Raw genomic sequence first — 230686 nt, forward strand, 5'->3', positions numbered from 1 at the left:
CTATTCAATACTATGCTAAATTGGATAATCGTGACCTCCTGGCAATGACTGGCGTTTCTACTTATGAACGCATTGGTAAGGCTTATGCCAGTCTAGGTAAGTTTGAAGCTGCTCGTGAATTTTTGGAAAAAGCTATTGAAATTGAATACGATGATACCATTGCTTTTGAGTTAGCTACTTTGCTCTATGATCAAGAAGAGTATCAAAAAGCTAATTTTTACTTTAAGCAGATAGAAACCATGTCTGCTGACTTCGAGGGTTATGAGTATTTTTACGCCTTGTCCTTACATGCAGAACATAAAACTGAAGAAGCATTACGTATGGTACAACAAGGGATTTCAAAAAATGCTTTTGATGTTCAATTACTTTTGTTAGCATCACAGTTATCCTACGAGTTGCATGACACTCAATCTGCTGAATCTTATCTGAAGCAAGCTTTACCACTCGCTGAGGACCAAGATGAGATTGTTCTACGTTTAAGTACTCTCTATTTAGAAGAAGAACGTTACGAGGATCTGGTAGCTTTAGCCGATTACGAAGTTGATTCTGTTTTGGCTCGCTGGAACATTGCCAAGGCCTACCAAGCACTTGATGATGAAGAAGAAGCTTTTCAAATCTATCAAGATTTGGCTACAGATTTATCTGAAAATCCTGAATTCCTCCATGATTATGCATATATCCTGCGTGAATTTGGTTACAGAGATCAGGCGCGTGCAACAGCAGAAAAATACCTCGCTTTAGTTCCAGATGATGTCAATATGCAAACATTTCTTGAGGATTATTAAGCTGCGAAAGGCTTTAATCCTTGGTTTAAAGAGAGGGAGAGATACATTGAGCTTGCTCACTCCCTCTTTTTTTATTTCTCTATTTATGTTATGATTTTATTAGAACCCATAAGGAGTAAGTATGGTTAAGAGAGATTTAATTCGAAATATTATCATAGCAGTTCTTGCCATTGTAGTGATTTTGTTGTTGAGAGCTTTTGTCTTTTCAACACACCGTGTGACTGAAGATCAGGCGAATGACTATATTCACGCTGGTGATTATGTTACTTTCAATAAAAACGTTGAACCTCAGAAAAAAGATTTTATTCTTTATACAGTTAATGGCAAGGAATATATTGGACGTGTTATTGCTGATGAGGGCAAGAGCGTGACAGCTATGGATGATTTCCTTTATGTCAATGATAAGTCAGTTGACGAAGCCTATATTAGCAAGGATAAATCAGCTTATTTGGCGACAGTTTCACCTGGAAACTTCTTCACTGATGATTTTTCCATTGCAACATTGACAGATAATAAACAAACTAAGATTGAAAAGGGTCAATATCTTGTACTGAACGATAACCGTCGTAATACAGATGATAGTCGTAAGTTTGGTCTTATTGAAAAGGACCAAATTAAAGGTGTTATCTCTTTCAGATTGTATCCTCTATCACGTTTTGGTTTCGTTGATGTCGATTAATATTTCAATACTACTAAAAAAGCTAGGAACTTTTGACAAGTTTCTAGCTTTTTTTTGCGAATAAATTGGTGAAGGTTTATTTTAAGACTTTATGATGCTGATAGTTTCATCGTCTTAAAATGAATCAGCAGAAATTGTAAGTAGAAAAGGAAATTAAGATGCAATTAGGATTTCATTTTGGATTTAAGAAAAGCAAAGCTTATGGACTGTGCGGTGTTATGCTAGCAATCTTATTTTTAGGCATGTCTGGTCACTCGGCTAAAGCAGATGAAATGTTATCACCAACTGACACATCTTCAACTTTGAAAGAAAGTACAGAGAATCACGAGGCGAGTTATTCTGAAGTAGGAGTACACGATAATTCAACGAGTCAAATGAATCTACAAAGTGAAAAGGTATTAGAGGAGGAGCAAACAAGTCTGGCAGATTCTTCAAAAATAGCTGTCTTAACCAATAGTTCTGTGACCACAAGCTCTTATCAAGAGGCAAGTGATCTTAGCGAAATTGATCAGAATCAAAGTCAATTTCTTAGTGCCATTAAGCAAGGAGCTATGGATGGAGCCAAGGAAGGAGTTCTTCCCTCTATTACGGCAGCACAAGCTATCCTAGAAAGTGGTTGGGGAAGCTCTGAACTTGCTAAGGCTCCCAACAATAATCTTTTTGGCATTAAGGATTCAGAGGACTGGAATGGAGAAATAGTAACTGTACCTACACAGGAATATGTTAATGGTGACTATATCACCGTCAATGCAGCTTTTCGAAAATATACCTCATGGAATGATAGCGTAGTAGACCATGCAAAATTTTTCACGAGTACCGAGTGGCGAAAAAACAATTACCGAAAAGTTGTGAATGAAACAGATTATCACATTGCGGCTCAGGAACTGAAGAATGCAGGATATGCGACAGATCCAAGTTATCCCGGAAAACTTATCCGTTTAATTGAAGCCTATAAACTTTATGAATGGGATGCAGTAAGTAATACGACCAATACTGTCTTAGAAAATGAAGGAGTAGAGAGTCAAAATCCTAAAGCCGACCTCGCTATCACTGGTCTCAACAATGCTACTGGTAGCTATGATCTTGTCATTTCAAACTTGGTTGCCCCACGAGGTTTTAAAGAATTCTTGGTTCCAACTTGGTCAGAAAAAAACGGTCAAGATGATATCATCTGGTACAAGGCAGCTAAGCAAGCTAATGGAGACTATAAGGTAACCGTTCGTTCAAGCAATCATAAGGGTGATAGTGGTCTGTATAATTCCCATGTCTATTTGGTTGACAATGATGGTAAATACATTGGCCTAGGTGGCAAACAAGTGACACTTGATATCACTAAGACTCAGGGAACTTTGACTATTGCTAACAATGATAAAAATCGTGGAACCTTTGATGTTCTTATCACCAATCTGACGAATCCAAGTGGTATTTCAGGTGTCCTTATCCCCGTCTGGTCTGAACAAAATGGTCAGGATGATCTTGTTTGGCATAATGCCACAAAACAGGATGATGGTTCCTATAAGGTGACTATTTCAGCTAGCCAGCACAAGTGGAATTCAGGCAAGTACATCGTTCATGGCTATATTGTTGATGCTTCAGGTAAGAATATCGGCTTTGGGGCAACTTCAGCTGATGTGGTAGCCCCTAAGAAAATCGGTTCGGCATCAAGAGGAAACTATGATGTTTTAAATAAGGTTGTCTATCTGGATGCTGGGCATGGTGGCTATGATCCAGGAGCTTCTTACTTTGGTATTTCTGAAAAGAGCTTGACCTTGGCTATCCAAAGCCGCGTGAAAGCTAAACTAGAAGCAGAAGGTTATCAAGTTGTGACCACACGCACAAGTGATACCTATGTCGACTTGACGGACCGTTCACGTGCAGCTAATGCTTCTGAATCTGATATCTTCGTAAGTATCCACATCAATGCTTCAGGAAGTTCTGCAGCACAGGGTATTGAGACTTATTATTACCAACCTTATGCAGAATATCCATCACGTATTAATGCGACCTATCATGCTAATCCGACTCGTTTGAGCATGAGTGATACCTTAGCCAATGCCATCCAGTCTAGCCTGATTAATGCGACTGGAGCACAGAATCAGGGCGTGAAGCGTCAAACCTTTGCGGTCTTGCGTGAGACGACAGCTCCGGCAGTCCTTCTTGAACTTGGTTTCTTGTCAAATCCTCAAGAAGCAGCTCGATTGAATACCTCTGCTTATCAGGAGACTTTAGCTAACGCAATTGTAGCAGGGATTAAGTCTTACTACGAAAAAGAATCTAAAGTTTAAGTTATATGTTAACCCATCATTATGATGGGTTTTTATGCTATAATTGAGGTGAATACTAAATACAACAAAAGGAGTGCTTATGGCTTACGATTTACTCTTAGAGCGTTTTTTACGTTACGTCAAAATCAATACACGTAGTGATGAAAATGCAACAAGAACGCCAACAACACAAAGCCAGGTGGATTTTGCCTTGAAGGTTTTAAAACCAGAATTAGAAGAACTGGGTTTAAGTAACATTCATTATTTGGAAAGTAATGGTTACCTAGTGGCAACCCTTCCGGCCAACGATGACAAGTTAACACGTAAGATTGGTTTCATCTCTCATATGGATACTGCTGATTTTAATGCAGAGGGAGTGTCACCACAAGTCATTGACTCTTATGATGGAGGTATCATTCCCCTTGGAAATTCAGGGTATAACCTAGACCCAGCTGATTTTCCAAATCTTAAGAATTATGTCGGTCAGACGCTTATTACGACAGATGGGACTACTCTTCTTGGGGCTGATGATAAGTCAGGTATTGCTGAGATTATGACAGCCTTGGCTTATTTGAAGGCACATCCTGAAATCAAACATTGTGAGATTCGTGTAGTTTTTGGTCCTGATGAAGAAATTGGGATTGGTGCAGATAAATTTGATGTCGATGATTTTGATGTCGATTTTGCCTACACAGTTGACGGTGGACCTTTGGGTGAATTACAGTATGAAACCTTCTCTGCAGCAGGAGCAGAACTTACCTTCCACGGACGCAATGTCCACCCTGGAACAGCAAAAGACCAAATGGTCAATGCCCTGCAGTTGGCAATTGATTTTCATAATCAGTTACCAGCAGAAGAACGCCCTGAGTTGACAGATGGCTATCAAGGTTTCAACCATCTTCAAACCATGACAGGTACTGTTGAAGAAGCAAAATCTTCTTATATCATCCGTGATTTTGAAACAGAGTCTTTTGAAAATCGTAAAGCAGTCTTCCAAAAGATTGCTGACGAAATGAATAAAGCTTATGGTCAGACACGAGTTGATTTGGTACTTAAAGATCAATACTATAACATGCGTCAGGTTATTGAAAAAGATATGACGCCTGTTGAGCTGGCTAAGGGCGTTATGGAAGAATTGAATATTACGCCAGTTATTGAACCTATTCGTGGTGGAACAGATGGTTCAAAGATTTCATTTATGGGTATTCCAACGCCAAACCTTTTTGCTGGGGGCGAAAATATGCATGGTCGATATGAGTTTGTTTCCTTACAGACAATGGAAAAAGCCGTAGATGTTATTCTTGGAATTGTCAGTAAACCTTAATTGAGCTTGCTAAATACTGATTTTATGGTAAAATTAGAAGTAATGGAGGTGCTGAGATGATTAAAATATTCGGCAAGTATCGTTACCATTGGCAACCCGAATTATCTTGGCTGATTATCTACTGGTCTTTAGCCATCACGCCAATCTTTATTGCGGCGGCCCTTCTATTCGAGTTGTACTCGGTGTCCTCACATATTTTGATGCTCTTCACTATTTTCGTTGCCTTGTTTGGTTTAGGTTTCCATCGATACTTTATTATTGAAGATCATGGGATTCTGCGTATTGTTTCTTTCAATATTTTTAAACCACGCAAAGTGAAAATTAGTGATATTGAAAAAGTTGAAGTTATTAAAACTGGCTTGTGCCTTATTTTTAAAAATGGTAAAAAACGTCGGTTTTATATGAGAAAGTGGCCTAAGAAATATTTCTTAGATGCATTAGCCCTTCACCCTGATTTCAAAGGTGAGGTAGAGTTATTGGATCATATGACAAACTTTGATTACTTTGCCTTTTATGAGGAATCAAAAAAAGCCCTGAAGCTTAAACTTCGCAAATAAGGGCTTTAGTGGGACAAGACTTGACGGAAGTCAAAGTCTCAGGGCTATTTTCAATAATTTGATTGAGTTGGTCGCTGTCTCTGAACCTAACAATACCTTCGTCATCATAATCAAAGACGGGAGAGTAGGTTTGGCACAAACCACAAGCGATACATTTTTCTGGAATTAATGATACTTTCATAGTATTATTTTAAAATAGATTTATTGTTTTTACAAGGAGAATATCATGAGTAAAAAACCATGGGAAGATAAGGTTTCTGACGAAGAGTTGAAAGAAGTAGTTGACGCTGATTTTCTAGATGATGAAGATGAGTTTGAGGATTATGAAGAAGAAGAGGATGTCACTCCTTCAGATGAAAAACGTGAAAAAGGTGGCGGCTTCATTAATTCATCATTCTTGACAGTCTTGCTTGGATTATTCTTTGTTATTGTTGTATGTATTTTGTTCTTTGTTTTCTATACTTCAAATGTCGGTGGAAACAAAACTGCGGAATCTAAGGAATCATCTGGATTCTACTCATCTTCAACTAGCAAAGTTGTTAAATCTTCATCTAGTGAGAAAGACTCAAACAAAGATGAGGAAAGTGAGAAATCTACTAAAGAAAAATCTTCAAAAGAGAAATCATCTTCAACTAAAGCATCAAGCTCTTCTAAACATGTAGAAAAAGAAGATGCAACTGAGTCAGCTGAGACAGCACCATCAAGTGCTACGGCAGCTGCAGATGGTTCATCAATTGTTGTTCAATCTGGTGAAGGTGCTGGTTCAATCGCTGCACGTGCAGGTATCTCTGTAGATGAGTTGGAACGTCTTAACCCTGATCACATGACAAGTGGTTACTGGTATGCTAACCCAGGTGATGTCGTTAACGTTCAATAATTTAAAAGCAAAGGAACATCATGAAAGATATTAGAATTGCTATTGATGGTCCTGCGTCAAGTGGAAAAAGTACAGTAGCCAAGATTATTGCAAAAAATCTTGGCTATACTTATCTTGACACAGGTGCTATGTACCGATCTGCAACTTATTTGGCCTTGCAGAATGGTTTGACTGAGGAAAATGTACCAGAAATTTTGGAGCAACTATCTCAACATCCGATTTCATTCGGAAAAGCAGCAGATGGTAGTCAGCAAGTTTATGTTGGTGATGTTGATATTACACACCCCATTCGTGATAACCAAGTCACAAATAATGTTTCTTGGGTAGCAGCTATTCCTGAAGTGCGTCAAGAACTCGTTGCCCAACAACAACGTATTGCTCAAGATGGTGCTATTATCATGGATGGTCGTGATATTGGGACCGTGGTTTTGCCTGATGCAGAACTCAAAATTTTCTTGATTGCTTCAGTTGATGAACGTGCGGAACGTCGTTATAAGGAAAATATCGAAAAAGGTATTCCCGCTGACCTTGAGACTTTGAAGAAAGAAATTGCTGAACGTGACTATAAAGATAGTCATCGTAAGGTTTCACCTCTTAAACCAGCGGAAGATGCCATCACTTTTGACACTACAGGTGTATCTATTGATGGTGTTGTGGAATTTATTCAAGAAAAAGCAAAAAAAATTATTGACAAAGGATGACTCACTTGTTATACTATTAACAATGAGAAAAGCAGAAGTGAGAACTTCTCGCCTTGCGACTTAGGTTGTCTGGCCCAACATGTCAAATCCCTATAGGGATATTATGTGTGCGGGCTTGTATATCAAGTCCGCTTTGTTTTTCTCTAAAAAAATAAAGAGGTGAAGATCATAGCTAAGAAAGATCTATTCATTAACGATGAAATTCGCGTTCGCGAAGTTCGTCTTGTTGGTCTTGATGGTGAACAATTGGGAATTAAACCATTGTCAGAAGCGCAAGCTATTGCAGATGATGCAAATGTTGACTTGGTTCTCATCCAACCACAAGCTACGCCACCTGTTGCGAAGATTATGGACTATGGTAAGTTCAAATTTGAGTATCAAAAGAAACAAAAAGAACAACGTAAGAAACAAAGCGTTGTTACTGTTAAGGAAGTTCGTTTGAGTCCAGTTATTGATAAAGGTGACTTTGAAACTAAACTTCGTAACGGCCGTAAGTTCCTTGAAAAAGGAAACAAGGTTAAAGTTTCTATCCGATTCAAAGGTCGTATGATTACTCACAAAGAAATCGGAGCTAAGGTCTTGGCGGAATTTGCTGAAAAAACGCAAGATATTGCGATTATTGAGCAAAGAGCGAAGATGGATGGACGTCAAATGTTCATGCAACTTGCACCAATTCCTGACAAAAAATAATTGTCAAACTAACACTATTTTAAGAGGAGAATTTTAAAATGCCAAAACAAAAAACACACCGCGCATCAGCTAAACGTTTCAAACGTACAGGTTCAGGTGGATTGAAACGCTTCCGTGCCTTCACATCTCACCGTTTCCACGGTAAAACTAAAAAACAACGTCGTCACCTTCGTAAAGCGTCAATGGTACATTCAGGTGACTTTAAACGTATCAAATCAATGCTTTCACAAATGCGTTAATTCGCTACAAGCATTACAAATTAACTAAACTAGAATTAATTCGGAGGAATATATAAATGGCTCGTGTTAAAGGTGGCGTTGTATCACGCAAACGTCGTAAACGTGTATTGAAACTTGCTAAAGGTTACTATGGTGCAAAACACATCTTGTTCCGTACTGCAAAAGAACAAGTAATGAACTCTTACTACTATGCATACCGTGACCGTCGTCAAAAGAAACGTGATTTCCGTAAACTTTGGATCACACGTATCAATGCAGCAGCTCGTTTGAACGGTTTGTCATACTCACAATTGATGCACGGTTTGAAATTGGCTGAAATCGAAGTTAACCGTAAAATGCTTGCTGATTTGGCAGTTAACGATGCAGCAGCTTTCACAGCTCTTGCAGATGCAGCTAAAGCAAAACTTGGTAAATAAAAATTGAGATGGGTTTTACCCATCTTTTTTTATGGAGGTAATTATGATTCGTTTAGCAAGAGCAGAAGATATTCCAAGATTACAGGAGTTATTAGGGCAGATTCTCCTAGTGCATCATTATGTACGTCCTGATGTATTTAAGTCAGAGGGCAGTAAATATACAGATGCAGACTTAGAAGCAGTGATTAATGATCCAACTAAACCTATTTTTGTATATGAGGATGAAGAAGGCCGTATCTTAGGCCATCTATTCTTAATGATTAAAGAAGTATCTGATAATAATGGTCCACTAAAGGCTGTTAAGACTCTTTTTATTGATGATTTATGCGTTGATAAGGAGGCTCGAGGTCAAAAATTAGGGGAGAAGCTTTATCAATTTGCCTTGGACTATGCTAAGGAGTTAGGTTGTTATAATCTGACACTTCACGTATGGAATGATAATGCGGGTGCTGTACGTTTTTACGAACGTTTAGGTATGAAGCCGAGATATACAGAAATGGAAACTATCCTAAAATAATACGTTTTCATGAGAGAAATTTAACTTACGAGGAATAAAAATTTTTGATATGCTGAAAGAGAACTTTTAGAAATGGAGAATTTTAATGCCTCGTAATTTTAAAGAAGCTTTGCTTTTTACGATTTTAATGTGTGGAATGATGGTCTGTGGGATGAGTCTCTGGAATCTTCTCATCCTTGATTGGACTGGAGTTGTTCCCTTTGCTTGGGGTCACTTTTTCCAAGGTTATCTTCCGGGATTTGTAGTTGCTTTCTTACTGGATATGCTTTTGGTGGGACCACTAGCCAAGACAATAGCATTTGCAATTTTACATAAAGTAAAAGCCCATGATAAACGATGGGCGAAGATTTTGGCGATTTCTGGAACCATGGCGCTATTCATGGTAACCTTTATGTCGCTCTATGGATTAGTGTACAACGGTCAGTCGGTGACGCTCTTATCCTATGGTCGTGCTTGGTTGACAAATGTGATCATGGCCTTACCACTTAATTTTCTAGTAGTTGGTCCCATCTCACGCTTTATCTTGGGAAAATTGCAAAATCCATTGCCTGGTGAAGAAGTCGTAGAGAATTTTGAAGACGATGATGAATTACCAACTATAATTTAAGTATAGAACTGGAGAGAAACTCCAGTTTTTTAATATTAAAAGCAGCCACAGATGTGACTGCTTAATGATGATTAGTTTTTCTTTTTCATTTCACCATGTGGGTAGTAAGTTCCCTCTGGCATATCGTTAATGAAAACATGAATAGCTTCTTTAGGGGCTTTTGCAACACGTGATACAACCTCAGTAACTTCACGAGCAAGTTCGATTTTTTGTTCTTCAGTACGACCTTCAAAGAGATCAATTTTTACAAATGGCATAATGCATCTCCTTAGTTTTGATAGTCCTATTATAGCATTAATTAAGAGAATATTCTAAAGTTTTTGGAAATTCTTGAAATGATAATATCGTAATGCTACAATGTGAGTGATTTCAATAGTAAAGCCTAAAATAAAAAGAGGCAGGTAGCTAAGAGAAAGCGTTCCTAGTCGAAAGCAATAATATTACTTTTGAAGCGATCATTCCTGATTTAGGGATTGTCTCACATGTTATTCAAATGGTATGGCGTCTTGTGATGATAGGTAAGTGATTGCATTTTTTATTGGCTTTGTTTATAAGGGATGAAAACTCTTACTAAAAATGGTAAAATAATGCTAACTAGAGACAGTAAGGAGTAAATTATGACAATTGATTTTCGTGCCGAAGTTGATAAGCGCAAAGATGCTTTGATGGAGGACCTTTTTGGTCTTTTGCGCATTAACTCAGAACGTGATGATAGTAAGGTTGATGATAAGCACCCATTTGGTCCTGGGCCAGTAAAAGCTTTGGAACATTTTCTTGCTTTAGCAGAACGTGATGGCTATAAAACTCGTAATATTGATAATTATGCAGGTGACTTTGAATTTGGTCAAGGTGATGAGGTTTTGGGTATCTTTGCACACTTGGATGTGGTACCAGCTGGTAGCGGTTGGGATACAGATCCTTATGAACCAGTAATCAAAGATGGAAAACTTTATGCCCGTGGGTCATCAGATGATAAAGGCCCAACAATGGCTTGTTACTATGCCTTGAAAATTATTAAAGAACTCGAGCTTCCAGTATCTAAGCGTGTGCGTTTCATTGTTGGTACTGATGAAGAATCTGGTTGGGGCGATATGGATTATTACTTCGCTCATAATGGATTGAAAGATCCTGATTTTGGTTTTTCACCTGATGCAGAATTCCCAATTATCAATGGTGAAAAGGGAAATATTACAGCTTATCTCCATTTTGAAGGTCAAAATGATGGGGACTTTAGTCTTGTGTCCTTTAATGGTGGTTTGCGTGAAAATATGGTTCCTGAATCAGCAAGTGCAGATTTTACTGGACCTATCACTTTGAAAGAACTTGAAGCCAAATTAGCCGACTTTGTTTCGGAACAAGAAGTAACTGGTCAAGTGACCGAAGAAGCAGGTGTTTTCCATGTGACTATTCATGGGAAATCAGCTCATGGTATGATGCCTCAAAATGGTATTAATGGAGCAACCTACTTGGCACTCTTCCTTAGTCAATTTGATTTCCAAGGCAATGCTAAAACGTATTTGGATATAATTGCTGAAACACTTCATAAGGATTTCTTCGCTGAAAAGACAGGTCTTGCTTATACAGATCCTAAGATGGGTGAATTGACCATGAATGCAGGTGTATTTAACTTCTCTAAGGAATCAGAAGAAAATACGATTGCTCTGAATTTCCGCTATCCTCAAGGGGTTGATTCGGACGCTATTAAGGCTGATCTTGAAAAACTCGAAGGTCCTAAGGCGGTTAGTCTCTCAGAACATGGTCATGTGCCACACTATGTACCAGTTGATGATCCTATGGTAGAGACTCTTCTTTCAGTCTATGAGAAACAAACAGGGCTTAAAGGTCATGAACAAATTATTGGTGGCGGAACATTTGGACGTCTCCTCAAACGTGGTGTTGCCTATGGAGCTATGTTCCCTGGTTATGTTAACACGATGCACCAAGCAAATGAGTTTACTGAGGTTGAAGACTTGTACCGTGCTGCTGCCATTTATGCAGAAGCTATCTATGAGTTAATCAAATAAAAAAGAGAGACAGTTTTGTCTCTTTTTTGAGGAGGAAAATATGGAAACACTTGAAGAATTAACACAAGCAATCATGTCCGATGAACAAAATAAAGCTTTTACGGAACAAGGTATAAAACCCTTGTTTACTATTCCAAAAACAGCACGAATTAATATTGTAGGACAAGCTCCTGGTATTCGTGCCCAAGAGTCTGGCCTTTACTGGAATGATCCTAGCGGTGACAATCTCAGGGATTGGATGGGTGTTTCACGCGAAGAATTTTATGAATCTGGCATGTTTGCTATTGTACCAATGGATTTTTATTTCCCAGGTCATGGGAAATCAGGTGATTTACCTCCTCGCAAAGGATTTGCAGACAAGTGGCATGAGAAAGTTCTTGCTTTAGCTCCTGATATTCAATTGACGATTTTAGTAGGTAACTATGCACAGCGTTACTATTTACATCAAAAATCATCGGCAAAATTAACGGATACAGTTAAGAATTACAAAGATTACCTTCCTGAGTTTTTCCCTCTCGTTCATCCCTCTCCACGAAATAATATTTGGCAAGCCAAAAATCCATGGTTTATGGAAGAAGTAGTTCCAGATTTGAAGGCCTTGGTCAAAAAAATCTTAAGTCAATGATTTCTGATATATGAGCGTGAATTGTCTTTAGGTATTGTTATCAAATCAATGAAGCAACATTTAGAACATGTCCAAATGATATAAAGATTTGAGCCCCTTGGGGCTCTTTTTGATACTTTAACAAAAAGAGTCGCAAAAATAATTAACAAAACTTTAATATAAAGCTTATATTATACAATTTAATTATAATTTTCAGAAGAAGTAACATATAAAATTAAGGTAGCTATCCTTTTAAACTAAAGAATCAATTAAATAATACTTACAAATTGAAAATGAGTGTAATTTTTTTAAAATATTAAGACAATTCCATTGACAGAAAGTTTAAAAGTGATAGACTTTAGGTGTTAAGAAAATTTAGAAGGAAATTTGTGATATGGGAAGAAAAGATTCACAACGTTTTTCAATCAGGAAGTATAGCTTTGGAGCTGCTTCTGTTCTTTTGGGTACAACAATTCTTGCGATGGGTGCAACTGGTGTACATGCAGATGAGGTTTCAACTTCAGCTGCTACTGATACACCACTTAGTGCTTCTGTGCTAACAGATACTGCTGCCGATCCGGCAACGACTGTTGATCATTCAGAGAAGCAAGTTGTTTCTGTCAAAGAAGAAGGAAATACCACTGTAACAACAAGTGTTGTTACAACTGATAGTCTTGAGGATGCTAAAACTTCTGCGGTAAAAGAAGGGGTAGAAGTCGAAGAAACTGCACCTCAAACACATACATCCCTAGAGGGTGCTATTGCTGACAATCAAGCTCAATCAAAAGAGATTAATACGGTTGTTTCTGATTATCAGAAAGCAAAAGAAAGCCACAAAAAAGAAGTAGCTGAGTATGATAAGGCTAAGGCTGAGTACGATGCTAAAGTGGCCGAAAAAGCAGCAGCTGATAAAGCAAACGCTGCTTCTAAAGCACAGTATGATACTGATCAAGCTGCTTATGAAAAAGGTTTAGCTAAATACCAAGCTGATAAAAAAGCCTATGATGCAGCATTGGAAGTGTATAATACTCAAAAATTAACTTATGATTCTAAAGTAGCAGAAAAAGCAGCTGCCGATGCAGCTAATGCTAAGTCAGAAGCTGATTACAAGGTACAGTTGGCTGTTTATGAAACTGCTAAGAAGAACTATGAAGCTGCTATGGCTCAGTACAGCAAAGACAAGGCAAAATATGATGCTGAGAAGGAAGCTTATGATGCTAAAGTAGCTGAAAAAGTTCGTACAGAAATCGAAAACAAGGCAGCTCAAGAGCAGTATGAGAAAGATTTAGCTACTTATAATGCCGCTTACGAAAAATATCAAACCGATTTAGCTGCCTACAAGACTGCCAAAGCCGCCTACGATGCTAAAGTAGCAGAAAAAGCAGCAGCTGATGCAGCCAATGCACAAGCTAAAGCTAAGTATGATGCGGAAATGGTCACTTACGAAGCAGCCTTGTCTGAATATAAGACAAATAAGGCTTTGTATGATGCCGCTCTAGCTGAATACAATACGAAAAAAGCAGCCTATGATGCTAAAGTAGCTGAGAAAACACAAGCAGAAATTACTGATAAGGCTGCTCAAGAGCAATATGAGAATGATCTTGCTGCTTACAATACGGCTTACGAAAAATATCAAACTGATTTAGCTACCTACAAGACTGCTAAAGCAGCCTACGATGCCAAAGTAGCTGAAAAAGCAGCAACTGATAAAGCAAATGCGGAAGCTAAAGCCAAGTATGATGCAGAAATGGCTGTTTATAATGCAGCTAAAGCACAATACGATAAAGATTTACAAGAATACCAAGCTAAGAAAGCACAATACGATAAAGATAAAGCAGCCTATGATCAACTTGTTGCCATTAAAGCAGAAGAAGATGCTGCAAAAGCTAAGTATGAAGTTGAGCTTGCAAAATACAATGTAGACCTAGAACAATACGGCAAAGACTTTGCTACCTACCAAACAAAACTTGCTGAATATCAAACAGCTTTGGCACAGTACAAAGATGCTAAAGCAGCCTATGATAAGTACATGAATGATAATGGTTTCCAAGATCTAAAAGATGTAGAAACTGTTCAAGATTTGACCTTCCAACGTGAAGGTGGAGCCATTCATACCATCAATGGCATCAGTGCTTATCTCACTCGTGATGCTCAAGCTCGTTTGAATACTAGCAATGTACATCAGTATGATTCCAATAAATTGGAAGCTTCAGATATTGTAGCAACTAGTCCTTGGGCCAATAATGAAACTGAATTTATTCAAATTAAGGAAGGCGATAAATTTGTTGTTACTTATGATAACTTGAATCAGTCAAGCATGCGTGAAAATACGGATATGCATCCAATCAAGCGCGTGATTTATCGCTATGAAATTTTGAGTCTTCCATCAAATGACGGTAAAGGAATTGCAGCCGTTAGCTCAGACCCAACTGTAACACTAACAGTCGGTGCTTCAACAGACCAAAATAAACCCGTTAAAGTTGCTGTAGATGTTGAATTCTATGATGGTAATGGCAATAAGTTTGATTTGACACAGCACAATGCGATTGTTGCTTTGAACTCTCTTAACCACTGGACAGGTGCTTCTTATGTAGATAGTGGGGATAAACCTCGTGCCCTTACAGTAGAAGCCAAAGATAAAGATGGTAACACTGTTCGTGGAACTTGGGATCCTTATGCAGATGGTTCATCAATGAGCATTGAAAACAATGCGGTTGTTGTTAAAAATGGAACAGCTGACTTTGGTACTGCTGATGTCACTATCTCTGCTGAAAACCCAATCAAGATTGTGGCACAAAAATCAACGTGGAATGGTAGTGAATTTACAGTTAGTGAAGAAACTGTTATCGACGCGACTTCAGTCAATGCTTCAGGTGCTGGGAACGGTCACTCTATTGGAACAGATGAGTTCACATTAGATGGTAAAGATGATGTTATCGGTTCTTATACGATTGATTCAACTTCAGGACGTATTATCTTTACTCCTAAGAAGAAATTTGAAAATGTAGAGCACCAAGAATCTGTAAATATTGGAAACAATAAATACATTCCAATTCCAAATTCAAGTGTTTCTTATGATTCTGCTACAAAAGAGGTGACATCATTTAAAGATAACCAATACATTGAACATGGATCTATCTTTAATGGTGAATCTTCAACGACTCTTGAAGGTTGGGATAATCCATCTTCTCCATACCTCTATTATGGTGGAGCAGGCTTGAAGATGGCTGATGGTCACTTGGTATTTACGGCTAATGGGGCTAATGCTGCTGGTCAACCAACAGTTTACTGGTTTGCGATTAACTCAAATGTTGGTATTCCAAAAAATCCAGGTGAAGCGCCAAAAGAGCCAACAGCTCCTGAAGAACCAAAGGCTCCAACACCACCAACGATTACATTGGAAGTTCTTCCAGCGGTACCAACAGAACCAACTCCGCCAACAGCCCCTACGGCACCAACAGAACCTAACTATACAGTTGTTACAGTTGATGCTGAGGAACCAAAAGCTCCAACAGAGCCTAAGGCTCCAACGCCACCAACTCCGACAGTTGTTGAAGTTCCTGCGGAACCAAGCAAACCAGAAGAACCTAAAGCGCCAACACCACCGACAGAACCTAACTACACTGTGGTTACAGTTGATGCAGAGGAACCTAAGGCACCAACAGAACCAAAAGCACCAACGCCACCAACTCCAGCTTTAGTTGAAGTGCCAGTAGAGCCACGTAAGATTACGGCACCAGTAGAACCTAAGGCTCCGACTCCACCTACACCTGTAGTTGTAGAGGTACCTGGTGAGCCAACAAAACCAACGCCACCAACAGAGCCAACAGCTCCAACACCACCAACTATGGTCACAGTTAATGTTCCTAATAAACCTGTTTCACCTAAAGAACTTGTAGCTCCTAAGGTAAAATGGCATAAAAATTATCTTGTTGAGCGCGTAACACGTCCAGTACCAACGACGCCACCAACTCCTCAAAAACCAAAAACTCCTGGAACACCTACAGGACCAAGCGTTACACCAACTTCTTCTGTGGTTGCTAAGCAAGAAACAGAAAGAACTAATAGCGCCGTATTGCCAGAAACAGGTGACTCTAACCAAAAATTAGCATCTGTAACAGGTCTAGGCTTGCTTTCAATGGCCCTTTCAGGTCTATGGTCAGCTCGCAAACGTAAACATTAATAAGATAAAATGAAAGATTAGGTTGTTTTGCCATGCAAGACAGTCTAGTCTTTTTTGTTACCTATTATTTGCTCTTTAACGAACTGAATAAGTTTGAATGTTAAAACTAATAGGACAAACGAGAGGACATGATTTAGGTGAAATAGCTATCCTAAAGCTGAATATCACTATGAAAAGTAAAATGAAAGCTTATAGTTGATTGTTTTTCATAATCTTTTCAATAAAAAAACATTAAAGCTAATCGGACTAGATATTATAAAATTAAACCGCCTATTTGTAACGTAAACCCTATTAATAATAGGGTTTTTTCTATCAAATGTTTTGATATTAAAAAGTATTTGAATTTAAGAATCTAATCGAATTTAAAGGAATGGGTGTTTTTATGAGATATCTCAAATTGACATGGTTCTTTCTTTTGTTAGAATATGAACATAACTAAATATAGAAGGACGTAATTTAAATGGGGAAAAAGGAATTACAACGTTATTCACTCAGAAAGTCTAGCCTTGGTGCGGCTTCTGTTCTTTTGGGGACTGCAGTTCTTGCAGTAGGGGCTTCAAATGCAAGCGCTGATGAGGTAGCAACAACTACAGATTCAGCAACACCAGCAGTTGAAGCAACAGATGCTGTTGAAGAAAACACTTCAGCCGTAGCAGATTCAACTGAAAAGAAAGTTGTTAACGTTACTGAAGAAGGCAACACAACTGTTACAACGAGTGAAGTAACAAATACAAGCTTAGAAGCTGCAAAAACAGCTGCAACTAACGAAGGGGTTGAGGTTAAGGAAGAACCTGCTCAAACCAAAGAAACTGTTGAAGCAGCTGCTGCAGATAATAAAGCACAAGCAGAGAAAATCAATACAGTCGTTTCTGATTATAAAGCGGCTAAAGAACAATACAAGTCAGATAAAGCTGACTATGATAAAGCAAAAGCAAACTATGATGCAAAATTAGCTGAGAAAGCACTTGCTGATAAAACAAATGCTGAAGCTCAGGCTAAATATGATACTGAAAAAACAGCTTATGATAAAGCTTCAGAGCAATACCAAATTGCTAAGCAAGCTTATGACTCAGCTCTTTCAGAGTACAAGACTAAGAAAGTTACTTATGATGCTAAGGTAGCAGAAAAAGAAGCCGCTGATAAAGAAAATGCGCTTTCTGCAGCTAAATACCAAGCAGAATTGGCAACATATAACCAAGCAAAAGCTGATTATGAAGCAGCTCTTGCTCAGTACAATAGCGATAAAGCCAAATACAATGCTGAAAAAGCTAACTATGATAATAAAGTAGCTGAAAAAGTTGTTACGGAAAAACGTAACGCCGAAGCTGAAGCTAAATATCAAACTGAGCTAGCAGCATACAATGAAGCAAAAGCTAAATATGATGTAGAAAAAGCAGCGTATGACAAGAATCTTGAACTTTATAATGCTAAGAAAACAGCTTATGAAGCAGATCTTGAAACAAAACAAGCTATTGAAAAATACAATGCAGATGCTAAAGCTAAATACGAAGCAGCCTTGGTTGTCTACAATGAGCAAAAAGCTAAATATGACCAAGAGTACCTTGAGTATCAAAACAAATTAGCTGTTTACCAAACAGCACTTAAACAATACCAAGATGCTAAAACAGCTTACGATAAATACATGAATGATCCTGTATATCGTAACCTTAAAGATGCTGAAGTTGTTCAAGAATTGACTTTCCAACGTGAAAACGATGCGACACACAAAGTTGAAGGTGTAAGCAACTACTTGACAAAAGAAGCACAAGAGCGTCTTAACACAAGTAATGTTTTCCAATATGACTCTAACAAGTTACAAGCATCTGACATTGTTTCAAATAGCCCTTGGACAAATACTGAAGACGAGTGGATTCAAGTTAAAGAAGGTGACAAATTTGTTGTTACTTATGATGGTTTGAACCAATCAAGCATGCTTGTTGAGAATGAAGCATCAGCAATCAAGCGTGTTGTTTACCGTTACGAAATTGTTAGCCTTCCATCAAACGACGGAAAAGGTATCGCGAAAATCAGTAAGGATCCAACAGTAACTATGACAGTTGGAGCATCGACTGATCAAGATAAACCGGTTAAAGTAGCTGTAGATGTTGAGTTTTACGATAAAGATGGTAAAATGTTCAACCTTAGTGAGCGTAATGCTATCGTAGCACTTAACTCACTTAACCACTGGAACGGTGCAGCTTATGTTGAAACATCTGAGCGCCCACGTCCACTTACAGTAGAAGCGAAAGACGTTAATGGTAATACTGTTCGCGGTACTTACAATCCTTACGCAGATGGTTCTACTTTGGCAATCCAAAACGGTGAAGTTGTTACAAAATCTGGTTATGCAGATTTTGGTGGAGCTACAGTCAACATTTCAGATGAGAACCCACTTAAGGTAGTGGTTCCTATCACTGACTGGAATGGTTCAGAATGGGTTGTCTCACGTGAAATTCCATCTGATGTAACAACTCTTAATGCTTCAGGTAGCGGTAATGGACACGCTCTTGGTAACCAAGATTATACGTTTGGTGATAAAGATGATGTTATTGGTTCATACAGCGTTTCTGCTGAAACTGGTTTGATTACATTCACACCTAAGAAAAAATACCAATCAACACGCCACCAAGAATATGTAAATATTGGTGATAACCAATTCATCGCTATTCCAAAATCATCAGTTACTTATGATGCTGCTACTAAAGAAGTAACATCAGTCAATGATAACCAATACATTGACCATGGTGCAGTCTTTAATGGTGAGACAACATCAGAATTGACAGGTTGGGATAACGCTGATTCACCTTACCTCTACTATGGAGGTGCAGGTATCAAGATGACTAATGGTCATTTGGTATTTACTGCTGAAGGTGCAAATGCTGATGGTGCACCAACAGTTTACTGGTTCGCAATCAACTCTAACCTTGGTTTGCCTAAGAATCCAGGTGAAAAACCTGAAGAACCTAAGGCACCAACACCACCAACAGCACCGGTTAAACCAGTCGTTAAAACAGTTGGTATCAATCCACAAGAACCAACACCACCAACACCTCCAAAAGAGCCAGTGGCACCAACGCCACCAACTCCAGAGGTAGTTGAAGTTCCTGGTAAACCACAAGAACCAACACCACCAACAGGTCCAACGGCACCAACGCCACCAACTCCAGAGGTAGTTGAAGTTCCAGAAAAACCGGTTGAACCAACACCACCAACAGGTCCAACGGCACCAACGCCACCAACACTAAAAGTAGTTGAAGTTCCTGCTAAACCAGTAGAACCTAAAACTCCTGAAAAACCAAGTGTTGTATGGCACAAGAACTATGTCGTTGAGAGAGAGTCTCACGTGGTACCACCAACTCCACCGACTACTCCACAAACACCACCAACACCTGTTACTCCTCCAACTCCAGTGACACCACCAACTACACCAACTCCAGATACTGAAGTTCCTGTAGTGCCTCAAGCTGAGTTGCCACAAACTGGTGAGCACACTAGCAATGCTGGATTTATTGGACTTCTTTCAATGATTTTTGTAGCCTTTGTAGGATTCTTCAAACGTCGTAAAGAAGATTAAGTGGTGCTATTAAATTAGTTCCCCATCAAAACTAGATTCTATTAGGATCTAGTTTTTATTTTGTTTATTTTTGGTCTGTTTTCCTCCCTCATATCATTTCTATTTACTGGTGAAACATGTTATAATTGTTTTGAACGACTTTTTATAGAAAGATGCAAGGAGACTAGCATGGAAGAACTTAAGAAAATCGCTGGTGTAACCGCTGCCAAATATGTTGAAGATGGAATGGTTGTTGGACTCGGTACAGGGTCAACAGCTTACTTCTTCGTAGAGGAAATTGGCCGTCGTATTAAGGAAGAAGGTCTTAGTGTTGTTGGTGTAACGACATCAAGTCAAACCACTAAACAAGCTGAGGGCTTAGGCATTCCTTTGAAGGCAGTGGATGACATTGACAGTATTGATGTTACTGTTGATGGAGCCGACGAAGTAGACCCTCAACTCAACGGGATTAAAGGTGGCGGTGGTGCCCTTCTGATGGAAAAAATCGTCGCTACACCTACAAAAGAATATATCTGGGTGGTTGATGAGTCTAAAATGGTTGATCAATTAGGTGCCTTCAAGCTACCAGTTGAAGTTGTTCAATATGGTGCTGATCGTCTATACCGTGTCTTTGAGTCTAAGGGCTATAAGCCATCATTCCGACTTACGGAACAAGGTGACCGCTTTGTTACAGATATGAAGAACTATATCATCGATCTTGATTTAGGTAAGATTGAAAATCCAGTAGCTCTTGGTGAAGAACTAAAAGCTATGACTGGTGTTGTCGATCATGGATTGTTCAATGGCATGGTTAACAAAGTCATCGTTGCAGGAAAAGACGGTGTTAAGGTCGTTGAAGTTAAGGCTTAGTCCGATTTTTATTCCCCTCACTTTTAATGAGGAAAACTAATTAATTTTTGTCAAACTATTAAATAATATAGAAAGGCAAGAGGTAATTTTGAAAAGATTTTATCTCTTTGTGGTGTTATTATGTCCAAATTTAACCGAATGCATTTAGTCGTGCTTGATTCAGTAGGAATTGGTGCTGCTCCAGATGCCAATGACTTTGTCAATGCAGGTGTGCCAGATGGTGCTTCAGATACCCTTGGTCATATCTCTAAATCAGTAGGATTGAATGTGCCAAATATGGCTAAGCTTGGTCTAGGAAATATTCCTCGTGAAACACCTTTGAAAACAGTACCGACAGAAAGCAACCCAACTGGTTATGCAACAAAATTGCAGGAAGTGTCTCTTGGTAAAGATACGATGACTGGTCACTGGGAAATCATGGGTCTCAATATTACTGAACCTTTTGATACTTTCTGGAACGGATTCCCAGAAGAAATTCTCACTAAAATTGAAGAATTCTCAGGCCGTAAAGTCATTCGTGAAGCTAATAAACCATACTCAGGTACAGCTGTTATTGAAGACTTTGGACCTCGTCAAATGGAAACTGGTGAATTGATTATTTACACTTCAGCTGACCCAGTTCTTCAAATTGCTGCACACGAAGACGTTATTCCTTTGGATGAGTTGTATCGTATTTGTGAATATGCGCGTTCAATTACCCTTGAGCGTCCAGCTCTTCTAGGGCGTATCATTGCGCGTCCTTACGTTGGTGAGCCTGGAAACTTCACTCGTACATCTAACCGTCGTGATTTGGCTGTTTCACCATTTGCACCAACTGTTTTGGATGAATTGAATGAAGTTGGTATCGATACTTATGCCGTTGGTAAAATCAATGATATTTTCAACGGAGCTGGTATCAACCATGATATGGGACACAACAAATCAAATAGCCATGGTATTGATAATTTGATTAAAGCTATGACTTCTGAAGACTTCAAACATGGTTTCTCATTCACAAACTTGGTAGACTTTGATGCCCTTTATGGACATCGTCGTGACCCACATGGATATCGTGATTGCTTGCACGAATTTGACCAACGTTTGCCTGAAATCATTGCTGCTATGCGTGAAGATGATCTCTTGATGATTACAGCAGACCACGGAAATGATCCAACTTATGCAGGTACAGACCATACTCGTGAATATATTCCTTTCTTGGCTTATAGCCCATCATTCAAAGGAAATGGACTTATTCCAGTAGGTCATTTCTCTGACATCTCAGCAACTGTCGCTGAAAACTTTGGTGTAGATAAAGCCATGATTGGTGAAAGCTTCTTGGATAAACTTGTCTAAAATGAAGCGCTATGCATTTTTGGTTCGTGGGATAAACGTTGGTGGTCGTCACAAGGTAGTCATGAAAGAATTTTGTCGTGAGTTAGAAGAACTCGGTATGTCAAATGTTTCTTCCTATATAAATAGTGGAAATCTTTTCTTTGATTCTACCTTGATGAAAGAGGAACTCCTCTTAGTTTTAGAGAAATTTCTAAATAAGGCTTATCCATTTATTAAGGTATTTTCTCTCTTTACTCTAGAAGATTACCAATGTGAAGTGGAATCTTTACCTGAGTGGTGGGAAGATGATTTCTATAGAAAAGACGTCCTCTTATTCACTGAAAGACTTGATAAGAACGAAATGAAGAAGGTCATTAACTCTTTAGAGTTGAAAGATGAAATACTTCATTTTGGTCAACTTGGTGTCTACTGGGGAAAGTATGATAAATCAACTTATAGTCAAACCGCTTATCATAAGAAGTTATTGAAAACACCTTTTTATCCTGATATAACCATTCGAAATGCAAGAACTTTTTCAAAAATTGGTCACTTTTTAAGCATGAAATAAAATTAAGGGAGAAATAACATGTCGCTACTTGAAAAAATTAGAGTTACTCAAGCATTTTTGGAAAGCAAAGGAATTGAAAAACCTGAGTTTGGTTTAATTTTGGGTTCTGGACTTGGTGAGCTGGCTGAAGAAGTTGAAGACGCAGTTGTTATTGACTATGCGGATATTCCAAACTGGGGACAATCAACGGTTGTCGGTCATGCTGGAAAACTTGTTTACGGAACTTTGTCTGGACGTAAAGTTTTGGCTCTTCAAGGGCGTTTCCATTTTTATGAAGGAAATCCGCTTGAAGTCGTTACTTTCCCTGTACGTGTTATGAAAGCTCTTGGATGTGAAGGAGTTGTTGTAACCAATGCAGCAGGTGGTATCGGCTTTGGCCCAGGTACTTTGATGGCCATCACTGACCACATTAACATGACTGGTCAAAACCCATTGATCGGTGAAAACTTGGATGATTTTGGTCCACGTTTCCCTGATATGTCTAAAGCTTACACACCTGAATACCGAGAAACCGCTCATAAAGTGGCTGATAGACTTGGTATCAAATTGGATGATGGTGTTTATATCGGTGTGACTGGTCCAAGTTATGAAACTCCAGCTGAAATCCGTGCTTATAAGACACTTGGTGCAGATGCTGTTGGGATGTCAACAGTTCCTGAGGTTATTATCGCAGCTCACTCTGGTTTGAAAGTTCTTGGTATTTCATGTATTACCAACTTTGCGGCTGGTTTCCAAGAAGAATTGAACCACGAAGAAGTGGTGGAAGTGACAGAGCGTGTTAAAGGGGACTTCAAAGGATTGCTAAAAGCGATTCTTGCTGAACTCTAAAAAGGAATAATTGATGTCAAACTTAATGAATAATCCATTATTTCGTATCATTCGTGGAGTTTTTATAATTGCATTCCTGACCATGGTTTGGTTGGTTATATTTTCTGCTATAGATACAAGTGGTAGTGAGATAGACTATGAACCATTTCAAGGAGCATCTATCGTATTTGCAGTTTTAAGCTATATCATAATAGTGTTTCTATTTCAATACCATAAAGTTGTTAACTTAAAAGAGTCAATTAAATCATCATACAGTGCAATTGAAATTAAAGAACAGTATGTGGAAAAATTGATTTTACAACTGCGAGAACTGACTGATAAGATTGTAGACCATGAGTTAAAAATGTCTGTTAGAAAAAATGTTTCAGAATTGTTAGAGGAAAAAAAGTCTGTCAACAATTTGACTAACGATGAAAACAAAGCTAATCATTCAGAATCTAAGCGGAAGTCTTACGGTGATTCTGGTAATTTTTCTAAACATGAATACTCTACTAAACTAGAGGAAACGAAGAATAAAATTATTGAGGAAATCGAAAGAGATACAAATATTACCGCTGATCAAAGTATAAAGGATTTGATTGCTGAGATTAAAGAGTCAGAAGTACTTGTTGCTAATCAAAAATTATACTACAATGAAATGGTGTCGCAATATAATAAAACAATTTACAGTTTGCCACTTGCTTTGTTAAGAACAACTTTAGGCCATTCAGAGATAAACTATTTATAACAAAGAACAAAATCATTTGGACTAGAATATAGTTAAAAGGTTAAAGAATGAAAGCTAGTTTTAGTTTTTCTAATTCAACACGAGATTGCCTTACTATGAAATAAAAACAAAGAAGGGATTGACCCTACTCTAAAGACAGTAGGAAAAGTTGGTTAAAGCAATTTTAGTTATATTCTAATATATGGGTAATCAAGAAAGAAAGAGTTTGACTTGGCTCCCCAAGTCGACTAGGTTAAGTTTAGCTGTTTTTGGAACCGGTATTGCTTCAGGTTTGGTAGGCATTCTTTGTCATTACCTTTTGGAGTTTATACAGATTCTTGTATTTGGTAATGATAAATCGGATTTATTGTCACAGTTTAACTCTGTAAGTCCCTTTCGACGATTTGCAGTATTGCTTGTAGTAGGTGTTTTGGCTAGTTTATTTTGGTATTTTCTTCAGAGACGAGTGTCCCTCCTTTCTATTAGTAAGGCTAAGCAACTCGTTGGTAAGAAGAGTCCAAATTTTCTTGGCCAAAGTCTACATGCTTTGATGCAGGTTGCAATTGTCGGAGCTGGTTCCTCAATTGGTAAAGAAGGAGCGCCTCGAGAATTAGGCGCTCTATTTGGTGGTAATCTATCCAAAGCCTTGCATTTGGATATTGTTGATAGACAATTGCTAATTGCTTGCGGGGCAGGCGCTGGCTTAGCTGCGGTATACCAAGTCCCCTTTGCCAGTACACTGTTTGTTCTGGAAACCTTAGGGGTTGCTTGGAAATCAAAAAATATTATTATCATTCTTGTGACAACCTACTTGTCAGCTTATTGTGCTCGACCAATCGTTGGTAAGGAGGCAATGTATCAAGTCGGTAAAGTTAGCTCAGACTCTGCTAGTCTGATTCAGGTTATTGTTCTTGTATTAGTGATAACTCCGCTGGCGATGATGTTTAGCTTCTTAGCCAAAAAGGCTAGCAAAAGTCGTATTACTGATAAACGCATTCTGTGGACCATGCCGCTATCTTATATAGTACTAGGTGGGATTGCAGCTTTCTATCCTTTAATCATGGGAAATGGTCAGGTTCTAGCACAATGGTTATTTTTAGGTGGGGTTTCAGCATACCTACCTCTTATCCTTGTCGTCAAAGGTCTTATGGTATGTTTACTTTTATGGGCAGGCTCTTATGGAGGAACCCTAACCCCTTCCTTTACTTTAGGTGCTGGATTGGGTTTCTTATTGACAAGTTGTCTTGAGATTTTAGGCTTATCACTCAATCCTACTCTAGGAATGTTACTCGGTGCAACCGTATTTTTAGGAATAACTTTAGATGCTCCTCTAACTGGGATAGCCTTAGTTCTAGGTTTTACTGGTCAAGGAGGGCTGGTAGCAGTACCACTAATCTTAGCGAGTCTACTATCGAGGATATTAAAAAATAGATGGAAGAAAAAACAATGAATATTCATTTTATCTTACACGAAACGTTTGAAGTCCCAGGAGCCTATTTAAAATGGGCACAAGACCGTGGGCATAATATCACATCAACCAAGGTATATGAGGAAGAGCTTCTTCCTGAAACCGTTGAAGGTATTGATTTTCTAATTGTTATGGGTGGCCCTCAGTCACCTGATGAGGATCGTCAGGCCTTCCCTTATTATGACCCAGAGGCTGAGATTGCATTTATGCAAAAAGCAATTGCTGCTGATATCTATATTGTTGGGGTTTGCCTAGGTGCTCAACTTTTATCTGTAGCCTATGGTGGTGAGTATGAACATAGTCCAGAACGTGAGATTGGGGTTTTCCCTGTAACATTAACTGAGGCAGGTTTAGCGGATGAGCATATCAAAGGTTTTGGCAAAACCCTAAATACTGGTCACTGGCATGGTGATATGCCTGGATTGACTGATAATGCAGTTGTTCTTGCTACTAGTCAAGGTTGTCCACGCCAAATTGTTCGCTTCAGTCCTAAACACTATGCCTTTCAGGCACACTTGGAGTTTGATCCTGAAGCCATTGATTTACTTATAGCTGCTGACGGTGAAGAGCATTTACGTAAGCAAAATAAAGACTTGCCTTTTGTTCAAACACCTGAACAATTGCGTGCCAACGATTATTCTGAAATGAACAAAAAGTTATACGATTTTCTTGATTCATTGACTCAAGCTTAATCCACTTTTAAAGTTGCTATTTATCCACTATGCAATAGTAGAAAAATATTTAAAAAATAAAAATTAAGAAAGGTAGAGCGTGTGTTCTGATTTGAACACGAGCGGAAAGCTCGGAAAATAGATAATCTTCATTTGTTTTCTGTCTGCTCCTTTACCATCAAAAAATAGAAAGGAAGGGTAGTTCGGGTTTGAAACTGAACCCGGGCTAGAGGCTGTGTAAAAAAGATAAATCCTCCTAGATGCGAAGCATCTTTGTCGGATTTCCTATTTTTACTTTGCCTCTTTAACGCCCTTGGTATCTTATATTATGTCTATTCATATTGCTGCTAAGCAAGGAGAGATTGCTGATAAAATTCTTCTTCCAGGGGATCCATTGCGTGCGAAATTCATTGCTGAGAATTTCCTTGAAGATGCTGTATGTTTCAATGAGGTTCGTAACATGTTTGGTTACACAGGAACATATAAAGGTGAACGTGTCTCAGTAATGGGAACAGGAATGGGGATGCCATCTATCTCTATTTATGCGCGTGAACTTATCGTTGACTATGGTGTTAAAAAATTGATTCGTGTGGGAACTGCTGGTTCATTGAACGAGGATGTTCACGTTCGTGAGTTAGTTCTAGCACAAGCAGCAGCGACAAACTCTAACATTATCCGTAATGATTGGCCTCAATACGATTTTCCACAAATTGCAAGTTTCGATCTCTTGGATAAGGCTTACCACATTGCCAAAGATCTCGGTATGACAACACATGTTGGTAATGTCTTGTCATCTGATGTTTTCTATTCAAATTATTTCGAAAAAAACATTGAGCTTGGTAAATGGGGAGTGAAGGCTGTTGAAATGGAAGCAGCAGCACTTTATTACCTTGCAGCTCAACACCAAGTAGATGCTCTTGCCATCATGACTATTTCTGATAGTTTGGTCAATCCAGATGAAGACACTACAGCTGAGGAACGTCAAAACACTTTCACTGACATGATGAAAGTTGGTCTTGAAACACTAATTGCAGACTAATCTGTAAAAGGACGCCATTAGGTCGTCCTTTTGTGTTGTAACTAAGATCTACTCGAAGAATCAATAGGTTAAAAATTTTCAAACTACTAGAAAAAAATAAAAATATTCGGAAGAAAAAGACTTGTAATAAATAGTTAAATATCCGACAATTTAAAAATTAAGCACCAAAAATGTGAAAAATAGTTTACAATATTATGAAAAATGATAGAAATTAAATGCTTGATATCATAATGAAAAACGGTTTCTTCTTTTTTAAAAAGAATGACAATTGAAATGAAGTTATAGTAATGTTATAATGATAATGGGAAATGTCTAATTTTAATTTTTAGGAGCAATTTATATGAGTTCGCGTACGAATCGTAAGCAAAAACGTACGAGTAATAGATCGTGGGGGATGGTCAACGTTGGGTTGACCATTCTGTATGCTATTTTAGCATTGGTCTTATTATTCACAATGTTCAATTATAATTTCCTATCATTTAGGTTTTTGAACATCATTATCACCATTGGTTTGTTGGTAGTTCTTGCTATTAGCATCTTCCTTCAGAAGACTAAGAAATCACCACTAGTGACAACGGTTGTATTGGTTATCTTCTCGCTAGTTTCTCTGGTTGGTATTTTTGGTTTTAAACAAATGATTGATATCACTAACCGTATGAATCAGACGGCTGCATTTTCTGAAGTAGAAATGAGCATAGTGGTTCCTAAGGATAGTGACATCAAAGATGTGAGTCAGCTTACTAGCGTACAAGCACCAACTAAGGTTGATAAGAACAATATCGACACCTTGATGTCTGCTCTAAAGAAAGACAAAAAGGTTGATCTTAAAGTTGATGATGTTGCTTCATATCAAGAAGCATATGACAATCTTAAGTCTGGCAAATCTAAAGCTATGGTCTTGAGTGGCTCTTATGCTAGCCTACTAGAGTCTGTCGATAGTAACTATGCTTCAAATCTAAAAACAATCTATACTTATAAAATTAAAAAGAAGAATAACAATTCTGCAAAACAAGTAGATTCAAAAGTCTTCAATATTTATATTAGTGGTATTGATACCTACGGTTCAATTTCAACAGTGTCACGTTCAGATGTCAATATCATTATGACCGTTAACATGAACACACATAAGATCCTCTTGACGACCACTCCACGTGATGCGTACGTTAAGATTCCTGATGGAGGGGCAGACCAGTATGATAAATTAACCCACGCAGGTATTTATGGCGTTGAAACATCTGAAAAAACTCTGGAAAATCTTTATGGCATTAAGATTGATTACTATGCACGTATTAACTTCACATCTTTCCTTAAGTTGATTGACCAACTTGGTGGTGTGACAGTTCATAATGATCAAGCCTTCACGAGTCTTCACGGGAAGTTTGATTTCCCAGTTGGAGATATCCAAATGAATTCTGAACAAGCCCTTGGCTTTGTTCGTGAGCGTTATAGTTTGGATGGAGGAGACAATGACCGTGGTAAGAACCAAGAGAAAGTGATTTCTGCGATTGTAAACAAGTTAGCTTCACTAAATTCTGTATCAAACTTTACTTCAATCGTTAACAATCTTCAAGACTCTGTTCAAACGAATATGTCTCTAGATACCATTAATGCTCTGGCCAATACACAACTTGATTCAGGTTCTAAATTTACGGTGACTTCTCAAGCAGTAACAGGTACAGGTTCAACCGGACAATTGACCTCTTATGCTATGCCAAATTCTAGTCTCTACATGATGAAACTGGATGATTCTAGTGTGGAAAGCGCCTCTCAAGCTATCAAAAATTTGATGGAGGAAAAATAAGTGATTGACGTTCACTCACATATTGTTTTTGATGTTGATGATGGTCCTAAAACTTTAGAAGAAAGTCTTGACCTCATTGGCGAAAGCTATGCGCAAGGAGTGCGTACTATTGTTTCAACATCCCATCGTCGCAAGGGAATGTTTGAAACCCCAGAGGATAAAATCTTTGCAAACTTTTCTAAGGTAAAAGAAGAAGCAGAAGCACTTTATCCAGACTTAACTATTTATTATGGTGGTGAACTTTATTACACCTCAGACATTGTGGAGAAACTTGAAAAGAATCTCATTCCACGCATGCACAATACTCAATTTGCTTTGATTGAGTTTAGTGCTCGCACCTCTTGGAAAGAAATTCATAGTGGGCTTAGTAATGTTTTACGAGCAGGGGTGACACCAATTGTTGCTCATATTGAGCGCTATGATGCCCTCGAAGAAAATGCTGATCGTGTTCGAGAAATCATCAATATGGGCTGCTATACTCAAGTCAATAGCTCACATGTCCTCAAACCAAAGCTCTTTGGCGATAAAGATAAAGTAAGAAAGAAACGTGTTCGTTATTTCTTGGAACAAAATTTGGTTCATATGGTTGCTAGTGACATGCATAATCTTGGTCCAAGACCACCATTTATGAAAGATGCCTACGCTATTATTGAAAAGACTTACGGAACGCGACGTGCTCGTAACCTTTTCATTGAAAATCCACAAACGTTACTTGAAAATCAATACATATAGGAGAAACTATGACTCAGGAAAACACGAAGCGTGTTGAAATCGATGTACTTGCACTATTGCAAAAACTTTGGACTAAAAAAGTATTTATTCTATTTACAGCCTTCTATGTCGCTGTCTTTGCCTTCTTGGGAACTTATTTCCTCATTCAACCTACATATACGTCTTCTACACGTATCTATGTGGTTAATCAAGCTAATGATGGCAAAAACCTTTCTGCTCAAGATTTGCAGGCCGGTACATTTTTGACAAAAGACTACAAAGAAATTATTACATCAAATGATGTCTTGTCAGAAGTTATCAAAGATGAAAAATTGAATATGAGTGAAGGTGAACTTGCTAAGATGATTTCAGTTAATATCCCTGCTGATACTCGTCTTATCTCAATTTCAGTCAATGCAAGAACAGGTCAAGATGCGCAAACACTTGCTAACAAGGTTCGTGAAGTTGCTTCAGAAAAAATCAAGAACGTGACAAAAGTTGAAGATGTTACCACACTTGAAGAAGCTAAATTGCCAGAGTCTCCATCTTCACCAAATATCAAGCGTAACGTTCTTCTTGGAGCTGTACTTGGAGGTTTCCTTGCAGTAGTTGGTGTATTGGTACGTGAGATCTTAGATGATCGTATTCGCCGACCAGAAGATGTGGAAGATGCTCTTGGAATGACACTTCTTGGAATTGTCCCTGACACAGATAAAATTTAAGGAGAAAAAATGCCTAAATTAAATTTAGTAAAATCTAAAGCAAACTTTGCCAAACAAACAGAAGAGTACTATAATGCCATTCGCACAAATATTCAATTTTCAGGTGCTCAGATGAAAGTGATTACTATTAGCTCAGTTGAAGCTGGTGAAGGAAAATCAACAACATCTGTTAATTTGGCAATTTCATTTGCTAGTGTAGGGCTTCGAACACTTCTCATTGATGCTGATACTCGTAACTCTGTTTTGTCAGGTACATTTAAATCTAATGAGCCTTATAAGGGTCTTTCAAATTTCCTTTCAGGAAATGCAGATCTGAATGAAACTATATGTCAAACTGATATATCTGGTTTGGATGTCATTGCATCTGGTCCTGTACCACCAAATCCAACAAGTCTTTTGCAAAATGACAATTTTAGACATTTGATGGAAGTTGCCCGTAGTCGTTATGATTATGTCATCATCGATACGCCACCAATTGGTTTGGTCATTGATGCGGTTATTATTGCCCATCAGGCTGATGCCAGTCTTTTGGTTACAGCGGCTGGGAGAATTAAAAGCCGTTTTGTAACTAAGGCTGTTGAACAATTAGAACAGAGTGGCTCACAGTTCTTAGGTGTCGTCCTTAATAAAGTTGACATGACAGTTGATAAATATGGATCATATGGTTCTTACGGTTCATATGGGGACTATGGAAAAAAAGTCGGTCATAAAGAGACTCATTCAAGAGCGCATCGTCGTAGAAAAGGATAGCATTAAAGGGGATAATGCGGCTCCTTACACCTTAACAGATTAAAAAAAGAGGTTTAGAGTGAAAGAAAAACAAGAAATTCGTCGCATTGAAATTGGTATTATACAGTTGGTTGTGGTTGTTTTTTCAGCAATGGTTGCTAGTAAAATACCTTATACAGAGATTACCCAAGGAAGCATTGTTCTTTTAGGTGTCGTACATGTAGTGTCTTACTATATCAGTAGTTATTATGAAAATCTTAAGTATAGAGGCTACTTGGATGAACTCATTGCAACTGTCAAATATTGTTTTGTATTTGCTCTAATTGCAACTTTCCTCTCATTCTTTGCAGATGGTAATTTTTCAATTTCTCGTCGCGGACTTCTTTATGTTACCTTGATTTCAGGTGCTCTCTTATACCTTACAAATACTGTTCTTAAGTATTTCCGCTCTTCTATCTATACACGTCGTAAAAGTAACAAGAATATTCTTTTGATTTCTGATCAGGCACGACTAGAAAATGTCTTGTCTCGTATGAAAGACAATATGGATGGTAGGATTACAGCAGTTTGTGTTTTGGATAACCCTTATTTCACTGATCCATTTATCAAAAGTGTTAAACCTGAAAATTTGATTGAATTTGCGACACATTCAGTGGTTGATCAAGTTTTGATTAATCTGCCAAGTGAGCAGTACAAGATTTGGGACTATGCGTCACCATTTGAGTTAATGGGAATTCCAGTATCCATTAATTTGAATGCCCTTGAATTTATGAGTCAGGGTGAAAAACGTATCCAACAATTGGGCCCTTTCAAAGTTGTTACCTTTTCAACGCATTTTTATAGCTATGGAGATATCTTGGCGAAACGTTTCCTCGATATCTGCGGAGCCCTAGTTGGTTTGGTGCTCTGTGGGATTGTTGGAATCTTCCTTTATCCACTTATTCGTAAAGATGGTGGACCAGCCATTTTTGCTCAAGACCGTGTGGGTGAGAATGGACGTATCTTCAAGTTTTATAAATTCCGTTCTATGAGAGTAGATGCTGAAGAAATCAAGAAGAATTTGATGACACAGAATCAAATGTCTGGTGGTATGTTTAAGATGGACAATGATCCACGTATTACCAAAATCGGACATTTCATTCGTAAAACGAGTCTTGATGAACTTCCACAATTTTGGAATGTTCTAAAAGGTGATATGAGCTTGGTAGGAACACGTCCGCCAACATTAGATGAGTACGAATCTTATACACCGGAACAAAAACGTCGCCTCAGCTTTAAACCAGGTATTACTGGTCTTTGGCAAGTAAGCGGTCGAAGTGCAATTACGGATTTTGATGAAGTTGTAAAACTAGACGTTGCTTATATGGACGGATGGACAATCTGGCGCGATATCAAAATCTTATTAAAAACAATTAAAGTAGTAGTAATGAAGGATGGAGCAAAGTGATGGCTTTCTCCATTTCTTTTAATGGTGATTAAATGACAAAATCAGTTTATATCGTTGGTTCTAAGGGAATTCCAGCAAAATATGGTGGATTTGAGACCTTTGTTGAGAAGTTAACAGAGTTCCAACAAGACAAAGATATCCAATATTATGTAGCTTGTATGCGTGAAAACTCTGCTAAATCAGGTATTACAGCAGACACTTTCGAACATAACGGTGCTAAATGCTACAATATCGACGTCCCAAATATCGGGCCTGCACGTGCCATCGCTTATGACATTGCAGCTCTTAATAAGGCCATTGAAATTGCAAAGGAAAATAATGATCAAGCACCGATCTTTTATGTCTTGGCCTGCCGAATTGGTCCATTCATCTCAGGTATTAAAAAGAAAATCAAGGCTATCGGTGGTACCCTTATGGTTAACCCGGACGGTCATGAATGGCTTCGTGCGAAATGGAGTCTTCCGGTTCGTAAATATTGGAAAATTTCTGAGCAACTCATGGTTAAACATGCAGATCTTTTGATTTGTGATAGTAAAAATATTGAATCTTATATTCAAAAGGATTATGCGAAGTATCGTCCTCAGACAACTTACATTGCCTATGGAACAGATACAACTAAATCTCGATTGACTAAGGTTGATGATAAGGTTCGCACATGGTATTTTGAAAAGGGTGTCATTGAAAATAATTATTACCTTGTTGTAGGACGTTTTGTGCCTGAAAACAACTATGAGGCTATGATTCGTGGATTTATGGCATCTAACTCTGACAAGGACTTTGTTCTCATTACCAATGTTGAAGAAAACAAGTTCTACGACAAGTTGCGTCAGGAAACTGGTTTTGACAAGGATCCTCGTGTGAAGTTTGTCGGGACAGTCTACGATCAAGAATTGCTCAAATACATCCGTGAGAATGCCTTCGCTTACTTCCATGGTCATGAGGTGGGTGGAACCAATCCGTCACTTCTTGAGGCTCTTGAGTCTACTAAGCTCAACCTCTTGTTGGATGTTGGCTTTAACCGTGAAGTGGGTGAAGATGGTGCTCTCTATTGGAAGAAAGACCAATTGGCAAGCGTCATTGATCAAGCTGAGCAATTGGATGGACAAGCTATCGAAGATCTCAATCAAAAATCAAGTAAACGTATTGCTGAAGCCTTTACTTGGGAAAAAATTGTTACAGACTACGAGAAAGTATTTAAAGGATAGAAATGCAGAAAATTTTATATCTTCACGCTGGTGCCGAAATGTATGGTGCTGACAAGGTTTTGTTGGAGCTTATTAAGGGGTTGGAAAAAGATGCCTTTGAAGCTCATGTCATCTTGCCTAACGATGGTGTCTTAGTGAGTGCATTGGAAAAGGTTGGGGCTAAGGTAAAAGTTATCGATTATCCAATCTTGCGCCGTAAATATTTTAATCCTAAGGGAATTCTTGAGTATTTTGGTTCTTATAATCGTTATTCAAAGCAAATTGCTAAATATGCTAAGGATAATGGCATTACTCTTATTCACAACAATACGACTGCGGTACTTGAGGGGATTTATCTCAAACGTAAGTTGAAATTACCTTTGATTTGGCATGTGCATGAAATTATCGTCAAACCAAAAGCAATTTCTGATTTCATCAACTTTTTGATGGGGCGTTATGCTGATACGATTGTGACAGTTTCAAATGCTGTAGCCAACCATGTCAAGCAGTCTCGCTTTGTAAAAAATGACCAAGTTCAAGTTATCTATAATGGTGTGGACAATGCCGTCTATCATGAAATGGATGCTAGTGCAGTCCGTGATCAGTTTGGTATCGCACAGGATGCTTTGGTTATCGGAATGGTTGGTCGAGTGAATGCATGGAAAGGTCAAGGCGACTTCTTAGAAGCTGTGACTCCAATCTTAAAGGCTAATCCAAAAGCAGTAGCCTTTCTGGCAGGGAGTGCTTTTGAGGGTGAAGAATGGCGAGTTGATGACTTGGAGAAGGCTATATCAGACTCACCAGTAGCAGGACAGATTAAACGTATCGATTATTATAGCAAGACGACAGAGCTCTATAATATGTTTGATATCTTTGTCTTGCCAAGTACTAATCCAGATCCTCTACCTACTGTAGTTCTCGAATCAATGGCTTGTGGTAAACCTGTGATCGGCTACCGTCATGGTGGTGTCTGTGAAATGGTTAAAGAAGGCGAAAATGGCCTTCTTGCCACACCAAATCAGCCTGCAGAATTGTCTAAAGCTATTCAAGAATTGGCTGATAATACTGAGAAGAGAGAGCAATTTGGTAAGGCTTCTGTCAAACGCCAAAAAGAACTCTTTTCATTACAAAGTTATATTCGTAATTTCTCAGAACTATATAAGAAATAAAAAGAAGTACTAAGAAGTACTAAGAAGTACTAAGAAGTACTAAGAAGTACTAAGAAGTACTAAGAAGTACTAAGAAGTACTAAGAAGTACTAAGAAGTACTAAGAAGTACTAAGAAGTACTAAGAAGTACTAAGAAGTACTAAGAAGTACTAAGAAGTACTAAGAAGTACTAAGAAGTACTAAGAAGTACTAATATGAATAGCGAAACACTAAAAAATAAATTAAAACCAATCGTTTATCCAATTATTAATTTTATTCCTAGACGAAGACTCAAGAATAAAAATTTCACGATTATTTGTGATAATTGTTGGGCTGGGAAAGTTTATCAGGAGTTGGGCTTGCCTTATCAAACACCATTTGTAGGGATGTTTGTCTTTTCGCCTGATTACATCAAGATGCTCAAGAATTTAAAATACTATTTAAGCGGAGACATCCCCTTGAAATTTGTTAATGAATCAAAATATATCAAAGACTTTGATAATGCTTATCCACTTGCACTTCTTGATGATATTGAACTTCATTTTTTGCATTATGCAGATGAAGAAGAAGCTACTCAAAAATGGGAACGTCGTTTGAAGAGAATGCATTGGGATAATTTGTATTTCAAGTTCAATGATAATGATGCCTGCACTTATGAGTTGATGAAAGAGTTTGAAGAGCTTCCATACAAGAGTAAGGTTATTTTCTCTTCAAAGAATTATAGTGACCTACCTTCATTGGTCCACTTTAAATCAGCTGAAAAGCGAGGACATGTTGGAATCGATTTAAAAACTTACCACCGTTATTTTAATGCCGTTACTTGGTTGAATAAGGGTGGAGAAGACTTAACATAAAAATTAGGTAAATAATCTATGAAACCACTTTTAACTGTCGTCATTCCAGTTTATAATGTCGAAAAATATTTAAAACGTTGTATTGAGAGTATCCTTATTCAAGAGTGGAAGAACTATGACATCTTACTTGTAGATGATGGAAGTACTGATAATTCTCCTCAAATTTGTGATGACTATGCTAAAGCGTATAACTTTATCTCAGTTATTCATAAGAAGAATGGTGGACTATCTGCAGCTCGTAACACTGGTATCTCTAATGCTGAGGGAGAATATGTCTATTTCCCTGATTCAGATGATTGGATTGAACCAGACACCTTTATAGCGTTAGCAGAAGTGGTGGAATCCCAGAAGTTTGATATTATCTCTTTTAATCGTGAGTTCGTGAAAGGTGAAGAAGATGCTATAGTTTCGGATTCATTAGTGACTCAAGTTTTTGAGGGTAAAGATGCTTTTGTGCAGATGCTTAAGCATAGTTATATTACTGGTTTCGCTAATGATAAAATCTATAGAAAGTCTTTATTTACTGATAATGACATTCAGTTTCCTATTGGTAAATACTATGAGGATCTTGGCACCAATTACAAACTCTTTCTATCAGCTAAAAAGGTCTATGCGACCAATCAAAAGTATTATCACTATCTAATCGATAACCCCGATTCTATTACTCAGTCATGGAATGAGAAGAAATTTAGTGATATGTTTGGATTCTACAAAGAAGTTTTCTATTCTGACTTTGTCCGTTCACAATTAAATAAAGAAGAATTACAAATGTCACAACTTTATTATGTAAACGGATTGGTTCATATACTAGCAAGTTTGTATAAATCTAAATTAGATAAAAATTATATAGACATTACTGATGAAGTGAAACAAGAATTGCTTAAAAATAGAGTTTCTCTTTCTCAAATGAAAGACCAACCAAATAAGTTGAAATATGTACTGTTTAGACTTAAAGTGTTAAAACTAGCCTTCAGTATACAAAACGTTTTTTGATGTTATTTTAAGAAATCATTCTGAGATTCTTAGACAAGGTTTTGGCAAATGAAGTTTGGACTATTTTATTTAATAAAGAAAAGTAACATAATATTTTGGGTCTTTCTTCTTTTTTGTTGTATCGGAATGATGTACTTTTAACTAAAAATTTTATATAGATAGAATTGGTAAACAATTATTTTATAGGTAATGTAACATGGAAGAAAAAATTGATTTTGTTGTACTTTGGGTTGATGGAAATGATCCAGAATTCATTAGAGAAAAAAACAAATATACGCCTAATAGTGAGCAGATTGATAATGATGGTGATAATCTGCATCGTTATCGTGATTACGGAACATTCAATTATTGGTTTAGGATGGTAGAGAAGCATGCACCGTGGGTAAATAATATTTATCTTATAACTAACGGTCAAAAACCGGAATGGTTAAATGTGAATCATCCTAAGTTGAAATGGGTTAAGCATAGTGACTTCATACCTGAGGAATATTTACCAACATTTAATTCTGCTTCAATTGAGTTAAATTTACATCGAATTGAAGGCTTGTCAGAAAATTTTGTTTTTTTTAATGATGACATGTATTTGATTCAAGACGTTAAGCCTAACGACTTTTTTGTCAACGGACAACCAAAGTTATTGGCTGTTTATGAAGCCTTGGTTCCGTGGTCATCTTTTTCAAAAGTTTATTTTAATAATGTAGAAGTATTATATAGGCATTTTCCAAATAAAAAAGCCTTGAAACAGTCGCCGTTAAAGTTTTTCAATTATAAATATGGTCATTTGATTTTAAAAAATCTCTTATTACTTCCTTGGGGGATAACAGGGTACTACAATCAGCATACACCAGTTCCAATAAAAAAGAGTACTTTAACCCATTTATGGGATGTAGAAGAGGACATTTTTGTTCAAACATCTAAACATAAATTTAGGGATTATAATACAGATATTAATCATTATCTATTGTGTTATTGGCAAATTGAGAGTAATGAGTTTCTACCATCTAGTAAGGCTTTTGGAAAATCAATCTCAATTACCGCTGTTAATGAGCTTCCTAAATTATTATCGAAAAATAAGACAAAATTACTTTGTGTTAATGATGATATGGCGATGACAGAAAATGACTTGGAGAAATTTTCTAAGATATTGTCTAATCGTTATCCTGACAAGTCTCAATTTGAATTGTGATTCAACGTATTAGTTACTGGAGTAAATAGATGAAAACTAAAATTTTACAAATGGGGGCAGACAATTTCGGAGCAGGAGGTAGGTCTGTAATAGCCTATAACTTGACTCGTCCTTTAACAGATGCCTTTCAAGTTGACTTTTTAGCTATTGGAAAATTGAAGAACCCTAGTTTTCATCGAATCATTGAAGAAAACGGAGGATATGTTCAACACGTCAAGGAAGCATCAAGTAAAATAAAAAGGCTAAGAAGTATCTACTCTATTTTAAAAAATGAAAAGTACGATATTGTTCATATTAACGTAGATGATGCAATCGAGGGGTTGTTTAATATAATTTTGTCAAAGATTTCAGGTGCTAAAATAGTGCTTCATGCTCACACTACTTCATCTAGTCGTGGTAAGGGATTTATTGGCAGATTAAAAATGTTATCGGCAAAAAAGATAGTTAATTTTTTTGTTGATTATAAGTTGGCCTGCTCACTAGAAGCAGCAAATTATTTGTATGGCGATACTGATTTGTCTGATGTGGCGATTATAAAAAACGGTATTGTAATCAATGACTTTTTATATAATGAAGAGTTAAGGCAAAAGGTACGAGAAAATCTAAATATTCCGATGGAGGCTATTGTTTTAGGTACTATCGGAAGGATGTCATATGAAAAAAATCCTGAGTTTATGGTTAGCCTAATACAAACTCTTTTTTCAAAGGCACCTAATTTTTATTTTATATGGATTGGTGATGGTGAAGAACGAGCTAGTATAGAAAAGAAGCTAGATGAAGAAATAAAATCAGGAAGGGTTTTATTACTTGGAAAACAGGAACAACCGGCACAATATTTACAAGCAATGGATGTTTTTTTGTTACCTTCTCTCTATGAAGGATTTGGAATCGTGAATATTGAAGCACAAGCATCTGGACTGCCTTGTGTGGTGAGTTCTGCAGTTCCAGAGTCAGCATCGGTTAATTCAAACTTTTATAGATTATCATTATCTGACGGTGTTGAAAAATGGCTAGATTTTATCACCTCTATGAGCTTTGAACGCCTTCCATATGGTTCTGCAGAAAAAATAAAAGAAGCTGGATTTGATATAGAGGATAGTGCTAGAAAGTTACGAACAATCTATCAGAAACTGGCGAAGTAAAACATAAGGAGATTCTATGTACTCATTAATTATTACTGATTACAAATCAATGAGTGATACAGTAGATTATATAAAAAAGTTTATTGATATATATGTAGGGAATGATGTTCATTATATTATCGTAGACAACAGTGCGGAAGAATTAGGAAAGCAATTCTTACAAGATTCTAAAGTTGAATTTACTTCCTCTACTTTTAATGGGAAAAAAGTTTATTCTTTTGAAGTATCACAAAGGACTATTTATATAATTGATTCCAATGAAAATGGTGGATACTCTAAAGGAAATAATTTAGGTGCCAAATTTGCAATTCAGAACTTTGATACACCCTATCTAATTTTTTCAAACAATGATTTAGAGTTTCCTAATGGCTTACGGTTGGAAGAATGTAAAACTATCATTGAAACGAGTGATAATCCAGTAGGTATAGTTGGTCCTAAAATTCTCACTCCTCAAGGAGATATTCAAAGCCCTCGTAAGCGGATGAATTTTGTAGAAGAAATGATACTTCAGGATTACAATAGACAGTGGTTTGATAGTAAGATACATAAATGGATAGATATTGACTATACTGCTCCTGAGGGTGAGACTGGATGGGTTAGTGGTAGCTTTATGTTTGTTTCTAGAAAAGCTTTTGAAGCAGTATCAGGATTTGATGAAAATATTTTTCTTTATTGTGAAGAAATGATTTTAAGTGAAAGAATGAGGAATAAGGGATATATTACTTATTTCTATCCTGAATGGACAATTTATCATTATCATAGAGGAGCGCATAATCCTGAGTCAGAGAAAATTGGCCGTGTATCAAAAAAATATTATTACAGAGAATATAGAGGGGCCTCTACACTTTCTTTAAAAATATCTGATATATCCTACTTTTTATGTAAAAAGATATATCGATTGAAAAAAATATTGGATGGTACGTATTTCAGGGAGAAAAAACATTGAAATTTAATAAATATCTTTTTCTATTTTTACTATTCTTTTTAATTGAATTTAGAGGGTTTTATCTAGTAAGTTGGCCAAGTTTGCTAGGAGGAGCTGCTAGTAACAAATTGGGTATTGCATTCTATGCCATAATATTATTTTTGGTATATTTTATCCACAATAAAGGAAAACTTAAAGTAGGTATTTTTGGAAATTATATCCTGGTTTTTTATCTAATTCTGATTTTAAGTTCACTTGTGTCCATGTATTTATTTGGCTATTCAATTACGCAAGTATTGTGGGATATCCTGCCTTTTTCAATCTTACTTCTCTATTTTCCTCTTTGTGAGGTATTTCAAAAAGATAGTAACTATGCACTTTTTGTTAAAATAGGTCAAATAACAATTTCAATAGTATCCATACTGTTTATTGTACAAGTATATAAATATCAAGGCTTACCAACAGTATTTTTGAAAATTAAAGATATCATACCTTTAAGCTATATTTATAATTTGACTGTGCCGTTACGTATTTATAGTGTTTTTGAGGGGCTTGTTCGGATTTTTGTCATATTAGTTGCATGGAAAATTATTGCAAAACAATTTAGAAAATCTTTTTGGGACATCATTAGTTTATTATTGATGTTAGGTGCAATTTTTTATGTCGATCAGTCTAGATATTATTTAGTAACAGTACTTGTAGCCATCTTATCAATGTATTTGATTTATAATAGGAATAATCTAACAGTATCATCATTGTTAGGTACTCTGATTTTTGGTACGGCAGGTCTTCTCATTATTTTTAATAGATTTGGTTCAATTTCTGATAGTATTTCAGATAATACTGGTTCCTCGTTTGCTCGGACAGGTGCAATTGAATACTATTTAGATAAGATTTTTACTTATCCATTTGGATTGGGTTTACATACTCCAGATAAGGGAACTTCTTTGTATTATTTGATTAAAGGACCTGACGGATATTTTAATTATGATGATATCGGATTATTTGGAACACTAGGTTCTTTGGGACTCCCTGGATTTATTTGGTATATCTTTTTAACTATAAAATTAGTTATGATATGGATAAAGAGAATCAGTTCTAACGCATTAATTTCAGGACTAATGATTAGTTTTGTGATGAGTCTTACTATCATGTCTTATCTTGATAGGCCACGGATTATTGCATTAGTGTTGACATTGGTTATTGTCAATAAAGAATCTTTAAAATTAAATAGAGATGGAGATTTAATAAATGACTAAAAAGATGGGAGTAAATGCTGCTTTAAATTTATTTAAAACAGCACTTTCAATTATATTCCCTTTAATCACCTATCCCTATATCAGTAGGATATTAGGAGTAGAGAACCTTGGGAAAATTAATTATACAGCTTCTATTGTAGGTTACTTTTCTTTAATTGCTGCCCTTGGAATTTCTACTTATGCTATTAGAGAAGGAGGTCGTATTAGATCTAATTCTGTGAAGCTAAGTCATTTAGGTAATCAAATTTTTACTATAAATATTTTATCGACGGTAGTATCCTATCTGTTGTTATTATTAGTTGTCTGGTTATTTATTCCAAATAGAGAATATCAAATTCTGATTTGTATTCAAAGTCTAACAATTGTTTTTACAACATTGGGAGTGGATTGGATAAACGTTCTTTTTGAGGATTTCCTTTATATTACGATTAGAAGTATTGTTATACAAATCTTATCGTTGATATTGATGTTTGTTCTTGTTAAAACAGCTAGCGATTTATATCTATATACATTTATCTCGGTAATTGGTTCAGGGATATCTTGTATTCTAAATTTAATCTATTGTAGAAAGTATTTGAAACTCTCTCTTGTTTGGAGACTTGATTTAGTAAAGCATTTTAAGCCAATTATGGTCTTATTTTCTGGTGGTCTAGTAATTAGTATCTACGCTAATTCTGATATGCTAATATTAGAGTGGTTCAAGGGCGCATATTACGTTGGATTATATGCTGTTGCGGCTAGAGTGTATACAATCTTAAAAAATTTATTGGCTTCCATCTATTCTGTTACAATACCCAGGTTGTCACATTTGTTTGGTGAACAGAAAATTGATGAATTTAAAAAAAGTTATACCCAAATACTTTCAGTTGTAACTCTAATCTTAATTCCAATGAGTGCAGGCCTTATTGTTTTATCTAGGGAGATTATCTTATTTTTAGGTGGAATTAAATTTATTGATGCTACTTTAACATTGCAATTATTAGCTATTAGCTTAATCGGAGCTATATTTGGTGGAATATTAACCTATGGTCTTAATATTCCTATTGGACGTGAGTCTGTAAACCTAACAGGAGCGCTATATGGAATTATTGTGAATATCGGAATAAGTCTTCTTTTAATTCCCGTATTTAAACAGAACGGTGCAGCAGCAGCAACAATCGCTTCAGAGTTTTTTATTGTTTTATATAACTTTCTGGTTGTAAGAGAAAGTGGAAAATACATTGATTTTGTAATATGGAGAAAGAACTTAATTCAAGCTTTGCTAGGTTTCTTCTCTATAATAATCATTGGTTTTGGGGTTAAGTTATTCGTAACTAATTCACTTCTTTTAATTTTCAGCATTACTTTAGTTGGCATAATCGTCTATTTATTAGAGCTCAAACTTTTAAAAAATCCATTGTTAGATCATATCTTAGATATGGTTAAACATAAATTTAGGAGGGGTTAGTTTGAAGATTGTAATTCCAAGAATTATTCATAACAAAGAACAACTGACCTGGGATTGGTCCGGGACAATAACTAATATAAAAAAATATTTAGGAAAATACGAGATTGTTGAGGAACAGAATATTTTCTATACTTTTAGAATGAATGTGCACAAAGTGCTTGTTCGTTTAGGTATTAGAAAATCTGATATGAACATGACGTATATAAAATATGCTGAAAATCAAGTTCATCTATCGTCAGAGGATGTTTGTCTCACGTTTGATGAATTTCCTTTATCTTTTCCTGATAATCCAGTTTATATCTATCAAGACTTGAATCTTCATTATTTGATAGAGAGTTCTCAAAACAATAGTCAATCGTTCAAATATAGTGGTTTTCAAAACGTCTCGGCTGATATTCTAGATAGCCGAATGAGAAAACAGGAAATATTTTATAATCAAGCTACTGGAATATTTACTATGAGTAAATGGTTCTCAGAATACTTGATAGATCAACAAGGGCTCCCAGTTGAGAAAGTTCATTATGTGGGGGCAGGAACAAATATGAATAATCTATCTCTTGACCACTCTCATAAGGAACGCAATAAATTTTTATTTATTGGCAAAGATTTTTTGCGTAAAGGTGGAGATCTTGTTTATAATGCTTTTGTTTATTTGCAAAATAATCTCATGCCGGAGGCAGAGTTGTACATTATAGGTCCTTCAGATGCTCCGATGGAATTTAACAATCCGAATGTTTATTTTTTAGGTAATCTACCAGCTGATAAGGTGCAATATTATTATAATCTTTGTGATGTATTTGTTTTACCTTCCCGATTTGAGGCATTTGGAATTGTGTTTGTTGAAGCTCTTTGCTATGGTTTACCATGTATTGCTCGTAATTTAATGGAAATGCCAAATCTAATTCAAAATAATGAAACTGGATTATTAATACCTGCTGAAGAGGAAAATCCACAGTTTTTAGCTGATAAAATGTATAATCTAATAAAGGATGAGAGTTTCTTTAGAAATGTTCAGACGAAACAAGATTATTATAAGGCAGAATATTCGTGGGACACAGTTGCAAAAAGAATGATTTCAGTGATGAAACAAGATTTAGATAAGATGTAGTCGTCTCGTATACATAGCTACTGTTTTGAATTAAATTTATTCTGTATTTTTATTTAAGAGATTCCGATGGAATCTTTTTTTATATCCAAGAATAGTATCAGTTTTTCTTAGTATGGTACTGGTAAGCGTTTTCTAAAAGGGTTATAATAAGAGTAAGTTAGTCAAGGAGGTTCTTTATGACCATTAAGGTGATTGCAACAGATATGGATGGTACATTTTTAGACGATAAAGGGAGCTATGACAAGGAGCGTTTTAGTCAGATTTTAGATGCCATGGCTGAGCGTGATATGCACTTTGTCGTTGCATCAGGTAATAGTATGAGTCGCCTTAAACCCATGTTTGCGGAGACTTTTGACCGCCTGCATTTTGTAGCTGAAAATGGCGGTCAGGTGGTTAGCTATGGCAAGCTTCTGTGTCAGGAGTTCATGGCATCAAATGATGTTGAAAACTTGCTAAGCTATTTTAATTATGATTTGTTGGATAGGTCAACTATATTTAATGGTGCTCAAGGCTCCTATATGTTAAAAGGGTCTAGGGTTAATTTTGCTGAGATGATAACAGAAGAAGAGCAAGCCGCCATGGAAGCATCCATTCAACGTTTGAATGGTCTGGAGGAGTTAGATGATGATTTCATCAAGATTACCATGTTGCTCAGTCCTGAAGAGGCTGATCGTGTGTCACAGGCTTTTAATCGTGATTTTGATGGCAATCTAGTTGCTGTTCCCAGTGGTTTTGGTGCTATTGACTTCATTCAAAAAGGCATGCACAAGGCTTGGGGACTCAAGCAGCTTCTTAACCACTGGGACTTGTCTGAGTCCAATGTCATGGCCTTCGGTGATGGAGACAATGATCTTGAGCTCTTGCAAATGGCTGGCCGCTCTTATGCTATGGAAAATGCCAGTCCAACTATTTTACAAGTGGCTGATCAGATTGCTCCCCACCACAAAGATCAAGGAGTATTGACTGTCTTAGAAGATTATTTAGGATTGGTTTAAAGATAGGGTGGTAGAGTAATGAAGTTATATTTAATGAGACATGGTGAGACATTATTTAATACACAAAAGCGTGTTCAGGGCTGGTGTGACTCACCCTTGACTGAAAATGGCATTTGGCAGGCAGAACAAGCCAAGCAGTACTTTGCAAAGAAAGGTATTTCTTTTGATGCTGTCTACTCCTCTACGCAAGAGAGAGCTACTGGTACGGCAAAGATTGTGGCGACTGACTATTCGGTAACTCAGCTAAAGGGAATTAAAGAAATGAACTTTGGATCTTTTGAAGCTCAACCAGAGCACCTCCTCCCCAAACATCGACCAGGTTCACGATCCTTTGAAGATCTCTTGGTCCCATACGGTGGTGAAGATATTCGCGAGGTCGGTCAGAGGGTCTTGAAGACTGTGTTAGAGAAAGCAGAAGCACACACTAAAGATGGCGCTGAGAATCTCCTATTTGTCAGTCATGGGGCGGCTCTATGGGGATTAATCATTTTCATGGACTTGGCCTTTCCTGAAGGAGTGGGCTTTGGAAATTGTAATGTTTGTGTTTATGATTATAACAAAGGTCAATTAAAGCTTCTTCAGGTGATTGATCCGATTTCTGGTTTAGAGGTAACATTATGAAAGAATTTTATTTAATGAGGCATGGACAAACACGATTTAATGTTCAGCATAGACTTCAGGGGGTCTGCGATGCCCCTTTGACGGAAGTCGGGATTGAACAGGCTAAAAAGGCTGGTCAGTATCTAGCCAAGCAGGAGCCGATTTTTGATCATGTCTTTACGTCAACCTCTGAGAGAGCCAGTGATACTCTAGAAATTGTGACTGGACGAACAGACTATGAAAGACTTAAAGGTCTTAAGGGACAGGATTTTGGAGCTTTTGAGGGCCAGCCAGAGTATCTTACTCCTAAAACCTTACCTGATGGACAAGGCTTTGGTGATTATTTTGTTCAATTTGGTGGCGAGAGTACGACCCAGGTCCGAGATCGTATGGAGTTGACGATTAGGGCCATCATGGAGAGTGTGGCCGATGGTTCTAAGTCTTTGCTTGTTAGTCATGGACCATCTATTTTGCAGTTCTGTAGACGTGTTTTAAATCCCGACCCAGATATTCGTGGTCTTAAAAATTGTTGCATCTTACATTTTACTTATGATCAAGGGCAATTTAAACTGGTTTCAGTATATAATCCTGTAGAAGAAGAGTATATCTATGGAGGCGAAGAATGACACGACTCTATTTAATGAGACATGGACAGACACTTTTTAACACACTCAATCGGATTCAAGGTTGGTGTGATTCTCCATTGACCGAAAAAGGTCGGGACCAAGCTCGTCAGGTCCGTGCTTATTTTGAAAAACATGGTATGACATTTGACCAGTATTATTGTACGACAACCGAAAGAGCTTCTGATACCATTGAATTGGCGACTGGGCGTACTGATTATAAACGTGTTAAGGGGCTTAAAGAAATGCATTTTGGTATCTTTGAGGGACAGCCAGAGTATCTTCATCCCAAGACATCTGTTGTGGGGCATTTTGGTGACCACTATGCCCAGTTTGGTGGAGAAAGTCAAGATCAGTTCGTTGCGCGTGTGGTTGCGAGTGCTAAGGAGATAGTAGATAAGCATCCTGACCAATCTATTTTAGCTGTTAGTCACGCTGGAGCCTTGATGACTTTTCTTCATGCCGTGGAGCCAGAGCGGGCCTTTGAGTCGTGTCCAGGCAATTGTGCCATCTTAGTTTTTGATTACGATGGATCGAGCTTTCACTTTGTCAAGCTGATTGATCCAATAGCTGATCAAGAGATGGTGGAATTTTAGCGGCTTTCTATAATCAAAGATAGTAAGAAACCCTTTCTTAGTGTATAATGGAAGGGTATTTTAAATTTTGGAGTGCCTATGAAATTTACAAAAAATCAGTTCATTTGGTTGGCTGTCCTCTTTTTCAGCTGTTTCTTGATTTATACTTACTGGGAAACCGTTGTTTCAATTTGTAACACTATTTACATTGCCAGTCAGCCCTTCTTGGTTGGAGCAGGGATTGCCTTTGTGGTCAATATCTTGATGTCTTTTTATGAGAAGCTACTGGTCAAGTTTATTCCATTTGGTTTTATCGCTAAGATCAAGCGTCCCGTTGCTCTACTCTCCGCATTGGCAACCATTGGTCTGGTCTTTACTTGGGTCGTCTTCACTGTTCTTCCCGATTTGATTGACAGTATCAATACCTTGATTAGTCAAGACCGTTCAGCTATTAATAACTTGATTAATTGGTTGCTTAAAAACAAGTCCTTGCAAAAAATTATTCAAGATCTTGGTGGTGTGACACAGGTTAGAGAGCTAATCAATAGCTACAGTGCTCAGTTGCTTCAACAAATCATGAATGGTTTGACAAGCTTCTTGACTTCGTTAACAAGTCTACCATCAACCTTGATTAATCTCTTTATCAGTATCGTCTTTTCTTGCTATGTTTTGGCTGGGAAAGAAAAACTTGGAAATCAGGTCAATCGTTTAGTAGACGTCTATTTAGGACATTATGGTAAGACTTTCCACTATGTGGTCGCTATTCTCAATAATCGCTTCCGCAATTTCTTCGTTTATCAGTCGATTGAGGCTTGTATCTTGGGAACCTTGTGTTATATTGGGATGCGTATCTTTGATTTTCCATACGCTGCGACTATCTCTATCCTGATTGGTTTTTCAGCTATGATTCCAGTTGTGGGGGCCTATATCGGTGTGACGATTGGTACCATCTTGATTATGACGCACTCTGTGACCTTGGCACTTTTGTTTATTGCCTACGTGGTTATTTTGCAGCAGTTTGAAGGAAATCTCATCTATCCTTATGTGGTTGGTGGCTCTACCGGACTTCCTGGTATTTGGGTTATCTTCGCTATCACCATAGGTTCTGCTTTGGGTGGTATCTTGGGCATGTTGGTTTCTGTGCCAGTAGCCGCGACCCTTTATCAGATTGTTAAAGATAATGTTGTTAGGCGAGAAGAGGCCAAAGCAGCAAATGCTATTGAAAATAATGATTAATTAAAACAGACTTGGGTCTGTTTTTTTCGTACTATAGTATCAGATGTCAATAAGATAGTATAAGTGTAATCGTTTTCTAAGTGTTATACTATTAGTATATTAAACAAGACGAGGAGATAAAAGATGACTTACACATTTCCAAAAGAATTTCTCTGGGGTGGTGCAACAGCTGCCAACCAATTTGAAGGTGCTTATAACTTAGATGGCAAAGGTTTGTCTGTACAGGATGTGACGCCAAAGGGCGGTGTTCCACTTGAACCTGGGGCTTTGAATCCTTTGATTACAGACCAACCAACACCAGATAATCTAAAGCTAGAAGGTATAGATTTCTATCACCGTTATAAAGAGGACATAGCGCTTTTTGCAGAGATGGGCTTCAAGGTCTTTCGTATGTCAATTGCATGGTCTCGTATTTTCCCAAATGGTGATGATGCTGAGCCAAATGAAGCTGGGCTTGCTTTCTACGATAAAGTCTTTGATGAATTGGCTAAGTATGGCATCGAACCGCTTGTAACCTTGTCTCACTATGAAACACCTCTAAACTTAGCACGTGAATACAATGGATGGACAAATCGTAAATTGATTGGTTTTTATGAAAACTATGTCCGTACAGTCTTCACACGTTATAAAGATAAGGTTAAATATTGGTTGACCTTTAATGAAGTGAACTCTGTTCTACATGCACCTTTCATGTCAGGTGGTATTGCAACTCCTATGGAAGAGCTCTCTAAACAGGATCTCTATCAGGCAGTCCACCATGAGTTAGTGGCATCAGCTTCAGCAACCAAGATTGGTCATGACATCAACCCTGATTTTAAGATTGGTTGTATGGTTCTTGCCATGCCTGCTTATGGTATGACAGCTAATCCTTTGGATCAGTTGGCTGTTCACGAGTTTGAAAATCAAAACTATCTCTTCTCAGATATCCATGCGCGTGGGAAATATCCAAACTATATTAAACGCTATTTCAAAGAAAATAGTATTGAAATACAATTTGCTCCTGGTGATGAAGAAATCTTGAAGAATACCGTTGATTTTATTTCATTCTCTTACTACATGTCTGTGGCAACCGCCCACAATCCAGAAGACTATACGATTGGTAAAGGAAATATTATGGGTGGTGTTGAAAATCCCTACCTTGAGAAATCTGAGTGGGCTTGGGCAATTGACCCAATCGGTCTTCGTCTAGTTTTGAATGACTTCTATGATCGTTATCAATTGCCATTGTTTATCGTCGAAAATGGTTTGGGTGCCAAGGATGTCCTTGTTGATGGTCCTGATGGTCCAACAGTTGAAGATGATTATCGTATTGATTACCTTCAAAAACACTTGATTCAAGTCGGTGAAGCTCTTCAAGATGGTGTAGAGCTTTGGGGCTATACGACTTGGGGACCAATTGATTTGGTCTCAGCTTCAACGGCTGAACTCAGTAAACGCTATGGCTTCATCTACGTTGATCGTAATGATGATGGTAGTGGTAGCTTGGCTCGTTATAAGAAAAAATCATTTGCTTGGTATAAGTCTGTTATCGAAAGTAATGGTGCAGCTCTTTACAAATAGAAACTTATTAAGAATCTCAGCAAAAGCTTGAGATTCTTATTTAGTATTTTAGTACAATGTTGATAAATAAGTATTTCGGCGAATATATTTGCATATGGAGTATTAAACTACTACAGAATGTGATTTATGTTCATTAACACATTTTCTGAAAAAGTGGTAGAATAAAAGTGTGAAAACGTTCTTATATTTTCTGAAGAAGTGGCTAGTCTATTTCTTTGCTTTTCCTACTTAGATGGAGGTAACGATAATGAATGATTTGAAAAAAGTTCTCTTGGCTGGAATCGGATTGACTGCTATGACAGTAGATAAAGCTGATAGTTTTGTCAAAGAGTTGGTTGAAAAGGGGCGTTTGACTGTTGAAGAAGGTAAGGAACTGGAACAAGAGCTCAAACGTCAAAGTAAGGAAGAAGCTCAAGAATTTTTGAATAAACTTGATGCTAAGAAATCTTCAGTTGAGTATGCGACTAAGGATGATGTGAAACGTCTTGAAGAAAAACTTGACGCTTTGCTCAGTCAAAATAAATAAAATGTAAGGAGACTAAAATGGCAAGTAAACGATTGAGACATGTGTTGAAGGTTTTCTCGTCAGTTGGTCTCCTTTCTTATCGTGAAAAACACCTTCCTCAAGACCAACAGACAACACCTGTCAAGCTACGCCAAGCCTTTGAGCAATTGGGACCTAGTTTTGTTAAAATTGGTCAAATCCTATCCACGCGCTCTGACCTCTTGCCAGAGGCCTATATCAGAGAATTATCAAAACTCCAGAGCTCAGTTCCTCCCTTGAATAAAGAGGAAGTCATGACTGCCATTAGGAGAGAATTACCCAGTGGGCTTTCTGACAGTTTCCTTGATTTCTCGGAAGAGCCCTTGGCTTCTGGTTCTGTAGCTCAGACCCATAGGGCTAGATTGTTGTCTGGTCAGGAAGTGATTGTAAAAATTCAGAGACCTGGTATTGATGAGGTCGTTAAGGAAGATATTCAGCTTCTCATTAAGCTTGCACGCCATATTCCAAAGCATTTTATACCTATGGTCGATGTTCAGGAGGTTTTGGAAAATCTGCGAGAAACTCTAATTAAGGAACTTGATTTCAGAAATGAAGCAGAGGCCATGAAGCGTTTTAAGGCAAATAACAGGGCTGTTGCTTGTCTAGGTGTCCCGGAGGTCTATGATTCCTTTACGACGCCACACCTCATAGTCGAAGAGTACATCGATGGGATTCCACTTAATGACTACAGCCAATTGCTAGGGGCTGGCTATGACCTGGAAGATGTGGGTAAGAAACTAATGCTGTCATTTATCAAGCAGGTTTTCAAAGACGGCTATTTTCATGGTGATCCTCATCCTGGAAATCTCTTGGTACGTGATGGCAAGATTTGTTTCATTGACTTTGGGATTATGGGTGAGTTGGAAGTGGGGATGCGTGCGTCCTTAAATGACATCCTATATAGTTTTACTGCTCAGGATGTTGACGGCATGACTAAGGCTATCTTGTCAGTCACCCAGTTTGATAATGGCCTAAACCGTGCGGTTCTAAGTCAGGATGTCGAGCAGATGCTGGGTCGTTATTCTGGTGTTGACTTGGGAAGTCTGTCCATGACAGATTTGCTAGAGGATTTACTGGCTATTTTCCAGAAGAACCATCTTAAAGCCTCGTCTCAAATTACAATTTTGGAGAAGGCTTCGCTTCAAATCGAAGGTATTTTCCGAGAGTTGGCCCCAAATATGGATTTAATGACTTTGGCCAAGGATTATTTCCTAGAAAATATGGGCCCTGATATGCTTAAACAGGCCCTAAATAAAGAGAGTATCTTGATTGAGCTCTTTTACCTGATTCGAAATGGGAAGAATATTCCACGTAGACTGCATCAGCTCTTAGAGCAAATTCTGAATGGACGAATTGTGGTGAACCATGATTTTATTAACTTTTCAGGACGGGTTAAAGTTTTTGAAAAAGTTATGAATAATCTGGTTTTGGCCTTGCTGACATTGGGATTTCTACTTTCCGGTGCACTTTTGTCCAATAAATCAGGTTTTGAAAGTCTTGCCTGGCTCTTTCTTGGACTTGGAGCTTTTCTAGCTTTAGTCACGCTAGTGCGTATAATTTTTAAGAAAAAAGGATAACATATGATTGAAACAACGAGGCCTGAGCTTGTGGCCTATCAAGAAGAGCGTTTAGCCAAATTTGTGAAAGAAAATCAAAAGTTAGAGAAAGGCCAAATTGTTTTTGCAGGGGACTCCATCACGGAGTTTTTTGCGTTGAAAAAATATTTGGGTCGAGACTTTCCCTTGGTTAACCGTGGGATTGCAGGGACAGACTCTGTTTGGCTTTTAGAGCACCTTAAAGAGCAAGTTTTAGATTTGGAACCTAGTAAATTGGCAATTATGATTGGTATTAACGATATCGGAAGGGGTTACCCTATTCGAGATATTGTTAATCGTATTTCCGATATTATCATGACAGTTCGTCAGGAATCCCTCTTTACTGAGGTCTATTTGCTGAGTGTTTTTCCGGTTAGTGAAAAATCACAATATGCTTCTAAAGTTAAGATTCGAAATAATGCGTCTGTCCGTGAGCTTAATCAACAATTAGCTGTTCTCCCTGGTGTGACCTATGTTGATCTTTATGATTACCTGACAGATGCCCAAGGACAGTTAAATGACACTTACACAACGGATGGTTTACACTTGAGTCCACAAGGTTATCAAGTCCTAGCAGAACCAATCAAAAAGGAGATTTTAGAATGAAGGTAGGCTTAGTCCTTGAAGGCGGAGGCATGCGTGGCTTATACACTGCTGGTGTTTTAGATGCCTTTTTAGAAGCTGGAATCAAAGTAGACGGCGTTGTATCAGTATCAGCTGGAGCGCTTTTTGGTGTTAATTACCTTTCTAACCAGCCCAAAAGAGCCCTTCGCTACAACAAACGATTCATGGGAGACCGTCGCTACATGAGTTTCTGGTCATGGCTGACAACAGGTAACTTCGTTAATAAGGAGTTCTCCTATTATAAGGTTCCTATGGAGTTAGACGTTTTTGATCAGGAGGCCTTTGCGGAGTCGGGTGTTCCCTTCTATGTGGTTACTACAGATATCGAGACCGGAAAACCAGACTATATCAAGATTGACCATGTCTTTGAGCAGATGGAAGCTCTTCGTGCAAGTTCCGCCCTACCTTTGGTTTCTGAAATTGTCGAGTACAAGGGTAAACGCTACATGGATGGTGGACTGTCTGATAGTCTTCCCATTGATTTTATGGAAAATTTGGGCTTTGACAAACTCATTGTCGTTCTGACGCGTCCTAAGGGCTACCGTAAAGAGCCATCTAAAACGAGTAAGCGGATCTACAAGCTCTTTTACCGCAAATATCCTGAATTTGTCCAAGTAGCATCAAATCGCCATATCCACTACAATAAGAGTATTGAAAAGATTGAGGCTTTGGAAAAAACTGGAAATCTTTATGCCATTCGTCCAGAGCATGCGCTTGAAGTTGGTCGATTGGAGAAGGATCCTGAAAAATTTGAGGCCATCTATCAAGAGGGATTGGAACAAATGCGAAATGAGATGTCTCATCTCAAAACATTTCTTGGAGACAACTAAAAACGTGCTCGGTTGAGCACGTTCTTTTAGTTATTCATTTGTCGAGCTTGACGGCGTTCTTTGACTTTTTGACGACGCCTTTTCTCATTGATAAAAATCAAGTAGATCACGTAAAGTGGTAATAAGAGGAAGCAGAACAAGGCGAAATGTTTCATAAAGTTTTGCTTATTGCTTGTTTGTTTCTCTTTTTGACCTCCTGAAAAGAGAAAGAAGCCAGTTTTAGTTGACTTGACAGTACTTGCTTTAATCTTAGGTGACACTGTTTTTAAGCCATTATCGACAAGGACATAATCATCTTTAACACTAATCTTAGGCTCTAGTCCTTTTTTGACTGTGGCATAGACATCTTTTTGGATATCGTAGTTTTTACCATCAATCTTTTGTTTGCCCTTGCTTAGGACTTTCTTGTAGGAATAGTCTTTAAACATTTTCTCAATAAGGGAGTTACCGAAGGCATGACGGATTTTTTCACTACTTTCATCTTCCCAGTTTCCAACGCCCAGGATAACTGAAATGACACGTTGATTTCCTCGTTTGCATGTGGAGATGTAGTTGTAGTCTCCACGAGGACTTGATCCTGTTTTTAAGCCATCAACACCTTTGAGGCCATAATCAGCACCAGGCAAGGAGTAGTTGTAATTTTCAAAGGTTTCCTCGTATGGTGTTCCTTTTTTGACAGTTACTGTCTGTTGGCTAGTGTATTTAAGGATTTCAGGGTGATGTTTGATAAGGTTATAAGCCATGATAGACAAATCACGAGCTGTCGTCTGGTTAGAGTGGTTATTATCATAACGTTTTGGCGTGTAGTACCCTTTGTAAGATGCCGCACCAGCTCCAGAGGCATTATACCATTTAGTATTTGTCATGCCGAGCTCTTTAGACTTTTCGTTCATGCGATCAATCCACTTGTCAGGGTCATTATCACTGAGATAGTTGGCAAGCATGACTGTTGCTGCATTTGAAGAGGGAACAGCTGTCATAGTGATAAGTTCCGAAACCGTGTATTTAACTCCAGAAACAATCTTGTTGTTTGAAATTTCATAGATATTAGCAATAGCCTCATCGGTTGGTTTGGCTGTAATCACGGTATCTTCTTTGATTTCTCCCTTTGATAAAGCATCAAAAACCAAGTAGAGAGACATGGCCTTACTCATGGAAGCGGGATCACGTACTTCATCAATGTTATCTTGCCAAAGGATATCACCAGTATTGGCATCAATCAAAAGTGATGATTTAGGTCGATAGGTCTCTGTGGCTTCCTTGTAGCCCGCTTTTTGTGCTATATCTACTAGTTGGTCAGCGGACGACAGACTGGGAGATAAAGCTAGACTAGCTACCAGGAAGAGTCCTAACAATTTCTTTTTCAAAATAATCTCCTTAGTAACAATGTTTATATGCTCTTTTAAAAGGCATCCATTAATCTATTTTTGTTATATGTTTGTAAAAAAAGTCATACTGGTCTATTATAGCATAGTTTTGGGTGATTTTATCAGTATTCTTTGGGGACTTCCTTTAATAGAGTATAAAAAAGACGTGTCATGGACACGCTTTCTTTTATTTATTGATTTGTCTTGCTTGATGACGTTCTTTGACTTTTTGACGACGTCCTTTTTCATTAAGGTAAATCAAGTAGATGAGACCAACTGGGATAAGGCATAGCAACCAGAAATAAACTGGGAGTTGGCCATTATTTGTTGCTTTAGTAGCCTTTTTATCTTTTGGGTTACTTCCAAAATCGAACCATCCCTTAACTTTAGTTGCCTTAACAGAAGTAGCCTTGATCTTAGGTGATACTGTCTTCAGACCATTATCAATGACAATGTGATCATCTTTAACAGAGATTTTAGGGTCTTTGCCTTTTTTGACTGTGGCGTAGACATCTTTTTCGACATTGTATTTTTTACCGTCGATTTCTTGTTCACCCTTGCTAAGAACTTTCTTGTAAGAGAAATCTTTATACATTTTCTCAACGAGTGCATTACCAAAGGTATGGCGGATTTCTTCACCTGTTTGGTCAGACCAATCACCAGAACCCATGATAACAGCAATCATACGTTGATCACCACGCTTGATGGTATCAATATAGTTGAAGGCACCTTCTGGGCTTGATCCCGTCTTCAAACCATCAACCCCTTCAATTCCGTATTTAGCTCCTGGAATAGAGTAGTTATAAGTCTCGAAGGTTTCTTCGTAAGGTGTTCCCTTTTTAACTGTGACAACAGGTTTGCTTGTGTACTTAAGAATTTCTGGGTATTTCTTGATGAAGTTATAGGTCATGATAGCCAAATCACGCGCAGTTGTTTGGTTGGTTTGGTTGTTATCATAACGTTGAGGACTGTAGTAACCTTTGAAGGCAACAGCAACGGCACCAGAAGCGTTAAACCATTTGGTATTGGTCATCCCAAGTTCTTTAGATTTTTCATTCATCATGTCTAGCCATTTATCAGGATCATTATTGGTCAAGTAGTTGGCCAGCATCACGGTTGTAACGTTAGAGGAAGGTACCGCCGTCATAGTGATGAGTTCTGAAACGGTGTAATCAACACCCGCAACAATCTTGTTGTTGGAAATTTCGTAAATATCGGCAATAGCTTGGTCGGTTGGAGTAGCTGTGATAACAGTATCTTCAGAAATCTCTCCTTTAGACATAGCTTCAAAGACCAAATAAAGTGTCATGGCCTTAGACATAGAAGCAGGGTCACGCACCTCGTCAGCATTATCTTCCCAGAGGACATCTCCGGTATTGCCATCAATTAAGAGGGTTGATTTGGGACGATAGGCCTCAGTGGCTTCAGTATAACCAGCAGCGCGTGTGATATCCATCAATTCGTCTGCACTAGACAAACTCGGTGCTAGGGCTAGACAAGCTGCTAAAAGGACGGCAACAATTTTCTTTTTCACAATGTGTCTCCTTTAATATCTATGGGGTTCTGTATCTGGCAGAACCTATTTCTATCTATTAATAACATTTGCCTGTCAAAACCCTAAATTCAGTAGTGACAAACACCTTAATTATAACATATAAAAGTTAGAGTTTTCCCAACATTCGGCATTTTAATGTAATTTTTAGAATTGATTGAATGTTACACAAATATAGTTGGAAGTAGAAAAAAACGAGCTTGCTCGCTCGTTACTTTTCATCTTTTATCCTTGTCACTTGGTGGTAAATCATGAACCAGGTTTCATTTCGACGCCAGATACTAGTGTGGAAATTTCCTCCCAACTCATAACTAATTAATTTCGTTTTTTGGCTGACAGATGTCATCTTGAAGCTGTCAAAGTTATTGAGAAGTGGTTGTTGATTGGCGATGACTTCTTCACGAGTGTGATGATGACCATTTTCATCTATTAAGTAGAAATCAGGTGCCAAGAGATTTTCATAGTCAGGAATTTTCGACAGAATAATCTTTTCATTGCGAGAGAGTTTGTGAAGGACATTACCATAAATTTCATCTTCAGGAATGGCAGCGGGCTCTACGTGGACATCAGTGTCGTAGACAGAAAAACGCTTGCTGAGGACCTCCTCGATTTGTTCGGTAATGGCATGACTCTCGTAAACAGAGAGGTCAGGATTCATTTCAACCACAATATCAAGATAGACGTTGCTACCATAAGAACGGCCACGTTGCTTCTTAACCTTAGTGACTTTTGGAATCTCAAGAATGGCTTTTTCATAGGCCTTGAGGTTTCTCTCGTCGAAACCGTCTGACAAACTAAAGGTTGCTTCCATGAAGATATCATAGGCTGTCTTTAGGATGAAGAAGGTAATGATAATAGCAGTAATATAGTCAATAATCGTAAGGTTGAAGGATGCTGCAACGATAGCGATTGAGGTACCAATAGAAGTTACAGCATCAGAGAGATTGTCCTTGGCAGCAGCAATCAAAGCACTAGATTTTAGCTTTTTAGCAAGTCTTTTATTGTAAAAGTAAACACCGCACATGACGAGAGCAGATAGGATACCGACAGTAGCACCAAGTGGATCAACCACTGTTTCCTCTCTTAGAAAAATCTTTCGGACAGTTTGAATCAGGACCTGGAAACCTACCACGAACATGATAAAGGAAGTGACTAGGCTTGATAAGTCTTCAATCTTCCAATGACCAAACCTATGATCTGCATCAGCTGGTTGACTAGCTAGGTGCAATCCAATGAGTAGGGCAACGTTCCCTAAAATATCTGACAAGTTATTGAAACCATCGGCAATCAAAGAGCTAGAGTTTAAAAAGTGTCCAGCTAGAAGTTTTGCAATGGTAAGAAGAAGGTAGGCAGCAATGCTGACAATAGGACCTCGTCTGGCTGCTCTTAAATTTTCATACGTAGTCATAGGATTACCTTTTCTCTTAAAATACAAGTTTAAATTATAGCATAAAACTATAACGAGTTAAAGGTTGTAAGCCCTTTAAACTTGTGGAGTCACTCATTTTTAAAACTTTATAGAAAATGCCTAGTAATCAGGGTGTTTTTTCAGTATTTTCCGAATATTCCCTACAAATTATGGTATAATTTAGGGTGTAAAACAGTCTAAAAAGAGGTTTTTATGGAACATTCGACATGGCACAAGCTTCTGAAAGAGGAACTGCCAGATCATTATTTTTCAAAGATAAATCAGTTTATGGACCAGGTTTATAGTCAGGGAACGGTTTATCCGCCACGTGAAAAGGTTTTTAATGCCTTGTTAGAGACCCCATTTGAAGAAGTGCGGGTGGTAATTCTTGGTCAGGACCCTTATCATGGGCCTCATCAAGCCCAAGGACTATCCTTCTCAGTACCTGATAGCCTCCCTGCTCCCCCGTCTTTGAAAAATATTCTCAAGGAGTTAGAGGAAGATTTGGGTCCGAGACCCTTTCATGATTTAACTTCATGGGCTGAGCAGGGGGTGCTCTTGCTTAATGCCTGTTTGACGGTTCCCGCTGGTCAAGCAAATGGGCATGCCGGTCAGGTTTGGGAACCATTTACAGATGCTGTGATTAAGGTTCTCAATCAAAAGGATACTCCTGTTGTCTTTATACTTTGGGGTGGCTATGCTCGTAAGAAGAAGTCTCTGGTGACCAATCCAAAGCATGCCATTATTGAGAGTGCCCATCCGAGTCCCTTGTCGGCCTATCGTGGTTTTTTTGGCAGCAAGCCTTTTTCAAAAGCCAATGCTTACCTTGTATCTCAAGGCCAATCCCCAATTGATTGGTTGAAGTAAAATAGAAAGTTGGAAGATTATGTTACTGATTAAAAATGGTCGTGTTGTAGACCCTAAGTCTGGTTTGGATACGCAAGCTGATGTTCTTGTTGATGGTAAAAAAGTCGTTAAGATTGCGGAAAACATCGAAGCTGGAGATGCTCAAGTCATCGATGCGACTGGTCTTGTGGTTGCTCCTGGTTTGGTTGATATCCATGTTCATTTCCGTGAGCCAGGTCAAACCCACAAAGAAGACATTCATACTGGTGCCTTGGCAGCGGCTGCAGGTGGTTTTACAACAGTTGTCATGATGGCTAACACTAATCCAACGATTTCAGACAAGGAAACCTTGGAGGAAGTCTTGACTTCAGCAGCTAAGGAAAATATCCATGTTAAGTCTGTTGCGACTATTACAAAGAACTTTGATGGTGAAAACATCACTGATTTTAAGGGCTTGCTTGAGGCCGGTGCAGTTGGATTCTCAGATGATGGTATTCCATTGACCAATGCTGGTATTGTCAAAAAGGCCATGGAGCTAGCTAAGGAGAATAATACCTTTATCAGCCTTCACGAGGAGGATCCAGATCTTAATGGCATTCTTGGTTTCAATGAAAATATTGCTAAAAAAGAATTCCATATTTGTGGGGCAACTGGTGTAGCTGAGTACAGTATGATTGCGCGTGATGTCATGATTGCTTATGATACACAAGCACATGTTCATATTCAACACTTGTCAAAAGCTGAATCTGTAAAAGTAGTTGAATTTGCCCAAAAACTTGGAGCGCAAGTTACTGCCGAAGTGGCACCTCAGCATTTCTCTAAAACTGAAGACCTCTTGCTCTCAAAAGGTGCTAATGCCAAGATGAACCCACCACTTCGTTTGGAATCTGACCGTCAGGCCGTTATCGAAGGGTTGAAATCTGGAGTCATCTCAGTTATTGCCACAGACCACGCGCCACACCATGCAGATGAAAAGAATGTCGATGATGTGACTAAAGCACCATCAGGAATGACTGGTCTTGAAACATCTCTATCTCTTGGATTGACCTACTTGGTTGAAGCGGGTCACTTAAGCTTGACGGAACTCTTGAAAGTAATGACTAGCAACCCATCTGATCTTTATGGCTTCGATGCCGGTTACTTGGCTGAAAATGGACCAGCTGACCTTGTAATCTTTGCGGACAAAGAAAAACGTCAGGTCACAGCAGACTTTAAGTCTAAAGCAGCCAATTCACCATTTGTAGGCGAAGAGCTTACGGGCAGTGTTAAATACACTATCTGTGACGGTGAGATTGTTTATCAAGCCTGAGTTTTCGCCCCTACTTATTTGAGAAACCGAATGAAATTGTTATGGTTTTGTCTATTGCCATTTCTTTTGGTTTTAGGGCTAACAGTAAGGAGAGATTATGAAAAAATTTTTGATTTGGCTTGGTTGTTTAATAGCTTTTATAGTCCCCGTAATTTCTGTTAAAGCTGATGACGTTAGTTATCGTATCCCCTCATACAAAGGGCATCTAAGTATTTCGGATAATAGTAGTGCTACATTTACGCAGGAAATTACTTATGATTTTGAGAGTGATTACCATGGGCAGTATGTCACATTAGGTAGTGCAAAGCCAGTTCCAGATGGTTTTTACATTAGTGGTAATCCAACGGTCACAGCGACAGTAAATGGCCAAACCAAACCCTATGTTAAGGTTGAAGCATCAGAATTATCAGATGGAACTAAGCTGAAAGTTTACAACCAGGGGCATAGTGGTGATAAAGTTGTTCTTAAGGTTACTTGGCAAATTAATCGTATTTTAAATCTTTATTCTGATGTTGCTGTTCTCAATTGGTTTCCGATTTCCGATTGGGATAAGTCGATTGGTCATGTTGATTTTACTGTTGATGGTTTAGATTCCAATAAGGGTGAGCTTTATGCTCATGCAGGATTCTTTCAAAAAAATCCTCAGGTTCAAAGGACGGATGAAGGCTATAATATTCAGTTTGATCATTTTCCTGCAAAGGGGAAACTCGAACTTCATGCTTATTGGCCTATGACACCAAGTCTAAAATCTAAAAATTCCGCTAGTATCATCAATAGTTCAGCTAAAGATAAATTCCTAAAACAGGAAAATGATATTGTGAGAAATAGAAAGATTTATCACATCATTTTCTATGGTTTTTTCCCAGGACTTCTCCTCGTCCTATTTGTTTTAGCTATCGTGTTTTATAGTTCAGTATTGAGAAGCACTAGGCCACCACGTTTTCCAAAGGATAGTAGACTTTATGACATTCCCCAAAATCTAGCTCCTCTAGTGCTTGCTCAGAACGTCTACAACCAACGATTTGACATTAGTGGTCTGAATAGTGTGACTTATCCAATATCCTTTAACCATATGGTCCAAGCAACGATTCTGGATCTTATAGATAGAGGAAATTTATCCTTTAATCAATCAACGGGAGAGCCAATCCTTGAATTTGTTAAAAGTGATGGTTTAGCCGATTTTGAAGTAGCTTTTATTGACATGCTTTTTGATGGTCAAAGTCAAGTCAAAGAGAAGGATATGTTCTCACGATACTATATCAACAAAGATGAAATTGAAAGTCAGTATAAAAAAGCTAAAAATAGGACAGAAAGAGATAAGCTTCGTTCAATTGGTAGAAATATTAGAAGTCTATTTTTGGAAGATGCTACAAGGGTTACCCAAGGTGTCGAAAATCAAGAAAAGAAGCTCGGATTACCAAGCCTATATAGGCAGCTGACTCCTTCAGAAACTCATTTATCTTCAGTAGCAAACATAATGTTTATATCTCTTTATGTACTCATTGCTATTGGTTTCTTCCTTCTCTCAATTGGTTTCTCCTCTAATTTATCCTTCTTATATTTACTCATTTTCTTCCCAGTTATTACCATACATTTTATTTATCGTCTTCAAATCAACGGGAGGGTAAAAGGGTGTCTTGTTCCAGAAAACTCGGATATTTATTATCAATGGCATAGTTTTAACAACATGATTAAGAGTATCGGGCAGTTTAATCAAGCAGAATTACAATCCATTGTTTTATGGAATCGTATTCTAGTCTATGCGACACTTTATGGACAGGCCAAGAAAGTTAGTGATGTACTGAAACGTTACAATATTCACCTTAGTAATCCATCTTTAGATGCCTTTACTTATTCACCTGTATCTTTTGCCATGCTTCACAATTCAACTGCATTACAAAGCTATGTTTCTGCTTCAGATACTGTAAGTAACTTTTCTATCAACTCAAGTAGTGGTAGTGGAGGCTTTAGTGGTGGAGGCTTCTCTGGTGGGGGTGGAGGCGGCGGAGGCGGTGCCTTCTAAGCTACACTAGTCGGACTTTACTATTAATAGAGACACTCAGTCTATATGATTTTGGGTGTCTTTTTGTTTGTCGAGGAATTACCTTCGTTCAAAAATGTTAGGAAGTTTGAGAGTGAAGAGATATAAAGTTACAAAAAAAGAGCCGGTGGCTCTTTTTCAATATCATCTTAATAACCAGGTTCAAAGATTTCAATTATTTGAGTCAGATAACCTGCATGTAAACCGATGCGATAGTCAACATTTGGCAAAGTCTTAACCAAATCATTCAGTTCTTTATCTTTGCTAACCTTGTCAGCCAAAACTGGCAATTCAACTACAAGGAGTTGTGAGTGATCTAGTTGGAGGTAACTACTGTTGACCTTGATATCAGGACGAAGTAGTTTAAATATCGCTTTATCCGAAGCTTGAAGTAGTTGATATAAATCTAAGTCAGGTAAAGGAATCTCACCAAACTGAGGACTGATATTAATGGAAATCTCGACATGTGACGCTCTCATTTCCAAAATACGATTTGAAAGAAAACTTGCTATGATTGGATTGCTAAGTCTATCCAAGTGTTCTTGGGTCTCTGGATTACCAATGCTATCATTGTCCGTTTTATAAATTTCAAGTAGACTAGTAGCTTTGGCGGTATCTTCGTTTTCCAAGGCAAGAGAAACATCCTTGAGATTTTTTTTGAATAGGTCGAAGGATTTTTGCTTTTGCGTGATAATCTGGATAAAGGATTTGCTATAGTTAGTCATAGTACCCAACAATTTATGACGTTCTTTGTTCAGTCTATCGATAGATTGTTGGTGGACAGCCTGGTTCCAATTGTAAAAATCCCATAGTAGTAGAGCAATATAGAGAACTAAGATAACAGAACTATTAGGACTGACCTTGAAAACTATTTCAAATAAATTTTTAGGGTCATTTGCTGTTGGAAGAATACTGTTAAGACCATGGATAACAGTAAAGAAGACATAATAGACAGCTAGGAAGGCAGTGCTTCGCAACCAGTTACGTCTAGCCCAAGCTTCGTCAAGACTACTCATCTGATTTAGGTCTATGGCGAAGATTTTAAGCGTTAGGTAAATAATTAATGGAGCTAAAATGTAGGTCAAGATATGTAAGTTAGTATCGAGAGTAACATCACCTTTGATATGTAAGATGTGAGGGAGGATGACAAGTGAAAGTAGTCGTGTGGCCATATCAAAAAGGATAGTTGGATAAAAGGCGTAAAGCAATCGATGATAGAAAGAACGCTCTTTTACAAGGGCCAAATCAGCAACAAGGAAGAAAAGAGGGTCTACAACGATTTTTACGAGATTAAAATAGGATGCTGCAGCTACATAGGACAAAAATAGAAGTAAGAGGTGTCCTCGTTGTGGCTTAACCTTAGACATAGTCTGGTAGAGGTACCAAATAGAAATGAAACTAACAGCCTGTAAGAGAGGATTGATAATATTAGTAATCATTGTAACCTCCTTTTGTCATGTCAATCTCGATTTGTAAGCGGTAAATACCAGCACGTGTATTAGAAACGATGTTAACGTTTGGATAAGTGGATAGGATCTTATTGACGCGTTTCAGTTCGGGATCAGAGAAATCAGAGGTAATAGCTGAATCTTCTTTAGTGCTTGAACTTTCAACGACAAAGTGTTGACTATCCTCGTCTTTAAAATAAGCATAGCTAAGATATTTCTGTTCGCTATCTTGTGCTTGGTCAATGACATGATCCAAGATAGTTGATAGGACATATACCCAATCTAAAGGATAAATAGGATAAACGGTAATGGGTTCTGGAACCTCCATACTAACCCAAACATCCAATTCTTTTGCCTTTAGGAATTTAGCTTCAAAGAGGACTCGTAAATCAGGAAGTTTAATATTTTCAAGTTTATCTCGATAAAAATGATCAATCTTTTTATCGAGCGGATTCGGAGTCAGCAAGTAGTCAATTAACTCCTGAGCCTCCTCGTTTTGTTGGAAACGGATGATATCGTAGAGATTTTCAGCTTCGTCCTTGATAAAGAGTTCTTGGCTAGTCTTTTTCTGGTACCAGGTATTGATGTTCTGGCTTGATTTTTGAAGAAGCTGAGAATGTTCTTCTTGAGCTTCTTGTGTTTGCGCACTGAGGTCCTTTCTATAGAGATTAACCTGTCCAGATAGAATCAGAGCTGTAATAATAAGAAAGGCAATGGTAAAGTGAATGTTTGTTGAAAGAAGTTCAGAAGCAAAGTAAATAATGGCTAGAGCACAAAGAGCAACAGAGGTTGATTTGTACCATGGTCTTGCTTTGTCAATTTGCATCATTCGAGTGTAGTCCACCTGTAGAAGGGCACTTTGAGCAAACCATAGCAAAAAGGCAAGCAAGAGTATAAATGGACCAGCAAAATAATAATCTAGGACAGAAGGGAAAAAGATTGGAATAATCAGGAAAATGACTAGTCTCACCATTAAGGCAAAGGTGAAAGGTATGAAGGAAGTCTCCAAAATGGTATGTCTCAGATTTTTGTAGGATTTGTTAGCTAGAAAGAGCACAAGTGCAATAAAACCAGATTTTGGAAAGGAAATACCAAAATAACTAGAGGCAAAAATGGCTAAACCTGCTAAAATAAGAATCCAGTATCTTAAAGTCCTTTTCGTAGTTACCTTGAAGATAACAATTTGTAAAATAAAAGCTATACATGCCGTAAGCCCGTGAACGATGACGTCACTCAATATCAAATATTCTCCTATTCGGATAAAATCTATACAATTATATCATAATGCGCTAAAAAAAGCATACGGATTGCCTATAAGTGATAAGGTTGTAAGGCTTTTCATTTTTCAAGCATATTTCTTGCTCATTAAGTTTTTTTAACCTATCCTAGATGTATAGAAAAATTTCGATAGAGGAGATCGATATGGTAAAACTTTCTAAAGAGACACATCTTGAGATGTTCACTAAAATGGAACGTATTCGTGAATTTGATTCACGTATTAATAAATTGGTTCGTCGTGGTTTTGTTCAAGGGATGACTCACTTTTCAGTTGGTGAGGAAGCAGCCAATGTTGGTGCTGTTCAACACTTGAGCTATGACGATATCTTCTTTTCAAATCACCGTGGTCACGGACAATCTATCGCCCAAGACATGGATTTGAATAAAATGATGGCCGAACTTGCTGGTAAGGCAACCGGTGTTTCTAAGGGCCGTGGTGGTTCTATGCACTTGGCAGACTTTGAAAAAGGTAACTATGGTACTAACGGTATCGTTGGTGGTGGTTACGCTCTTGCCGTAGGTGCAGCCCTCACTCAGCAATACAAAGAAACAGGAAACATTGTTGTGGCTTTCTCTGGAGATGGCGCAACTAACGAAGGTTCATTCCATGAGTCAGTTAATATGGCAGCCACTTGGAAATTACCTGTTATCTTCTTTATCATCAATAACCGTTATGGTATCTCAATGGATATCCATAAAGCTACAAATACACCTCACCTTTATACACGTGCGGAAGCTTATGGTATTCCTGGTTTCTACTGTGAAGATGGTAACGATGTTTTGGCAGTCTATGAAACAATGGGCAAGGCTGTTGAGCATGTCCGTGGTGGCAACGGTCCTGCTATCGTTGAGGTAGAATCTTACCGTTGGTTCGGTCACTCAACTGCCGATGCAGGTGTTTACCGTACTAAGGAAGAAGTTGACGAGTGGAAGAACAATAACGACCCAATTATTAAATACCGTGACTATCTTGTTGCTGAAAATATCGCAAGCGCTGAAGAGTTAGATGCTATCCAAAGCCAAGTTAAGGCAGAGGTTGATGCAGCTTATGAGTTCGCCCAAAATAGCCCAGATCCAGAACTTTCAGTTGCCTTTGAAGATGTATGGGTAGACTAAAGAGAAAGGTTGAGGAATACAAGTATGAGTGAAACAAAATTGATGGCCTTGCGTGAGGCAGTAAACCTTGCTATGAGCGAGGAAATGCGTAAAGACGAAAATATCTTCCTTATGGGTGAAGATGTTGGTATCTATGGTGGTGACTTCGGTACATCAGTTGGTATGTTGGCAGAGTTTGGTGAAAAACGTGTTAGAGATACACCAATTTCAGAGGCAGCTATCGCTGGTGCAGCTGTTGGGTCTGCCATTACAGGTCTTCGTCCAATCGTTGACTTGACTTTCATGGACTTCATCACGATTGCCCTTGACGCTATCGTTAATAATGGTGCAAAAAACAACTACATGTTTGGTGGTGGTTTGAAGACTCCTGTAACCTTCCGTGTAGCCTCTGGTTCAGGGATTGGTTCTGCTGCACAGCACTCACAATCTCTTGAGTCATGGTTGACTCACATTCCAGGAATTAAAGTGGTTGCTCCAGGTAATGCTAACGATGCTAAAGGTCTTTTGAAATCTGCTATTCAAGACAATAATATTGTTATTTTCATGGAACCAAAAGCACTTTACGGTAAAAAAGAGGAAGTAACACAAGATTCTGATTTCTACATTCCACTTGGAAAAGGTGAAATCAAGCGTGAAGGAACTGACCTTACTATTGTCACATATGGTCGTATGTTGGAACGTGTTCTTAAGGCTGCTGAAGAAGTAGCTGAACAAGGTATCAATGTTGAGGTTGTCGACCCACGTACGCTTATCCCACTTGATAAGGAATTGATTTTCGAGTCAGTTAAGAAGACTGGTAAACTTATGTTGGTCAATGATGCTTATAAGACTGGTGGATTCATCGGTGAAATTGCTGCTATGGTTACAGAAAGTGAAGCATTTGATTACCTTGACCACCCAATTGTACGTTTGGCAAGTGAAGATGTGCCTGTACCTTATGCGCGTGTCTTGGAACAAGCGGTTCTTCCAGATGTTGAAAAGATCAAGGCTGCTATTATCAAGATGGCCAATAAAGGAAACTAACTTTCTAGCGATGGTTAAGTGATATTTCTCGCTAGTAAAATGTGTTTCTTGTTTTAACTGTGGGAGTATCGGAAATTATAATTTAAAGTAGAAAGGAGAGGGCGTTAAAGCGTTTGAGTCGATTTGAACTCGAACGAAATGCTTCGGAATTTATATAGTTTTACTTGTGTGCAAGCACACTAACGTAAAACTCCTAAAATTCTGTCGCATTTTAGCGTTCTTAGTATCATAAAATATGGCTTTTGAGATTATTATGCCTAAGCTTGGTGTTGATATGCAGGAAGGCGAAATCATCGAGTGGAAGAAACAAGAGGGTGATGTGGTTAATGAGGGAGATATCCTTCTTGAAATCATGTCAGATAAAACGAACATGGAACTTGAAGCAGAAGATTCTGGTGTTCTTTTGAAGATTACGCGTCAGGCTGGTGAAACTGTACCAGTTACTGAAGTTATCGGTTATATTGGAGCAGAAGGTGAAGTTGTGGCTGACAAGGCAGCTAGCGCGCCAGCTGCTGAACCTACGCCAAAAGTTGAAGAAGTTGCCGCTGTAGCAGAGCCTGTAGTAGCAGCGCAAACGCAAGCACCTGTCGTTCACGAAGGTGGCAAAGTACGTGCAACACCTAAGGCTCGTAAGTTGGCGCGTGAGTTGGGTATTGACCTCGCTCAAGTTCCAGGAACTGGAGCAAAAGGTCGTGTTCATGCTGATGACGTTGAAAACTTTAAGGGTGCTCAACCTAAGGCGACTCCATTGGCACGTAAGATTGCAGCGGACCTTGGTATTGACTTAGCTAGCGTATCTGGAACAGGCTTTGGTGGTAAGATTACTAAGGAAGATATCCTTGCAATCAGTGCTCCAGCGCAAGTTAAAGAAGCGGCGGCTGCACCTGTAGTTGAAGCTAAACCTGAAAAAGTCTTGCCAGAAGGCGTGGAAGTTATCCCAATGTCTGCTATGCGTAAAGCGATTTCTAAGGGAATGACGCACTCATACTTGACTGCGCCAACCTTTACTCTTAACTATGACGTAGACATGACTAACCTTATGGCTCTTCGTAAGCAAGTCCTTGATCCAATCATGAATAAGACTGGTATGAAGGTAACCTTCACGGATTTGATTGGTTTAGCAGTTGTGCGTACCCTTATGAAAGAGGAACACCGTTACCTCAATGCATCCTTGATTGACGATGCACAAAATATCGAATTACACAAATTTGTTAATCTCGGTATTGCCGTTGGTCTCGATGATGGCTTGATTGTACCTGTCGTTCACGGTGCAGATAAGATGAGTTTGTCTGAGTTTGTTGTGGCTTCTAAGGATGTCATCAAGAAAGCTCAGGCTGGTAAATTGAAGGCTGCAGAAATGTCAGGTTCAACTTTCTCTATTACTAACTTGGGAATGTTTGGAACTAAGTCATTTAACCCAATCATCAACCAACCAAACTCAGCTATCCTTGGTGTTTCAGCAACTATTCAAACTCCAGTTGTTGTTGATGGAGAAGTTGTCGTACGACCAATCATGGGTTTATGCTTGACAATTGACCACCGTATCGTAGATGGTATGAATGGTGCCAAATTCATGGTTGATTTGAAACATTTGATTGAAAATCCTATGGAATTGTTGATTTAAGAAAAAAATATCTGAAAACTGAAGTTTTAATAGAAAGGAGAGGGCGAACCAGAGGGTATAACTGAACCCGAGCGGAAAGCTTGGAAAATAGACCGTCTGTCTACGTCAGCAGGCTGACATGTCAGACGCCTAATTTTCAGTCGCTTTCTGGTCGCTCTTGGTATCTTATAAATGGCTTTTGAGATTATTATGCCTAAGCTTGGTGTGGACATGCAGGAAGGCGAAATCATCGAGTGGAAAAAACAAGAGGGTGATGTGGTTAATGAGGGAGATATTCTTCTTGAAATCATGTCAGATAAAACGAACATGGAACTTGAAGCAGAGGATTCTGGTGTTCTTTTGAAAATTACTCGTCAGGCTGGTGAAACAGTGCCAGTTACTGAGGTTATTGGTTATATTGGAGCAGAAGGTGAAGTTGTGGCTGATAACGCAGCTAGCGTACCTGTTGCAGAAGCAACTGCTCAGTTGGAATCAGCTGGTCTTGAAGTTCCTAAAGCTCCTGCCCAAGCTGCTCCAGCAGTTGCTGCAGAAAAAGCACCGCTTGCTGACAATGAGTACGATATTATCGTTGTTGGTGGTGGTCCTGCTGGTTACTATTCTGCCATTCGTGGTGCACAACTTGGTGGTAAGGTTGCCATCGTTGAAAAATCTGAATTTGGTGGAACATGTTTGAATAAAGGATGTATCCCAACTAAGACCTATCTTAAAAATGCAGAAATCCTTGATGGACTTAAGATTGCTGCAGGTCGTGGTATTAACCTAGCGTCAACAAACTACACTATCGATATGGATAAGACAGTTGACTTTAAGAACTCTGTTGTTAAGACTCTTACTGGTGGTGTTCAAGGTCTTTTGAAGGCTAACAAGGTCACTATTTTTAACGGTCTTGGTCAAGTTAATCCAGATAAGACAGTTACTATTGGTTCAGAAACAATCAAGGGACGTAATATCATCCTTGCGACTGGATCAAAAGTATCTCGTATCAATATTCCTGGTATTGAGTCACAACTTGTGATGACATCAGATGATATCCTTGATTTGCGTGAATTGCCTAAATCACTTGCTGTTATGGGTGGTGGTGTCGTTGGTATCGAGCTTGGTCTTGTTTATGCCTCATACGGTGTAGAAGTGACTGTTGTTGAGATGGCTGACCGTATTATTCCTGCTATGGATAAAGAAGTGTCACTTGAACTTCAAAAAATCCTTGCTAAGAAGGGAATGAAGATTATGACATCTGTTGGGGTTTCTGAGATTGTAGAAGCTAACAACCAATTGACCCTTAAACTTAATAATGGTGAAGAAATTGTAGCGGATCGTGCCCTTCTTTCAATCGGTCGTGTCCCTCAATTGGATGGTCTTGAAAACCTTAACCTTGAACTTGACCGTGGTCGTATCAAAGTTAATGCTTATCAAGAAACATCAATCCCAGGAATCTACGCACCAGGTGATGTTAACGGAACTAAGATGCTTGCTCACGCTGCTTACCGTATGGGTGAAGTTGCAGCTGAAAATGCTATGCGTGGCAATGTTCGTAAGGCTCACCTTGACTACACACCAGCAGCTGTCTACACTCACCCAGAAGTCGCTATGTGTGGTCTTACTGAAGAAGATGCACGAGCTAAATACGGTGATGTTCTCGTTGGTAAATCAAGCTTCGCTGGTAACGGGCGTGCCATTGCTTCAAACGAAGCTCAAGGTTTTGTTAAAGTCGTTGCGGATGCGAAGTACCATGAAATCCTTGGTGTTCATATTATCGGTCCAGCCGCAGCTGAATTGATTAACGAAGCATCAACAATTATGGAAAATGAATTGACTGTAGATGAACTCTTGCAATCTATCCACGGTCACCCAACCTTCTCTGAAAACATGTATGAAGCCTTTGCTGACGTACTTGGAGAAGCTATCCATAACCCACCAAAACGTAAATAAAGTTGATAAAATTCTCGGACAGATGTTCGGGGATTTTTCTTTTGTCACACATTTTCATCTTTAGCTATATCTTGCAAATTTCTTTGGATTTTTAGTGTTAAATACGAATAGGTAGTTAAAGGGTTTTCAAATAAGATAAATTGCAATTTTGTAGCGTTTAGAATTTTATAATATTTCTGCCTTATTTAGAAAACCTTTAATAATGACCTTTCCATTAGAGTTTTTCTATGGTAAAATGGTTGACGTATTAAAAATGCAAAAGGAAAGTTAAATGCGAACAAAAGATTTTATCTACTATGCCAGTGCGGCTGTTCTTTTAGCCGTGACAACTCAGGTTGCTCAGGCAGATGAAGTGGCGACACAAACACCTTCTGTTACTGAAGGAAATCAGTATCAACCTGCGACAGCGGCTGAGATTTTTGGTGGAGAAGCAGCCTTACCTGCAACTCCTAGTTCAACTGTTTCAGCACCCGTAGCTACGAGTGAGGTGGCAAAACCTAGTGCTTCTGCGGTATCTACGTCACTTGCAGCACAAAGTTCAGAGGCTGTAACAACTGTGGCATCAACTTCAGTAGCTAACTCTACTGTTGCTGTGTCATCAAATTCAGTAACATCTTCAGTTGTTAGTTCAGAAAGTGCAACAGCTTCTTCAAGTGCGACAAATTCTGAAACGTCAAACAGTGCTGTAGCAACACCTGCTAAATTGACGAATTCTACGGATGTTCCTTCGCCAACGCTTAAGGTGCAACCAAAGACTTTTATCGATGTCAGCAGCCATAATGGTGAGATCAGTGTAGATGACTATCGTGCACTTGCACGCCAAGGTGTGGGTGGTGTCGTTGTAAAGTTGACTGAGGACACTTGGTACAACAACCCTAAAGCACCCTCACAAGTTCGCAATGCTCAAATTGCTGGTCTTCAAGTATCAACCTATCATTTTTCTCGATACACAACTGAGGAAGAAGCACGTGCAGAAGCTCGTTTCTACATCCAAGCTGCACAAAAACTAAACCTTCCAAAAAGTACTGTTATGGTTAATGATTTCGAAGACCCTAAGATGCTTCCAAATATCAACCGTAACACCCAAGCTTGGGTTAACGAAATGCGTAAGCATGGATACAACAACTTGATGTTCTATACAAGTGCCAGCTGGTTGGATGAGAACAATCTAGGCTACCGTGGACCTGTCTCAACCTCTCAATTTGGGATTGAGAATTTCTGGGTTGCCCAGTATCCATCAACAACTCTTACAGCAACAAGTGCTAAGAACATGCGCTATAATGCCAAAACTGGAGCATGGCAGTTTTCAGCTACGGCTAATCTCTTGCCAGGTAAACATGTCTTTGACCACAGCGTGGACTATACAGGACGTTTCACAGCTAATGCCAGTGCTGAGGTTGATGCCACCCAAGGCGATTTGAGTGGAACCATTTCTATTGTCAATAACAATCCAACTGTTGGTAGCTTTGATGTTGTCATCTCTAATGTTAAGGCACCAAACGGTGTTGAAACTGTCTCTGTTCCAATTTGGTCAGAAATTAATGGCCAAGATGACATTATCTGGTATACGGCTAACCGTCAAAATAATGGAACTTATACAGTAAACGTTAAGGCTTCAGCTCATAAAAACTCAACCGGTCTTTATAACATCCATCTTTATTATATTCAAAAAGATGGTCAAATGACGGGTGTTGGTGGAACAACTACGCAGGTCTTCATTGGTAAGACACCAGAGCAGTTGAAACCTAAAGCAAGTTTTGCTATTGAAAATAATAATGCTAAGGCAGGAACTTTTGACGCCGTTATCACTAATATCTCAGCACCACTAGGTGTTAAAGAAGTGTTAGTCCCATCATGGAGCCTTGAAAATGGTCAAGACGACCTTATTTGGCATAAGGCAACCAAGCAAAATGATGGTAGCTATCGTGTCACCATTAAGGCAAGTGAGCATAAGGGCAATAAAGGGAATTACCGTGCTGATGCCTACATCGTGGACAACGCTAACAATCGTCATTATATTGCCGAAAAAGTAGTGTCTGTTGATTATGCTCGACCAAGCGGTGTTCTTACGATTGAAAACAACAATACTGCAGCAGGTACTTTTGATGCCGTTGTTCGTAATATTGTTGCACCTACAGGTTTAAAAGAGGTTCTTGTTCCATCATGGAGTTTGGCTGGTGGTCAGGATGACCTTATCTGGCATAAGGCAACTCGTCAAGCCGACGGTTCTTACCGAGTGACTATCAAAGCAACGGATCATAAGAATTCAACAGGTAAATACCGTGCTGATGCCTACATTGTAGATGACTCTAACAAACGTTTCTATCTCACTGAAAAAGTGGTAGAAGTTACTCAAACTCGCCCTAGCGCAAGTCTCGTTATTGAAAATAATAATGCTGATTTAGGTACTTTTGATGCTGTTATTCGCAATATCGTAGCACCAAATGGGGTTAAGGAAGTCTTAGTTCCTTCATGGAGTCTAGTTAACGGACAAGATGATCTGGTTTGGCATAAGGCTAGTCGTCAATCTGATGGTAGCTACCGTGTTACTATTAAGGCTAGTGAGCATAAGAATTCTCTAGGAAATTACCGTGCTGACCTTTATATCGTAGATAATGCCAACCAACGTCATTATGTCACTGAAACAATTGTGGATGTGAAACATAATAAACCAGTCGGTACTATTTCAGTAGTTAATAACAATAAAGATACTGGTACTTTTGATGTCATTATCAGTGATGTTTATAGTCCTAAAGGTGTTCGTACTGTTCAAGTGCCTATTTGGTCTGAAAAAGATGGACAAGATGACATTCGTTGGTATGAAGCGACACGCCAAGCAAATGGCACTTATACGGTAAATGTTCAAGCTACTAACCATAAAAACTCAACAGGCTTGTACAATATTCATTTGTACTACATTTTAAATGATGGTTCACAAGTTGGTGTCGGTGGCACAACAACGACAGTTGAATTCCGTAATGCTAAGACTAAAACGCAAACCTATATCACTAATGTTAATTCAGAAGCTGGTAGTTACACAGTAGTGGTTGATCAGGCACCACAAGGACGTCAAATTAAGAATATCCGTGTAGCTGTATGGTCAGAAAGCAACCAAGGAAACCTTTCTTGGTACAATACGGCACCTACTGGAACACATACTGAAATCAATGTATCGACTGTTAATCATAAGAATCTCATTGGTAACTATACGACTCATGTTTATGTAGACTATGTAGACAATACTGTAGACGGATTCAACCTTGGTGAGACAGCTCTTGCTCCACGTAATCGTCGTGTTGAGCCTCAGACGACTTATTATTCTCAACGTGATCCTCGTTGGGCTTCTAAGTGGTATGGTGTCAGCAATATGGACCAGTCAGGTTGTGTTCCAACATCACTTGCCATGACTTTTACAGATATTTTGGGAACAGTAATTGCACCAACGACAGTTGCGGATTATTTGTACTACAATACAAATTCATTCAATAAAACATCAGTTGCTGGTACAGACGCGGATGGTATTGTATTAGCAAGTAAAAATTGGGGTCTCAAGAGCAACATGCTTTCAAGCATTGCTAACATTGCTTCAGCTTTGATGTCGGGCCAACACGTTCTGGCAGCAGTAGGAGCAAGCCAATTTATCAATTATCCTTACACGCATGAAATCGTGCTTCATGGCTATGATAATGGTAAAACTTATGTTCGTGATCCATTTAACGCCAATAACAATGGTTGGTATTCATTGGACTACATTCATGGTGTTCAGAGTCGAGATGCAATGGATACTAAGCTTGGTGCACCATTCTTCTCAATCTTTGCTTAATCTATTAATGAAAGGTCTTTAGAAGGAAACTTCTAAGGGCTTTTTTGGTGTTCATTTTTGATAGTCATATTTTTTATTTATCTATTTTCAGAATATTATATACATGTTTGAAATCTCATATTTATGGGCTTTTAGGTTCTTTATTTGGATGACATTGATGCTTTCAGCATAGAAATTACTTATTTTTTTATCATTTTTATAGTTTTTTTAGAGAATTATCACTTTTGCTCTATTCGTAAGATATTTTCTATGGTAAAATGGGTGACGTATTAAAAAGTGTCAAAGGAAAGTTAAATGCGAACAAAAGATTTTATCTACTATGCCAGTGCAGCTGTTCTCATGGTGGTGACTACTCAGGTAGCCAGTGCTGATGAGGTAGCTACGCAAATGCCTACGGTTACTGAAGGGAACCAGTATCAACCTGCGACTGTAGCAGATATTTTTGGTGGTGGAGCAGTCCTTGCACAAGAAACGCCATCAGCAAGGCCAAGTTCAACTGTGGCGGAAACACCTACAGCCACAAGTGAAGTAGCAAACTCAAGTGCTCCACAAGTCAGTCAAGCAAGCTCAACAACGATTGTAGCATCTGAATCAAGAGTCGTTGCCTCTGAATCTGTAGTTCAGGCGAACACAGTAGCGAGTTCAGAAAATGCGACGATACCGACTGCTTCTGAGGTTTCAAGCAATATCGTGGCTGAACCTGCTAAGTTAACTCATGCCTCAGGTTCATCTCATGATACTGATGTTCTAAAACCTAAGGCTAGCTTCTCAATTGAGAACAACAACAAGGTCACTGGTACCTTTGATGCTGTGGTTCGAGATATTGTGGCACCCTTGGGTGTTAAAGAGGTTCTTGTCCCATCTTGGAGTCTAGCCAATGGTCAAGATGACTTGATTTGGCATAAGGCAGCCAAGCAAATGGATGGCTCTTATCGTGTAACCATTAAGGCGGTTGATCACAAGGGGGAGGCTGGCAATTACCGTGCAGACGCCTATGTTGTTGATCGAACAAATAAGAGACATTATATTTCTGAGAAAGTAGTATCGGTAACTTACTCTCGTCCAAGTGCAAGCCTAACGATTGAAAATAATAATACAGCTACAGGCACTTTTGACGCTGTGGTAAAAAATATCATTGCTCCTACAGGTGTGAAAGAAATCTTAGTACCATCATGGAGTCTCGTTGGTGGTCAAGATGATTTGATTTGGCATAAGGCGACGAAACAAGCAGATGGTTCTTACCGTGCGACTATTAAGGCAAGTGACCACAAAAATTCAACCGGTAAATATCGTGCAGATGCTTATATCGTAGATAATTTTAACAAGCGTTTCTACTTGACTGAAAAAGTTGTGGAAGTTAGCCAATCTCGTCCAAGCGCAAGCCTAACGATTGAAAATAATAATGCAACTACAGGCACTTTTGATGCTGTGGTTCGAAATATTGTTGCACCAAATGGCTTAAAGGAAATCTTGGTCCCATCGTGGAGTCTTGTTAATGGTCAGGATGACTTGGTTTGGCATAAGGCAAGTAAACAAGCAGACGGTAGCTATCGTGTGACGATTAAGGCTTCAGACCATAAACATTCAACTGGTAAATACAGAGCAGATGTTTATCTCGTCGATAAGGATGGCAACCGTCAGTATTTGACTGAGACCGTGGTTGATGTTAATGAAACTAAGCCAAGTGGTAGTATTTCTATCTTAAATAACAATGGCGCTGGAAGTTTTGATGTGGTCATCAGCGATGTTTATAGCCCTAAGGGGGTTAGAACGGTTCAAGTCCCAGTCTGGTCTGAGGCTGATGGTCAAGACGATATTCGTTGGTATGAAGCGACACGTCAAACTGATGGCAATTACAAGGTTACTGTTCAAGTAGCTAACCACAAAAACGTAACTGGTCTTTACAATGTTCATCTTTACTATGTCCAAAACGACGGTTCACAAATCGGTGTGGGAGGCACGCAAACAAAAGTTACTTTGTCAGAACCCAAAGCCGACCTTGCCATCACTGGTCTCAACAATGCTACTGGTAGCTATGATCTTGTTATCTCAAACTTGATTGCTCCACGTGGCTTCAAAGAAGTCTTGGTTCCAACCTGGTCAGAAAAGAACGGTCAAGATGATATCATCTGGTACAAGGCAACTAAGCAAGCTAATGGAGACTATAAGGTGACCGTTCGTTCAAGCAACCATAAGGGTGATAGCGGTCTGTATAATTCCCATGTCTATTTGGTTGACAATGATGGTAAATACATTGGCCTAGGTGGCAAACAAGTGACACTTGATATTACTAAGACTCAAGGAACCTTAACTATTGCCAATAATGATAAAAATCGTGGAACCTTTGATGTTCTTATCACCAATCTGACGAATCCAAGTGGTATTTCAGGTGTGGTTATCCCAGTCTGGTCTGAACAAAATGGCCAGGATGATCTTGTTTGGCATAATGCCACAAAACAGGATGATGGTTCTTATAAAGTGACTATTTCAGTCAGCCAACACAAGTGGAACTCAGGCAAGTACATAGTTCATGGCTATATGGTTGATGCTTCAGGTAAGAATATCGGCTTTGGGGCAACTTCAGCTGATGTGGTAGCCCCTAAGAAAATCGGTTCGGCATCAAGAGGAAACTACGATGTTTTAAATAAGGTTGTCTATCTCGATGCTGGGCATGGTGGCTATGATCCAGGAGCTTCTTACTTTGGTATCTCTGAAAAGAGCTTGACCTTGGCTATCCAAAGCCGCGTGAAAGCTAAACTAGAAGCAGAAGGGTATCAAGTTGTAACCACTCGCACAAGTGATACCTATGTTGACTTAACGGATCGTTCACGTGCAGCCAATGCCTCGGAATCTGATATCTTCGTAAGTATTCACATCAATGCTTCAGGAAGTTCTGCAGCACAGGGAATCGAGACTTATTATTACCAACCTTATGCAGAATACCCATCACGTATTAATGCGACCTATCATGCTAATCCGACTCGTTTGAGCATGAGTGATACCTTGGCCAATGCCATCCAGTCTAGCTTGATTAATGCGACTGGTGCTCAGAATCAGGGCGTAAAACGTCAAACATTTGCGGTCTTGCGTGAGACAACAGCTCCGGCAGTCCTACTTGAACTTGGTTTCTTGTCAAATCCACAAGAAGCAGCCCGTTTGAATACCTCTGCTTATCAGGAGACTTTGGCTAACGCAATTGTAGCAGGGATTAAGCGTTACTATTCTATTTATAATTAATAGATTGAGAGAATCTTATGGTTCTCTCTTTTTTAATTTTCAAAGAGAGAAAACGCTTGCATAAATGGAAGCTAAATGGTATATTAAAAAACATGAAAACGTTAACAAAAGGGTTAACAAAAGGAGTTTTTATGAAAAGAAATACTCAAGCTAATGATGAAAAAGTTCTTCGTTATAGCCTTCGCAAGTACAAGTTAGGTTTGGCTTCTGTAACCATTGGAGCTATTTTTTTGAGCTTTGCTGCAGTTCAAGGAGTAAAAGCAGATGAAGCAGTATCAACGCCCGACTCTAGCACACAGGTAGAACCAGCTGATCCTAGTCTTACTACCAGTGGACTAGTAACTGAAACGCCAACAGCTCCTGTAGCAGCTGAGAATGCCACGGTGTCCAAGGAAAATGAGCCAGTTTCTCTTCCAGAAGAAAATACTGGCCGTACTGAGATTCCCAAGCTAACTGAAACTAGGGAAAACACACCAAAAACAGTAAGTACAAATAATAGTCAAGCTCTTACGAATGCGTCTGAGGATCCTATTGCTGACGGGTCTATTCGCTTGCATTTTCAAGAGTTGCCAAGTCCAGACAAGGCATCGCTTGGACTTTGGACTTGGGATGATGTTGAGACACCATCATCTCAGAAGGGGGCCTGGCCGACAGGGGCAACCTCATTTGCTGAAGCCAAACAGGATGATTATGGTGTCTATTTAGATGTGAAGTTGTCTTCAGCACCTAAAAAACTTAGCTTCTTGATTAATAATGCCGCTGGAACAAACCTTTCAGGTGATAAAGCAGTCGAAATTCTTAGCCCTCAAATGAATGAGGCTTGGATTGACAAAGATTTTCAAGTTTACAGTTATCAACCTATCCCTCAAGATCACGTTCGTATCAATTATTTCCGTACGGATGGCGACTATAGTAATAAGTCTGTATGGTATTGGGGTGATGTTAAGGACGCTCCAAGTAATTGGCCTGATGGTGTCAATTTCCAACCAAATGGTAAGTATGGTGCCTATTTAGACATTCCGCTAACCGAGGCTGCTAAATCTATCGGTTTTTTACTCTTAGATGAGAGCAAAACAGGAGATGATGTGAAAATTCAACCAAATGATTATAAATTTAGTGACTTGAAAAAAACTCGTCAGCTTTTCGTACGAGATACTGATACGACAGTCTACACCAACCCTTATTTTGTTAAGGATGTGCGTTTGACTGGAGCTCAGCAGCTTAGTCCAAGCCAAATCGAACTTAGCTTCACCAATTTAGAAGATGTTTCATCTGAGGATATTCTCAAAGACCTAAAGGTGACAGACAAGGACGGAAATAGCGTAACTCTTAAACAGCTTGAGTTGGATGCTAAACTCAAAAAAGCTACATTAACAGGTGATTTTGCTGCGGAAAATCTACCTTACAAGGTCACTTTGGGCAATGATAGTTTTAAAACGTCTGAGAGTTGGCAATTGAAGGATGCGCTCTACAGTTACGATGGTGAATTGGGTGCCCGTCTTCAAGAGAATGGTACTAAGGCACATGTGACACTTTGGTCACCAAGTGCAGATCAAGTAGATATCATTGTCTATGATAAGAATAATCAAGACATGGTTCTTGCTGAACATGCCCTAAGCAAAGGACCTCGAGGGACTTGGCAAGCTGACTTGCTTGCGACTGATTTTGGCCTTGAAAACTTAACAGGTTATTTCTATCAATATCGCATTAAACGTGGTGATCAGTCTGTAATCGTTTTGGATCCTTATGCTAAGTCTTTGGCTGCTTGGAATAGTGACGATGCCAGCAAGGGACCTGAACACAAGATTGCCAAGGCTGCCTTTGTAGATCCTGCTAATTATGGACCAAAAGATCTTGACTACGCTAAGATTCCAAACTTTAAATCTCGAGAAGATGCCATCATTTATGAGGCTCATGTACGAGATTTCACCTCTGATAAGGCTATCTCAGCTGAATTGAAACACCAGTTTGGGACTTTCGCAGCCTTTGCAGAGCGTTTGGATTATCTTAAAGATCTCGGTGTTACCCATATTCAGCTTTTACCAGTATTAAGCTACTATTTTGTCAATGAAATGCAAAATGGGAAGCGTTTGGATGCCTATGCATCTAGTGATAGTAACTACAACTGGGGCTATGATCCACAAAACTATTTCTCTTTGACGGGTATGTATTCTGAAAACCCAAGTGACCCAGCTAAACGTATCGAAGAATTCAAGAATTTAGTTGCTGCTATTCATGCCCACGGTATGGGCGTTATCTTGGATGTAGTCTATAATCATACAGCCAAGACAGCTATTTTTGAAGACCTTGAGCCAAATTATTATCACTTTATGGATGCTGATGGTACTCCTCGTTCGAGTTTTGGAGGGGGTCGTCTAGGCACGACTCACTATATGAGTCGTCGTGTCTTGGTTGATTCGATTGCTTATCTTACTAAGGAATACAAGGTGGATGGTTTCCGTTTTGATATGATGGGTGACCATGATGCTGAAAGTATCGAGCAAGCTTATCATACTGCACGTACCCTTAATCCAAACCTTATTATGCTTGGTGAGGGCTGGGTGACTTATACTGGCGATGAAAATAGCCCTGTTCAGCCTGCCGATCAGTCTTGGATGAAAGACACAGATACCGTAGCTGTATTTTCAGACGATATTCGAAACACCCTCAAATCAGGTTATCCAAACGAGGGGACACCTGCCTTTATCACAGGTGGCAAACGTGATATTAATAAGGTCTTTGACAATATCAAGGCACAACCAACTAACTTCGAGGCTGATTCTCCAGGTGATGTGATTCAATATATCGCTGCTCACGATAATTTGACCCTTTTTGATATTATTGCCCAATCAATCAAGAAGGATCCAAGCAAGCCTGAGAATAATGCTGAAATTCATCGTCGCTTGCGTCTAGGAAACCTCATGGTCTTGACTGCTCAGGGAACACCATTTATTCACTCTGGTCAGGAATACGGCCGCACCAAACAGTTCCGTGATCCTGCCTACCGTTATCCTGTGTCTGAGGACAAGGTGCCGAATAAGTCACATCTCTTAGTTGATGAAAAGGGCAATCCATTTGACTATCCTTACTTCATCCATGATTCTTATGATTCAAGTGATGCGGTTAACCATTTTGACTGGACTAAGGCGACTAATAGTCAGGCGTTCCCAGAAAATACGAAAACGCGTGCCTTTACCAAAGGGTTAATTGCCTTACGTAAGTCTACGGATGCCTTCAATTTCAAATCAAAAGCAGATGTGGATGCTCGTGTGACACTATTGACAGTTCCTGGTCAGGATAATGTTGCTCAAGAAGATTTGGTATTAGGATACCAAACTGTTGCTTCCAATGGGGATCGTTACCTTGTCTATGTCAATGCGGATAGCAAGGCTCGTCAGTTTGATTTGAGCAAGCTTACAAATGGTCTATCCTATATGGTTTTAGCAGATGGCAATCAAGTTAATCTATCTGGAATTAGTGAGCTATCAGGTGTTGCGATCAACAATCACATCTTGACCTTGGACCCACTAACAGCGACGATTATTCGTTTAACCAATGCTCAGACACCAACTGAGGAAGTAGCTAAGCCTTCTGAGAAGACTGTGTCATTTGGTGGCAAAGATACTGAGGTAACTAAAACAAGAGTCAAGACCTCAAGTCCAGAGGACCTTGTCGGAGATGTAGGGCTTGTTGCTCATGGCAATAATCAGGCTAAGACTGAAGCTAGTCGTCAAACTGATAAGCAACTGCCATCAACTGGTGAAAAGACAAATCGTGGACTCTTTGTAACAGGTCTCTTAAGCATTCTAAGCCTAGGATTCCTTCGAAAACGTCGTACAAAATAATAAGTAACAACAGGTTATTTCCTGTTGTTTTTCTTTTATTTAGAATCATTCTTATCTGCTCTTTAGAATAGTTCTTAAATAGCCTAAAACCGTTGACAGTGCTGGTTTCTTCTGTTAGTTTAGAATATGTTCTCTTACATATGAGAGACCATTATTGACTTATCATCGTTCGTTTTTCATATCGAAATAACAAACGATTCACATATATAACGACAAATGTCGAACACTATCTTGAAAATAGGAGACATTCATGAAAAAACTTAACAAACTTGGTGTTGTTCTTTTGGCATCAGGGCTTTTATTGACGGCTTGTGCCAAATCTGATAATTCAAGTCATTCTAGCTCATCTAGCTCAAAACTCACAGCTAGTGAGCAAAAACAATTGAAGCAGGCTACAAGTGATTACAAGACTTTCGTTGAAGGCGAAATCGATCAGCTTTTGAAAGATACTGAAGGATTCAGTGAAACCCTCAAGTCAGGAAATCTTGAAGAAGCCAAGAAACAATACCCATTGGTTCGTATGGCTTACGAACGTTCAGAACCAATTGCCGAAAGCTTCGGTGAGTCTGATGTGAAAATCGACTACCGTTTGGTTGATTACATGGACGAAAATAAATCAGAAGATGGCTGGTCAGGTTTCCACCGTATTGAACGCATCATGTGGCAAGACAACACGACCGATGGTACAGCTGCCTATGCAGATCAATTGGTCAACGATATCAAGGAGCTCAAGGCTAAAATTGCAACTGTTAAAGTCACTCCAGATATCATGCTGACTGGAGCTGTAGACCTTCTTAACGAAGTGGCTACTCAAAAGATTACAGGTGAAGAAGAAGTCTTTTCACACACTGATCTTTACGACTTCCGTGCTAATATTGAAGGGGCAGAGAAAATCTTCGAACTCTTTAAGCCGTTGATCCAAAAGAAAGATGCTAAGCTTGTTAAGACTTTGGAAGCAGAATTCAAGAATGTCAATGGTCTTTTAGACAAACACATGACTGATGAGAAAAACTATAAGTCTTATACAGATTTGAGTGAGGCAGATACTAAGGAATTGGCCGAAGCTGTAACTAAACTTGGTGAACCATTATCACAAATGGGTGTTATCCTAGATGGGAAATAAGAAAAATGACTGACGAAAAATTTTTAGATAAAAAAATGGACCGTCGTGAATTTCTTAAAAAAGCAGGTATTGGAGGGGCTGGGCTTGCGCTTGGTCTTTCTGGTGCATCTGCTTTTTTCGCTAATCAGGATAGTTCAACAAAAAAAGCCCTTGATGGGGATGAAGATATTAGCTTCTTTGGTAAGCACCAAGCTGGGATTACGACTCCCATGCAGAAGGCTTGCTACTTGGTGGTTCTAGATCTTCATACAACTGATAAAAAAGAAGTGATCCAACTCTTTAAAGACTGGACAGACTATAGTAGTAAATTGGTCGAAGGAGAGCTGGTCAAAAAAGATGGTTCCAATGCCCTCTTACCTCCAACAGATACAGGTGAAACAGTGGGACTCAACCCCTATCGCTTGAGCCTGACTTTTGGTGTTTCGGCTGATTTTCTTAAAAAACTTGGCTTGGAATCCAAGCGTCCTAAGCTCTTCCGTGATTTACCTCCATTTCCAAAGGAGCAGTTGCAGGACAAGTATACAGGCGGAGATATCGTCATACAAGCCTGTGCGGACGATGAACAGGTAGCCTTCCATGCTGTTCGAAATCTGATCCGCAAAGGTCGTAATAAAATCACCATGAAGTGGAGCAAATCTGGTTTTGCAGCCATCGGAGATCGTAAGGAGACGCCGCGAAATCTCTTTGGTTTTAAGGACGGTACTGCCAATGTTACGACGGAAAAGGAATTCGACAAGGTTGTCTGGACTGATAGTAAAGATTGGATGAAGGGTGGTTCTTATATGGCTCTTCGTCTAGTACAGATGCACTTGGAGACTTGGGATCGTACCAATTTGCAGGAGCAGGAAAACACCTTTGGCCGCTATAAGGAATCAGGTGCTCCCTTTGGTAAGAAAGATGAGTTTGACGAAGTAGATCTGTCAAAACTACCAGTCGATTCGCATGTCCGTTTGGCTAAAGAAGTAGATCTTCCTATCTTACGTCGTTCCTATTCTTATTCTGATGGCATTGATGAGAGAACTGGCCAGTTTGATGCAGGCTTGATTTTCATTGCCTACCAGAAGGACCCAGACCGTTTTGTCAAAATACAGACCAATCTTGGTGCTGTAGACAAGATGAATGAGTACATCACCCATATCGGAAGTGGGCTCTTTGCTTGCTTTGCTGGCGTGGAGAAAGGAGGCTACCTTGGTCAAGCACTCTTTGAATAAACTCCTCGTTTTGCTTGGACTTTTAGCTCTATTCTGGTCCTATCCAGTTGCTGCTGAATCCTATAGTGATCTCTATATCAAAATCACAGATGCAACAACAGCTGTTCAAAACAAGGATCAAGCAAAAGCTAAGGAATTAGTTGGTGAGATTAAAACTGATTTCGAAACTAAAGAAAATCACGATTCCAAGGCTGGTAAAAAAGTTAGCAAGGCTCTTGATATTAAAGGTGACGTGACAGAAGAAGACCTAACCTCTATCTCGTCAGCCCTTCTTAAATTTGAGAAAGAGCAAAATCCTGTTGACTTGGATGCCGAAAAGGAAAAACTTGAGACCCGTCTCAATCCTTATTTCAAGAATTTACAGGATGCCATTACGGCTAAAGACCTAGCTGAGACCCGCAAAACTTATGGCGAATTGAATAATGCTTGGACGCGAAATGAAGCTGTTGTCCGTGACCACAGTACTGCCTACTACGGCAAGATTGAGACGGCTATTTCACTTTTGCGAAGCAGTATTGAGACGGAGCCTACTGATTTCACCAGCATCCAGTCATCCTATGATGATCTCAAGGGTGGGATTGATGACTTTATCAAGGGCGTCCCTCTTGATAGCACAAGCTCAAGTTTAACCCTAAAAGATGGTATTAAGCTCTTGGAAAAAGCTCTCGGTCAATTCCAATCAGGTGATGAAAAAACGGCTGCGGCAACTATGAAGAAGTTCATCACTATCTGGCCAACCATTGAAGGTGACGTGAGCACGACTAACCCAAGCCTCTATACGCGCGTGGAGAGTGAAACACCGGTTATCATGGTTAAGGGGAAAGAAAAAGCTTATCAGGACAAACTGCAAGCCTTAATTACAGACCTATCAGCTATCGATACCAGTGCTTCTTATAATGCATTTGATGCCATGTTGATTCTCTTGCGTGAAGGGGTTGAAGCCCTCCTCATCGTCATGGCTCTTGTGACAACTCTTAAGGCAGCTAAGATGCGTAAGGGACTCAAATGGGTTTATGGCGGAGCCATTGCTGGTGTTCTTGCCAGCGCAGTTATAGCTGTTATCTTACAAGTTGTTTTTCCAGCCGTAACTTCGGGCTCTAACCGAGAAATTATTGAAGGTGGCGTTGGTATCTTTGCAGTTGCGATGATGATTCTGATTGGTATTTGGCTTCATAGCAAGTCTTCAGTCAAACAGTGGAATGACTTTATGGACCGTCAGATGAAGACAGTGACGGCTACTGGAAGTTTTGTATCTATGTTTGCCCTTAGTTTCTTGGCTGTCTTCCGTGAAGGTGCCGAGACCATTCTTTTCTATGTTGGTATTATCCCACGTATCACGACAGCTAATTTCTTGATTGGTATTGCTTTAGCCATTGCAGTTCTTGTTATTATTGCCGTTGCTATGACTAAAGCTAGTCACTATATTAAACCACATCGTATCTTCTTTATTTTGACCTGGTTGATTTATGCCTTGGCCTTCAAGATGCTCGGTGTCAGCATTCATGCCCTTCAGTTGACTAATATGATGTCCAATCATTTGATTAGTGGTTTCCCAACCATTGATTGGGCTGGTATCTATCCAAGCTGGGAAGTCCTAATTCCACAACTTATCTTTATTGCTATCATTGCCTTTGTAACGGTGAAACAGCATGGCAAGAAGTAAGGACGAGATGACCATTGTTGAGCATCTGGTGGAATTTCGGAGACGTTTTATTGCAGTAGTGATTTGTTTTTTCCTAGTTTTTTGTATCACCCTGTTGTTTGCTGGGGAGCTCTATGCTTATCTGACTAGAGGATTTGATAAGCCCTTATTGGTTCTTGGTCCTAACGATATTCTCTGGATTTACATTAACTTAGCCAGTCTCATGGCTGTTACGGTCACTTTGCCCTTTACCACCTACCAGATTTGGCAGTTTGTAAAACCTGGTTTGAGGGATAATGAAGCGCGTGCCATCTTTGCCTATATTCCAGCAACTTTTGTCTGTTTTGTATTGGGTTTGGCCTTTGGTTATTATTTTGTGAGTCCAGCTATCTTAGAAGTGCTTTTAAAGCTAGGTGAAGGACTCTTTGATACACAAATTACAGCACAAAACTACCTTAGTTTTTTACTGCATACGACAGTGCCTTTGGCTGTTCTCTTTGAACTTCCCGTAGTTGTTAGTTTCCTAACCTCTATAGGTATATTGACACCAGTATTTCTGACACGCTATAGACGCTATGCTTACTTCATTCTCTTGGTATTGGCAGTCGTTCTGACACCAGCCGACTTTATTAGTGACTTGGCCATGACTGCTCCCTTAATCTTACTCTATGAAGTTAGCGTAGCTCTTAGTAAGCTCATTTATAAACGTAAACAAAGAAAATATAAAGATAAATAGAAAGGAGATTTCATGGGAATTCTACGTGATATCGGAGCTCCAGGACTTATCATTATCGTCCTAGGAGCCCTCCTCATCTTTGGTCCTAAACGCTTGCCAGAACTTGGACAATCTATCGGTAAAATGTTAGCAGAATTTAAAGCAGCGGTAAATAAGACTGATGATAAAAAAGACGAAGAAGACAAGACTAAAGACTAAGATCTCTATCTAAAGGTTATCTTCAAGTTTCTTGACAATTCTAAGCTTTTATGACATAATACACTTGTATTGAATAGTAAGTCTATATCATAGGCAAGAAAAGACCCCAAGCTAACTTCCACATAAGCTCGGGGTCTTTTTTAGCACTATCTATCCTTGTTTAACCACTTGTCGATTAGACGAAGGATAACACCGACCACAATAGGTCCGATGATAGTTTTGAATAGTAAATCCATCATAGGCAAACTCACCTCCCTTCGTAGGCGGTGTCGAGGTGCCAAAGGATATTATATCATAGATTGAAAGAGATATGTTTAGTGAGTGATAGGAAGTATCAGTTAGAATGTGGTTTAATCATGCCAAACAAAAAATCAGCTCAAGAGGGCTGATTTTTTTATCTTACAAACTGATACGTTTTTCTGTTTCAGCGTCGAAGAAGTGACCTTTAGCAACGTTGAAAGTAAGGTTAACTTTTTCACCTGGATTATGGAAGTCACGCGCATCAACACGGGCAGCAAACTCAGTTTCTCCAAGTTTTAGGTAGAGCATTGTTTCTGCACCAAGAAGCTCTGAAACGACGACTTCAGCATCTACATTGGCATCTGGATAAACTTCTTGAACAATTGGACGGCTTGAAACATCTTCAGGACGGATACCAAAGATTACTTCATTGCCTTGATACCCTGTCTCTTTCAAGATTTTAGCTTGACCCTCAGAGATTGCAATATCCAAACCTTCAGAGTTAGTAATGCGGTTACCATCAACCTTAACATTAAAGAAGTTCATAGCAGGACTTCCGATGAATCCAGCAACAAATTTATTGGCTGGCTCATTATAAAGTTCTTGAGGGGTACCAATTTGTTCGATACGACCGATAGTACCAGAACCATCAGGGTTTTTAGTAGAACTCATGATAACGATACGGTCAGCAAGAGTCATAGCTTCTGTTTGGTCGTGGGTAACGTAGATAGTAGTTGCACCAATATTACGAGTAATTTTAGCAATTTCAGCACGCATGGTCACACGAAGCTTAGCATCCAAGTTTGAGAGAGGCTCATCCATGAGGAAGACTTTAGCATCACGAACGATGGCACGTCCCATAGCTACACGTTGACGTTGACCACCAGAAAGGTCTGCAGGCTTACGATCTAAGAACTCAGTCAAACCAAGGCTAGCAGCAGCTTCACGCACACGTTTGTCGATATCGTCTTTTTTATATTTACGAAGTTTAAGACCAAAGGCCATATTTTCATAAACAGTCATGTGAGGGTAAAGTCCGTAGTTTTGGAATACCATGGCAATGTCACGATCTTTTGGTGATTTGTCATTAACCACTTCACCATCGATATAGAGTTTACCTTCTGTGATTTCCTCGAGACCAGCAACCATACGGAGAGTTGTTGATTTACCACATCCTGAAGGACCTACGAAAACGATGAATTCCTTGTCTTTAATATCGATACTGAAATCTTCGACAGAGTAGTGAGTTGCATTTGGGTATTTTTTGTAAATTTTATCCAGTTTAAGAGTTGTCATATCATTTATCCTTTATTATTTAACTGATCCGCCGGTTACACCTTCAACATAGTATTTCTGCATGAAGATAAAGAGAAGGGTGATTGGGATGGCGATGATAATAGCACCTGCGGTAAATGGAAGGAACCATTCATTGATAGCGTCTTGGTTAAGCATTTGATAGAGTCCAAGGGCAACCGTATATTTATCTTTAACGTCACCGAGGATAACAGATGCAAAGATGAAGTCTACCCAAGGTCCCATGAAGGCCATGAGGGCAGTGTAGACGATGATTGGTTTAGAAAGTGGCAAGGTAATCTTAGTGAAGATTTGAAGACGAGTTGCCCCATCAATCATTGCTGATTCATCCAAAGAGTAAGGAATGGTATCAAAGAAACCTTTCGCAATGTAGAAACCAAGAGCTGCCCCAGCAGAATATACCAAGACCAAAGATGTCAGGGTTTGTGTCAAATTGAGGGCCTTCAAAATGTAGTAGACCGCAATCATTGACATGAATCCAGGGAACATGTTAAGTACAAGTGCCAATTTCAAGAAGCCATTTCTGTGTTTGAATTTAATACGGCTAAGTGAGTAGGCCATACCTACGGTAATCAAAGTTGAGAGGATACATGTACATGTGGCAACGATGAAAGTATTGATGAACCATTTTCCAAATGGATAAGCATCGCTGGTAAACAGTTTAATGTAGTTATTAAAAGTGTAAGTCTTAGGGAAGAAGTAAGGCACCGCATTAGCTCCTTCACCACGGAAACTTGTAAGGAAGATCCAAATAATAGGGATCAACCAGATGACAGCTAGAACTGTCAATAGAATATAAGTACCAGTTAGGTAAAGATTTTTCTTACGTTTCATTATTTAGCAGCCCCTTCCTTGAATGAAGATGATCTTGTGTAGGCCAAGAGACTGAATGTTGCAGAGATGGCGAAAATCAAGATACCGATAACAGATGCCAAGTTGTAGTCTTTAGCGCTAACAGTCAGTTTGTAGAGCCAAGTTACCAAGAGGTCAGTTGAACCCGCTTGATAGTATTCAGAGTTAGTAGGTCCACCACCAGTAAGGAAGTAGATAACGTTGAAGTTATTGATATTACCGATGAATTGTTGAATCAATGATGGCGCCATGATCAAGAGAATTTGTGGGAAAGTGATGCTCTTGAAGATTTGGAATTTGCTTGCTCCATCAATTTCAGCAGCTTCAATCTGCTCAGTTGGCAAGTTCATGATGATACCAGTTGCAACCAACATTGTGAATGGAATACCAATCCACATATTAACAAAGATAATAGAGAACTTAGCCCAGAGAGGGTCAGTCAAGAATGGAATTGGTCCATTAGTGAGATGCAAGGTTTGAAGCAAACCATTCAAAGGACCATGGTCATTAAGGAAATTACGCATCAAAAGAAGGGATACGAACTGAGGAACGGCGATAGTGATAACAAAGAGTGTACGCCATACTTTCTTGAATTTAAGCCCCTTAGTGTTGAGCAAGAGAGCAAGGACAATACCGAAGAAGAAAGTTGTTGCTGTTGCAGCAACTGCCCAAATCAAGGTCCATGTCAAAAGTGGGAAGAAAGTACCAGCCATACGACCTTGTAAAACTTCACCAAAACTTGAGAAACCAACCCAGTCAAAGAGTGATTTAGGTGCTGGGTGATTGTGGTCAAAGTTAGTAAAGGCCAAACAGATCATGTAGATCAAAGGCAAGATTGTGAAGAGCAAAACTCCAATCAATGGGACAGTCATAAGCCCCATGTGGAAACGACCATCAGCCAAGGTCTTGAAGTCTTCGACAAAGTTAGGAACTTTACGGCCAGACTGTTTGAGAGCCATGAGATGACGAGCACTCTTAAGATTACACCAGTAAATATAAGCGAAAACTGCACAGAAGATTAATGATGCAAGTCCAAAAATCAACAAGAGCATAGAGTTATCTCCAGCGACTTGAACAGTAAGCTTAACCCCATTAACTTCTTTAATGGCTTCACCCTGTTCTTGAGTCCCTAAGGTAATCATCCCTTTAAGTGCAGGGATGATTTGAATAACGAAAGCTACTAAGAAGGCAATCTCAGAAAGGAGGAAGAGCAAGCCCTTGGCGAACTGTTTGTTGACCAAGTTTGCAAATCCCATTACCAGAAAGGATAATTTGACATCCCATGTACCTTCTTTGAAGACCTGGCGCATAGGAGTTGTGTCGTAGATTGTTTGTGACATAGATATCTCCTCAGATAAATGTTTAATTAGTGATAGATAAAGAGGCTAGGAACCTGACCTGCCTCTTTACCTTCTCATAGTTAGGATTCTTATTTAGCTGCTGCCAAATCTTTATCAAATTGTTGTAATTTAGTAAGGAATTGGTCTTCCTTGATTTTACCGTTATATGCATCACTCATAAGAGCAGCACTTTCAGTCCAGAAGACTGACATTTGACTAAGTTTAGGCATAACAGTTGTGTACTGATCAGATGAACCCATAGTGATTACAGCTTGTGCAAGAGCATCCTTTTGAACAGCTTCAGAAGCTTGAACTTCTTTGTTAGCTGGGATGATGTGACGGTCTTCATTAGTGAATTGGTTATTTTGACTGTCTTTGCTTGTCAAAGCTTGTGCCAATTGGTAAGATGCAGCGATACGTTCTGCGTTACCTTTAGATGGTGTTTGGTTAACTGCGTAAAGTTTAACACCCATGAAGGCTTTTTGTTGAACGTCTTGACCACCGATATTAACTGTTGGGTAAACAGCAACACCAAGATTGTCTTTACCAACAGCTTTAGCAGCTACAGCGTAGTCCCATGGTCCTGATTGGAAAGCATCAACAGAACCATCTTCGAATTTAGCCATCATATTAGCTGAATCGACATTAACAAAGCCTTTATTGTCTTTTTGAGCTGCGATAAACTTAAGAACATTCACACCAGCTTCGTTACCCCAGTTAGTACCTTTCACATCTTCACCGTTAGGACCAAAGAGTGTGTCACCAACTGAAAGGAAGAGAGGAGCAGTTACATAAGCGTTAACTTCTTTCAAGTTGCTACCAAATTTAGCTTTAGAAGTAATTGTTTCATAAGATTTCACATCTTCTTCATTAAGTTTAGATTTGTTGTAGTATGTAACTTGAGTTTCGATACCGTATGGGAAGGCATAAGTTTTACCTTTGTATTGAGCACCTACAGCAGCTTGTTCAGTATCTTGCTCAGCAATTTCTTTTGAGTATTGCTCTGGGATTTCTTGGATAGCTCCAGCGTCTACCAATTTACCGAGTTGGTCATGTGGAAGTGAGAAGACATCTGCAGCAGTTGAAGCATCCTTAGTCAAGTTTTCTTGAGCATTTGGATCTTCCATTTCAACCATATCAACTTTGTAACCAGATTTCTTTTCAAACTGTGCTACAGTATCCGAGTAAGATTTCTTAGCACCAGTTGGTACCCAAAGTTTCAAAGTCTTGCTATCTGAGCTTGAGCTCTTGCTTGAGTTTGAACCACAAGCTACCAAGAGCGATCCAGCCACAAGTAATCCAGCACTACCAAGTAATACCTTTTGCCATTTTTTCATTTCTATTTCCTCCAGAAATTTTGTTTACGGTAACCATTATGCAATCGTTTTCATTTTCTGTAAGTGTTTTATAAAAAATTTTTAAACTTTTTGCAAACGATTGCAAAAGTCGCCTGTTTAGTTTATAATTGTTCTTATAATTTTCGACTATAAAAATATTTATGAGAATGAGAGGGATATAATGGCTACAATTAAAGATGTTGCTAAGAAGGCTGGTGTAAGCCCATCAACGGTAAGTAGGACATTGAAGGATAACCCTGCGATATCAGAAGAAACCAAAGTTAAAGTAAGAGCAGCAATGGAAGAATTAGGTTATGTACCCAACTCAGCAGCACAAATGTTGGCAACAGGCTTAACTCATAGCTTAGGGGTCGTTCTTCCTCCTTTAACTGACCGAGAAAATATCAGCCAGCCCTTCTATATGGAAATTCTAACAGCAATCAATGAAGAAGCTAGTTGTCATTCTCAGGTCGTTAGTATTGCTACGGGAGCAACGCTAGAGGAATTAGTTAAACAAGTTGAGCTCATGCATCGTCAAAAACGGGCAGATGGCTTTATAATCCTCTATTCAGAAAAGAAAGATCCTGTTAAAGATTACCTATTAAAAGCAAAAGTACCTTTTGTAGTGGTTGGAGCAGCAGTGGATAATGAAAATAAAGTAACCTATATTGATAATGATAATAAGGAATTAGGACGTGATGCTGTAAATTACCTACAGGCAAAAGGGCACCGAAAGATTGGTTTTGTCACAGATGACCTTTTTGGACAAGTAGGGCAGGAACGTTATCAAGGGTATATGGAAGCAGCAGATGAACAAAATTTGGATGTCCTACCTGAACTTGTCTTTTCAGCACGAACAATCGAGGATTTAAAGAAAGAATTGGAAAGATTTTCTCCGACAGCTTTGATTGTTAAGGATGACCTTATCGCCCTTCGTCTTATCCAATGGCTAAACAATCAAGGATTTAGAGTTCCTGAAGATTATGCTATTATTTCTTTCAATAATTCGACTTTTGCAGAAATCATGCATCCTTTCTTGACCACATTTGACATTAACATTCAGGCACTAGCTAGAGAAAGTGTTCAAAGTCTTTTGGGACTTCTAAAAGCAGCTAAGATTAAGTCACAGAAAGTCATTATTCCATTTGAACTTATAGAGAGAGAAAGCGTCTTAACATATCCATAATAGGTTAAGGAGTGTCCAAGTAGTTGGTTAGTAAAACGACCGACTACTTTTTTCTTTTGATAAGAATCCTATTTTTCCGAAATTCATTAGAAGTAATTATTAAAAAATTCTCTCTCGTAGTGTAAGCGCTTGTTTTACGAATGTTTTTTAAAAAAGATACAAAAAAATTTTATTTTTTTTGCTAAAAATTCTTGACTTATGCAAACGTTTGCATTATAATCATAAGTGTAAAAAATAATTTGAGGTAAACTTTATGAACAAACGAGCAAGCGGTGTATTGATGCACATCACATCACTTCCAGGTGACTACGGGATCGGATCTTTCGGTCAAGCAGCCTATGACTTTGTTGATTTCTTGAAAGAAACAAAACAAACATACTGGCAGATCTTGCCACTTACTACAACAAGTTATGGGGACTCACCTTATCAATCATTCTCTGCGGTAGCGGGGAACACACACTTCATCGATTTGGATTTCCTTATTCGTGACAAGTTTCTAACTAAAGCTGATGTTAAAGACGCTGACTTTGGATCAGATTCAGAGTTTATCGACTATGCTAAAGTTTATGAAGCACGTCGTCCAATCCTTGAAAAAGCAGTAAAAGCTATCTTGGCAGATAAAAAAGAAGCTAAAAAATTCGAAGCTTTTAAAACTAAAAATGCTAACTGGTTAGCTGATTATGCTGAATTCATGGCTATCAAAGAACACTTTGATAATAAAGCCCTTCAAGAATGGGATGATAAAAAGGCGGTTAAACGTGATAAAGCAACACTTGAAAAACTTCGTAAGGAACTTGCTGAAGTGATTACTTATCACGAAGTGGTTCAATACCTATTCTTTAGTCAATGGGCTGAACTTAAAGCTTATGCCAATGAGAATGGTATTCAAATTATCGGTGACATGCCAATTTACATCTCAGCTGATAGTGTTGAAGTTTGGACGCAACCACATCTCTTCAAACTAGATGCAGAGTGTAAACCACGTTACATTGCCGGAGTTCCACCAGATAACTTCTCAGCTACTGGTCAACTTTGGGGTAACCCAATCTACGCTTGGGATAAACACAAAGCTGAAAATTATGCTTGGTGGGTATTCCGTATTCAAGAATCATTTAAACTTTATGATTACTTGCGTATTGACCACTTCAAAGGGTTCTCTGACTTCTGGGAAATTCCTGGAGGAGATGAAACTGCTGAAAATGGTGAATGGGTTCCTGGACCTGGTTATGACCTCTTCAAAGTGGTTAAAGAAGAATTGGGTGATCTTAAAATCATTGCCGAAGACCTTGGTAACATTGATGATAAGACACGTAAACTTCTTGCAGACTGTGGTTACCCTGGAATGAAGATTGTTCAATTTGGATTCTACGATACTACTGGAAACAGCATTGACATTCCACACGTATACACACAACATTCAGTTGCTTACACTGGTACACATGATAACGAAGTAATCAATGGTTGGTACGACAACTTGACGCAAGAGCAACGTGATTATACTGATGCATACATCAACCGTCGTCAAGGTGAACCAATCACACGTGCTCTTCTTCGCACCCTCTTTGCTACTGTAAGCAACACAGCTATTGCGACTATGCAGGATATTCTTGATAAACCTGAAAATAGCCGTACAAACTTCCCTAACACAGTTGGTCAAAACTGGAAATGGCGTATGCTACCAGGTGAAATCACTGTCGACAAGAAAGAATTTTTGACAGACATTACAGAAAGATATAATCGAGGTAATAACTAATATGGCTACATTTACACAATATGTTGAAGCAAAAAACAAAAATCTTAAGGACCTTTCAAACGAAGAAATCTACTATCTTTTGTTGGAATTCGTAAAAGAAGCAGCTGCTCCAAAACCTAAAAACGATAGCAAACGTAAAGTTTACTATATCTCAGCTGAATTCTTGATCGGTAAACTTTTGTCTAACAACTTGATCAACTTGGGCATCTACAAGGATGTTAAAGCTGAATTGGATGCTGCTGGTAAATCAATCAGCGAAATTGAAGACGTTGAACCAGAACCATCTCTTGGTAACGGTGGTTTGGGGCGTTTGGCTTCATGTTTCATCGACTCTATGGCAACACTTGGCATCAACGGTGAAGGTGTTGGTCTTAACTACCACTGTGGTCTTTTCAAACAAGTCTTCAAAGACAACAAACAAGATGCAGAACCAAACTACTGGATTGAAGATCAATCATGGTTGGTACCAACTGATATCTCTTATGATGTTCCATTCAAAAACTTCACATTGAAATCACGTTTGGATCGTTTGGATATCTTGGGTTATAAGAAAGAAACTAAGAACTACCTTAACCTCTTTGACATCAATGGTGTGGACTACGATTTGATTGATAAAGGAATCACTTTTGATCAAGACGAAATCCAAAAGAACTTGACACTTTTCCTTTACCCTGATGACTCAACTCGTAAAGGTGAGCTCTTGCGTATCTACCAACAATACTTCATGGTATCAAACGCTGCTCAACTTTTGATCGACGAAGCTATCGAACGTGGATCTAACCTTCACGACCTTCCAGATTACGCTTACGTACAAATCAACGATACTCACCCATCAATGGTAATTCCAGAATTGATCCGTCTTTTGACAGAAAAACATGGATTTGAATTTGATGAAGCAGTAGCAATCGTAAGCAAAATGGTTGGTTACACAAACCACACTATCTTGGCTGAAGCCCTTGAAAAATGGCCTCTTGACTACCTTGAAGAAGTTGTTCCACACCTTGTTGTTATCATCAAGAAATTGGATGCTATCATTCGTGAAAAATTCGAAGATCCACGTGTTCAAATCATTGACAAAGACAACCGTGTTCACATGGCACACATGGATATCCACTTCTCTACAAGCGTTAACGGTGTAGCAGCACTTCACACAGAAATCCTTAAATCTTCTGAGTTGAAACCATTCTACGACCTTTACCCAGAACGCTTCAACAACAAAACAAACGGTATTACATTCCGTCGTTGGTTGGAATTCTCAAACCAAGAACTTGCTGATTACATCAAAGAATTGATTGGTGATGGTTACCTTACTGACGCAACACAATTGGAAAAATTGGCTGCCTTTGCAGATGATCCAGCAGTTCACAAACGTTTGGCTGAAATCAAATATGATAACAAGTTATCACTTAAACGTTATCTTAAAGCCAACAAAGGTATCGATCTTGATGAAAACTCAATCATTGATACTCAAATCAAACGTTTCCACGAATACAAACGTCAACAAATGAACGCTTTGTATGTCATCCACAAATACTTGGAAATCAAAAAAGGAAACCTTCCAAAACGTAAAATCACTATTATCTTTGGTGGTAAAGCAGCTCCTGCTTACGTTATTGCACAAGACATCATCCACTTGATCTTGTCACTTTCTGAGCTCATTAACAATGATCCGGAAGTAAGCAAATACCTCAACGTTCACTTGGTTGAAAACTATAACGTTACAGTCGCTGAACACCTTATTCCAGCAACTGATATCTCAGAACAAATCTCGTTGGCTTCTAAAGAAGCTTCAGGTACAGGTAACATGAAATTCATGCTTAACGGTGCCCTCACTCTTGGTACAATGGACGGTGCCAACGTTGAGATTGCTGAATTGGTAGGACCAGAAAACATCTTCACGTTCGGTAAAGACTCTGATACAATCATCGACCTTTACGAAAAAGAAGGTTATGTATCACGTGATTACTACAAAAAAGATGCTAACATCAAAGCAGCTGTTGACTTTATCGTAAGCGAAGATCTTGTTAAACTTGGTGATAAAGAACGCTTGGAACGTCTCCACAAAGAACTTATCTCTAAAGACTGGTTCATGACATTGATTGACTTGGCTGAATACATCGACAAGAAAGAAGAAGTATACGCAGCTTACGAAGATCAAGATGCATGGAACAAAAAAGTTGTTTACAACATCGCTGAAGCAGGATTCTTCTCATCTGACCGTACAATCGAACAGTATGACAAAGACATCTGGCACACAAAATAAAAATCTAGTTGCATAGAAGGAAACAAGATCAGAAATGGTCTTGTTTTTTTTGCATGAAAAAAACACAGCTAATTTAGATAGTTAGCTGTGTTTACATAAATTTAATTCTGTCAGTTATGATAATGATTCAATATATCATTAATATATGCTTCTTTATTTGATGCATCATAAGTTTTAGATGTTGAGTATTTTAGATAATGGATTTGATCTTTTGCAGTTCTGGATTCTTCTTGTAGGTATGAATCTGTTATGGTAATTTTAAAGTTCTCGCTCTTACCTGTTAAATCAAGGCTTAGTGGAAAATTTGTAAATTCATCTGAGTAAAAAGCCATTTTATAAAAGTTGTACCTGTCACCCCTAAAGCTATTTAAGTGAGGAAACGTTATATTGTACATTCCATCCCAGTAATTCCCATACTCTCTAATTTCGTAGTCATCGAAAAATTCCTGGATTCTTTCTTTGTTAGCAAAATCTTTATCAAAAGTAACAAAGGGAGTTTGCCAATCCCATAATGGAATTTTGCCTTCATTTCCATAGATAAAATAACTTTGCATTTTTCCTGATTTAGGATTTTTCAACTGAAAGTGGTATTTACTGACGCCTTCTTTGACAGCTCCAGTTTGATATAGGGTATCCCCAGGGACTATCAAAAAAAGAAAATCTCTTAGATATAATTCGAAGTCGGCATCTATTGTTTTATCATATAATCCAGGGAAACGCTGAATTATTTGTCTGTAATTCTCTGCATTAGAAAACCATTCTTTATCAAAGCCTGGACCGACTTCAAATACTTTATGATCGAAATAGTTTTGATATTCTTCATAATGGTTTTCAGTAGAGGTCACCTGTCCAAATGGTAAAGTCATATTGGTATTATCTGTAAAAGTAATATGTAAGAAAAGTCTTCGGGGATCAATTCCTTTATCAATATAATGACCGACCTTATAGGCATACAAATCATCTGGAAAATCGTCTTTTCCGAAGTGTAGAACCTCAATCTCAATATCTTTGACAACTTTTCTTTGAGGTATTATCTTCTTGACACTGTAATGATAAGCCTTGTAATAGTAATTCTCCTTATCATAGAGGTAAGGCTTATAAGCTCTTTGGTAGGCATTATAGAGAAAAATTCCAAGGGTTACAAAAAGAAGCAGAGCTAAGGCTATTTTGATCTTTTTATTTATTTTATTAGTTAGCCTTGAGAAAAAGAGACTCAATTTACTAGGATTTTGTATCATGTCAAAACTCCCCACATATTTTATACTATTATATCATGAAAATCCTTATAGCTAAGGCGTCTTCGTGTACTTTGTCCCCGTTTTCCTTTATAATATAAGTATCACATTACAAGAGGAGACCTCATGAAATATATCGTAAATACATCAAACGATCCTGCCTATAATATTGCTTTGGAAGCCTATGCTTTTCGTGAATTGGTGAATGAAGATGAATTGTTCATTCTTTGGATTAACCGTCCAGCTATCATTGTTGGTAAACACCAAAATACCATTCAAGAGATTAACAAAGAATATACAGATGCTCATGGTATCAAGGTTGTTCGCCGTTTGTCTGGTGGTGGCGCTGTTTATCACGATTTGAATAACCTTAACTATACCATCATCTCTAATAAGGCAGATGAAGGTGCTTTTGACTTTAAGACTTTCTCTCAACCTGTAATCGCTACACTTGCTGATTTGGGAGTTAAGGCTGAATTTACTGGCCGTAATGACCTTGAAATCGATGGTAAAAAGTTCTGTGGAAATGCTCAAGCTTACTATAAAGGTCGTATGATGCACCATGGTTGCTTGCTTTTTGACGTTGATATGTCGGTTCTTGGTCAAGCCCTTAAAGTCAGCAAAGACAAAATCGAATCAAAAGGCGTTAAATCTGTACGTGCTCGTGTGACCAACATCGTCGACGAATTGCCAGAAAAAATCACTGTAAATGAATTCTCAGATAAAATCTTGGAAAAAATGAAAGAATTCTACCCAGAAATGACAGAATACGTCCTTTCTGAGGATGAATTAGCTAAAATCCAAGAGTCTTATGAGAAACAATTCAATACCTGGGACTGGACATACGGTCAATCACCAGAATACACAGTAGAACGTAATGTTCGTTACCCAGCTGGTAAGATCTCAACCTATGCCAATGTTGAAAATTCTATCATTAAATCTGTTAAGATTTACGGAGATTTCTTTGGTATTGGAGATGTATCTGATATTGAAGAGTTGCTGGTCGGTGTACCTTACGAGTACGAAGATGTCTTGGCTAAACTTAAAACCATTGACACAACACATTATTTCTCACGTATGACAACCGAGGACGTTGCAAAAGCTATCGTAGCTTAATCATTATTTGAACAATCTGGAAACCACCAGGTTGTTTTTTCTTGGAAAAAATTCTATAAGTAAATAATACGTTATAAAGATTTTTTCAAAAGTTGGTTTAGGATTGATTTAGTGTGGTATTTTGTATATCAGGATTGTAAATCTATAAAGACGCTAAGTGAAAATAATCTTATAACATCTTTCCGAAAAACTGTAATTTTCTTGAAAGAAAGATAAGGGTGTGATATACTTCTATTAAATAACTTTGGAGAAAAAACAAATGAAACGTGAACTCTTACTCGAAAAAATTGAGGAATACAAATCTCTAATGCCCTGGTTTGTTCTAGAGTATTATCAATCTAAACTATCGGTACCGTATTCTTTTACAACCCTATACGAATACCTTAAGGAATATAAACGCTTTTTTGACTGGTTGATTGACTCAGGTATTTCAGATGCTGATGATATTGCCTCAATTGACATCAAAACCTTGGAAAATCTAACTAAAAAAGATATGGAGTCATTTGTCCTTTATTTACGTGAACGTCCATCTTTGAATACCTATTCCAAGAAACAGGGTGTCTCTCAAACGACTATTAATCGTACACTTTCAGCTCTATCTAGTCTCTATAAGTATTTAACCGAGGAGGTCGAGGGTCCTGACGGTGAGCCTTATTTCTATCGTAACGTCATGAAAAAAGTTTCTACTAAGAAAAAGAAAGAAACTCTAGCTGCTCGTGCTGAGAATATCAAACAGAAACTCTTTCTAGGCGATGAGACCATGGAATTCCTTGATTATGTAGAAAATGAATACGAAGTCAAGCTCTCAAATCGCGCTAAATCATCGTTTTATAAGAATAAAGAACGTGATTTAGCTATCATTGCCTTGCTGCTGGCTTCAGGTGTTCGACTCTCTGAAGCTGTTAATCTAGACCTTAAAGATATCAATCTTAAAATGATGGTCATTGATGTTACTCGAAAAGGTGGCAAACGAGACTCAGTTAATGTTGCAAGTTTTGCAAAGCCCTATCTTGAAACTTATCTCAGTATACGTGATAAACGCTATAAGGCTGAAAAGCAAGATGTTGCCCTCTTTTTAACGGAATATCGAGGGGTTCCAAACCGTATTGATGCTTCAAGTATCGAAAAGATGGTTGCCAAATATTCTCAGGATTTCAAAATTCGTGTGACTCCCCACAAGCTTCGACATACTCTGGCAACACGCCTTTATGATGCTACCAAGTCTCAAGTTTTAGTTAGTCACCAACTTGGTCATGCTTCCACTCAGGTCACCGATCTATATACGCATATTGTTAATGATGAGCAAAAAAATGCTCTAGACAATTTATAATTGGCTATCCCAACCATTCCTATTTGGAGTGGTTGTTTTTAGTTTACATAAATTTAATTATGCTAAGGACGTTTTGTTATCCCTTTAAATACATAACTATATTTATGTAAACTATCATACACAAAAAACAAACTCTCCTTCACGGAAAGCTTGTTTTTCTTATTAATAATCTTTAAGAGCAGATTCAACGGCTGCTTTTTCTTTTTCAATCAAGTTTACTCGTGCAGCAATTGTCTTAATTCCCATTAAGATATTACGTTCCAAGGCTTTATCACTTGTTTGTGGCTCGAAGAAAGCAATATATTGATCAAGACGCTCTTGCGTTTTAAAGATTGATGCTGGGATATTAACAAAGCTATCAAAGCTCATATCACCACCAAGGGCTGCCTTAATCCAATCCCAGTTATCTTTTGCCCAGTTCCAAACGGTTTCTTGAGCAAATGATTTGCTGAGGAAATTCATATACCAGAGGTATAAGTCTTGAGGTTTAACGACATGTTTGTCTTTAAGCTGACTTAGCACGTAGTCGAGGCCTTCTTGATTTTTAAGGTATGAAACTGCTTGAGTTAATTGACGACGGAAGTTACTATCATTTGTTGTGACGTATGCGTTGACATAGTCCTCAACAAGGGTAAGACTGTCTTCTTGTTTCATTTGGTTAATGAGGACAAGACCACGGACACTTGCGGGGATGCTTTCAATGTTTTCTTTATGAGCTTGGAAAACACTTGCAGCTGCAAGGACTGCTGGTTGATAGTCTGCTTGAATCAAGTAGCTAAGTGCCGTTTGACGAACCATTTCATCTTCATCTGACTCACCATCTTTGGCATCGAAACCAAGACGTTCAAAGTCGTTTTGGAATTGACGACGTACCAAAGCCTTGTAGTGCACTTCTGCTTCTGTATCCTCATCGATAAAGCGTTTCAAACCAGCGAGGATTTGAGACTTAGCTTGTGCAATCAAGAAGCTTTCTTCTTTTTCGACAAGATCAAGAAGAGCCACTAGGCTTGCGTAGGAGATACGGCCACTTTCAGCAAGAAGACGACGTTCTTGTAAGATTTGAAGTTTACTTACCGTATCAAGGTTAGCAAATTCCTCTAAGAGTTGGTCCAAGAGTTGTCCTTGGTAGTCTGTGATGTAATGTGACGTATTTGCTGTATTAAGGCGAAGAGCTCCTTTATTTTCAGCAGCAAGCTGGCTATAATTTGGAATCTCAATACGCTCTTCTGAGAGTGTGTCTGGGAGTCCTTTCCAATTTGTGTTCAATGGAATTTCCCAAAGACGCCCTTTATCTTCATGTTCACCAATGAAGAATTGTTTTTGACTAAGAATAAGAGTGTCATCAACAACTTCTGCACTAACAACAGGGTAACCTGGTTGCTCCAACCAAGTATCCATGAAACTAGAGACATCTTTACCAGAAGCATCAGAGAGTGCATTCCAGAGGTCACGTCCAATAGTGTTGTTGTACTGGTGTTTTTCGAAGTAAGCTTTAAGTCCTTTGGCAAAGGCTTCATCGCCTAACCAACGGCGAAGCATATGCATGAGACGGCTACCCTTAGCATAAACGATAGCACTATCAAAGAGGGTATTAATCTCATCTGGGTGATTAACTTCCATGTGGACTGACTGAACACCATCTGTAGCATCACGCTGGAGGGCATGAGGCACACCAGTTGTTTGGAAATCTTCAAAGATGTTCCAGCTAGGTTCAATGGCATCTACTGAAACATACTCCATCATATTGGCAAAGCTCTCGTTAAGCCAGAGATCATCCCACCATTTCATCGTTACAAGGTTACCGAACCATTGGTGAGCCAATTCGTGGGCAACCACGAGAGCTACTTGTTGACGACTTGCAGCTGAGCTATTTTCGTCTACTAGTAGGTAAACTTCACGATAGGTAACAAGTCCCCAGTTTTCCATGGCACCTGCTGAGAAGTCAGGAAGAGCCAGATGGTATGACAATGGGATAGGATATTTGACTTGGAAGTAGTCTTCGTAGAAATCAATGACACGAACGGCAATATCAAGGGCAAAGTCAACGCTGTTTTCAGCTTGTGCAACTGTAGCGAAGACACCAACTTCAGTTCCGTTTTGCGTTTTCGCTGTCTTACCTTGAAGAGCTCCAAAACCAAAGGCAAGGAGGTATGTTGACATACGAGGGGTTGTCTCAAATGTCCAAACCCCAGTTTCTTCACGCAAATGGCTATTGATTTCAGGCATGTTTGACAAAGCGATATCGCCTTCTTCAGCATCAAATTTCAATGAGAAATCAAAAGTAGCTTTGGCTTCTGGTTCATCAACAGATGGGAAGGCTTCACGCGCAAAATGAGATTCAAACTGCGTTGAAATAATCTCTTTCTTCTCACCATTGTAGGTGTAATATGATGGGTAAATCCCTGTCATATTATCTGTAATACGACCAGAGAATTCAATGACAAGCGTCAAAACACCGGTCTCTGGAAGTTCAATATGGAAGGCTTCGTTAGCATCATCCATTTGGAAGTTCAATGATTCATTATCCAAGAGAACGGAACTAATGGTAAGGTCTTTTTGGTGAAGGGAGATATGGTTATCAAGGGCTTCACCTGTGATGGCAACATTCCCTGTAAAGGTCTTTTCAGAACGATTAATGTCCAAGAAAAGATTGTAGTTTTCAGGGATGAAACTTTCGATAAAACGAGCAACAGATGCTGTCATACGTATATACTCCTAATCTAACTTTTCGTATCGAAACAGACTGACATATGTTTCGATATCAGACTCTTTTGCAAAAGAAAAGGGTCTGAATTATTCAATACAGATCCATTATAACATAGATTGGAAGCTTTGCCTACAGTTCTATGATTTTCCCAGACTTGAGGTAGACAACCCACTCACAGAGATTGCGGGCATAGTCACCAATACGTTCCAAATACATAAGTACTTGGAAATATTCTTTGGCAGCGAAGGCAGCATCAGGATTCTTGCGAACACCTTCTACTGTCATGGCTTGAATATCACGGAAATAGTTATCAATGATTTCATCTGAAGCTGCGATTTCATAAGCGCGTTTTTCGTCACTGTTCAAGTAAACATCTAGAGCATCTTCGACCATGTGGCGAACTGCTTTCCCCATTTTCTTGATTTCAGCTTCAATTTCAGTTAGGCGTTCCTCACCTTTAATGCGGATAGTTGCTTGAGCAATAGCAACGGCATGGTCACCCATGCGTTCAACGTCACTAGATGCTTTGAGCGCTGTGATAACTGTTCGCAAATCACTTGATACAGGTTGCTGAAGAGCGATAATTTCAAGCGATTTTTTCTCAAGTTTGGTTTCGTAGTTATTGACGATTTCGTCATTTTCAATGACTTCCTTAGCCAAATCACGATCATGGCTGATAAAGGCACGTACAGCTTTCTTAAGCTGAGCTGCAACCTCTGTACCCATAGCGTAAAATTGGTTGTGGAGTTTTTCTAATTCTTCTTCGAAGGGTGTTCGTAACATCATAATTGTTTTAGTAATCTGTCCTTTCTTAACCGAATTTACCGGTAATATAATCTTCTGTTTCTTTATGTTGTGGATTTAGGAACATGTCTTTCGTTGATGAATACTCAATGAGTTCTCCATCGAGGAAAAAGGCTGTTCGTTGTGAGATACGGCTTGCCTGTTGCATAGAACGTGTGACGAGCAACAAGGTATATTGGTCCTTAAGGTTATATAGGGTTTCCTCAATCTTACCAGCGGAGATAGGGTCGAGGGCAGACGTTGGTTCGTCAAGAAGGATAACCTTTGGAGACGTGGCAAGAACCCGTGCAATACAGACACGTTGTTGTTGCCCTCCTGAAAGTCCAAGTGCTGAGTCATGGAGACGGTCTTTGACTTCTTCCCAGATTGAAGCACCTTTTAGTGACTCTTCTACTGCTTTGTCAAGGACAGCCTTATCTTTGATACCATTGATACGAAGCCCATAAACCACGTTTTCATAGATAGACATAGGAAAAGGATTGGGTTGTTGGAAGACCATTCCGATTTCTTTACGGAGCTCAACGATGTCTGTTCGAGGACTGTAGACATTGTGACCATTGTAGGAAACAGCACCAGTAAGTGTCCACTCGGGATTTAAATCTCCCATTCGGTTGATAGAACGGAGCAAGGTTGATTTTCCCGATCCTGAAGGTCCGATAAGGGCCGTGATTTCATTTGGATAGAAATCCATTGTCACGTTATTGAGGGCTTTTTTCTTATTGAAATACACCGATAAATCATTGATTGAAATGATAGGTTCAGTCATAAGTGCTCCTTTCTATCCAAAGCGTCCTGATACATAGTCATTAGTTGACTGTAGGGCAGCATCTTGGAAGATTTTCTTGGTCTCATCATATTCGATAAGATCACCAAGGTAGAAGAATGCTGTATAATCACTGGCACGCGCTGCCTGCTGCATATTGTGCGTCACGATGATAATAGAGTAATCTTCCTTAAGTTCGAACATGGTCTCTTCTAGTTGCATAGTAGCTACAGGATCCAAAGAAGCTGCAGGTTCATCCATGAGAAGAATCTGCGGTTTCACGGCAATAGCTCTAGCAATACAAAGACGTTGCTGCTGACCACCTGAGAGGGTAAAGGCAGATTTATGAAGATCATCTTTAACCTGATCCCAAAGACCTGCTTGCTTAAGCGATGTCTCAACAATCTCGTCCAAAGTTTGCTTATCTCTTACGCCTTTACGTTCGTGAGCAAAGGTAATGTTTCTGTAGATAGACTTGGCAAATGGATTTGGACGTTGGAAAACCATTCCAATATGTTTACGCATTTCATAAACATTGATATTACTTGCATTGACATCGACGCCTTGATAAAGGATTTGTCCAGTAACCTTAGCAATATCAATCGTATCATTCATACGGTTTAGGCTACGAAGAAAGGTTGACTTCCCGCATCCTGAAGGCCCAATAAGAGCCGTAATTTTATTTTTCTCGAATTGCATGTCGATGCCTTTGATGGCTTCTTTTTGACCATAATAGACATGCAAGTCCTTTGTTTCAAGAGCGAGCTCCTTCTCTGGGAAGGTGATAATATGACGCTCGTCCCAATTGTATTTTGTCATGATAACTCCTTTAAGCGGATGTTAATTTCTTATGGAGGTATGCTCCCAAACGACGTGCACCAAAGTTGAAAATCAAAATGAAAATCAAGAGTACTGCTGCTGAACCAGCTGATACTGCAGTGGCGTCAGGTGTCGTACCTTCTGAGTTGACCTTCCAGATGTGAACAGCAAGTGTTTCTGCTTGGCGGAAAATCGAGATTGGACTAGAGATACTAAGCGGATTCCAGTCGCTCCAGTTAAGTGCTGGTGCCGATTGACCTGCTGTATAGATAAGCGCTGCTGCTTCCCCGAAAATACGACCAGAAGCAAGAACGATACCAGTAACAATACCAGGTAAGGCCTCTGGAACAACAACGTGTAAGATCGTTTCCCATCGAGACAAGCCTAGAGCTAGCCCAGCTTCACGTTGGGTATGGTGGACTGTTCGCAAACTATCTTCAACCGTACGAGTCATTTGTGGTAGGTTAAAGACCGTTAAAGCCAAGGCACCAGATAGGATTGAAAATCCATACTGGAATTGGACAACAAAAATCAAATAACCAAAGAGTCCGACCACTACTGAAGGCAGTGAAGAAAGGATTTCAATACAGGTACGAACAAAGTTGGTAAGACGTCCTTTTTTTGCATATTCTGATAAGAAAATTCCAGCTCCCATAGAAAGAGGCACAGAAATAATCAGGGTAATAACCAAAAGGAAGAATGAATTGTAGAGTTGAACCCCAATTCCTCCACCAGCTTTGTAAGATGATGATCGACTAGTCAAGAATGACCAGCTGATATGTGGTATCCCGCGAACCAAGATATAGAGAATCAAGGCTGCCAGGATTGTTACAATAATGCCAGCAATCACATAGAGTGTGCTGATGGCAATTTTATCAATTTTTTTAGCGTTCATAATTTCTCTTTCTCTCACGGGTAATGAATTTCACCAACATATTGAAACCAAGACTCATTAATAAGAGAACCAAGGCGAGAGACCAAAGGACATTGTTTGAAACAGTACCCATGACTGTATTTCCGATTCCCATAGTCAAGACAGATGTCAATGTTGCTGCTGGTGTTGTTAAAGAAGTTGGAATCACTGCGGAATTTCCGACAACCATTTGGATGGCAAGAGCCTCACCAAAGGCACGGGCCATACCAAAGATAACGGCCGTGAAAATACCTGGTTTAGCCGCATTAAGTGTCACACGCCAAATCGTTTGCCAGCGTGTAGCTCCCATGGCCAGACTGGCTTCACGATAGTGACGAGGCACTGCACGAAGCGTATCTGTTGTCATAAAGGTTACGGTTGGTAGAATCATGACGAACAAGACAAAGGTACCTGAAAGAATACCAAAACCTGTTCCACCAAAAATTAAGCGAACAAATGGAACCACGACTTGGAGACCAATAAATCCATAAACAACAGATGGAATCCCAACCAAAAGTTCAATAGCTGGTTGTAGGAATTTAGCCCCTTTCGGAGAAATTTCAGTCATAAAGATGGCTGCTCCTATGGCAAATGGCGTTGCTACCAAGGCTGAGAGCAAGGTAACTACGAATGATCCCAAAATCATTGGAAGAGCTCCGAACTTGCCTTCAGATGGCGACCAATCGCCACTAAAGAGAAACTCGATCAAGCTAACTTTATTAACAAAGAAAGTCGCCAGCCCTTTTTGAGCAACGAAAAGTAAAATCATGGCTACGATAAAAACAATCAAAGCTAGGCAAAGGAAAGTGATTGTTTTACCAAACTTCTCGAGGCGTGAATTTTTAGAGGGTGATGTTAATTGTTTCACCAATTCTTCATTTTTCATGCTTACTCCTCACTCTTCTTTGAGACGTTACCATCAGCATCCTTGGTAACTTTCATGCTATGGATGGAAATGTAACCCATTTTTGCGACGACATTTTCTTGGACTTCGTCACTCATCATGTAATCTAAGAATTGTTTGGTATAGCTATCCGGTTTTCCCTTGGTATACATATGCTCGTAAGACCAAATCGGCCAATCGTTAGTTGCAACATTTTCAGCTTTTGGTTCAAATCCATTTAACTTCAATGTTTTAACAGAATCATCAAGGTAGGCAAATGATAGGTATGAAATAGCACCTGGTGTCTGAGCAACGATTGACTTAACCATACCATTAGAATCTTGCTCTTGGGTACGGATTGGCGATTTGCCGTCCATAATCACTGCATCGAAAGTTGCGCGTGATCCTGAGCTGGCTGCACGGTTAATAATAGTAATCTCTAGGTCTTTACCACCAAGCTGTTTCCAGTTTGTGATTTCCCCAGTGAAAATCTTGCGAAGTTGTTCCGTTGTCAAGTTATCTACAGAGACTTCTTTGTTTGTAATCACTGCAATTCCTGCAACGGCAACTTGATAGTCAACAAGCTTACTGGCATCGATTCCAGATTTTTCCTCGGCAAAAAGGTCACTGTTACCAATTTGAACGGCACCGGATTGTACCTGAGAAAGTCCAGTACCAGAACCGCCACCTTGGACGTTAACGATATTCTCAGGGTTCTTTTCAGCGAACCCATCTGCTGCCGCCTCCACTAAGGGTTGAAGGGCCGTAGAACCAACTGCTGTAATGGACTGGCCACGGTCAATCCAAGAGGCACAGCCAGTTAAGACTAGCATGGCCATTGCCAGTGACATAATCACTGCAAGGACTTTTGTTTTTTTCATTTTTGTCCTCCGACATTTTGTAACTTAAGTAAGAAAGTGTCTTATATATATGCTGTAAAAAGACATCTATCTAATTATACCAAGTATAAGATAATTAAGTCATATTAAAGTTTGATTACAGGCCCTTATACATGGAATCTCAATCCCTTAGGATAGTAGTTTTTAACCGTGTTTCCAACGATTTTGGCAAATCCAAATCCATTGCCATCCACTAAAAGCTGATACCAACCGTTTGGTTGCGCTTGATCTAGAGTGACCACATTACCAGAAACGTATTGGGCAAACTGGTCTTGAATTAGCTCTATACTTGAAACAACTTCATCTGAGGTTAACGCAATTCCAAGAGCAAAACTTGGTTCAAAACGTTTTTTCTTAAAGACACCAAGATGCAGTCCATTACGAGCGATTTTAACTTTAGATAGGTCTGGAAGTCCCTTAGGAAGCAGATAGAGATTGTCCCCAAAAACTTGGAGTAAACCATCTAGACGAGTCTTAAGGTGTTTTTTTGCAAAATCTTCCCAGAGTTGCTTCTGCTCCTTGTTTAGGTTAGATTTTCCCTCTTTGATACGTGCCTGCTCAGCCACGCGCTTATCCTGGAATTTTGCCACAAACTGGCCTTCACCTTTGAAATGGTGCGGATACATTCGAGCTGTTTCTGGAAAATCAATCCCACCTCTCATGCCATTCCATTTAGGGATTTCTACTAATTCAAGATCAGGGTAATTTTCTAAAATCCAAGCGACAACACCTTCATTTTCCTCAGGAGACCAGGTACAGGTTGAGTAGATTAATTGACCACCAGGAGCGAGCATCTTCAAACCGTCTGATAAGATGTCTTTCTGTAATTGTGCCAGTTCACTAGGGTAATCCTTGTGCCAATATTGGATTGCATCAGGGTCTTTTCGGAACATTCCTTCTCCAGAACAAGGTCCATCAAAGACAATCGTATCAAAGTAATTTTTGAAAACTTTGGCTAGTTTATCAGCTGACGTGTTAGTCACAACAACATTTCTCGCCCCAAAACGTTCAATGTTTTCAACCAGAATTTTACTACGCTTTGGATTGATTTCATTGCTGACGAGCAGTCCTGTATTGTCTAAGTAGCTTAGAAGATGAGTAGATTTTCCGCCTGGAGCAGCTGCCAAGTCTAAGACACGACTTCCCTTGGCCGGAGCTGCCACTTGGGCTACCATTTGAGCAGCTGGTTCCTGAGAATAAACCAAACCAGTTGCATGATCGGCGGATTTTCCAGAAATTTTACCGTAATGGCCCCAAGGTGTTTCAGGAATGGCATCAGGAAAGTTTTTCTGTTGCTTTTTCAGAGGGTTGGTACGATAGGCGGACACGGCTTCTTGATCAAATGATGCAAAGAATTCCTCCGCTTCATCTCCAAGGAGCTTATTATATTTTTCTATAAAGTCTGATGGAAATTGCATAGTTTCCTTTCTATCAAAAAACTGGACTAACCAAGAGAACTTACTGTTCTGATTTGTCCAGTATGGTTTTTGTTTTAAATTAATTTTCTGAGCCCATAATATCCTTGATTTCTTCAAGTCTGTCTTTGGGCACAAGCATTACAGCTTGACGACTAGAATAATCCAGTGGTTCTCCAGTAATGGTCTCAAGGTGATAACCCAATTTTTCTCCCATAATACTTGCTGCAGCATAGTCCCATGGGTAAATAACTGAAAAGTAAGCTAAAATTTGACCAGATAGGACTTTTGACATGCTTAAACCGGCACCACCATAGACACGAACACCCAAGGTCTTATCAATAAGGTCTTTTAAACCATGAAAATTTTTAGCATACATGGCTCCATTGCTAGCGACTAGGCAGCGGTCTAATGGGCGACTTTTATAGGCTGGAAGCAATTTGTCATTGCAATACACATCAAACTGGCCACCACCATAGAAAAGTTGATCAGCCATGACGTTATAAATGAGACCAAATTTTCCTTGCCCCTCTTCATAGTAGGCAATCATCACACAAAAATTATCTTGTTGGACAATAAAATTGACCGTTCCATCAATTGGATCCAAGACCCAGACGTTTCCATCCTTGATATTATGCACCAAGCCATTTTCTTCAGCGAAAATATTGTCTGAAGGAAAGGCAGATTTAATACGTGCCACGAGTAAATCTTGTGTTTGTTTATCAATATTAGTGACTAAATCATCAAAAGCTGTCTTTTCTTCGACCGTGATTGTTTTACTTAAACTTTCTTTAATGAAAGCACCAGCTTCTTTGATGATTTCTTTGGCGAAAATCAGTTTATTTTCCAAGTGATACAAATCCTTTATCTTTTGCTTTAGCAGCTTTGACAGCTTGATAGGTTGAAAAACCGCTAGCTTCTTCAAAGGCCTTGTCTAGTTGCTTTTCAGGCGCTTTGCCTGGGACAACGGTTTTAAATGCCTTATAGGCTTGCAAGAGTTGGTCACGGTCAACCTTGCTCTCGTATGCTTTTTCTACCTGACTCAAAAAATGAAGCACTGTGGTGATTTCCTCAGTGCTCCATGATGGATCGAGTGGGTAGGAATAATTTCCTTTAGTCATTGTTACCCTCAATTTCAGCTCGAATGGTCGCTTGACGCAATTCTTGCTTTCTATAATCACGAGGCAAAAAGGCACGAATTTCATCTTCGTTGAAACCGATTTGCATGCGTTTGTTGTCCATAATGATAGGTCGACGAAGAAGATTTGGATATTCAGAAATCAGTTGAATGAGTTCCTTGATGGTCAAATCATCCACATCGATATTTAGCTTCTGAAAGACTTTTGAACGGGTTGAAATGATATCTTCAGTACCATTTTCCGTGTAAGACAAAATCTTCATCAACTCATCGTGAGTTAATGGGCTCGTGATAATATTGTGTTCGTCAAAAGCAACTTCATGATTGGTCAACCAGGCTCGTGCTTTCCTACAGCTGGTGCAGCTAGGTGATAAAAATAAAGTTACCATGCAAACACCCCTTTCACTTTAACATTCCTAATCATTATACATTATTTGATTAGTTTTGGCTACGCTTTCTTAAAATTTTTCCGCGATTTTTTTATCGGCCTCCAGTTGAGCGCAAAGTTCCTCTATATTATTGAACTTAATCATATCACGGATATAATCTAGCCAAAAAACTTCGATTGTTTTTCCATAAATATCGCCTTCGAAATCAAAGATATTGGCTTCAAGGCGGAGTTCTGTTCCCCCAAAGGTAACGTTTTTACCTAGGCTAGTCATGGAACGATAGCGTTTACCATCAATCACCACATCAGCAACATAGACGCCATCTGCAGGGAGAAAGGTTCTGTCGATTGGTGCTAAATTAGCAGTTGGAAAACCAATGGTACGCCCACGGGCATCACCATGTACCACGATGCCACGTGTCGAGAATTCGTGGCCAAGAAGTTTATTGGCTTCTTTAACATTACCTTCTCGTATTAATTGACGTACACGTGTTGACGAAATCTTTTCACCATCGCTTTGTTGCTCTTCAATGACATGGACATTACCAGAAAAATTACGGGCTAAATAGTCCGCATCCGTTCGATGGTGTCCAAACTTGTAATCAAAGCCCACAACAACCTCTTGAGCTTTTAACCGATTAATATAGCGGGCAATGAAATCATCTGAACTCGTTCGGGCAAAATCACTATTGAAATCTGTTAAGTAAAGCTGATCTGTTCCATAGGCTTCAAAAAGATCACAGCGTCTCTTGGGTGCTGTGATATGAAGGAGGAGATCATCCGTATACCGTTGAAAAGTCAGTTGAGGACTTTCATTAAAGGTAAGAACAGCTACTTCAAGCTGTTTGTCGTCAGCAATCTGGCGCGCCTTATCAAAAAGGACCTTATGACCACGATGAAGCGCATCGAAATAGCCTAAGACAAGGACTGTATCCTTTTCCTGATGGATATCTTTATAATCGTTAATAGAAGTTATTTTCATTGACTTAATACTTTTCTAGGTTTATAAACTTGATTTCGCTTTTCCATGATGGCTAGAACTTTGTCTCCTAAAAAGGCCGCAACTAAGGGTTCTTGGCTATCAATAGCAATAAAGCGACCAAATGAGATTTCTTTAGCATCATCTTCAGTGACTTGTACTGCTGGCAAATCCTGAACACCGAATTCGATGGGAAGGAGGAAGGACGTATCCCCTGCTTCTACCATTTCTGAAATTTGAGAGAGAGTTAGTGCCTTATCTAAGGTTAGACCAGCTGAGGCTGTTCGACGAAGAGCAGACATATGACTCGCGTAGCCGAGCTTAGCACCCAAATCGACAGATAAGGTACGGACATAAGTTCCCTTGCTACAAGCAACACGGAAGGTGAATCTCGCAGTGTCGTTTTCTAGCTCGATGGGTGAGGTACGGACAAATTCGGTAATGGTCACTTGACGTTGTGGACGTTCTACTTCTTCTCCAGCGCGTGCGTACTCATAAAGTTTCTTTCCGTTGACCTTAACTGCTGAGTACATAGGAGGAATTTGTGTGATTTCTCCCTCAAAGCTAGCCATTGCTTTGTCAACGGTGGCTTCATCTAGCTCAGTTACTGGGGTAGTTTGGACGATTTCTCCACCAGCATCCTCGGTAGTTGTCGAAAAGCCAATGGTAATTTCTCCCTCGTAGACCTTCCCTGCTTCAGTCATGTATTCAATGACACGAGTCGCTTTTCCAACTGCTATAGGTAGGACACCAGTAACATCTGGATCAAGGGTACCACCATGTCCAATTTTTTTCTCTTGTAATATTTTGCGTAGTTTAAATACAGCATCATGACTGGTCATTCCAGCCTCTTTTTTTAGATTAATAATTCCTGAAATCATACTTTTAATTATATCAAAAGCAATCCTAAAGAGCTAGGTAGAAACATAAAGAGGCAGAGAGCAAAGTCTCTAACCTCTTACGGATTATAGTCATAAGCAATCGCAAGACTGCTAGCTTTTTAATCAATATCTCTTTTTAGATCGCTTTCTAGTTCAAAGAAGGGTTGAATATCTTGCACATACTCTAGGACACCTTGAAAGTCTCCCTGGTCATCCCTGACAGCTGCATAGGTAACATAGACGAATTTTCCTAAACGTTCAGATTTGAACCACATTGGAACTTGGTCACGCTCACCACTCCTTAGTAATTCAAAAATTTTCTTGACCTTATCAAGTACTTTTGGCGGATGACAAAGTTCAACGTTTCGTCCAATTTGGCTAGGTGTTCGTTTAAAAACCATTTCATTGGCAGGAACATTATCATTATAGTATTGGAAAATATCGTCTTTATTGACGAAAGTAATTTCCAAAGGGAGATGATTTAGAATAAGATTGGCCTGCTCCACAGAAAGATAACCATTGCCAAAAGGTTGCGTTGTTTCTCTATCTACGACAGTTTCAGTTTTTGGTTTTGGGGTGAAGCTGATGGTGAATTGCCCTTCTGGGGTTTCAATAATTCGGGTATTGCCCGTATGTGCGTCAGTGCTCAGACCTGACTGTTCTTGCGATGTTTCCGTATTGTCTTCCTCAAAACGCTCACGCTTAGGTTTCCAAACGGCTGTAGGTTTTATAATTGCATAGCCATAAGCATCGCTCTCCTCGGCAATTGAAAGCCAATCATCCTGCGTAAAGGTTTCTAGCAGAATCATAAGTAAGATGGCTTCTTCCTTGAAAATCATGGCTTCAAATTCTTCCGAAAAGGCTTCAAATGCTTTTGAAAATTCTTCTAAATCAGCATCCGGAAGTTCCTTTAGTTTAGCTTCTGCCACTCGATAAAGTTTTCGGATGTCATCGTCCACTCCCCACATCACTTTTGGTGGGGAGTCATGGCCGTAACGCTCCATTATTGGAAAGAAGAGCTTTTCTTTACGTGTATAATGATTATGGAATTGTCCCAGTAAAGCCATCTGATGCTTAAGACCATTGAGCAGGTCAGATTTAAAGTCTTCATTTTCGGGTTTACTGATGTTTTCTATGATACGTCGAATACGGAGAATAGCTGAGCGTAGGGCTAAATTTTCCTGTTTAAAGACATAGACAGGGTGTCCCTCTTGATCAGCATCTGCCACCTCCACATCTGCAATAGCACCTTTAAATAAGTTAGCGTGGACATTGCAGAGACTCATAACATCTTCAAAGGTAACCCCCTCATCTGATGACATCAGTTCATGCTCCATCATAGAGATTTCAAGGGCAGATACCCCTTTAAAGTGTTGGTTAAAACGTTCTTGAACACTCTCAGGACTTGCTCCATGGTGCAAATCTAGGAGAATTTCTTTCAGTATTTGAATACGATTGTTTTCCATATCAGTCACCAATTACGTCGTAACCGTTGAAAATCAAGGTTTGCTTGATTTTATCTAGTGGAATATTAGCTAACTTAGAGCCAGCTTTAAGACTGGTTACCTTACCGACAGTATTGAGCATAGCTGGGTTGGACAAGGGCTTGAAACCAAGATCAATCAGTAAATCCTTAACCTCTGGATGCTCTTTTATGATTGTTGCGACTGGTTGTGATAAATCTATGGTGTTGGTAGTCATAATGACCTCCTAATAACATATTTGCTACTACCATTATACACGAGAATAATAAAAAAAGACCAACAAATCCTAGTTTGCTGGCTTTTGGTTAATTTCCAAATAGAGCTTCTGTAACATTGTGTTGGATATTTTCCCACTCTTGCTCTGCACGAACCATCTTACGGTGGAAATCGGCACGCCCACGTAGGTAGGCCGCAATTTGGTAATCTTGCTTAACAATAGGTATTTCAGGAATTTTGATGTCCAAGAGGTCAGCCGTCGATAAATTGAGGACAGCCTTTCCCTTATCAGCATAGTCCAAATAGGCACGACCAATATCTGTCTCAAGAAAGAACTTGATGTAAAAACCACGAAGTTTTTCCTTAGGTCGTAATACTGTGATATTTGATGAGGCAACAACTTCACGATTGCCCTGATCTTCGAAAACAGCAACTTTTTGAACAGTTCCCTTAGATGCAATAAGCACATCTCCATCTTCTAAGAGAAAGCGTAAAAGTTTGCGGCGTTCCTCAGAAAATGTTTTTAGGTCATCGTAAGCAATGCCGTTGGGTGTCATATCCGATAGATTAATGACAGCGAATTCGCCAGGTTCTGCCTTAGCAGGGACAGCTTTTCCTTTAAATTGATCGACAACATCGCCTAAACGAACAAGTTTGTCTGTATTAGCTTCGTAATCGATAATCAGTTGAGGTCTTTCTTTTTCAGACATTGAATCTCCTTTTTATATTTTACTATCCGTATTGAGTATTACTATACAATAATAACAAGAAGCTAATACTTTTGCAAGCAAAAACTGTAAGAAAGGCAAAATAAAAAAGAGACCGGGGCCCTTTTTTATAAGCTTTTAACTGCTGCTACTGCTGCTTCATAATTTGGATCAGTATTGATATTGTCCAAATATTCGACATAAGTAATCTTGTTGTCAGCGTCTGCCACTAAAACGGCACGCGCTAACAAGTGCCATTCTTCAATAAGGACACCATAGTCTTTACCGAAACTATTATCATAGTAGTCAGAGAGCATGATAGCATTTTCAAGGCCCTCAGCACCACACCAACGAGCTTGCGCAAATGGTAGGTCCACTGAAATAGTAATAACGACAGTATCATCTAGTTCTGACAATTCCTTGTTAAAGATACGTGTTTGAGTTGAACAAATACCAGTATCGATTGATGGAACGATAGAGATAACTTTTTTCTTTCCATCGAATTCTGAAAGTGATTTTTTCGTCAAATCTGTTGCTGTCAAATTAAAGTCACGCAAGGTATCTCCAACTTGAAGTTGTTTGTCTTCTGCTACAGTAACTGGTTTTCCAATAAATGTTGGCATGCTAGTCCTCCAATACTTTTTTTACTATTGTACTGCAAATAGAGCAAGAAGCCTAAGCATTTGTTTAGAACTTTTCAAACAGTAGTTTAATTTTTTCAGCAATCACTGTATTAATTGCAGGAATAACTTCATCCGCAAAGTCTTTCAGATAGGGATAATCGCCAACTTGCACACCATATATAGCATATTTGAAAAGAGAAATATCATTTTGGTCATTTCCAAAAGCTACAAAGTCTCTACCAAAGTGGTTTAAAACAGTACTAGCCTTAGTCACTCCTTTTGGATTAATGTAGAGACACCTTTCGATATCATGGTAAGTAAGGTCTAAACATTCCAGTTTGTTTAGATTAAAGATAAGGTCTTCTCGTATATCCTCATGCTCTGCAAGTGGAATAACAGCTTTAATGGGCTTATTAAGTTCTTGGACAGGCAAAATCTTTGCTTTGTTTAATGGGTCAACATTTGAGAGAAAAGGAATCTGTTCAGGATTTTGAATAGCATAATTAAAGGTATCATCAATAAAATAAGGGAGATTATAGGTATCACAGTAGCTAACAATCGTTCTGAGAGCATGTGAAGGTATTGTGTATTGCGATACTAAATATCCATCTTGAAAGACTTCACCACCGTTTAAGCCAACTACTGTCAGCTTTTTCAATTCTCCCTCCAAAATACTAAGACAGTCTCTCTAAGAGCGTGCTGTTGCAAAAATAATCTCATGACCGTATTTAGGTGCTGTTAAAAGAACCTCTTGTAGTTCTTTTGACATGGTCATACCATCGAAACACAGGGTTCCATCCAAATCAAAAACAAATTTCATAGGGATAGTATAACAAAAAACCAGCTCTATAGCTGGTTTGAATATTTAGTATCAAAATACTTAGATTTTATCAAGGGCTAGTTTTAAATCTTCAATCAAATCATCTGCATTTTCTAAACCAACTGAGATACGAATTTGATTTGGAGTGACACCACAAGCTAGCAAATCTGCTTCTGCCAATTGTTGGTGAGTTGTTGTTGCAGGGTGAACCACCAAAGATTTTGCATCAGCAACGTTAGCTAAATCTGAGAAGATTTCAAGATTATCAATAACGGTACGTGCTTCGTCTTGTCCACCTTTAACATGGAAAGTGAAAATAGAACCTGGTCCTTTAGGGAAGTATTTTTGTGCCAAATCATAGTAAGGACTTGATGGTAATCCAGGATAGTTCACTTTTTCAACTTTTGGATGATTTTCCAAAAAGTCTACGATTTTTTTAGCATTTTCGACGTGGCGTTCGACACGAAGTGAAAGTGTTTCAAGTCCTTGTAAAAGTAAGAAAGCATTGAAAGGTGCCAAGGCAGCCCCTGTGTCACGCAAAAGTTGTGTACGAAGGGCAGTGATAAATGCTGCAGGACCAACATCACGTGTATAGCTGATATTGTGGTAAGATGGATCTTCGTCAACCAACTGTGGGAATTTGCCTGAAGCTTCCCAGTCAAATTTACCAGAATCGACGATAAGACCACCGATAGTTGTTCCATGTCCACCGATAAACTTAGTCGCAGAATGAACTACGATATCTACACCATGGGAGATAACATTGATGAGATATGGAGTACCAAAAGTATTGTCAGCAACCAATGGAATCTTATGGCTGTGAGCAATTTCAGCAATCTTTTCAAAATCAGGAATGTTGATAAGCGGATTACCTAAAGACTCAATCAAGACTAGTTTGGTATTATCTTTGATAGCAGCTTCAATTTCTTCAGGATTGTCAACATCTACAAAAGTTGTTGTGACACCATAGCGTGGAAGAGTTTCTTTTAAGAGATTAAATGTTCCACCGTAGAGGGTTGTCGCAGCAACAACATGATCGCCAGCATGTGCCAAACCAAGGACCGCATAGGTGATTGCAGCCATACCTGAAGCCGTAGCCAAGGCACCAACACCACCTTCGAGGGCTGCAATACGTTCTTCAAGTACTGCTACTGTTGGATTGGTAATACGTGTGTAAATATTACCCGGTTTTCTAAGGGCAAAGAGATCTTCACCTTCTTGAGCATCGTCAAAAACATATGAAGTTGTTTGGTAAATTGGAACCGCACGTGATTTTGTTTCCTTGTCAGGTGTTTGTCCAGCGTGTAATTGTAAGGTTTCAAATGAAAATTCTCGTGACATATGGGTGTCCTCCAAAACAAAAGTTGCCTTCATTCTACACCCATAAAAGCTAGCTGTCTAATAGAAATTTTTTATCAATGTGATAGGGAGGGCTTATAAAAAGGACCTTTCGGTCCCTCTCTATTTCTTCTCAATAGGTGCTACGCTTGCCAAAACCTTTTTAAGTCCAACTTCTGGGAATTTTATCTTAAGTTCTTGTGTTTTGCCACTTCCAGTTACTTCTAGGACAGTCCCATCTCCCCACTTCTTGTGGTGAGCAATATCTCCGATTTCCCAGTCAGTAGCTGAATTGCTAGAGTCTGAAGTCTTGCCAAAAGGTAGTCCGCCAGTAGCTTTTGAAAATGGCTGAGCGCCCGTATGTCTTTGAGGTTGTGCATTTGCTTTTCTGGTCTGAAGCGCTTGTTGTAAACTCATGCCTTGACCAAATTGTGTTGGCTCTTCCTTTGTAAAACGAACACCAAATGATGAATTGGCTGGACGTGCTAGACCTTGATATTGTAATAAATCATCTGAAATTTCACGCAAGAAACGGCTAGGACGATTATAGCTAGTCTTACCAAAAAGCGTACGCGTATTCGCGTTGGTAAGGAAAAGAATCTCTTCAGCACGGGTAATACCTACGTAAGCTAAGCGACGCTCTTCTTCGAGTTCTTCTGGATCCTCTGAGGCAAGAGACAAAGGGAAGACCCCCTCTTCCATACCGATAAGAAAGACAACTGGGAATTCAAGTCCTTTGGCAGCATGGAGGGTCATCAAGGTTACTTCTGCTGCTTCCATATCTCCATCGTCCGTATCAGCAATCAAGGCTAGATCGTTCAAGAAACGGCCTAAACGGTCAATACCAGTCTCATCTTCCGTACCATCAGTGTTGGTTTCATCAAAATTCTTAGTAACAGACATGAACTCTTCGATATTTTCAATGCGTGCTTGACTTTCAAGTGTTTGTTGCATAGAAAGAGCATCCAGATAACCAGACTTATCTAAAACTGTCTCTACCGCTTCAGTGATGCTTAGCCCATCTAGCTGGTCACGTAGATTCAGAATCATATTAGCAAAATCGTAAACGCCCTGAGCTGCTTTCCCCTTGATTGGTGACAACATAATATTAGCTGAAGCATCTAGGAGACTCATGTTTTGCTCATAGGCAAAGGTACGAATCTTTTCAAGTGTGCCAGGACCGACCCCACGTTTAGGTTCATTAACGACACGTTCAAAACTAATATTATCCGCAGGATTGGCAATCAAGTTCAAGTAAGAAATAACATCACGAATTTCTTTACGGCTATAGAACTTGGTCCCTCCAACCATGGTATAAGGGATATTAGACTTAAGCAAGGCTTCTTCAATAGTACGAGACTGAGCATTGGTACGGTAGAGTACAGCAAAATCCTTAAAGTTCTTACCTTCTTCACGAATGATGTTATCAATAGTTGAAGCAACAAAAACAGCTTCATCACGCTCGTCATTAGCACGGTAATAAACGATTTGTTCACCGTCGTCATTTTGAGTCCAAAGTTTCTTAGGACGGCGGTTTCGGTTGTTCTTGATAACTTCATTGGCTGCTTGGAGAATTTTCTTGGTTGAACGGTAGTTTTCTTCCAAGAGAACTACCTTGGCTTCAGGATAGTCCTTTTCAAAGTCAAGGATGTTCTGCATATCAGCCCCACGCCAACCGTAGATTGATTGGTCCGCATCACCTACGACACAGATATTTTTGAAGCGAGATGCCAAGAGTTTTACCAACTGATATTGAGCATGGTTGGTATCTTGGTACTCATCCACGTGAATGTACTGATAACGTTGCTGATAATAGGCGAGAACATCAGGATTTTTGTCAAAGAGACGTAAAGTCATCATAATCAAATCGTCAAAATCCATGGCTTCACTACGACGGAGCTCTTCCTGATAGGCTTTGTAACATTTAGCAACGATTTGGGTGTACATATCACCGGCCTGGTGCTCATAGGCCACTTCATCCAAGAGGTCGTTTTTGGCGTTGGAAATCGTCCCTAAGATGGCACGTTCATTCCACTTCTTAGGGTCCAGGTTCAGATTCTTGAGAATACGTTTCATCAAAGTACGTTGTTCCCCAGGATCTACGATAGTAAAGTTCCGGTTGTAGCCAATATGGTCTGCTTCACGACGAAGGATTCGCACACACATACTATGGAAGGTCGCAATCAAGGTTTCTGAAGTTGCTGGATTTAAAGCCATAGCACGTTCACGCATCTCACGAGCTGCCTTATTGGTAAAGGTAATGGCTAGGATATTCCAGGGGTTAATCATTTTCTCGTCAATGAGGTAGGCAATGCGGTGGGTAAGCACACGTGTCTTCCCAGATCCTGCACCAGCCATAATCAATAAAGGCCCCTCAGTCGTTTGGACGGCTTTGGCCTGTTTGTCATTCATACCAGTTAATAATGGGTTCATCATATTCTCCATTCTCAAAAATAAGCTCTACTATTTTATCATTTTTTGGATGAAAATGCAGATTCTATTCATAATGGATCTGAAATTACTTTAGAAGATAATTGTTTGTTTTTATTTGGAAGTACTTTGCTTAAGATTGCTCATATTCCTAGATTTTTCTAGCTTTGGAAGAAGACATGCTAAAGAATAATATTCGGATTTTTATACTTTTTATGAAAATTAGTGTTGACACTGTTCGGTTTTTTCGATAAGATAGAATCACAATAAAATAAGAACCGAGTGATGTCATCAGGATGACTGGTGATTGACGGACTTCTGGAGAGATCTTGAAGCAGCCTTAGCTGTATACAAGACACCGAAGGGGCAAGGCGTAACAACCGAAACTCTCAGGTAAAAGGACAGAAAGCATCGCAAGTTTTTTAACTTGTAGTAATAGCTTTGTATTCTCAGAGGTCTGGTTAAGCCAAACCTCTTTTTTGACGTCTCGGTTAAAGGAGATTGTAAATTTATGTTAGAATTTTTTACTACCATTGATGATTTTGTCTGGGGTCCACCCCTTCTGGTCCTTCTTGTAGGAACTGGGATTTACCTTACAATTCGTCTTGGTCTTTTGCAAGTTCTTCGTCTTCCTAAAGCTTTTAAACTTATCTTTGCTGAAGATAAAGGGGAAGGAGATATTTCTAGTTTCGCAGCCCTTGCAACGGCTCTTGCTGCAACAGTTGGTACAGGTAACATTGTTGGGGTAGCTACCGCCATCAAGACAGGTGGACCTGGTGCCCTTTTCTGGATGTGGATTGCCGCTTTCTTTGGTATGGCAACTAAATATTCCGAAGGTCTTTTGGCTATTAAATTCCGTACACTTGACGACCAAGGTAATGTTTCTGGTGGTCCAATGTATTACATCACACACGGTTTCTCTGGGAAATGGCAAACAATTGCTAAACCTTTGGCCTACTTCTTTGCCTTTGCAGGTGTCCTAGTTGCATGGTTGGGGATTGGTACTTTCTCTCAAGTTAACTCAATCACCGCTTCACTTCAAAATAGCTTTGACTGGTCACCAAAAATCGTAAGTGTCATTCTTGCTCTTATCACTGCTGCCATCATTTTTGGTGGTATCCAATCTATCTCTAAAGTTTCTGAAAAGGTCGTACCATTTATGGCTGGGCTCTATATCTTAGCAGCTCTTGTGGTTATCTTTACTAACTTTAATCAACTTCTTCCAGTCCTTGAAATGGTCTTCCAATCTGCCTTTACTGGTAAAGCAGCCGTTGGTGGTTTTGCTGGTGCAACAGTCATGGTTGCAATGCGTCTTGGTATTGCGCGTGGTGTCTTCTCAAATGAGTCAGGTCTTGGATCTGCTCCTATCGCCGCTGCTGCAGCTAAGACTGAAGAACCTGTTGAACAAGGTTTGATTTCAATGACAGGTACTTTCATTGATACGATTATCATCTGTACGCTTACTGGTCTTGCTATCCTTGTAACGGGTCAATGGTCAGGTAGCCTAGAAGGTGCCCCAATGACACAAGCAGCCTTCTCATCTGTTTTTGGTACATTTGGTGAAATTGCCTTAACACTTTCTTTGGTTCTCTTTGCCTTTACAACAATCTTGGGTTGGTCTTACTACGGTGAACGTTGTTTCGAATTCATTTTCAAATCAACGAAATTCCTTCCACTCTACCGCCTCATTTTTGTAGTCATGGTTGCCCTTGGTGGATACCTCACACTTGATGTTGTTTGGAAAATTGCGGATATCGTAAACGGATTGATGGCATTGCCTAACTTAATTGCCCTTCTTGTCCTCTCACCAATCATCTTCAAAGAAACCAAATCATACTTTGAACGTCACAAATAAACAAAAAGAGCCTAGGCTCTTTTTTCTTGACTTTATCGGCACCAATCCTTGCTACTACTGGTCTTTTGAGTTACAATGAAATTAAATCATTTTACAACTAATTCAGAAAAAATCCAAAGGAATAACTATGTCAATTACCAAAGAATTTGATACGATTACTGCAATTTCAACGCCTTTAGGTGAAGGTGCTATCGGTATTGTTCGCTTATCTGGAACCGATGCTCTTGCTATTGCTAATAAGGTTTTTAAAGGAAAAAATCTAGAAACGGTCGCTTCACATACTATCAATTACGGCCATATTGTCGAAAATGATGAAACCATTGATGAAGTCATGGTCAGTGTTATGCGTGCACCTAAGACCTTTACGCGTGAGGATGTGGTGGAGATTAACACTCATGGTGGTGTCGCTGTAACCAATGAAATTCTTCAACTCCTTATCCGTTCTGGTGCTCGTATGGCCGAACCTGGAGAATTTACCAAACGTGCCTTCTTGAATGGTCGTGTGGACTTGACCCAGGCCGAAGCTGTCATGGATTTGATTCGTGCTAAGACTGATAAAGCTATGGCCGTTGCCGTTTCTCAACTTGATGGTTCGCTTAAGGATCTCATTAACAACACTCGCCAAGAAATCCTTAACACTTTGGCTCAAGTCGAAGTGAATATCGATTACCCAGAGTATGATGATGTTGAAGAAGTGACTACAAATCTTGTCCGTGAAAAGACTCAAGAGTTCCAAGCACTTCTAGAAAATCTTTTGGCTACTGCCAAACGAGGAAAAATTCTACGAGAAGGTCTTTCAACGGCAATCATTGGTCGTCCAAATGTCGGAAAATCTAGTCTTCTTAACAATCTCCTACGTGAAGAGAAAGCTATCGTTACAGACATTGAGGGTACAACACGTGATGTCATTGAAGAATACGTTAATATCAAAGGCGTTCCCCTTAAGTTAATCGATACCGCTGGTATCCGTGACACAGATGATGTTGTTGAAAAAATTGGTGTAGAGCGTTCTAAAAAAGCTCTCGATGAGGCTGACCTGGTTCTTCTTGTCCTTAATAGCTCGGAACCGTTAACTGAGCAAGACCGTACATTACTCGAAATCAGCCAAAATAGCAATCGTATCATTCTCCTAAATAAGACAGACCTTCCACAAGCAATCCAAATGGAAGAGCTTCCTGAAGATGTCATTCCGATTTCAGTCCTCAAGAATGAAAACATCGACAAAATTGAAGATCGCATCAATCAACTCTTCTTTGATAATGCTGGTCTAGTGGAGAAAGATGCTACTTATCTCTCAAATGCCCGTCATATTTCACTCATTGAAAAAGCCCTCGAAAGTCTTGAAGCAGTCAATCAAGGTCTTGAATTAGGCATGCCTGTTGACCTCCTACAGGTTGATATGACATGTACTTGGGAAATTCTGGGAGAAATTACTGGTGATGCTGCCCCAGATGAACTCATTACGCAACTCTTTAGCCAGTTCTGTCTAGGGAAATAAACATAACTAAATTTATGTAAAAAGATGCTTTGTCATCTTTTTGTTTTGCCAGTAGTTAATACAGAAATATAATTATGTAAACAACTTATCAATACCATCAGACGATTTACTCATGCTTTTTAAGAAAGAAAATGCTATCATGGTACTATCCTATGATTTTGAAAGGTTTGCCATGAGACAAGCAGCTACTGATACAGATTTTCAACATTTGATAGATTTTGACGATAATCTGCTTCCATTTCGATTGACGGAAACTAAGGTTGAAAATGGACGCCCTGATATCCTTTTTCATTGGCATCCAGAGCTTGAGATTCAGTATGTTTATGAGGGGACAGCTCGTTATCACATTGATTATGACTATTTTGACAGTCAAGCTGGAGACATCTTTTTAATTCGTCCGAATGGCCTTCATTCGATTCACCCCGTAAATAATCAGTCTCATCATACGGACACCCTACATTTTCATTTGGATATGCTGGGACAATCGCTGGTGGACCCGCTTAGTCTACGTTACCTACAGCCCCTACAGAATTCTAATTTCAAGTTTAAACAATGCCTGAGACCATCAGACGAGGGGTATAGGGAAATTAGAGCTCTCCTCTTTGAGATTTTTAAGATGATTCGTCAGAAGGATCGTCACTATGAACTTCTTCTCAAGTCAAAACTAGAAGAATTAATCTACCTCCTCTACTTCTATCGTTTGGTAGAGCGAAAAACTTCTGATGATCATTATCGTAAGAATGAGAAGATTCGGGAAATCATTGATTACATTAACCAACATTATGCCGAAAATCTCACTATTGAAAAGTTGTCAGAGCTCATGGGATATAGTAAGACCCACTTTATGACGATTTTTAAGCAACATACAGGTACCTCTTGCACAGAATTTATCATTCAAGCAAGACTCAATGCTGCTTGCGAGGAGCTTCGTAATAGCGTTAAACCAGTTTTGGAAATTGCTACTAATGTTGGTTTTAACAACCTATCCAACTTCAACCGCCAATTTAAACACTATTACGACCAAACACCAAGCCAGTATCGAAAAACACATAGTAACAAGAAGAAAACAAAAAAGAGTTAATCAAAAGGTTAACTCTTTTCTTATCTGCAAGCTTCTTAGTTTTTCTCTTTACCTTTATGTTTTCCACTAAGTCCAAAGAGAGTTAGCAACATGCCAAGTCCGAGGAGACCTGCGTGTGAGCCCTTGTCACCTGTTGTAGGAAGAACTTCAGTTTGAGCAGAAGCTTCTGTCACTTTTCCAGTTTCTTTAAGTGCTTCGCTTCTTGTTGAAATGAAGAATACTTTGCCATTAGGAGTCGTCACTACTTTAGATACGACTGGTTTGCTAGTTTCTAAATCTTTAGCAATAGTTGATGGAGTAACAGGTTCCAAAGGATTAAGTGTAGGGTCTGCTGCATTTTCTTTTTTGTTCAAGGCAGCAAAATCAGCACTTGAAATTGAAATGGTACGTGAATTTGGATTGATAACGGCATACTTAGAAAGGTCTGCATGTGTCAAGTAATCCGCAAAGACGGTATCCATTGAAGGACCTTCTTCACGAGGACCACCAAGCATTGTGTAGCCATCACCACCAGCAGCTAAGAAGTCATTCGTTACAAGGTAGTAAGTTTCATTAGTGTTGAGTGGTTTATAGGTACCAGTTTCTGGATTAAAAATGTCAATTGACAAGATACGTTTTTCTGCTGGAAGTGTTGTGTCATAATAAACACGAGCTCCTGATACTTGAAGGAAACCGCCAGATGGTTCAAGAAGAGCTTGACCATTTTCATCTAGAACAGTTTTACCACTTTCGTCAACTTGGAGAATAGAACCAAGAGATTTGACAAACATATCATGGATATTTTGACCTGTCACTTGAATTTGAGCAACTGAGTTACCAAATGGAAGAACGGCAATGATATCACCTTTAGTGATTGGTTTGTCTTTGGCAATTGTCTCACGAAGACCACCACCGTTTGTTACGGCAAGGTTAGACTTGTGTGTGAAGGCTGATTGTCCATAATCTAAGAGAGAATCAGCGACAACATTACCAAGGTTAGTTTCGCGAACACGAACGTCCATACGGTTACCGCTAAGTTTAACTGGACTATTTTCGATAACGACTTTCGAAGAATCTGCCTTGTATTTAGCTTGGATATCATCAATCATAGCTTTAACTGTTGGGTTAACTTGATAATTCTTCTTAGCTTCGTCGTGTGAGATTACGCCATGTGACAAGATACGGTCAGAATTATAAACGACGCGGCCGACATTGTTAAGGTAGCTACCAGTTTGGTTGTAAGTGACATTATCGCCGTATGTTGCTGTGTGAAGAGTGTGTGAGTGACCATCAAGGACAAGAACACGTTTTCCTTTCAAAGGTGCATAGTTTGAAAGAGCTTCTGCCAATGTTGATCCACGCCATTCAACTGGAGTTGTTGTATCTATACCCAAGTGACTAAGGACAACATAAGTCTTGTATTCCTTACCTTCGGCACGGGCATTTGATTCCACTTGGTCAACAACAGCCTTAACCTCAGTAATAGGATCGGTGAAAGAGACACCAGGAATGTTACGAGGGTGTGTCTTAGTAGCTGTCTCAGGTGTAGTGACACCAATAACAACTACTTCATCTCCATCAACACCAGGTGTTTTGTCAACGATTGTAGATGGTTGGAAAAGACGGACGCCATCTACATATACGTTAGATGTGATGATTGGGAAATTGATTTGTTTGCTCAAACGACGCAATTGGTCAAGACCAAAGTCAAACTCATGGTTACCCACTGTCATGGCATCAAAACCAACAGCATTCATGACGCTTGCCATGTCTTCACCTTTAGAACTGTTTGAGATTGGAAGTCCTTGGAATGAGTCCCCGGAGTCAAAGACAAGGGTTGTTCCTTTTGAACGAGAATCATTTACGATACCAGACAAAAGGGCATCACCAATAACTCCGTTACGATCATCTTCAACCATACGACCGTGAACATCGTTGGTGTGAAGGACAGTTACAGTGTCGTTGCTGGCACTTGTGCTAGCATTTGTCACGACTTCTGTTGTAGGAGTTGCGGCTGCAGTTGCTGTTTCACTTGCTGTAGCAGCAGGTGTTTCGCTTGTTTCAGCTGTTGAAGCAGTAACAACTGATGTTGAACTAGCTACTGGTGCTGCAGACTCGCTAGATGCAGTTGTTGCTACAGTAGATGTCGCATTGGTAGTTGCCTCTGTAGCTACTACTTCAGTGCTTGGTGCTGTTACAGCTGCATGAGTTTCTACCTCGTCTGCTTGGACAGCATTGGCCAAGATGGCAGTTGAGACAAGTAGGGTTGATAGGGTCGTTGCAACGACTGTTTTCTTCTTCATTCCAAAATACCTTTCTGATTGTTAAATCGTTTTTATTATACCACATTTATAAGATTAGAATTAAATAAATTTCAATGTTTTATTAGATAATAAAACAATTTTTTAATAATCAATAGGTAGCTAAACGTTTTTCAAGATAGCCTTGAAGCAGTTCAAAAGTAAAGCTCAAAGTCCAGTAAATAAGGGCGATTAGGATATACATAGACATGTAGTCATACTCACGCCCACCGATAATCTTAGCATTTTGGAAAATGTCAGGCACTGTAATCATAGCCGCCAACGAGGAACTCTTTACCATGTCAATGATGACATTACCAAGAGGTGCTACTGCTATACGCATGGCCTGAGGTAAGATAATTCGACGGATAATAGACTTCTTAGGAAGACCAAGAGAGCGAGCGGCTTCCCACTGCCCCTTATCTACGGCAGCTATGGATGAACGAAAAATCTCTGCCATATAAGCGGCACTAACACAGGAGAAACCAATAAAGGCACAAAGAAGGGCGGGCAGCTGAACACCAACGTAAGGCAAACCAAAATAAAGAATGAAGAGCACGACCAACATAGGGACCCCACGCATGATGGAAATATAAACACGGGCAGGATACTTCAACCAAGGTTTTTGCGACATCCGCATAAAGGCAAGGATGATGGCAAATACATTCCCCACCATAAAGCTTAAAAGGGAAATCCCCAAAGTATAGGGCAAACCTGATAGAACATAGGGAATGCTCTTTAGAATCAGTGAAAAATCAATAATCATAAGTCTATCTTTCTAAACAATTCTTTAGCAAATAAGCGATCCAATTGGATCGCTCATATTATTCAACATCAGAGATGTCAATCTCAGTGTAGTCAACTTTCGTTTTCTTTGTAACGTCTTGACCAGCAAAGAACTTCTCTGAAATCTTGGTAAGGGTACCATCTTTCTTCATGTCTTTGATAGCTTTATTAACTTTTTCTTGAAGAGTTTTATTCTTCAATGAGAAAGTAAAGCTTGTTGAGTAAGGGTTACTGTAGATACCATCGTTGATCTTAACAGGGTACTTGTCTTTGATAGCGGCTACTGCCATCTTTTGCAAATAGTAATCATTGACGATAACGTCTGTACGACCATTTACCAAGTCTTGCATATAAACGTCATTGGTAACATTGTCATATACGACAAGTTCAGCACCCATTTTTTTGGCAATCTTCATGTACTTGGTACTTGCAGCACCGGCTGCTTTCTTGCCTTTGAGGTCCTTCCATGAAGAAATTCCTGAATTATCTGATTCACGGACTACCATGGATGTAAATGAATACTTGTATGGTTCAGAACGCAAGAATTTTTTAACGTTCTTGTTGTCATCTTCGAGTGAGTAGTTAGCGATATCTACTTGACCACTATTTACAGCGGTAAGCATGCCATCCACGCCCATCTCCGTGAAGTCAATTTTCAACTTAAGACGTTTTCCAACTTCTTTGAGAATCTCAACGTCATAACCAGTCAAATTGTTCTTATCATCGTGGTAGCTTTGTGGGTAAAGAGTTCCAGCAGTCGCAACCTTGATGCTCCCACGTTTCTCAATCTTTTCCCAGTTCTTCTCACCTGTACTCTGTGACGAGCAGGCAACCAAAAAGACCGCAGCCAAAATTAGGCTAAATACGGCGAAAAATCTCTTTTTCATCTATGTGTGTCTCCTTAAAAAATGAAGTTAAGTTAAAAACTTATAATCTTAGCCTACACTATTTGAAAGGGTTTCACAAAATATTGAACTGCAAATGAGAATGTCTAGCTAAAAACCGAACATTCTTCCATCTGTTGGGTCAAGTGTAAGAGGAGGTCCTCTCTTCCCTTGGCAGCTGTCAGTTGAACACCGAGTGAGAGACCCTGCTCGTCCCGATAGACAGGTAAAGAAATCGATGGTTGTCCCGTCAGGTTAGCTTGTTGCGTGAAAGGTGTCCAGTCTAAGCTGTCCGCAAACATTTCCCAAATAAGTTCCTGCTGCTTTGGCCAGTCAAAATCAGCCATATGTTTGAGTTGATTTTGTAAGTTTTCAGAAAGGGCAAACTGTCCATGCTTAGGTGCCACATCCGCAACTGTTGGTGTTAGAAGAATATCGTAAGTCTCATGAAAATTCGCCATCTGATGGCTATACTGATCCCACTGGGCTAGAATTTTAGAGTAAATTTTAGCAGGAATCTTTTGCCCAGATTGGAAAATAGCCCAAGTCATCAACTCCATATCTTCAAGGGTCATCTTCCGTCCTAAACCAGCCTCTATGGAATCAAACATGGCAGCCGTCTCGACACTATTCATGATGTAGTAAGACTGCATGGCTTCAACCCCATTCAAGGGCTGGTCGCTGATTTCATGCACATAATGTCCTAGACTTTCCAATTTTCTAGCAGCTTTTTTTGTCGCTGCAATAGCAGATTCAGACACCTTACCACCAATAGGAGAGAGAGTCGAAAAAGCAATCTTCAAAGGTTTAACTGGTTCTTCTAAAGACACTTTGCTAAGCTTCGGTATAATAAAGGGACTTTCCATCTGACACGTCTGCATGTGATAGAGCAAGCGTTTTGTATCTCGTACAGTCTTAGTCAAGGCAAACTGGACAGATGCACCCTGCCAGCCACGGAAAGAACTAGGACCGACAGGAATCCGTCCTCTGCTAGGCTTAAGACCAATAAGTCCGTTAAAGGAGGCTGGAATACGGATAGAACCTCCACCGTCACTAGCTGGTGCCAAGGGAGAAATGCCAGAACTTATAAGAGCTGCCGCACCACCACTTGACCCGCCAGCATTACGTGTCACATCGTCGGGCAGGTTAACAGGACCATGAATCTGAGCATCACTGATATTTTTGAAGCCAAACTCAGGAGTGCTAGAACGCCCTAAAATAATAAATCCCAGTTTCTCAAGTTTCTTAACATAATTATCCGTCTCCGTTGCACGATAACTTGTAAATAGTCGAGAACCTGCAGTTGACGGCTCACCAGCTTGCTCCTGCCCCAAATCCTTTAGGAAAATTGGAACTCCAGCAAAAGGCCTTTCTGAAAAGTCTCTAGTTTCTGCTTCTTTCAATGCTTTTTCGTAGCGTTGACTGACGATAGCATTGATTTTAGGATTCGTCCTCTCTGCTTCACGAATGGTAGCCTCCACTAGTTCTCGGGGACTGACCGTCTTATTTTGCACGGCTTCAGCCATTGCCGTTGCATCTGACCACTCATTAATTGTCATCTTATACTCTCCCTGCTTATCTTTTCCTAAATTATACTAAAAAAAGCGAAACGCCTAAAACGTTCCGCCTTAAATCTTGATAATTAGTCTTGCCAAGTCTCTTGATTTTCTTTGAATTTCTTCAAAAGTTGAAGTCCATCTGCTGTGATGTAGCCTTGAACTTTAGCGACTTTGATCAACTCAGTGTAGTTTGAAAGAGTAACCAATTTCACACCAGCATCCGCAAAGTTTTTCTCAGCTTTTGGCAATTCGTAAGTGAAGATAGCCACAACACCGATAACATCAGCCCCTTCACGCTCTGCAGCTGCTACAGCATCAAGTACTGAACCACCAGTTGAAATCAAGTCTTCAACAACAACCATTTTTTCGCCTTTAACCACACGACCTTCGATTTGGTTACCAGCACCGTGATCTTTTGGTTTGCTACGGATGTAGGCAAATGGAAGGTTCATCTTGTCAGCGATAATCGCACCATGAGGAATACCAGCAGTTGCAGTACCTGCAATCACTTCTACTTCAGGGAATTCTTCCTTAATCTTTTCCACAAAACCATTTTCAATAAGTGTACGAGTTTCTGGATAAGACAATGTAATACGGTTGTCTGTGTAGATTGGTGATTTGATTCCTGATGCCCATGTAAATGGTTCTTCGGGTTTAAGGTAAACAGCCTTGATATCGAGCAAGTCAGATGCGATTTGTGATGCTAATGTCATAATTATTATCCTCCGTAAAGCGTTTTCTATTCTTTATTATAACCTAATTCCATCTATTTTCCTATGAAATAAGGTCTTTTTGAAAATTTATTGACCGTTCCATTGGGCCTTGATGTCGTGATAAGCTGCTACTGGATCGTCAGCTTGTGTAATTGGACGACCAACAACAATGTAATCTGAACCAATTTGACGGGCATCGGCAGGTGTCATAACACGTTTTTGGTCACCAACTGCTGCTCCTGCTGGACGAATACCAGGTGTCAAACAAACGAAATCTTCATTTGTTGCTTCTTTGATTTTTGCTACTTCATGTGCTGAGCAGACAACACCATCAAGACCTGCTTCAGCAGTCTTTTTAGCATAATGAACCACAGATTCTTGAAGTGTGGTTTGGATATTTTGGAAATCACGCATCTGCTCTTCAGAGGTAGAGGTCAACTGTGTTACAGCAATCAAGATTGGACCATCTCCCAAGCCTTCACGCGCAGCCTTCATCATTTCCACACCACCAGCCGCATGCACATTAGTCATATCAACGCCAAGGTTAGACAAGACACGCATGGCTGATTTCACAGTATTTGGAATATCGTGAAGCTTAAGGTCAAGGAAAACACTATGGCCAAGCTCTTTAACGTAGCGTACAATCTCAGGCCCAGCAGCATAGTAGAGTTCCATACCAATCTTCACATAGAGCTTTTCATCAGCAGGAAACTTAGTAAGGAAAGCCTTCACATCCTCAAAGGTCGGGAAATCAAGGGCAATAACAGGACGATTTTCTCTCATTTCTTATATCCTTTCACACAAAAAACCTCCGCCAGTCAGCGAAGGTTGCACGAAAATAGGGCAGTCCCTACCCTTTAGTGATGCCGTAGCATCTCAGTACACCTTTCTCGCCTCTCTGGACTCGATTAAAGGTTCAGTTCAATTTGTTCCATTATAGCGCTTTTATGAGGGAATGTCAAAGGGGGTATCTTTAATCTCTATCCTGTAGTACATTAATGAAATTTTTAAAACTTATTTCAAAGTCTTTAGAAACCTATATATTCATATTTCATTCTTAATTCTTGGTAGATATAATATCTTAAAACTTCTCGAAGAAGCAATGTTGTTTCGTACATCTCACTGATATCTGTTATCAATTTTGGATATTTATCCTTCGAATCACCGTGAGTATAATAATTGCGTGTTTGAGTTAATTTTTTTATCAGCAATTCTCTCTCTACATTTGAAAAAATTTTAGACTGATTAAGCTCATCTATTGAATCAAATAAATTTTTCAACCGTTCAGAAAGACTTGGTTCTTTCTTATTAAATTTCAATCTATTTCTAAACTTACCTCTAACCTCCTCTAAGAGATTTGTATTTATAAAATTGAGCAAACATCGTTTTTGTTCTTCTTCAATATCAGATAAACGTTGCGGTATTTTAAAATTCTTAAAATTTCTTGAATATACTTCTAGATTTCTGATTGCATCAACCAACTGATTTTCCAAGAATAAGTTACCATGAAGATTTTTTGAAAATTGTTTAACTATAAAATCAAGTTCCTCAGATTTATCAAACCAATGATTTAAAATAGCTTCAAAATTATTCTCTAATCTCTTTAAAGAGATATCTTGCTGAGAATTTGATTTCCATTTTTTAGACTTTCTAGCATGTTGCACAAAGAATTTTCCTTTTGTCAGTGGCAAACGTTTATCATCTACCATTTTATAATCAACTAGAAATTCAATATTAGTAAAAGACAAAGGTATATTTGATAAAATTTCAATAAGGTCCTTAATCTTGCATGAAGCATGATAAAAATCATTAAAAAGTCTTTTTTTTGAATCAGCTGAAGTAAGTTTAATAAAATAATCACTTGTAAATGATATGTTTGTAAACGAAGAATGTAGTATTGCTGAATCCTCAAAGTTCATTCCTACTGATTTTATTAACGCTTTTGTTGATTGATATTTATGTACTGCACTCTTAAAAATAGTTTGATTCTTATCACGCTTAATGGTCACCAGTGATTTGGCAATCCATTCCTCAATGTGTTCGAAACTAAATTTAAATTCTTTTACTTTTTCAGAATCTAATTCATTTATTAATTTCTTAAAGGCTTCTGAATTATAGTCAAAGTTTTCTACTTCATTATAAAATACACTGTAGATTTTAAAGTCTTTAACTCTATATTTAGTTATTGAAAAACCAGGATATGATAAATATACCATCGGTTCTCCATAAGTGTTTAAAATTAAAATATTGCCATCACTAGTGAATCCATATATTTTTTCCAAATGCTTGCCAAGATTAAAAGAAATACCTAGGTCCTCTTCAAATTCGCCAAATAATTCTAATACAATTTCTCTTGAAGAATAATGTAAAATACCGCTCAAATTATTCTTACTATTGAAATTATCTGGACATTCTGAAAAATAACCTTTTATATCAAACTCTTTGTCCCAAGTATAATCTTTAAATTTCATAATGCTCCTTTTATTTTTTTAAACGTTTTTCTGAGTTTCTAAATTTAAAAAATCAAATACATAGCTTCAAGAAATTACAATACAAAAAATCTTTTATCTATCAATAATGATATTATACTCCAAGAATACTTAGTATTTCTAGAAAAAATAGTTCACCCATTCGAGGTAGAATACTAACTAATATATAGATATAATCTGGCATTAACTGAACTTCGATTATTTAAACGCCTTTATAATGATATATTTTATTCACAACGCTAGAGAAAGAATTGAACATAAAGTCACCAATAAAAAAGATGGAAGTTTTAGTTTCCATCTTTTTACTTTTAAATCAATTATTCTATTTCCCCAACAAGTCTGTTCGAACTTCCTTACGCAAGTCTTCAAGTGTTGTGATACCGTACTTGTCCATGACTTCAGGGAGGCGATCGATGATTTTAGGGCAGGCATAGGGATCTGCGAAGTTGGCTGTTCCGACACCGATGGCTGAGGCACCAGCGATGAACATTTCGATAGCTGCTTCGGCACTGTCGACTCCCCCCATACCGATGATTGGAAGGTCTGAAGCTAGAGCAACTTGGCGGATAAGTTTAAGGGCTACTGGAAAGACGGCTGGCCCAGACATACCACCTTGACCGTTGGCAATGATAGGTTTGCGAGTAGCCAAGTCATAGCGTGTTCCGACCAAGGTGTTAATCATGGTGAAACCAGTCGCACCGGCATCTTCGACTGCTTTGGCGACACTTGTGATATCAGCCACGCTCGGTGTCAGTTTGACATAGACGGGCACATCAGAGTGAGAGACGCTGGCTTTTACTGCCGCATAGGCAAGCTCTGGAACTTGTCCGATGAGTAGGCCGTTATTGCCATGGTCCACGTTTGGACACGAGATGTTGAGCTCGATCGCCTTGACGTTGCTGGCTTTGGAAATCTTATGAGACACTTCTGCATATTCTTCGTTTGAAAATCCAGCTACATTGGCAATGATTGGAAGCTCAGGATAATGCTCCTGCAACCAAGGGAGTTTTTCAGACAAGACAGCATCAACACCAGGGTTTTGCAAGCCAATGGCATTGAGCATGCCTGATGGTGTTTCCGCCACACGGGGTGTTGGATTACCAAAACGAGGGTTGGCGGTAGTAGCCTTAATCATGATTGACCCTAGTTTATCCAAATCATAATACTTGGCATACTCTTGACCAAAACCAAAGCAACCTGAGGCTGGAATAATAGGATTTTTCAAGTCGAGCCCTGGAAGGCTAATAGCTAAACGATTTTTTGAATTCATCTCTGACATAGTAACCTCCTAGACGATGACTTTTCCAGTAGGGAAAACTGGCCCTTCTTCACAAACACGAAGATTTTTGGCGTCCGACTCTCCTTTAACGTGAACCACACAGGCATAGCAAGCGCCCATACCACAAGCCATGCGGGCTTCCATAGAAACATAGGCGTGAGGGTGATTTTCAAACTTGCTATCGACATATTTAAGCATGCCTGGGGCTCCGCAACTATACACGGCATCTGGTGTCCAGTCGAAACCATCAATAACTGTCGAAACGTAACCCTTGATACCGTATGAACCGTCATCAGTCGTCACGTAGACTTCACCACAAGCTCTGAGTTTATCCTCCAAAATGACAGCATCCTTATTGGCAAAACCAATGACTGATACAACTTCCACTCCCTTAGCCTTCAACTGTTTAGCTGTCTCAACCAAAGGTGGCACACCAATACCTCCACCAACTAGGAGGGCTTTCTGCCCAGCCTCAATAACTGAAATATCAAAACCATTTCCCTGAGGGCCCATGGTATCGATGGTTTGCCCAGCTACCATCTTAGACAGAATAGCTGTTCCCTCGCGTTCCACTCGATAGACAATGGTTGCCTCTTTCTTGTCATAGTCAATCTCTGAAATGGAAATCGGACGACGAAGGAGTTTGCTTGGGTCTGGCACTTTGAGATGGACGAACTGTCCAACCTGCATATCTGCAACCATCTCTCCCTTTAGCACCATCTCGAAAATACGAGGTGCAATCTCACGCTGACTCACAATGGTTAAATCTTCAACTAAAATCATGACAACCCTTTCTAAACTGCAAAATGTCATCAAAAAAACCTCGCCACATGGCAAGGTCGCACAAAAAATCACAGGAGAGCCCTGCTGTTTCACTCTGTCCGACCTTTTAAGCCTCTCTGGACTCATTTAAAGGTTATTTTGTGATTATTATAACCGTTTTCAAGACGGATGTCAAAGGAGAAAAGAAAAAACCAAAGCTCTAAAAACTAAGCTAAGGTCTCTCCAGCCTATAACTAGGCCCTCTGTTTGATACGTTCTCAATCATCTCATAGGGTAACATAAATTATCAATATTCCTAACAATAGGTGTTAAGAATATTGGATAACCGTCTTAAAATAAGATTATTGGAACAATCTGTCGTAAACCATAGTATGAGCCAACTGTTGACCATCGCCACCCAACAAATCAACCAAGGCATAGGCAAAGGCTAGGGCTGTTCCGGCACCACGGCTAGTGACAATATTGCCATCAACAACCACCAAGTCAGTTTGATGCTCGCCAGATGCAATTTGTTCTTCAACACCTGGGAAACATGTGAATTTGCGACCTTCAAGAAGACCAGCACGTTCGAGAACAATTGGTGCTGCACAAATGGCAACAACGTATTTTCCAGCTTTTGAAGCTTCTTGAAGAGAGGCAATCAAGGCTTGGTTGTCGCGTAGATTAGTTGAGCCAGGCATACCTCCAGGAAGGACCACCAAGTCATAATCCGCAAAATTACCATCAAATACACCATCCATAGCGACTTGAATTCCATGTGAGCCAGTCACTGACGTACTTTCAAGTCCTATCATGCTACAGTCAAATCCTGCTCGGCGGAAGACATCCACTGGGCTCAAGGCTTCGATTTCTTCAAATCCTTCCGCAAATACTACTGCTACTTTTGTCATGATATACCTCCAATTGACTTATCACTTGATTCTATTACGCCTTAAATTATAGCAGTTTTAGAAGCAGGAAACAAACCATAAAAATTGACTTTGAACATGAAAAAAGACAGCACAAGGACTGTCTTTGTCATTTTATCTAAACAAACTTGCTAGGATCCACAAGAGATAAATATGGGCTGGATAGAAAATATAGAAGAAATTCTTGTTACCACTACCACGTTCACCATTATAGAAATACATAGGAATTGCCGCAAAGATCATCATCCACTGAACGCCTGTCGGGTCAAAAAGATGGGCAATCACTGAAATAACAACTAAAACAATGATTTGAGCCATACGATTGGTACGGAAAATATAGAATAGCAACCCCAAAATAACCATTACAAAGCCACCCTCAACCATGATAATACTTGGCACAAGTGACAAGATAAAGGCAACAATCTGCACAACGATTGGGTTTGCATGTGGCGTTTCAAATATGCCTGCAAGAATCACAACTGGAATAGATGAAAGAATCGGCAAGAGAAAAACACCAATCCCTTGAATCAACTCCTTGTTTGATTTATCGCGAAGCCCCTTAGCCAACAAATCCCAAGAACAAATAAAAATCCCAGTAATAAAGAAGGTTGAAAAGGCATTGTTAGTTAAACTGATACTACCATTATGAAAAATACTACCAATGATGGCGTTGCCAATGATCATAAACCAACTCATGTAAAGCAGACGCCTGAGAAAAGCCATACGATCATGAGTGTAGTGAAAACTATCAGCAGCAAGAAAGAGGAAAATTGGGAAAGACAGACGTCCCAACATCGTCAACCATATAGGTGCCCCCATACTCCCGAACATCTGATAGATTTGGTCCAAAAACATAAGTGCAACAGCTAGGTATTTTAAATTAGTCGCATTGCATATCTTTTTTATATCGTTCATTTAATGCTCCTTTAATTTTCAGCATATTAAATGATACCACAAGTCAGATATAAATTCAAAGGTATTCAGGGAAATAAAAGACATAACTTTTTAACTATTTTAGCGGAACAATTTTTGTAATAAAGAATGGTTCATAATAATAACAAACTCAATTTCGACTACCCATCCAAAGCATTTTTACTCTCTTTGTGCTATAATAGTTAGGCAATATTTACGTTCATAACGTATGCAAATTATTTAAAAAAACTAACAAAGCCCATAAACTCTGCAAGTTTTTGAAATATCTTTTTTTGCGAGCAGAGCGAGCAATTAACTGAGACTTTCCGCTGTGTTAAAAGCGCCTGAAACTAGAAGGTTTCAGGCGCTCGGAATTTTTGAGACGTTAGGTAGGCTCAAAAATTAGTCATGGAACTTTGTAAAAGTTCGCTGACGTCCGCCAACACCTAAGGAAAGTCTCACAGAAAATTTTATTTTTAAAATAAAACAATTATTATCAATAACAAGAAAGGAAGTACATCATGTCTTTTGACGGCTTTTTTCTTCATCATATGACGACTGAGTTGCGTGAGCAAGTGCTTTACGGGCGTATCCAGAAGGTTAATCAGCCCTTTGAGCGTGAGTTGGTCCTGACCATTCGTAACAATCGTCAGAATTACAAGCTTCTGCTTTCGGCTCATCCTGTCTTTGGGCGTATTCAGACGACCAAGGCTGACTTGCCAAATCCGCAGAATCCAAATACCTATACCATGATTATGCGGAAATACCTTCAGGGAGCGGTTATCGAGGATATCCAGCAAGTGGAAAATGACCGTGTTCTTGAGATTTCCGTCTCTAACAAAAACGAAATCGGTGATAGCGTTAAGGTTACTCTTGTTATGGAAATCATGGGGAAACACTCTAACATTATCCTGATTGACAAGAACGAGAGTAAAATCATTGAGTCTATCAAACATGTTGGTTTCTCACAAAATAGTTACCGCACTATTCTGCCTGGGTCTACCTATATTGCTCCTCCTAAGACAGACGCAAAAAATCCTTTTGACATTCCAGACGAAAAACTCTTTGAGATCCTACAGACTGAAGATTTGTCAGCTAGAAACCTTCAAAAACTTTTCCAAGGTTTGGGGCGTGACACGGCCAATGAATTATCAACCTTACTTGAGACTGATAAACTCAAGAATTTCCATGCCTTCTTCAATCGTGAAGTAGAGCCAAACTTAACGGCTAAAGCATTTTCAGCTGTAAGATTCTCAGATAGTCAGGACCAACCTGAGTTTGAAACCTTGTCAGCCCTTTTGGACTACTACTACTTGGACAAGGCGGCGCGTGACCGTGTGGCACAACAAGCGAGTGATCTGATTCATCGTGTGCAAAATGAACTGGAAAAAAACAGGAAGAAACTTGTTAAACAGGAAAAAGAGCTTGCGGCGACTGAAAATGCTGAGGAGTTCCGTCAAAAAGGTGAGCTTTTAACCACCTACCTCAGCATGGTTCCAAATGATAAGGATAGTGTCGAGCTAGACAACTACTACACTGGTGAAAAGATTACGATTCCTCTAAATGTGGCTCTAACGCCTAACCAAAATGCTCAGCGTTACTTCAAGAAATACCAGAAACTCAAGGAAGCTGTTAAGCACTTGACTGGTTTGATTGAGGAAACCAAGCAGACTATTGACTATTTGGAGAGTGTGGAGTTCAGTCTTTCTCAAGCCAACATGGATGAAATCGAGGATATTCGTGAGGAGCTTGTTCAGGCTGGCTTTATGAAGCGTCGTTCAACTGACAAACGTCACAAACGCAAGAAACCTGAACAGTATCTGGCTTCTGATGGTAAGACCATTATCATGGTTGGTCGTAACAACCTGCAAAATGAGGAGTTGACCTTCAAGATGGCTAAAAAGGGTGAGCTCTGGTTCCACGCAAAGGATATCCCAGGGAGTCACGTGGTCATCAAGGACAATCTTAACCCAACTGACGAGGTCAAGACAGATGCGGCTGAATTGGCAGCCTACTACTCTAAGGCACGTCTATCAAACTTGGTTCAAGTCGATATGATTGATGTTAAGAAACTCAACAAACCAACGGCTGGTAAGCCTGGATTTGTAACTTATACGGGACAAAAGACCTTACGTGTCACACCGACTGAAGAAAAAATTGATAGTATGCGGATGAAATAGTCTGCTTTACAAAATCAAACTCTCTTGTTTTTGAAACGAGAGAGTTTTTCTATGTCTTCATTAGATCAATTTCTTTCGTTGATGAATGGGATTTTCTTCTTGTTTTCATTACATTTTTCCGACGACTGTGCTAAACTATAAGGGTAATTACCTATATTAAAGGAGACTTTCAACATGAAGGCTCTTATGTCATATACGAGTTCTTTTTTAGAATGGTTAGGGCGCTATGTGGGGCTCTTAGTCTTTGGGCTATTATTTGTGACTACTTTGTTCATTCGCACGACCATGATGACGGGATACTTTGAGTGGGCAGAGATTAGTAGCGTTCCTTGGTATGTTTATGTTTCAGGTGGGGCCATTCTGCTTTTGACCCTTCTCTGGCCCAAGATCTTAAAGGAACTGACAACAAAGCAGATTTTCATCTTTTTTTCCGTTTGCTTTGTAAGTTTTGGCCTACTGTTAATTTTTCTGACCAGTTTTGCTGGTCGAGACGATGCAGGTACTGTCTTTAAAGGGGCGGTCCAGTTTAATGCTGGTGACTTCTCTCTAATAAAACCAGGAGCCTACTTCTACCGCTATCCTCATCAGTTGGGATTGCTTAGTTTTGAACGCTTGGTTCTCTATCTAATTCCTTTACCAGTTATCTCTGTTTTCTATATATTGAATCTTGGCATGGTCATTGGTATGAACTATGCTACTTGGAAAATCACAGATGAACTGTTTTCGAGGCCTTTAGTTAGTCGTTTGGCTGTCATCATGAGCTTTGGTTTCTTGCCCTTAGTCTTTAACATTATGTTTGCCTATGGACTTATGTATGGCTTGTTCTTTTCTAGTTTTGCTATTCTCTTTTTTCTACGTTACTTAAGACGTGGTAAGGCTAGGAATGCGATTCTTTCGGTGGTCATGCTATCTTTGGCCTACTGGGTAAGGAGCAACAACATCATTCTCATTATTGCTCTATCTTGTATTCTAATACTCTTAATCCTTAGAGAAAAACGGTATCGCTATTTACTTTTAGTTTTGGCTTTCTTTGCCTTTCCTATGACCTTGCATAAGGCGACGACCAGTTACTATGAGATTACCACCCATCAAAAAATTCCTGGAACGCCACAGATTGCTTGGCTGGCTATGGGCTTACAGGACAAACCCGATTCTAAACGCATGCCAGGATGGTATACCGGCTATGTCCGTGACATATACGCCAAGAAAAAGGGAAATATCGAAAAGATTGAAAAAAGTGCCAATCACCTTTTTGATAAGCGTGTTCAATATCTCCTAGCACATCCCGATGAAGCCAGTTGGTTTTTCAGCACCAAGTTTATCAGTTCTTGGACAGAGGGAAGCTTCCAGTCCATCTGGAATGGCCCAAGTAAAGACAAGTTTCAGCCTTTGTGGAATAGGTTTGCGACTTCCATCTATCACGATGGGACCCTGCATCTCTTTTTCGTAACCTATATGCAAGGCTATCTCCTAGTCCTATATCTTGGTGGTGTGTTCTACTACGCTTTCACTTATAAACGAATGGGGGACGGAGCAACGTTGGGACTTTATGCCTTTCTCTATCTCTTTGGAGGTATCCTCTTCCACCTCATATCTGAGACTAAAAGCCAGTACACCCTACCTTATATTTACTTACAAATTCCAATGATTGCGGCGGGCTACAACCATGTGACACAAATACTTAGCCGCTATCTAAAAAATAGTCGAAAGTCATCCTAGGATGGCTTTTTAACATTGTTTCACAATTACAATCTTGCTATAATAAGTCTATGAAAAATGCGTCAGTTGATCTTTTACGAGGCCCAATTCTGAGGTCTCTTTTAATCTTTGCTCTACCAATTCTGATATCCAATATTTTCCAGCAACTCTACAATACTGCTGATGTCATGATTGTGGGTCGCTTTCTAGGTCCAGATGCCTTGGCTGCAGTAGGTGCTTCTTCTGCTATTTTTGATTTGGTTATCGGATTTGCTCTTGGCGTTGGAAATGGTATGGGTGTTGTTATCGCACGTTACTATGGTGCCAAAGACTTTAGGAAACTTCGTCAGTCTGTGGCGGCCACCGTCGTGATTGGTTTAGGCTTAAGTGCCTTGGTTATGATTCTAGGACATTTTGGTCTTTATCCTTTGCTGACTTTTTTAGGAACCCCTAATTCTATTATTGGGCAATCTTACCAGTATATTTCTATGATTGTCTCCTGTGTTGGAGTAACTTTGGGTTATAATCTGTGTGCAGGACTCCTCAGAGCGGTTGGGGATAGTCTTACCGCCCTCTATTTTCTGATTTTTTCAGCACTAGTCAATATCGTTTTAGACCTTTTCTTTATTACACAACTTCATCTTGGTGTTCAATCAGCAGGCTTAGCGACAATTATCTCACAGGGACTTTCAGCTATCCTCTGTCTGTACTATATTAAGAAAAAAGTGACCTTCCTTCTACCAAGCAAGTCAGACTTTGTTCTTGATTCAAGCCTTTATTTGGACCTTTTTGGACAAGGGATGGCCATGGGACTTATGAATTCTATTGTTTCAATTGGGACTGTGACCTTACAATATGCCATTAACGGCTTTGGACCTCTTATTATCAGTGCTCAGGTTGCAGCAAGGCGTATCATGTCTTTCGCAGTTCTCCCTTTGACCTCACTTGCTGCTGGGGTGACCACCTTCACCTCACAAAACTTCGGGGCCAAACAGTTTAAACGCATAGTGGCTGGTTTAAAACAATCTTGTCTTGTTTCTATCACTTGGTCTGTCATTGCTTGTGTCCTTCTCTATATAGCAAGTCCCTTCTTGGCTGGTCTTATCTCTGGTTCTGAAAATACTGTGATTATTGACAACGCCAGTCGCTACCTCCGTATCAGTTCTCTCTTTTATCCTATTTTAGGAATGCTTTTCATTTTCAGAAATAGTCTCCAAGGCCTAGGTAAAAAACTGACACCTTTAACCTCTAGTTTCATTGAGCTTTTTGGAAAAATTCTCTTTGTTCTTTTGGTTATTCCTTCTATGGGCTACCTTGGCGTTATCCTATGCGAGCCCTTGATTTGGATTCCCATGACCATTCAACTTTATATTGCCTTGAGGAAACATATTCGACACTTGTTTATCAGTTAGACTACTTTTAAACATAGAAAAAACGACCATCACGGTCGTTTTTAGTTTAATTTAATCCCCATTCATCAGAGATCTGTTTCATTATGGCCTCTTGGGAGACAATCCCAAAGCCCAGCATGTAGGTTGAGTAATCAGCATAAATTACCTTGTTATTTTGAACTGCCTTTAAGCTACTCCAGACAGGGTTATTTTTAAGTTTGTTTTCTAGGAGCTCTTGAGAATCTGCTTGAACAATCAGGAGGTCCGGATTAATGTCTTTTAGTTTATCTGGATCGATAACTTGGAACATATCATCTGGGTTGAAGGTTTCAGCACGATTGAAATGATAAGTATCATACAGATAACCAAAATGCCCGTAAGCGTAATAACGGATGTCATTGTCTGTCACGCGCAGATACATGAGTTTTTGATTGCCAAACTTAGCTTTGACATTCTCTGCGAAAACAGCCTCCCTAGCATCCACTCTATCCAGGTCCTTCTTCATCTCATCACGTTTGTCGAAGATTTCTGCTACCTTTAATGAGGTTTCGTGATAGTCCCAATTTTCATCTGTATTAATTTGGTAACCAACAGTCGGTGCAATCTCAGACAGCTCCTCGTAGAGGTCTTCCTGCTCGCCTGTCATAAGGATTAAATCAGGTTTTAACTCAGCAATCTTATCCAAATCTGGACTCCCCTGCCAACCAACTGAAACCACCTTGGCATCCTTGTATTGTTTCTTAAAGAGGGTTGAAAATTCTTGACTATCAGCTTGACCAGTTGTTGCACCTACAGGAGTGATATCTAAAGGATTCAAGATTTCACCATAGAGGTTGTCGAGGATAACAATACGTTTAGGAACTTTTTTCAACTTTGTCGTACCAAAATCATGAACAATCGTCTTCTCCTTAAAAGTTTGACTTGTTTGATTTGACTCTGCATTATGTCCAGACGTCATGTCTGGCAAGTAATATAGTAAAAGACCAGATATGATGGCCAGAATAGCTAAAAAATAAAGAAGATTTGTTTTTTTCATGGCAACTCCTCGATAAGATCGGATTAAATCGTTACTTTAAAGTTATCTTAAAACTTCTTTAATGTCAATCTATGACTAAGATTTTTTGGAAGGAATTGAATGTTTTTGATTCCTAAGAGGTATTATAGGAAATCAACTATAACCTTTGAGTAAAAAACAGCAATTTCTTTTTCAGAGGACATCTTGTACGCCATTAAATGTCAGATTATATCATCCTCTTTGAATTTTAAATATTTAAGTAAGAGATCTCTTTTTTGAAGCCTTCTTCTTTATAGGTTACGCCTTATTTTATCAATTTTTTTGGGGTTCTGTGAATATCAAATGATGCTCTACAGACTGAAATGGATTTTACTAGATTAGCAATACGAATTTAAACGTCCCTAACTAGTATTTTTTCGGTGAGATAGGTATTAAAATACACTGAAAATTCATTTAAAAATATCTTAAAAAAGCCTTAAATAACATTGACAACCTTTTCACTCGGCCTAGGCATGGCAGTCAAACCAAAACGTAACTAACTCTTCGTTTACGTTAAAAACTTAATTATTGCACCCCGTGATTTACACTCCAAAAGCTCAATTTTGGGGTGTTTTTGGCTGTATATTTGAGACGTATATTATAAAAATGTTACTATTCATGCTTATCCATATGGCCAGTTCTATCTATCTTCACTATGATATAATAGTTAGTAACATTGGAGGGAAATTATGTTAAATCAGCTTTCATTTAAGGGACAATGGCGACAGTACCAACGGCGTGTTCTTGATAAAGCCGAAAGCTTTATGGATGATGGAAAGATTCACTTGGTGGCTGCTCCTGGTTCTGGTAAAACAACCTTAGGAATTGAATTTATACAGCGTTTTGGTAATCCAACTTTAATTTTAGTTCCGACAGTTACCATCCGTCAACAATGGATAGATCGGATTAAACAAGCTTTTTTAAGTGATGACAATCTAGTAGAACAACTCATTTCACAGGATTTAAAAAGGCCTAAAATGATTACGGTTGCAACTTATCAGGCATTACATAGTGCCATGAACCAAGTTGTTGGTGATGGTCTTATCGAAGACACAGATGATACAGCTCAACAAGAGCATTTTAATTTTCAAGATTTCGATATACGAAAAACTTTTGGGGCCCTAGATTTAGGGACTCTTTGTTTGGATGAGTGCCATCATTTAAGAAATGAATGGTGGAAGAGTTTAGAGATTTTTCGTAAATCCTTTCCTAAAATTAAGATGATTTCCTTGACAGCGACCCCTCCATACGAGGGAGAACCTGCTCTTTGGGAGCGTTACATTAGCATGTGTGGTGAGATTGATGAAGAAATTACTGTGCCTGAACTGGTTAAGGAAGGGACGCTCTGTCCTCACCAGGACTATGTCTACTTCGCCTTTCCAACTAAGGAAGAACGAACACAATTAGATCAGTTTGAAAAGCAGAAACTTAACTTTCTAACTAAACTGTCTTCAGATATAAACTTTTCGAACACTATTCAGTCTAGTCCGGCATTAGGGGGCCAAATCAGTGATGATGACCTATTGGCCAATCCTAAATATCTTTCTGCTATCCTGATTTTCTTAAGGTCTAAAAACTTGCCTTTCCCACAACGTTTTCAAGAGCTTCTGGCTACAAAAACCTTACCAACTTTTACCCTTGAGTGGTTTGAAACCTTGCTTAATGGCATTATTTTTCAAGTTCCAAATTGGTTTGGATTTACTGAGGAGGCCTTTAACCAACTGAAAAGTGATTTGAAAGCAAACGGTCTTATCGAAAGAAATCAAGTTAAACTTATCCGGAATAAGAAACAAGATGTCCTGCTCAATCAATCATTGGGAAAACTCAATGCTGTTAGAGATATTTTTAAGGCAGAATACCAGGCTCTAGGAAGTAATCTTCGTCAACTTGTTTTGACAGACTTTATACGTAAGGATTTTCAAGTTCATTTAGGTGATAAAAATGCTCAATTTACCCAACTAGGTGTCCTCTCTTACTTTGAATCTATTCGAAGAGAAATGATTGAACAGACTTGGACAGTACCTGTGGCTGTATTGACAGGAAGTTTAGTGATTATTCCAACTTCAGCTAAAGAACATCTAGAGCGACTCATTCCTAATTCTCGTTTATCCTATGATGTTATTGGACAGTTGAGCCAAGAGGACTATCTTAAGGTCAGTATTTCTGGTTCCTATCATGATTTGGTTACAGCCCTTACTCAGCTTTTCCAAGATGGATATATCAAAGTGATTATTGGGACAAAGTCTTTATTGGGCGAAGGTTGGGATGCACCTTGTGTTAACTCCCTTATTTTAGCTAGTTATGTTGGAAGTTTCATGCTAAGCAATCAGATGCGAGGTCGTGCCATCCGTGTTTGGCCTGACAATCCTAATAAAACAAGTAATATCTGGCATTTGGTTTCTATTAATTTATCACCAAAGAAATGGATTGAGATTCAAAATGCCGAAGAAAAATATGACGAGACATTAGAGCTACAATTGTATGGACTTAGTCCTGACCTAGACTTGTTAGATAGGCGTATGACACAGTTTCTTGGTCTCCATTATACAGAGCTCACTATCGAATCTGGCATTGATCGACTTGAACTCAATCAAATAACTTTTAGCCAAAAGGGACTAGAAAAGCTTAACCAAAAAGCCATTACACTTTCTCAAAAACGTGAGGAACTTAAAGACCGTTGGCAACAAGCTCTACCGCTTAACGAAGAAATGGAAGTTGCTAATGAGGTTGAGGTCGACAAACAATTTCTACCTCTGGCATACCTTAATGATTGGATGAAGGCCTTACTTATTTCCCAAACCCTTGCTGCCACTTATTTTATTATTGATTTGGGAAGATATCTAATTGTTGGGAAGCCGTTTAATCAAAGCCTACCGATATTCTTACTTGCGCTACCTGTACTGGCTGTCTTTTGGGGAAGATACTTTATCTATAAGAGTCCCTATAAACGTTTGGAAACTTTTGGCAAAGCTATCCACCAAGCGCTTCTTGATTCAGGTCAAATTGAGACTAAAGAATCTGCTCCTAGAGTGGCAAAAGATAGTAAACGGGCGATTTATAACTCCATCTATCTCAAGGGTGCTAACATGAGGGAGAAAGAAATCTTTGCTCAGGCTTTGACTGAGTTTTTCGCTCCTATCGAAAATCAACGCTATATCCTAAAGTCTTGTCACAAGGTGAAAGATCAAACCGAATTTTTTGCCGTTCCAAGTATGTTTGAAAAGCGTAAGGCAGATGCAGAGTCTTTCCTCCGACACATCCAAAAAAGTGTTGGAAAATATGATCTTATTTATACGCGAAGTGTTCAAGGACGTCCTATTCTACTGGAAGCTCGTATCAAAGCACTTGGAAATAAGCAAGAACGTACTGTTACCCATAAAAAAGTCATGTCAACTTTAGAATGATAAATGTCCCTAAATACCTTTAACTGGTTTAACATGTTACAATAAATCAAAGATACTATATTGGAGAATTCTATGACACTCACACACATTTTTTTCGACCTTGATGGTACCCTCGTTGATAGTTCTGAGGGAATCCACAATGGTTTTGTTCAAACCTTTGAAAGACTAGGCCTTCCTGTTCCTAGTGATCAGAAAATTCGCACCTTTATGGGACCACCTCTCGAGGTAACTTTTAAAGAAGAGGTTAGTGAAGAAGGTGCAGCCCAAGCTGTCAAAATTTATCGTGACTATTATGAGACTAAAGGGCAATTGGAGGCTCACCTCTATGATGGCATAAAAGAAATCCTCCAACAACTTAGTCAAGATCCTAGCAAGAAAATCTTTATTACAACTTCAAAAAATGAACCTATTGCTCTGGAAATGTGCAAACACCTTGGAATTACTGAATATTTTGATGGCATTTATGGATCTACTCCTAGTGCCTTTCACAAGGCTGATGTCTTGCAGCGTGCCATTACTGAAAATCAAGCACCTAAAGAGCAGTCGGTCATTGTTGGTGATACCAAGTTTGACTTGATTGGTGGAAAAACCGTTGGCATCAAAACAATAGCAGCGACCTGGGGATTTGGGAAAAACGAAACTCTTTTGGCAGAAAATCCTGATTTTATAGCTGATACTACCCAAGAACTTTGGGATATTTTGAAATAATAATTTACATCTAAAAAGAGCACGATTATATAGTCATGCTCTTTTTTCTATTGAATTAGGATTACATCTGGACAATGATATCTAGACAAAGCTCTAAAGCCTTATCAAAAGCCTCTGAACCCCAATCTCTTTGATCGTAATTGTCAATATCTGCAAGAGAATCTGCCGTAAAGAGTAGTAATCCCCAAATAGCTCCTCGAAGTTGAGCAACTGCTGCAAGTGCAGCACATTCCATCTCTACAACGCCACAGCCCTCTTCAATACGATAGGAAATCTTATCTGGTGTCTCCCTATAAAAGCCATCTGTCGACCAGGTCATGACCTCTTTATAGGAGATTTTCTTTTGCTTTAAAGTTTTCTCAATGGCTCCAAGAGCTTTTTCATTCATGTCTATGTAGCGAGATGGCGCAACATAGTGGTAACTTGCACCTTCATCTCGCAAAGCTCTCGTCGGAATCAAAAAAACATTCTCTGGCATATCTACCAAGACACCACAAGTTCCAGTTGATATGATTTGCTTTACACCATAACCAATTAGCCAATCCATAAATTGTGCAGCTGCAGCTGAGCCAACTGGAGCTTGAGCCAAGCAAATCTTCTTCCCGTTGTAAGTCATCACATAGACAGGATAGGTTTTGGTGGCAGAGACAAATTCGCCAACTTTTTCAGCGCCAACTGATATCGCATAGCGTTCTACTTCTTCCTCTAAAAAGCCGTAAACACACCTAGCCGGCAAGTCCAAATCTAAATCCTCATGGGTCGGCATAATCACTGCCTGAGGATTGTCGTCAAACTCTAAAATAGGAATTTCATGTTTGTATATCATCTGTTGCCTCCAAAGTTTTAAGAATTATTATATCAAAAAATGCAAACTGATTATATGATTTCATAAAATCTATTAGCTTATAATCAAGAAAAATAGATGATTTAATCATAATACCTAAAAAGGACATGAATCTGCTTCAGGCAGAAACATGTCTTTTTGTATGCTATTTAAAGAAATATGATTTAAGTCAGCTTTTATTTCCACAAGCCACCTAAAATCTGCTTTTCCAACAATTCTAAGTCTTTTTCTCTTATTTCGCTATTGTCCCCAACGATATAGAGTTGAGCAAAGTAGGCCAACAAGGGACCCACACAAATACGAACCATTTGTGGAATTGTTAATTCAGGATTCACACGTGAATCTGCTATCAATTCCTTGTGGAGTACTAAAAGTTTATCATGAAGAGTGTTCCAAATATAGAGTTGTTCCTTTCTCAGTTTCTTATTTGAAAAAATTTCCTGTAGAATAATTTTCATCAAAGCACTATTTTTCTTGAGATAGGCCATGCGATTATGGACAAGATAATGAACCTTTTCTTCGGTCGTGTTAAAGGCCAAAAGTTCCTCAAAAAAACGACCGAAAAGTCCTGGAACAATAGGATGTAAAATAGCTGTTAATAAATCTTCTTTGGTCTTGAAATACTTGAAGAGCGTTGCCTGACTAAGTCCCGCATGTTTGGCAATTTGTAGGGTGGAGGTCCCATTGTAACTCTTAGTAGAAATCAAATCGACCGCTGACTGCATGATTTTTTTCTTTCCTTTGGGATAGTCTGCCTCTTTTAGATAAGCTTCAAACGACTCAAAAATACTCTCGCTCATTTTCATCCTCGTATATTTATATTTTAAACTTTACGATAACGACGCAATCCGACAATATTGAGAATTGTCAAAACGATAAGGAAAATAAGTAAAACACCAATATTAGGTACGACATCTCCAATTCCACGTCCGTAAAGAATAATCTGACTCATTGCATCACCTGAGTAGGTCAATGGCAAGAATTTTCCAATTGTTTTTGCCCACTCTCCCATTGAATCAAGTGGAATGATTCCTGAGAAAAAGAGTTGAGGCAAAATCACAAGAGGAATAAATTGCATCATTTGGAATTCTGATTTTGCCAAAGTAGACAAGAGAATTCCGAAAGCTAGTGCTACAAGAGCCAGTACCACATTAACTATTATAACATTTAATAGACTTCCGACAACTTCAATATCTAACAACCAAATGGCAGCCATGACAACTACTGCTGTCTGAAGAATAGCAATAAGTCCATAAGATATCATATAACCATAAACGATTTCCGAACGTTTGACTGGTGTCGCTAACAAGCGATCCAAGGTTCCGCTGGTACGTTCTTTCAAAAGTGCCATCCCTGAAATCAAGAAAACAAAAAAGAAAACCACAAATCCAATCAAGACTGGAATCATTTTGGTAAAGAAGCCAGTATCTTCATTCCCATACTCATAAGATTCCTTAATTTCTGGTGTTTTTCCATCAATTTGTAATTGTGGAAGAGCTTGCTTGACTCGAGTTAATAATTGATTGGTACCCTCACTGGCAATACTGGTACGTAATACTTGTCGGGTCACAGAAGTTTTAGAGGCATCTGTATTGGCATAGTCTACATGGTACTCCCCATCCTTATAAGAGATAACTGCATCTACTTTTTCATCGTTTAAAGCCTCTTTGGCTTGATCTAAGTCTTTGTATGTTTTCACACTGACATGGTCTAAGTCATCCATTTTACTTACCAAACTAGTTGGTAGATCCTGCGTTGCTAGCTTGACGTTCACGGTTGTACTAGCCGAAAACATGAGGTTCATCAACCACATAATAAAGACTGGAGCCACAAACATCATGGCAAGGGTTCGTTTGTCACGAAGCAATTCTTTGATAACTTTTTTTGCAATGGCAATTGTTCTCATTTCATTCTCCTTCTGCTTTCAAAAAGACTTCTTCAATACTTGAAACACCATAAGATTCTTTTAGCTTGGATGGTGTATCAAAGGCAATGATTTTTCCACCTAATAGTAGTCCGACCTTATCTGTCAGCTCTGCTTCATCCATGACATGGGTTGTAACCAAGATTCCTACACCATTGTCTCTGAGCGCTATCAACTCTTTCCAAATTTTCTTTCGAAGAGAAGGGTCGATTCCAACTGTCGGTTCGTCCAAAATCAAAAGTTGCGGATTTCCTAAAAGTGCAATCGCCAGCGACAAACGTCGTTTCATCCCTCCGGAATAACCAGACACAGCCTTATTTAAGTGATCTGTCAAATCTACCACCTGAGACACATGGGCAATTTCTGTTGTTAAGTCTTTTTTGGAAAGTCCTTTTAGCTGACCGAAAAATTCCAGATTTTCTTGTCCTGACAAAGCCTCATATAAAGCATCTGACTGAGCCATGTAGCCAATATCTCCTAGAATATGACGATTGGGCATGGTATTTTCTAAGACTAAAGCAATACCGCTATCTGCCTTTTCCATTCCTAACATGGTTTTAATCATGGTTGATTTACCAGCACCTGAGGGACCGATTAGACCAATGATTTCCCCAGACTGTAATTCAAAACCAACGTGGTTTAACACCAGTTGTTCACCAAAAGATTTTTGTAAATCTTGTAAATGTAGCAATGTTTTCATATGCATCCTCCTTAGTGAGTGTTTACTCACTTTTGATTACAAATGACATTATAGTGAGTGAATACTCACTTGTCAAGTGGAAAATTTAATTTTTTTCAGAACAACAAGAGCTACCTTCGCTATAATAAGACATTTTATGGTATCCAACCAGGAATCTTCCTTATTGGGCTAGCTCTTTCCCTTCTTTTTTCTGCCTATCCAACAGTTGTCATCACGATTGCAACCTTGATGACCTTAGCAATGGAAGTTTATTTTACGTATTTTTATATGACCCAAACCAAGAAATTTTCAAGTCCGGATTGGGATTTATATAAAAAAATTCTAGTAGAAATTCTACTAGAATTTTTTGTTTTCTTTATAAACTCATTTGCCCCACAAGAAAGTAATCATCGGCTCATCAACTAAAGCTGTTTCATGAAGTTTACTGTGTTGGCCATCAGGACCTGTGATTTCCTTTTCTTGATAGGATTTGACATGTCCTTTAAGCAGGTAGCCCAAAGATTGACTAGACAAATTGGTCACGCGCTCATCACTCCCTTTACCTGTATTGCCATAGATGTTCAGAACTTCAACCTGACCTTGAGGGTAGTGATTTCCAAGAGTCAAAAGCTCTTGATAGGACTCTGTCATGCTAGATGGTTTTCCTTCGTCATCTAGTGTGATATTTTCCGGTTCATCCATACCGATGATTCCGTTAAAGTGACCAGCAATATCCACTTGTTTGACCAGTTTAGGTAGACTCGTATCACTGCCGTGTTGAAGCATATAGTAGACAATGGCCATATTCCCGTATGAGTGAGCAACCATATTTATCTCCGTAATTCCATAAGTATCTTGGAGAGCTTTGACAACAGCGTAGGCATAGTTGCCCTGATCCTGAGTGCTAGCCCCTCGATTATTGTCAAAATTGACTAGGACAATCGGATTGACAGCATCTTTAGGAATGGTTCCTTTTAGAGTGGCTGTCCCATCCTCAGCTACCTTAGCTTCGATGATGGTCTGAGTAACGCCAGCTTTTTTAGCCGCATTAGCCATATGTCTTTCTGCACGACTGCTTGAACCCCAACCATGAAAAAAGATGGTCGGACGGCTTGATTGGATATATGTTTTTCTTGCTTCTGCTTTTACGGCCTGCGCTTGGTTTTGGTGAATAAAATACCAACTGCCTGCACAAACAAGGGCAAGCATTGCAAGAATACCAAAAAACGTCTTTTTAATCATAAACACCTTTCTGATTTACTTTATGAATAAGTTAGATAATCATCAAGTCTTTAACTAGCAAAGCTGGTTACGAACTCATTTATCTTACATATTTTCCTTTAGGAAGCGTTCTATCTCTTCAAATGGAATCACATCCAACTGATCGTAAAGGTCTGCAAATGGGAAGTTTGAACCAAGGAAGAGAACTGTGTCTGCTTCAAAGACCACTTCGTTGGCTGGTTTCCAACCAACACGGTATGCAGAACCTGTCAACCCTTCGTAGTTCCATTCGAAAGCTTCAAAGTTTTTACCAGTTTTGATGATTGGCGCTTTAATCATGCGTGACAATTCAGTGATGATATCACCAGCACCAACTCCACCGAAACCAGCATAAATCACTGGGCGTTCCGCATTATTCAATATTTCAACAGCTTTGTTGATTTCCACTTTGTTCAAAGCAGGAGCGATGAAGCGACGTTCGTAAGAACCTGATCCGTAGTATGAGTTTTCGTCGATTTCTTGGAAACCGAAGTTTACTGGAATTTCAACGACAGCTGGACCTTTTTTAGAAACAGCAGCACGGCAAGCTTCGTCAATCACTTTTGGCAATTGTTCTGTGTAATCGACACGTTTGTTGTAAACAGCGATACCGTTGTACATTGGGTTTTGGTTGAGCTCTTGGAAATCATCCATGTTAAGCTCGTTATTTGGACGTGATCCAAGAATCGCAAGGAATGGAGTGTTGTCCATTGCTGAATCATAAACACCATTGATCAAGTGAGTCGCACCAGGTCCACCTGAACCAACTGCAACCCCGATAGAGCCACCAAATTTAGCTTGCATAACTGCTGCAAGGGCACCAGTTTTTTCGTGGCGAACTTAACTTGCAAGAAACGGATATCTTTGTCTTCAGCCAAAGCGTCCATCAATGAGCTAAGTGTTCCTGATGGGATTCCGTAGATGGTATCTACGCCCCATGTTTTCAATACGTTCAACATTGCTGCAGATGCAGTAATTTTCTCTTGAGTCATTCTAACTCTCCTTTATTTCTAATTTGATCCTGAAAAATGAAGCACAGCGCTTCTACTTCACCTTTGCGATAAAAGCTCGTCTTGAAAATAAATTTATTCTGACTATTCTCATGAAAACGATTAAAGTACTAATTTATCACAAAGAGAGTCACATGTATAAGAATCTGCTCAGAGATGCTCAATCCCTATTACATAACAGATGCTGATTTTGAGAAAAATTCACAAACTATAGTAGAATAGGATATTTTATTATAAAATATATGCTTCTGTTTTCTCTTGTGGCTGTAAGAGAAGAGAAGAGAAAAAAGTGGTACAGAATATTAAATGAATTCTGTACCACTTTTTTTGTTGAGTCTAATCAATTTTCGCAACATTGAGAAGCAGAGAGCTAGTCAAAACAGACAAAGAACTAAGGGCCATGGCAAGACCTGCTAGTTCTGGATTGAGGGTCAATCCCAGTCCTACAAAGACTCCAGCAGCAATTGGAAGCCCAAGGATATTGTAGATAGAGGCCCAGAAGAGATTGAGTAAGATCCTGCGGAAGGTCTTTTGACTCATGTCAAAGGCGCGCACAACGCCAAGCAAATCATTTTGCGTGAGCACGATGCCACCGGACTCGATCGCAATATCCGTTCCAGATCCCATAGCGATCCCCACATCCGCGATCGAGAGAGCTGGAGCATCATTGATCCCATCTCCAACAAACGCGACCTTGCTAGCTTCTTGCAGTTTTTGGATGGCGCTAGCTTTTTCTTGAGGAAGGACATCAGCAATGACGGTGTCAATTCCCACTTGCTTAGCAATAGCTTGGGCCACCCGTTCATTATCCCCCGTTAACATGACCGTTTTCAAGCCCCGTTCTTTGAGCTTTTTGATCGCTTCTTTTGAGCTGGCCTTCGGAGCATCTTGAATGGCAATCAAGCCAATCACTTGCCCATCCACAGCCAAATTGATCACTGTTTTGGCCTGCTCTTGCAACTCTACCATCCGTTTTTCAAGCTCCGGATCCATCGCTGTCCCGTCATGAAGTTTACCATTTCCCAAGGTCACCAACTGCTGGTCGATTTGACCTTGGACCCCTTTTCCTTCAATCGCTTGGAAGTTTTCCACAGGGGATAACACCAAACCTTTTTCTTCTGCTTGGGATAACACCGCTTGGGCTAGTGGATGTTCTGAAAAAGTTTCAAGACTAGCAGCCAGTGTCAAGACACGCGCTTCATCTCCTACAACATCGGTTACAAGTGGTTGGCCAATGGTAATGGTCCCTGTCTTATCAAACACAACGGTTTGAATCTTTTGCACTTCTTGAAGAACTGTTCCATTTTTAATCAGAACCCCCATCTTGGCACTACGGCCGGTTCCGACCATCAGGGCTGTTGGGGTTGCTAAACCAAGGGCACAAGGACAGGCAATAATGAGGACAGATACTGCATAGAGCATGGCCTCTTGAAGCGATGCGCCCAGAAGCACGGACCAAACCCAGAAAGTCGCAATGGCCAAAATCGTCACCACTGGAACAAAGATACCTGAAATCTTATCCGTCAAATCTTGAATAGGAGCACGACTGGATTGGGCCATTTTGACAAAGTCCACAATTTGAGATAAGAGGGTCTCACTACCGACTTTTTCAGCCTTAAAGAGAATGGTCCCATTGCTGTTGATAGTGGAGCCGATCACTGCATCACCAACTGATTTTTCCACAGGTAAGCTTTCACCTGTCACCATCGACTCATCAATGGTCGTACTCCCTTCTACAATCGTCCCATCAACCGCAATCTTTTCCCCAGGACGGACCCGAATCAAGTCATTAATTTGGATATCTTCTGCCGCCACCTCGACATAGTTCCCATCACGGAGAACTTGAGCCGTTTTTGCCTGCAAATCCAACAACTTTTCCACAGCCTCGGAGGCATTGTTACGCATCCGTTCTTCAAAGATTTGCCCTAAGAGGATAAAGAAGATGATAAAACCCGCAGCCTCAAAGTATACTGGCTGACCAGTAAAAAGGGCAAATACACTATAGACATAGGCTACCAGGGTTCCAAGAGCTACCAAGGTATCCATATTGGAATGGTGCTTCTTAAATGAGGCCCAGGCACTCTTGATAAAAGGTACTCCTGCTACCAACATGATTGGCGTTGTCGCTAGAAAAGTCCCCCAGCGACTGACTGGATGGGATACAAATCCTGCCCACATCCCGATCATCAAGATCAATAAAGGAAGGGTAAAGATACTAGTAATCCAAAAGCGACCCCGTAAACTTAAGACACGACGGCGTTTTTCCACAACCGTGTAGGAACCCTTTTGCATCTTCATTCCACATGAAAACTCAAAGTCCCCTGTTTCTGTCGGGGTAAAGGATATCACCTTATCCACACCGACTTCCAAAGGCTCTAAAATCCCCTGATCTTCAAACAAAATTTCCTTGTAACAGCCGGAAGGATTGACCCGATGGAAGGTGATTTCAGCAGGGATCCCTTTTTGAAGTTGAAATTCTTTGGGACTATAGCCCTTTTCTGCTGTAATACGGATCTTTTGCACTCCGTTTTCCACAACTGCTTTTTGTTTTTCTACCATACCTAACTCCTTTATTCCACAATCATTTGACCATGCATCATGTTCATTCCACATGAATACCCATATTCGCCCGCTTTTTCTGGCGTAATTTCAATGACATGTTTTTCACCTAAAGGCAAATCTTCATGAACGCCAAAATCTGGAAAAATCACTTGAGCCAGACATGAAGATGGATCCTTGCGATTAAAGATGATCCGGGCTGGAACATTCTTTTTCAGGACAATGGTTTCAGGCGAATAGCCCCCCATAACTTCGACTTCAATTTCTTGATAACCTGATTTCTGACGAGCGTGGCCGCTTACCTTTTCATGCTCTGCAAAGAACCACCAAGCAATAAAAGCAACCACAAGTAAACAAACAATACTAATTAACAATCCAAACATGGAATTTCCTTCTTTCTATTACATACAATTGCAAGGGACTGTTTCGACAGCCTCTGCTTTCTTTTCTTCCAGGACCTGCTGCAGCTGATTAAGATCTGCAAGCGTAAAGTCACTCGCCTGAATCAAGTTTTCAAGCACCTGGACAATCCTTTTGGAGCAAACCTTGTCTTTCACCTCCTCAACCACCAAGTCTAAACTCTGATCCTGCGTCAACAGAGCGGAGTAAACAAAGGCTTTGCCTGATTTTTCTCTAGTCAAGCACCCCTTTTCCACCAAGCGGGTCAAGAGAGTCTTGATGGTTGACTTCGACCAGTCAAAGCGCTCGGACAAGACGGCGATCAAATCCGTGCTGGTCTGCTTGCCTTCCATCCAGATAATCTTCATGATGCGCCATTCCGCATTGGAAATTTGCATGACCTCTCCTTTCTAAATCTACATTTGTAAACCTTACGATGTTATTCTACTCCTAAGATTTACATTTGTCAACCAAAAGTTTTAAAAAAAACAAATCTTCCTTTGAAGATTTGTCTGATTATGTGACTTTAAGTCCGTTTCGCTCCGAAGGTGCGAAACAAATAAACCACCCGCTATGCGGGTGCGCATCGAAGGTTATACCGTCATAACAAAAACACTCCAAACGAGTTACAATATAGGTGTTCAAGCCAATTGTAAAACGAAAGGAGTTAAGACTATGGCGCAAAAAGCTCACAGTTTATCACATACAAAATGGATGTGTAAGTACCACATTGTATTTACACCTAAGTATAGACGAAAAATAATCTATAATCAATATAGGAGTAGTCTTAGAGAGATTTTTCATAGACTATGCCAATATAAAGGCGTTGAAATAATAGAAGGCCACTTAATGCCAGATCATGTTCACATGCTAGTAAGTATACCACCACGAATGAGTGTAGCTAGTTTTATGGGATATTTAAAAGGTAAAAGTGCCTTAATGATGTTTGATAAACACGCCAATTTAAAATATAAATTTGGGAACAGACATTTTTGGGCAGAAGGATATTATGTAAGTACGGTAGGACTTAATGAAGCCACAATTAAGAAATATATCCAGGAACAAGAGAAGCATGATATCGCTTTGGACAAATTAAGCGTTAAAGAATATGAAAATCCCTTTAGGGATAACGGTAAGTAATGCGAATGCCTCTTTGAGAGGCTTGTGACGAGTCAAAAGCAATAAGGCTTGAACAAAGTGAAAGCCAGCGTCTTTAGGCGCTGGCTGGTAGTATGGGCTTATAGCCCTTGATCAAACCACCCGTTAGACGGGTGGTTATGATTGGGCTTTTTCACTCCTTTAACTCAGAAAAACTTGGTATGGTGTTTGATAATTCAAAGACTTCCTAGGAATTCTATTTCTTTTATCAGCTGTAGCTGATAAATAATTTTGAGAAATATTCGTAAAATCCATTTGTTTAGGTAGTCTATTTCGTCTTAATAAGCCATTAGAATGTTCAATAAGACCTCGTTGCTCAGGACATCCTGGATCCGCAAAGAAAATATCAATGTCATGTGCATTCGAAATAGATTTCCAATTATAAAATTCTTTTCCGCAATCAAAAGTGATCGACTTAAAGGGATGGCTGGGGGACTTGAGACAACCATTGATTAATGGAAGCCTCAATATCAGTTGCTTTTCGTCCATTGGTTTTCAGTGTGATGATGGCTTTTGAGCAGCGTTCTACTAAGGTAATGACTGCACTTTTTTCTTTTCTCCCACAATTGTATCTCCTTCTTGATGACCGATTTCCGTCTTAAAATCGGGATAACTGTCTGCTCTCTCACGCAAATCGCTACGAAACACTTGTTTTCCTCGTTTTTCGCTATGACTATTTGGTTTTCTTTTGCCTTTCCAAGGGAAATCCTCTTTCTTTAAAATACCACGGTCTGCTAGTCAATAGAGAATTCTTATAGAACAAGTAACCATATCTGAATAAGTTCCTTTAATGACATCAAGGCTCCAATTTTGTTCTAAATGAGTTTGGATAAAATCTTTTTCTGATTGCGTAAGTCTTGTTTTATTCCGACCAAAACGTTTCTTATTGACTTTATAACGGTTATAGTAATCATATGCAGAGTGCCCCTCTTTCAGATAGTTGATGACATTGTAGATTGTCTGTTTTGATCTGCCAAGTGAGGTCACAATATCTGAAACTTTTGTGTTTTCTTGATAGTAAGCCTCTATCATTACGAGCTCGTTTGTGGTAAGATGAGTATAGGTCATTTATGTTAGTTACTTTCAGACAAATGTGGTGTTTATCTGAGCCTAACATAGATGGCTTTTTCTGTCTAGCTTAATTTTACAAATTGGGGATTTTAAAAAATTTTATGTACACCAAGTTAAAAGTCTAGTAGAAACAATTCTACTAGACTTTTCGTTACTCTATCACAATCATAGCCTTAATAGTCTTACGTTCATCCATAGCCTTATAAGCTTGGTTGATATCTTCCAGTTTATAGCTTGAGGTAAAGACACGACCCGGATTGATATCACCGTCAAGAACTGCTTTTAATAAAACTTGTTTATCATAAGTAGTAACTGAGGCTGCTCCACCCGCTACTGAGATATTTTGGGCAAAGGTTGAACCAAGGGCACGGTTATTGTAATGAGGAACGCCGACAAATCCCATACGGCCTCCATTGTGAAGAACACCAAGAGCTTGATCAACTGCTGCTTCAGTACCCACACATTCAAGAGCAGCATCCGCTCCTCCTCCAAGGATTTCACGGACCTTGGCAATGCCTTCTTCACCACGCTCAGCGACAACAGCTGTCGCACCTGACTCCAAGGCCATCTTTTGACGGTCTTCGTGGCGACTCATAAGGACAATTTGCGATGCTCCACGCATCTTAGCTGCAATGACAGCACATTGGCCAACAGCCCCATCCCCGATAACGACTACCTTGTCACCTTTTTGCACATTAGCTACACGCGCCGCATGATAACCCGTCGGCATGACATCAGCAAGAGTCAAAAGTGACTTAAGCATGCCTTCGCTATAATCTGAAGGTTGACCAGGAATTTTGACAAGAGCCCAATTAGCAAAGTGGAAACGGATATACTCAGCCTGTACGCCACCAGACCAGTTGTTACCTGGGTGATTGTCACAAGAACCATCAAAACCAGCTCGACAAGCATCACACTGTCCACAACCGTGTGTGAAAGGGGCAATAACAAAGTCACCAGCTTTGACAGTAGTAACGTCCTCTCCAACTTCTTCGACGATTCCAATAGCCTCATGACCACTATTTCTGTGTCCCTCTTCGATTTCTGGATTACGGTAACTCCAAAGGTCGGAACCACAAACGCAGGTACGGACAATGCGAATAATGGCATCATCCTGAGCCTCAATTTGTGGGCGGTCAATTTCTGCTAGACCAACCTGACCAGCTTTTGTATAAATTGCTGATTTCATATGTTTACCTCTTTTTCTTTAGTTACTGTTAGTATACACTTTTAATTAAGCTCTGGCTCAAATCAAGCCCTCCAAATTACTTTCAAACAATAGCAACTAATCATATTTTTTCCCATACTTTTTTTCTAGCATTTTCTTGACCAGATAAGGCATTTTGACATTTTCGCGACCTTTTTTAGCAATCAATTTCTTGACGAAATCGGGCATTTGAATATCCTTTTCCTCATCTAAAATCTGACCTGTGCTAGAAGGAGCTTCCAGCTCATCAAAGGTCTCCAGCTGAGGTTGATAGTAACTATAGTCACCATCTATATGAGACTGAATTGTTGAAAGAAGGGCCTTGATTAAACGAGTATCGCTATTTGGCATAGGAGGTCTGTGATAGGCTACACCTAGCTCTTGGCAAAGCTCCTTACATTCCACATCATTATCAAAAAGAACCTCAATATGCTCACTAATAAAAGCAATAGGAACAAAAATATAGTGGTCAGGGTGGTCACTCTCATCTCGCAGATATTCTAAAACATCAGGCTTAATCCAAGGAATACCTATATCACTCTCACTCTGCCAAGTATTGGTGTACTGCTCTTCCCTAAGTCCTAAATTCTCCGCAATCAATCGGCTATTGTCATAAATCTGGTCGATATAGGGGTCACCAAAATCTAGTGCCAAAACTGGGACACTGTGGGCTGAAAAAATCACCTTATAGCTATCGTCTCCAATCTGATCTAAAATCTTTCGGATTTCATCAGCCCAATAGTGAAGTAGAGAAGGTTCGCGGTACCAGTCCTTGATAATTTGGAACTTAATTTGATCACTTTCTAAAAATTTTTCATAGCCCATGACTGAATAGTATGAATAATGGGGCTCTAGAATCAAACACAAACACTCTTCAATTCCGTCATTCTCCATCTCTTTAATCGCATCAATGATGAAAGGTCGGGAAAATTTATTTGCAAAGTAAACCGACACTTGTTCTCCAAGAGCGGAAGCAACCAAGTCAACTTCTTTTTTTGTTATCCTTTGGAGCGGCGTTCCACCGATTCGTAGGTAATGGTCATATAAGGTCTGAATTTCATGTGGTTCGGGACGAACTCCACGTCGTATATTTGTGAAAAATTCTGCTACTCCTTCATAGGTAATCTCTTCTGGGGACCCAAAAGTCATCATCAATACAGCTCTTTTACTCATAATTACTCCTTGTTCCACGTTAGTTCTATTTTATCATGAAAAGGCTTACTTTAGTTAACTTAGTATCAAAAAAACTCCTAGAGACAAACTCTAAGAGTTTAAATAACGTTTCTTAATGATGATGACCATTTCCTTGATTTTGACCCACTTCCAACTCCTCAATATTACGTTTATGGGCTCGGTGGGTGGCTAGGTCTTCATCAACCTCAATGGTAACGTTTTGAAAACCACAATCTTTGAGCAAGGTACGAATCGCTTCTTTACAATTCTCCATGTGGTTGACATGCTCTATACAAACATGGACGATGGCGTTTTTTTCCAGGCCATCCATGGTCCAAAGATTAAGCTGATTGATACTAGCCACATAGTCCAACTGCTCCAAATCACTCTTAACCTGCTGGATATCTACTCCTTCTGGCACGGCATCTAGGAAAATCCTGAGCGTACTCCAAAAACGTGGAATGGCTTTTGACAGAATAAAGAAGGAAATAGCAAGAGATAAGAGCGGATCCAGAATATACCAGTCGGTAAATCGGAGGACAATAGCCATTAGGATGACAGCCACCCAACCCAGAGTATCTTCCAGAAAATGCAGGCTAAGAATAGATTCATTCTTGGTTTGCCCTTTGCGAATGACAAGACTTGCCAATACATTAATGCTGACTGCAATGATTCCAAGCCAGAGAATGCCCTCATCGTTGACAGGTTGTGGATGAAAGAGTTTCGTTATATTTTCCAAAATAACTAAAACGGACCCTGTCATGAGAATCACTGCCGTTACCATGGCCCCCAAAAGGCTAAAGCGCTTGTAGCCCAAGGTATAGTGGCTATCTTCTTCACGATTTGAAATGCTCTCCAAAAAGGCAGAAATCCCAATAGCAATCGCATCTCCCAAATCATGGACGGAATCAGCCAGGACTGCGCTGGATCCAAAAATCCCTCCTGCAATAAACTCAACAATGGCATAGCCTAAATTCAAGAAAAAAGCCAGCCAGACCGCATGTTTTGTCTTCATAATCCTAAATCCTCTGATATAATAGATTCATGAACATCTTGTTCATTATCTATTATCCACTACTATCAACAGAAAGGATAGGAGCAAACCGTTTAGGGTGTACGTTACTGAACAGTTTGTTCAAAGTGTCCATATGACCGCTCAGGATCGTCGTATTACTAAGACTCGAAAAGCCATCTATAATGCTTTTTTACAATTACTCAATCAAAAAGACTACGAGGCCATCACCGTTCAGGAAATCATTGACCTTGCTGATGTGGGGCGCTCAACCTTTTACAGCCATTACGAGAGTAAGGAGTTACTACTGGATGAACTCTGCCAAAAACTCTTTCACCACCTCTTTGAGCGTGCTGAACACCTCTCTCCACAAGACTACCTAGCCCATATCTTTCAGCATTTCAAAAAAAATCAAGACCATGTGACCAGCCTGTTGCTCTCTAAAAACGATTATTTCATCCGGCAACTGCGAAAAGAACTGGAGCATGACGTCTACCCAATGGTAGCCGCCGAACTCATCAAGGCCCATCCAACTCTCCCTCACTCCTATCTCAAACATCTAGTCGTCAGCCATTTCATCGAAACCCTCAGCTGGTGGTTGAAAAAAGGCAAGTCCTACACCGAACAAGAAGTGATCCAATTTTATTTGGAGATACTGAAAGTGGGCTCGAACTAGAAGGGAGTATTTTCAATGACCAGCGTGCAATTTTACTTTCTATTTCCATCACTCTTCATGCTTCACGAACTCGAAGAAATCGTTTGGATGCCATCCTTTGTCAAAAAAATATCAATCCATTATCCAAACAATCGAATCCTATCTTATTACACTCCTTTTACTTTCAATGCCATTGTCTTGGAGCAGTTTCTGATCCTGCTTCTATCACTTTTTCTTAGCTACCAGTTTAGCAACTATACTATTTACGCAACCATTGTAATTGCTTATATCTACCATATTTTCGGACATCTGATTCAGACAATTGTCCTTCGAAAATATGTTCCTGGCTTGTTAACGGGCATTTTTACGAGCTTGTTCTCCATCGCATTTCTAAAAATTGAAATTTCAGTCAAACTCTATGGTTACTCTTTTTTGACTTTACTGGTTATCGTTTTAAATCTTCTAGTATCATTTATGATTCTTAATAAAATCAGTCATAAAAAATAGCACTCAGACAATCATATCTTAGAAAGGAAACATCTATGTCACTTTATCTAATCTTTAGCATCATCACAGTCTTCTTATCCCTTGCTTTTGCTCTTCTTCACTTATTGGCTTCTCTTACTGAAGTTAAAAAAGGGAATCACACTCTAGGAAATACATTTCTCCTCATCGGAAGTGTCCTTGCGACCTTCTCTCTCATCCTCTACTTCCTTTTGCCGATTGTTGCTTTATTCATTTGGCTGATTGGTTGTGGGTTGATTTGCTACGGAGCCTATTGGAATGGCAAGCACAAAGAAAACTTCAATCCAGCCCACCATGTCATTCGGATTGGCATCGCCCTGATTCTTACCATTTTGTTAGCCCTCATATAAGAAAAACTCAAGTTTTCATTGATAAAACTTGAGTTTTTTGTATTTACGAAATCAATAAGGAATTAAAAATCCTGCTTTTCTTTAAACATTTTGACCTTTTCTTGGCAGTAATCCATTAATTTCCGTGCTTTTTCAATTGTGTAGCCTTTTTCAGATACAGACTTGACTTTCTTTTCATCAAAGTAGTAGCCAGTCAAGCCCCTGACTTCTTCTGATAAGGTGAGATAATAACCTGTTTCGATTCCCTGATCTAGATCTTTTGAGAGAGATTTCATCAGGCGTCCAAAGAGAGACTTTTTCGTCTTTTCATCACTAGAATTATTCCCTAAGTTGGTTGAAATCAAGCCGGGATGGTAGGCATTAATAGTGATATTTGAACCTTTTAAAAAGAAATCTCTTGCTAGATAGCGTGTCATCCAAATGGTATAGAGTTTGGAATTATTATAGGCTAATCCTGGATGATAGTTGTTCTCAAATCCAAAGTCCAAATCCTTGACATTGGCAAAATGATGCATATAGGAAGAAGTATTAATGACACGGCCGTCAGTCGCTTTTTCTAATAAGGGGCTTAGCTCGGTTGTCAAAATAGAGGGAACCAAAACAGACAGCATAAAGGTTAGTCCGACGTTTTCAGAACTCGCTTTTCGCTCCTTCCCTGCATACAGTCCTGCATTGTTAAACAAGACATCGATCCTTTGAAAGTCTCGCTTGATTTCCTCTACAAATCGATAGACATCATCTAATTTTGAAAAATCTGCTAAGTAGCTTGAAACTCTGCCTCTCAAGGAAACGGCCCGAACCTCTTGAGTAGCCAATTCCAGCTTTTGAGGATTTCGTCCATGAAGAATAACCTGATGACCTTCACTAGTCAGTTTCTTTGCCAAGTGCTTTCCAATGCCATCCGTAGCACCTGTTATTAGAATGGTTTTGACCATATTAGTCCTCCAAGAAAACAATGAGTTCTTTTGAAAATTCCTCTGCATATTGGAAGATCGAACCATGACCAGCATTTGGATAAATGATCAGCTTACTATCTTTTATTTTCTCATGCATGTCATAAGAATTTTCCGTTGGAACCTGCATATCCTTGTCGCCGTTGACGATTAAGGTTGGTTGAGTGATAAATGTTAGATCGTCTTGAGAATCTTTCCCCCAACGTTTAATAGCTTTGAGTTGCGTCAAGAAACCAGGCACACTCATGTCTTTGTCCGCAAATTCCTTGGTTCGCATTCCCATTCGTCCGAGAACTTTCAAGGCTTCGATTTTTCCTTGTTCATCATGGTTATAGAAGATATAGCGTTTAGGATCGATGCGCTCGAGTCCAGCTTTAAACATATAGTTAAAGGTTTTCCCTGTGACCTTATCGACCTCTTTTCCACCTCGAGGTCCTGTTCCCGCCAAGATGAGACGGTTGACCAAATCAGGCTTGATTCGGATGATTTCTTGGGCAATCATACCCCCCATAGAAAGGCCAAGGAGATTGATCTTATCGTAACCAAGGGCTTTTACAAAGTCAATTGTCTGCTCAGCCATTCCAGGAATGGTTGGCGCCACTTTGCCTTGACTGGCTCCGACACCAGGAAGGTCGACCACAATCACATAGTGTTTTTCAGCAATCAAGTCCAAGAGTTTTGGATCCCAGTTGTCGAGGGTTGCTGCCAAATGGACCAGCATCAGAAGAGGTAGTTTTGATTTGCCTTTGCTGAGTTCGCGATAGGCGATTTTGTTCCCGTCGACAGTGATGTATTGATTTTTAGTTGTAAGATATGACATTGTCTTTTCCTTTTTATTTCTTAAAGCTGAGGACTGTTTTTCCACGTGAGCGCCCATTAGCGACCTTGTCTAAGGCGCTATTCACTTCTTCAAATGGATAGACTGTATCGATAGATGGCTTGATTTCCAATTTGCTAAAGAGGTCAGCTACCTCTTGTAATTGAGCGCCATTGCTTTCTACAAAGATAAAATGGTAGTGAACGCCGTATTTGTCAGCCATCTTATCAAATTTGCGACCGGCTATTCCAAGAATCATCTGTTTCCATTTTGGCAAATTCATGCGTTTGGCAAAGGCACTATTTGGCATAGCACGAAGTGACACAAGCTGACCACCTTTTTTCATGATAGACATTTGTTTTTCAGTCTCAGCGCCCCCAAGAGTATCAAGGACATAATCAACCTGGCTAACAGTTTTTGTATAATCCTCTGTTTTGTAATCGATAAAGCGGTCTGCTCCTAGCTTCAATACACGCTCAGCGCTATCTCCAGCCCCATTGGTAATGACCTTCAAACCTTTAGCTTTAGCAATCGGAATGGCCATACCGCCGACACCGCCTGTACCACCAGAGATAAAGATGGTTTTTCCAGCTTGAGCGCCCATGAGTTCTAGGGCTTGCATAATGGTCAAGGCAGTCAAAGGGACAGCAGCCGCTTCCTCGTCTGTCAAGTAGTCTGGAACTTTAGCTAAGGCTGCACTGTCTACGGCTACATACTCGGCAAAAGCACCGATTTGCTCGAGTGGGAGACGTCCAAATACACGGTCTCCGACTTTGAGATTTTTGACTTGTTTACCGGTCTCTTCAACGATACCAACGACTTCATTTCCCGCAGTTTGTGGGAGTTTGTAAGGGACGATCATCTTGACTTCTCCTCGGGAAACCATGTTATCCAGAGGATTAACACCAGCTGCGGTGACTTTGACCAAAACTTCTTTGTCTGTGATACTTGGTGTAGCGATTTCTGTGATGTTCAGTGTGATATTCTTTTTGTTGTATGATGTATGTTGTGCGGCTTTCATTGTCTTCTCTTTTCTATTTTAGTTGTATCTGATATAGATACAAGTATAGTCTTTTTAAAACTGATCTGCATGCAAATCAGTTTCGTTTTTGTTTGGCTTGTTGATATAGATTATCAATGACATTTTCTAAGGTTTGCTGGGCTAGTTCCTTCTCAAGTTGAGCTTCAGCACTAGCAAATAGTGGCGAAACTGCTCCTTGGATATGTTTTCCAACGGGACAATCAGGATTGCTATTTTGGTGAACAGGAAATAAGCTGATGTGGCTGACTTCTTGTGTGGCAAAATAAATGTTAAGTAAGGTGATGTCCTTTGGCAATTTACTAAGTTGGTAGCCCGTTTTTCCTTGCTGGGAAGTAATTAAGCCAGCATTTTTCAATAAGGCAATCACCTTACGAATATAACTAGCGTTGGTCCCAACGCTCTCAGCCAGAGCTTGTGAACTTAGCGTTTCCTTACTCTCGCTAATCATGGTTAGGATATGTAGAGCAACTGAAAATTTTGTATCCATATAAACTCCTTTAGATAACTTGTATCCAACACAAGAACAAGTATAGCACAAATAAAAAGAAAAGCAGACTTTTGCTTCACTGTAAAAACACACAAAAAGGACCCTACTGGATCCTCTTATTAATTGATAAACATAAGTATTAAGCTTTCTTTGCCGCCTTGCTCCATTGGTACCAACCAACTAGACTGTTGATAAGATAAATGAAGTATTTCCCTTGAATTTGAAGGCTTTCTCCCCACCAGAGGTAGATAGAGAAAATATTAGTGGCTGCCCAGAAAATCCATTGCTCACGATATACAGCTGTCATCAAGAGCTGACCAACACCGTTTGTCGCATCAGTAATAGAATCACGGAACGGACGATTGGCGCCAACAGATTGGTAAATGAAACCAAAGGTTAACCACCAAAGCACACTAATTGAGAGGTACTTGGTCCATCCCACGGTATCCAACTTACGGGCAACAAATTCTTGTTTTTCTTTTTTGAACTGGGCTTGATAGATCAAAAAGTGTTAAAAATAAGACAGTAACCTCAGAATAGATACTGTCTTATCTCTTTTTTTTACTTAAAGCCTTGATAGACTTGACAAATGATAGAAAAGAACCGTGAGTTCTTGCCAGAAGCTGAAGTTAATCCTTCAACCTGGAAAACCCGCAGAGGTGACTTTTTCTATACATTTCGATTTTTCTGGCAATAATCATCAACCGATAAATATGTCTGTGAATCACCCATCGACTCCGCTATGTCCATAATCCGCGGTGGTAGTAATCCCACTCGCTGGACAAGTTCGTGATCGCTGAACAATTCCCGTGGACTGCCGGCGAAGCCAAACTTCCCGTGTTCCATAACATACACCGACTCAAACTCGGCGGCGACCCAATCCATGTCATGGGTGATGGTCACAACTTGGTGGCCCGAATCAGCCAACTCATGGAAAATTGCGGTCAACTTGCGCCGGCTTTCCCAATCAAGCGACATCATCGGCTCATCAAATAAATAAATCGCCGGATCCACTGCCAAAACTGTGGCAACGCTCAACAGCTTGCGTTCCGACAATGACAGGTCATATGGACTTTCAGCTGTTTTATCATCCAAGCCAACTCTTTTTAGAGCCGCTAAAGCCCGCCTCGTAATCGTGTCGTGGTCATCCATGACCTGCGCGACACTCCACTCCACCTCTCGTTGAACGGTCGGGTTGAAAAGCTGATCGTCAGGATTCTGAAAAGTAATCCCAACCTTCAGTAACTTTTCGACTGGTTTAAGATCATTAAAATTTTCTCCATCGATCTTAATCACACCGGTTTGTGGTGTCAGCAAGCCCGTCAACAATTTGAAGAGCGTTGATTTGCCGGCACCATTTTGGCCGACAATCGCCACCATCGGATTGGCGAAGTGTTTGTCTTCAACATCCAAGCTAAAGGACCGTTCCGGATAAGTGAACGTCAGGTTGTTCAGTTCAATTGTGGACATAACGAACCTCCTTCAGATCAGCGTAATTCACCGGATACCGGCCATCAGCCAAGTGCCAATCCATCTTTTGAGCAAGTTGCTGGATTGTCGGGGCTGGAATCTGCCAGTCAGCTGCCAAATGATTAAACACCTCACCCGGCCTGCCCTGGGCTACCATTTGACCCTCGTGCAGCACCCACACAACGTCGGCGACTTCGCACAAATCGTCAATTTCACTGGTGACAATGAAGACAGTCGTCTCTTTGACTTGGGCCAGCCATTGGAAAAATTGTCGGCGGCCAAGGGGATCCATCTGACTGGTCGGATCATCCATAATCAAAACAGCCGGGTTAGCCGCAATCGCCGTGGCAATTGCCAACCGCTGGCTCTGACCACCGGAAAGGCTCTCGGGACGCAAATTCAGCTGTTCAATCAGCCCCATTTGCGTGGCAACTTCTTCAACCCGTTTTTGAATCAGTCCTTCAGCCATTCCCTGATTAATCAAGTCAAAGGCGATTTCATCGGCAACCGTGTCTGCCAACCCGCTTAGTTGGCCAGCTGGATTTTGCAGTACAACTCCATTCATGGCATTATAAACGGGCCAATTGTCGGACACTCGCTGGCCAAACATGTGCCAGTCGCCCTCAATCTCAGCAGACATAATTTTGGGAATGACCCCTGCTAGCACATGGCACAAAGTCGATTTGCCGGAGTGGCTATTCCCGATAATCCCAACCACCTGGCCGGTATGAACCTCCGCGTTAATCTGACGCAGTTGTGGTTGCTCAGTACCCGGATAACGGGTAGTCAAATTTTCAATTACAATCCGTTTATCTTCGTCCATATCTTCCACCCAATCAATAAAATTGCCAATCCAGTCAGACCAATGTGCAACGTCCGCGACAGGCGATACACGCGCTGGGAGGTTCTGACAGTCCGGTTGAGATTATCAAAACCTCTCAGTTGGAGAGAAATCGACCGCGTCATCGATTGATCCAAGGTCTTAATCACCAATGGAATTAGAACCGGAAGGACTGACCTTAATTTCTGAATCAACGTTTTTTGCGGATTGGTTCCGCGAACTTTTTGAGCCTGCTGGATTTTCCGCATATTTCGCATCATTTCCGGTAAAATATAACACACCGACATCAGAACGTAGACGGTTTTATAAGACAATCCGGACATTTCCAAATAGGCCGCGTTTTCTGAAATACTCGTGGTCACCATAAAAAAGCCACTGGTCAAAATAATCACCAATACTCGACAACCCAGAGTGGTGGCGTAAATCAGGCCTTCTTTGTAGAACGACACCCCAAGCACAGAAAACAGCACAGTTTGATTCCGACTGTAAAATAACCCTTGGATGATCAGCATGGTGCAAATCAGAAACAGGCTGAATCCCAGCGCCTTAAAGATGGTAGAACTCAATTTGGAAAATAACAATAGCAGTGTTGCGACAAGAATTAATCCGGCCTGAAGCAATAAATTCATACTGGTAAAGCTCAACAACGTCATGTCCAAGATGAACAAGAGCTTAGTAATCGGATCGATCACCTGGTACCACTTGAGCTTGACCCGTGGCGCTCCAGAAATCAATGTTTGATCAGTCATCATTTATCACCGCTAAAGAAGTGCACCATCCGCTTCGGCAGCTGACGATAGATGAAGAATGCGAGGTAGGCCACGCAGACTTTATCCAAAATATCCAAGACAAACTCATCGGTAAATGAGGCCAGCCACACTGGTGCATGATTGGCGACCATTACCGCAAACAATGAGTCACCCCAAGCGATACCGGTCTGACCACCCCAAAAGATGACGTTGAGTGGCGTTGAAATGACAGCTGAAACGAAGGCAATAATAATAGCAGAAACAAATACTCGTCGCGCTGACGAGAACCACCCATTGGCGTGCAAAACTCCGACAGCAATCCCAATTCCGATGCTGGTAATCGCATACACGGTTGAAATTGGCGATAAGGTCAGCCCATAGATCACGTTGTTGATGAAACCACTGATGGCACCGGCAACCGGCCCAGCCAACATGCTGGCAAGAAAGGTTCCCAAAGACCCCAGCCAAACGGGCAACTTTAACCCCTCCGCCAAGGCTTTGGCAACATAGTTAATCCCCACGGCAGCGGGAATCAAAGTCATGGTGGCAGCACTTAACTTAAATTTCCACATACTGGTACGATGAATCGGTTCTGTTTTCATAATCTTCTCCTTTTGTTTTTAAAGAGCCGTGTCAGGAATGACTTTCGGACGCAACGCTCTATAGAATAGTTATTAGAACCATATAGTCACTTTACCATACCATCCGTAGTCGACATGAGTTAATATAGTAAAATTACTATTTTTAAAAGTTCATAATCTTATCATACCCTTATTTTCAAAATTGTCAAGTCTTTTCTGAAAATTCTTTAAAAAATGTTGTGAAATTTAAAATGCCTAGCTGAGCTAGACATCTTTCGACTGGGATTTTGTTTTCATTACTGTCACTAATACTTCTACGTTTTCGTAATCGACAGAAATTTAGTCCATGACATAAATTTCTCCACGACTATATAGGGCAGCCTTTCCTGCAAGGTAAATCCTATCACCCTCTATACGACAAAGGAGGATGCCACTCCTTTCAGAGGCTTGGTAAGCCCTAAATTCTGCTTGTGCCAACTTATTAGCCCACAAAGGAATGACATGACAGTGTCCTGAGCCACAGACTGGATCTTCCTTGACTGATAATTTTGGGGCAAAACTTCGAGTCACAGTATCATACTCGCTTCCTTTTACAGTGATATTCAGGAGGAGCCCATCTAAAGCTTTTACTTTATCAAAATCTGGACTTGCATTGATGACATCATTTTCATGTGGCAAGATACAAACTAGATCTCTTCCAAGCCATGCTTCAAGTGGACGGACCCCGATTGCTTCTTCCATCTCACTTGTGACTGCAACTTGGTGCATGGAGTATGCTGGAAAATTCATCTCATAGTACTCATCTTTTTGGGTAACTAAAAGTTCCCCACTCTGTGTAGCAAAAGTTAGACTTTCAGCATTCTTTTCAAAAAATCTAAAAAGAACAAAAGCCGTTGCCAAGGTTGCATGGCCGCACAAATCGATTTCCCCACCTGGAGTAAACCAACGTAATTCGTAGTAATCATCATTTTTAACCGTAAAAGCTGTCTCAGAAAGATTATTTTCTTTAGCAATATTCTGTAAAGTATCATCTGACAACCATTTATCAAGAAGACAAACAGCCGCCGGGTTCCCTTTAAAAACAGTATCTGTAAAAGCATCGACGATAAATTGTGGGATGGTATATTGATTCATTGAAACGTTCAGCTCCTTAAATTGTTAACCTTGTTTTAAAACTACAAGTGAATGTAGAAAATTTAGTAAAAAGTCAAATTAAATTATTTCTTGTCCATCTCCACCTTATCCCTTAAACCACTCCATTCCTGGAGAATCCAGTATAATTTTGGTCAATTGTTGGGGGCTTTCTTGAGTCCCATTGATAATCCAGTCGACGATAAGGCCTGTCAAACCAGAAACATACATGGTAATAGCATAGCGCTCTGGCATTTGATAAGCTGCCACAATGACTGGTCGAGAACGTGGCGTTGACTCAATCATACCCAAAATAAAAGAACGAATGTTATCTGCAAAACGAAAGCTTGGATTTTTTGCAATTTCAACAAAAAAAGCACTGTTCTCTTGAAAATGAGACAAGATGGCTTCTAAGGCTTCTTTGGGATAAAAGGTTTCTTTCCTTAAAATCATACGAACCGTCGTTATGGTTTCTTCTTTTAATTGCTCTAAAAAATCCTGTTTATCTAGGTAGTGCAGATAAAATGTCGAGCGGTTAACACCCGCTTTTTTGGTTAACTGACTAATCGTAATATCCTCTAAGTTTCTTGTCGCTAAAAGCTGAATGAAGGCTTCTTTAATATCTGACTTAGTTGTCGTTTGTCTCTGCTGCATACAAACCCCTTGTTTCTACATATTGTTGATTAAAGTATATCTTGATTTTTGTAATTGTCAACCATCATCAAGGATTTTCATTTATTAATACCATTTTCGTATCCTTATTTCAACACATTGTTGTTTTTTGTTGTAGCAATCGTATAAAAAAAATCATAAAATAACCTTCGTAATTATTCAACAGGTTGTCGTTTTAGCAGCTGATAATTTTTAAAGGAGACAAATACACATGGCTTATATTGAAATGAAACATAGTTACAAACGTTATAAAACAGGTGATGTGGAAATCATCGCAAACAATGATATCACATTCGAGATTGAAAAAGGGGAGTTAGTGATTATACTCGGTTCTTCAGGCGCAGGAAAATCAACTGTTCTCAATATTCTTGGTGGTATGGATACCAACGATGAAGGAAAAGTCATTATCGATGGGAAAGACATCTCCAATTATAATGCGAAACAATTAACAGCTTATCGCAGAAACGATGTCGGATTCGTCTTTCAATTCTATAACTTGGTCTCAAACTTAACGGCCAAAGAAAATGTAGAGTTGGCTTCTGAAATTGTTGCGGATGCTAAAGATGCGGAACAAACTTTGATTGATGTTGGTCTTGGGAAACGCATCAACAACTTCCCTGCACAATTGTCTGGTGGTGAACAACAACGAGTAGCTATTGCTCGCGCCGTCGCAAAAAATCCTAAAATTCTCCTCTGTGACGAACCTACAGGAGCCCTGGATTACAATACTGGAAAACAGGTCTTGAAGATTCTCCAAGATAAGGCTCGCAATGAAGGAGCTACCGTTATCATTGTTACTCACAATGGGGCGCTTGCACCGATTGCAGATCGTGTGATTCGTATGCATGATGCGCGTGTTCAAAGTATTGAACTCAATGCAACTCCACAAGATATTGATAGCCTCGAGTACTAGAAAGGATGTCTCATGAATCGTAAAACTTATTGGAAAGATGTCAGAAAGTCTTTCTCTAGTTCTAAAGGACGGGTGGTTTCTATTGCTTCACTCATGGCCTTGGGTTCTTTCGCTCTTGTGGGTCTAAAGGTGACGACACCTGATATGCAACACACGGGAACAAGCTATTTCACTAAACACCAAACTGCTGACCTCACAGTTACTGGTAGCTATGGACTTAACCAGTCGGATCAAGACCTCCTAAATCAAGTCTCTTCAGAGGCAAACATTGAGTACGGTTACTTTAAAGATGTCGTTCTGAAAGACTCCACTGATGCCTTTCGACTATTTTCAAAACCAAAAGATATCTCAACTTATGAGGTTGTAAAAGGAAAACTTCCAAGTAAGCAAGGTGAAATTGCTCTTTCTTCAGTCTATCAAGACAAATATAAGATAGGTGACAAGATCTCGTTTTCTGAAAAAGAGGGTGACAATGGTAAGGATGTCTTAAAAGAACACACCTTTACCATCACTGGCTTTGTTCAGTCATCTGAAATCTTATCAAGTGTTGACCTCGGTTCATCGACAGCTGGTAGTGGGGAACTCAAAGGTTATGCGGTAGTTCCTGAATCTAGTTTTGATTCCGACGTCTACATGATTGCACGCTTAGCTTACAAAGACGTCCATAGTGCTAACCCCTATACCCAGGATTACACTGACAAGGTTTCCAAACACGAAAATGATCTCGAAAAATTAGTAAAAAATCAACCTGCTAACCGTTTGAAAGAATTAAAAGCTGATCCACAGGCTAAGATTGACCAACAAACAAGTCAACTTCAAACGGCAGAGACTGAACTTAACAAGAAACTAGAACAAGCGAAAGCCAGCGGTCAAGATAAGAATCCTCTTGTCCAAGAACAATTGACACAAGCACAAGATGAAATCGATAAAAAGAAGGAGCAGATAAAGGAAGCTCAAGAAAAAATCGATAGCATTGCTGAACCAAGCTACGATGTCTACACACGTCGTGAAGCTCCTTGGTCAGAAGGGTACGTTTCATATGAGACCAACGCTTCTGTTTTTCAGAACCTCAGTAATATCTTCCCTGTTATCCTCTACTTTATTGCTGCCTTGGTTACCTTTGTTACAATGGGACGCTTCGTCGAAGAAGAACGGATTAAGGCAGGGACATTCAAAGCTCTCGGTTACCAAAACAAGGACATCATCCGTAAATTTATTATTTATGGATTCGTGACGAGCATGATTGGTACTGCTATTGGGGTTGCTGCTGGACATATTCTCCTTCCAACTATCATATACAATAGTTATAAAGAGCGAATCCTCCTCGCACCAATTGAGTTACACTTTTATCCATTTAAGACTCTTCTAGCTATTGTGCTTGGTCTTTTGTCCACAGTTCTTCCCGCTTTCATGGTAGCCAAGCGCGAATTAGGAGAAAAGCCAGCCCAACTTCTTCTTCCAAAACCTCCAACATCTGGTTCTAAGATTCTTTTGGAGCGCATCACCCCACTTTGGAACCGGATGAACTTTACACAAAAAGTCACTGCCCGTAATATTTTCCGATACAAGCAACGGATGTTCATGACTATTTTTGGTGTCTGCGGTTCCATCACACTTCTCTTTGCTGGACTCGGTATTCGTTCTTCTATTGGAGACCTTAACACACGCCAATTCCCTAACATCATTCGCTATGATATGATTGTCGCAAACAAGGATCATCTGGATGGGCAGGAAAAGGAAAACATCCAAAAATTAATTAACGATAGCAAGGTCAAGGACCATCTTTCTATTCATTACGAAATGCTTTCAAAAGTGGCAGGAAATAATAACGATCGTCAAGATATCACAACCCTTGTGGTCAAAGACAAGGATCAAGAAACTCTACAACATTACATCAAGCTCAATAATCGTGAAACTGGTCAAAAACTCGATTTGACCGACAAAGGGATTATTATTTCTGAGAAATTGGCAGACTTAGCTGGCGTTTCTGTAGGGGATGAGTTAACCGTTCAAAATAGTCAAGACAAGGATATCAAACTCAAAGTTGCTGGTATTTCTGAAATGTATATGGGTCACTTCATCTTTATGAATGAAACTACTTACAGAAATGCTTTTGGTAAAGAGGCGAGCCAAAATGCTACTATTCTGACACTGAAGAATCACTCAGACAAAAACGTTGAGCAAACAGCCAGTCAATTTATGGAGCTTGATGGTGTCAAAGGGGTTGTTCAAAATACTACTCTAAAGGCACAAATCAAGACCATCGTCAACTCCCTTAGCCGTGTTATGGCAGTATTGATTGGGATTTCTGTTCTTCTTGCTTTAGTTGTTCTCTTTAATTTGACAAATATCAATGTGGCAGAACGTATCCGTGAGTTATCAACCATTAAGGTTCTAGGCTTCTTTAATAGAGAAGTGACACTCTACATCTATCGAGAAACCATTTATCTCTCTATCATTGGTATCTTGGTTGGATTCGGACTTGGTTGGGGATTGCATCAATACATGGTAGAGGTTATCCCTCCTGAAAATATTATGTTCAATCCAGGTCTGAGCTGGCTCATCTATGCCATTCCAACACTTGTTGTCATTATCATTCTGACAGGTCTCGGTATCTTTGTGAACCAACACCTTAAGAGAGTCAATATGCTCGAAGCCCTAAAATCTGTTGAGTAACATACGATCTAAGCTAATAAGTAGAGCTAAAGTACAAGGATAACTTCCTTATTCTAGACAAACGTCATTTTGGGCGTTTGTCTTTTTTATTTTTTAAATGATTTACTTTATCATCTGGTATTTCCATCCAAAAATCTGATTTTAAGTAAAATAAAAAGGGATATTCGCTATTCATTTCACCAATCTTTTGATATTTAACAAGGAGGCACATACTTTTGGATGACTCTTATACTCCAGTCATCTATGTCATGTAAATACAATAGCCCAGACAACGGCATGATGGAATCCTTCTTTGGCATTCTGAAGTCTGAGATGTTTTATGGTTATGAGAAGACGTTTAAGTCAATTGAGCATTTGGAACAAGCTATTGTAGACTATATTAATTATTACAACAACAAACGTATTAAGATAAAACTAAAAGGACTTAGTCCTGTGCAATACAGAACTAAATCCTTTGCTTAAAAATAAATTTTCTGACGTTTGGAATCAGTACAAAATCCGTTGCTTTTGTGGCGTCAGGGAACGACTGTCCCAGGCTCTTTTTTATCGTAACCAACTTTCATCTAACTGGCCTTTACTTTTGCTAAAAGCTTTCCCATGTTCATCAATGACAGCATGAATCTCTTGGCATTGTTTAAGAGTGAGCCCTTCCAAGACGTTACCGTAAACAGCGTGCATGTCATTATAAGTATCAAAGTTTCCAAATCCTAAGCGTCGAAAGAGTCTTCTCGCATATTCATCAGAAATAAATACTGGACGATCAAAAAGATAAAGTAAAAGTGCATCTGCAGTCTCTGGTCCAATCCCTTTTAACTCCAAAAGTTGCTTCCGTAACTCTTCTGTTCCAATCTTGGACAGAACCTCAAAACCACCAACTTCTCTTAACCAGATCAAAAGTCCCCTAATCGTTTGAGATTTTTGCTTAAAAAATCCAGCAGGTCGAATACGTTCCTGTAACTCTTCTAGCGGTAAAGCCAGGATTTCCTCTACTGTCATGACATCCATAAGACCAGCTAAAGCCAACTTAGCATTCTTCTCTGTTGTTCGCTGGATCAGAATGGTCGATACCAAGTCTTCAATCTTATTATCCGATTGCCACCAATTTTGTTCTCCATAGTGCTCACAGAGTCGCAGAAGAGTTTCTTGTATTTTTTCTTGCTTGATCATTTCTTCAATAATCCCTGTTTGACCAAAAAGTCACGCGCTACTTGAGTAGCAGGTTTTCCTTCTACTCCCACTTGGTAGTTCATTTGGCTCATTTGGCTCTCTGTGATTTTACCAGATAACTTATTAAGAATACCTTCCAATTCTGGATGTTTCTTAAGAAGAGCTTCTTTCATGAGGGGTGCTCCTTGGTAAGGTGGGAAGAGGTGTTGGTCATCCTCTAGAACAACTAAATCATATTGAGCAATTTCTGGGTCTGTTGAATAGGCATCTGTTATTTGGATGTTGCCTTGTTGGATTGCCTCATAGCGAAGTGCCGGCTCCATGGTAGCTACATTAAGATTTAGTCCATAAACTGATTGAAGTCCTTTGTTTCCGTCCTCACGGTCGTTAAATTCCAACGTGAAACCAGCTTTGAGCTTGTCCTGAACTTTCTTGAGATCAGAAATCGTCTTCAGATGATACTCTTTCGCAATACTTTTCGGAACAGCAATTGCATAGGTGTTTTGATAAGCCATGGGTTTGAGCAAAGCTAGACTATCTTGTTTCTTTATACCATCACTCGCAACCTCGAAAACTTCTTTGGAGTCGTTGCTGACTTTAGGAGCTGGCTGCAAGAGAGAGCTTGTAATGGTCCCTGTAAATTCTGGATAGATATCAATATCACCCTTTTTAAGCGCTTGATAAAGGAAATCTGTCTTCCCAAAGTTAGGCTTAACCGTCACCGTCATGTCACTATTTTCCTCAATGAGAAGCTTGTACATATTCATGAGAATCTCTGGCTCAGGTCCCAATTTACCAGCTATGACTAGATTTTCTTTCTCTTTCTGAGGCATCATGCTTTGTGCGTAACTTGCTCCCAAACCAAGCACCATGATAGCGAAAGCTGCAAAAATCGTGCGTAACTTGGCCTTTTCCATCCATTTTAGAACAATATTGAATAAAATAGCAAGAAGCGCTGAAGAAATGGCCCCAATCAGAATCAAGCTATAATTTCTTCGATCAATACCTAGAAGGATAAAGGAACCAAGTCCTCCAGCCCCAATCAAGGCTGCCAAGGTCGCAGTCCCTATAATCATTACCGCAGAAGTCCTTACCCCTGACATCACCACAGGCATAGCCAGTGGAATCTCGAACTTCTTAAGGCGCTCCCACTTGGTCATCCCAAAGGCAATCCCAGCTTCTTCCAAACTAGGGTCAATCCCACGCAATCCTGTAATAGTATTTTGCAAAATTGGGAATATCGCATAAATGACTAGAGCTGTTAAAGCAGGAAGCGTTCCAATTCCCATAATAGGGATAAAGAGTCCGAGAAGGGCCATGGAAGGGATGGTTTGAAAGACACCAGCGAGTTGCAAGACCCAGTTACTCGCACGTTCGCGCGTGCTAAGATAAATGGCCAAAGGAATTGAGAGGAAAATGGCAATAATTAAGGTCAAAAGAGACAATTGTAAGTGCTGTCCGAGGGCCGTTAACCAGTCCCCAAAACGCTCTTGAAAAGTTGAAATCAAATTAGACATGAAGGCTACCTCCAAACAAGTTTGCTACAAAGTCTGTCGCAGGCGCTTCTAAAATTGTTTCAGGTTCTGCCACCTGACGAATTTCTCCATCCTGCAAAACAGCAATTCGATCCCCTAATTTTAAGGCCTCATCCGTATCGTGTGTTACGAAGATGGTCGTCATGCCGAATTCTTTATGTAAGGCCTTGGTCAATTCTTGCAACTGCTTGCGAGAGATGGCATCCAAAGCTGAAAAAGGTTCGTCCATCAATAGAATCTTTGGTTCCCCAATGATAGCGCGCACAATGCCAATCCGCTGTTGCTCTCCACCCGATAATTCACTAGGCATGCGATTTGCATACTCTGCAGCAGGCAGGCCAACCTTATCCAAGAGTTCTTCTGTTTTAGAAGCAATTTTCTCCTTGCTCCAACCCTTCATCTCAGGAATGAGAGCAATATTTTCCGCAACTGTCAGGTTAGGAAATAGGGCAATGGCTTGAAGGACATAGCCGGTGTTGAGACGTAACTCCCGTTCATCATAGTCCTTGATGCGTTTCCCATCCATATAGATATTGCCATCTGTCGGCTCCAAAAGACGGTTAATCATCTTAATCATGGTGGTCTTACCAGATCCTGAAGGTCCCACAAGAACCATAAATTCTCCATTTTCAATACGGAGATTGACATCTTTTAAAATGTCCTTTTCCGTGTAGCGCAAGGCTACATGTTTGTATTCAATCATTTAATCTTCCTCATTTTTTAAGATCACTTTACCAAAAGAATGGCTTCCTTCTAGATAAGCATGCGCTTCCTGAATTTGGTCAATCTGATAAACTTTTTCAGGCTGTACATCCACACGATACTGCTCGACAAAATCTACCAAAGCCTGGAGCTTGTCATGAAACACATTGCCAGAAGCAAAGGTCGTCAAGTAGAGATTGCGAGAGAGCATCTCGATCGGATCAAAGTCTGGAACAGTCCACTGACCACCCAGTAGCCCACAAGAACAGATAATCCCACCTTCTGCTGTCCGCGCAAAAGTATCGAGAATAGCGCTTGGACCAACAAGATCCAAAACCTTATCGAACTGCTCTTTCGTGTGCAAGACACCATCCTTCTCCAAAATCACCTGATCAAATCCGACCGCTTTCAGTCGTTCTTCCTTAGCTAAATTTCGGCTAGTTCCTGCCAGATGAATCTCAGGAAATTTCCCTTTCAGCAGTTTAGCAAAGGCAATTCCTACACCACTGGTTGCCCCGCGAACTAACACGCTATCGTTCTCCTCAATCTTAAGGTTAAGAAAAGAGCCAAAAGCCGTGTAATAGGTTTCCGGAAGGGCGATCAAACTTTCCAAATCAAGTTCTGTCTTGATTGGATAAATTTGCTCATTTGGGAGCAGGGTATACTCTGCATAGCCTCCATCAAAGGCTCGCTCCATCTCCCCCATAATGGAAATGATTTGCTGGCCAATCTTCAAATCTGGTCGTGTCGTTTCTTCCACAAGACCGACACACTCAATCCCTAACACACGAGGAAATTTCACAGATGGTGACTCTCCCTTACGGGTAAAAATTTCACTGTGATTGATACCGAATCCTTGTATTTTAACCAGGTTCCAACCTGCCTTCAGGACTGGTTTTGGTCGTTCGACAACTTCTAATACCTCTGGTCCACCTGGAGTGCTCACAACAACTGCTTTCATTACTACCCCCTCAATCTATACACAGAACGTCATGCTTCTTCGACATTTCTATTGCGATAAACTAGATTTTAAAACTTCTTCCAAACTCATAGCTGGACGTCCTAAGACTTTTTCGACATCTGTTGAAACCCCAGCTTGTTCCCCAACTTTGATAGCTGTATAGGTACTGACCCAAGCATCGTACTCCCAGTTTTGTGCTGGCCATTTTTTCCGTGACTCATAGGCCTCTTCTACCGATTCGTCTACATACGTGATGGCATTACCGGTCTCTTTTGAGAGAAGCTCTACGATTTCTTCCATAGAAAGATCCTCTGGTCCTGTTAGATTCAAGGTTTGATTTTCCCATTCCTTAGGGTTTAAGAGAATCTCTGCTGCGACCCTAGAAGTGTCCTTACGGGCAACAGCTGACACACGGCCCCTGCCAGCCGGACCACGAATTTCTCCATTTTCAAGAGCAATATCAATAAAGAAGTCCAAGTAAAAATTATCTCTTAGAAAAGTATAGGTGAACCCTAACTCCTTGATATAGGCTTCTGTCTGGGCATGATCACGAGACAAGGTAAAAGTTGCTTTTTCATCTGCTCCGTAAAAGGAGGTATAGACGATATGCTGCACTCCAGCAAGCTTTGCGGCATCTAAAAAACTCTTGTGTTCCTCAACACGCTCTGGATTTTCCCGAGCAGAGACCATCAATAAGACATCGATTCCCTTTAAGGCCTCAACCACCTCTGGAGTATTGGCATACACCATCTTACGAATTTCCGCTGACGCGTAGACTTTTGCACGCTCTGGGCTTCTTGCCAGATGGATAGAAGAAATTCCTTGCTGATCGACAAGATCAGCCACATAAGAGCCTAATTTCCCTGTTACACCTGTTATTCCAATCATAACTGTTACTTCCTTTCCCTTCATATCATTTTCTTTAGCTTTTAAATTTGTGATAATACGCTCTTGATAGGCTTCAAATTCTCGGATTTCTTGATCAGAAAAGCCTTGGTAGAAAATCTCTCCCAGTTCTTTGCTAACACGGTCTCCAATTTCTTTTTGCGCCCAACCGAGATCGGTCAAAACGACAAACTTCTTGCGCTTGTCTTGGTCACTCTGTTTAATCGTAACCAAGCCCTGGTCCACTAATTTCTTAATCATACTGGTCAGTGTATTGTTAGCTAATCCTGAAGCGAGGGCGATATCTGTCGCAGTTGCTCGACCATCTTCTTTTTGCCAAAGCACTGTTAAGATTTTTCCTTGTTCACTACGGTATTTGGCATCTGGTTCCTTGCTCAAGAGTTTTTGAAAAAGTCGCCCGTTCAATAAGCGTATCTGTAGAGCTTGGTAGCCCCCTAACATCTTGTCCATTTTGTCTCCTTTTTGTTCTATATCGAAATATTAAAGCTATTGTATCACTGTTTGTTACATCCGTCAACTGTTTCTATATAGAAACATTTTTTTTTAATAATGTTTGATAAATCGTATAATCAAAATTTTTAAAAACATTGAATACAACTGTCATATCAGGGTGTTTTTTCTGAAACTGTAGAACCGTCTCTATCGCAATCTTGGCTCCCTCTTCATTTGGAAAATGAAATTCTCCTGTTGAGATACAACAGAAGGCTAAGCTTCTAAGACCTTTTTCATAAGCCAAGGTCAAACACGCTTCATAAGATGACGCTAACTGTCGTCTTTCCAAATCTGTCACTTTGTCATAGATAACGGGCCCAACCGTGTGAAGGACATAGCGAGAAGGTAGATTGTAGGCCTTGGTCATCTTTGCCTGACCCGTAGCTTCAACCTCTCCTTGCTCCTGCATGAGCTTATGACAGGCTAAACGTAGTTCAACTCCTGCAGCTGTGTGAATGGCATTGTCAATACACGAATGATTAGGTACAAAACAACCTAAAAGCTTACTGTTGGCCGCATTGACAATGGCATCGACTGCCAGGCGAGTGATATCTCCTTGCCACAGGTAGAGATTGGGCCGAACCGGAGTCAAGTCTTTTAAGTCTACAACTCCTTTTTCTACTAGTTTTTCTTGTAAATAACGGTCTTGTTGGTAGAGAAAGTTGGCTGTTACTGGTGCTGGATAGCGGACATTTTGAAGAGCCCGATATAACACTTCTTGCTCCTCTACCTTTTCAGGAATCTCTAGTTCTGTCAATCCCTGCTCGCTTTTTAAAACATCAATCAAATATTCTAGTCTGCTAGCCATTGTTGGAGTACCTCCCCCATATCATCATTTATAGAAATTGTCTTTTCCTTTGTAGCAGCAAAACCTTCAAGATCATCACGATTGAGGCGAATCAAATGGGCCTTTGGAAATACTGCTGTCATTTTCTCAAAAGGATAGCGAATGATGGTCGGCGTATTGTATCCGACACCCAATTCTAAGAAGACAACCGTTTGATCTTCCATCCCTTCTAAAAATCCTAGATAATCTTCATAAGAAGCCTCCCAAGTCTCATCTTGGACAAAAGCCTGGTCTACACGTAAATGCATGGTCATTGTCGCCCCACAATGAGGACAATACGGTATCAAGTCAGTTGGAATTTTCAAGCCCTTGATTTCCTTTAGCATCTCCATGACAGCTTCTTCATTATCAAAGACTTCCTGACGACAAGGGACGGAGCACTGCCATTCTCCATAGTTGCCTTGCACTTCAAAGAAATGCTCTGGAGCAAATCCTGTCTTCATAAACTGCCCATCTACATTGGTCGTAATCACAAAATAATCCTTGTCCTTAACCAAGTCGAAAAGATCTCTATAAAGCGAAAGTCCCTCCGGTTGGTAACGATTATGATAGATATGCTTAGCCCAATAACCCCAGCGCTCTTCAGCGGTCTCAAAAGGATAAAAAGCTGCAGAGTACATATCCTGCATGCCATAACGAGCAATATAATCTTTAAAGAAAACCTCAAAACGTGAGCCTGAGTAGGTTAAGCCAGCTGCTGCAGATAAGCCAGCTCCCGCTCCGATCACAATTTTATCTGCTTCTTCAATGATTTTCTTCGCTTCTTGAATCTTTGTCATCTTATCATCCCTCAATTTCAAATCTTGCTTGGTAGGGTGGCAATTGCGTCAAATCATAAAAGTCCCCTACTGCTTTTTTAAAACGAAAGACTTGTAGGTGACTACTCCCCTCCTCTGTCGAATAAATCTCAAACATGTATGGATTGGCGTCCAACAACGCTCCAAGATGATCTTTTCCAATCCATTCCACCTGACCGGTTAAGGAAATAGATTTACGGTCCATGGTTCCTGCCCCTTGAGTCATCCCTGTCAACGCTACACGTCCATCTTCCTTAAGACGCTTGTACAGAGGTTTAAAATCAGCAGTCAAAAAATAAACTGTTTTCCCATCCTCCCACATCATATCCATAACAGCTGTATGAGGATGTCCTGTTTCATCAACCGTTGCCACTACAACTGAATGAATCTCTTCGACTAGTACTTTCAAATAATCCATTATAAAACACCATGTCTTTCTTTTAGTTTTAGTTCGATATCGAACTTTATATTCTGAATTGTAACACATTTAATTACATCCGTCAACTACTTCGATATATAAGTACCTTAAAAAACAAAAAAACTTCCCTAATCATCTAGGAAAGTTCTTTCTATGATTTTTGATGTCTTAAAAAATTTTATTCAGCCTTAGTAATATCTTCACGCATCTCATCGACATTGAATTTAGCAAAAAGATACTGACGGTCTTGAACTGGGAAACGTTGGTCGAGTTGGTCAACTGGACCAACTTCGATAATACCATTTTCAATAACAAAATCCATAACGTGACCACCAAATGTCAAGTCGTCTGAAATGAAATGGAGGTGATACCCAGCAACACTCACACCGTGGAACATCTCTGGGGTCCAAATACCAACGATAGTACCTGAAATATTATCCACCTCGTACTCAGGTTGGCGAGTGGCAACATCAGCAAACTTAATATCGGCATTTGATTTTGGAATCATGCGCACGTGCATATGTTTAAAATGACCCTTAATTTTGATAGAACGGAAAAGATTAACCCCATCATAATAAGATTCAATACGATCCTCAAGTTCTTTATCAGTCATTTCATAACGTTGACGGAAGATAACTTCAGCTTGGTGAGGTACGACTGCTGCATAGGGTACTTTTTCATCAGGAGAAACTTCTACCACTTCGACCTTACCTTCAGACCCTTTGGCTTGATAGGCTTTACCGTCAAGAACAATCAACTCACCATCGATAGAATCTAATGTTCCGAGACCCAAGTCTCCATGCTCCAACAATTCTCCAACTGTTAAAGTACCTCCATAAAGCCCAGCCATCAAGGCTCCCAAAGTATTATATTGAAATAATTTTATGGCTTCAGACATGTCTACACCCTCTTTTTAGTAAAATTCATCTGGCAAAATAGTTTCGCCGAGTTTAATATTGTCTTTATAGTCGATTGGAACATCAATAAGGACTGGTCCATCTACAGCTTGAGCCAAAGCTTCTTGAAGCAAGCTAGCAAACTCTTCTTTACTTGTTGCACGATAACCTTTCGCTCCAAAGCTCTCAGCATATTTTACAAAATCTACAGGACCAAAGTCAACCCCAGATGAACGACCGTACTTCATTTCTTCCTGGAATTCCACCATATTGTAATGGCCATCGTTCCAGATAATATGAACAATTGGCAATTTCAAACGAACTGCCGTTTCCAATTCTTGCGCTGAGAAGAGGAAACCACCGTCACCAGAAACAGAAATGACTTTTGTCTTAGGACGAACCAAAGCTGCAGAAATGGCCCACGGAAGAGCAACCCCTAAAGTTTGCATCCCATTTGAGAAAAGCAAATGACGTGGTTCATAAGATTTGAAATAGCGAGCCATCCAAATATAGTGACTACCAACGTCAACGGTGACTGTCATGTCATCTTTGGTTTGGTCTTGCAAAACTTCAATCAAATCTAGCGGATGTACCTTTCCTTCTTCAGGTCGGCGATCAAACTTAACATCCTCAACAACGTTATTCTTCAACCCTTTAAGGTATTCAACTGATCCTTCAGGTAATTTATAACCTTGAATAGCTGGCAAGAGCAAATCTAAAGTTGCTTCAACATTACCAATCAACTCACGTTCTGGCTGGAAGTAAGTATCCACCTCAGCAGGTTCAACGTCAATGACAATGATACGGGCTGAAATTTCAGCATTCCAGTTACGTGCTTCATATTCGATTGGGTCATAACCAATGGCAATAATCAAGTCAGACTTCTTAAGCAACATGTCCCCCGGTTGGTTACGGAAAAGACCAACACGACCAAAGAAAGTATCTTCTTCAAGGTCACGTGACACGATACCAGCACCTTGGAAAGTTTCAACAACTGGTAATTTGACATGCTTCAAAATTTGACGAATAGAGTAAGTGACAGCTTCTGATGAAGCACCATTCCCCAATAGAAAAACTGGCAACACTGCATTTTTAATGGCTTGTGCGAGATAGTTAATATCAGAAACAGATGCTGAACCAAGTTTTGGATCAGTCATAGGCTTTATAGCCTTAACACTGACCGGAGCATCAGTCACGTCTTGAGGAATTGAAATAAAGCTTGCACCTGGTTTCCCTGACTTAGCATGACGATAGGCATTTGCTACCGTTTCAGAAAGGGTGTTAGCATCATGTACTTCAGCAGCATACTTGGTAATTGGTTCAAGCATGGCAACATTATTCATTGATTGGTGGGCACGTTTCAAGAGATCTGCACGCTTAACCTGACCACCAATAGCAAGAACAGGGTCTCCTTCATCTGTCGCTGTTACCAAACCAGTAGCCAAATTAGAGACACCTGGACCAGATGTTACCAATACTACACCAGGTTTCCCTGTAATACGTCCAACACCTTGAGCCATAAAAGCAGCATTTTGCTCATGACGGGCAACAATCAATTCAGGTCCCTTATCTTCCAAGGTATCAAAAACCCTATCGATTTTTGCGCCTGGAATCCCAAAGACATAATCAACATCATGGTTGATCAAACTATCAACCACTAAATCCGCACCATACAATTGCTTTTCTTCTGACATGAACACAGTCCTTCTGGCCCTAAAATGGTAGAGCCAACTTTCCTTTCAAGTATAAGTCACAAAGTGTCAAAGTCTGCTCGTTTTTTCACAAACTTTCATCACTTCACAATTCTGTTATCATTATAGCACAGTTTTCAGACAATCTTGTGAAAAAAAGATTGTGAAATTTTGAACTTCTAGCACAAAAAGAAACACCTGATTGCTATCAGATGTTTATGCATTTTTTACCTTAGCAAATTCTCGATTGAGATAATTTTGCAGGCCTTCAAAAATCTCTAGTAGCTGGAGGTAATTAGACAAACTTGAGCGACCAGGAATGTCAACGACATCCAAAGAAATGCGGTCCAAGTCCTTTTCGTAAAGAATACGGAAGGATACCACTGCTTGGTCAGAAAAATAATTTTCCCCTGCCATAATGTAGCACTCATAAATGATGCCAACAGGATTCGCAACCTTCAACTCAATACGAACTGCGCCTAATCCTAAGGCCTCCACTTGCTGAAAACGCTCCAGAATAGCCTGTCGCTGACTAGGAATAAAACTTGTGATATCCATTGTGGCCCTCCCAACATTCCTTTTTGTCTATTATAGCCTAAAGCCGAGAAAAAAGCTTGTGTAGGGTTTGTAGAAGCCACATAGACATTCAAGAATACTTAGTCGCCCCCTTTGTAGTCTCTAAACTCTGACTTAATAGTGGAATCATAATCATGTTTATCCACCCAATCCTTTATATCAGCAAAAGAATGGATATCTTTCTTAATACTAGCACTGTCCTCTACAGAAACTACAATTGTATCTTCTCCATTTGTTCCCAACCAATGTAAGATATCATTTGTTTGCTCTTCAGGAGAAAAATAGATTTGTGATTGTCTTTCGTACTCTCTATCTCTATAAGTCTCATATTGAGCTAATTGCTTTTTATAGGCATTATATTTCCTATCGTAATCCTTTTGAACTTTTTGACGTGCTTTTTCGTAAGCTCGATAGTCTTTCTGATAGTCTTGTTGAGCCTTTTTGTTAAGAATCTCACTGAAACTTAAGGTTTTAACAGGAAAAATAGAATCAGGAAAAACATTTAATTCTGGGACTTTCTTTGGTGCACTTGGTTTATCAGGTCCTTTCCTTTTCACTGGCTCAGTTGGACCAGCTGGGAAATCTCCCTCCTTGCCTTGACGGGTCAATACTTTAAATTTCTTTATTGTATTACTATTTGTTGTTGTCTGATTAACGGCTTCTTGGTAAATATGTTTGACTTTGGGATTGTCATTAAATAGATTAATCTGACTCTCCTCTTTGGAAATGTCTACATTATCAATTTCTATGATAAGGTTTAGGTGAGCGGATAAATAGCTGTCCTTTGGGGCTGGGGACTTCCTTAAAAGCTCATCCAAATTTCCTTCTCTCTTTAAATATCCCCACATGGTGCTATCATTCATCTGATTACGAGCAGAACTCTTATCACCATAATAAAGCAGTTCATCCTTACTATAAGAATAATCTGGTAAATTGCTAGTTAAAAATTGATTCGTATCCAAATTGTAAGCGAATTGCTTGTCGCTTCGAGTATTCCTCAAGAAAACATAATCATAACCATCAATCGTTCTTAAAGACACAGCCAATTCTTTGATTTCCTTAAAATCCCTGATTTTCTTCAAATATGGAGTTAGATTAATAATTTTCTTTTTAAAATCTTTGTTAATATCATAAACTACCAAATGAGCTTGATGGAGACTACTCATGGTATCGTAATAGCGAACAAAATGGTTTCTACCAATCAACTCAGTCGCTACGTTATCTTCAGAATTATAGTAAGTGGGTTCTTCCTGACTAATGGCAACATACTGATGGCGACTGCCAAAAATCTCATTGTCAGTTACCTTATCTGCTTTTAGAGCAGTCTGTAATTCCTCTACAGCTTTTTCTTGAAATTTATGTTTGACATAAGCATTTCCTAAAAAGAAAAGTGTGAGTAGAGTCGCAGTATAAATCCTTCCACGCTTCGAGAAGGGAAATCTTAAAATCTTCTTAATCATAACTTTTTTACAAAAATAGCCAGAACATCACATTCTGACTATTACTTTTATTTCTCATCTTCGTCCATTGAAAGCACTGACAAGAAGGCTTCTTGTGGGACTTCAACCGAACCGATGGCTTTCATACGTTTCTTACCGGCTTTTTGTTTTTCGAGAAGTTTACGTTTACGTGAAACGTCACCACCGTAACACTTAGCCAAGACGTTTTTACGAAGGGCTTTGATATCTGTACGAGCAACGATTTTTTGACCGATAGCCGCTTGGATAGGCACTTCGAATTGTTGACGTGGAATGATTTTCTTAAGTTTATCAACGATAAGTTTTCCACGCTCGTAGGCAAATTCCTTGTGAACGATGAAGCTAAGGGCATCGACTTTGTCACCATTAAGGAGAATATCCATTTTCACCAATTGTGAACGACGGTATTCTGACAATTCATAGTCAAAGCTTGCATAACCGCGTGTTGATGATTTCAATTTATCAAAGAAATCAAAGACGATTTCAGCAAGTGGAATCTGATAGATAACGTTGACACGATTATCATCGATATATTCCATGGTTTCAAAATCACCACGTTTACGTTGTGCCAACTCCATAACCGCACCAACATATTCTTGAGGAACCATGATTTGAGCTTTAACATAAGGCTCTTCGATAGCATCAATGCGTGTAGGATCTGGGAACTCAGATGGGTTAGACACTTCAAGCATCTCACCGTCAGTAGTATTAACATGGTAAACTACCGATGGCGCTGTCATAATGAGGTCGATGTTAAACTCACGTTCCAAACGTTCTTGGATAACATCCATGTGAAGAAGACCCAAGAAGCCACAACGGAAACCAAAACCAAGGGCTTGAGATGTTTCAGGCTCAAATTGAAGACTGGCATCGTTCAACTGGAGTTTTTCAAGGGCTTCACGCAAGTCATTATATTTATTTGATTCAATTGGGTAAAGACCTGCAAACACCATTGGGTTCATTTGCTTATAGCCATGGAGTGGCTCTGCAGCTGGATTATCCGCAAGTGTCACTGTATCACCGACACGAGTATCCGCAACGGTTTTAATTGAGGCTGCTATATAACCAACATCACCTGTCGCAAGGTAGTCACGGCCTACGGCTTTAGGTGTGAAGATACCAACCTCAGTAACATCAAAGGTCTTACCATTAGACATCATTTGAATCTTATCGCCTGGTTTAACCATTCCGTTAACCACACGCACTTGGAGGATAACCCCACGGTAAGCATCGTAAACAGAGTCAAAGATAAGGGCTTGGAGAGGCGCTTCAACATCACCTTGAGGTGCAGGAACTTTCTCAACGATTTGTTCGAGAATCTCTTCAATACCAATACCAGCCTTAGCTGACGCAAGCACAGCCTCAGAAGCATCTAGTCCGATAACATCTTCAACCTCTGTACGCACACGCTCAGGATCTGCAGCTGGAAGGTCAATTTTATTGATAACTGGTAAGATTTCCAAGTCATTATCTAGTGCCAAGTAAACATTGGCAAGTGTTTGTGCTTCAATTCCTTGAGCTGCATCCACCACCAAGATGGCACCCTCACAGGCAGCAAGAGAACGTGACACCTCATAAGTAAAGTCCACGTGTCCCGGTGTGTCGATAAGGTGGAAAATGTATGTTTCGCCATCTTTAGCAGTATAGTTAAGCTCAATGGCATTTAGTTTAATAGTGATTCCACGTTCACGCTCAAGGTCCATGCTATCAAGGAGTTGCGCCTGCATCTCACGACTTGACACTGTTTCAGTCTTTTCCAAGATACGGTCAGCAAGCGTTGATTTCCCATGGTCAATATGGGCAATAATAGAGAAGTTACGAATCTTCTCCTGTCGTTGTTTTAATTCTTCAATATTTGGCATTTTTATCTTTCCTAGTTCTTACTTGTGATTATAAAAAAACTAATCGTTACCTTCTATTATACAAAAAAGACAGGCTTTTGCCTATCTCTAATATCTGCTTTCTGACTGCATTTAGTCCTTATTATTTCTTAAAAGTATCGTTGTAGTGCTTATTAATAATTGCTGAACGCTTGTTTTCTGTTGAACTACTTGAAAATGGACCTAAACCACAGGCTAGTACAACAACTCCTAATAGAATAAGGCAATAAAATGGATGCTCAACAATATAGTGTAAAATGTCTGACATAGGAAGGCTCCTCTCAAATCATAATTAATTACGATTATATTATCAGAAATATTATGTTTTATCAAGCAAAAAAGAGAGCCTTTCGCTCTCCCTTTCAATCTTAATGGAATTGCATACCACCATCAACGATGATAGTTTGACCTGTGATGTAGTTTGAGTCAGGTCCAGCAAGGAAGCTAACTGCTGCTGCTACGTCTTCAGGTTCAGACAAACGTTTGAGGGTAATATCTTTAGCAAAAGTTTGCATACCCCATTCATCATCTTTACCAGCATTTTTACCAACTTCGTGGGCAATGTCAAACATCATTGGAGTCTTAACGATACCTGGTGCATAAGCATTGACAGTGATGCCTGAATCAGCCAAATCACGCGCCAAAGTTTGAGTAATACCACGCACTGCGAATTTAGTACCACCATATACAGTCAAGTTAGGGTTACCAACGACACCAGCCTGAGATGTTGCATTGATGATTTTACCACCATGACCGAGTGCTTTAAATTGTGCTTGTGCAGCTTGAGCACCCCAAATAACACCACCGACATTGATGTTAAATGTACGTTGGAACTGTTCTTCAGTAATTGTATCAAGAGGTGTTGTTGGAGCCACACCGGCATTATTAACAACAACATTCAAATCGCCAAAGTGATCAACAACTTTTTGGAAAGCAGCTGCTACTTCAGCTTGTTTAGATACATCAGCTACAACTGCAAATGCTTTATCTGCTGACAATTCAGCAACCGCTTTTTCTGCAGTTTCAGCGTTGTAGTCCAATACTCCGACTTTAAAACCATCTTCAACCAAACGTTTTGCAATCGCAAAACCAATACCTTGACCTGCACCTGTAACAATAGCAACTTTTGACATACGAAATCCTCCTCTACCAATTAGAGTCACTAGCTTAATAAGAAGCCTTATCTCAATTGGAATACGCTAAGTTAGTCAAGTTCTGGCAAAGTCATTTTTCATAGGCTTTGTCTTAACTCAATTAAAATTCTACCCCTTTATGAAAACGTTGTCAAGTAATTATCAAACTTTTCTGAAAACAAATAAGACCACCTTGAGGTGACCTTATTTCTATTATTCTTCAAATTCAAAACCTATTGCTTCCATATCGTCCAAACCACCTAGATTAGTCACCTTAGTATAGCCTCTCTCTTTAAGGACCGATGCAGCAAATTCTGCACGAGGCCCCATTTTACAATAGAGGTAAATGAAAGCGTCTTTTTCAGCTGGAATGTCAGCAGAGAAAAACTGGGTATGAGGTATTAAGAGGGCATCCTTAACATGTCCTTCTGCATACTCTTCTGGACTCCTGACATCAATTAACAGTCCACCCTTGGCTAGGTCTGACTGAATTTGTGCTAAATCCATCCTACTCACCAAACCAAATCTTAATTTCTCGAGCCGCAGATTCTTCTGAATCAGAGCCATGAACGATATTTGGAATCATGTCACCATCTGGTGCGGTTGCAAAGTCTCCACGAATCGTTCCAGGAGCAGCATCGCCTGGATTGGTTGCTCCCATCATATCACGCCATGACTTGATAACACCTGGACCAGAAATAATACCAATAACGGATGGACCACTCATCATAAATTCTGCAATGCTAGGGAAAAAAGGTTTATCAACCAATTGAGCATAATGTTCTTTAAGACGTTCTTCGTCAAGTGTCAGCATTTCCATTCGTTCAATAATGAAGCCACGACGCTCAATACGATCAATCACTTGTCCCATCAAGTGTCGTTTTACAGCATCTGGTTTAATAATAAAAAATGTTTTTTGCATGTTCCCAACCTTCATTGTTTTCTTTTCATTTTACCATAGGAAGTATCATTTTGCAGACCAAAACCTTATATAGTCTTAAACTATACCCTCAGAAAGAAAATAACTATTTTCAATTGAAATAAATAAAAAGTATGATAGACATAAAATCTTTTTTGAGGTGAATCTTATGACAAAATCTAAATTTCAATTAGTTGGTTCTCTCCTTCGTCCTGCGGATCTCCGTAAATACAAGGACGAAATCGAGCACCGTGACGACATCCAGTATCCTTTCTACGATGCCCTCCCTGGTTATCAAGAAACCGAAACTGCAGATATTAAGCAAATTGTGGCTGACCAAAAAGCTAACGGTATTGACATCCTTACTGATGGTGAGTTTGGACGTTCTATGTGGCATTTAGACTTTGTCTGGGGATTTAAAGGAATTGAACGCTACATTGCTGAGCATGGCTACACTTTTAAAGACCATGATGGTGGTCAATATGAAACACGTAAAGATATCGGTATTCGCATCACTGAGCCGCTCTCAGGTAAAAACCACCATTACCTAGATATCTATAAATTGGTTAAGGCTGAGGCTGGTGATGAAGATACCAAACAAACTATCTGGGGTCCTGCCCATGCCTACACTGAACTTGCTATCTTTGACCGTTTGGCTGGTCCAGGTCAAGTCTATGAAACAAATGAAGACCTTAAAAAAGGTTTGATTAATGCCTATAAAGAATTCTTGAAAGAATACAAGGCAGTAGGTGGAAAAATCGTTCAATTTGATGACTGTCTCTGGGAACTCTTTGACCCATCAAACCCTGCAAGTTTCTTTGCGGAAGGTAATTCTGATTTGGCAGAATTGGCTGATGAGTTTGTAGCTATCAATAACGAGGTAGTAGACTATGCTCACGAACTTGGTTTAACGGTTTGGACCCACAACTGTCGTGGTAACTATGAAAGCCGTTCTGCTGCCGAAGGAACTTACGAAGCCATTGCTAAGAAGTTCTTGGCAGAGCAACACTATGATCGCTTCTTCCTTGAATGGGACAGCGATACGGCTGGTGATATCAAGGCTCTCGAAGCCCTCAAAGACAGCAAAGCTGAAGTTGTACTAGGACTTTTATCATCTAAAACAACTGAACTTGATGACGAAGAACGTGTTCTTGACTTGCTTGAAAAAGCTAGTCAAATCCTTCCTAAAGAGCGTCTCTTCCTTTCTCACCAATGTGGTTTCGCCTCATGTGACTCAGGTAATGAGTTGGCAACACCACAACAATGGGCTAAAATTAAACAAGGTCAAGATATCGCTAAGAAATTCTTTGGTTAATTGAATACTTTTAGATCTGAAAAATCCCTTACCGCATTCGGTAAGGGATTTTAATGTTGTCTAAGCTTGAATAAAAGGTTGTAAATCTTTAAGAGCACGCTCAGCAATTTTTTCGTAACGCTCTTTCTTGTCACGAATACGTGGACCTTCCAACTCTTTGATAATACCAAAGTTAACATTCATTGGTTGGAAATGTTTGCTCTCAGCATGTGTCACATAATATGGGAGGCTTCCGATAGCTGTTGTATGAGGGAAGATAACTTCATCTTCACCTTTAAAGAGACGGGCTGCATTGATTCCAGCAACCAAACCTGAGGCAGCTGATTCAACATAGCCTTCAACACCAGTCATTTGCCCCGCAAAGAACAATTTAGGGTTTGATTTTGATTGGAAAGTCTGCTTAAGCAAGTTTGGCGAATCCATGTAAGAGTTGCGGTGCATAACCCCATAACGCACAAATTCAGCATTTTCAAGACCTGGAATCATTTGGAAGACACGCTTTTGCTCGCCCCATTTGAGGTGGGTTTGGAAACCAACAATATTATAGAGACTACCAGCCGCATTGTCCTGACGAAGCTGAACAACTGCATAAGGTGTCTTGAAATCGCCGTCACGTGGCCCTTTGTAATCCTCAGGATACTCCAAACCAACCGGTTTCATAGGGCCATAGAGCATTGTCTTAATGCCACGTTTAGCCATGACCTCGATAGGCATACACCCTTCGAAATACTTTTCTTTTTCAAAGGAATTCAAAGGAGCTTCTTCAGCTGTTGTCAAAGCCTCATGGAAAGCCATGAACTCTTCCTTGGTCATAGGACAGTTTAGATAAGCTGCTTCACCCTTGTCATAGCGTGACTTAAGGTAAACCTTGTTCATATCGATAGTCGATTTATCAACGATTGGTGCAGCGGCATCATAGAAATAGAAGCCATCTCCACCGTTAAGCTCATGAATTTTTTCAGCTAGAGCATCAGAAGTCAATGGTCCTGAAGCAATAACTGTAATGGCATCATCAGGAATTTCTGTGATTTCTTCACGGATAACTTCAATTAATGGATGATTTTCAATTTCCGCTGTAACAGCTTCTGCATAGCCTTCACGGTCCACCGCCATAGCACCACCTGCTGGCACACGGTGAGCTTCTCCATTTCGCATAATGATAGAGTCCAAACGACGCATTTCTTCTTTAAGAAGCCCTACAGCGTTGGTCAAGCTATCTCCACGGAAAGAGTTAGAGCAAACCAATTCTGCAAAATTTGTTGTCTTATGCTGCGGTGTTGCTTTGACCCCACGCATTTCATAAAGTTTTACCGGAATACCACGTTTGGCAATCTGATAAGCCGCCTCGGAGCCGGCCAAACCAGCTCCAATCACGTTAATATAATCTGCTTTTGATTGAGACATGACACTAATACCTCTTTGGAAACAAGATTAAATCCTATCTCCACAAATCTTTCTTCATTTTTACTCTTAGTAGTATAGCAAAAAACTCCTCGTCTGGCGACAGGAGTCATCTGAGTTTAAAGAGGTAAAATGATAGTTACTTTAGCACCACACGTTGTATGGTCATTTGAAAGAGAAAGGCTACCATGGTGTAACCGAACTATATCATTGGCAATAGTCAGACCAAGTCCGCTGTGATTGCGACTCTGTCTACTTTTATCTTCCTGATAAAAGAGCTGAGTCGCCTTTTCAAGAGATTCAAGGGAAAATCCAGGTCCAGAATCAAGGCAGATAAACTTGAATTCATCAGATGCGATTTTGGTGAACAAGGTTAACTGACTGCCACTAGGTGTATGCTCCACCGCATTCGAAACGATATTCATAATAGCTCGATTCAACAAGGGCCTATCCCAATGGCCTATGATTTCTTTCTCAATTTCTTTCTTGTCAAATACTACATTAATTTGTTTCGTTTGTGCTAGTGACAAGGTTTGATCGTAAATGTCTTCAACAAATTCCCTAACCGAAATGTCTTCAAGCTTCAAGGTTTTCTTCAAACTCGTTTTGTTGAGTTCGGACAACTCTTGAACATAGGAATCAACCTGTGCAATCCCTTTTTGAAAATGTTCTAACAAGTCCGTTTGTTCTTCATCTAAGGTCGTCATAGCTAAGAGTTCTGCATTGCCCCGAGCAACTGTCAATGGTGTCTTCAGGTCATGAGTTAAGGCTGAAATCTGATTTTGCTTATCCTTTTCTGCCTTCCAATTTTCCATCAAAGAGTCACGGAGTGCTACCCTCATATGATCCAAACCATTTAAAACCTGGTTAAACTCAGTAATTTTAGATTTGGACGTTTGAAAATCCAAGTCTTGCTCTGCTATTTTCTCTGTTGCCTTCAATATTGGTCTCAACTCTCGACTCAATTTACTAGCATAGTAAAAAGTTAAAGTAATAAATATGAGTAGGATAGACACAATCATTGAGCCAATCATCAATAGGTTAGCATTGGGAAAGTGCTGGTTCATCCACTCATTACGATACCGAGGTGATAGTTGATAATTGACAATGACGATGCCATCTGACCGTTCAAATGACTGAAAATAGCCATATTTGCCACCATGAGCATTCTTGAATTGGTAATCTAGCAAGGATTCTTCTTGCAAGTTAACTGGCATGTTAGACTTTTTAAGTTTAAAATCTCTAGTCAAGAAGACATAGCTTGTACCATCAGGCAAAACATTTGGATTAAAGACCTTAGAAGTTTCAATATCATTCCTGACGACAGACAAATCACTTTCTACCTGATTTGCTGGAAACACAACGCCAAAACGATAAGACAAGCTGAACAAAGACAAAATAAGCAGGCTACTGATTGCTGATAGAACTGTAAGACTGACGACATAAGATATCAAGATTGTTCTTAGAGAGTGTTCTCTTTTTTTAATTAGTGCCACTTGTAACCAATCCCCCAGACTGTTTCAATAGGATTTTGCCCAACATCTTTGAGCTTTGCACGGATATTTTTGATATGTTCGGCCACTGCTGTCGGACTCCCTTTATCCTCATAGCCGTACAAATGCGTGTAGATTTGTTCTTTGGAAAAGACTTGGCCCTTATTTTCAGCCAGAAACTGACAAATACCATATTCTGACTTAGTCAAATCTAACAACTGATTCTCAACATAAAGCTCCTGAGCAGACAAATCAAACTGAATATTTCCAATTAATAGCTTATGGTGGCGCTCACGATGTTCACGTCTCAAGTGTGCAGCCACACGCGCTTGAAGTTCTTTAACCCCAAATGGCTTGCAAATATAATCATCAGCACCATAAGTCAAGCCTTGAACAATATCAGCCTCTTGCGTTTTGGCTGTAATAAAGAGTATAGGACAATCCACCTGATCACGAATCTCATGACAAAACTGGAGACCGTCAACATCAGGCATCATGATATCCAGTAAAATCAAGTCAAACTGTGGCAACGAGTTCTTATCCAAATCTAAAACACTTGTAAGTCCCGTCACCTTATGATTTTGGAGCTCTAAAGCCTTTACAACCAATTGAACAATATCTTCCTGATCATCAACAACAAGTATCTGAGCCATAATCTTTCCTTTCGTACAAAGTTACCCTTATCATATCATCTATAGAAGATAACTGACAAGGCGTAGAGTAGATAAATCTATTAATAAGATTTTGAATTTATTGGCAAAAAACAAATAAATAACAAAGTCACCCCAACAATCCATAAAGGTAGGGAATTGAGTTGGCTCCAATCATTAAGGATAAGGCTATTGATAGGTAAAACAATAGGAAGCCAATGAGTAGACAAGAAAACTTTATTACTAGCAAAAATAATAAAAATAATTTCAACCATAGAGATAATAATATTACTAACACTGTTCAGACTCACTTGTATAAAGTAGTGAAAATGATTAAGAAAGACTATTAACATCCAACTTGATAGACTTACTACAAATCCATTCACACTATTCATAAGAAGGAGGTTTATGATAAGCCAACTAAATAAAGAAGGTAGGCTAAGGGTTAGGTCTACTATCAAAAGTTTAGCCAACCATAAACGTCTTTGCTTAGGGTAACTCGATATTTCTTGATAATGATTAGCGTATTTTTCTTGTTCAATCCCTAAAATTGACAAAAATGATGTCATTAGCGGATAGCATAAAAAAGATAATATGGCTAAATTAGTTAGAGAAAAACCATTAGGAACGAAGCTCACATACATTGGAATTGTAATGATCTCTAAGACAGCAAAACTGAGAATAAGATAAAGACCGAAAGTATTCTTTAATTTAAGTAACTCACTCCTTAGCATTTAATTGTCTCCTTTGCAGTGAAAAAGATAAAAGCAATGTCACTACTATTGATAGCATCATCGTAAGTAACACCTGAAAAATGCTAGTATGATTCGTATTTACAATAATATCCCCGGATGGTTTAAGGTTTAATAAAAATTGAGCTATTTTATAGTGATAGGTATAGGGGAAAACAAACCAGAGTGGACTCTGAGCAATAAAGGGTGCTATTAAAAGACAAACCAATGTATTAAGAGCTAATAGGATGAATTGACTCATGTATTTAGACATCAGATAAAGTAAAGGAATGTTCCATAAAGTTGTCAACCAAATTAAGATTAAGGAAATAGCTGTTTTAGGAATATTTATTGGAATAAAATCTGTGTAAATAAATGCAACGAGACTGAGGAAAGCTAGTAAGAATAAACTAGCAATCAATGTTCTCATTCCTATAAGCACCATTTTCATCAAGATAATTTTCCAAGTGAAATATACATTTGTAACATTTTGAAAATGCCCAGCCTGGTCTTCTAAACGTCTATCAACTATAAACAAAACACCATTTACAAGATATAAAAAGATAGCTTCCCACCAATAAACCGAGAAAGGAACAAAAATCTGTAACCCTCCCATTAAAAAGGCTATAAGAACGGTTAAAAATGGTATGATGATTAAGAATTTAGTCGTTCCTAAATGTTGTAATTTAAGCAATTCCGAATAGAATATCTTTTGCATATCACTAACCCCCATGAACAATTTTAAAGAAGAGTCTCTCAAGACTATCTACATTTTTGTTTTCACCATCATATTGAATTTTACCTTTGTCGAGAATAAGAATATGATCAGCAACCTTACTAATTTCTATAAGTTGATGACTGGAAACCAGAATTGTCATTCCTTTTGCTTTCAAGGAACGAATAAGGTTTAGCAATTCATTTATACCGTCAGGATCAAGTCCATTAGTAGGCTCATCTAGAATTAAAAATTGGGGATTAGTTAAAATAGCCATACCAATCCCAAGTCGTTGCTTCATACCTAATGAAAATTTACCGGCTTTTTTCTTTCCAGTATTTGAAAGACCAATTATTTCTAAGGTTTCATAAATTTTGGAATCAGGAATATCATATAACAACGCTTTTGTTTTTAGATTATCAAAAGCCGAAAGATTGTGATAAATTGCAGGTGTTTCGATTAATGCACCTAATAAATGTTTGTTTTTGGATGATCCATCAAATCGAATTTCTCCACTACTTTTTTGGACTAAGCCAAAAAGAATTTTCATCAGAGTTGACTTACCAGCACCATTTACTCCTAATAGACCAGAAACTGTTCCAGATTCAATTGTAAATGTGATGTTGTCTAAAATAGTCTTATCTTTGTAGGATTTTGAAAGTTGTTTAACAGTTATTTCCATTTGCACACCTCTTTTAGAATAGTTGTGTTTTCAATATAAGCTTATATTTATCTAATATCAGAAAATCACTTACTCTCCTTTCTTTTCATGCTTAGTATAAAAAACAAATTTAAGGAAAGTTTCAGTTTTTCTGATAAAATACAAAAAAACTATCCCAAGTTTTAACTTGAGATAGCTTTCTTTATTTAACAATAGATTCTTTGTAGTCACACTCTTCGTTGCTACAGATAACTTGCTTGCCGCCACCACGGACTTTCTTCTCGACAAGATAATCGCCTGATTTAGGACAGTTACGTCCAACAGGGATATCCCACGACGTAAATTCACAGTCAGGATAGCGATCACATCCATAAAAGACACGATTTCGTTTTGTCTTACGTTCGATGACCTGACCTTTACCACAGGTTGGACAAGTAACGCCAATTTCTTTGGTAATGGCTTTAGTATTGTGACAGTCGGGGAAGTTACTACATGCGTAGAACTTACCGTATCGACCAAGTTTGATGACCATTGGGTGACCACAGAGGTCACAATCAAAACCGGCAGGCTCATCCTTGATTTGGATTTTTTCAATACCTTCTTCAGCTTTTTCCAATTCTTTTTGGAATGGTTTGAAGAATTCATCAATAACCTTTTGCCATTGTTCCTTACCGATTTCAACTTTATCGAGTTTTCCTTCCATCTCGGCCGTGAATTTAACATCCACGATGTCAGGGAAGAATTCGACGATTAAGCTATTAACGATTTCACCAAGCTCTGTTGGTTCAAAACGTTTAGCTACCAATTTGACGTAGTAACGACGTTGAATAACATCAAGTGTCGGTGCATAAGTTGACGGACGACCAACACCATTTTCTTCCAGCGTCTTAATCAGAGTCGCTTCAGAATAGCGGGCAGGTGGTTGCGTGAAGTGTTGTTCAGGCGTTGTCACAACCTTCTTAACCGTATCACCTTCAGCCATATCAGGAAGCATCTTGTTCTTATCAGAATCGTTGTAAACGGCCATATAACCATCGAACTTGATTTGGCTACCATTTGCAGTGAAAATGACTCCGTTTTGAGACAAGGTCACCTTCATCGTATCAAATACTGCAGCTGTCATTTGACTCGCTACAAAACGATTCCAAATAAGAGTATAAAGCTTGAGTTGGTCCTTATCCAAATACTTAGCGATGCTTTCTGGTGTTTGGAAAACATTTGACGGACGAATAGCCTCATGGGCATCTTGTGCTCCCGAACTATTTTTCACCTTGCTGCCATGTTTTGAATACTTAGAACCAAAGCGTTCTGTAATAAATTCAGCAGCCTGGTTTTGTGCAACTGGACTGATACGTGTTGAGTCTGTACGCATATAGGTAATCAAACCTTGAGCGCCTGAACCAAGATTAATCCCTTCATACAACTGTTGGGCAACCATCATGGTCTTACGTGTACGGAAGTTAATCTTATTTGCAGCATCCTGTTGGAGAGATGAAGTTGTATATGGCAATGGCGCATTACGACGACGTTCTTTTTTCTCCACTTTATCAACGTTAAAGTCATCACTTGTGATACGAGAGAGAACGGCTTGAACATCGTCATTATTGTTGAGCTTAAGCTTTTTACCATCCAAGCCATAGAAGCTAGCCTGAAACTTCTTAGCACCCTTCTTAAAAGCACCATCAATAGTCCAGTATTCTTCTGGTTTAAAGGCCTTAATTTCATTTTCACGGTCAATAATAAGCTTAAGCGCTACTGATTGTACACGACCTGCAGAAAGACCTTTCTTAACCTTCTTCCATAGAAGCGGTGAAATAGAGTAACCCACAATACGGTCCAAGACACGACGAGCTTGTTGGGCATCTACCAAGTCCATGTCAATGGCGCGTGGCTCTACAAAGGCATTTTTTACCGCATCTTTAGTGATTTCGTTAAAAACGACACGATTCTTATCATCTGGCTCTAATCCAAGAATATGTGACAAATGCCATGAAATGGCTTCCCCTTCACGGTCCGGGTCACTTGCGAGAAAGACTTGCTTGGCTTTTTTAGCTTCTTTCTTCAATTCATTGATAAGAGGTCCCTTACCTCGAATATTAATGTACTGAGGTTCGTAGTTGTTTTCAAAATCAATCGACATACTTGATTTTTTCAAATCACGGATATGCCCAACAGAGGCTACAACTTTATAATTGCGGCCAAGATACTTCTCAATCGTTTTCGCTTTAGCAGGAGACTCCACGATGACCAAATTTTTCTTTGGTGTCGCTCTCTTTTTAGTCGCCTTTTTGGCTGTCGTTTTCTTTGTTGTTTTAGTTTTCGTTTTTGTTGTCGTTGCTGTCGCCATAGACTATTTCCTTATAATGTTATAAACTGGCTGCGCCACTCATCTGTCTAAAATCTAGTCACAAGACATTAAAAAATGAAACATCTTGGACCGAGCAACTAACATGATACCTTCCTTTTCTTTAACTGTCAATTAAAAACTTTTTCTCTATAGGAGAACTTTGATTTTTAAGAAAACTCTGAAAGGATGTCAAACCCTGTCGTAATGCACTTTGCGCCCTCTTGAATTAAGTGATGGCATCCGTCTGATTTTCCATCTAAAATATTTCCTGGAATAGCAAAAACATCTCTACCTTCTTCCATGGCACGCTCACAAGTAATCAGACTTCCTGAGCGAAGTTTTGCTTCTACGACCATAACTCCTTGACACAATCCAGAAATAATCCGATTGCGTTCAGGAAAGTGGTACTTGAGAGGCTGTTCACCCGGTCCATATTCTGTAAGAACTAAATGATTTTTGGCCATATAGTCCTGCAAAGCTTTATTTTCTTTAGGATAATAAACATCAAGTCCGGTCCCGATAACTGCAATGGTGTTCCCCTTATTTTTCAAGGCCTCCATATGCGCACAAGTATCAATCCCACGCGCCAATCCACTCACAATAGTAAAGTGATTCCCAAGTTCACTAACAATTTTTCGAACGGACTGTTTGCCTGTTTCAGAACACTTTCTTGCCCCAACAACAGCTAGCTTTGGTTTACTCAGCAAGTCAAGATTCCCCTGATAATAAAGGAGGACAGGAGGATTATAGGTATGCTTCAGCTCAATGGGATATTCATTATCAAAAATCGATAACGTAGGAAAACGTTCAAACTGTTCTTTGAGTTGCTTAATATCTAAACTCTTATACTTTTCCATAAAAAGAACGGCATTTTTAGACTTGGATACCACTGCCATATCACGTAAACTCAATTTTCTATCTTGAGTCTTTTGATAGTCCAAAATATTTAAGATATTCAAATTCGTCAACCCAGCGGCTTTAAGTTTAAAAAGTTCAAAATTATTCATATAAATACCTCCTTTTCATTATTCGTAACAGAAAAGAAAAAAGCTCCATTATGGAACTTTCCGTGATTATAAATCATTTTCAGAGGCAAAATAAGACGCGGCTCCTAGTAGGTTACTATCGTTATGGAAATGACAGGCTTGAATAGTTATGGGCTTAAAACCTAATTCAGGCTTATCCTTAAATAACTCCTCATAGGCATCACTTATTCCTTCTATTAAAGTACCTTGCCTACTGATACCACCACCGATAACAACTTTCTCCAGCCTAAAGAAGCTCTGCAAATTTAGCACAAGAACAGCAATTTCATGACAATAGTCTTTAAATAAAAGATTTAGCTCTTCCGATTGATTTCCCTCTATAGCTGAGAATACGGCTGGACCATCGTCTTGATCTAACCCAAGTAATTGACTGGCTTCATGAACAAAGCCTACTGCAGACCCCTTATTATCGACAAGACTTACTAAGCCATGCATAAACAATTCCCACTGGAAAGGTAGAGAGGTTTGACTCATGCTTTGGGGACTTGGAGCTCGCAGATATTGGGTGACTGACAGAGGTGATAACAAGACCTCCTGTGAGACAAGTCCTAAACCAACACCCGTACCTAAAACCAAGGCTGCCCCACAATCTAAATCTTGTAGACTTCCATATCTGGCTTCAGCCAAAGCTGCCGCATCAGCATCATTGATAACCTTTACAGGCAGTTGAAATGTTTTAGTCAATCGTGACCCAAGAGGACTAGCCGTTAAATATGGGATAAGACCTCCCTTGAAAATGAAGCCACGTTTACTATTTATTTCTCCTGGGCACGCAATGGCAATCCCAGAAATGATATCCTTGTGAGACGAGACAATATGCTCTAAAGTCAACCAAAAGTCGTCTAACGTTGGTGGTGTTGGAACTTTAGATTGATTGCTTATCTTAAAATCATCATCAACTAACCCAAACTTGATAAAGGTTCCTCCAATATCAATAGCTAAAATCACGCCACTTCACCTACTTTTTATTATTGACTTTATGGGTTCAAAGCTTCTTCTATGAATTGGAGTAACACCAAAGTTATCTATGCCAGACAGATGATCCTTAGTACCATAGCCTACATTTTTGGCAAATGCGTAACCAGGAAACTCCTGATCATAATCAGCCATCATCTTATCCCGGGTTACCTTTGCTACGATAGATGCTGCCGCAATTGATAAAGAATTAGCATCCCCTTTTATAATTGATGTTTGTCCTATTGGTAAGTCCAAAGTCATGGCATCAATTAACAAATGTTCTGGTTTGGGACTAAGTTTTTCAATAGCTTCAGCCATAGCAAGCTTGGTTGCTTCATAAATATTAACATCGTCAATCACATGATTGTCCTTTATACCAATCCCGACAGCTACCGCTTCCTTCATGACCTGCTTATAAATAGCTTCATGTTTTGATTTTGGTATTTTTTTACTATCATTAAGACCTTTTATTTTGCAAAGCTTTGGTAAAATAACCGCTGCAGCTACCACTGGCCCAGCCAAAGGGCCACGTCCAACTTCATCAACACCTGCAATGAGTTCAACTCCCTGAGCATAAAGCGATTTTTCATAACTGAGCATCATCTCTAAGCGTTCTTCCTCAGCAATCTCAGCTAGGATAGCTTTACGGCGTTGCTTAATGGCAGTCTGTACACCAGCTCGACTGTCTTCCTCAAAACTTGCCCATCGATGATCGTCAAGGTCTGTCAAAGTGGCCAATTGCTCTTTGACTTCTTTAATTGTCGCCATCAGTATCGACCCCAACAATATCAAGTGTGTAACGTCCTAGTTTTCCATCACGAACTTCTTTGACAAATAGATTATAGAAACGGTCATAATCTTCACGGAAGCCAAGTTTTCGAGTCATTTCCATAATGATTTCTGGTGCCTCTTCTTCAAGGTCAATCCCTTTAAAGCGTTCCTCTAAACGTTCAGGATAGTAAGTCTTAAAATAGTTAAGGCCAAAAATCGTAACTTCATCCATTGGCAATAGCTGGTCCTTGATGGCACCGGTCAAAGCAAGTTTCAAACCGACCAATTCATCTTCAAACTTAGGCCACAAAATCCCCGGAGTATCCAGAATTTCCAAATCCTTATTTGACTTCAACCACTGTTGACCTTTTGTCACACCAGGTTTATTTCCTACAACGGCAATTTTTTTACCAGCTAAACGATTCATCAAGGTAGATTTCCCCGCATTTGGAATCCCAATAATCATGGTTCGCAAGGTCTCTTTCTGAATACCGCGTTCACGTAGTCGTTGAATCTTGTCAGCCATAAGACTCTTAGCAGCATCTGTCACCAATTTAACTGTAGATTGTTCCTTGGAATTGATGGCCAAGGTTTTAATCCCTTGACTCTCAAAATAGCTACGCCACTCTTTTGTACGATTACTATCAGCAAGGTCAGCCTTATTGAGAATTAAAAGCTTTGGTTTATCGCCAACAATTTTAGTTAGCATGGGATTTTGACTTGACAGTGGCAAACGTGCATCCACTAAAATTGTTACAAAATCAACATGCTTAAGATTCTCCTGAACTTGTCGACGAGCTTTTGACATGTGACCAGGAAACCATTGAATAGTAGCCATGTTTATCTCTCCTCTTTATTTTCTTAGTAAAATATGATTTAAACTCTTTAAAAAAAGCCAAAGACTTGGCTTTACTTTACTTATATTATATCAGATTTCGTTTAAGATGCCCAATCGATAAAAGTTGACTAAGCCTCAACAGGCATAAAGTTACCGACAATTTTACCAATAATTCGCGGATCTTCGTCATAGGGTGCGAACTTATCACCATAACGTTTATTGAGAGAAACTAAACGTAGCCCATCTTCCTCTCGATAAACCTTTTTAATATAGGTTTGCCCATCCCAGTCTACAGCATAAACAGCTCCATCATAATCAAAACCTGTTTGTTTGATTAGCACTACTTCACCATTCAGATAGGTAGGTTCCATAGAGTCTCCAAATACCCATGATGCAAAGTCATGATCTAATTCTTCATCATAAAAAACTTCATCATAATTGCCATCACCAAAGTAAGTGTAACCAGTTCCGGCTGATAAACGCTCGAAAACTTTGTATGAGTAAAGCGGAACAACAGGTGCTTTTTGCTTTTCTGCTTCTTGCTCTTCTAGGAGAGCCTTAGTGAGTCGCAAAGCTTCTTGGCGATTTTCCTCATTTAATTCCAAGTAAACTTCTACAATCTCATGTTCAGAAAGAAAATAGGTCTCAGCTACACCAAAAAGTTCGGCCAAAACCGAAAGGTTCTTTTGATTAGGTTTCGTCTTACCATTTTCCCAATTAAAATAAGAGGAGCGTGAAATTCCTAGATGCTTAGCTACTGATGCTTGGCTCATTCCTTGTGCTTCTCGAATTTCCTTAAGTCTTTGTCCTGAAAACATGGCAACCTCCGTAAGTTAATAAACTAACATAAGTTTATCAAAAAAAGCAGTTGTTTTCAAGTGAAACTAACTACTTTTACATTTCTCTTTTATCTCATTCTTTAACTAAAAATCCTAGATGGTTAAGCGCCTCTTCAATATAATCTATATCTTGCTCACTATCTGCTTCGACAAGATGATAATGAACACCGTTTGTCAAATCAGATAAGGGGTGAAAGTCATTTGACGAGGCTTGGTCTAAAAAATGACTAACATCTCGACGACAAGTCAATTTCAACAAAGTCTGAATTTCTCCATAAACTGGATGATCTATCATGATATTTTGAATACGGCCTCCATTATCAACAATAGCCAAAAGCTCATCCTCCATATCGGACACTTTATGATTCACCTTAAATAGTCGATGTACATAAGAATTGTCATCGCTACTTTTATAGATATATCCTCTATTAGTTGAAATAATCTGGGCACCATCTGCACGTAAGAGTGCAATATCTTGAACAATGATTTGACGTGTCACACCAAAGTGCTCCGCCAAACTCTGTCCATTCATTGCCTCTTTAGCTCCCTTTAAGAGTGCCAATAATTCTTGTTTTCGATTTGAAGCCATAGACCAACCATCCCTCTTTCAACTAGCGTATTTTTCGAATACTTTTGAAAATCGTTAATGCTATAACATAGTCTATCATACTATGGACAATAGTGCCAAAACCAACTAAAACAAAGAGAACGTAGAACAGTTTTTGGAAATCCTCTCCTGTTACAGAATAAAAAATCACACAAGCAAGCACTTCACCTATAGCATGGATAAGCCCTAAAACAAAATTGAAAAGTAATGATGATTTATGGTTTTCTATCGTTTGTGGAAATTTTTTCAAATAGAGTGCGCCTAAAAAGCCAAATATAATATGAGAAAAGGCTCTAAAAACAACCACAATCGGATAGCCAGCCATAAAGTATCCCAAACTAGAAGCTAAGATAACAAAAGCAGTTACCCAGGGAGATATAAACATAGCTAGAAATATTGGAACATGACTCCCCAAAGTATACGAAGCCGGTGGGATGATTAGTTTAATTGGCATGATACTTGGGATAAGGATAGCAATTGCAGTTAATAAAGCTGCAAAGGTCATTTCTTGAATTCTCTTTTTCGGTTTCATAATCTACTCCTTTTTATTGTATATACATTAGTATATTACAGTGTATAGTTATATAAGTCAATGTTTTTCAGAAAAAAACACTAGAGCAAAGTGCCCTAGCGTTCTATGTTTCTTATTTACGTTTTTTCTTAGCTTTTTTCATCTTATTAGCTTGACGCTTCATCGCATGTTTCATGGCAAATGAACCAACCTTACCTTTAAGGCCACCACCAAGCATTTGGCTAAGATCCATATTTCCAAGATCTGGCATACCAGCGCCACCCATCATGCCTTCGAGAGCAGACATATCCATATTACCCATATCAGGCATATTTGGCATGTTTTTTGGCAGATTATTTGGGTTAAGACCCATTTGACGCATCATTTGCTCCATATCACCAGACATAACACCTTGCATCATTTGTTTGGCTTGGTTGAAGTCTTTAATAAACTTGTTTACTTCGATGAAGGTATTCCCTGAACCATTGGCAATACGGCGACGACGACTTGGTGTCAAAAGATCTGGATTTTCACGTTCTTCAGGTGTCATAGATGATACGATGGCACGTTTGCGCGCAATTTGTTTCTCATCTACTTTAACATTAGCCAAGGCTGGATTGTTAGCCATACCTGGCAACATCTTAAGCAAATCCTCCATAGGACCCATATTTTGCACTTGGTCTAATTGGTCAATGAAGTCATTGAAGTCAAAGGTGTTTTCACGCATCTTTTCAGCCAACTCAAGAGATTTTTTCTCATCGTACTCTTGAGAAGCTTTTTCGATAAGGGTAAGAAGGTCACCCATACCCAAAATACGGCTTGACATACGGTCTGGGTGGAAAGTCTCGATATCCGTAATTTTCTCACCAGTACCCGTAAATTTGATTGGCTTGCCGGTAATCTCACGAATAGAGAGAGCCGCACCACCACGTGTGTCCCCATCAATTTTTGTAAGAACAACACCAGTGATATCTAGCTGTTCGTTGAACTCCTTGGCAACGTTAGCAGCTTCCTGACCAATCATGCTATCCACAACCAAGAGAATTTCGTTTGGATGAGCAAACTCCTTAATATCATGCAACTCTTGCATGAGAGTCTCGTCAATCTGCAAACGACCAGCCGTATCAATCAAGACATAGTCATTCTTATTGGCACGCGCTTGTTCCAAACCATTTTTGACAATCTCAACTGCTGGTGTCTCTGTTCCCATATCAAAAACAGGAACATTGATTTGTTGCCCCAAAGTCTTCAGCTGATCAATGGCTGCTGGACGATAGATGTCCGCAGCAATCATCATTGGACGGGCTTCTTGTTCCTTAATCAACTTATTAGCCAATTTACCAGCAAAGGTTGTCTTACCAGCCCCTTGGAGACCAACCATCATAATGATTGTTGGAATCTTTGGAGATTTCTCAATTTCAGATGTTTCAGACCCAAGAATCTCTGTCAATTCTTCATTAACAATCTTGATAATTTGTTGTGAAGCATCAAGAGTATCAATGATTTCGTGACCTACAGCACGTTCACGAACACGTTTAATAAATGTCTTAACGACTGGTAGCGCTACGTCTGCTTCAAGAAGTGCCAAACGAATCTCTTTAGTGACTTCTTGAACTTCTTTCTCTGAAAGTTTTCCTTTACGTCTTAAATTTTTGAAAACGCCTTGCAAGCGTTCCGTTAAGCTTTCAAAAGCCATATATCATTTCCTCTCTTACTTTCTGCTTGAATCTAATCTCTATTATCAATGCTGCTGAGCACAGCAATTTGTTCCTGAAGATAGCTATCGTCTGGATATTTTTCCATGATATCATCAAAAATTTGGCTACGAACGATGTAATCTGAATACATATGTAATTTCATCTCGTAAGCTTCTAAAATCTTCTCAGTACGCTTGATGTTATCATATACTGCCTGACGACTTACACCAAATTCCTCGGCAATTTCTGCCAAACTGTAATCATCCGCATAATAGAGCTCAATATAGTTCATCTGCTTATCTGTCAAAAGTGCAGCATAGAACTCAAAAAGGGCATTCATGCGATTGGTTTTTTCAATTTCCATAAGCTCCATTTTACCATAAAATCATGGTGTTAGCACGATTCTTGTGCAGAAAAAAGCAGTGACTTCTAATTGTTCTCCAAATAAAATTCAAAACGGTCACCAACATAGTAGCTTCGTACATATTCGAAAGCCTGACCGTCTTGGAGGAAGGAAATTTGTGTCAGACTCAAGAGAGCATCACCAGTCTTAACCTTGAGGTGCTTGGCTAAACTACTATTGGCCAAACTAGCTGATATGGTCTGCTGACTCTTCCCTATTTCATAGCCATTATCGGTCAGTGTCTTGAAGAAATGTTCCGTAATTTCTGACTCCTTAAAACCTCGGATAATTTTTTCAGGGATACTGGCAATCTCATAGGCAACTGGAAGATCATCCGCAAAGCGAACACGTTCCATACGAATCACATAGGACTGTGGTAAGACACCTAAATTCTTGATTTCAAATTCATTGGGATGCACACGTTTATATGAAATAAGCTCACTAGACGGTTTCTTGCCTTGAGATTTAACAATCTCTGTGAAACTCGTGGTTCCACGCATCTTTTCCTTAACTCGACTGCTGGCCACAAAAGTACCACTACCTGGTTTACGCTCTAAAATCCCCTCATCCACTAAAAGTGTTATGGCCTGACGCACAGTCATACGGCTCACATCAAAAGTGTCGCAAAGATCCCGCTCGCTAGGGAGACGTTGCCCTATTTTCCAAGTGCCGTCATCAACATCTGCCTTAATCTTATCATGTATGCGAATATATGCTGGTAGCATCTAATACCCCCTTCTTTACCCCTATTTTACAAAAAAACTAATAGAATTGTAAAGGTGACGACAAGACTTACAGTTTATCGTATAAATCTAGGTGCTAAGTCCTTAAAATTGTGATACAATGATTGCATAAGAGTCCATGTGTGACGTAAAAAGAAAGGGTAATAATGACTGACATTTCTACTTTGAATGATGTGCAGAAAATCATTGTTCTAGACTATGGTAGCCAATACAATCAGCTGATTGCACGCCGTATTCGTGAATTTGGCGTTTTCTCTGAATTGAAAAGCCATAAAATTACCGCTGATGAAGTCCGTGCCATCAATCCTATCGGTATCGTACTTTCAGGTGGTCCTAACTCTGTTTATGCCGAAGATGCCTTTGGTATTGACGAAGAAATTTTTGAACTTGGTATTCCAATTCTTGGAATCTGTTATGGAATGCAACTGTTGACCCACAAACTTGGTGGTAAAGTTGTTCCTGCTGGTGAAGCTGGTAACCGTGAGTATGGCCAATCAACACTTCGCCTTCGTGCCCAATCAGAACTCTTTGCAGGAACTCCTGAAGAACAAGTCGTTCTTATGAGCCACGGTGATGCTGTTACAGAAATTCCAGAAGGTTTCCATCTTGTTGGTGACTCAGTAGATTGCCCATTCGCCGCAATGGAAAATACTGAGAAAAACTTCTACGGTATCCAATTCCACCCAGAAGTTCGTCACTCTGTATATGGTAACGATATCTTGAAAAACTTCGCTTTCGGTATTTGTGGTGCCAAAGGTGACTGGTCAATGGCTAACTTCGTAGATATGCAAATTGCACAAATCCGTGAAACAGTTGGTGACCGTAAAGTCCTTCTTGGCCTCTCAGGTGGGGTTGATTCATCTGTTGTTGGTGTCCTTTTGCAAAAAGCTATCGGAGATCAATTGACATGTATCTTCGTTGACCACGGTCTTCTCCGTAAAGGTGAAGGTGACCAAGTTATGGAGATGCTTGGAGGTAAATTTGGCCTTAACATTATCCGTGTTGATGCTTCTAAACGCTTCCTAGATCTCTTGGCTGGTGTTGACGATCCTGAGAAAAAACGTAAAATCATAGGTAACGAGTTTGTTTACGTCTTTGATGACGAAGCAAGCAAACTTAAAGGTGTAGACTTCCTAGCTCAAGGAACACTCTACACTGATATTATTGAATCAGGTACTGAGACAGCTCAAACAATCAAATCTCACCACAATGTTGGTGGTCTTCCAGAAGACATGCAGTTCGAATTGATTGAACCACTCAACACCCTCTTCAAAGATGAAGTTCGTGCCCTTGGTACTGAAATGGGAATGCCTGATGAAGTCGTTTGGCGTCAACCTTTCCCAGGACCAGGACTTGCCATCCGTGTTATGGGTGAAATCACTGAAGAGAAACTTGAAACTGTTCGTGAGTCTGATGCTATCCTTCGTGAAGAAATTGCCAAAGCTGGTCTTGATCGTGATGTATGGCAATACTTCACTGTTAACACAGGCGTTCGCTCTGTTGGTGTTATGGGTGATGGCCGTACTTATGACTACACAATCGCTATCCGTGCTATCACTTCAATTGACGGTATGACAGCTGACTTTGCGAAACTTCCATGGGAAGTTCTTCAAAAGATTTCTGTACGTATCGTTAACGAAGTTGACCACGTTAACCGTATCGTCTACGATATTACAAGTAAACCACCTGCAACTGTAGAGTGGGAATAAAATATAAACCTAATTTAAAGTGACTTGATTGATTTAACAGCATTTTGAATTGTTTTAAAACGCTAAAATCTAATTAATTATATTTGGTTCCCTACCAAATACCCCACCAGAATTTCTTTCTGGTGGGGATTTTTTATATCTTAATTACAAAAATAAACCAATAAGCAATGTTATGGAGTCAGAAAAATTTTTCATTTTCTGATGTTCAGTATTAACTCTTACAACATACTTAGATAATGGGGAAAATTAAAATACTCAGATTGTTATTTATTTGTAAAATTTTCACTTTAACCATTTGCTATATTGCTTTCATTGACATTTAGCCCATAAATTTCAAAATCATGATAGGATCCATTATAGAACTCGAATTGGGAAATTTCTCTTTCCTTTTTAAAACCTAAACTGATTGGTATAAACTTACTTTTAACATTATCAACATCTATATAAATCAAAATCTTATCAATTTTAAATTTGGATGGAATGATTTTTATTAATTCTTTTAATCCCTGCTTTACAAAACCTTGATTTTCATATTTTTCTGATATCCAATATCCAATTTCAGCTTGATGTTTTTGTAAATCAATATTATGTATATCTATCATCCCTACTGGTTTCTGATTGACGCAAATTGTTAACATAAATAACTCATTATGCTCCATTTTTTCACGTGCATACTTTATAAACGCTCTTTCATTTTCAACACTTTTCATATCTTCCACCCAAGGAAGCCACATAGCAAGACGTTCTCGTTCAGTAGAAACAATCTCATATAACCCTTCACTATGGCTATCGGATATATATAAAAGTTGGCATCGTTTCCCACGTGATTTAAACTCTATGAATAGTTCCGAGTCCAAGTTGGTAGAATCCACTTCATACTCCTTGTTATAAATGATAATATTCTTTAACTTCTTTATTTACGAAATCATTATATAACTTTTTTACTACTTTTCAAATGACTAAAATTTTGTCTATCTTTTTGAGGACAGTACATATTACAACAACAAACGAATTAAGGTAAAACTAAAAGGACCTAGTCCTATATAGTAGAGAACTAAATCCTTCACTTAAATTATTTGTCTAACTTTCTAGTATCAGTTCAAGTTTACACCACTAGACTCTTCACATAGTCAGGATAGCATAGATAGGTGTTTGCTTACTTAGTGAAATCCAATACTTTACGTCCTTGAATTTCACCTTTTTCCATTTGATCAAAGACTTCTACTGCTGTATCAACAGGAACAGTTTCAACAACCGGTACTACCAAGCCTTGTGCACCGAAGTCAAAGGCTTCTTCCAAGTCCTTACGTGTACCTACAAGAGATCCAACAACACGGATACCATCTAGAACTGTTTTGACAATTGAGAGATCCATATATTCTGATGGGAGACCAACCGCAACGACTGTTCCACCAGCACGTACACTATCGATAGCCTGGTTGAAAGCAACCTTAGAAACCGCTGTTACAACAGCACTGTGTGTACCACCAGTTTTTTCTTGGATATAGCCTGCTACATCTTCAACTTCTTTACCGTTCACCACTAAATCAGCGCCAGATTCTTTAGCCAAATCAAGTTTATCTTGGTTGATATCAACAGCCACTACTCGTGCATTGAAAACCTTCTTAGCATATTGAATAGCCAAGTTACCTAGTCCTCCAGCACCATAAATAGCTACCCATTGACCAGGTTCAACTTTAGCTTCTTTAATAGCTTTATATGTTGTAACTCCCGCACAAGTAATAGATGAAGCTTGAGCTGGATTAAGTCCTTCTGGAACTTTCACAGCATAGTCAGCAGTAACCAAAGCATAGTCACTCATACCACCATCAACACTATAACCAGCATTTTTTACAGAACGACAGAGTGTTTCACGACCAGTTGTACAATATTCACAGTGGCCACATCCTTCGAAGAACCAAGCGATTGATACGCGGTCACCTTTTTTAAGTGTTTCAACCCCTTCGCCAACTTCTTCAACAATACCAATTCCTTCGTGTCCTAAGATACGACCGGGTACTTGGCCAAAGTCTCCATGAGCTACATGAAGGTCAGTATGGCAAACGCCACAGTACTCAACTTTAACCAAAGCTTGACCATGACCAACTACTGCTGGTTTTTCATGATCAACAACTTCAACACCTGTACTTGCTTGATTAACAACAACTGCTCTCATCTTAATTACCTCCATATGATAACTTTTAACACCTTCATTATAGCACTTACAGAGACTATGTCAACGCTTACATAAAACTTTTCTTAGCTTGCGAAAACTTTCTTGAAAACACTCTATACAAGTGGAATTGCTACTATTTCTGCTGCTGATATAGCTATATTTCAATCATTCCCAAGATATCTATACTGTCTCACAAGTGTCTTAGAATCAACTAGGCTGACTTCAAAATGGAAATAATGATTGCGTCCATCTCTGGCATTCTCTTTATTTAATAGAAAATAATTCTTTTGACTGATAGCCATTTCCCTCATAATATCATCCGTCAAAAAGGTTAAGGGAATATCCATGGCAGAATAACGATAAAAGTCTTCTTCAAATTTTAAATAGCTATCAGAAAAATAGTCAATTTGAAGTTTATCATCATAAATTTTTCTCTTCCTCATCTATGTTTTCAACCCCCAAACTAATTTCTAATATATCCTTTGTTCGAATACATTTATGTCGCTTGCAAGATTTTATAGTAACTTGATTAAAATCCAAGTCAACCACATAGCCACTACATCTACAGCGCCTACCTTGATCCTTTATCTGGAAGCTTCCCAATAATTGACCTGAATAAAGCTGGTTTAATAAAGTAAACTTCTCTAAATCATCCAAATGACTCCTAAGATTTTCTTTAGTCTTATCTTCATGTAGGGAACTTGTGTGTTCTGATAAGAAAAAGCCCATCCACTTCATCATTCCCCTATCTTGATGTTCCCTAGCTGATTGAAAGGGAAGGTAACTACGGTCTATCATTTTAAGCCATCTAATCCTCCAGCAGAGTGTCCACCAATCAGCTTACTTCGAGCAAGACTCCTAGATGCTTCCTGTAAAGCAGTTGCTTTTTGAATGGTCGTAAAGCCAAATTCCTGTCGAATACTATCTATAGCTGCCTGAAGTCTTTCTTCTTTATCAATGTCATCTGGATTATCAAATAAAGAAAGAATTTGAAGCCTTTCATCTACAAAATTTGCATAAGAGACACTGACACTTCGAACAGCCCCTCCTTGATATTTCTTCCTAAAGAGTTCAATAACATGGCTTATTAGTACTCTTGTATTATTGGCAGGTTCAATCTTCATCTGTGCTTGTAACGAACGCTTGCCCTCTAACTTTGAAAATCCAATGCTGATGGAAACTTGACAAGCTTTCTTATGGGCTCGTCTTAACCTAATAGCTACCTGTTCTGCCATCTCTCTTAGAATCAATTCAATATCAGCTTGACGCTCATAGTCTCGTGGCAAGATTTGGGAATTCCCTAAGCCATGTGACTTTGGTTTATAAGGTTTATGAACATTACTCTCATCGATACCGTTGGCATGAAAAAAGAGGTCTAAGCCCACAATACCTAACTCCTTTTTAAGAGTATCAGGATTGCTATTAGCAAGTTCTCGAATGGAGAAAATCCCTAACTTGTTTAGACGCTTCTTCATCCGCTTTCCAATCCCCCAGAAATCGGTCATATGGGGAATATTCCAAACCTTAGTCTCGACATCTTCATAGGACCAGTTGGCTCTCATAGTAGCCGTATGTTTGGCCTCATTATCAAGAGCTAACTTGGCCAATAAGGGATTGCTATTAGACATCCCAACTGTCGAGTAAATACCTGTCTCCCTCCAAATATCTCTTTGAATACGCCCTGAAATCATATCTAACTTATCTTTTCTTGTAACAGTCCTATCGGGAATAAAGTAATTCAGTGACGACGTGAGATCAATGAAACCCTCATCAATGGAATAAGGAAGAATGTCTTCCACACTGGCATAATTCTGGAAAATGTGTTGAATCTGGATATTCTTTTTTATATAGAGATCCATTCTAGGAGGAACGATAAAGGTAACTTTGGCCCAAGATTCGATATAATCTACAAAATCTCTATCCGTTGGAAGTCCTTGCTTTTTGGCATTATAATAATGAAACTTACGAGAATGAATGTCAAAAGGTAAGTCATAAGAACGACTAACATTTGACTTGCCAAAGACCTGCTTAAATATGGGAGAAGAGGCTAGTATCAAACCATTAGCATTTTCAGCCCTACTCATCACACATAGAGAAGTCTTAAGAGGATGCAGTCCACGTTCAACACACTCCACACTTGCATAGAAAGATTTCATATCTACAAAAGCAATATCACTTTTCGGTTCTCTTGAATAATCAAAATATCCCATGCTTACCCTTTCGTTAGTTTATAAACTAACATTAGTATAAAATATAACTTGTTTTATTTCAAGTATTTTCCACAAAAAAATAACAACATCCCTTCTAGAATGTTGTTATCCTTCTATTTTTTCCCTTTAACTTGGTCGGTGGCAACATCTTCGCCAAACCATTTGTCAGAAATCTTTTGGAATTCTCCATTTTTATAAAGGGTTCTAAATCCTTGATTGATTTTTTTAATAAGTGTCTTATCTGCCTTACGAGCACCTACAGCAAAGCTTTCACCCTCGTAACCAGCAGGCATAACGTTATACTGATCCAGAACTCCTGATTTTTCTAAGTAGTAATTAGCATACACACGGTCAATCAATAGGCCGTCAATACGTCCACTATCAAGGTCAATCAAGGCCTGAGTAAAGGTCGAATATTGGACTGCTTTTTGGTTGGTCACGATATCCTTCAAAATCTTCGGAGAAGCATTGAAAGCATCATAACCGGAAGAGCCTGCTTGGGCACCTAAGGTCTTACCTGCCATTCCTGCAACAGAATCAATTCCCGAAGACTTTTTGGTTACCAGTACTTGTTCATTGACCATATAAGGCACTGTAAAGTCTGCAGACTGCTTACGCTCATCCGTGACCGAGTAACCATTCCAAATAAGATCAATTGTCCCATTCTTCAGTTCTGTTTCTTTCATATCCCAGTCAATAGCCTGCCATTCGACATCGATACCATACAATTTAAAAACTGCAGTGGCAAGATCAATATCAAAACCAACATAGCTACCATCCTTTTCCTCATATCCCATAGGAACAAAGGTCGCATCAAAACCAATTTTGATTTTCTTTTCTTTGGTATAGGTTTGCCACTGATCTTTCTGAGTTGCAAAATGTGAGCGCGAGCTACAAGCTGATAGCGCAAACAAAGGCAAAATGACAAGACAGCCTAGCAAAATCGTTTTTACTATTTTTTTCATGGAAAATCCTCACTATTTTGGATTGATAGTGACAATCTCATCGGCGATGTGCTGTGCAAACTGCATATCATGAGTGATAACGATTTGCGTAATCCCAGTCTCACGATTCTGCAAAATCAATTTCTCAACTTCTTGACGCAACTCAGGGTCAAGAGCTGATGTTGGTTCATCATAGCCGACAATTTTCGGATCAATCATCATAGCACGCGCAAATGCAACACGTTGTTTTTGTCCCCCAGAAAGAGAGTAAGGATAAGCATTTCCGTGAGCTCCAAGACCTAAACGGTCAAGTAGGGCTTGAGCTTTTTTCTGGGCATCTTCCTTAGACATTCCCATCGTCTTAATTGGCGAAAGCGTTAGGTTATCTAAGACTGTCAAGTGCGGAAACAGTTGGAAATCTTGGAAGACAAAACCTAGCAAGTTACGACTTTCCATCTGATCCAAAGGAATCTCTTCATTTTCATAAATAATTTGTCCTGAATCAATGGTTTCAAGTCCTGCTAGCATACGCAAGAGAGTCGTTTTACCACCACCAGATGGTCCGACAATAGCTAAGATTTTCCCTTCTTCGACAGTTAGGTTATAGTTATCAAAAATTTTGTGTTGACCAAATTGCTTGGAAATATTTTTTAATTCTAACATAAGGTCTCCTATTTATAATAGTTGAATTTCTTTTCGATGTGTTTTGAAGCCACAGTCACCACACCCACAAGGATAAGATAGATAGCTCCAGCCACAAACATCGGTGCTAAGGTCGCATCACGGTTCGCAGCGGTACGACTCTCCAAAAGAAGGTCTCCAACCCCAAGCACATAAACCAATGATGAATCCTTAACCAAGTTAATAATCTCGTTGAAGATACTTGGCAAGACAATCTTGACTACCTGAGGAAGGATAATGTAGCGGATGGTTTGGAAAGGACTAAGTTTAAGCATTTTTGCTGCTTCATATTGTCCTTTCGGAATAGCCAAGATTCCTCCACGGAAAATCTCTGCGAAATAAGCTGCATAATTAAGCGTAAAAGCAAGAATAGCAGCTGGCAGACGGTCAAAGACAATCCCAACACTTGGAAGAACGTAATAAACGAAGATCAATTGTAAAAGGAGGGGTGTTCCACGCATAATCCAAACATAAAGGGTTAGCAACCAATTTAAAGGTTTGAATTTAATCTGCATTAAGAAAGCAAGTACAATCCCTAATGGAATCGACAGTACGATAACAATGAAGAATACTTGAAGTGTGACTACCGCACCGTTCAAAAGGGCTGGTAATACTTCCAAAACGTATGACATATAAACTCCTATAATTATTTAGTATTGTTGAATATTATACCAAATTATTTAAAAAAATGATATAAGATTTTGAAAATAGTAAAAAGGAGTGCGACTAGACCCATTTTTCAAAATGAGTTCATAGTCACACTCCTGAGAGACTTAAATAGTCTGTCCTGAGAAACAAACAATACTTAAGTCTAGCATCTCTAAAGCTTATTTTAGATTTTCTTAACAAATTCAGATTTAAGTTTCATAGCACCAAAACCATCAATCTTACAATCAATGTTGTGGTCACCTTCAACCAAACGAATATTTTTAACACGTGTGCCTTGTTTAATATCTTTTGGCGCACCTTTAACTTTCAAATCTTTGATAACTGTAACAGTGTCACCGTCAGCAAGACGTGTGCCATTGCTATCAAGAACCACAAGCCCTTCTTCTTCTGCAACTTCGTTTGGATCCCACTCATAGGCACATTCAGGACATACAAGTAAGATTCCATCTTCATAAACATACTCTGAGTTACATTTTGGACAATTTGGTAATGACATAATTCTCTCCTAAGATTGTGATATAGATACTATTCTACTTTAGATTTCCTAATTAAGCAAGGGTGAAAACGATAAAAACAAACAACATCCCTTACACTGTAAGAGATGTTGGTATTTTTATTCAACAGTAACTGATTTAGCTAAGTTACGTGGTTTATCAACGTCGAGTCCACGATGGAGTGTTGCAAAATAAGCAATCAATTGTGTCGGTACAACCATTGAAATTGGTGACAAGTAAGGGTGAACGTTATTAAGAACGATGTCATCGCCTTCTTTAGCAACATTTTCCTCAGCAATAGTCAACACTTTAGCACCACGTGCTGCAACCTCTTGGATATTACCACGAGTGTGGCTAGCAAGAACAGCGTCAGACAAGAGGGCAATAACAGGTGTACCATCTTCGATCAAAGCAATTGTTCCGTGTTTCAACTCACCTGCTGCAAAACCTTCACATTGGATATATGAGATTTCTTTCAATTTAAGACTAGCTTCCATAGCAACGTAGTAATCTTGACCACGACCAATATAGAAAGCATTACGTGTTTCTGCAAGAAGAGCTGCCACTTTCTCGTCAATAACTTCTTTTTCAGAGAGTGTTGATTCGATAGATTGTGCTACAAGTGACAATTCATGTACCAAGTCGAAAGCTTTAGCTTTTTCATTACCATTAGCCTCACCAACTGCTTTAGCCAAGAAGGCAAGAGCTGCAATCTGAGCAGTATAAGCTTTAGTAGAAGCTACGGCAATTTCTGGGCCAGCGTGAAGAAGCATGGTGTGGTCAGCTTCACGAGAAAGAGTAGATCCCGGAACGTTTGTCACTGTCAAACTTGGAATACCCAACTCGTTAGCTTTAACAAGAACCTGACGGCTATCTGCTGTTTCACCTGATTGGCTAATAAAGACAAAGAGAGGTTTCTTGCTAAGGAGTGGCATACCATAACCCCACTCAGAAGAAATACCAAGCTCAACTGGTGTATCTGTCAACTCTTCAAGCATCTTCTTAGAAGCAAAACCAGCATGATATGATGTTCCTGCCGCAAGAATATAGATACGATCAGCCTCTTGAACAGCCTTGATAATATCAGCATCTACAGTCACTTGCCCCTTGTCATCTGTGTAGGCTTGGATAAGCTTACGCATCACTGTTGGTTGCTCATCGATTTCTTTGAGCATGTAGTAAGGGTAAGTGCCTTTACCAATATCAGATAGGTCAAGTTCAGCTGTATAGCTATCACGTTCTTTTACATTGCCATCATAATCTTGAACTTCAACACTATCAGCTTTCACGATAACTAACTCTTGATCGTGAATTTCCATGTATTGATTAGTTTCGCGAATCATAGCCATGGCATCTGAGCAGACCATGTTATAGCCATCACCAAGACCAATCAAAAGTGGTGATTTGTTTTTTGCCACGTAAATTGTTGAGGAATCTTCAGAATCCATGAGGGCAAAGGCATATGATCCACGGATAATGTGAAGAGCTTTCTTGAATGCTTCAAGAGTTGACAAACCATCTTCTTCAACGAATTTTCCAATCAAGTGAACTGCAATTTCAGTATCGGTTTGACCTTTGAAATGGTGACCAGCAAGGTATTCTTCCTTAATTTCAAGATAGTTTTCAATAACACCATTGTGAACCAAAACAAAACGTTCTGTTTCTGAGCGGTGTGGGTGAGCATTGTCCTCTGTTGGTTTACCGTGAGTTGCCCAACGAGTATGTCCAATACCGGCTGTGCCTTCTACTCCTTCAGTTTTAGCAGCAAGTTCCGCAATACGGCCAACAGCCTTAACCAATTGACTAGATGCATCGCCCGCTACAAAGATACCAGCTGAATCATAACCACGGTATTCTAGCTTTTCAAGTCCTTGAATCAAGATATCAGTTGCATTTGTGTTACCTACAACACCAACAATTCCACACATATTTTTAATAATAACCTCAGATCAAAGAGGTCATGTCTCCTTCATTTAAAATTGGTATAGTCAATAAGCTCTTTAAAAAGCTTAACGAGGACAGTATATTCCATATATTTGACATTGTCAAGTATAAAAATTGGTATAGTCCTAAAAAGACTTTTTACTCGCCTCTTATCCTAAGGAATAATCCTTAAAATATGCTATAATAAGGCTATGCGAATTCAACAATTACATTATATTATCAAAATCGTCGAAACCGGCTCAATGAATGAAGCTGCAAAACAACTTTTCATCACACAACCAAGTCTTTCAAATGCTGTTCGTGACTTGGAAAGAGAAATGGGAATTGATATCTTTATCCGTAACCCTAAGGGAATCACCTTAACCAAGGATGGCGTTGAATTTCTCTCTTATGCCCGTCAGGTAGTGGAACAAACGAATCTCTTGGAAGAACGCTACAAGAGTCACACAGAGACACGTGAATTGTTTAGTGTTTCCTCTCAACACTACGCTTTTGTTGTCAATGCTTTCGTCTCACTTCTCAAAAGAGCTGATATGACACGTTACGAGCTCTTCTTACGTGAAACACGTACTTACGAAATTATTGAGGACGTTAAGAACTTCCGTTCAGAAATTGGTGTTCTCTTCCTTAACAGCTATAACCGAGATGTCTTGACTAAGATGTTTGACGACAACCGTCTCACATATACTAGTCTCTTCAAAGCTAGACCACATATCTTTGTCAGCAAGTCAAATCCCTTGGCAAAGCATGAAGTTGTCTCTTTAGAAGATTTAGAAGACTTCCCATACCTTAGCTACGACCAAGGGATTCATAATTCCTTCTACTATTCTGAAGAGATTCTCTCTCAGATTCCCCATAAAAAATCCATCGTGGTTTCAGACCGTGCAACACTCTTCAACCTATTAATCGGTTTGGATGGTTACACCATTGCTACAGGTATTTTAAATAGTAATTTGAATGGAGATAACATTGTCTCTATCCCGCTTGATATTGATGATGAAATTGATATTGTTTACTTGAAACATGAAAAGGCAACCCTCTCTAAAATGGGGGAAAAATTCCTAGATAACCTCGTTAAAGAAGTCACTTTTGACAACTAATAGATTTAGTCCCCTGCATATAATGTTGGGGACTTTTTATCGCCCAAACTGTCCAATTTTAGTGCACAAAAAAAAGAGCCTTTCGACTCTCATCATTATTTATAATTTTTATAGCTTGCCCAAGCCTCATCTATAGATAAAGTCTCAGCATCTGTGTATGAGCCCCTATAGCTGTTCCAAACAAGGCCACTTGTTGAACCAGTTGCTTGGGTAACTGGAGCTTGATCATAAGCAGTCAAACCATAGTATGCAATAATGCTATTTAATTTAGACGCGTAAAGACTGTCAGTTGCATAAGTTCCTGTCAGTGCTTGAGTGGCATCTGCATAACTACTTGTATTTGATTTCCAAGTACCAGCATAAGTTGATGACGTCATCAAAGCAGCATAATCAGCTAAAGAATCGCTTAGACTTCCATAAGAACGGAAAGGTTCATCAATCTCATAAGTCTTCCCTGTACCATCGTCTTCCCATGTACGCATGGTCACAGAATTCCCATTATAAGTGCCCTTAATCCCGAAGAAGTTGTAATAAGGAGCTTGACTCAGACCAGACTGACCTGAATTTGATTCCAGAATGGCTTGAGCAATTAGAACAGAAGCATAGATATTGTAATCTTGACCAATCTGTCTAGCAGTCTCTCCGATACTATCAATAAAAGCCGTCGTAGTTTGATTGTAGGCAGCTTCTGCTTTAGCATTAACACTGTTATCATTTTTTCTATCTGTTGTAAAAGCTAGAACCAAAAAAAGTGAACACATAAAAGCTCCCACGATAAAAATCATATACTTCTTTAAATGACGATACATACAACCCTTCCTTCATAAGATTTTCGATTATAATATTTTAATACTATTCTATCAGAAAAACTGACAAGTCGCAACTTTCAGACCTATTTTCCTTGATAAATAAAGCAAATGTCATCTTTACATCATATTTATAATAAGCTATAATATAGTCAAATTTTAAGGAGATAGATGAATGAAAATAAAAGAATTCTTACCCGGATTAAGTATTGCAATACTTATATCTCTCCTAGCATGGTTCCTTGGAAACTTGTTCCCTATTATTGGTGGACCTGTCCTTGGTTTATTTATAGGACTTCTGCTAGGAATAATTCTAAGAGATTCACAGAAACTTAAAGCAGGAATGCAATTCACATCTAAAAAAGTATTACAATACGCTGTTATTCTTCTTGGATTTGGACTAAATCTTTCCCAAGTCTTTAAGGTTGGCGTAACATCACTTCCCATTATTCTAGTAACTATTACTACGGCACTGCTTACTGCTTATGCCGTTCATCGCATGTTCAAGTTAGATAGTGAAATTGCTACTTTAGTAGGTGTTGGTTCTTCTATTTGTGGGGGCTCTGCTATCGCTGCAACTGCTCCTGTAATCAAGGCTAAAGATGAATCTATTGCAACAGCAATCTCTGTAATTTTCTTTTTCAACATCTTAGCAGCTCTACTCTTCCCTCACTTGGGATCCTGGTTGGGACTTAGCAATCAAGGCTTTGCCATATTTGCTGGAACAGCTGTCAATGATACTTCTTCTGTAACTGCTACAGCAAGCTCTTGGGATAGCTTACATGGAACATCCATTCTAGAGCAGGCGACAATTGTTAAGTTGACTCGAACGCTTGCTATCATCCCTATAACTCTTGGGCTTTCTGTATGGCAGTCGCGAAAGTACAATACAAAGGAAGCATTCTCGCTAGCCAAAGCAGTGCCTAACTTTATCCTTTGGTTCCTTTTGGCCTCACTGATTACAACTGTTTCAATGTCACTCGGTGTAACACCTGCCGTCTTTTCACCTTTAAAAGACCTTTCGAAATTTATGATTATTATGGCCATGGCAGCTATTGGTTTCCAAACAAATCTCAAACAACTAATCACTAAAGGAGGCTCAGCACTTCTAGTGGGAGGAGTTTGTTGGTTATTAATCAGTCTTGCTTCTCTTCTCATGCAAAAGCTATTAGGACTTTGGTAAAAGACATCTAAAAAACTCACAATCTTGCTAAGTTTGTGAGTTTTTATTATAGAATCATTTTTTATACTCAAAGACATAGGTTTGAATAACCTTGTCCCCATCGTTTGTTACTTTCAAATCAACATTGTAGCTCTTGGTTTCACCACTAATATCCTGAACCTTATAATCATCATCTTTTTTTACCGAAGAGGTGGTCTGCCCTGAATAATGCTTTACTTCATGACTTGAAGTTCTGTCTAGAGAAAAAGGAATGAGCCCGTTTAAAGAATATAGCCCATACAAAATAAGACATAAAAAGCTCAGTGACGCAAGGCTCACCAAATAATATTTAACAAAAGCCCCCAATTTCAACCCCTGTTTACTCACTTAGTTATTATCTTCCTTTAACTTAACATTCTTTTTATTAGAGTATTTTCAAATTTTATTTTACACACATTTGGGTATTTTGTCAAATTATTTGATATTTAAAACAGAACCTATATTTTTCTATATACTAAAAGCCGTTAGTCATCTAACGGCTATTTTTTATTTCTGAGATAACGTATTCTAGACGGCTATAGAGACCAAGTAATAAGTCGTAACTTCGATTTTCATTTTCTTTCAAAACAGTGAAAACTGTTGTACTATAGGTAAATTCAAAGAAGTCATCTAATTCCTTGAGCCAGTCATCAATAACCCCTAAATTTTGATCAATGATTGCAAACAAACTTGGTTGATACCAGATTGTACCTTCGATATAAAGGTTTTTGTCAGATAATTTAGATAGGGATACTTTCAAGTCAGCAAGCTCTCGTTTAGCAAGATTCGGTTCAATCTTTAAATCAAAAAGCAAGCGTGCATCATGATTTAGAATATCGAGTTCTGCTTGAAGCAGTTGAATATAATGTATCGCTACTAAATACTGGTTCATGGGTCTCTCCTGGTCATCTGAAAATCGTACTATTATTGTACCACTAAAGAATGAAAAAATGTAGTAATTATTTAATTTTTTACAGGATTTTTTTAGAAATAATACCATGCTTTAAATTTCTATTTAAAAATAATGACACTAGCGATTTTCTAAGAGTTTAAGAAATGAAAGATTTTTTAAAAAAGAAAAACACTCACGAATGAGTGCAATTCTAGTATTAATGACTAACCATTTCTTGTGCAATTTCCAAGCCACTAAGTTTTTCAGGATAGTAAGTTGGCCAATTGTCCATCTCTTTTAGAATTTCATCTTGGCTACTATTTCCGAAGAAAATATGGAAATGTGCTGAAGTTGTTGGATCTATTTGATGATCTGAAAATTGGACATATTGGTAAGGATTGTCAGCAGCTTGACTGTCAGTTGCTGTGAAGAGATAACGGACACCTTTTTTACCAGAAGTATAAGTCAAAATCTTATAACCATCATAACGATAAGTGTGTGTCACGCTACTTCCGTCATTTTTTGTGAAAGTCATGGTCATCTTTTTACCATCAATAGCAATTTTAGAAACATCTGTTTGATAGCCCTTAGTGTAGTACTCTTTATACTCTTTTGCGGTTTTATCCTTATTCAATAGAGCTTTGTATTCAAATACTTGATCTAAAGTACCATCTTGGAGGTAAGGATAGACCGATTGCCACTCACCAGACCAATCAGAAAGTTCTCTATCTTTGACATCTTTGTCATCAAAGTAACCATTTTGGACTGTTTTCTTATCATCACTTCCTGTTTCAGGTTGGATAGCTTTACCTTCAACATCTGTTGTTAAACGAAGATTCTTTAGGTTCTCAGTCATAACACTGACATAATCTTCACCTTTTTTCAACTGTTCCTTAGTTAGTGATTCAATTGGATTTAAAACTGCTGTCTTAACTCCTACTTCATTAGCTAAGGTTTTGGCAACGCTACTTGAAGCATTTTCCTCAAAGTAGATATAGTTAATGTCATATTCTTTGACATACTTAGAAAGGCTAGCGATACGTTTTGCAGATGGATCAGATTCAGCTGAAACACCTGAAATTGGTACTTGTGTCAAACCGTAATCTAAAGCAAGGTAGGCAAAAGCTGAGTGTTGGGTAACAAAACTTTTCTGTTTCGCTTGACTAAAGGCTTCAGTATACTCCTTATCCAAAGTCTTTAATTTTTTAAGGTATTTCTCGGCATTGGTTGTAAAGACTGCTTTTTTATCTGGATGTTGAGCAATCAAACCGTCCCTAATAGTTTCAACTAATTTTTGAGAACGTTTAGGTGAGAGCCAAACATGAGGATCATATTCGTGGTGATGCTCTTCTCCACCGTGATTATGATCTTCTTCCTCTATTCCAGGTAAGAGAACCATGCCTTGACTTGCCTTAATGATTTTTGTATTTTTAGTGTTGATAGACTTTTCAACTTTTGGAACCCAGGTTTCCATATTTTCATTTAGGTAGACGAAAGTGTCTGCTTTTTCAATGTCAGCGACATTCTTAGTAGATGGTTGAAAATCGTGAGCTTCACTACCAGCGGGAATAAGATAAGACACCTCTCCCTCATCACCAACAACCTGCTTTGTAAATTCATAAACAGGGTAAAAGCTGGTTACAACCTTCAAGTCACTATTTCCTTTTGAACCGTGGTGACTAGTCGAATAATAAATACCTGCACCAGCAGCTAAAACAACTGCTGCTATTCCTGCTAGGCCAAAAATGCGTTTCTTTTTCATGATATTCCTTTCAAAATACTTAACCAGTTAATAGTTTACTGGTTAAGTATATCACACTTCATTTATTTTGCAAGTACTAAAATAAAAAAATTGAAATATTTCGATGAAAAAGAATTATTTGATATACTGGAAATATCATTTGGAAAGTAGGTTATCAATGTTTCGTAAATTTACCCTATATCTTTTTTTATTGCTTTCATCCATTGGCCTGACTTATGATACGCAATCATACACCTCAGGTGCCTTGTCTGGTTCAGCATACGGTATTATTGGACTATCAACACTAATTGCCTTATGTTATATCCTACCAGGAATATTTCTGGTTCGATACTTAGGCAAGAGATGGCAGGTGAAACCACTTGTTCTCATATTTGCTCTAATTGGTGGAGTCTTTATTACAGGATGGATAGCTGGTTATGCCAATACCATTTCTCACGACTGGGTGACTGCTCATCTTTCTTCAAAGAGTTTCTTCTACCGCTTTGAGGACGCTCTTATGGCTCCCCTAGTTGAAGAACCCCTCAAACTAGCTGCTTTTCTCTTTGCTATCTATATGGTGCCAACAAAAAGTTACAAGGGGCTCTTGCTTGTCGCTATTACGGCAGGTCTTGGCTTCCAGATTAGTGAAGACTTCTCCTATATTCTTTCAGATTTGCCTGATGGTTTTTCTTATACGGTTTCAGGGATTCTTGGTCGAACTATTGGTGCTGTATCGTCTCACTGGCTTTACACGTCCTTCCTTGCTATGGGGCTAGTCCTTATATGGCGTTCACGTCAAAAACTCATTAATTCCAAGTACGGTCTTATTGGTATTCTTTATGCTTGCGGTGCTTTTGCGGCACACTTTGCTTGGAATTCACCTCTTCGAAATTTAGAAAGCGATTTGCCATGGGCATCAGGCCTTCTCATTTCACTCAATCTTTTCTTCTTCATTACACTTTATCAGATCCTCTCAAAACTAGATGAAGAAAACAAGTAAGATTAGACTACGAAAAAACCTTTCCATAAAATTGGAAAGGTTTTTTTGATGACTTTAATCACTCATAGAAAAACGATTGGTCATCAAATTACTTGCATCATCTAAGACTTTTGCCAATAGTTTATCTGTTTCTGACTGAATCTGGTCACTAATCTTTTGATTTTCAGATTCAAAATCAATACTCTCACCATTTGCTAAAGCATTGTCGACATGATTAATCATGGCATGGCCAAGAGCCATCGTTGTTTCTACATAAGCATCCAAATCAGCCTCATGCTGTTGGAAATGAGGATCACAGATAGCAGCAATCAAGCGATTACTCCAGTAGAAATTGCCTGTATCTACTTTATCAGTTGTTTGACGGAAGTAAGCAGGTGTTGTTCCGACCTGAGTCCAGAATGGCACCATTGTACCAAATGGCATTGATCCATAGGCTAGCCACTGAATACCTGTTGTTTCTGATGGTTTGTTAGGACGCATTTGCAAGAGAGCTGTTTGACTAGTACGGTTAATACCAATTGGACGGAATTGGCGTTGACTTACAGCATCTCCTTGAGGTCCGTAAGGGTCATAAGGTGTATCTTGGTAATGAAGACTCAAAACGTATTTAACATCTTCAACTGTAATTTTGCGGTATGGTTTTTGGCACCATGGAATAAAGAATGATTTTGGATCATAGTCTTTTTCTGGGTTCAAAAATTTCTGCATAGCCCAAGCGCGTGGTGTATTATAATGACGATCCTTATCTCGTTGGCTACCAAAAGCATAACGTGGATTAAAGTGTTCATTAGAATAAGTCAAATCCAAATGATGTTTATTAATAAAAGCTCGAATGTCTGGTGAGGCAAGATAGTCGTCTGGATTTTCAAACTCATAGTGATCGATGCCAAGTTGGTTTGGGTTAGTGACATAGGCATCGTCTGGAACACGTCTTGCAATCCAATGGTGACCACCTATGGTCTCTAGCCACCAAATTTCTTCAGTATCTGAGAATGCAATACCATTAGATTCGTAAGTTCCGTAAGTTTCAAGAAGTTGCCCCAAACGAAGGACACCTTCACGCGCCGTCTTGATATATGGCAAGACCAATGTTAACATATCCTCTTCTCCAAAACCATCTTTAACAAGTGGGTCTGCACCGAGTACACGCGCATTGGTGGTGATTGTTTCTGTTGCACTCATGGCAACATTAGCTGAGTTGATACCAGCTTCACCCCAGATACCGTCTTTACCAAGTGCATCTGGAACAGAAGTATAACGTAGAGGATTATCTGGCAAATCAATTGAAAAATTGCTAAGCACAGACTGATAATGACGCTGTTGGTCTTCAGGGGTCACGACGAGAAATTCTTTGGGCGTAAAAATGCCAGACTGAGAATCCTCAGTACGTGCAATCATGGTAGAGCCATCATATGAGGCTTTCTTACCTACTAAAATCGTTGTACAAGCCATAAAAGTTTCCTTTCTACTTACAAATCGTCCGCAATTTTATTGATTTTTCTGAGACGATGATTGACACCACTCTTGGTCAGAGGAGGTTCTATACTATCTGCGATTTGCTGGATAGAGTAATCTGGATTGGCAATACGGAGTTGGGCAATTTGGCGCAGCTCCACAGGTAAAATCTCCAAGCCAACCGTATCCATAATCTTGATAATATTATTAATTGTTTTCATACTAGCACTAATCGTTCTAGCAATATTAGCTGTTTCCGCATTATTGGCACGATTCAGATCATTTCTGGTCTCTCGCATAATTTTGACCTCTTCGAAGGTATCCTTAGAGTTCATTGCACCAATAACAAGGAGGAAATCCATAATATCCTCAGCTTTTTGAAGATAGGTCACAAAACCATTTTTATGACTCAAAACCTTGGCATCGAGCATAAATTTTTTCATGAGAGAAGCTAAGTCCTCTGCGTGGTCTTGGTAAACGGAAAAAATCTCTAATTGATAACGGCCTTTTTCAGGATCACGAACTGTTCCGGTCGCCAAAAAAGCACCTCGTAAATAGGATCTTCCAGCATCGTCATCTTCCATTACTGATGTTTCAATGCCTGTTTCAAAGCCAAAGAAAGAATCCGCCAATTGTAAATCGGACAAAATATCATTGACATGGTCAGCTACAAAAACCGTGTAAACACGATTTTTCTTGAGATTAGTCTTGTTGTGATGTCTCAATTCAGGATTACTCTGATAACGACTTTCCATTAATTGGTAGATATGTCGCGCGATCTTTGCATTTTCTGTTGAGATGGAAAGAGTCAATCCTTGGTTGGTCAATCCAACAGAACCAGACATCTTAATCAATGCCGACAATTCAGCCTTGTCTTTGCTTGAAGCTGCAATTATCTCTTCTTTAACCTTAATTGTGAAACTCATGACTTATTCCTCACTAGATGCATGAGCTCATCCACTACCAAGTCACCATGGTGGAAGGCACCACCATTTTCAAGTCGCAAAAAATTAGAAGACACAACTGTTTTTGCTTCACGACGTAAGCCCTCAAAATCATGCTCAACCTGAACAAGGTATTCATCAAATTTATTACTTGCCATGTATTCCTTAGGCACTTTCTTGATATTAACTAAGACATTGTCAATCACATCGGAGCCAAGATGACGATTAAGAACAGCCACATGGTCGGCATCTGAGAATTGCTCAGTTTCTCCGTACTGCGTCATAATATTACAAATGTATGTGACATCAGCCTTGGTCTCAATAAGAGCCTGACGAATCTCTGGTATCACCAGGTTGGGCAAAATCGATGTATAGAGAGACCCAGGACCTAAAACAATCATATCACTATTCATAATAGCATCAACAACCTTACGACTGGCCTTAGGCTCTTCATCATTATAGGTATTGGTCACATAAACGCGCTCAATCATGCCATCGTACTGGGCAATACTACTCTCACCTGCTACTTCATGACCATCTTGAAAAACGGCATGAAGCGTCAAAGCAGTCTCACTGGCAGGATAAATCTTACCTGTGACGTGGAAAAACTTCGTCAGAAGCTGCATGGCATTATAGGTAGATCCCTGCATTTCTGAAATTCCAGCGATGATTAGATTTCCGAGTGGATGACCGGCCAAAGCGCCATCGGTTTTATCAAAACGATATTGGA

At 39.3% G+C, this 230686-nt stretch carries 204 protein-coding genes, 6 pseudogenes, 1 riboswitch and 1 other annotated feature (2 of these 212 cut by a window edge); of the genes and pseudogenes, 89 read left to right on the forward strand and 121 right to left on the reverse strand.

From position 1 onward, the window contains the following. The 5 genes from A6J31_RS03835 to A6J31_RS03855 form a co-directional block, all read left to right on the forward strand. Window positions 1–785 carry the 3' portion of a tetratricopeptide repeat protein gene (locus A6J31_RS03835; protein WP_070656297.1) on the forward strand. It extends 445 nt beyond the left edge of the window, so the window shows 785 of its 1230 coding nt (coding positions 446–1230); its start codon lies off the left edge, out of view; the stop codon is at window positions 783–785. 121 nt (window positions 786–906) lie between these two features. Continuing rightward, the gene (gene lepB, locus A6J31_RS03840; RefSeq protein WP_070656294.1) at window positions 907–1464 is read left to right on the forward strand and encodes a signal peptidase I; all 558 of its coding nucleotides are present in this window, start codon (window positions 907–909) and stop codon (window positions 1462–1464) included. A 158-nt stretch (window positions 1465–1622) separates the two neighbouring features. Then, window positions 1623–3749, forward strand: a complete 2127-nt coding sequence (locus A6J31_RS03845) for an N-acetylmuramoyl-L-alanine amidase (RefSeq protein WP_080610479.1) — start codon at window positions 1623–1625, stop codon at window positions 3747–3749. 79 nt (window positions 3750–3828) lie between these two features. After that, a complete protein-coding gene (pepT, locus tag A6J31_RS03850) occupies window positions 3829–5052 on the forward strand; it encodes a peptidase T (protein WP_080610480.1) in 1224 nt (407 codons plus the stop codon). A 56-nt stretch (window positions 5053–5108) separates the two neighbouring features. Continuing rightward, on the forward strand, window positions 5109–5609 hold the full coding sequence (locus A6J31_RS03855; RefSeq protein WP_080610481.1) for an EbsA family protein: 501 nt from the start codon (window positions 5109–5111) through the stop codon (window positions 5607–5609). Here A6J31_RS03855 and A6J31_RS03860 read toward each other — a convergent pair. Beyond that, on the reverse strand, window positions 5593–5790 hold the full coding sequence (locus A6J31_RS03860) for a ferredoxin (protein WP_080610482.1): 198 nt from the start codon (window positions 5788–5790) through the stop codon (window positions 5593–5595). The two genes, A6J31_RS03855 and A6J31_RS03860, sit on opposite strands and share 17 nt — an antisense overlap. A gap of 45 nt (window positions 5791–5835) precedes the next feature. Between A6J31_RS03860 and A6J31_RS03865 the strand changes: the two genes are divergently transcribed. From A6J31_RS03865 to A6J31_RS11730, 7 genes are all read left to right on the forward strand, one after another. Next, window positions 5836–6486: an SAG1386/EF1546 family surface-associated protein gene (locus A6J31_RS03865; protein WP_080610483.1), complete on the forward strand. Its 651-nt coding sequence runs from the start codon at window positions 5836–5838 to the stop codon at window positions 6484–6486. A gap of 20 nt (window positions 6487–6506) precedes the next feature. Next, a complete protein-coding gene (cmk, locus tag A6J31_RS03870; protein WP_002885119.1) occupies window positions 6507–7187 on the forward strand; it encodes a (d)CMP kinase in 681 nt (226 codons plus the stop codon). Window positions 7188–7210: 23 nt separating this feature from the next. Next, window positions 7211–7333 (forward strand) — a sequence feature (ribosomal protein L20 leader region). Window positions 7334–7346: 13 nt separating this feature from the next. After that, window positions 7347–7877, forward strand: a complete 531-nt coding sequence (gene infC / locus A6J31_RS03875) for a translation initiation factor IF-3 (protein ID WP_002885108.1) — start codon at window positions 7347–7349, stop codon at window positions 7875–7877. Between the two features lie 38 nt (window positions 7878–7915). Further along, window positions 7916–8116, forward strand: coding sequence for a 50S ribosomal protein L35 (gene rpmI / locus A6J31_RS03880; RefSeq protein ID WP_002885093.1), 201 nt, complete (start codon window positions 7916–7918; stop codon window positions 8114–8116). Window positions 8117–8172: 56 nt separating this feature from the next. Next, a complete protein-coding gene (gene rplT, locus A6J31_RS03885; protein WP_002885090.1) occupies window positions 8173–8532 on the forward strand; it encodes a 50S ribosomal protein L20 in 360 nt (119 codons plus the stop codon). Between the two features lie 43 nt (window positions 8533–8575). Then, window positions 8576–9049, forward strand: a complete 474-nt coding sequence (locus tag A6J31_RS03890) for a GNAT family N-acetyltransferase (RefSeq protein ID WP_064520641.1) — start codon at window positions 8576–8578, stop codon at window positions 9047–9049. An 85-nt stretch (window positions 9050–9134) separates the two neighbouring features. Further along, window positions 9135–9656 (forward strand): DUF2798 domain-containing protein, encoded by a 522-nt coding sequence (locus A6J31_RS11730; RefSeq protein WP_080610484.1) that lies wholly within the window; start codon window positions 9135–9137, stop codon window positions 9654–9656. A gap of 71 nt (window positions 9657–9727) precedes the next feature. Here A6J31_RS11730 and A6J31_RS03900 read toward each other — a convergent pair whose 3' ends face one another. Then, window positions 9728–9913, reverse strand: coding sequence for a 4-oxalocrotonate tautomerase (locus A6J31_RS03900; RefSeq protein ID WP_002885057.1), 186 nt, complete (start codon window positions 9911–9913; stop codon window positions 9728–9730). Window positions 9914–10273: 360 nt separating this feature from the next. On the opposite strand from A6J31_RS03900, the gene pepV reads away from it, so the two are divergent. The 37 genes from pepV to A6J31_RS04085 all read left to right on the forward strand — a co-directional run bounded on the left by pepV (window position 10274) and on the right by A6J31_RS04085 (window position 53319). Next, window positions 10274–11680 carry a dipeptidase PepV gene (gene pepV, locus A6J31_RS03905; RefSeq protein ID WP_080610485.1) on the forward strand — a complete coding sequence of 469 codons (1407 nt, stop codon included), beginning with the start codon at window positions 10274–10276 and terminating at the stop codon, window positions 11678–11680. A 40-nt stretch (window positions 11681–11720) separates the two neighbouring features. Next, window positions 11721–12305 carry a uracil-DNA glycosylase family protein gene (locus A6J31_RS03910; RefSeq protein ID WP_048790951.1) on the forward strand — a complete coding sequence of 195 codons (585 nt, stop codon included), beginning with the start codon at window positions 11721–11723 and terminating at the stop codon, window positions 12303–12305. Window positions 12306–12678: 373 nt separating this feature from the next. Beyond that, a complete protein-coding gene (locus A6J31_RS03915; protein WP_080610486.1) occupies window positions 12679–16467 on the forward strand; it encodes a GbpC/Spa domain-containing protein in 3789 nt (1262 codons plus the stop codon). A gap of 460 nt (window positions 16468–16927) precedes the next feature. Further along, entirely contained in the window at window positions 16928–20041 is a 3114-nt protein-coding gene (locus A6J31_RS03920; RefSeq protein WP_080610487.1) for a GbpC/Spa domain-containing protein, read from the forward strand. Between the two features lie 168 nt (window positions 20042–20209). Then, window positions 20210–20890: a ribose-5-phosphate isomerase RpiA gene (gene rpiA / locus A6J31_RS03925; RefSeq protein ID WP_002884973.1), complete on the forward strand. Its 681-nt coding sequence runs from the start codon at window positions 20210–20212 to the stop codon at window positions 20888–20890. Window positions 20891–21010: 120 nt separating this feature from the next. Then, window positions 21011–22222, forward strand: a complete 1212-nt coding sequence (locus A6J31_RS03930; protein WP_080610488.1) for a phosphopentomutase — start codon at window positions 21011–21013, stop codon at window positions 22220–22222. A gap of 1 nt (window position 22223) precedes the next feature. Continuing rightward, on the forward strand, window positions 22224–22769 hold the full coding sequence (locus A6J31_RS03935; protein ID WP_080610489.1) for a DUF1697 domain-containing protein: 546 nt from the start codon (window positions 22224–22226) through the stop codon (window positions 22767–22769). Window positions 22770–22787: 18 nt separating this feature from the next. Continuing rightward, on the forward strand, window positions 22788–23597 hold the full coding sequence (locus A6J31_RS03940) for a purine-nucleoside phosphorylase (protein WP_080610490.1): 810 nt from the start codon (window positions 22788–22790) through the stop codon (window positions 23595–23597). 13 nt (window positions 23598–23610) lie between these two features. Next, on the forward strand, window positions 23611–24324 hold the full coding sequence (locus tag A6J31_RS03945; RefSeq protein WP_080610491.1) for a LemA family protein: 714 nt from the start codon (window positions 23611–23613) through the stop codon (window positions 24322–24324). Between the two features lie 181 nt (window positions 24325–24505). Continuing rightward, window positions 24506–25753 (forward strand): chloride channel protein, encoded by a 1248-nt coding sequence (locus tag A6J31_RS03950; protein WP_080610492.1) that lies wholly within the window; start codon window positions 24506–24508, stop codon window positions 25751–25753. Next, complete coding sequence (locus tag A6J31_RS03955; protein ID WP_049545876.1) at window positions 25750–26463, forward strand: type 1 glutamine amidotransferase; 714 nt, start codon at window positions 25750–25752, stop codon at window positions 26461–26463. Before A6J31_RS03950 ends, A6J31_RS03955 begins: the two co-directional genes overlap by 4 nt. Window positions 26464–26770: 307 nt before the next feature. Beyond that, window positions 26771–27481 carry a purine-nucleoside phosphorylase gene (deoD, locus tag A6J31_RS03960; protein WP_002884979.1) on the forward strand — a complete coding sequence of 237 codons (711 nt, stop codon included), beginning with the start codon at window positions 26771–26773 and terminating at the stop codon, window positions 27479–27481. Between the two features lie 340 nt (window positions 27482–27821). After that, window positions 27822–29282, forward strand: coding sequence for an LCP family protein (locus A6J31_RS03965; protein WP_037600563.1), 1461 nt, complete (start codon window positions 27822–27824; stop codon window positions 29280–29282). Next, entirely contained in the window at window positions 29283–30014 is a 732-nt protein-coding gene (cps4B, locus tag A6J31_RS03970) for a capsular polysaccharide biosynthesis protein Cps4B (RefSeq protein WP_049545875.1), read from the forward strand. 8 nt (window positions 30015–30022) lie between these two features. Further along, window positions 30023–30715: a capsular polysaccharide biosynthesis protein gene (locus A6J31_RS03975; RefSeq protein WP_049545874.1), complete on the forward strand. Its 693-nt coding sequence runs from the start codon at window positions 30023–30025 to the stop codon at window positions 30713–30715. 9 nt (window positions 30716–30724) lie between these two features. Then, complete coding sequence (locus A6J31_RS03980; protein ID WP_049545873.1) at window positions 30725–31465, forward strand: tyrosine-protein kinase; 741 nt, start codon at window positions 30725–30727, stop codon at window positions 31463–31465. Between the two features lie 58 nt (window positions 31466–31523). Further along, window positions 31524–32891, forward strand: coding sequence for a sugar transferase (locus A6J31_RS03985; protein WP_049545872.1), 1368 nt, complete (start codon window positions 31524–31526; stop codon window positions 32889–32891). A 32-nt stretch (window positions 32892–32923) separates the two neighbouring features. Beyond that, window positions 32924–34096, forward strand: coding sequence for a beta 1-4 rhamnosyltransferase Cps2T (cps2T, locus tag A6J31_RS03990; RefSeq protein WP_049545871.1), 1173 nt, complete (start codon window positions 32924–32926; stop codon window positions 34094–34096). A 2-nt stretch (window positions 34097–34098) separates the two neighbouring features. Then, a complete protein-coding gene (locus A6J31_RS03995; RefSeq protein WP_080610493.1) occupies window positions 34099–35244 on the forward strand; it encodes a glycosyltransferase family 4 protein in 1146 nt (381 codons plus the stop codon). A gap of 194 nt (window positions 35245–35438) precedes the next feature. Beyond that, the gene (locus tag A6J31_RS04000) at window positions 35439–36077 is read left to right on the forward strand and encodes a DUF1919 domain-containing protein (RefSeq protein ID WP_080610494.1); all 639 of its coding nucleotides are present in this window, start codon (window positions 35439–35441) and stop codon (window positions 36075–36077) included. Window positions 36078–36095: 18 nt separating this feature from the next. Beyond that, entirely contained in the window at window positions 36096–37070 is a 975-nt protein-coding gene (locus A6J31_RS04005; protein ID WP_049545868.1) for a glycosyltransferase, read from the forward strand. A 196-nt stretch (window positions 37071–37266) separates the two neighbouring features. Next, window positions 37267–38256 carry a Stealth CR1 domain-containing protein gene (locus A6J31_RS04010; protein ID WP_049545867.1) on the forward strand — a complete coding sequence of 330 codons (990 nt, stop codon included), beginning with the start codon at window positions 37267–37269 and terminating at the stop codon, window positions 38254–38256. A 29-nt stretch (window positions 38257–38285) separates the two neighbouring features. Beyond that, entirely contained in the window at window positions 38286–39398 is a 1113-nt protein-coding gene (locus tag A6J31_RS04015) for a glycosyltransferase (protein WP_049545866.1), read from the forward strand. Between the two features lie 16 nt (window positions 39399–39414). Beyond that, on the forward strand, window positions 39415–40344 hold the full coding sequence (locus A6J31_RS04020; RefSeq protein WP_049545865.1) for a glycosyl transferase family 2: 930 nt from the start codon (window positions 39415–39417) through the stop codon (window positions 40342–40344). Then, on the forward strand, window positions 40341–41582 hold the full coding sequence (locus A6J31_RS04025) for a hypothetical protein (protein WP_049545864.1): 1242 nt from the start codon (window positions 40341–40343) through the stop codon (window positions 41580–41582). Before A6J31_RS04020 ends, A6J31_RS04025 begins: the two co-directional genes overlap by 4 nt. Further along, on the forward strand, window positions 41575–43029 hold the full coding sequence (locus tag A6J31_RS04030) for a flippase (RefSeq protein WP_049545863.1): 1455 nt from the start codon (window positions 41575–41577) through the stop codon (window positions 43027–43029). The genes A6J31_RS04025 and A6J31_RS04030 overlap by 8 nt, the downstream gene beginning before the upstream one ends. A gap of 1 nt (window position 43030) precedes the next feature. Further along, complete coding sequence (locus tag A6J31_RS04035; protein WP_049545862.1) at window positions 43031–44137, forward strand: glycosyltransferase family 4 protein; 1107 nt, start codon at window positions 43031–43033, stop codon at window positions 44135–44137. 176 nt (window positions 44138–44313) lie between these two features. Next, entirely contained in the window at window positions 44314–45132 is an 819-nt protein-coding gene (locus A6J31_RS04040) for a Cof-type HAD-IIB family hydrolase (RefSeq protein WP_049545861.1), read from the forward strand. Window positions 45133–45150: 18 nt separating this feature from the next. Continuing rightward, window positions 45151–45753 (forward strand): histidine phosphatase family protein, encoded by a 603-nt coding sequence (locus A6J31_RS04045; RefSeq protein ID WP_080610495.1) that lies wholly within the window; start codon window positions 45151–45153, stop codon window positions 45751–45753. Then, window positions 45750–46358: a histidine phosphatase family protein gene (locus A6J31_RS04050; RefSeq protein WP_064520695.1), complete on the forward strand. Its 609-nt coding sequence runs from the start codon at window positions 45750–45752 to the stop codon at window positions 46356–46358. The genes A6J31_RS04045 and A6J31_RS04050 overlap by 4 nt, the downstream gene beginning before the upstream one ends. Next, window positions 46355–46951, forward strand: coding sequence for a histidine phosphatase family protein (locus A6J31_RS04055; RefSeq protein WP_064520694.1), 597 nt, complete (start codon window positions 46355–46357; stop codon window positions 46949–46951). The genes A6J31_RS04050 and A6J31_RS04055 overlap by 4 nt, the downstream gene beginning before the upstream one ends. A gap of 78 nt (window positions 46952–47029) precedes the next feature. Continuing rightward, window positions 47030–48166, forward strand: coding sequence for an AI-2E family transporter (locus tag A6J31_RS04060; RefSeq protein ID WP_064520693.1), 1137 nt, complete (start codon window positions 47030–47032; stop codon window positions 48164–48166). Between the two features lie 123 nt (window positions 48167–48289). Next, window positions 48290–49726 (forward strand): glycoside hydrolase family 1 protein, encoded by a 1437-nt coding sequence (locus tag A6J31_RS04065; RefSeq protein ID WP_080610496.1) that lies wholly within the window; start codon window positions 48290–48292, stop codon window positions 49724–49726. A 247-nt stretch (window positions 49727–49973) separates the two neighbouring features. Next, window positions 49974–50252 carry a phasin family protein gene (locus tag A6J31_RS04070; RefSeq protein WP_004182567.1) on the forward strand — a complete coding sequence of 93 codons (279 nt, stop codon included), beginning with the start codon at window positions 49974–49976 and terminating at the stop codon, window positions 50250–50252. Window positions 50253–50269: 17 nt separating this feature from the next. Beyond that, a complete protein-coding gene (locus tag A6J31_RS04075) occupies window positions 50270–51847 on the forward strand; it encodes an ABC1 kinase family protein (RefSeq protein WP_080610497.1) in 1578 nt (525 codons plus the stop codon). 3 nt (window positions 51848–51850) lie between these two features. Then, window positions 51851–52471, forward strand: coding sequence for an SGNH/GDSL hydrolase family protein (locus A6J31_RS04080; RefSeq protein ID WP_080610498.1), 621 nt, complete (start codon window positions 51851–51853; stop codon window positions 52469–52471). Next, window positions 52468–53319, forward strand: a complete 852-nt coding sequence (locus A6J31_RS04085) for a patatin family protein (RefSeq protein ID WP_045771758.1) — start codon at window positions 52468–52470, stop codon at window positions 53317–53319. Before A6J31_RS04080 ends, A6J31_RS04085 begins: the two co-directional genes overlap by 4 nt. A gap of 26 nt (window positions 53320–53345) precedes the next feature. Here the strand turns inward: A6J31_RS04085 and A6J31_RS04090 are convergent, their stop codons facing one another. The 3 genes from A6J31_RS04090 to A6J31_RS04100 form a co-directional block, all read right to left on the reverse strand. Next, window positions 53346–54686 carry a D-alanyl-D-alanine carboxypeptidase gene (locus A6J31_RS04090; RefSeq protein WP_080610499.1) on the reverse strand — a complete coding sequence of 447 codons (1341 nt, stop codon included), beginning with the start codon at window positions 54684–54686 and terminating at the stop codon, window positions 53346–53348. 187 nt (window positions 54687–54873) lie between these two features. After that, on the reverse strand, window positions 54874–56220 hold the full coding sequence (locus A6J31_RS04095) for a D-alanyl-D-alanine carboxypeptidase (RefSeq protein WP_080610500.1): 1347 nt from the start codon (window positions 56218–56220) through the stop codon (window positions 54874–54876). A 229-nt stretch (window positions 56221–56449) separates the two neighbouring features. After that, window positions 56450–57646, reverse strand: a complete 1197-nt coding sequence (locus tag A6J31_RS04100; protein ID WP_064520686.1) for a cation diffusion facilitator family transporter — start codon at window positions 57644–57646, stop codon at window positions 56450–56452. A gap of 213 nt (window positions 57647–57859) precedes the next feature. Between A6J31_RS04100 and A6J31_RS04105 the strand changes: the two genes are divergently transcribed. The 3 genes from A6J31_RS04105 (at window position 57860) to A6J31_RS04115 (ending at window position 61824) form a co-directional block, all read left to right on the forward strand. Further along, complete coding sequence (locus tag A6J31_RS04105) at window positions 57860–58513, forward strand: uracil-DNA glycosylase (RefSeq protein WP_080610501.1); 654 nt, start codon at window positions 57860–57862, stop codon at window positions 58511–58513. Between the two features lie 19 nt (window positions 58514–58532). Then, complete coding sequence (locus A6J31_RS04110) at window positions 58533–59801, forward strand: dihydroorotase (RefSeq protein ID WP_064520684.1); 1269 nt, start codon at window positions 58533–58535, stop codon at window positions 59799–59801. A gap of 97 nt (window positions 59802–59898) precedes the next feature. Then, on the forward strand, window positions 59899–61824 hold the full coding sequence (locus A6J31_RS04115; protein WP_064526542.1) for a DUF2207 domain-containing protein: 1926 nt from the start codon (window positions 59899–59901) through the stop codon (window positions 61822–61824). 167 nt (window positions 61825–61991) lie between these two features. On the opposite strand, the gene A6J31_RS04120 is transcribed toward A6J31_RS04115, so the two are convergent. After that, entirely contained in the window at window positions 61992–63281 is a 1290-nt protein-coding gene (locus tag A6J31_RS04120; protein ID WP_080610502.1) for a hypothetical protein, read from the reverse strand. After that, window positions 63271–64533, reverse strand: a complete 1263-nt coding sequence (locus A6J31_RS04125) for a hypothetical protein (protein WP_225791577.1) — start codon at window positions 64531–64533, stop codon at window positions 63271–63273. Before A6J31_RS04125 ends, A6J31_RS04120 begins: the two co-directional genes overlap by 11 nt. Window positions 64534–64712: 179 nt before the next feature. On the opposite strand from A6J31_RS04125, the gene A6J31_RS04130 reads away from it, so the two are divergent. From A6J31_RS04130 to A6J31_RS04185, 12 genes are all read left to right on the forward strand, one after another. Then, window positions 64713–65684 carry a thiamine pyrophosphate-dependent dehydrogenase E1 component subunit alpha gene (locus A6J31_RS04130; RefSeq protein ID WP_002884921.1) on the forward strand — a complete coding sequence of 324 codons (972 nt, stop codon included), beginning with the start codon at window positions 64713–64715 and terminating at the stop codon, window positions 65682–65684. A gap of 24 nt (window positions 65685–65708) precedes the next feature. Next, a complete protein-coding gene (locus A6J31_RS04135; protein ID WP_080610504.1) occupies window positions 65709–66707 on the forward strand; it encodes an alpha-ketoacid dehydrogenase subunit beta in 999 nt (332 codons plus the stop codon). Window positions 66708–66942: 235 nt separating this feature from the next. After that, the gene (locus A6J31_RS04140; protein WP_070475919.1) at window positions 66943–68331 is read left to right on the forward strand and encodes a dihydrolipoamide acetyltransferase; all 1389 of its coding nucleotides are present in this window, start codon (window positions 66943–66945) and stop codon (window positions 68329–68331) included. A gap of 171 nt (window positions 68332–68502) precedes the next feature. Continuing rightward, window positions 68503–70260, forward strand: coding sequence for a dihydrolipoyl dehydrogenase (lpdA, locus tag A6J31_RS04145; RefSeq protein ID WP_080610505.1), 1758 nt, complete (start codon window positions 68503–68505; stop codon window positions 70258–70260). Between the two features lie 271 nt (window positions 70261–70531). Continuing rightward, window positions 70532–74083: a GBS Bsp-like repeat-containing protein gene (locus tag A6J31_RS04150; protein ID WP_080610506.1), complete on the forward strand. Its 3552-nt coding sequence runs from the start codon at window positions 70532–70534 to the stop codon at window positions 74081–74083. A 294-nt stretch (window positions 74084–74377) separates the two neighbouring features. Beyond that, entirely contained in the window at window positions 74378–77320 is a 2943-nt protein-coding gene (locus A6J31_RS04155) for a GBS Bsp-like repeat-containing protein (protein WP_080610507.1), read from the forward strand. Between the two features lie 131 nt (window positions 77321–77451). Then, on the forward strand, window positions 77452–81165 hold the full coding sequence (locus A6J31_RS04160; protein ID WP_080610508.1) for a pullulanase: 3714 nt from the start codon (window positions 77452–77454) through the stop codon (window positions 81163–81165). A 250-nt stretch (window positions 81166–81415) separates the two neighbouring features. Further along, window positions 81416–82288: an iron uptake system protein EfeO gene (efeO, locus tag A6J31_RS04165; RefSeq protein ID WP_080610509.1), complete on the forward strand. Its 873-nt coding sequence runs from the start codon at window positions 81416–81418 to the stop codon at window positions 82286–82288. Window positions 82289–82293: 5 nt separating this feature from the next. Next, the gene (efeB, locus tag A6J31_RS04170; protein ID WP_048675863.1) at window positions 82294–83499 is read left to right on the forward strand and encodes an iron uptake transporter deferrochelatase/peroxidase subunit; all 1206 of its coding nucleotides are present in this window, start codon (window positions 82294–82296) and stop codon (window positions 83497–83499) included. Continuing rightward, the gene (locus A6J31_RS04175) at window positions 83477–85162 is read left to right on the forward strand and encodes an FTR1 family iron permease (protein ID WP_048675860.1); all 1686 of its coding nucleotides are present in this window, start codon (window positions 83477–83479) and stop codon (window positions 85160–85162) included. The genes efeB and A6J31_RS04175 overlap by 23 nt, the downstream gene beginning before the upstream one ends. Then, a complete protein-coding gene (gene tatC, locus A6J31_RS04180) occupies window positions 85149–85877 on the forward strand; it encodes a twin-arginine translocase subunit TatC (RefSeq protein ID WP_048675857.1) in 729 nt (242 codons plus the stop codon). Before A6J31_RS04175 ends, tatC begins: the two co-directional genes overlap by 14 nt. A 12-nt stretch (window positions 85878–85889) precedes the next feature. Next, window positions 85890–86075 (forward strand): twin-arginine translocase TatA/TatE family subunit, encoded by a 186-nt coding sequence (locus tag A6J31_RS04185; protein WP_021144181.1) that lies wholly within the window; start codon window positions 85890–85892, stop codon window positions 86073–86075. 146 nt (window positions 86076–86221) lie between these two features. On the opposite strand, the gene A6J31_RS04190 is transcribed toward A6J31_RS04185, so the two are convergent. The 5 genes from A6J31_RS04190 to A6J31_RS04210 form a co-directional block, all read right to left on the reverse strand. Next, the gene (locus A6J31_RS04190; protein WP_004182539.1) at window positions 86222–86314 is read right to left on the reverse strand and encodes a type I toxin-antitoxin system Fst family toxin; all 93 of its coding nucleotides are present in this window, start codon (window positions 86312–86314) and stop codon (window positions 86222–86224) included. 160 nt (window positions 86315–86474) lie between these two features. Then, window positions 86475–87611, reverse strand: a complete 1137-nt coding sequence (locus A6J31_RS04195; RefSeq protein ID WP_080610510.1) for an ABC transporter ATP-binding protein — start codon at window positions 87609–87611, stop codon at window positions 86475–86477. A gap of 15 nt (window positions 87612–87626) precedes the next feature. Beyond that, the gene (locus A6J31_RS04200) at window positions 87627–88463 is read right to left on the reverse strand and encodes a sugar ABC transporter permease (RefSeq protein WP_004182537.1); all 837 of its coding nucleotides are present in this window, start codon (window positions 88461–88463) and stop codon (window positions 87627–87629) included. Further along, window positions 88463–89821, reverse strand: coding sequence for a carbohydrate ABC transporter permease (locus A6J31_RS04205; RefSeq protein WP_014634481.1), 1359 nt, complete (start codon window positions 89819–89821; stop codon window positions 88463–88465). Before A6J31_RS04205 ends, A6J31_RS04200 begins: the two co-directional genes overlap by 1 nt. Before the next feature lie 89 nt (window positions 89822–89910). Continuing rightward, the gene (locus A6J31_RS04210) at window positions 89911–91158 is read right to left on the reverse strand and encodes an extracellular solute-binding protein (RefSeq protein WP_080610511.1); all 1248 of its coding nucleotides are present in this window, start codon (window positions 91156–91158) and stop codon (window positions 89911–89913) included. 181 nt (window positions 91159–91339) lie between these two features. On the opposite strand from A6J31_RS04210, the gene A6J31_RS04215 reads away from it, so the two are divergent. From A6J31_RS04215 to glgP, 3 genes are all read left to right on the forward strand, one after another. Next, window positions 91340–92344, forward strand: a complete 1005-nt coding sequence (locus A6J31_RS04215; RefSeq protein WP_014634482.1) for a LacI family DNA-binding transcriptional regulator — start codon at window positions 91340–91342, stop codon at window positions 92342–92344. A 253-nt stretch (window positions 92345–92597) separates the two neighbouring features. Further along, the gene (malQ, locus tag A6J31_RS04220) at window positions 92598–94097 is read left to right on the forward strand and encodes a 4-alpha-glucanotransferase (RefSeq protein ID WP_080610512.1); all 1500 of its coding nucleotides are present in this window, start codon (window positions 92598–92600) and stop codon (window positions 94095–94097) included. A 1-nt stretch (window position 94098) separates the two neighbouring features. Further along, the gene (gene glgP / locus A6J31_RS04225) at window positions 94099–96360 is read left to right on the forward strand and encodes a glycogen/starch/alpha-glucan family phosphorylase (RefSeq protein ID WP_080610513.1); all 2262 of its coding nucleotides are present in this window, start codon (window positions 94099–94101) and stop codon (window positions 96358–96360) included. A gap of 110 nt (window positions 96361–96470) precedes the next feature. Here glgP and A6J31_RS04230 read toward each other — a convergent pair whose 3' ends face one another. Further along, window positions 96471–97598, reverse strand: a complete 1128-nt coding sequence (locus A6J31_RS04230; RefSeq protein ID WP_021144175.1) for a hypothetical protein — start codon at window positions 97596–97598, stop codon at window positions 96471–96473. A gap of 123 nt (window positions 97599–97721) precedes the next feature. On the opposite strand from A6J31_RS04230, the gene A6J31_RS04235 reads away from it, so the two are divergent. Further along, the gene (locus A6J31_RS04235; RefSeq protein WP_021144174.1) at window positions 97722–98711 is read left to right on the forward strand and encodes a lipoate--protein ligase; all 990 of its coding nucleotides are present in this window, start codon (window positions 97722–97724) and stop codon (window positions 98709–98711) included. A gap of 259 nt (window positions 98712–98970) precedes the next feature. Then, a complete protein-coding gene (xerS, locus tag A6J31_RS04240) occupies window positions 98971–100041 on the forward strand; it encodes a tyrosine recombinase XerS (protein WP_002884881.1) in 1071 nt (356 codons plus the stop codon). A 162-nt stretch (window positions 100042–100203) separates the two neighbouring features. Here xerS and A6J31_RS04245 read toward each other — a convergent pair whose 3' ends face one another. The 20 genes and pseudogenes from A6J31_RS04245 to pcrA all read right to left on the reverse strand — a co-directional run bounded on the left by A6J31_RS04245 (window position 100204) and on the right by pcrA (window position 120251). Then, entirely contained in the window at window positions 100204–102744 is a 2541-nt protein-coding gene (locus tag A6J31_RS04245) for a M1 family metallopeptidase (RefSeq protein WP_080610514.1), read from the reverse strand. A gap of 133 nt (window positions 102745–102877) precedes the next feature. Then, the gene (phoU, locus tag A6J31_RS04250; RefSeq protein WP_021146873.1) at window positions 102878–103531 is read right to left on the reverse strand and encodes a phosphate signaling complex protein PhoU; all 654 of its coding nucleotides are present in this window, start codon (window positions 103529–103531) and stop codon (window positions 102878–102880) included. Window positions 103532–103559: 28 nt separating this feature from the next. Beyond that, window positions 103560–104318 carry a phosphate ABC transporter ATP-binding protein PstB gene (gene pstB, locus A6J31_RS04255; RefSeq protein WP_080610515.1) on the reverse strand — a complete coding sequence of 253 codons (759 nt, stop codon included), beginning with the start codon at window positions 104316–104318 and terminating at the stop codon, window positions 103560–103562. A 12-nt stretch (window positions 104319–104330) separates the two neighbouring features. Then, the gene (gene pstB / locus A6J31_RS04260) at window positions 104331–105134 is read right to left on the reverse strand and encodes a phosphate ABC transporter ATP-binding protein PstB (RefSeq protein ID WP_003092580.1); all 804 of its coding nucleotides are present in this window, start codon (window positions 105132–105134) and stop codon (window positions 104331–104333) included. A 10-nt stretch (window positions 105135–105144) separates the two neighbouring features. Continuing rightward, window positions 105145–106029, reverse strand: a complete 885-nt coding sequence (gene pstA, locus A6J31_RS04265; RefSeq protein WP_002885007.1) for a phosphate ABC transporter permease PstA — start codon at window positions 106027–106029, stop codon at window positions 105145–105147. Continuing rightward, window positions 106019–106933, reverse strand: a complete 915-nt coding sequence (pstC, locus tag A6J31_RS04270; RefSeq protein ID WP_002885101.1) for a phosphate ABC transporter permease subunit PstC — start codon at window positions 106931–106933, stop codon at window positions 106019–106021. The genes pstA and pstC overlap by 11 nt, the downstream gene beginning before the upstream one ends. Window positions 106934–106935: 2 nt before the next feature. After that, window positions 106936–107811, reverse strand: a complete 876-nt coding sequence (locus A6J31_RS04275; protein ID WP_014634491.1) for a phosphate ABC transporter substrate-binding protein PstS family protein — start codon at window positions 107809–107811, stop codon at window positions 106936–106938. Between the two features lie 125 nt (window positions 107812–107936). Then, window positions 107937–109247, reverse strand: coding sequence for an RsmF rRNA methyltransferase first C-terminal domain-containing protein (locus A6J31_RS04280; protein ID WP_080610516.1), 1311 nt, complete (start codon window positions 109245–109247; stop codon window positions 107937–107939). A 79-nt stretch (window positions 109248–109326) separates the two neighbouring features. Next, a complete protein-coding gene (locus tag A6J31_RS04285) occupies window positions 109327–110094 on the reverse strand; it encodes an inositol monophosphatase family protein (protein WP_004182522.1) in 768 nt (255 codons plus the stop codon). Continuing rightward, window positions 110084–110365: a UPF0223 family protein gene (locus tag A6J31_RS04290; protein WP_004182521.1), complete on the reverse strand. Its 282-nt coding sequence runs from the start codon at window positions 110363–110365 to the stop codon at window positions 110084–110086. The genes A6J31_RS04285 and A6J31_RS04290 overlap by 11 nt, the downstream gene beginning before the upstream one ends. Then, window positions 110358–110771, reverse strand: coding sequence for a Spx/MgsR family RNA polymerase-binding regulatory protein (locus A6J31_RS04295; RefSeq protein WP_004182520.1), 414 nt, complete (start codon window positions 110769–110771; stop codon window positions 110358–110360). Before A6J31_RS04295 ends, A6J31_RS04290 begins: the two co-directional genes overlap by 8 nt. 69 nt (window positions 110772–110840) lie before the next feature. Beyond that, the gene (locus A6J31_RS04300; RefSeq protein WP_080610517.1) at window positions 110841–111752 is read right to left on the reverse strand and encodes a bifunctional riboflavin kinase/FAD synthetase; all 912 of its coding nucleotides are present in this window, start codon (window positions 111750–111752) and stop codon (window positions 110841–110843) included. Then, window positions 111749–112630, reverse strand: a complete 882-nt coding sequence (gene truB / locus A6J31_RS04305) for a tRNA pseudouridine(55) synthase TruB (protein ID WP_080610518.1) — start codon at window positions 112628–112630, stop codon at window positions 111749–111751. Before truB ends, A6J31_RS04300 begins: the two co-directional genes overlap by 4 nt. A 119-nt stretch (window positions 112631–112749) precedes the next feature. Further along, entirely contained in the window at window positions 112750–114096 is a 1347-nt protein-coding gene (locus tag A6J31_RS04310; protein WP_080610519.1) for a DUF438 domain-containing protein, read from the reverse strand. A gap of 1 nt (window position 114097) precedes the next feature. Then, window positions 114098–114331, reverse strand: a complete 234-nt coding sequence (locus A6J31_RS04315) for a DUF1858 domain-containing protein (RefSeq protein WP_073687711.1) — start codon at window positions 114329–114331, stop codon at window positions 114098–114100. An 88-nt stretch (window positions 114332–114419) separates the two neighbouring features. Next, a complete protein-coding gene (locus A6J31_RS04320) occupies window positions 114420–115040 on the reverse strand; it encodes a restriction endonuclease subunit S (protein ID WP_080610520.1) in 621 nt (206 codons plus the stop codon). Window positions 115041–115165: 125 nt separating this feature from the next. Further along, complete coding sequence (tpx, locus tag A6J31_RS04325; protein ID WP_070656224.1) at window positions 115166–115660, reverse strand: thiol peroxidase; 495 nt, start codon at window positions 115658–115660, stop codon at window positions 115166–115168. A gap of 64 nt (window positions 115661–115724) precedes the next feature. After that, a pseudogene (locus tag A6J31_RS04330) lies at window positions 115725–116480 on the reverse strand (HAD-IIB family hydrolase). Between the two features lie 60 nt (window positions 116481–116540). Then, window positions 116541–117821, reverse strand: coding sequence for an O-acetylhomoserine aminocarboxypropyltransferase/cysteine synthase family protein (locus A6J31_RS04335; RefSeq protein ID WP_002884918.1), 1281 nt, complete (start codon window positions 117819–117821; stop codon window positions 116541–116543). A gap of 120 nt (window positions 117822–117941) precedes the next feature. Next, the gene (gene pcrA, locus A6J31_RS04340) at window positions 117942–120251 is read right to left on the reverse strand and encodes a DNA helicase PcrA (RefSeq protein ID WP_080610521.1); all 2310 of its coding nucleotides are present in this window, start codon (window positions 120249–120251) and stop codon (window positions 117942–117944) included. A 305-nt stretch (window positions 120252–120556) separates the two neighbouring features. Further along, window positions 120557–120663, forward strand: a riboswitch (glycine riboswitch). Between the two features lie 96 nt (window positions 120664–120759). Between pcrA and A6J31_RS04345 the strand changes: the two genes are divergently transcribed. From A6J31_RS04345 to A6J31_RS04355, 3 genes are all read left to right on the forward strand, one after another. Next, window positions 120760–122103, forward strand: a complete 1344-nt coding sequence (locus A6J31_RS04345) for an alanine/glycine:cation symporter family protein (RefSeq protein ID WP_080610522.1) — start codon at window positions 120760–120762, stop codon at window positions 122101–122103. A gap of 127 nt (window positions 122104–122230) precedes the next feature. Further along, window positions 122231–123601 (forward strand): tRNA uridine-5-carboxymethylaminomethyl(34) synthesis GTPase MnmE, encoded by a 1371-nt coding sequence (gene mnmE / locus A6J31_RS04350; RefSeq protein WP_080610523.1) that lies wholly within the window; start codon window positions 122231–122233, stop codon window positions 123599–123601. 139 nt (window positions 123602–123740) lie between these two features. Continuing rightward, window positions 123741–124682, forward strand: coding sequence for an AraC family transcriptional regulator (locus tag A6J31_RS04355; protein ID WP_080610524.1), 942 nt, complete (start codon window positions 123741–123743; stop codon window positions 124680–124682). A gap of 35 nt (window positions 124683–124717) precedes the next feature. On the opposite strand, the gene nt5e is transcribed toward A6J31_RS04355, so the two are convergent. The 11 genes from nt5e to A6J31_RS04415 form a co-directional block, all read right to left on the reverse strand. Beyond that, window positions 124718–126964 carry a cell surface ecto-5'-nucleotidase Nt5e gene (nt5e, locus tag A6J31_RS04360; RefSeq protein ID WP_059749166.1) on the reverse strand — a complete coding sequence of 749 codons (2247 nt, stop codon included), beginning with the start codon at window positions 126962–126964 and terminating at the stop codon, window positions 124718–124720. A gap of 109 nt (window positions 126965–127073) precedes the next feature. Beyond that, window positions 127074–127727, reverse strand: a complete 654-nt coding sequence (locus tag A6J31_RS04365; protein ID WP_021144153.1) for an amino acid ABC transporter permease — start codon at window positions 127725–127727, stop codon at window positions 127074–127076. A gap of 58 nt (window positions 127728–127785) precedes the next feature. After that, window positions 127786–128634 carry a transporter substrate-binding domain-containing protein gene (locus tag A6J31_RS04370; protein WP_002884961.1) on the reverse strand — a complete coding sequence of 283 codons (849 nt, stop codon included), beginning with the start codon at window positions 128632–128634 and terminating at the stop codon, window positions 127786–127788. Window positions 128635–128738: 104 nt separating this feature from the next. Next, on the reverse strand, window positions 128739–130190 hold the full coding sequence (locus tag A6J31_RS04375; protein ID WP_070839115.1) for an amidase: 1452 nt from the start codon (window positions 130188–130190) through the stop codon (window positions 128739–128741). Window positions 130191–130273: 83 nt separating this feature from the next. Beyond that, window positions 130274–130903 (reverse strand): orotate phosphoribosyltransferase, encoded by a 630-nt coding sequence (pyrE, locus tag A6J31_RS04380; protein ID WP_004182503.1) that lies wholly within the window; start codon window positions 130901–130903, stop codon window positions 130274–130276. 87 nt (window positions 130904–130990) lie between these two features. Next, window positions 130991–131686: an orotidine-5'-phosphate decarboxylase gene (pyrF, locus tag A6J31_RS04385; protein ID WP_070839112.1), complete on the reverse strand. Its 696-nt coding sequence runs from the start codon at window positions 131684–131686 to the stop codon at window positions 130991–130993. A gap of 245 nt (window positions 131687–131931) precedes the next feature. Beyond that, on the reverse strand, window positions 131932–133374 hold the full coding sequence (locus A6J31_RS04390) for a HEPN domain-containing protein (RefSeq protein ID WP_070475982.1): 1443 nt from the start codon (window positions 133372–133374) through the stop codon (window positions 131932–131934). A gap of 340 nt (window positions 133375–133714) precedes the next feature. Further along, a complete protein-coding gene (locus A6J31_RS04395) occupies window positions 133715–134671 on the reverse strand; it encodes a dihydroorotate dehydrogenase (protein WP_173014508.1) in 957 nt (318 codons plus the stop codon). A 9-nt stretch (window positions 134672–134680) separates the two neighbouring features. Beyond that, window positions 134681–135454: a dihydroorotate dehydrogenase electron transfer subunit gene (locus A6J31_RS04400; RefSeq protein ID WP_238799541.1), complete on the reverse strand. Its 774-nt coding sequence runs from the start codon at window positions 135452–135454 to the stop codon at window positions 134681–134683. A gap of 341 nt (window positions 135455–135795) precedes the next feature. Then, a complete protein-coding gene (locus A6J31_RS04410) occupies window positions 135796–136344 on the reverse strand; it encodes a DJ-1 family glyoxalase III (RefSeq protein ID WP_048790285.1) in 549 nt (182 codons plus the stop codon). A 132-nt stretch (window positions 136345–136476) separates the two neighbouring features. Further along, window positions 136477–137277 (reverse strand): TraX family protein, encoded by an 801-nt coding sequence (locus tag A6J31_RS04415; protein WP_048790284.1) that lies wholly within the window; start codon window positions 137275–137277, stop codon window positions 136477–136479. 518 nt (window positions 137278–137795) lie between these two features. Here A6J31_RS04415 and A6J31_RS04420 point away from each other — a divergent pair. From A6J31_RS04420 to A6J31_RS04430, 3 genes are all read left to right on the forward strand, one after another. Next, window positions 137796–139454: an NFACT family protein gene (locus tag A6J31_RS04420; protein WP_080610526.1), complete on the forward strand. Its 1659-nt coding sequence runs from the start codon at window positions 137796–137798 to the stop codon at window positions 139452–139454. Window positions 139455–139628: 174 nt separating this feature from the next. After that, window positions 139629–141173, forward strand: a complete 1545-nt coding sequence (locus A6J31_RS04425) for a hypothetical protein (RefSeq protein WP_080610527.1) — start codon at window positions 139629–139631, stop codon at window positions 141171–141173. Window positions 141174–141223: 50 nt separating this feature from the next. After that, the gene (locus A6J31_RS04430; RefSeq protein WP_080610528.1) at window positions 141224–142564 is read left to right on the forward strand and encodes an MATE family efflux transporter; all 1341 of its coding nucleotides are present in this window, start codon (window positions 141224–141226) and stop codon (window positions 142562–142564) included. Between the two features lie 46 nt (window positions 142565–142610). Here A6J31_RS04430 and A6J31_RS04435 read toward each other — a convergent pair whose 3' ends face one another. After that, window positions 142611–143579, reverse strand: coding sequence for an iron-siderophore ABC transporter substrate-binding protein (locus tag A6J31_RS04435; RefSeq protein WP_080610529.1), 969 nt, complete (start codon window positions 143577–143579; stop codon window positions 142611–142613). 707 nt (window positions 143580–144286) lie between these two features. Between A6J31_RS04435 and A6J31_RS04440 the strand changes: the two genes are divergently transcribed. Continuing rightward, on the forward strand, window positions 144287–147001 hold the full coding sequence (locus A6J31_RS04440) for a DEAD/DEAH box helicase family protein (RefSeq protein ID WP_080610530.1): 2715 nt from the start codon (window positions 144287–144289) through the stop codon (window positions 146999–147001). 72 nt (window positions 147002–147073) lie between these two features. After that, window positions 147074–147709 carry an HAD hydrolase-like protein gene (locus tag A6J31_RS04445; protein ID WP_080610531.1) on the forward strand — a complete coding sequence of 212 codons (636 nt, stop codon included), beginning with the start codon at window positions 147074–147076 and terminating at the stop codon, window positions 147707–147709. A gap of 61 nt (window positions 147710–147770) precedes the next feature. On the opposite strand, the gene A6J31_RS04450 is transcribed toward A6J31_RS04445, so the two are convergent. The 9 genes and pseudogenes from A6J31_RS04450 to A6J31_RS04495 all read right to left on the reverse strand — a co-directional run bounded on the left by A6J31_RS04450 (window position 147771) and on the right by A6J31_RS04495 (window position 156782). Further along, on the reverse strand, window positions 147771–148535 hold the full coding sequence (locus A6J31_RS04450; protein WP_080610532.1) for a nucleoside phosphorylase: 765 nt from the start codon (window positions 148533–148535) through the stop codon (window positions 147771–147773). A 194-nt stretch (window positions 148536–148729) separates the two neighbouring features. Continuing rightward, complete coding sequence (locus A6J31_RS04455) at window positions 148730–149353, reverse strand: TetR/AcrR family transcriptional regulator (RefSeq protein WP_070577236.1); 624 nt, start codon at window positions 149351–149353, stop codon at window positions 148730–148732. A gap of 23 nt (window positions 149354–149376) precedes the next feature. Further along, window positions 149377–150459, reverse strand: a complete 1083-nt coding sequence (locus A6J31_RS04460; RefSeq protein ID WP_070577235.1) for an ABC transporter permease — start codon at window positions 150457–150459, stop codon at window positions 149377–149379. Between the two features lies 1 nt (window position 150460). Next, complete coding sequence (locus A6J31_RS04465) at window positions 150461–151177, reverse strand: ABC transporter ATP-binding protein (RefSeq protein ID WP_070577234.1); 717 nt, start codon at window positions 151175–151177, stop codon at window positions 150461–150463. A gap of 363 nt (window positions 151178–151540) precedes the next feature. Then, on the reverse strand, window positions 151541–152398 hold the full coding sequence (locus tag A6J31_RS04475) for an alpha/beta hydrolase (protein WP_080610533.1): 858 nt from the start codon (window positions 152396–152398) through the stop codon (window positions 151541–151543). 96 nt (window positions 152399–152494) lie between these two features. After that, window positions 152495–153408: pseudogene (locus A6J31_RS04480) on the reverse strand (thiamine pyrophosphate-binding protein); the annotation flags it as partial. A gap of 354 nt (window positions 153409–153762) precedes the next feature. Beyond that, window positions 153763–155985 (reverse strand): heavy metal translocating P-type ATPase, encoded by a 2223-nt coding sequence (locus tag A6J31_RS04485; protein ID WP_080610534.1) that lies wholly within the window; start codon window positions 155983–155985, stop codon window positions 153763–153765. An 11-nt stretch (window positions 155986–155996) separates the two neighbouring features. Beyond that, a complete protein-coding gene (locus A6J31_RS04490; protein ID WP_003093093.1) occupies window positions 155997–156368 on the reverse strand; it encodes a cupredoxin domain-containing protein in 372 nt (123 codons plus the stop codon). An 18-nt stretch (window positions 156369–156386) separates the two neighbouring features. Continuing rightward, complete coding sequence (locus A6J31_RS04495; protein ID WP_004182480.1) at window positions 156387–156782, reverse strand: CopY/TcrY family copper transport repressor; 396 nt, start codon at window positions 156780–156782, stop codon at window positions 156387–156389. Between the two features lie 277 nt (window positions 156783–157059). Here A6J31_RS04495 and tnpA point away from each other — a divergent pair, with 277 nt between their 5' ends. Further along, on the forward strand, window positions 157060–157524 hold the full coding sequence (gene tnpA / locus A6J31_RS04500) for an IS200/IS605 family transposase (protein ID WP_080610535.1): 465 nt from the start codon (window positions 157060–157062) through the stop codon (window positions 157522–157524). 159 nt (window positions 157525–157683) lie between these two features. Here the strand turns inward: tnpA and A6J31_RS04505 are convergent. From A6J31_RS04505 to A6J31_RS04520, 4 genes and pseudogenes are all read right to left on the reverse strand, one after another. Beyond that, window positions 157684–158610 (reverse strand): annotated as a pseudogene (locus A6J31_RS04505) (IS30 family transposase). Between the two features lie 154 nt (window positions 158611–158764). Next, window positions 158765–159802, reverse strand: a complete 1038-nt coding sequence (locus A6J31_RS04510) for a zinc-binding dehydrogenase (protein ID WP_080610537.1) — start codon at window positions 159800–159802, stop codon at window positions 158765–158767. 96 nt (window positions 159803–159898) lie between these two features. Further along, window positions 159899–160993 (reverse strand): ferrochelatase, encoded by a 1095-nt coding sequence (hemH, locus tag A6J31_RS04515; RefSeq protein WP_080610538.1) that lies wholly within the window; start codon window positions 160991–160993, stop codon window positions 159899–159901. 112 nt (window positions 160994–161105) lie between these two features. After that, window positions 161106–162008, reverse strand: coding sequence for a cation diffusion facilitator family transporter (locus A6J31_RS04520; RefSeq protein ID WP_080610539.1), 903 nt, complete (start codon window positions 162006–162008; stop codon window positions 161106–161108). 133 nt (window positions 162009–162141) lie between these two features. Between A6J31_RS04520 and A6J31_RS04525 the strand changes: the two genes are divergently transcribed. From A6J31_RS04525 to A6J31_RS04535, 3 genes are read left to right on the forward strand one after another with little or no spacing between them, the layout of a single operon-like run. Further along, complete coding sequence (locus tag A6J31_RS04525; RefSeq protein ID WP_225791578.1) at window positions 162142–162681, forward strand: TetR/AcrR family transcriptional regulator; 540 nt, start codon at window positions 162142–162144, stop codon at window positions 162679–162681. A 15-nt stretch (window positions 162682–162696) separates the two neighbouring features. Continuing rightward, a complete protein-coding gene (locus A6J31_RS04530; protein ID WP_080610541.1) occupies window positions 162697–163167 on the forward strand; it encodes an HXXEE domain-containing protein in 471 nt (156 codons plus the stop codon). Window positions 163168–163202: 35 nt separating this feature from the next. After that, window positions 163203–163535 (forward strand): glucuronide permease, encoded by a 333-nt coding sequence (locus A6J31_RS04535; protein ID WP_073689360.1) that lies wholly within the window; start codon window positions 163203–163205, stop codon window positions 163533–163535. Window positions 163536–163597: 62 nt separating this feature from the next. Here the strand turns inward: A6J31_RS04535 and A6J31_RS04540 are convergent, their stop codons facing one another. The 11 genes and pseudogenes from A6J31_RS04540 to A6J31_RS04590 all read right to left on the reverse strand — a co-directional run bounded on the left by A6J31_RS04540 (window position 163598) and on the right by A6J31_RS04590 (window position 172260). Next, window positions 163598–164470: an SDR family NAD(P)-dependent oxidoreductase gene (locus A6J31_RS04540; RefSeq protein WP_080610542.1), complete on the reverse strand. Its 873-nt coding sequence runs from the start codon at window positions 164468–164470 to the stop codon at window positions 163598–163600. A gap of 1 nt (window position 164471) precedes the next feature. Continuing rightward, complete coding sequence (locus tag A6J31_RS04545; RefSeq protein WP_080610543.1) at window positions 164472–165308, reverse strand: alpha/beta fold hydrolase; 837 nt, start codon at window positions 165306–165308, stop codon at window positions 164472–164474. 13 nt (window positions 165309–165321) lie between these two features. Then, window positions 165322–166326 (reverse strand): NADP-dependent oxidoreductase, encoded by a 1005-nt coding sequence (locus A6J31_RS04550; protein ID WP_080610544.1) that lies wholly within the window; start codon window positions 166324–166326, stop codon window positions 165322–165324. 76 nt (window positions 166327–166402) lie between these two features. Next, window positions 166403–166834: an Rrf2 family transcriptional regulator gene (locus A6J31_RS04555; RefSeq protein ID WP_080610545.1), complete on the reverse strand. Its 432-nt coding sequence runs from the start codon at window positions 166832–166834 to the stop codon at window positions 166403–166405. Window positions 166835–166973: 139 nt separating this feature from the next. Then, window positions 166974–167336, reverse strand: a pseudogene (gene pnuC, locus A6J31_RS04560) (nicotinamide riboside transporter PnuC); the annotation flags it as partial. A gap of 167 nt (window positions 167337–167503) precedes the next feature. Next, a complete protein-coding gene (locus A6J31_RS04565) occupies window positions 167504–168304 on the reverse strand; it encodes an energy-coupling factor ABC transporter ATP-binding protein (protein WP_080610547.1) in 801 nt (266 codons plus the stop codon). Continuing rightward, window positions 168291–169127 (reverse strand): ABC transporter ATP-binding protein, encoded by an 837-nt coding sequence (locus tag A6J31_RS04570; RefSeq protein ID WP_022496220.1) that lies wholly within the window; start codon window positions 169125–169127, stop codon window positions 168291–168293. The genes A6J31_RS04565 and A6J31_RS04570 overlap by 14 nt, the downstream gene beginning before the upstream one ends. Then, on the reverse strand, window positions 169103–169894 hold the full coding sequence (locus tag A6J31_RS04575) for an energy-coupling factor transporter transmembrane component T (RefSeq protein ID WP_192573932.1): 792 nt from the start codon (window positions 169892–169894) through the stop codon (window positions 169103–169105). The genes A6J31_RS04570 and A6J31_RS04575 overlap by 25 nt, the downstream gene beginning before the upstream one ends. Further along, complete coding sequence (locus A6J31_RS04580; RefSeq protein ID WP_002884905.1) at window positions 169894–170496, reverse strand: membrane protein; 603 nt, start codon at window positions 170494–170496, stop codon at window positions 169894–169896. Before A6J31_RS04580 ends, A6J31_RS04575 begins: the two co-directional genes overlap by 1 nt. A 318-nt stretch (window positions 170497–170814) precedes the next feature. Continuing rightward, on the reverse strand, window positions 170815–171609 hold the full coding sequence (locus A6J31_RS04585; RefSeq protein WP_048790489.1) for a PhzF family phenazine biosynthesis protein: 795 nt from the start codon (window positions 171607–171609) through the stop codon (window positions 170815–170817). A 105-nt stretch (window positions 171610–171714) separates the two neighbouring features. Then, complete coding sequence (locus A6J31_RS04590) at window positions 171715–172260, reverse strand: TetR/AcrR family transcriptional regulator (RefSeq protein ID WP_038676092.1); 546 nt, start codon at window positions 172258–172260, stop codon at window positions 171715–171717. 229 nt (window positions 172261–172489) lie between these two features. On the opposite strand from A6J31_RS04590, the gene A6J31_RS04595 reads away from it, so the two are divergent. The 3 genes and pseudogenes from A6J31_RS04595 to A6J31_RS04605 all read left to right on the forward strand — a co-directional run. Beyond that, complete coding sequence (locus A6J31_RS04595) at window positions 172490–173191, forward strand: ABC transporter ATP-binding protein (protein ID WP_038676094.1); 702 nt, start codon at window positions 172490–172492, stop codon at window positions 173189–173191. 12 nt (window positions 173192–173203) lie between these two features. After that, a complete protein-coding gene (locus A6J31_RS04600) occupies window positions 173204–175867 on the forward strand; it encodes an FtsX-like permease family protein (RefSeq protein WP_080610549.1) in 2664 nt (887 codons plus the stop codon). Between the two features lie 231 nt (window positions 175868–176098). Beyond that, a pseudogene (locus tag A6J31_RS04605) lies at window positions 176099–176329 on the forward strand (IS3 family transposase); the annotation flags it as partial. Between the two features lie 81 nt (window positions 176330–176410). Here the strand turns inward: A6J31_RS04605 and A6J31_RS04610 are convergent. The 18 genes and pseudogenes from A6J31_RS04610 to ndk all read right to left on the reverse strand — a co-directional run bounded on the left by A6J31_RS04610 (window position 176411) and on the right by ndk (window position 192268). Then, on the reverse strand, window positions 176411–177034 hold the full coding sequence (locus A6J31_RS04610; protein WP_080610550.1) for an endonuclease III domain-containing protein: 624 nt from the start codon (window positions 177032–177034) through the stop codon (window positions 176411–176413). Continuing rightward, on the reverse strand, window positions 177031–178551 hold the full coding sequence (locus tag A6J31_RS04615; protein ID WP_080610551.1) for an ABC transporter permease/substrate-binding protein: 1521 nt from the start codon (window positions 178549–178551) through the stop codon (window positions 177031–177033). Before A6J31_RS04615 ends, A6J31_RS04610 begins: the two co-directional genes overlap by 4 nt. After that, window positions 178544–179272 (reverse strand): ABC transporter ATP-binding protein, encoded by a 729-nt coding sequence (locus A6J31_RS04620; protein WP_073949768.1) that lies wholly within the window; start codon window positions 179270–179272, stop codon window positions 178544–178546. The genes A6J31_RS04615 and A6J31_RS04620 overlap by 8 nt, the downstream gene beginning before the upstream one ends. Then, window positions 179273–180232: a zinc-binding dehydrogenase gene (locus A6J31_RS04625; RefSeq protein WP_073949766.1), complete on the reverse strand. Its 960-nt coding sequence runs from the start codon at window positions 180230–180232 to the stop codon at window positions 179273–179275. It abuts the gene before it with no gap. Window positions 180233–180280: 48 nt separating this feature from the next. Further along, window positions 180281–181120, reverse strand: coding sequence for an SDR family oxidoreductase (locus A6J31_RS11495; protein ID WP_192573933.1), 840 nt, complete (start codon window positions 181118–181120; stop codon window positions 180281–180283). Between the two features lie 21 nt (window positions 181121–181141). After that, window positions 181142–181588 (reverse strand): annotated as a pseudogene (locus tag A6J31_RS11500) (MarR family winged helix-turn-helix transcriptional regulator); the annotation flags it as partial. A gap of 73 nt (window positions 181589–181661) precedes the next feature. After that, window positions 181662–182438 (reverse strand): protein-ADP-ribose hydrolase, encoded by a 777-nt coding sequence (locus A6J31_RS04635; protein ID WP_080610553.1) that lies wholly within the window; start codon window positions 182436–182438, stop codon window positions 181662–181664. After that, window positions 182423–183256, reverse strand: coding sequence for an SIR2 family NAD-dependent protein deacylase (locus tag A6J31_RS04640; protein ID WP_021144094.1), 834 nt, complete (start codon window positions 183254–183256; stop codon window positions 182423–182425). The genes A6J31_RS04635 and A6J31_RS04640 overlap by 16 nt, the downstream gene beginning before the upstream one ends. Window positions 183257–183260: 4 nt before the next feature. Continuing rightward, window positions 183261–183692: a pyridoxamine 5'-phosphate oxidase family protein gene (locus A6J31_RS04645; RefSeq protein WP_080610554.1), complete on the reverse strand. Its 432-nt coding sequence runs from the start codon at window positions 183690–183692 to the stop codon at window positions 183261–183263. Window positions 183693–183870: 178 nt separating this feature from the next. Further along, entirely contained in the window at window positions 183871–184590 is a 720-nt protein-coding gene (gene budA / locus A6J31_RS04650) for an acetolactate decarboxylase (RefSeq protein WP_002883899.1), read from the reverse strand. 15 nt (window positions 184591–184605) lie between these two features. Further along, window positions 184606–186282, reverse strand: a complete 1677-nt coding sequence (gene alsS / locus A6J31_RS04655) for an acetolactate synthase AlsS (RefSeq protein WP_004182457.1) — start codon at window positions 186280–186282, stop codon at window positions 184606–184608. A 213-nt stretch (window positions 186283–186495) separates the two neighbouring features. Next, complete coding sequence (locus A6J31_RS04660) at window positions 186496–186837, reverse strand: hypothetical protein (protein WP_080610555.1); 342 nt, start codon at window positions 186835–186837, stop codon at window positions 186496–186498. 98 nt (window positions 186838–186935) lie between these two features. After that, window positions 186936–188315 (reverse strand): hypothetical protein, encoded by a 1380-nt coding sequence (locus A6J31_RS04665; RefSeq protein ID WP_080610556.1) that lies wholly within the window; start codon window positions 188313–188315, stop codon window positions 186936–186938. Between the two features lie 47 nt (window positions 188316–188362). Continuing rightward, entirely contained in the window at window positions 188363–190195 is a 1833-nt protein-coding gene (gene lepA / locus A6J31_RS04670) for a translation elongation factor 4 (RefSeq protein ID WP_003092624.1), read from the reverse strand. Between the two features lie 121 nt (window positions 190196–190316). After that, on the reverse strand, window positions 190317–190481 hold the full coding sequence (locus tag A6J31_RS11505) for a hypothetical protein (RefSeq protein WP_002883920.1): 165 nt from the start codon (window positions 190479–190481) through the stop codon (window positions 190317–190319). A 100-nt stretch (window positions 190482–190581) separates the two neighbouring features. Further along, the gene (locus A6J31_RS04675) at window positions 190582–191346 is read right to left on the reverse strand and encodes a (S)-acetoin forming diacetyl reductase (RefSeq protein ID WP_002883902.1); all 765 of its coding nucleotides are present in this window, start codon (window positions 191344–191346) and stop codon (window positions 190582–190584) included. Window positions 191347–191559: 213 nt separating this feature from the next. Continuing rightward, window positions 191560–191853, reverse strand: coding sequence for a rhodanese-like domain-containing protein (locus A6J31_RS04680; RefSeq protein WP_038676115.1), 294 nt, complete (start codon window positions 191851–191853; stop codon window positions 191560–191562). 1 nt (window position 191854) lies between these two features. Continuing rightward, window positions 191855–192268, reverse strand: a complete 414-nt coding sequence (gene ndk / locus A6J31_RS04685; RefSeq protein WP_158084842.1) for a nucleoside-diphosphate kinase — start codon at window positions 192266–192268, stop codon at window positions 191855–191857. A gap of 166 nt (window positions 192269–192434) precedes the next feature. Here ndk and A6J31_RS04690 point away from each other — a divergent pair, with 166 nt between their 5' ends. Continuing rightward, window positions 192435–193580 carry a cobalamin-independent methionine synthase II family protein gene (locus A6J31_RS04690; protein ID WP_080610557.1) on the forward strand — a complete coding sequence of 382 codons (1146 nt, stop codon included), beginning with the start codon at window positions 192435–192437 and terminating at the stop codon, window positions 193578–193580. A 60-nt stretch (window positions 193581–193640) separates the two neighbouring features. On the opposite strand, the gene trmFO is transcribed toward A6J31_RS04690, so the two are convergent. The 17 genes from trmFO to A6J31_RS04775 all read right to left on the reverse strand — a co-directional run bounded on the left by trmFO (window position 193641) and on the right by A6J31_RS04775 (window position 209972). Further along, window positions 193641–194984, reverse strand: a complete 1344-nt coding sequence (gene trmFO, locus A6J31_RS04695; protein WP_080610558.1) for a methylenetetrahydrofolate--tRNA-(uracil(54)-C(5))-methyltransferase (FADH(2)-oxidizing) TrmFO — start codon at window positions 194982–194984, stop codon at window positions 193641–193643. A 116-nt stretch (window positions 194985–195100) separates the two neighbouring features. After that, window positions 195101–196477: a sensor histidine kinase gene (locus tag A6J31_RS04700; RefSeq protein WP_105291375.1), complete on the reverse strand. Its 1377-nt coding sequence runs from the start codon at window positions 196475–196477 to the stop codon at window positions 195101–195103. After that, window positions 196468–197127, reverse strand: a complete 660-nt coding sequence (locus tag A6J31_RS04705) for a response regulator transcription factor (RefSeq protein WP_080610559.1) — start codon at window positions 197125–197127, stop codon at window positions 196468–196470. The genes A6J31_RS04700 and A6J31_RS04705 overlap by 10 nt, the downstream gene beginning before the upstream one ends. 80 nt (window positions 197128–197207) lie before the next feature. After that, the gene (locus A6J31_RS04710; protein ID WP_225791579.1) at window positions 197208–197693 is read right to left on the reverse strand and encodes a nisG; all 486 of its coding nucleotides are present in this window, start codon (window positions 197691–197693) and stop codon (window positions 197208–197210) included. A 151-nt stretch (window positions 197694–197844) separates the two neighbouring features. Further along, a complete protein-coding gene (locus tag A6J31_RS04715) occupies window positions 197845–198573 on the reverse strand; it encodes a lantibiotic ABC transporter permease (RefSeq protein WP_225791580.1) in 729 nt (242 codons plus the stop codon). A gap of 4 nt (window positions 198574–198577) precedes the next feature. Further along, window positions 198578–199252 carry an ABC transporter ATP-binding protein gene (locus A6J31_RS04720; protein WP_080610562.1) on the reverse strand — a complete coding sequence of 225 codons (675 nt, stop codon included), beginning with the start codon at window positions 199250–199252 and terminating at the stop codon, window positions 198578–198580. A 181-nt stretch (window positions 199253–199433) separates the two neighbouring features. Next, a complete protein-coding gene (topA, locus tag A6J31_RS04725; RefSeq protein ID WP_014633069.1) occupies window positions 199434–201578 on the reverse strand; it encodes a type I DNA topoisomerase in 2145 nt (714 codons plus the stop codon). 167 nt (window positions 201579–201745) lie between these two features. After that, window positions 201746–202585, reverse strand: a complete 840-nt coding sequence (gene dprA, locus A6J31_RS04730) for a DNA-processing protein DprA (protein ID WP_080610563.1) — start codon at window positions 202583–202585, stop codon at window positions 201746–201748. A 66-nt stretch (window positions 202586–202651) separates the two neighbouring features. After that, window positions 202652–203572 carry an ROK family protein gene (locus A6J31_RS04735; protein WP_080610564.1) on the reverse strand — a complete coding sequence of 307 codons (921 nt, stop codon included), beginning with the start codon at window positions 203570–203572 and terminating at the stop codon, window positions 202652–202654. 6 nt (window positions 203573–203578) lie between these two features. Then, entirely contained in the window at window positions 203579–204349 is a 771-nt protein-coding gene (locus A6J31_RS04740; RefSeq protein ID WP_080610565.1) for a ribonuclease HII, read from the reverse strand. Beyond that, complete coding sequence (gene ylqF / locus A6J31_RS04745; RefSeq protein WP_014634567.1) at window positions 204336–205190, reverse strand: ribosome biogenesis GTPase YlqF; 855 nt, start codon at window positions 205188–205190, stop codon at window positions 204336–204338. The genes A6J31_RS04740 and ylqF overlap by 14 nt, the downstream gene beginning before the upstream one ends. Window positions 205191–205318: 128 nt before the next feature. Then, window positions 205319–206008 carry an XRE family transcriptional regulator gene (locus A6J31_RS04750; RefSeq protein ID WP_013990509.1) on the reverse strand — a complete coding sequence of 230 codons (690 nt, stop codon included), beginning with the start codon at window positions 206006–206008 and terminating at the stop codon, window positions 205319–205321. 94 nt (window positions 206009–206102) lie between these two features. Beyond that, window positions 206103–206618 carry a transcription repressor NadR gene (locus tag A6J31_RS04755; RefSeq protein ID WP_080610566.1) on the reverse strand — a complete coding sequence of 172 codons (516 nt, stop codon included), beginning with the start codon at window positions 206616–206618 and terminating at the stop codon, window positions 206103–206105. Window positions 206619–206640: 22 nt separating this feature from the next. Next, complete coding sequence (locus A6J31_RS04760; RefSeq protein WP_002883896.1) at window positions 206641–207168, reverse strand: ECF transporter S component; 528 nt, start codon at window positions 207166–207168, stop codon at window positions 206641–206643. Between the two features lie 112 nt (window positions 207169–207280). After that, window positions 207281–208843, reverse strand: coding sequence for a signal recognition particle protein (gene ffh / locus A6J31_RS04765; protein WP_022496665.1), 1563 nt, complete (start codon window positions 208841–208843; stop codon window positions 207281–207283). Between the two features lie 32 nt (window positions 208844–208875). Next, window positions 208876–209208 (reverse strand): putative DNA-binding protein, encoded by a 333-nt coding sequence (locus A6J31_RS04770; RefSeq protein ID WP_002883908.1) that lies wholly within the window; start codon window positions 209206–209208, stop codon window positions 208876–208878. A 65-nt stretch (window positions 209209–209273) separates the two neighbouring features. Beyond that, entirely contained in the window at window positions 209274–209972 is a 699-nt protein-coding gene (locus A6J31_RS04775) for a GntR family transcriptional regulator (protein ID WP_002883912.1), read from the reverse strand. A 164-nt stretch (window positions 209973–210136) separates the two neighbouring features. Here A6J31_RS04775 and guaA point away from each other — a divergent pair, with 164 nt between their 5' ends. Further along, window positions 210137–211699 (forward strand): glutamine-hydrolyzing GMP synthase, encoded by a 1563-nt coding sequence (gene guaA, locus A6J31_RS04780; protein ID WP_014633063.1) that lies wholly within the window; start codon window positions 210137–210139, stop codon window positions 211697–211699. A gap of 287 nt (window positions 211700–211986) precedes the next feature. On the opposite strand, the gene A6J31_RS04785 is transcribed toward guaA, so the two are convergent. The 10 genes from A6J31_RS04785 to glmS form a co-directional block, all read right to left on the reverse strand. Further along, window positions 211987–212571: a GNAT family N-acetyltransferase gene (locus A6J31_RS04785; RefSeq protein WP_080610567.1), complete on the reverse strand. Its 585-nt coding sequence runs from the start codon at window positions 212569–212571 to the stop codon at window positions 211987–211989. A 284-nt stretch (window positions 212572–212855) separates the two neighbouring features. Then, window positions 212856–213875, reverse strand: coding sequence for an alcohol dehydrogenase AdhP (gene adhP / locus A6J31_RS04790; protein WP_014634571.1), 1020 nt, complete (start codon window positions 213873–213875; stop codon window positions 212856–212858). A 161-nt stretch (window positions 213876–214036) separates the two neighbouring features. Beyond that, window positions 214037–214318: a DUF5960 family protein gene (locus A6J31_RS04795; protein ID WP_002891080.1), complete on the reverse strand. Its 282-nt coding sequence runs from the start codon at window positions 214316–214318 to the stop codon at window positions 214037–214039. Continuing rightward, window positions 214296–214673, reverse strand: a complete 378-nt coding sequence (locus A6J31_RS04800; RefSeq protein ID WP_037604998.1) for a hypothetical protein — start codon at window positions 214671–214673, stop codon at window positions 214296–214298. Before A6J31_RS04800 ends, A6J31_RS04795 begins: the two co-directional genes overlap by 23 nt. Continuing rightward, entirely contained in the window at window positions 214670–216085 is a 1416-nt protein-coding gene (locus tag A6J31_RS04805; RefSeq protein WP_080610568.1) for a Y-family DNA polymerase, read from the reverse strand. Before A6J31_RS04805 ends, A6J31_RS04800 begins: the two co-directional genes overlap by 4 nt. Window positions 216086–216198: 113 nt before the next feature. After that, the gene (locus A6J31_RS04810) at window positions 216199–217050 is read right to left on the reverse strand and encodes an amino acid ABC transporter substrate-binding protein (RefSeq protein WP_002891085.1); all 852 of its coding nucleotides are present in this window, start codon (window positions 217048–217050) and stop codon (window positions 216199–216201) included. 12 nt (window positions 217051–217062) lie between these two features. Beyond that, entirely contained in the window at window positions 217063–217692 is a 630-nt protein-coding gene (locus A6J31_RS04815) for an amino acid ABC transporter ATP-binding protein (RefSeq protein ID WP_002891086.1), read from the reverse strand. A gap of 8 nt (window positions 217693–217700) precedes the next feature. After that, window positions 217701–218342: an amino acid ABC transporter permease gene (locus A6J31_RS04820; RefSeq protein ID WP_002891087.1), complete on the reverse strand. Its 642-nt coding sequence runs from the start codon at window positions 218340–218342 to the stop codon at window positions 217701–217703. Window positions 218343–218542: 200 nt separating this feature from the next. Then, window positions 218543–218875: a zinc ribbon domain-containing protein YjdM gene (locus A6J31_RS04825; protein WP_002891088.1), complete on the reverse strand. Its 333-nt coding sequence runs from the start codon at window positions 218873–218875 to the stop codon at window positions 218543–218545. Window positions 218876–218992: 117 nt separating this feature from the next. Beyond that, window positions 218993–220801, reverse strand: a complete 1809-nt coding sequence (gene glmS, locus A6J31_RS04830) for a glutamine--fructose-6-phosphate transaminase (isomerizing) (RefSeq protein ID WP_080610569.1) — start codon at window positions 220799–220801, stop codon at window positions 218993–218995. Window positions 220802–221008: 207 nt separating this feature from the next. Here glmS and A6J31_RS04835 point away from each other — a divergent pair, with 207 nt between their 5' ends. Continuing rightward, window positions 221009–221917, forward strand: coding sequence for a LysR family transcriptional regulator (locus A6J31_RS04835; RefSeq protein WP_002891090.1), 909 nt, complete (start codon window positions 221009–221011; stop codon window positions 221915–221917). A gap of 95 nt (window positions 221918–222012) precedes the next feature. On the opposite strand, the gene A6J31_RS04840 is transcribed toward A6J31_RS04835, so the two are convergent. After that, a complete protein-coding gene (locus A6J31_RS04840) occupies window positions 222013–222726 on the reverse strand; it encodes a glycoside hydrolase family 73 protein (protein ID WP_037600011.1) in 714 nt (237 codons plus the stop codon). 172 nt (window positions 222727–222898) lie between these two features. On the opposite strand from A6J31_RS04840, the gene A6J31_RS04845 reads away from it, so the two are divergent. Beyond that, complete coding sequence (locus A6J31_RS04845) at window positions 222899–223906, forward strand: YeiH family protein (protein ID WP_080610570.1); 1008 nt, start codon at window positions 222899–222901, stop codon at window positions 223904–223906. Between the two features lie 54 nt (window positions 223907–223960). On the opposite strand, the gene A6J31_RS04850 is transcribed toward A6J31_RS04845, so the two are convergent. The 3 genes from A6J31_RS04850 to A6J31_RS04860 all read right to left on the reverse strand — a co-directional run bounded on the left by A6J31_RS04850 (window position 223961) and on the right by A6J31_RS04860 (window position 226578). Then, window positions 223961–224272, reverse strand: a complete 312-nt coding sequence (locus A6J31_RS04850) for a hypothetical protein (protein ID WP_002891096.1) — start codon at window positions 224270–224272, stop codon at window positions 223961–223963. A gap of 145 nt (window positions 224273–224417) precedes the next feature. Next, window positions 224418–224816 carry a hypothetical protein gene (locus tag A6J31_RS04855; protein ID WP_004182057.1) on the reverse strand — a complete coding sequence of 133 codons (399 nt, stop codon included), beginning with the start codon at window positions 224814–224816 and terminating at the stop codon, window positions 224418–224420. A 217-nt stretch (window positions 224817–225033) separates the two neighbouring features. Next, entirely contained in the window at window positions 225034–226578 is a 1545-nt protein-coding gene (locus A6J31_RS04860; protein ID WP_080610571.1) for a zinc ABC transporter substrate-binding protein AdcA, read from the reverse strand. A gap of 157 nt (window positions 226579–226735) precedes the next feature. Between A6J31_RS04860 and A6J31_RS04865 the strand changes: the two genes are divergently transcribed. Next, on the forward strand, window positions 226736–227557 hold the full coding sequence (locus tag A6J31_RS04865) for a PrsW family glutamic-type intramembrane protease (RefSeq protein WP_080610572.1): 822 nt from the start codon (window positions 226736–226738) through the stop codon (window positions 227555–227557). A 54-nt stretch (window positions 227558–227611) separates the two neighbouring features. On the opposite strand, the gene A6J31_RS04870 is transcribed toward A6J31_RS04865, so the two are convergent. The 3 genes in view from A6J31_RS04870 to A6J31_RS04880 are tightly spaced (at most 17 nt apart) and all read right to left on the reverse strand, a layout consistent with a single transcriptional unit that may run on beyond the window. After that, the gene (locus A6J31_RS04870) at window positions 227612–229009 is read right to left on the reverse strand and encodes a C69 family dipeptidase (protein ID WP_080610573.1); all 1398 of its coding nucleotides are present in this window, start codon (window positions 229007–229009) and stop codon (window positions 227612–227614) included. Between the two features lie 17 nt (window positions 229010–229026). Further along, entirely contained in the window at window positions 229027–229938 is a 912-nt protein-coding gene (gene whiA / locus A6J31_RS04875) for a DNA-binding protein WhiA (protein ID WP_060973002.1), read from the reverse strand. After that, window positions 229935–230686: the 3' portion of a YvcK family protein gene (locus A6J31_RS04880; protein WP_002891102.1), read on the reverse strand. 223 nt of this gene lie beyond the right edge of the window; 752 of the gene's 975 nt are visible here — the last part of the coding sequence; its start codon lies off the right edge, out of view; it ends in the stop codon at window positions 229935–229937. Before A6J31_RS04880 ends, whiA begins: the two co-directional genes overlap by 4 nt.

The sequence above is a fragment of the Streptococcus sp. FDAARGOS_192 genome (assembly GCF_002073815.2).
Taxonomy (GTDB): domain Bacteria; phylum Bacillota; class Bacilli; order Lactobacillales; family Streptococcaceae; genus Streptococcus; species Streptococcus salivarius_H.

What these genes read in the sequence shown, in the direction of transcription:
- lepB (WP_070656294.1), top strand. Translation starts at nt 907, where the DNA reads ATGGTTAAGAGAGATTTAATTCGAAATATTATCATAGCAGTTCTTGCC.
- A6J31_RS03845 (WP_080610479.1), top strand. Translation starts at nt 1,623, where the DNA reads ATGCAATTAGGATTTCATTTTGGATTTAAGAAAAGCAAAGCTTATGGA.
- pepT (WP_080610480.1), top strand. Translation starts at nt 3,829, where the DNA reads ATGGCTTACGATTTACTCTTAGAGCGTTTTTTACGTTACGTCAAAATC.
- A6J31_RS03855 (WP_080610481.1), top strand. Translation starts at nt 5,109, where the DNA reads ATGATTAAAATATTCGGCAAGTATCGTTACCATTGGCAACCCGAATTA.
- A6J31_RS03860 (WP_080610482.1), bottom strand. Translation starts at nt 5,790, where the DNA reads ATGAAAGTATCATTAATTCCAGAAAAATGTATCGCTTGTGGTTTGTGC.
- A6J31_RS03865 (WP_080610483.1), top strand. Translation starts at nt 5,836, where the DNA reads ATGAGTAAAAAACCATGGGAAGATAAGGTTTCTGACGAAGAGTTGAAA.
- cmk (WP_002885119.1), top strand. Translation starts at nt 6,507, where the DNA reads ATGAAAGATATTAGAATTGCTATTGATGGTCCTGCGTCAAGTGGAAAA.
- rpmI (WP_002885093.1), top strand. Translation starts at nt 7,916, where the DNA reads ATGCCAAAACAAAAAACACACCGCGCATCAGCTAAACGTTTCAAACGT.
- rplT (WP_002885090.1), top strand. Translation starts at nt 8,173, where the DNA reads ATGGCTCGTGTTAAAGGTGGCGTTGTATCACGCAAACGTCGTAAACGT.
- A6J31_RS03890 (WP_064520641.1), top strand. Translation starts at nt 8,576, where the DNA reads ATGATTCGTTTAGCAAGAGCAGAAGATATTCCAAGATTACAGGAGTTA.
- A6J31_RS11730 (WP_080610484.1), top strand. Translation starts at nt 9,135, where the DNA reads ATGCCTCGTAATTTTAAAGAAGCTTTGCTTTTTACGATTTTAATGTGT.
- A6J31_RS03900 (WP_002885057.1), bottom strand. Translation starts at nt 9,913, where the DNA reads ATGCCATTTGTAAAAATTGATCTCTTTGAAGGTCGTACTGAAGAACAA.
- pepV (WP_080610485.1), top strand. Translation starts at nt 10,274, where the DNA reads ATGACAATTGATTTTCGTGCCGAAGTTGATAAGCGCAAAGATGCTTTG.
- A6J31_RS03910 (WP_048790951.1), top strand. Translation starts at nt 11,721, where the DNA reads ATGGAAACACTTGAAGAATTAACACAAGCAATCATGTCCGATGAACAA.
- A6J31_RS03915 (WP_080610486.1), top strand. Translation starts at nt 12,679, where the DNA reads ATGGGAAGAAAAGATTCACAACGTTTTTCAATCAGGAAGTATAGCTTT.
- A6J31_RS03920 (WP_080610487.1), top strand. Translation starts at nt 16,928, where the DNA reads ATGGGGAAAAAGGAATTACAACGTTATTCACTCAGAAAGTCTAGCCTT.
- rpiA (WP_002884973.1), top strand. Translation starts at nt 20,210, where the DNA reads ATGGAAGAACTTAAGAAAATCGCTGGTGTAACCGCTGCCAAATATGTT.
- A6J31_RS03930 (WP_080610488.1), top strand. Translation starts at nt 21,011, where the DNA reads ATGTCCAAATTTAACCGAATGCATTTAGTCGTGCTTGATTCAGTAGGA.
- A6J31_RS03935 (WP_080610489.1), top strand. Translation starts at nt 22,224, where the DNA reads ATGAAGCGCTATGCATTTTTGGTTCGTGGGATAAACGTTGGTGGTCGT.
- A6J31_RS03940 (WP_080610490.1), top strand. Translation starts at nt 22,788, where the DNA reads ATGTCGCTACTTGAAAAAATTAGAGTTACTCAAGCATTTTTGGAAAGC.
- A6J31_RS03945 (WP_080610491.1), top strand. Translation starts at nt 23,611, where the DNA reads ATGTCAAACTTAATGAATAATCCATTATTTCGTATCATTCGTGGAGTT.
- A6J31_RS03950 (WP_080610492.1), top strand. Translation starts at nt 24,506, where the DNA reads ATGGGTAATCAAGAAAGAAAGAGTTTGACTTGGCTCCCCAAGTCGACT.
- A6J31_RS03955 (WP_049545876.1), top strand. Translation starts at nt 25,750, where the DNA reads ATGAATATTCATTTTATCTTACACGAAACGTTTGAAGTCCCAGGAGCC.
- deoD (WP_002884979.1), top strand. Translation starts at nt 26,771, where the DNA reads ATGTCTATTCATATTGCTGCTAAGCAAGGAGAGATTGCTGATAAAATT.
- A6J31_RS03965 (WP_037600563.1), top strand. Translation starts at nt 27,822, where the DNA reads ATGAGTTCGCGTACGAATCGTAAGCAAAAACGTACGAGTAATAGATCG.
- A6J31_RS03975 (WP_049545874.1), top strand. Translation starts at nt 30,023, where the DNA reads ATGACTCAGGAAAACACGAAGCGTGTTGAAATCGATGTACTTGCACTA.
- A6J31_RS03980 (WP_049545873.1), top strand. Translation starts at nt 30,725, where the DNA reads ATGCCTAAATTAAATTTAGTAAAATCTAAAGCAAACTTTGCCAAACAA.
- cps2T (WP_049545871.1), top strand. Translation starts at nt 32,924, where the DNA reads ATGACAAAATCAGTTTATATCGTTGGTTCTAAGGGAATTCCAGCAAAA.
- A6J31_RS03995 (WP_080610493.1), top strand. Translation starts at nt 34,099, where the DNA reads ATGCAGAAAATTTTATATCTTCACGCTGGTGCCGAAATGTATGGTGCT.
- A6J31_RS04000 (WP_080610494.1), top strand. Translation starts at nt 35,439, where the DNA reads ATGAATAGCGAAACACTAAAAAATAAATTAAAACCAATCGTTTATCCA.
- A6J31_RS04005 (WP_049545868.1), top strand. Translation starts at nt 36,096, where the DNA reads ATGAAACCACTTTTAACTGTCGTCATTCCAGTTTATAATGTCGAAAAA.
- A6J31_RS04010 (WP_049545867.1), top strand. Translation starts at nt 37,267, where the DNA reads ATGGAAGAAAAAATTGATTTTGTTGTACTTTGGGTTGATGGAAATGAT.
- A6J31_RS04015 (WP_049545866.1), top strand. Translation starts at nt 38,286, where the DNA reads ATGAAAACTAAAATTTTACAAATGGGGGCAGACAATTTCGGAGCAGGA.
- A6J31_RS04020 (WP_049545865.1), top strand. Translation starts at nt 39,415, where the DNA reads ATGTACTCATTAATTATTACTGATTACAAATCAATGAGTGATACAGTA.
- A6J31_RS04030 (WP_049545863.1), top strand. Translation starts at nt 41,575, where the DNA reads ATGACTAAAAAGATGGGAGTAAATGCTGCTTTAAATTTATTTAAAACA.
- A6J31_RS04040 (WP_049545861.1), top strand. Translation starts at nt 44,314, where the DNA reads ATGACCATTAAGGTGATTGCAACAGATATGGATGGTACATTTTTAGAC.
- A6J31_RS04045 (WP_080610495.1), top strand. Translation starts at nt 45,151, where the DNA reads ATGAAGTTATATTTAATGAGACATGGTGAGACATTATTTAATACACAA.
- A6J31_RS04050 (WP_064520695.1), top strand. Translation starts at nt 45,750, where the DNA reads ATGAAAGAATTTTATTTAATGAGGCATGGACAAACACGATTTAATGTT.
- A6J31_RS04055 (WP_064520694.1), top strand. Translation starts at nt 46,355, where the DNA reads ATGACACGACTCTATTTAATGAGACATGGACAGACACTTTTTAACACA.
- A6J31_RS04060 (WP_064520693.1), top strand. Translation starts at nt 47,030, where the DNA reads ATGAAATTTACAAAAAATCAGTTCATTTGGTTGGCTGTCCTCTTTTTC.
- A6J31_RS04065 (WP_080610496.1), top strand. Translation starts at nt 48,290, where the DNA reads ATGACTTACACATTTCCAAAAGAATTTCTCTGGGGTGGTGCAACAGCT.
- A6J31_RS04070 (WP_004182567.1), top strand. Translation starts at nt 49,974, where the DNA reads ATGAATGATTTGAAAAAAGTTCTCTTGGCTGGAATCGGATTGACTGCT.
- A6J31_RS04075 (WP_080610497.1), top strand. Translation starts at nt 50,270, where the DNA reads ATGGCAAGTAAACGATTGAGACATGTGTTGAAGGTTTTCTCGTCAGTT.
- A6J31_RS04080 (WP_080610498.1), top strand. Translation starts at nt 51,851, where the DNA reads ATGATTGAAACAACGAGGCCTGAGCTTGTGGCCTATCAAGAAGAGCGT.
- A6J31_RS04085 (WP_045771758.1), top strand. Translation starts at nt 52,468, where the DNA reads ATGAAGGTAGGCTTAGTCCTTGAAGGCGGAGGCATGCGTGGCTTATAC.
- A6J31_RS04100 (WP_064520686.1), bottom strand. Translation starts at nt 57,646, where the DNA reads ATGACTACGTATGAAAATTTAAGAGCAGCCAGACGAGGTCCTATTGTC.
- A6J31_RS04105 (WP_080610501.1), top strand. Translation starts at nt 57,860, where the DNA reads ATGGAACATTCGACATGGCACAAGCTTCTGAAAGAGGAACTGCCAGAT.
- A6J31_RS04110 (WP_064520684.1), top strand. Translation starts at nt 58,533, where the DNA reads ATGTTACTGATTAAAAATGGTCGTGTTGTAGACCCTAAGTCTGGTTTG.
- A6J31_RS04115 (WP_064526542.1), top strand. Translation starts at nt 59,899, where the DNA reads ATGAAAAAATTTTTGATTTGGCTTGGTTGTTTAATAGCTTTTATAGTC.
- A6J31_RS04120 (WP_080610502.1), bottom strand. Translation starts at nt 63,281, where the DNA reads ATGATTACTAATATTATCAATCCTCTCTTACAGGCTGTTAGTTTCATT.
- A6J31_RS04130 (WP_002884921.1), top strand. Translation starts at nt 64,713, where the DNA reads ATGGTAAAACTTTCTAAAGAGACACATCTTGAGATGTTCACTAAAATG.
- A6J31_RS04135 (WP_080610504.1), top strand. Translation starts at nt 65,709, where the DNA reads ATGAGTGAAACAAAATTGATGGCCTTGCGTGAGGCAGTAAACCTTGCT.
- A6J31_RS04140 (WP_070475919.1), top strand. Translation starts at nt 66,943, where the DNA reads ATGGCTTTTGAGATTATTATGCCTAAGCTTGGTGTTGATATGCAGGAA.
- lpdA (WP_080610505.1), top strand. Translation starts at nt 68,503, where the DNA reads ATGGCTTTTGAGATTATTATGCCTAAGCTTGGTGTGGACATGCAGGAA.
- A6J31_RS04150 (WP_080610506.1), top strand. Translation starts at nt 70,532, where the DNA reads ATGCGAACAAAAGATTTTATCTACTATGCCAGTGCGGCTGTTCTTTTA.
- A6J31_RS04155 (WP_080610507.1), top strand. Translation starts at nt 74,378, where the DNA reads ATGCGAACAAAAGATTTTATCTACTATGCCAGTGCAGCTGTTCTCATG.
- A6J31_RS04160 (WP_080610508.1), top strand. Translation starts at nt 77,452, where the DNA reads ATGAAAAGAAATACTCAAGCTAATGATGAAAAAGTTCTTCGTTATAGC.
- efeO (WP_080610509.1), top strand. Translation starts at nt 81,416, where the DNA reads ATGAAAAAACTTAACAAACTTGGTGTTGTTCTTTTGGCATCAGGGCTT.
- efeB (WP_048675863.1), top strand. Translation starts at nt 82,294, where the DNA reads ATGACTGACGAAAAATTTTTAGATAAAAAAATGGACCGTCGTGAATTT.
- tatC (WP_048675857.1), top strand. Translation starts at nt 85,149, where the DNA reads ATGGCAAGAAGTAAGGACGAGATGACCATTGTTGAGCATCTGGTGGAA.
- A6J31_RS04185 (WP_021144181.1), top strand. Translation starts at nt 85,890, where the DNA reads ATGGGAATTCTACGTGATATCGGAGCTCCAGGACTTATCATTATCGTC.
- A6J31_RS04190 (WP_004182539.1), bottom strand. Translation starts at nt 86,314, where the DNA reads ATGATGGATTTACTATTCAAAACTATCATCGGACCTATTGTGGTCGGT.
- A6J31_RS04195 (WP_080610510.1), bottom strand. Translation starts at nt 87,611, where the DNA reads ATGACAACTCTTAAACTGGATAAAATTTACAAAAAATACCCAAATGCA.
- A6J31_RS04200 (WP_004182537.1), bottom strand. Translation starts at nt 88,463, where the DNA reads ATGAAACGTAAGAAAAATCTTTACCTAACTGGTACTTATATTCTATTG.
- A6J31_RS04205 (WP_014634481.1), bottom strand. Translation starts at nt 89,821, where the DNA reads ATGTCACAAACAATCTACGACACAACTCCTATGCGCCAGGTCTTCAAA.
- A6J31_RS04210 (WP_080610511.1), bottom strand. Translation starts at nt 91,158, where the DNA reads ATGAAAAAATGGCAAAAGGTATTACTTGGTAGTGCTGGATTACTTGTG.
- A6J31_RS04215 (WP_014634482.1), top strand. Translation starts at nt 91,340, where the DNA reads ATGGCTACAATTAAAGATGTTGCTAAGAAGGCTGGTGTAAGCCCATCA.
- malQ (WP_080610512.1), top strand. Translation starts at nt 92,598, where the DNA reads ATGAACAAACGAGCAAGCGGTGTATTGATGCACATCACATCACTTCCA.
- glgP (WP_080610513.1), top strand. Translation starts at nt 94,099, where the DNA reads ATGGCTACATTTACACAATATGTTGAAGCAAAAAACAAAAATCTTAAG.
- A6J31_RS04230 (WP_021144175.1), bottom strand. Translation starts at nt 97,598, where the DNA reads ATGATACAAAATCCTAGTAAATTGAGTCTCTTTTTCTCAAGGCTAACT.
- A6J31_RS04235 (WP_021144174.1), top strand. Translation starts at nt 97,722, where the DNA reads ATGAAATATATCGTAAATACATCAAACGATCCTGCCTATAATATTGCT.
- xerS (WP_002884881.1), top strand. Translation starts at nt 98,971, where the DNA reads ATGAAACGTGAACTCTTACTCGAAAAAATTGAGGAATACAAATCTCTA.
- A6J31_RS04245 (WP_080610514.1), bottom strand. Translation starts at nt 102,744, where the DNA reads ATGACAGCATCTGTTGCTCGTTTTATCGAAAGTTTCATCCCTGAAAAC.
- phoU (WP_021146873.1), bottom strand. Translation starts at nt 103,531, where the DNA reads ATGTTACGAACACCCTTCGAAGAAGAATTAGAAAAACTCCACAACCAA.
- pstB (WP_080610515.1), bottom strand. Translation starts at nt 104,318, where the DNA reads ATGACTGAACCTATCATTTCAATCAATGATTTATCGGTGTATTTCAAT.
- pstB (WP_003092580.1), bottom strand. Translation starts at nt 105,134, where the DNA reads ATGACAAAATACAATTGGGACGAGCGTCATATTATCACCTTCCCAGAG.
- pstA (WP_002885007.1), bottom strand. Translation starts at nt 106,029, where the DNA reads ATGAACGCTAAAAAAATTGATAAAATTGCCATCAGCACACTCTATGTG.
- pstC (WP_002885101.1), bottom strand. Translation starts at nt 106,933, where the DNA reads ATGAAAAATGAAGAATTGGTGAAACAATTAACATCACCCTCTAAAAAT.
- A6J31_RS04275 (WP_014634491.1), bottom strand. Translation starts at nt 107,811, where the DNA reads ATGAAAAAAACAAAAGTCCTTGCAGTGATTATGTCACTGGCAATGGCC.
- A6J31_RS04280 (WP_080610516.1), bottom strand. Translation starts at nt 109,247, where the DNA reads ATGCAATTTCCATCAGACTTTATAGAAAAATATAATAAGCTCCTTGGA.
- A6J31_RS04290 (WP_004182521.1), bottom strand. Translation starts at nt 110,365, where the DNA reads ATGACTAAAGGAAATTATTCCTACCCACTCGATCCATCATGGAGCACT.
- A6J31_RS04295 (WP_004182520.1), bottom strand. Translation starts at nt 110,771, where the DNA reads ATGGTAACTTTATTTTTATCACCTAGCTGCACCAGCTGTAGGAAAGCA.
- A6J31_RS04300 (WP_080610517.1), bottom strand. Translation starts at nt 111,752, where the DNA reads ATGAAAATAACTTCTATTAACGATTATAAAGATATCCATCAGGAAAAG.
- truB (WP_080610518.1), bottom strand. Translation starts at nt 112,630, where the DNA reads ATGATTTCAGGAATTATTAATCTAAAAAAAGAGGCTGGAATGACCAGT.
- A6J31_RS04310 (WP_080610519.1), bottom strand. Translation starts at nt 114,096, where the DNA reads ATGGAAAACAATCGTATTCAAATACTGAAAGAAATTCTCCTAGATTTG.
- A6J31_RS04315 (WP_073687711.1), bottom strand. Translation starts at nt 114,331, where the DNA reads ATGACTACCAACACCATAGATTTATCACAACCAGTCGCAACAATCATA.
- A6J31_RS04320 (WP_080610520.1), bottom strand. Translation starts at nt 115,040, where the DNA reads ATGTCTGAAAAAGAAAGACCTCAACTGATTATCGATTACGAAGCTAAT.
- tpx (WP_070656224.1), bottom strand. Translation starts at nt 115,660, where the DNA reads ATGCCAACATTTATTGGAAAACCAGTTACTGTAGCAGAAGACAAACAA.
- A6J31_RS04335 (WP_002884918.1), bottom strand. Translation starts at nt 117,821, where the DNA reads ATGTCACGAGAATTTTCATTTGAAACCTTACAATTACACGCTGGACAA.
- pcrA (WP_080610521.1), bottom strand. Translation starts at nt 120,251, where the DNA reads ATGAACCCATTATTAACTGGTATGAATGACAAACAGGCCAAAGCCGTC.
- A6J31_RS04345 (WP_080610522.1), top strand. Translation starts at nt 120,760, where the DNA reads ATGTTAGAATTTTTTACTACCATTGATGATTTTGTCTGGGGTCCACCC.
- mnmE (WP_080610523.1), top strand. Translation starts at nt 122,231, where the DNA reads ATGTCAATTACCAAAGAATTTGATACGATTACTGCAATTTCAACGCCT.
- A6J31_RS04355 (WP_080610524.1), top strand. Translation starts at nt 123,741, where the DNA reads ATGGTACTATCCTATGATTTTGAAAGGTTTGCCATGAGACAAGCAGCT.
- nt5e (WP_059749166.1), bottom strand. Translation starts at nt 126,964, where the DNA reads ATGAAGAAGAAAACAGTCGTTGCAACGACCCTATCAACCCTACTTGTC.
- A6J31_RS04365 (WP_021144153.1), bottom strand. Translation starts at nt 127,727, where the DNA reads ATGATTATTGATTTTTCACTGATTCTAAAGAGCATTCCCTATGTTCTA.
- A6J31_RS04370 (WP_002884961.1), bottom strand. Translation starts at nt 128,634, where the DNA reads ATGAAAAAGAGATTTTTCGCCGTATTTAGCCTAATTTTGGCTGCGGTC.
- A6J31_RS04375 (WP_070839115.1), bottom strand. Translation starts at nt 130,190, where the DNA reads ATGACAATTAATGAGTGGTCAGATGCAACGGCAATGGCTGAAGCCGTG.
- pyrE (WP_004182503.1), bottom strand. Translation starts at nt 130,903, where the DNA reads ATGACATTAGCATCACAAATCGCATCTGACTTGCTCGATATCAAGGCT.
- pyrF (WP_070839112.1), bottom strand. Translation starts at nt 131,686, where the DNA reads ATGAGAGAAAATCGTCCTGTTATTGCCCTTGATTTCCCGACCTTTGAG.
- A6J31_RS04390 (WP_070475982.1), bottom strand. Translation starts at nt 133,374, where the DNA reads ATGAAATTTAAAGATTATACTTGGGACAAAGAGTTTGATATAAAAGGT.
- A6J31_RS04395 (WP_173014508.1), bottom strand. Translation starts at nt 134,671, where the DNA reads ATGTCAGAGATGAATTCAAAAAATCGTTTAGCTATTAGCCTTCCAGGG.
- A6J31_RS04400 (WP_238799541.1), bottom strand. Translation starts at nt 135,454, where the DNA reads ATGATTTTAGTTGAAGATTTAACCATTGTGAGTCAGCGTGAGATTGCA.
- A6J31_RS04410 (WP_048790285.1), bottom strand. Translation starts at nt 136,344, where the DNA reads ATGACAAAAGTAGCAGTAGTATTTGCGGAAGGATTTGAAGAAATCGAA.
- A6J31_RS04415 (WP_048790284.1), bottom strand. Translation starts at nt 137,277, where the DNA reads ATGAACGATATAAAAAAGATATGCAATGCGACTAATTTAAAATACCTA.
- A6J31_RS04420 (WP_080610526.1), top strand. Translation starts at nt 137,796, where the DNA reads ATGTCTTTTGACGGCTTTTTTCTTCATCATATGACGACTGAGTTGCGT.
- A6J31_RS04425 (WP_080610527.1), top strand. Translation starts at nt 139,629, where the DNA reads ATGAAGGCTCTTATGTCATATACGAGTTCTTTTTTAGAATGGTTAGGG.
- A6J31_RS04430 (WP_080610528.1), top strand. Translation starts at nt 141,224, where the DNA reads ATGAAAAATGCGTCAGTTGATCTTTTACGAGGCCCAATTCTGAGGTCT.
- A6J31_RS04435 (WP_080610529.1), bottom strand. Translation starts at nt 143,579, where the DNA reads ATGAAAAAAACAAATCTTCTTTATTTTTTAGCTATTCTGGCCATCATA.
- A6J31_RS04440 (WP_080610530.1), top strand. Translation starts at nt 144,287, where the DNA reads ATGTTAAATCAGCTTTCATTTAAGGGACAATGGCGACAGTACCAACGG.
- A6J31_RS04445 (WP_080610531.1), top strand. Translation starts at nt 147,074, where the DNA reads ATGACACTCACACACATTTTTTTCGACCTTGATGGTACCCTCGTTGAT.
- A6J31_RS04450 (WP_080610532.1), bottom strand. Translation starts at nt 148,535, where the DNA reads ATGATATACAAACATGAAATTCCTATTTTAGAGTTTGACGACAATCCT.
- A6J31_RS04455 (WP_070577236.1), bottom strand. Translation starts at nt 149,353, where the DNA reads ATGAGCGAGAGTATTTTTGAGTCGTTTGAAGCTTATCTAAAAGAGGCA.
- A6J31_RS04460 (WP_070577235.1), bottom strand. Translation starts at nt 150,459, where the DNA reads ATGAGAACAATTGCCATTGCAAAAAAAGTTATCAAAGAATTGCTTCGT.
- A6J31_RS04465 (WP_070577234.1), bottom strand. Translation starts at nt 151,177, where the DNA reads ATGAAAACATTGCTACATTTACAAGATTTACAAAAATCTTTTGGTGAA.
- A6J31_RS04475 (WP_080610533.1), bottom strand. Translation starts at nt 152,398, where the DNA reads ATGATTAAAAAGACGTTTTTTGGTATTCTTGCAATGCTTGCCCTTGTT.
- A6J31_RS04485 (WP_080610534.1), bottom strand. Translation starts at nt 155,985, where the DNA reads ATGGTAGAAAAACAAAAAGCAGTTGTGGAAAACGGAGTGCAAAAGATC.
- A6J31_RS04490 (WP_003093093.1), bottom strand. Translation starts at nt 156,368, where the DNA reads ATGTTTGGATTGTTAATTAGTATTGTTTGTTTACTTGTGGTTGCTTTT.
- A6J31_RS04495 (WP_004182480.1), bottom strand. Translation starts at nt 156,782, where the DNA reads ATGCAAATTTCCAATGCGGAATGGCGCATCATGAAGATTATCTGGATG.
- tnpA (WP_080610535.1), top strand. Translation starts at nt 157,060, where the DNA reads ATGGCGCAAAAAGCTCACAGTTTATCACATACAAAATGGATGTGTAAG.
- A6J31_RS04510 (WP_080610537.1), bottom strand. Translation starts at nt 159,802, where the DNA reads ATGAAATCAGCAATTTATACAAAAGCTGGTCAGGTTGGTCTAGCAGAA.
- hemH (WP_080610538.1), bottom strand. Translation starts at nt 160,993, where the DNA reads ATGAGTAAAAGAGCTGTATTGATGATGACTTTTGGGTCCCCAGAAGAG.
- A6J31_RS04520 (WP_080610539.1), bottom strand. Translation starts at nt 162,008, where the DNA reads ATGAAGACAAAACATGCGGTCTGGCTGGCTTTTTTCTTGAATTTAGGC.
- A6J31_RS04525 (WP_225791578.1), top strand. Translation starts at nt 162,142, where the DNA reads ATGACCGCTCAGGATCGTCGTATTACTAAGACTCGAAAAGCCATCTAT.
- A6J31_RS04530 (WP_080610541.1), top strand. Translation starts at nt 162,697, where the DNA reads ATGACCAGCGTGCAATTTTACTTTCTATTTCCATCACTCTTCATGCTT.
- A6J31_RS04535 (WP_073689360.1), top strand. Translation starts at nt 163,203, where the DNA reads ATGTCACTTTATCTAATCTTTAGCATCATCACAGTCTTCTTATCCCTT.
- A6J31_RS04540 (WP_080610542.1), bottom strand. Translation starts at nt 164,470, where the DNA reads ATGGTCAAAACCATTCTAATAACAGGTGCTACGGATGGCATTGGAAAG.
- A6J31_RS04545 (WP_080610543.1), bottom strand. Translation starts at nt 165,308, where the DNA reads ATGTCATATCTTACAACTAAAAATCAATACATCACTGTCGACGGGAAC.
- A6J31_RS04550 (WP_080610544.1), bottom strand. Translation starts at nt 166,326, where the DNA reads ATGAAAGCCGCACAACATACATCATACAACAAAAAGAATATCACACTG.
- A6J31_RS04555 (WP_080610545.1), bottom strand. Translation starts at nt 166,834, where the DNA reads ATGGATACAAAATTTTCAGTTGCTCTACATATCCTAACCATGATTAGC.
- A6J31_RS04565 (WP_080610547.1), bottom strand. Translation starts at nt 168,304, where the DNA reads ATGTCCACAATTGAACTGAACAACCTGACGTTCACTTATCCGGAACGG.
- A6J31_RS04570 (WP_022496220.1), bottom strand. Translation starts at nt 169,127, where the DNA reads ATGGACGAAGATAAACGGATTGTAATTGAAAATTTGACTACCCGTTAT.
- A6J31_RS04575 (WP_192573932.1), bottom strand. Translation starts at nt 169,894, where the DNA reads ATGACTGATCAAACATTGATTTCTGGAGCGCCACGGGTCAAGCTCAAG.
- A6J31_RS04580 (WP_002884905.1), bottom strand. Translation starts at nt 170,496, where the DNA reads ATGAAAACAGAACCGATTCATCGTACCAGTATGTGGAAATTTAAGTTA.
- A6J31_RS04585 (WP_048790489.1), bottom strand. Translation starts at nt 171,609, where the DNA reads ATGAATCAATATACCATCCCACAATTTATCGTCGATGCTTTTACAGAT.
- A6J31_RS04590 (WP_038676092.1), bottom strand. Translation starts at nt 172,260, where the DNA reads ATGCAGCAGAGACAAACGACAACTAAGTCAGATATTAAAGAAGCCTTC.
- A6J31_RS04595 (WP_038676094.1), top strand. Translation starts at nt 172,490, where the DNA reads ATGGCTTATATTGAAATGAAACATAGTTACAAACGTTATAAAACAGGT.
- A6J31_RS04600 (WP_080610549.1), top strand. Translation starts at nt 173,204, where the DNA reads ATGAATCGTAAAACTTATTGGAAAGATGTCAGAAAGTCTTTCTCTAGT.
- A6J31_RS04610 (WP_080610550.1), bottom strand. Translation starts at nt 177,034, where the DNA reads ATGATCAAGCAAGAAAAAATACAAGAAACTCTTCTGCGACTCTGTGAG.
- A6J31_RS04615 (WP_080610551.1), bottom strand. Translation starts at nt 178,551, where the DNA reads ATGTCTAATTTGATTTCAACTTTTCAAGAGCGTTTTGGGGACTGGTTA.
- A6J31_RS04620 (WP_073949768.1), bottom strand. Translation starts at nt 179,272, where the DNA reads ATGATTGAATACAAACATGTAGCCTTGCGCTACACGGAAAAGGACATT.
- A6J31_RS04625 (WP_073949766.1), bottom strand. Translation starts at nt 180,232, where the DNA reads ATGAAAGCAGTTGTTGTGAGCACTCCAGGTGGACCAGAGGTATTAGAA.
- A6J31_RS11495 (WP_192573933.1), bottom strand. Translation starts at nt 181,120, where the DNA reads ATGATTGGAATAACAGGTGTAACAGGGAAATTAGGCTCTTATGTGGCT.
- A6J31_RS04635 (WP_080610553.1), bottom strand. Translation starts at nt 182,438, where the DNA reads ATGGCTAGCAGACTAGAATATTTGATTGATGTTTTAAAAAGCGAGCAG.
- A6J31_RS04640 (WP_021144094.1), bottom strand. Translation starts at nt 183,256, where the DNA reads ATGACAAAGATTCAAGAAGCGAAGAAAATCATTGAAGAAGCAGATAAA.
- A6J31_RS04645 (WP_080610554.1), bottom strand. Translation starts at nt 183,692, where the DNA reads ATGGATTATTTGAAAGTACTAGTCGAAGAGATTCATTCAGTTGTAGTG.
- budA (WP_002883899.1), bottom strand. Translation starts at nt 184,590, where the DNA reads ATGTCTGAAGCCATAAAATTATTTCAATATAATACTTTGGGAGCCTTG.
- alsS (WP_004182457.1), bottom strand. Translation starts at nt 186,282, where the DNA reads ATGTCAGAAGAAAAGCAATTGTATGGTGCGGATTTAGTGGTTGATAGT.
- A6J31_RS04660 (WP_080610555.1), bottom strand. Translation starts at nt 186,837, where the DNA reads ATGGATATCACAAGTTTTATTCCTAGTCAGCGACAGGCTATTCTGGAG.
- A6J31_RS04665 (WP_080610556.1), bottom strand. Translation starts at nt 188,315, where the DNA reads ATGATTAAGAAGATTTTAAGATTTCCCTTCTCGAAGCGTGGAAGGATT.
- lepA (WP_003092624.1), bottom strand. Translation starts at nt 190,195, where the DNA reads ATGCCAAATATTGAAGAATTAAAACAACGACAGGAGAAGATTCGTAAC.
- A6J31_RS11505 (WP_002883920.1), bottom strand. Translation starts at nt 190,481, where the DNA reads ATGTCAGACATTTTACACTATATTGTTGAGCATCCATTTTATTGCCTT.
- A6J31_RS04675 (WP_002883902.1), bottom strand. Translation starts at nt 191,346, where the DNA reads ATGTCAAAAGTTGCTATTGTTACAGGTGCAGGTCAAGGTATTGGTTTT.
- A6J31_RS04680 (WP_038676115.1), bottom strand. Translation starts at nt 191,853, where the DNA reads ATGGATTTAGCACAAATTCAGTCAGACCTAGCCAAGGGTGGACTGTTA.
- ndk (WP_158084842.1), bottom strand. Translation starts at nt 192,268, where the DNA reads ATGCAAAAAACATTTTTTATTATTAAACCAGATGCTGTAAAACGACAC.
- A6J31_RS04690 (WP_080610557.1), top strand. Translation starts at nt 192,435, where the DNA reads ATGACAAAATCTAAATTTCAATTAGTTGGTTCTCTCCTTCGTCCTGCG.
- trmFO (WP_080610558.1), bottom strand. Translation starts at nt 194,984, where the DNA reads ATGTCTCAATCAAAAGCAGATTATATTAACGTGATTGGAGCTGGTTTG.
- A6J31_RS04705 (WP_080610559.1), bottom strand. Translation starts at nt 197,127, where the DNA reads ATGGCTCAGATACTTGTTGTTGATGATCAGGAAGATATTGTTCAATTG.
- A6J31_RS04710 (WP_225791579.1), bottom strand. Translation starts at nt 197,693, where the DNA reads ATGACATCATTTTTGTCAATTTTAGGGATTGAACAAGAAAAATACGCT.
- A6J31_RS04715 (WP_225791580.1), bottom strand. Translation starts at nt 198,573, where the DNA reads ATGCAAAAGATATTCTATTCGGAATTGCTTAAATTACAACATTTAGGA.
- A6J31_RS04720 (WP_080610562.1), bottom strand. Translation starts at nt 199,252, where the DNA reads ATGGAAATAACTGTTAAACAACTTTCAAAATCCTACAAAGATAAGACT.
- topA (WP_014633069.1), bottom strand. Translation starts at nt 201,578, where the DNA reads ATGGCGACAGCAACGACAACAAAAACGAAAACTAAAACAACAAAGAAA.
- dprA (WP_080610563.1), bottom strand. Translation starts at nt 202,585, where the DNA reads ATGAATAATTTTGAACTTTTTAAACTTAAAGCCGCTGGGTTGACGAAT.
- A6J31_RS04740 (WP_080610565.1), bottom strand. Translation starts at nt 204,349, where the DNA reads ATGGCGACAATTAAAGAAGTCAAAGAGCAATTGGCCACTTTGACAGAC.
- ylqF (WP_014634567.1), bottom strand. Translation starts at nt 205,190, where the DNA reads ATGGCTACTATTCAATGGTTTCCTGGTCACATGTCAAAAGCTCGTCGA.
- A6J31_RS04750 (WP_013990509.1), bottom strand. Translation starts at nt 206,008, where the DNA reads ATGTTTTCAGGACAAAGACTTAAGGAAATTCGAGAAGCACAAGGAATG.
- A6J31_RS04755 (WP_080610566.1), bottom strand. Translation starts at nt 206,618, where the DNA reads ATGGCTTCAAATCGAAAACAAGAATTATTGGCACTCTTAAAGGGAGCT.
- A6J31_RS04760 (WP_002883896.1), bottom strand. Translation starts at nt 207,168, where the DNA reads ATGAAACCGAAAAAGAGAATTCAAGAAATGACCTTTGCAGCTTTATTA.
- ffh (WP_022496665.1), bottom strand. Translation starts at nt 208,843, where the DNA reads ATGGCTTTTGAAAGCTTAACGGAACGCTTGCAAGGCGTTTTCAAAAAT.
- A6J31_RS04770 (WP_002883908.1), bottom strand. Translation starts at nt 209,208, where the DNA reads ATGGAAATTGAAAAAACCAATCGCATGAATGCCCTTTTTGAGTTCTAT.
- A6J31_RS04775 (WP_002883912.1), bottom strand. Translation starts at nt 209,972, where the DNA reads ATGCTACCAGCATATATTCGCATACATGATAAGATTAAGGCAGATGTT.
- guaA (WP_014633063.1), top strand. Translation starts at nt 210,137, where the DNA reads ATGACTGACATTTCTACTTTGAATGATGTGCAGAAAATCATTGTTCTA.
- adhP (WP_014634571.1), bottom strand. Translation starts at nt 213,875, where the DNA reads ATGAGAGCAGTTGTTGTTAATCAAGCAAGTACAGGTGTTGAAGTTGTT.
- A6J31_RS04795 (WP_002891080.1), bottom strand. Translation starts at nt 214,318, where the DNA reads ATGAGGAAGAGAAAAATTTATGATGATAAACTTCAAATTGACTATTTT.
- A6J31_RS04800 (WP_037604998.1), bottom strand. Translation starts at nt 214,673, where the DNA reads ATGATAGACCGTAGTTACCTTCCCTTTCAATCAGCTAGGGAACATCAA.
- A6J31_RS04805 (WP_080610568.1), bottom strand. Translation starts at nt 216,085, where the DNA reads ATGGGATATTTTGATTATTCAAGAGAACCGAAAAGTGATATTGCTTTT.
- A6J31_RS04810 (WP_002891085.1), bottom strand. Translation starts at nt 217,050, where the DNA reads ATGAAAAAAATAGTAAAAACGATTTTGCTAGGCTGTCTTGTCATTTTG.
- A6J31_RS04815 (WP_002891086.1), bottom strand. Translation starts at nt 217,692, where the DNA reads ATGTTAGAATTAAAAAATATTTCCAAGCAATTTGGTCAACACAAAATT.
- A6J31_RS04820 (WP_002891087.1), bottom strand. Translation starts at nt 218,342, where the DNA reads ATGTCATACGTTTTGGAAGTATTACCAGCCCTTTTGAACGGTGCGGTA.
- A6J31_RS04825 (WP_002891088.1), bottom strand. Translation starts at nt 218,875, where the DNA reads ATGTCATTACCAAATTGTCCAAAATGTAACTCAGAGTATGTTTATGAA.
- glmS (WP_080610569.1), bottom strand. Translation starts at nt 220,801, where the DNA reads ATGTGTGGAATTGTTGGTGTTGTAGGTAACACAAATGCAACTGATATC.
- A6J31_RS04835 (WP_002891090.1), top strand. Translation starts at nt 221,009, where the DNA reads ATGCGAATTCAACAATTACATTATATTATCAAAATCGTCGAAACCGGC.
- A6J31_RS04840 (WP_037600011.1), bottom strand. Translation starts at nt 222,726, where the DNA reads ATGTATCGTCATTTAAAGAAGTATATGATTTTTATCGTGGGAGCTTTT.
- A6J31_RS04845 (WP_080610570.1), top strand. Translation starts at nt 222,899, where the DNA reads ATGAAAATAAAAGAATTCTTACCCGGATTAAGTATTGCAATACTTATA.
- A6J31_RS04855 (WP_004182057.1), bottom strand. Translation starts at nt 224,816, where the DNA reads ATGAACCAGTATTTAGTAGCGATACATTATATTCAACTGCTTCAAGCA.
- A6J31_RS04860 (WP_080610571.1), bottom strand. Translation starts at nt 226,578, where the DNA reads ATGAAAAAGAAACGCATTTTTGGCCTAGCAGGAATAGCAGCAGTTGTT.
- A6J31_RS04865 (WP_080610572.1), top strand. Translation starts at nt 226,736, where the DNA reads ATGTTTCGTAAATTTACCCTATATCTTTTTTTATTGCTTTCATCCATT.
- A6J31_RS04870 (WP_080610573.1), bottom strand. Translation starts at nt 229,009, where the DNA reads ATGGCTTGTACAACGATTTTAGTAGGTAAGAAAGCCTCATATGATGGC.
- whiA (WP_060973002.1), bottom strand. Translation starts at nt 229,938, where the DNA reads ATGAGTTTCACAATTAAGGTTAAAGAAGAGATAATTGCAGCTTCAAGC.